Here is a 227,102-nt window from a genome sequence, read left to right on the forward strand (position 1 = left end):
TCGGCCTATTTCGCCCAGGCCGAGGGGGGCGCCCAGGTGCTGCTCTGCTCCGAGATCGGCTCCGAGGGTCGCAACTTCCAATTTGCCAGCCACCTGGTGCTGTTCGATCTGCCGCTCAACCCGGATCTGCTGGAACAACGTATCGGTCGTCTCGATCGTATCGGCCAGCAGAACACGGTCGAGATCCACGTCCCCTATCTGGAAGGCACCTCCCAGCGCGCCCTGCAACTCTGGTATCACGACGGTCTCGATGCATTCGAGCAAACCTGCCCGACCGCCCGCCCCGTATTCGAGGCGGTGCGTGACGAGTTGTTCGAGCTGCTGGCCGCCAATACCGGCGATCAGGAAGCACTGGAAGCGCTTCTGACCAAGACTCGCGAGCTGCATGAGCCGCTCAAGGCCAGGCTGGAACAGGGTCGCGATCGCCTGCTGGAAATCCACTCCAGCGGTGGCGAAGCCGCCCAGCAGCTGGTCGACAAGTTGGCCGCCGAAGATGACGACACCAGCATGATCTCCTTCGCCCTCAAGATGTTCGACGAGATCGGCGTCAATCAGGACGATCGTGGCGAGAATGCCCTGGTGCTGACTCCGGGCGATCACATGCTGGTCTCCAGCTTCCCGGGGCTACCCCAGGATGGCATGACCATCACCTTCGATCGCACCACTGCCCTGTCGCGGGACGACATGTCGTTCCTCTCCTGGGATCACCCCATGATGCGCGGCGGTATCGACCTGATCCTGGGTTCCGAGATCGGCGCCACCTCGGTTGCCCTGCTCAAGAACAAGGCACTGCCGGTGGGTTCCATCCTGCTGGAGCTGATCTTCGTCGCCGAATCTGCGGCTCATCCCCAGCTCTACCGCTTCATGCCGCCCACCCCAATTCGCCTGCTGATGGACAAGAACGGCAACAATCTGGGCGACAAGGTGGCGTTTGATGCCTTCAACCGCCAGCTGACACCGGTCAACCGCCATCTGGGCAGCAAGCTGGTGACCGCCTCCCAGCCGGTGATCCACGGCCTCATCGGCCAGGGGCAGGCCATTGCCGAAGAGCTGAAGGCGGAGATCGTCGACAAGGCCCGTGCCCAAATGGCGCAAACCCTTCAGCAGGATCTCGATCGTCTGGAGGCGCTCAAGGCGGTCAATCCGAACGTGCGCGACAGCGAACTGGATTATCTGCGCAATCTGCAGGCAGAATTGCACCACCTGATCGACCAGACCCAGCTCAAGCTGGATGCCATCCGCTTTATCGTGGTCACTCATAACTGATGAAGCTGTGAAGGCATCATCTGGTTGATAACGACCAGAGCCAACGCAAGTTGGATGCCATGCTCTTTTTATCCTGGTCACCCATCACTGACAGGGCACATACCCTGCTTTGATGTGGTTACCCATAACTGATGGGGGCTTGCCCCCGCTTTGACCAAAGATGCGAGACGCTATGTTTGTATACTCACCGCCCCTGGAACCCTGGCTCGATATCCTGTTCAAGGACAAGGACATCATGGTGGTCAACAAGCCCACTGGCCTGCTGAGCGTACCCGGGCGCGGCCCCGAGAATGAAGACAGCGTGCTCCATCGGGTGAAGCAGCAGCACCCCAAGGCGGCGGCGGCCCATCGTCTCGACATGGCGACCACAGGCGTGCTGGTGATCCCCCTTAACCCCAACTCCCACCGGGAGTTAAGTCGGCAATTTCGCGAGCGGGAGACCGAGAAGCACTATCTCGCCTGGGTATGGGGCGAGCCGGAGCAGGATGCGGGTGAAGTGGATCTGCCGCTCTGCGTCGACTGGCCCAACCGGCCGAAGCAGAAGGTGGATTTCGAGGAGGGACGCCATGCCCTGACCCTTTGGCAGAAGCTGAAGGTGGAAAACGGCAACAGCCTGATCAAGCTGACCCCCATTACCGGTCGCTCCCATCAGCTGCGGGTTCATATGCTGGAGCTGGGGCACCCCATCCTGGGGGATAACCTCTACGCCAATCCGGATGCTCTGGCGGCGGCTCCCCATCTCTATCTCCATGCGGCCAGTCTGACCATCAGCCACCCCCGCAGCGGCGAGCGGATGACCTTCGAGGCACCCGCCCCCTTCGCGGTATAAGGCACAAATAAAAAAAAGCCCCCATCAGATGATGGGGGCTTTTGTATCAGTGTCAGACACGAATATCGATTTTGCTTCCCAGTGAAGCGTTGGCCGATGTAGGTGCAGCCTGAGCTGGCTGTACCGCGGTCTGGATCAACTCCAGTGCGGCTTGCCCGTTTTGGGTTTGCTGCTTTTTGGCCAGGCTGGCCGCCAGCAAGGCATAACCTTCAGATGTAGATGCAGAACTAGATATATCCATTGAGTACCTCCTGCCTTCAATAGTATCGGCCAGCCCACCCGAAACATGAGCACTGAATATAAAACAATCTGAAAAGCGTGCGGCATCAATCAGATAGGGTCATCGTCAACGCTTTACTCCATGACAGACCCGGTTGCTCCTGCCAGCTCCTCAGGCGTCATGGGTCGCAGCACCTTGCAGGGGTTACCGGCCGCCACCACGCCCGCCGGCACATCCTTGGTCACCACGGAGCCCGCGCCGATCACGCTGTTGTCCCCAATGGTGACGCCGGGGCAGATGACGACGCTGCCGCCCACCCAGACGTTGTGGCCGATACGCACCGGCTTGCCGAACTCCACCCCCTTGATGCGCGGCGCCACCGCCACCGGGTGAGCGGCCGTGTAGATCTGCACCCCGGGCGCCAGCAGCACGTTGTCGCCGATGTGCACCTCGCACACGTCGAGGATGGTGCAGCCCACGTTGGCGTAGAAGTTCTCGCCCACGAAGATGTTGGTACCGTAGTCGCAAAAGAAGGGCGGGTTGATGGCGCACTCCTTGCCACGACCGCCCAGCAGTTCATGGAGCAGGGCATCGCGCGCCGGTTTCTCCTGCCAGCTGGTGTTGAAGGTGTGATAGAGCCTGCGGCAGCGCTCGCGCGCCGCTTTGAGCTCGGGGTCGCCCGCATCATAGGGCTCCCCCGCTACCATCTTCTGCCACTCGGGGCCACGCACCGCCGCCTTCATCATCACCTCGCTCATCGCCTACTCCACCAGCCAGATCAGGGATTCATAAGGGCGCAGCATACAGGATTGCGGCCGGGCCGGGCTATCCGGGTAGTTGCCAAGCAGCAGACGCCCCTTGCCGGTGGCCAGTTCCTCCGGCAGGGCGAAGCTGGCAGGCTCGCCGTAGAAGTTGCTCACCACCAGCAGGGTCTGACCGTTGGCGCGGCGGGCATAGGCCCAGATCTGCTTGTGCCCCGCCAGCAGCTCCTGATAATCCCCGTGAGTGAAGATGGGGTGCGCCTTGCGCAGGCGGATCAGATCCCGGTAGTGCCAGAACACCGAGTCGGTGTCGGCCAGCGCCGCCTCGGCATTGATCGCGGGATAGTTGGCGGCGGGCTTGAGCCAGGGAGTGCCGCTGGTGAAGCCGGCATTGGCCGCCGCGCTCCACTGCATGGGCGTGCGGGAGTTGTCACGGGACTTGGCGCCGAGAATGGCCAGGATCTCGGCCTCACTCATCCCTTCGGCCTGCTTGATGGCGAAGATGTTGCGGCTCTCCACGTCCTGATAGTCATCGATGCACTGATAACCGGGGTTGGTCATGCCGATCTCCTCCCCCTGATAGATGTAGGGAGTGCCCTGCAGACCGTGCAAGGTGCTGGCCAGCATCTTGGCCGCTATCACGCGATGTTCGCCCTCGTCGCCGAAGCGGGAGACGATGCGCGGCTGATCGTGGTTGCACCAGAACAGCGCCGACCACCCCTTGCCGTGCATGCCGCTCTGCCAGCGATTTAAGATTCGCTTGAGTCCGAGAAAATCGAACGGCGCCTTGGTCCACTTGTCGCCATTGGGATAATCCACCTTCAGATGGTGGAAGTTGAACACCATGGAGAGCTCGGAGCCATCCAGCGCTCCATAGCGCTGGCAGTGCTCCAGGCTGGTGGAGGACATCTCCCCCACCGTCATGGCGCCCACCGGGGCGAACACGTCACGACTCACGTCCTGCAAAAATTCGTGGATGCGCGGCCCATCGGTGTAGAAGCGGCGGCCATCGCCACTATCGTCGTTGGGGAACGCCTGCTCCTTGGAGATGAGGTTGATGACGTCGAGCCGGAAACCGTCCACCCCCTTCTTCGCCCAGAAGTGGATGATCTTCTTCACCTCGGCGCGCACGGCCGGGTTCTCCCAGTTGAGATCCGCCTGTTCGCGGGCGAAGAGGTGCAGGTAGTACTGGCCGGTGGCCTTATCCAGCTCCCAGGCGCTGCCGCCAAACTTGGATTGCCAGTTGTTCGGCACACCACCCTCCACCGGGTCTTTCCAGATGTAGTAGTCGCGGTAGGGGCTGTTCTTGTCCCCCAGCGCTGACTTGAACCAGGCATGCTCAGTGGAGGTGTGGTTGACGACGATGTCCATCACGATCCGGATGTCGCGCGCGTGGGCGGCGGCCAAGAGTGCCTCGAAATCGGCCATGGTGCCGTAAGCGGGATCAATATTCAGGTAGTCGGCGATGTCGTAGCCGTTGTCCACCTGCGGCGAGACGTACACCGGAGTCAGCCAGAGGGCGTCGACGCCGAGGGTCTTGAGATAGTCGAGGCGGGTCATGATCCCCTTGAGATCACCAGTGCCGCGCGCGCCACTGTCCTGAAAGCTCTTGGGGTAGATCTGGTAAATCACGGCGCTCTGCCACCAGGGTGTTTGGCTCATGGGTCTTGCTCTTGTCTCGAATGAAAAGGGAGAGGGCGACCCGCGGGTCGCCCTGATGCGTTAGGTCAGGCGCTGGCCAGCTCCAGCTTGCCGGCCGCCTGCTGGCGCTTGTAGACCAGCAGGGTCAACACCACAGGCACTATGATGGCCACCAGCATGGCCACGGCGTAGATGGCCCAGTATTGCGGCTGGATGGAGAGGATGCCGGGCAGCCCCCCCACCCCGATGCCGTTGGCCATCACCCCGGCGAAGCCGCAGATAAGGGCTGCCAGGCTCGAACCCACCATGGCGCACAGCATGGGGAACTTGTACTTGAGGTTGATGCCGTACATGGCCGGCTCGGTCACCCCCAGGTAGGCGGAGATGGCGGCGGGCACCGAGATCTCGCGCTCGTTCTCCTTGCGGCTCATGAGGATGATCCCCACGACCGCAGACGCCTGGGCGATGTTGGAGAGGGCAATCAGCGGCCAGATCGGGGTGCCGCCCATGCTCTGCATCAGCTGCAGGTCCACCGCGTTGGTGGTGTGGTGGATGCCGGTGATGACCAGCGGTGCGTAGAGGAAGCCGAACAGGGCCGCACCGATGGGGGCGAAGGAGCCTGTCATGGCGGCCTTGGCGGCGAAGCCGACGCCGTCACCCAACCAGCGACCGAACGGGCCGATGAAGGCGTGCGCCACGATCACCGCCAGCAACAGGGAGACGAAGGGCACGATCACCAGGTAGAGATAGGCCGGGATGATGCGTTTGAGGTTGGTTTCCACCCAGGCGAGGAAGACACCCGCCAGCAGGGCCGGAATGACCTGGGCCTGATAGCCCACCTTCTGGATGACGAACAGACCGAAGTCCCACACCTCGGGGGTCTGCTGGCCGATGCCATAGGCGTTCATCAGCTGGGGCGACACCAGCGTGATACCCAGCACTATCCCCAAAATCTCGGAGCCGCCCATCTTCTTGACCGCCGACCAGCAGACGCCCACCGGCAGGAAGTGGAAGATGGCCTCACCCAGCAGCCAGAGGAAGGCGTGGACCTGGGCCCAGAACTGGCTGATCTCGGTGAGGGTGTGGGTGCCGTCGTCGAACATCTTGATGTCGCCGATAACGTTGCGAAAACCCAGGATCAGACCGCCGGTGATGATGGCCGGCAGCAGGGGCACGAAGATCTCCGCCAGGTGGGAGATGCCGCGCTCGAGCGGGTTCATGTTCTGGCGCGCCGCCTGCTTGGCGGTCTCCTTGCTGCCGCCGCTGACGCCGATCTCTTCGGTCAGCGCCTTGTACCACTGCTCCACCTCGTTGCCGATGACCACCTGGAACTGGCCGCCCTGGGTGAAGCTCCCTTTCACCGCCGGGATGGTCTCGATGGCCTTGCTGTCGGCTTTGGCCGGATCGTTCAGGACGAAGCGCAGCCGGGTCAGGCAGTGGCTGACGGTGGCGATATTCTCCTTGCCGCCGATCTTGTCAATCAGCTGAGCCAGATGTTGTGTGTTGATCTTGGACATGAGCCTTCCCTCTGTGACTCCATTGATAGTGATCTGCCTCGCCCTTCTGAGCCAGTCTGCCGGCTCGAGCGTTATTGGTATCGTTCCCAATCAGCATGACGGCAATTTGGCCAGATCAAAATGGGAACGTTCCCATTTCGTGGTCAACGTCACAAAAAGCGCGTTTTTTGTGCAGTGCTAAGTGATGGGGTTCACAAGGTATGACAGGGAGCTATGGTCGCCAGCGGGCAGCACTCCTGCTCGATCTGACCGAGCAACTGACGGGCCGCCTGCTCCCCCGCCCCCTTGTAACCGAGATCCAGGCTGAGGGCGTTGGGGAAGAGGAAGGTAAGCATGGGGTTGTTGCCAAGACCGGTCACCAACACCTCGCTACGTCCTTGTTCTTGCAAGTATTTTGCCGCACCGATGGCGAGAGTATCGCTGGCACAGACCAGCGCCTGGGTGGTGGGAGTCAGCAGCTCAGCCGCCAGCCGGTAGCCACTTTGCAGGCTGAGGTCACCGAGGGCGCTGCGTGCCGCCAGACCCTGTTCCCGACAAAAGGTCAGATAGGCGTCGAGCCGGCGCTGACCCGTGGTGAGATCCGAGGCATCCACCCCGAGATAGGCGATATCGCGGATATTACGCGCCACCAGCTGGGTCAGCATGGTGTGCACCGCCCCCGCATCGTCGAAACAGACCGAAGAGAAGCCCGGATGCTCGCGCGCCACCAGCACCAGCTTCTCCCTGAGCGGCGCCATGGCGTCATAATCCAGATCGTTGAAGGCAAAGAGGATGATGCCATCCACCCCGCGCCGCTCCAGCACCGCCAGATGCTCCTGCACCTTGGCAGGGGAGAATTTGCTCTCCATCAGCACGGCGTCATAACCGCGCTGATAGAGAGTTTCCAGCATGCCGCGCACCGCCTGGTTTTCGGAACTTGAATCGAGCCGCGAGACGATGATGCCGACCACCTGCTGGCTCTGGCTGCGCATGGCCCGCGCCGACTTGCTCGGCACAAAGCCATGCTCAGCGATGATCTGCTCCACCCGCTCACGGGTCGCCTGCTTGACCTTGGGATCCTGATTGAGCACCCGGGAAACGGTCGACTTGCCAACACCGGCAAGGCGGGCGATATCGAGGATGGTCAGCTTCTTGTCCATGAGTCAGGCTCGGCAGTGGAAATTGCCCACATTGTTGTGATTAAGCCCTTTGAATACAAGCCCATGGCGTTAGAATGCCCTTTTGGCCCCGGCGAACGCCGTGCCACTCGCCATTGCACAGGACGCGCATCATGGATCTGTTGGCAAGTCTGCACTTCTCCCTCTCCATTACCGGCCCCATCTGCGTGGTGCTGCTGCTCGGCATCTGGCTCAAACAGCTGGGCCTGCTGCCCGACAGCTTCGTCGAATCGGCCTCGCGTCTGGTGTTCCAGGTCACCCTGCCGGCGCTCCTGTTCCTCAGCATGGTGCGCACCGACTTTTCGACCATGCCGAGCCCCTGGCTCATCCTCTACGGCCTGCTCGGGACGCTCACCGGTTTTCTGGTGCTGGAGCTGCTGGCAGCCCGCTTCATTCCCGAGCGGCGTCAACGTGGCGTCTTCGTGCAGGGCAGCTTTCGCGGCAACATGGGGATCATGGGGCTGGCCTATGTGCAGAACGCCTACGGGCCGGAAGGGATCGGCGCCGCCGCCCTGCTGGTGGGCTCGGTCACCGTGCTCTACAACATCCTCGCCGTCGTCACCCTGACCCGCAGTCTGGGAGGCAACAAGGGGGTCAAACCCATCCTCAAGGGGATCGCCAAAAATCCACTCATCATCGCCATCCTGTCAGCACTGCCGTTTGGCCTGCTCGGCATAGAGCTACCCCAGCTGGTCACCACCACCGGTAACTACTTTGCCAACATGACGCTGCCGCTGGCACTCCTGTGCACCGGCGCCAGCCTCAACCTCAAGGCCCTGCGCGGCGGCGCCATGCTGACCGGCTGGGCTACCGCCAACCGGCTGCTATGCATTCCCGTGCTGCTGGTCGCGGGGGCCTGGGCGCTTGGCTTCAGCCCACAGGCACTCGGCATCCTGTTTCTCATCAGCTCCACCCCGACTGCCGCCGCCAGTTATGTGATGACCCGCGCCATGGGGGGCGACAGTTCACTGGCCGCGAACATCATCGCTACCACCACGCTGGGCTCCCTTCTCACCACCAGCCTGGGAGCAGCCCTGATGAACTATCTGGGCTTGATGGGGTAACAACGAAGTGACGGGTGACTTGACCTTGCCGCGAGCGGCAGCTTTAGGCTTGCATTACACCCAAAAAGGAGACTCATCATGACTATTGAACTGACAGTGACCGGCATGTCCTGTGGCGGTTGCGCCGCCAGCCTGCAAAAAGCCCTGCTGGCCCAGCCGGCGGTGACCGCCGCTCAGGTGGACTTCGCCAGCAGCAAGGCGATCATCGAGAGCGAATTGAACAAGGCGGAGCTGATCGCCCTGATTGAAGCCAAGGGTTTCTCGGCAAGTTAATTTATCTCCATAGAGGTATAAAACAGGTTAAAAATCTGTACTCACCTGTCTTTTGGTGAGTTTTATCACAGACATCGATTATTAAATGGGCAAACTTGCTGCGATTATTCCAACCAGAAGGATTTGCAGCATGACCCTACCGATCCGCAAGACCCTGCTCGCCGCCGTGCTCGGCCTGACCCTCTCCCCCATGGCCATGGCCCTGCCCAATGTGCATATTCTGGCCACCGGCGGCACTATCGCCGGCGCCGGCCAGTCTGCCACCCAGTCCAACTATGAGGCTGGCAAGGTAGCCATCGAGACCCTGATCGCCGCCGTCCCCGAAATGAAGAACGTGGCCGACGTGCAGGGAGAGCAAGTAGTCAAGATTGGCTCCCAGGATATGAACGACGAGGTGTGGCTGAAGCTTGCCAAGCGGGTCAACGAGCTGCTGGCCAAGGATGATGTGGATGGCATCGTCATCACCCACGGCACCGACACCATGGAAGAGACCGCCTACTTCCTCAACCTCACCGTCAAGAGCGACAAGCCGGTGGTACTGGTCGGCGCCATGCGCCCCTCCACTGCCATGAGCGCTGACGGCCCGATGAACCTCTACAACGCCGTGGTCACCGCCTCCGATCCCGCCTCCAAAGGCCGTGGCGTCATGGTCGCCATGAACGATACCGTGCTGGATGCCCGCGACGTCACCAAGACCAACACCACAGGCGTGCAGACCTTTGCCGCTCCCAACTTCGGTCCGCTTGGCTACATCCACAACGGCAAGATCGACTATCAGCGCAGCCCGGCTCGCCTGCACACCAGCAAGACCCCGTTCGATGTGAGCAAGCTCGACAAGCTGCCTCAGGTCGGTATCGTCTATAGCTATGCCAACGCCACCGAGCTGCCGGCCAAGGCCATGGTGGATGCCAAGTTTGATGGCATCGTCAGCGCCGGGGTAGGCAACGGCAACCTCTACCACAGCCTGTTCGACACCCTGGCTCAGGCGAGCAAGGACGGCATTCGCGTGGTGCGCTCCGCCCGCGTGCCGACCGGCGCCACCACCCTGGATGCTGAGATCGACGACGCCAAGTACGGCTTCGTGGCCGCCGGCACCCTGAACCCGCAGAAGGCGCGCATCCTGCTGATGCTCTCCCTGACCCAGAGCAAGGATCCGGCCCAGATCCAGCGCTGGTTCCAGCAGTTCTGATCGAATCAATTCAGGCAATCACAGCAAGGGCGGGATTTCCGCCCTTTTTTGGCTCCCCTCCCCTGACAGGGACCCCTCGCCTGCCCCAAGCCGGGGGCGTGATAAATTAGCGAACCGGATCACCTGCTTTCACAAGCGCATCGCGGCCAAATTCATTACACTGCCAGCGATCTTTTCTACTTAGGAGTGCTGCCGCAGTATGGAAATATTGATCCTGTTTGGATTGATTTTGCTCAATGGCGTCTTCGCCATGTCGGAAATTGCCATCGTGACCGCACGCAAGGCTCGCCTTGCCAAGATGGCCAGTGAAGGAAGTCGCTCCGCCGCCATCGCCCTCAAACTCGCGGAAAACCCGACCCATTTTCTCTCCGCCGTCCAGATCGGCATCACCACTATCGGCCTGCTCAACGGTATCTACGGCGAATCCCTGCTGGCCCAACCTTTCTCCCTCTGGCTGCAGGAATGGGGGCTATCCCCCAAGAGCAGCGGTACGATCGCCACCGTCATCGTCGTCGTCACCGTGACCTATCTCTCCATCGTGGTGGGGGAACTGGTGCCCAAGCGCCTCGGCCAGCTCAGCGCAGAACGCCTTGCCTGCCTGGTGGCGCTCCCCATGCACTGGCTCGCCACCCTGACCCGTCCCTTCGTCTGGCTGCTGTCGGCCTCCACCAATGCTACCCTGCGCCTGTTGCGGGCCAAGCAGGATGGCGGCGCCAACGTCACCGAAGAGGAGATCCACGCCATGCTGGTGGAGGGCTCCGAAGCCGGGGTGATCGAGGATCATGAGCACACCATGCTGCGCAATGTGTTCCGTCTCGACGAGCGCAGCCTCTCCTCCCTGATGGTGCCGCGCAGCGATATCCGCTATCTGGATCTGTCGCTGCCGCTGGAAACCAACCTGCAGCGCCTGGTGGAGGAGCGTCACAGCTATTTCCCGGTCTGTGACGGCAACCTCTCCGAGCTGGTGGGGATCATCGACGTCAACCAGGTGTTGTATGCCTATATCAAGGGGGAGCCCATCGACCTGGCCACCCTGACCCAGGAGGGAAGCCTGCTGCCCGAGACCCTCAACGGGGTCGAGCTGCTCAACCACTTCCGCACCCACAGCGAACAGATCGCCCTGGTAGTGGATGAGTATGGCGAGTTGCAGGGGCTGGTTACCCAGCAGGATCTGATGGAGGCGCTGGCCGGGGATTTTCAGCAGGAAGACGGCGACGACAACTGGGCATTCCAGCGTGCCGATGGCAGCTGGCTGCTCGATGGCCTGATCCCTTTGCCAGAATTGAAGGACTGTCTGGAGCTGGTTCGCCTGCCCGAGGAAGAAAAACATCACTATCACACCCTCGGAGGGCTTATCATGCTGCTCCTTGGTCGTGTTCCACAGACCGGCGACCTGGTCACCCTGGAACAGTGGCAACTGGAAATTGTTGACATGGATGGTCTGCGCATCGACAAGGTGCTCGCCATGCCCTTGACCGATCAACCCAGCTAACCTGCGGAGTTTGCAAGAATGGAGCGGTTTTACCAACTGGCCCACGCCTTTATGCATCAGGATCTGGTGACCCTGTCTGATCCCCAAATGGCCTTCATGGTCTGTGCCGTCTTATTGACCTTTCTGGTGCTCGAGAATGGCTTTATCCCTACCGCTTTTCTGCCCGGCGACAGCCTGCTGATCCTGACCGGCGTGCTCATCTATCAGGATGTGCTGTCGCTGGCGGTGATCCCGCTGCTGATCATGGCCACCTTCGTCGGCACCTGGCTTGGCTACATGCAGGGGCGCTTTCTCGGCCACACCCAGATGTATCATCGCCTGATGTCTCACGTGGAGGATCGCCACAAGGAGAAGGTCTACTACCTGCTCGACAAGTACGGCATCCTGACCCTGATCACCGCCCGCTACATCGCTTTCGTACGCACCGCCTATCCCTATATCGTTGGCGCCACCGAGCTGCCGCAGGGACGCTTTCTCGTCGTCAATTTCATCAGCTCCATCATGTGGATCTGCCCGCTGGTGGGATTCGGCTACTACCTGAGTCACACCAAGCTGGCGGCCGAATACCAGTCGCAGTTTCTCAGCATCATCCTCTACCTGCCGATCGTGCTGCTGGTCAGCGGCATCATCGCCCTGCTCTGGCGCTGGCTCAGCAAACGCAAGGCCGCAAAATCCCGGGATTGACACCCATCTCAAAAAAGCCCTCGAAAGAGGGCTTTTTTGAGGCTCGCATTTGCGCAAATTGTAGAAATAGTCTGTAGAGCCCCTTGTCAATGCAGGGTAAAAATGCGTGAATCTACCGCCTTTTTTTCCATGTGAACGGAGTCGGTAGTATGCGGTGTCGGGTTCGCGCAGTTGCGCTGGTTTTCGGATTGATAGGGATGCTGGGATTGCCTGCGGTCAGCGCCGCCCCCAACCCCGCCAAATTGGACATTCGTTCGAGCAGTGCCCTGGTCGTTGACGTCAACACGGGCAAAACTCTCTACCAGAAGAATGCCACCAAGGTGCGTCCCATCGCCTCCATCACCAAGCTGATGACGGCGCTGGTGGTACTGGATGCCAGACAGGATCTGGCTCAGACCCTGACCATCGACAAGGAAGATCTGGATCGGGTGAAGCACACTCACTCCCGCATTCGCATGGGTACCAAGGTGACCCGTCGTGACGCACTGCACCTGGCCCTGATGTCCTCCGAAAACCGGATGGCCTCGGCCCTGGCCCGTCACTACCCGGGCGGCCGCAGCGCCTTTATCCGGGCCATGAACAACAAGGCCCGACAGCTGGGCATGCGCCAGACCCATTTCTACGACGCCACCGGTCTCTCCACTCGCAACGTCTCCACCGCCCAGGATCTGGGCAAGCTGGTCACCGCAGCCTATCGCCAGCCACTGATCCGCCAGTTTACCCAGGATGAGCACAGGGAGATGCGCTTCCAGGCCCCCTCCTACAGCCTGATGTTCAACAACACCAACCCGCTGGTGAAAAATCCGGACTGGGACGTACGTCTCTCCAAGACCGGCTTTACCGACGAGGCTGGCCGCTGCCTGGTGATGCGTGCCAAACCGGACAGCCGGGAGCTCGCCATCGTGTTGCTCAACTCGGTAGGCAAGCTCACCCCGGTCGGCGATGCCAACCGCATTCGCAAATGGTTGAGAAGCTAAAGACGAACGACGTGAAAAAGGATGCGATGGCATCCTTTTTTATTGCCCGTAATCCCACAGCCCATGACAGGCCTCCAGCACCCGCCAGAGCACAGAGGAGATAGATGACGGCCCGGGGCGGAGAAATACGTGTCAGAGTGTTGGCAGCGGCCATGCAGGGGATCTGGCAGAGGCGTCAGCAACGAGCCGGTCAGAGGAAAGAAGAAGCGAATGGAAAGAGGGCGGCAACCAGGTGTTGGGTATTTCCAAGGCCGGATCCAGCCCATAAAAAAACAGCCCCGACCTGAGTCGAGGCTGTCTGTATGGTGCGCCCGAGAGGATTCGAACCTCTGACCACCTGGTTCGTAGCCAGGTACTCTATCCAGCTGAGCTACGGGCGCTCATAAACTTTGTACTGCTTGAAAATGGTGCGCCCGAGAGGATTCGAACCTCTGACCACCTGGTTCGTAGCCAGGTACTCTATCCAGCTGAGCTACGGGCGCTCATAAATTTTTGTACTGCTTGAAAATGGTGCGCCCGAGAGGATTCGAACCTCTGACCACCTGGTTCGTAGCCAGGTACTCTATCCAGCTGAGCTACGGGCGCTCATAAATCTTTGTATTGCTTGAAAATGGTGCGCCCGAGAGGATTCGAACCTCTGACCACCTGGTTCGTAGCCAGGTACTCTATCCAGCTGAGCTACGGGCGCCCTGTTTTAAAACGATAAAAAAAGCTTACTCAACAGTAAGCCTTCTTCTAGTGCCGACTTGCTGATGGTCAACACATGACTCCGAGAGTCTAATATGGTGCGCCCGAGAGGATTCGAACCTCTGACCACCTGGTTCGTAGCCAGGTACTCTATCCAGCTGAGCTACGGGCGCAAATGGCGGAGAAGGGGGGATTCGAACCCCCGATGCGGGTATAAGCCGCATACTCCCTTAGCAGGGGAGCGCCTTCAGCCTCTCGGCCACCTCTCCGTTTGCGGGGCTGATAATACTTCACAGGGATTTTTAGTCAAACACTTTTTTGGAGAAAAAAGAGCGTTCGCTCAGCATTTGGTCAAAGCGTGGAATATTCAAGCAATATCGGCACTTATCCCGTTGTTTTACGCCGTACAGCCGATTTCACGGGCCATAAAAAACAAAAGGCGACACATGAGGTGTCGCCTTGTCACTGCCTGGAATCCAGCTTAGAAGTTCGGCTGGCCCGGAACCTTCTCAGCCTGGATACGCTGATAAATCTCTTCGCGGTGCACGGAAACTTCTTTCGGTGCGTTCACGCCGATACGAACCTGGTTGCCTTTAACGCCCAGTACGGTGACAGTCACTTCGTCACCAATCATCAGGGTTTCCCCTACACGACGAGTCAAAATAAGCATTCGCTTGCTCCTGTATCCTGTTTTGTTTTTATATCGATATGCGACATTATCTAACAAAGATACCGATATGGTAAATGGTTGAAACTAAATCAATCAGAGATTGTTAGCCCAGGGGCTGCTCTTGGGGCGCTTGATCCAACCCGAAAGCGGCGTGCAGGGCTCGCACCGCCAGCTCCAGATACTTCTCGTCAATCACCACAGAGATTTTGATTTCAGAGGTGGAAATCAGCTGCATGTTGATCCCCTCCTCGCCCAATACCTTGAACATGGTGCGGGCAACACCGGGGTGGTTCCACATGCCGACACCGACAATGGAAACCTTGGCGATCTCGCCATTTCCCTGCACACAGGAGGCGCCCAGCTCGCTGGCCGTTTCCTCAAGCAGTGCGCGGGCACGGCGGTAATCGTCCCGATTCACCGTAAAGGTGAAGTCGGCGGTGCCGTCACCCAGAGTGTTTTGCACGATCATGTCGACATCAATGTTGGCATCGCTGATCGGATTCAGGATCTGCGCGGCCACGGTCGGTTTGTCAGGCACACCCAGAATGGTCAGGCTGGCCTCGTTGCGGTTAAAAGCGATCCCGGATACCAGGGGAGCTTCCATCCTCTCACCTCCATATGTGATTAAGGTTCCCTCTCCATCGATAAAGCTCGACAGTACCCGCAGCGGGACGCGGTATTTGCCCGCAAACTCCACCGAACGGATCTGCAGCACCTTGGCCCCCAGGCTGGCCATCTCCAGCATCTCCTCGAAGGTGATGGTATCGAGACGACGAGCCTTGGGCTCGATGCGCGGATCCGTGGTGTACACCCCATCAACATCGGTAAAGATCTGGCACTCATCGGCCTCGATGGCCGCCGCCACGGCAACTGCCGTGGTGTCCGAGCCGCCCCGGCCCAGAGTAGTGATGGCGTTGTGCTCATCACGGCCCTGAAAACCGGCGATCACAACTACCTTGCCCGCCGCCAGTTCTGCCTGAACCAGCTCGGTATCGATATGGGTGATGCGCGCCTTGCCATAGGCGGAATCGGTGTGAATGCGTACCTGATCACCGGTCATTGAGACCGCAGGACAACCGCGTTTGTTCAACGCGATCGCCAACAGCGCTATGGTGACCTGCTCACCGGTGGAGACGAGCACGTCCATCTCGCGCCGGTTGGCATCAGGATCCAGCTGCTGGGCCATGCCCAGCAACCGGTTGGTTTCGCCCGACATGGCGGAGACCACCACCACCACATCGTGTCCCTGGGCGCGGGTCTGCTGAACCCGCTCAGCGACCGCCTCGATCCGCTCCAATGTGCCGACCGAGGTGCCGCCGTACTTCTGTACATAGAGTGCCACAGATCACCTCGCCCTATTACAGGCGCTCTTCCAGCCAGGAGTGAACGGATTGCAGCGCTGCCGGTACGGCCTCTGGCTGGGTACCACCCGCCTGAGCCATGTCCGGACGACCACCGCCCTTGCCGCCCACCTGCTGGGCTACCAGATTGACCAGTTCACCGGCCTTGACCTTGCCGGTCAGGTCGTTGGTGACACCGGCGATCAGGTTGACCTTGTCATCGCTGCTGGTTGCCAGCAGTACGACACCGGATTTCATCTGGTTCTTCAGCTCGTCCAGCATGCCGCGCAGGGACTTGGGATCGGCCCCTTCCAGCGCTGCAACCAGCACCTTCTGACCCTTGATCTCGATGACCTGGCTCAGCAAATCGTTACCGGCCTGGGCAGCCAGCTTGGCCTTGAGCTGCTCCAGCTCGCGCTCCATCATCTTGGCCTTGTCCAGCACCTGACGCACCTTGTCCGCCAGGGAGAACTGGTCACCCTTGATGAGGGCCGCAGTCTCTTCGATCTGCTCACCCAGCTGGTGCATGTAGTCGATGGCGGCCTTGCCGGTCACCGCTTCGATACGACGCACACCGGCGGCGATACCGCTCTCGGCGATGATCTTGAAGAAGCCGATGTCACCGGTACGCTTGGCGTGGGTACCACCACACAGCTCGGTGGAGTAGTCGCCCATGCGCACCACGCGCACGTCGTCTTCATACTTCTCGCCGAACAGCGCCATGGCACCGGCCGCCTTGGCGGCTTCCAGACCCATGACCTGGGTGCTGACTTCATGGTTGGCACGGATCTGGGCGTTGACCAGCTCCTCGATCCGGCGAATGGTCGCCATGGTCAGGCCTTCGAAGTGGGAGAAGTCGAAACGCATGCGCTCGGCGCCCACCAGGGAGCCCTTCTGGGTCACGTGATCACCGAGTGCCTGACGCAGGGCAGCGTGCAGCAGGTGAGTCACAGAGTGGTTCAGGGCCACGGCCTGACGACGGTCGCCATCCACCACGGCTTCCACCTCGGCGCCCTTCTCCAGGGTGCCCAGCTCCATGTAGCCCTTGTGGATGATGGCCTTGCCCGCCTTCATGGTGTCAGTCACGGCGAAGATGCCGTCGTCCACCTTGAGGGTACCGGTGTCGCCGATCTGGCCACCGGACTCGGCGTAGAAGGGGGTCTGCTCCAGCACGATGACGGCTTCGTCACCGGCGATCAGCGCATTCACCTCTTCGGTGCCCTTGTAGATGCCGATCACGCGAGTCTGCTCGTTCAGGGTCTTGTAACCGGTGAACGGGGTCTCGAAGTCGAGTTTGAGCATCTCGTTGTAGTTCACACCGAAGCTGGAGGCCTCTTTGGCACGGGCACGCTGCTTCTCCATCTCGGCGTTGAAGCCTTCCTCATCGATGCCGATCTCGCGCTCGCGCACCACGTCGGCAGTCAAGTCGGCCGGGAAGCCGTAGGTGTCGTACAGCTTGAACACCACCTCGCCCGGAATGACCTTGGCGTCACCCAGGTTCGCCAGGGCATCTTCCAGCAGCAGCAGACCGCGGTCCAGGGTGCGGACGAACTGCTCCTCTTCGATGCGCAGCACGCGCTCGACCAGCGGCAGCTGGGCGATCAGCTCTTCGGCCACATCCTTCATCTGCACCGCCAGCTCGGCGGCCAGCTTGTAGAAGAAGACATCAGTGGCGCCCAGCTTGCGACCGTGGCGCACGGCGCGACGGATGATGCGACGCAGCACATAGCCACGACCCTCGTTGGAGGGCATGACACCGTCAGCGACCAGGAAGGCGCAGGAGCGGATGTGGTCGGCGATGACGCGCAGGGACTGGTTGCTGAGATCGGTGGTGCCGACAATCTCGGCCGCCTTCTTGATCAGCGCCTGGAAGATGTCGATCTCGTAGTTGGAGTGCACACCCTGCATGATGGCGGAGATACGCTCCAAGCCCATGCCGGTATCCACGGACGGACGGGGCAGCGGTTCCATGGTGCCGTCGGCCTGACGGTTGAACTGCATGAACACCACGTTCCAGATCTCGATAAAGCGGTCGCCATCCTCTTCCGGAGAACCGGGAGGACCACCCCAGATGTGATCGCCGTGGTCATAGAAGATCTCGGTGCAGGGACCGCACGGGCCGGTATCGCCCATGGCCCAGAAGTTGTCGGAAGCGTATGGCGCTCCCTTGTTGTCGCCGATGCGCACGATGCGATCGGCCGGCACGCCAACTTCCTTTTCCCAGATGTCGAAGGCTTCATCGTCAGTCGCGTAGACGGTCACCAGCAGGCGCTCTTTCGGCAGTTGCAGCACCTCGGTCAGGAAACCCCAGGCGAACTTGATGGCATCCTGCTTGAAGTAGTCGCCAAAACTGAAGTTGCCCAGCATCTCGAAGAAGGTGTGGTGACGAGCGGTATAGCCGACGTTTTCCAGATCGTTGTGCTTACCACCGGCACGCACGCAACGCTGGGAGGTGGTTGCGCGGTTGTAGGCACGCTTGTCTGCGCCAAGGAAGACATCCTTGAACTGGTTCATACCCGCGTTGGTAAACAACAGGGTCGGGTCGTTATGCGGTACCAGCGAGCTGGAGGAGACAACCTGGTGCCCCTGGGAACGGAAATACTCGAGAAACGCGGTGCGTATCTCAGACGTGGACATATACATGGAAAATCCTGCTTGATTCGAATACGGACTTTTAACCGCATTAATGTAAGTTTTCTGCGGGGTAAAGTAAAACGTACCGGCCCGTCACGGGCGAAAAAGCACGCATAAACGGGCGGGTGAAGAAAAGGGAGGCAAATGCACGCTTTTCCGGCCACGGATCGCGCCAAAAGCAGCGGAAAATAACCGCAGGATGCGACAAAACCGGACCCGTTTCATCATCCGTAGCCAAGCCACTGAACAAACAGGAAAAAGCTGCTGAGCCGCGATCAAGGAGCGAGTCCCGGTGAGTCGTCAGACGAAGGGAAGCTGGCGAGAAGGAGCCGGTTAAAGGGAATTGACAGGCTCAGGGGCCACGCGGCCCTATGGTCAGCGCAGGAGACGAACTGGCAGTTATCGTCACCGACATCTTGTTATCTCGCCAGCCTGCACCGCGTCCCTATTCCTCCCGCTCCTGCAAGGCAGAGAGGGCATAACGGGCCTGATCCTGGGTAAAGCCTCGCCCCAGCAGATACTTGAGCCACTTCATGCGTAGCTTGAAATCGGCCAGATCGGCGACTCTGGCGCGCCGCTCCAGCAGATCAAAAGCCAGTTCGAACCAGTCCAGTTCGGGTTGCTCGAAGGCGGCGTCGATCTGGCTGTCGTCCAGCCCCTTGCGTCGCAGGTCGAAGCGGATCTTGATGGGCCCGTGCCCCTTGGCGGCACCGGCTCGCACCGCCATGGCGCCATAGCGCTCGTCATTGACCCAGTTGTAGCCACGGCAGTAGTCGACGACCGCTTCGATCACCTCCTGGCTGAACCCCTGCTGGCGCAGCCGGTTGGCCAGTTCGGATTCGGCACTCTCGCGGCGGGCGAGACTGCGCATGGCGAAGTTGCGGGCGGCCGCCAGCTGCTCTTCGAAGCTGGGCTGTGCGGGTTCGGTAGTGGATTCATCAACCATAAATGACAAGGCCGGGTATCGACCCGGCCTTCCTGTTACTCGTTATTCGAACTCTTGTTCGCTTTCGACGTCGAACTCGTCTTCTTCCGCAACGACCGCCTTGTCATCGGCAGGAACGGCGCCGGAGAGCAGCAGCTCGCGCAGCTTGGCCTCTACCTCTGCAGCCATGGCCTTGTTCTCGGCAAACAGCTTCATCACGTTGGCCTTGCCCTGACCGATCTTCTCGCCGTTGTAGCTGTACCAGGCACCGGCCTTGTCGATCAGCTTGTGCTTGACGCCCAGATCCACCAGCTCGCCCTCTTTGGAGATGCCGGCGCCGTAGAAAATCTGGAATTCAGCCTGCTTAAAGGGCGGGGCCACCTTGTTCTTGACCACCTTGACGCGGGTCTCGTTGCCGACCACTTCATCCCCTTCCTTGATGGCGCCGGTACGACGAATATCCAGACGCACGGAGGCGTAGAACTTCAGTGCGTTACCACCGGTCGTGGTCTCCGGGCTACCAAACATGACGCCGATCTTCATCCGGATCTGGTTGATGAAGATGCACAGGCAGTTGGCGTTCTTGATGTTGGCGGTCAATTTACGCAGCGCCTGGGACATCAGACGGGCTTGCAGGCCGACGTGGGAGTCACCCATCTCGCCCTCGATTTCCGCTTTCGGAGTCAGGGCGGCCACGGAGTCGACGATGATGACGTCGACGGCGTTGGAGCGCACCAGCATGTCGCAGATCTCGAGCGCCTGTTCGCCGGTATCCGGCTGGGAGATCAACAGATCATCGACGTTGACGCCCAGTTTGGCGGCATAGATGGGGTCGAGTGCGTGCTCCGCATCGACGAAGGCACAGGTCTTGCCCTTCTTCTGGGCTTCCGCGATCACCTGCAGGGTGAGGGTGGTTTTACCGGAAGATTCCGGGCCGTAGATCTCGACGATACGACCGCACGGCAGACCACCGATCCCCAGCGCCACGTCCAGGGAGAGAGAACCGGTAGAAATGGCTTCGATGTCCATGGTCTTGCTGTCGCCCAGACGCATGATGGAGCCTTTGCCAAACTGCTTTTCGATCTGACCCAGCGCAGCCGCCAGTGCCTTCTGTTTGTTCTGATCCATGCCAATCTCCGCTGGAAATCGTGAGTAAGAAGTGAAGTTGGGCTAAGTATACTGTCTATTCATACAGTATCAAGCCCAATTTATCTGAGCAGGGCCAACAGACCCGACAAGGCCTGTCTCACCGCCTGCTGGCGCACCTGCCGGCGGTCGCCGTCGAAGCGGGCAAGCAGGGAGTGATGACGTCCCGAGCTATCCGCCCAGGCAAACCAGACGGTACCGACCGGCTTGCCTTCGGTAGCGCCGCCGGGGCCGGCGATGCCGCTGATGGCCACACTGATGGAGGCAGACGAGTGGGCCAGGGCGCCGCGGGCCATCTCCAGCACCACTGCCTCGCTCACGGCGCCATGCCGCTCAAGGCTCTCGTCGCTCACCCCCAGCATCTGCTGCTTGGCCTCGTTGGTGTAGGTGACAAAGCCGCGATCAAACCAGCCGGAGCTGCCCGCGATGTCGGTGATGGCGCTCGCCACCCCGCCGCCGGTGCAGGACTCGGCGGTCGCCGCCAGCCAGTCGCGCTGGCCGAGGGCCTGTCCCAACTCGATGGCCAGGTGCTCAATCTCTGCATCCAGTGTCATGGCGGATCTCCTGCTCATTGAAGAGGCACATTATGCGATCCCGATCCTGTCGCCCGCAACCGGGGGCAATCCAAGCCGACCTCCCCCGTCGCGGCGCTTATGTGTAGAATGGCGCCATCAAGCTCAAGGCTCATCACCGCAGACACAGGCCCGCAGAGGCCCCTTCTGGAATAGCACATGACCGCACAACACCAAGCCACTGGCGCCGCGCCAGGCGCCAATCTCAGCGCCCACACGCCCATGATGCAGCAGTATCTGACCCTCAAGGCCGAGAACCCGGAGATCCTGCTGTTCTACCGGATGGGCGACTTCTACGAACTGTTCTACGACGATGCCCGCAAGGCTTCCCAGTTGCTCGACATCTCCCTGACCAAGCGCGGCCAGTCGGCGGGCAGTCCCATCCCCATGGCGGGCGTGCCTTATCACGCCATCGAGGGGTATCTGGCCAAGCTGGTGCAGCTGGGCGAATCCGCTGCCATCTGCGAACAGGTGGGGGATCCTGCCACCAGCAAGGGGCCGGTGGAGCGCAAGGTTATTCGCATCATCACCCCGGGCACCGTCTCCGACGAGGCGTTGCTCAGCGAGCGTCAGGACAACCTGATCGCCGCCGTCTACCACGATGGCCACCGCTTCGGCTACGGCACCATGGACATAGGCTCGGGCCGTTTCTTCATCAACCAGTTCGAGAAAGAAGAGACCCTGCTGGCGGAGCTGCAGCGCACCAACCCGGCCGAGCTGCTCTACCCCGAATCGTTCGCCTTCCTGCACCACGTCGAGGGTCGCCGCGGTCTGCGCCGCCGCCCGGAGTGGGAATTCGAGCTCGGCACCGCCCGCAAGCTCTTGTGCCAGCAGTTCGGCACCCAGGATCTGGTGGGCTTTGGAGTCGAGCAGAGCGAGACCGCCCTGTGCGCCGCCGGCTGCCTGATGCAGTACGTGAAAGACACCCAGCGCACCGCCCTGCCCCACATTCGCAGCGTGCGCCTCGAACAGCCCGATCACGCAGTCATCATGGATGCCGCCACCCGCCGCAACCTAGAGCTGACCCAGAATCTGGCCGGCGGCCACGACAACACCCTCTCCGCCGTGCTGGACTGTACCGCTACCCCCATGGGCAGCCGGCTGCTCAAGCGCTGGATCCACCAGCCGATCCGCGATCGGGTGATCCTCAAAGGTCGCCAGAGCACCATCAAGGAGCTCATCGAGCAGAACCTATATGACGAGCTGGGCGGTTTGCTGCGCCAGGTCGGCGACGTGGAGCGGGTGCTGGCGCGCCTGGCCCTGCGCTCTGCCCGCCCGCGCGACCTCACCCGTTTGCGCCAGGCCTTCGCCCAACTGCCCGAACTGCAGCGGTTGCTGGCGGAGAGCGAACACGAGGCGGTACAACAACTGCGCGAGCGTGCCAGCACCTTCCCCGAGTTGCATGACTTGCTGGAGCGCGCCGTGATGGAGGTGCCACCGGTGCTCATTCGCGATGGCGGCGTCATCCGCGAAGGATTCAACACCGAGCTGGACGAGCTGCGGGATCTGGCCAACGGCGCCACCGCCAGCCTGGCCCGCATCGAGGAGCGCGAACGGCTGCTGACCGGCATCAATACCCTCAAGGTGGGTTACAACAAGGTGCACGGCTTCTATATCGAGGTGAGCCGTGCCAACAGCCATCTGGTGCCGGCCCACTACATCCGTCGCCAGACGCTGAAAAACAACGAGCGCTACATCATCGACGAGCTGAAAAAGTACGAGGACAAGGTACTCACCGCTCAGGCTCAGGCGCTGGCGCTGGAGAAACGCCTCTACGAGGAGCTGCTCGATGCCCTGCTGCCGCACCTCGGCGATCTGCAGGAATCCGCTGCCGCGCTGGCGGAGCTGGACGTGTTGGCCAACCTGGCCGAGCGGGCCGAGACCCTCGACTACCGTTGCCCTACCCTCATCGAGGAGGATCAGATCCTGATCGAGGCGGGCCGCCATCCGGTGGTGGAGCAAGTGATGACGGATCCCTTTATCGCCAACCCGATCCGGCTGGAGCGGGAACGGCGGATGCTGATCATCACCGGCCCCAACATGGGCGGTAAATCCACCTACATGCGCCAGACTGCGCTCATCGTGCTGCTGGCCCATATCGGTGCCTTCGTGCCGGCCGACAGCGCCCGCATCGGCCCCATCGACCGCATTTTCACCCGCATCGGGGCGTCGGATGACCTGGCATCGGGAAGATCCACCTTTATGGTGGAGATGACCGAAACCGCCAATATCCTCAACAACGCCACCGCCCGCAGCCTGGTGCTGATGGACGAGATCGGCCGCGGCACCAGCACCTACGACGGCCTCTCGCTGGCGTGGGCCTGCGCCGAACAGCTGGCGAGCAAGATTGGCGCCTACACCCTGTTCGCCACCCACTACTTCGAGCTGACCCGCTTGCCGGAGCTGATGAGCGGGCTGGCCAACGTCCATCTGGATGCGGTGGAGCACGGCGACACCATCGCTTTCATGCACGCGGTACAGGAGGGGGCAGCCAGCCGCTCCTACGGCTTGCAGGTGGCGGCATTGGCGGGAGTGCCCAAATCGGTGATCCATCAGGCCCGTCACAAGCTGCACGAGCTGGAGAGCGCCACCCCGGTGGCCGCCGGTGAAGTGCGCCCGACCCCGGTCGCCCTGCCGCCCCAGAGCCATCCGGTGGTGGAGGAGCTGGAAGCGGTGCGCCCGGATGAGCTCACCCCGCGTCAGGCGCTGGATCTGCTCTATCGCCTCAAGCAGATGCTGTAACCGGCAACAAATGCAAACAGGGGAACCGCGAGGTTCCCCTTTTTCATGGCTGGCTGCCAACCCTTGTCAGGGCAAGCCGGGGCCGAACTGCCCCTTGAGCGGATCGTAGTAGTAGGCGCGATAGTCGAAATCCATCTCCTTGAGCAAGGGATTGGGCAGTTCGAAGTACAACCGCTCATCCAGCTTCGCCCGGTCGAGGGAGGGTTTGAAGTGATGCAGCCAGAGCCGCTGCAACGAGCCATCCTGCCAGGCCAGCCGGATCCCCTCCGAGATACGCTGGATCGCCGCCTGATTGGCCTTGTTGGTGTAAAAGAGATGGAGGAAGGGATAGTGCAGCACCAGGCGTTGATCCACGGTGAGCGCCGGCAGATCCCCGTGTTGCTCCTGCTCGATGAACACCTCATTCACCCCGCGGCAAAACAGATCGACCCGACCGCGGGCGACCAGCCGGAACAGCCGCTCATAGCTGTCGACCTCCTGAACCCGCAAGCCGGCATTGCGCAGAATGGCCACATCCTGCCAACCACGCCCCTGACCGTGCACAAACTGCCGCAACTGGGCCAGGGTACTCACGTTCGCCACCGCCTGTGCCTGCTGCGGGCTGACAAAACAGATGCGGTAACCGAGCAGACCCAGCTCCACCGGGAATCGCACATAATCGAGGGAGTCACTGATCGCCGCCGGTTGCGGGGTATCGGCCGCGAACAGGTTGGGATAGAGGTTGGCTTTCATAGCTTGGCGCATCCGCACCCGGTTCATCGGTGGTGCCAGCCGCAGCTCGTAATCACCGTGGCTATCGCGGGTCTTCTCCAGCGCCAGTTGCAGCAGGTCGTGAGTATAGAGAGCCCGCATATCCCGTTCACTCTCCGGGCTGATATGGGTAAAGACATCGCCAGCCCGGGTTGGGCTGGCGAAAAACAGGCTGCAGAAGAGCAGACAACAGAGAGCAAGGCGATGGTTGGTCATATGGCTCGTCCCGGGCGCACTGCTTTGAGTGTAGCGCCGAGTACTGCCCGAGGAGGCACGCCTCTCCTTACCAGAAGATCTTGCCCAGCAGGGGTGCCAGCAGCACGGTGACCATGCCAGCGATCATCATCACCATGCTGGAGACCACCCCTTCCTCATTGCCTATCTGGTAAGCCCTGGCGGTGCCGGCGCCATGGGCCGAGGCACCAAACCCGGCCCCCTTGCCGAGCCGGCTGCGAATGGCCAGCACGGTGAGCACGCTCTCGCCGACCGCCATGCCGATCACCCCGGTCAGCACCACGAACAGGGCGGTGAGATCGCTCTCGCCACCGATGGCGCGGGTCGCCTCCACCGCAAACGGAGTGGTGATGGAGCGCATCGCCAGGCTGCGCTGCAGCATGTCGGAGAGATCCAGCCAGCGGGCCAGCAAGACGGTGCTGCCCACCGCCATGATGACGGAGGCCACCACCCCCACCGAAAGAGAGAGCCAGTGCCGACGAATGAGCCGGCGATTCTCGTAGACGGGCACCGCAAAAGCCACGGTCGCCGGCCCCAGCAACCAGAGCAGCCAGTGGGATTCGGCCATGTAGTCCCGGTAGGGAATGTGGAACAGCAAGACCACCGCCACCAACAGGGTGGGCGCCAGCAACAACGGCATCAGGGGCAGGATGCGCTTTTTGCCATAGAGCCACTTGCTGGCGTAGTAGAAGATCAGGGTCAGGGCGAAACAGACGAAGCCGAGCAGGGTATCAGACATGGCGACGACTCCGGCGGGCCAATTTCAGCTCGAGGCGATAGACCCGGTCCACCACCAGGGCCGTGGTGCCAAGCACCAGCGTGGTACTGACCAGCAGCACCACCATGATGCGCCACCCCTCCTGCAACAGCAGCTCCTGATAGTTGACTACCGCCACCACGGCGGGCACGAAGAACAGCAGCATTTCCGCCAGCAGCCAGCGGGCACCGGCGCTGAACCATTCGGCCTTGACCACCCCGAGCAGGATGCAGGCCAGCAGCAACAGCATACCGGTGAGGTTGGCGGGGAGCGGAATGTGCAGGGTACGCACGGCGGTATCGGCCAGCAGCCAGACAAGGGCCAGCAGGGCGATTTGGAAGGGAGTCTGTAACCAGCGAATGCAGAGGGCTCTCATTATCGTCGTCTTTCTGTGAACTGGGTCACAGTATAAAGAGACGGGAAACCTGCAAAAAATGAATTTAAATTATCAAAATCATGCCAAATTAGCATGTTAGGATAACCCGGTCAGACACACGCCAACCAGAGGGAAATCCATGGATATCCGGGCCTTGCGCTACTTCGTCGAACTGGTGCGGGAACAGAGTTTCACCCGCGCCTCGGAAAAGCTGTTCGTCACCCAGCCCACCATCAGCAAGATGATCCGCAACATGGAGGAGGAGCTGGGCCAGCCCCTGCTCAACCGCGAGGGGCGCCGCTTCACCCTGACCGACAGCGGCCGGGTGCTGTTCAACCGCGCCCAGACCATACTCGCCGAGATGCAGCAGCTGGAAGACGAGCTGGCCGACCTGCAGAGCCTGAAGCACGGACGCCTCACCCTCGGCATTCCCCCCATGGTGGGCCATGTCTATGCGGACCTGATCCGCGCCTATCGGGCCCGTTATCCCGGCGTGGAGCTGAGCCTGGTGGAGTATGGTGGACGCCGCATCGAACAGGCGGTGCTGGAGGGAGAGCTGGATCTGGCCATCACCATGCTGCCGACCAGGGAGGAGGCCGCCCTCAGTACCCTGGATCTGGACTGCTACCCGATCCGGGTGGTGTTGCCGGATCTGCCCCGCTGGCACGGCGACGCTCCGCTTCGACTCGATGCCCTGCAAGATGAGCCCTTTCTGCTCTACACCCGGGCCTTCACCCTGAGCGAGCGGCTGGAGCAGGCCTGCCAGCTGGCCGGCTTCGAGCCCCAGGTAGCGGCCCGCAGCAGCCAGTGGGACTTTCTCATCGCCATGGTGCGCAGCGGCATGGGGGTGGCCTTCCTGCCCGAGCCGGTCTGCCGCAGGCTGACCCCGGACGGGCTGGTGCTGCGCCCGCTGGCGCCGGAACTGAGCTGGCGGCTCGGGGTGATCTGGCCGAAGGAGCGTTACCTCTCCCGCACTGCAGAGGCCTGGCTGGCACTCTGCCGTGAGCGCGATCTGCCTCACTGATCGCCGAAACGATCCGTCATCGGGTTGTAGAAGTAGGGGCGGTAATCGAAGCCAATCCCCTTGAGGAAGGGATTATCCAGCCGGATCAGGTGGCGCTGCGGCAACTTGGCAAAATCGATGGCCGGGCCGAAGCTGCCGCGCCACAGCGCCTGCAGCGAGCCATCCTGCCAGGCCAGTTTCAGCCCCAGCTCGACCCGCTTGATGGCCTCACTGTTTTTCCCGTTGGTATAAAAGACCCGTGGCAGGGGGTAGTAGAGTAACAGGCTGCTATCGACGGCAAGATCGGTCACCCCCTGATGGGTCAGCAACTCGTTGCGAAGCTCGCTCACCCCGCGGCAAAACAGATCGAAACGACCGCGGGACACCATCTTGAACAGCTTCTCGTAGCCCTCCACCTCCAGCACTTGCAGGCCCGAGCGGCGCAGGATCTCGATATCCAGCCACCCCTTGCCCTGACCGAAAGTAAATGGCTGCAGTTCCTTGAGACTGGTCACCCGGGTGACGGCCGCCTGTTGCTGCGGGCTGACAAAGCAGATCCGGTAGCTGACGATACCGAGGTGAATGGGGAAACGGACATAGGCCAACCCCTCTCCCTCGCGGGCACTGCTGTAGCTATCCATCACCATCAGGTTGGGCAGCAGATTGAGATCCATGCTCAGACGTGCTCGCGCCTTGGTCATGGTGGGCGCAGGAACCAGTTCGTAGTCACCAAAGGTGTCGCGGGTCTTGTCGAGGGCGAGGCGCAGCAGCTCCCTGTCATAGGTGGTGCGGGGGTCCTGCTCGCTCTCCGGGCCTATATAGGTGAAAAGGGTGGCAGCCTGTGCCATCACCGGCAGCAGGCAGAGCAGGGAGGCAAACATCAAACGCGGCGACACCATAAACTGGACCTTGGCAAGAGAGACACCCACAAGTGTAGCCACTGGTGTCCCTCTATCGCCGCCCTGCCCCACTCGTCATGGCAACCCGGGCCTCTATTGGCCTGAGCACACGGCTGGCCTCCACCCGGCACGGGTCGCCCCTTCTGGGCGAGGTGCTTCGCTTACTGCTCTTCCCCGATGGGGGCAGCAATCCACTTCATCAGGGTCAGCATGTCCTGGGGCGCCACGCCGACCGAAAGGCCGCGCTTGCCGCCGCTCACCAGGATCTCGTCAAACTGCATGGCCGACTCGTCGAGCACGGTAGGCAGCAGCTTCTTCTGGGCCAGCGGGCTGATGCCACCCACCTTGTAGCCGGTCAGCTTCTCCGCCTCCGCCGGCTTCATCATCTCCACCTTCTTGAGGCCGGTGGCCTTGGCCAGCTGTTTCAGGCTGCACATGCCGGACGAGGGGACGATGGCCACCACCGCCTGCTTGTCGTGGTGGGCGATCAGGGTCTTGAACACCTGGGCCTCCGGCAGGCCGAGCTGGGTCGCGGCATGCTTGCCGAAATCGTCGTGGGCTTCGCACTCGTAGGGGTAGAGCTTGTGGGGGATCTTGAGCTTCTTCAAGAGGTTGATGGCAGGAGTCATGATAAATGCCTTGAGTCAAAACAAGACCAGACAGTCTGCGCCTGCGTGGCGGGGGATGCAAGCCGGGGCAGGCTGCCACACATGGCACTCTCCATCGTTTCACCGGGAGCGGGCCGGCGAATGCGGTCAGTTTTGACTCAAAATCCCGCTTTTGCCATCGCGTCGCGCCTGGGGTAGTTTTTCCCTCCCCAAGAAAACTGCCGGAGGAGTGAATGGCGAGAAGAATCATGGTGCTGAGACACGGCGAGACCCTGTTCAATGCACAGCAGAAGCTGCAAGGGCATTGCAACTCGGCATTGACCGGGCGCGGTGAAGCGCAGGCCAGAGGTGTCGGGCAACGACTGGCACAGCATCTGGCTGGCCGCCCCTACCGGGTCTATGCCAGCGATCTGGGGCGGGCCATGCAGACCGCCGCCATCGTCTGCGGCGAGCTGGACTATCCGGCCGACCAGATAGTGCCTGAGCCCAGGGTGCGGGAGTTCTCCCTCGGGGAGTGGGAGCAGCGCACCATCCCTGACTTGCTGGCCGCCCAGCCCGATCTGCTTGAGCGCCGTGACTGGTACTTGCAGGCCCCCGGCTGCGAGCCGTGTGACGGAGTGCGGTCCCGCCTGGCCGACTGGCTGGCCGGCTTGCCAGAGGATGAGGACGTGGTGGTGGTGAGCCACGGCCTGACCGGCGTAGTGCTGCGCGGCATGCTGCTCGGGCTCGATGAGGAGGCTACCTGGCAGCAGGATCTGCCCCAGGATGCCTTCTTCATCATCGAAGCGGGAAGCATGACCCGAGTTGACTGCACGCCCGTGCTTGAGCCTGCGTAACAGGCTGACTTTATCAGCATCTGAACATGGAAAAGGGCGCCTTGTCGGCGCCCTTTGGCATTATGGGAACTGGCTGAATGCGGCTCGCGTCGCCAGCGTCATCAACCGGTGTTGCGCATCCCTGCGGCGATACCGGCGATGGTGACCATCAGCGCCTTGTCGAGCTCGGGGTGCAGGGTCTCCGGGTGGTTGCGGGAGCGGTTGAGCAGCTCGGCCTGCAGCACGTTGAGCGGGTCGGTATAGGGGTTGCGCAGCTTGATGGACTCCTTGATCCAGGGCTGATCCTCCAGCAGATCCCCGCGCGGGCTCAGTTTCAGCACCACCTCGATGGATTCGGCAAGCTCCTGACGCAGCTGCTGGCCAAGGCCCCACAGCTCCTTGGGCACCAGACGGGTGTCGTAGTACTCGGCGAGCCAGGCGTCCGCTTTCAGGAACACCATCTCCAGCATCTCGAGACGGGTGCGGAAGAAGGGCCACTGGGCGCTCATCTCCGCCAGCACTTCGAGCTTGCCGCCATCGATGGCCTGTTGCAGCCCCTTGTGGGCACCGAGCCAGGCCGGCAGCATCAGGCGGTTCTGGGTCCAGGCGAAGATCCACGGAATGGCGCGCAGACTCTCGACGCCGCCGTTTGGTTTGCGCTTGGCCGGGCGTGAACCGAGCGGCAGCTTGCCGAGCTCCATCTCCGGAGTAGCGGCACGGAAGTAGGGCACGAAGTCCGCATGACCACGCACGATACTGCGGTAGTGTTCGCAGGAGTCGGCGGCCAGCTGCTCCATCACCTCGCGCCAGCACTCCTTCGGCTTGGGCGGCGGCAGCAGGTTCCCTTCCAGCACGGCGCTGGTGTAGAGCTCCAGGCTCTTGATGGCCACCTTGGGCAAACCGAACTTGAAGCGGATCATCTCCCCCTGCTCTGTGGTACGCAGCCCCCCGCGCAGGGATCCCGGCGGCTGGGAGAGGATCGCCTGGTGAGCCGGCGCACCGCCACGACCGACGGTACCGCCGCGGCCATGGAACAGGGTGAGGCGAATGTTGTTAGCCTCGGCCAGCCCCACCAGAGACTCCATGGCGGCGTACTGGGCCCAGCCCGCGGCCATCATGCCCGCATCCTTGGCAGAGTCGGAGTAGCCGATCATCACGTACTGGCGACCCTGGATATAGCCGCGATACCAGTCCACCGACAGCAGGCGCGCCATCACGGCAGTGCCCGCCATCAGGTCATCCTGGGTCTCGAACAACGGGGCGACCGGCATACGGAACTTGCAGCCGGCCTCTTTGAGCAGCAGCTGCACCGCCAGCACGTCGGAGGGGGCGCCCGCCATGGAGATGATGTAGATGCCGAATGCATCCGGGTCGTGGCCGGCGATCACCTGGCAGGTATCCAGGGTCTCGCGGGTCTCGGCACTCGGCTCCCAATCGTGGGGGATGAGCGGGCGGCGGGAGTTCAGCTCGCTCAGCAGGAAGGCCTGCTTGTCATCCTCGCTCCACTCGGCGTAGTCACCCATGCCCAGATAGCGGGTCAGTTCGGAGAAGACCTGGCCGTGGCGCTCGCCATCCTGACGGATGTCCAGCTTGACCAGATGGATGCCGAAGCAGGCGACCTTGCGCAGCACGTCCAGCAGCATGCCGTCGGCGATGTTGCCCATGCCGCAGGCGTGCAGGGAGTGGTAGCAAAGCTCCAGCGGCTCGCGCAGCTGAGCGGTAGTTTTGATGAGGTCGCGGCTCTCGCTCACCTGACCCTGCACCTTGGCAGTCAGGTGCTCCTTGGTTTCGCGTAGCGCCTCGCGCAGCTCGCGCACCAGGGCGCGGTAGGGCTCGGGATGATCCCCTACCCGCTCGCGTACGGCCTCGGTGCAGTCGGACATGGAGAGCTCGGAGGTGAGCTCCTTGATGTCCTTGTAGAACAGGCTCACCGCCATCCAGCGGCCCAGCTCCAGCACTTCGGCGGTCACCTTGGCGGTGACGAAGGGGTTGCCGTCGCGGTCACCGCCCATCCAGGAGGTGAACTTGACCGGCGCGGCATCCAACGGCAGCCGCACACCCAGATGGTGTTGCAGGCGCTCGTCCAGATTGCGCATGAATTCGGGAATGGCCGGCCACAGGCTGTTCTCCACCACGGCAAAGCCCCACTTGGCTTCGTCCACCGGGGTCGGGCGCTGCTCGCGGATCTCGTTGGTGTGCCAGGCCTGATTGATCAGCTGCTCGATGCGATTGAGGATTTTGTCCCGCTCGCGTGGCAGCAGGTCAGAGAGCTCCAGCGCCTCCAGGCAGTCATTGAGCTGCACATGCTTGTGGATCAGGGTGCGGCGGGTTACCTCGGTGGGGTGGGCGGTCAGCACCAGATCGATATCCAGCTCGCGCACCGCCTGGATGATGGCCTCCTGCGACAGATTGGAGGCTTTCAGCTTGTCGAACATCAACTCCAGCGGATCCGGGGTGCAGGTCTGCTCTTCGCAGCGACGGGAGATGGTGTGGAACTGTTCTGCCACGTTGGCCAGATTGAGGAACTGGCTGAAAGCGCGGGCCACCGGCAGCAGCTCGTCGTCGGAGAGGGTGCGCAGGGTATCGAGCAGACGTTCCCGATCGGCCTCATTGCCCTTGCGGGAAGACTTGGCCAGCTGGCGAATGGTTTCGATCTTGTCGAGGAAGGCCTGACCCTGATGATCCTTGATGGACTTGCCCAGCAGTTGACCCAGCATGCCTACGTTGGCGCGTAGTGCGGCGTACTTTTCGTTCATTCCACATCCTTATCTTGTTGGTGCCTGACACCCGTCCCGGGGTGCATGACAGCCTCACTTATTGTTGTGCGATTACAACATATGCTCCGTCATCTTAGGGTGACAATCTACCCAGATTGTCTGCGCAAGGTCAAATAACAGGCCGATTCAGAACATGTATTTCCATCACCTCTCCAGGCGCGGCTTGTTATGTAACTTACTTACAAATGTTCTGCTCTCTGCGCCGTGCCCGTCACAGGCAAAAACGGCGGATCAGGTGCTGCAGCACCGCCGTGGTCGGCTTGACGAAGGAGAGGTCCAGATACTCGTCCGGCTGGTGCGCCTGGGCGATATGACCGGGGCCCAGAACGATGGTTTCACACCCCAGTTGCTGGATAAAGGGGGCCTCGGTGCAGTAGTTCACGGATTCGGCGACCCGGCCGCTCGCCTTCTCGGCTTCGCGCACCAGCTCCGAGTCATCTGCGCAGGCATAGGCGGGGATGGGCTCGTGCAGGTGCTGCAGGTGCAGGCAGCCCGGCTGATGGATCTCGATGGGGGAGAGCGCCTCTTTCAGCATCCCCATCAACTCATCGGGGCCGACCTGCGGGGTGGGTCGCATGTCGATATGCAGCTCGCAGCAGCCGCAGATACGGTTCGGGCTGTCGCCCCCCTGGATGTAGCCGAGATTCAGGGTCGGCTGGGGCACCGCAAAGCGATGGTCGGCGTATTTCTCCTTCAGGCTGTGCTGCAGCTTGAGCACCTGGCCCATGGCCTGATGCATGATCTCCAGCGCATTGACGCCATTGGCGGGATCCGAGCTGTGGCCGCTCTTGCCCGTGATGCGGATCGTCTCCGACATATGCCCCTTGTGGGCCACCACGGGCACCAGACCGGTGGGCTCACCGATCACCGCGTAGTCCGGCTTGAGCTCGGCCGCCGCCGCGATGGCGCGCGCCCCCGCCATGGTGGTCTCCTCATCGGCAGTCGCCAGAATGCGCAGTGGCTTGTCGAGAGTCTTGAGGTCTATCTCTTTCAGCGCTTCCACGATAAAGGCAAAGAAGCCCTTCATATCGATGGTACCAAGGCCATAGAGGCGGTTGCCCTCTTCAGTCACCTTGAAGGGATCCTTGCGCCAGCCTCCCTCATCGAATGGCACAGTGTCCGTGTGGCCCGCCAGCAGCAGCCCTCCTTCCCCCTGACCATAAGTCGCCACCAGGTTGAACTTGCCCGGCAGCTCAGGCAGAGCGGTGACCTCGCAGCGAAAGCCGAGCTGGGTGAACCAGTCCGCCAGCAGCCGGATCACCGCCTCGTTGCTCTGATCCCACTTGGGATCCGTGCTGCTGATGGAGGGAATCGCAATAATGTTCTTGTAGAGAGAAAAAAAATCCAGATTGGCCACCCGCTCCTCCTTGCGTCCCCGAAACGTTTCTGTTAGAAAATACAAATGCAATGTGAATGCATGAATATGCTGCAAGTTTAACAGGATACGCAGCCCACCGACAAAGGCTACTAGTTGTAAGGGAAAGTTAATGTTCTGTCACCTGATCTATAACCGACGACACAACCCCGCCTGAATTGCCCCTCCGCACCAGTTGCACCAAAGGGGCGATTGACCACCCCTTGCCTCGCAGCACCACGCTGTGAAATTCGAACTCTGACTTGGAATACTCAACAATGCTTAACACCGTTATCGTCGGTGCCAGTGGCTACGCGGGAGCCGAACTGGCCGCACTGGTCCAGAACCATCCACAACTCAAGCTGTTCGGGCTCTATGTCTCGGCCGGTAGCCAGGACGCCCACAAGCGTTTCTCCTCTCTGCATCCCCAGTGGGTCGGCAAGCTGGATCAGCCGCTGCTGCCGCTGGACGAGGATGGCATGACCCGGATCCTGACCCAGGCTGACCTGGTGCTGCTGGCCACCGCCCATGAGGTGAGCGCAGAGCTGGCGCCCAGGTTCCTGGCCAAGGGGCTGCCGGTGTTCGATCTCTCCGGCGCCTTCCGGGTCAAGGATCAGGATTTCTACGCCTCCTTCTACGGCTTCACCCACGGCAGCGAACAGTGGCTGGATCAGGCCGTCTACGGTCTGGCGGAGTGGAATGCACAGGCCATCCAGGCCGCCCAGCTTGTCGCCGTACCCGGTTGCTACCCGACCGCCTCCCTGTGCGCCCTCAAGCCGCTGCAGCAGGCCGGCCTCATCGCCAAGGGGTGGCAGCCCATCATCAATGCGGTCTCCGGGGTCTCCGGGGCCGGTCGCAAGGCGGCCATCAACACCAGCTTCTGCGAGGTGAGCCTCAATCCCTACGGCACCTTCAATCACAGGCACCAGCCGGAGATCAGCCACCACCTCGGCAAGGAGGTGCTGTTCCAGCCCCACCTTGGCAACTATGTGCGCGGCATCCTGGCCACCATCTATGTGCAGCTGGCGGACGGCGTGACTCCGGCCCAGGTGGATCAGGCCTACCTCAAGGCCTACGAAGGCAAGCCGCTGGTGCGCCTCACCGGTCAGATGCCCTCCATCCGCGGGGTGGCGGGTACCCCTTACTGCGACATCGCCTGGCAACAACAGGGCAACATGCTGGTGGTGGTCTGTGCCATCGACAACCTGCTCAAGGGTGCCGCCTCCCAGGCGATGCAGTGCATAAATATCAAATTCGGTTTCGACGCAGGCCAGGGCCTGATTTAAAGACTCAAGGAAGGATCGCAACGATGGACAAACAGACTCTGGTCATCAAGCTGGGCGGCGCCCTGATCGAGAACGACGAGGCGCTGACCGCCCTGTTCGCCACCCTCAAGACATTTCTGGACGAGCAGCACAGACCCCTGGTGCTGGTGCACGGCGGCGGCTGCCTGGTGGACGACCTGCTCAAGGGGCTGGGGCTCACCTCCAGCAAGAAGAACGGCCTGCGGGTGACCCCGTTCGATCAGATCCCCTTTATCGCCGGCGCGCTGGCGGGCACCGCCAACAAGATGATGATGGCCAAGGCCATCGCCACCGGCATCCCGGCGGTGGGGCTCTGCCTCGCCGATGGTGGTCTGTGCCAGGTGACCCAGCTCGACCCGGATCTCGGCGCGGTCGGTGACTGCCAGCCGGGCAACCCGGCGCTGGTGGCCGGCATCCTGGGTCAGGGCTTCCTGCCGGTGGTGAGTTCCATCGGCATCACCGCCGACGGCCAGCTGATGAACGTCAACGCGGATCAGGCGGCCACCGCCATTGCCGAGGCACTCGGCGCCGATCTGGTGATGCTCTCCGACGTGAGCGGCATCCTGGATGGCAAGGGCAAGCTGGTGCCCCAGCTGAACAAGGCTACCGCCCTCGATCTGATGGAGAAGGGCGTCATCGCCGACGGCATGGCGGTCAAGGTGAAGGCGGCCCTGCACGCCGCCGAGACCCTGGGCAAGCCGGTCTGTGTCGCCAGCTGGCGCTACCCGGATCAGCTGCTCAAGCTGCTGGCGGGCGGTGCGGTCGGCACCCAGGTTGCGATTTGAGATCAATGAAAAAGGACACTGCCATGAAACACCTTCTGAAAGACAGCGACCTGAACAAATCGCAAATCGAGGCGCTGATCGCGCTGGGCAAATCGGTCAAGGCCGATCCGAAAAAGTACGGCCAGGCACTGGCGGGCAAGAGCGTGGTCACCCTGTTCGAGAAGCCCTCCCTGCGCACCCGGGTCACCTTCGACATCGGCATCGCCAAGCTGGGCGGCCACAGCGTCTATCTGGACCAGCAGAACGGTGCGCTCGGCAAGCGCGAGTCGGTGAAGGATTTTGCCGCCAACCTGTCGCGTTGGTGTGACGCCATAGTCGCCCGGGTGTTCGATCACCAGACCCTGATCGAGCTGGCCGAACACGGCAGCGTGCCCGTGGTAAACAGCCTGTGCAACCTCTACCACCCCTGCCAGGGGCTGGCGGACTTCATGACCATCGCCGAGCACTACGACGATCTGTCCAAGGTGAAGCTGGCGTATCTCGGCGATGGCAACAACGTCAGCCACTCCCTGCTGCTGCTGGGGGCGACGCTCGGCACCGACGTCACCCTGATCTGCCCCAAAGGCCACGGCCCGGATACCCAGATCTTCCTGCAGGCCCAGGCACTGGCGGCCCAGTCAGGCGCGACCATCCACATCAGCGATGACGTGGCGGATATCGAAGGGTTCGACGTGGCCTACACCGATACCTGGGTGTCGATGGGCGACAGCACCCCGATGGAGCAGGTCACCGATCTCTTCATGCCCTACCAGATCAACCAGGCCCTGCTCGATCGCACCGGCATCCAGCACGTGCTGCACTGCCAGCCGGCGCACCGGGAGCTGGAGATCACCTCGCAAGTCATGGATGGCCCGGCCTCCCTCATCATGGATGAGGCGGAAAACCGGATGCATATCCAGAACGCCGTGCTGCTGACCCTGCTGGGCGGCCAGGCGTGCGGCAAATAACGGTCCTCAACCCGAATCACAACCCTTTATCGAATCATCACGGAGAGAAGTAAAATGAGCGGAATCAACAAGATAGTACTGGCTTACTCGGGCGGACTGGATACCTCGGCCATCATTCCCTGGCTCAAGGAGCATTATGACGCCGAGATCATCGCCTTCGTCGCCGACGTGGGTCAGGAGCGCGACGATCTGGAAGGGATCGAGCAGAAGGCCATCGCCTCCGGCGCCACCAAGTGCATCATCAAGGATCTGCGCGAAGAGTTCGTCAAAGAGTACGTCTACCCGACCCTGAAGACCGGCGCCGTCTACGAGGGCACCTACCTGCTGGGCACCTCCATGGCCCGTCCGGTGATCGCCAAGGCCATGGTCGAGGCCGCGCTGGCCGAGGGTGCCGACGCCATCTCCCACGGTTGCACCGGCAAGGGTAACGACCAGGTCCGTTTCGAAGGCGCAGTCGCCGCCCTGGCGCCCCAGCTGAAAGTGATCGCCCCCTGGCGTCTGTGGGACATGCGCTCCCGGGAAGATCTGCTGGCCTATCTGGAAGCCCGTCAGATCCCCTGCAAGGCGACCCTGAAGAAGATCTACAGCCGTGACGCCAACGCCTGGCACATCTCCACCGAGGGTGGCGAGCTGGAGAGCACCTGGAACGAGCCGTCCGAAGCCGTGTGGCAGTGGACCGTCTCTGCCGAGCAGGCCCCGGATCAGCCGGAATACGTCAAGCTGACCGTCGCCAAGGGCGAAGTGGTGGCCGTTGATGACCAGCCGCTCAGCCCGCACCAGATCCTGATGACCCTGAACGAGCGTGCCGGCAAGCACGGTGTGGGCCGCATCGACATCACCGAGAACCGGATGGTGGGCATGAAGTCCCGTGGCTGCTACGAGACCCCGGGTGGTACCGTCATGGTCGCCGCGCTGCGCGCCGTGGAAGAGCTGGTGCTGGACAGACCGACCCGCGCCTGGCGGGAAAAACTCGGTGCCGAGTTCTCCCACCTGGTCTATGACGGTCGCTGGTTCACCCCCCTGTGCAAGGCGATCCTCGCCTCCGCCAACGCCATCGCCGAGGATCTCGACGGGGAAGTGGTACTGAAGATGTACAAGGGCCAGGTCACCGCGACCCAGAAGAAGTCGCCCAACAGCCTCTACTCCGAAGACTTCGCCACCTTCGGCGCCGACGAGGTGTACGACCAGAGCCATGCCGACGGCTTTATCCGTCTCTACACCCTGGCCAGCCGGATCCGCGCCATGAAGGAGCAGCATCTGGCCATCGGTGGCGACCACACCCACGGTTGATCACCCGGTGTGACCCGCTGATACCGGTGAGGGGGCATGGCCCCCTCACCCATAAGTGGCGGGATGTGACCAACGCGGCAGCGCCCTGGCCGCGTCTGTGAGATAACGGGGCGGTTTGAATATGATGCTGAAGTATTTATCTCCCTTCTCCCCTTGCGGGAGAAGGGTCGGGGATGAGGGGGAATTGCCCTCACCCCAGCCCTCTCCCGGGGGAGAGGGAACGGGTTCGCAGTCACTTGATATGACGTGGCCAAAGGCTACCGCATCGATCTCGACCGCACAGTCATACGGACAAACATAAGGCACGATTTCAAGCTCGGGGGCCAGGCGCCGCCGACAACGCATTCAAGGAGAGCAGTATGGCACTTTGGGGTGGACGCTTCAGTCAGGGAGCCGATAGCCGGTTCAAGCAGTTCAACGATTCGCTGCGGTTCGATTACCGCCTGGCGGAGCAGGATATCCAGGGCTCCATGGCCTGGGCCCGCGCCTTGGTCAAGGTGGGCGTGTTGACCGAGGGCGAGCAGGCAAAGCTACAACAGGCGATGGAAGTGCTGCTCGCCTCGGTGCAGCAGGATCCCCAGCAGATCCTGAGCTCGGATGCCGAAGACATCCACTCCTGGGTCGAGGGCAAGCTCATCGCCGCCGTCGGCGATCTTGGCAAGAAGCTGCACACCGGCCGCTCGCGCAACGATCAGGTCGCCACCGACCTCAAACTCTGGTGCAAGGCGCAGGGCGAGCTGCTGGCCGCCTCCATCACTGCCCTGCAACAGGGGCTGGTGGCCTCTGCCCGTGCCAATCAGGCCGCGGTGTTGCCCGGTTACACCCATCTGCAGCGGGCCCAACCGGTCACCTACGCCCACTGGGCGCTGGCCTATGTGGAGATGCTGGAGCGGGATCACTCCCGCCTGCAGGATGCCCTCAAGCGCCTCGATACCAGCCCGCTGGGCTGCGGCGCCCTGGCGGGTACCGCCTATGCCATCGACCGGGAGGCGCTGGCGCTCGACATGGGCTTTAGCGGTGCCACCCGCAACAGCCTGGATTCGGTGTCGGATCGGGATCACGTGGTGGAGCTGATGCACGTGGCGTCGCTCTCCATGACCCACCTGTCGCGCTTTGCCGAAGATCTGATCTTCTACAACACCGGCGAGGCGGGCTTTGTCGAGCTCTCCGATGCGGTCACCTCCGGCTCCTCCCTGATGCCGCAGAAGAAGAACCCGGATGCTTTGGAGCTTATTCGTGGCAAGACGGGTCGGGTGGTAGGTGCCCAGCTGGGCATGCTGATGAGCCTCAAGGCACTGCCGCTGGCCTACAACAAGGACATGCAGGAAGACAAGGAGGGGCTGTTCGATGCCCTCGATACCTGGCACGACTGCCTCGACATGGCGGCCCTGGTGCTGATCGACCTGAAAGTAAACGGCGAGCGCACCATGGCGGCGGCCCAGGGCGGCTACGCCAACGCCACCGAGCTGGCGGACTATCTGGTAGCCAAGGGGATCCCGTTTCGTGAGGCACACCATATCGTCGGCGAAACAGTGGTCTACGCCATCGGCGTGCACAAGCCGCTGGAGGAGCTCTCCATCGGCGAGTTCCAGCGCTTCAGCCCGGTGATCGACTTCGACGTCTACCCCAATCTGGAGCTGGAAGCGACCCTGGCCAAGCGGGTTGCCAAGGGCGGCGTCGCCCGCGAGCAGATCGAATCGGCCCTTACCGCCGCCGAAGCCTGGCTGGCCAAACGCGCCTAAGCGCACAGGAACATCAAGAGAGGGCGTCAGCCCTCTTTTTTATGTCGGCTTATCAGCCTGTTTCGCTTGCCCCGAGGGCGGCAAAGCGGGCATACCTCCCTGACCAGGCTGAATGGATCTCAGCGCCAACCAGAAGGAACCTGCATGTATCTGCCACCCCATTTCTCGGCCACCGACCCCAAGGCCTTGCATCAATTGATCCTGGCCCATCCGCTGGGCGCCCTGATCACCCATGGCGAACAGGGGCTCGATGCCAACCACCTCCCCTTTGAATTTGACGGTGAAGAGGGGGAGCACGGCGTCCTGCGCGCCCATGTGGCCCGCAACAACCCACTCTGGCAGGAGGTGAAAGACGGTGACGAGGTGCTGGTGATCTTCAAGGCCGCCGACGGCTATATCTCCCCCAACTGGTATCCGGACAAGCAGGCGCACCATAAACAGGTGCCGACCTGGAACTACAGCGTGGTGCATGCCCACGGCCGCATCCGGGTGCGCGACGATGCTCGTTTCGTGCGCCGTCTGCTGGCAAACCTGACCCGCCGCCACGAGGCCGGGGAGCCAGCGCCATGGAAGATGGCGGATGCGCCGCGAGACTATCTCGAGGCCATGGTGCAAGCCGTGATTGGCATTGAGATCGAGGTAGTGCGGCTGGTCGGCAAGTTCAAGCTGAGCCAGAACAAGGATGAGTCGGATCGCCAAGGGGCCATCCACGCCTTGCAGGAAAAGGGACTGACGGAGCTGGCCGGCGACATGGCAAGCCCGCCATCGCCTCGCGCATAACCCTTTGAGCAAAAACCAAAACGGCAACCATCAGGTTGCCGTTTTGTTTTATTCAGCCGGGTTCACGCGCTGGCATTCAGCAGCCTGCCGACCCCCTCCCCCTTGCCGTTGGGCAGGGTCTGTTTAAAGGCGGCAAGCAGCTGATCGAGGTTGAGGCTGTTTGCCCCCAGAGAGCCCTTGAGGGTGTCGAGTTCGCTGCGCAGCGCATCGAGACGGGTGCCCTGGGTGCCATTGGCGAGCTGGCTGCGGGCTGCGTCGATGGCATCCGGCAGGGACTGGCCACCGAACTCCTGCCCCAGGCTCTGCACCAGATCGCTCATAAAGTGGTTGATGGCGGGGCGGTTTTGCTCGCTGTTAGCATCCTTGATGCCGAGGCGCTGGAACAGGCTCTGGACCGTGGGGGCCAGGCGCTCCGGCTGTGCAGCCTGCGGCGCCGTTTGCGTCTTGCCACTGCCGCTCAGCAACTGACTGCCGAGCTTGAGGGCAATGGAGGCGATGGGAAGCAGGGTACTGATCATCATGATATCTCTCCGCGGCGATGGCCCTGGGTGGTGTTGCCAAGAGAAGTGCATAAGCGGGGCCAACATGGCGAAAAAAACGCCGACCATGGCTAACGCCTTGAGCCGCCATCTGATTTACCGAGCCGCATCGACTCGCAAAGTGGGAAGCCCCCCTCCCCGCAAGCCACCGACGGCCAGAGGCTGCCGCCTGCGCGCCAAGCGGCAAGTGACTGCGGCAAGGCCGTTTGCCCCCTGTTCTCTGGCCCCTTGCGGCCATAAGAGGCAGCAGGCAGCCCCCTTTTATCGGCGCATTTATTAGGGAATCTTATTGGCATTAAGATGATGTCGATTTTCTTATCATCCCGCTTCCCGCAAGATGGCTCGCAGATCGGGTCCGCCCATCTTGGTATCTTGTGTCCCTTGTTCTCGGTGGCCCTGCCTCTCTTAAGTCAAACACCTGTCCTGGAGTCCTTATGTCGTTGATAACACCCCTGATTGCCCCCGAAGTCACTCCCATCGCTCCCGGATTCAGAGCCCTCAGCATCACGGTGCAGGCGGCGGCCATCAGCGATCCAGACGTGGGCGCTCGTGCGCTGGACAGCGCCTTTGCCGCCATGGCGCGGGGGGATGCCCCATGGGCCGAGGCGCACCTTAGCGCCTGGGCGGACGTGTTCAGAAAATTTGGTGCCAAGCCGCAGCGTACCCCCTGCTCCGCCGAGGCGCTGAGGAAGCGGGTGGCCCGCGATGGCAGCCTGCCGAGCATCGACCCCATCGTCGATCTCTACAACGCCATCAGCATCGAGTACGCCATCCCGGTCGGCGGGGAGAACCTGGTCGCCTATCAGGGCATCCCCCGTCTGGTGGTGGCCAATGGCAGCGAGCTGTTCGACACCGTCAAGGGGGGTGAAACCGCCCACGAATCTCCCGAGCCGGGCGAGGTGGTCTGGCGGGATGACAAGGGCGTCACCTGCCGGCGCTGGAACTGGCGGCAGGGGGTGCGCACCCGCCTCAGCGTGGAGTCCAGCAAGATGTGGTTCATTCTGGAGAGCCTGCCCGAAATGCCGCTGGAAGCCCTCCATGAGGCCGGAGAGAAGCTGGTGGCTGGCATTCGCCAGATGATGCCGGGAGCCCTGATCGAACAGGTCCTGATTAGCGAGCAGGGCTGAGCCCCTTTCCCCCCTGATGACACAGGCAGGGGCAGAAATGCAAAGAGGCTCAGAAGAGCCTCTTTTTTTATGCCTTGCCCACTTAGCCGAGCAGCAGATAGAGCTGGTGCGCCGCCACCCCGGCGCACAGGCCGCCGACGGTGTGGGCCACGATGGCGCGAGAGGTGAGATGACGATAGCCGAGGGCATCCAGCATGGCAGTATGGGTGCTCAAAAAGCCGCTCCAGCACATCCCCATGGCGGTGAACACGGCCACCTCGTTGCCGGTGATCCACCCCTTGGCGATAAAGGGGGGCACCAGCGACATGGCCGCGCCGACCGCACCGAGGGAGGTGGCCGGGAAGGCGACCAGCTCCGGCTGCTGGAAGCCGAACAGCAGATCAAACAGCCAGCCCGCCTTGGCCGCCAGCACAGGCAGCAGCGCCACCCCCTGGAAGGCCTCGCCGGTATAACCCTTTTCCCCCGGGCCGAAGGTCAGCAGCATCACGAAGGTGCTGATGATCAGTACCCCGGGGATCACCGCCATCCCGAGTTCGACGCCGGATTTGCCGCCATCGAGCAGGGAGTTGAGCACCCGCAGCCAGCCAGGCGCCGCCTCTTTGCGAAGGCCCGGCTTGGGACCATGGGTTCCCTCCAGGCTCTCGGGCAGCACCTCGCCAACCAGCGGGCGGATCATCCGCTGCATCAGTCGGGTGGACACCACTGAGCCCACCAGGGCCCCGAGCAGGCCGATCAGCGCCGCCGTGGCGGTGGATTCGCCGCTCGGCAGCTGCAGGGTGGCCATAAAGGTCACCACGATCAGCCCCATGCCGAAGGCGGTGCCGAAGTTGGTCAGCGATACCAGCTGCCAGGGGGTGAAGCCCTTGCGAAAGCGGCTGTCCCTGGCGAGGCTGATCACCGCCGGGTTGTCGGAGAAGAAGGTCATCAGGGCCGCCAGGGCGGTGCGACCCGGTAGGCGAAACACCGGCTTCATCAGGGGCGCCAGCAGCACCTCCAGCAGGCGGATCACTCCGAACTCGCTCAACAGCTGGCTCAGGGCACCGGAGAGCACGGTGATCCCCATGATAAAGAGCACGGTATTGAGCAGCAGCTGGTGCGCCGTGTTGAACAGGGTATTCACCATGGCGGAGAGGCCCATCTCGCTACCCAGATAGCCAAACAGTCCCCCCAGGATCAGCAGAACCAGCACGGGTTCCAGCCAGCCACGAAGGGCGGCCAGCTGCCCCTTGGATTCGATAACTACATGATTTTCCATATCTATCCTGCGTTGTGTCTGTGCGTGTGTTGTTATGGTGGCGTCAGGGCCCACGCCAAATGACAAGCCCCCGTCTTGCGACAAGGGCTCGCTGAACTGGCTCCTCCCGCCGGCCTTGCGCCTGCGGCTTATGCGCGGCCACCGTCACACCCGACGGCGCGACTGGCTCGGCACAACCGGCTGAGCCGGGGAGGAGAAATACGTTGGGGAGTGGGCAAACCAGAGCGGCCAGCCCGCCATCGCACCGGATGGCGTTCAACCCCCGGCCGGCCAGCATTGAGGGGCGGGAGTATAACAACTGGGGTCAGTCAGTAAAAGAATCGGCGGCTGCGTGGGCCTTTTCCCCCAGCCCCACGCTAAACAGGGCTCCAATGGCAGCACTTTTGCCTGTTTCTATATCCTCATCTGGCGGCTCTCAGAGTGGCAGCCTGCGCCATGCCACAAAAAGGTGGCGCCGATCCTCTCGATTCCGTTACGGTAACCCGAGCCCAGATTCGAAAGGAGCACCCCATGCACGGACCCGACCCCGCCAACCCGCACCCCATGGCGAGCTTCCCCCAGGTGTGCTTTATCAAGAACACCATCAAGGGGCCCAATATCGAGGTGGGTGACTACACCTACTACGATGACCCCGAGGATTCGGCAGACTTTGAGCGCAACGTCCTCTACCACTTCCCCTTCATCGGCGACAAGCTCATCATCGGCAAGTTCTGCGCCATCGCCCGCGGAGTGAAGTTCATCATGAACGGCGCCAACCACCAGAGCTCGGGCCCCTCCACCTACCCCTTCTTTATCTTCGGCAACGGCTGGGAGAGTGCCGCCCCCGCCCCGGGCAGCCTCCCCTACAAGGGCGATACCGTCATCGGCAACGACGTCTGGATTGGCTATGAGGCCCTGATCATGCCGGGGGTCAAGGTCGGCAACGGCGCCATCATCGCCGCCCGCGCCGTGGTCACCGGTGACGTGTCCGCCTATGCAGTGGTCGGCGGCAACCCCGCCAAGGTGATCCGCTACCGCTTCGACGACGACACCATCGCCCGTCTCAACGCCATCGCCTGGTGGGACTGGCCGGTGGAACGGATCAGCCAGCACGTGGCGCTGATCAGCAGCGGCGAGATAGCCACGCTGGAAGCCGCAACCCGATAGAGACAAGCCCCATCAGGCATAGGGCCCGAAATGAGAAGAGGGTTGAGCGCACAGGCACTCAACCCTCTTTTTGATTGGTCGCAGACCGCTCAGTGGCTGGCGGAGCGACTACCGCTCCAGAGCAGCTCGCTGCTGCGCAGCTCCATCAGGGTCATCGACAGCCGATAACGGCTCCCCTCTGCCACCAGATCCCCGTAGAGCATGTAGCCGGCGCCGGTCTGGCGGCCGAGCCGCACTAGGGAGGCCGGGTTCATCCTGCCCTGCTGATACTCAAGCTGGCCAATGATGGCGGCCACCTGACCCGGGTCGACAAAGCGAAAACCGCTCTTGCTCTGGATGCGCTTGCTCATGGCCGCTGCCATGGCGCGGGTATCCACCGGCTCACCGGTGCCGTTCTGGGGTGGGGTGAGCAGCAGCACCGGCTGGCCGGTTTGCGCCAGCTCGCGCACCTCAGGGGCCTGCACAAAGGCGTCGGCCATGGCCAGCGACAGTCCGGTCGGCGCCACCGGCTTGGGCAGCGGCGCCCCGGTATCCGGCTTAGTCACCGGCTTGTCCGGCTGGCTCACTGGCTGGTCCGGTTCACTGACAGGAGCCTGAGTGCCACCGTAGGGATTAACCGCACAACCGCCCAGCAGCAGGGCCCCCACCATCAACAAGGAGCGCAGCTTCATCTTTTCTCTCCGCCAGAAGTCCGTAAACGGGCATCAATCACCGCCCGCATGGCGAAGCCTCTGCCCCGCATTCTCTTTATGCTAGAGACAAACTCCGGCGGGGTCGATGCCCCACCCGCAGTCAGACGACAGAGGTTGGCCCAGATAACCCGCACCGGTATCCGAGAGTGAGCATTGAAATATGAGAAGCCAGCAGGCCGCACATCAAATAGACAGGAATAGTGCGAGATCGCCGACAATCCCCCACCATCCACCTTGACCATCCAGTACCACCTAGTCATTGTGATCACTCTTCATCTGGAACTGAGCCAGATGCAACTGACCTCCATCAGCCACACCAGTTTCCAGGCCCGCCCCTTCTACCGGGAATAGGATTATTCCATTCTTGGCGAACTGCCGGATATACCACTGGGGTATGGCGGTAATTTTCTGAAAAAGCAGATGTGAGCAACAAGGTGCAAATTGATGAGCATTATTCAAGAGATCTATGCGTGGTCCAAGGGACTCGCTGCTTGGCAGCAAGATGCTATTGCTAGGCTCTACCAAGACCGCTCACTTAGTACTGCGGATCTGGAAGACCTCTATGCATTGGCCAAGGCAGAAGTGGGGATTCCAGATCCAGATGGCCGGATATCCAAGAAGCTTCAAGACACACAGGTTGCTCCGCCTGCCGATCCAGCCCGAGTAGTTCAGTTAGCCGCGATCAAGGGGCTTGTGAACGTCAATGCATTGGCGAACGGCGGGAGCGTCCCGATCGCTTTAGCTGGTCTAACCGTCATCTACGGGGAAAACGGAGCCGGGAAGTCGGGATACTCCAGAATATTCAAACACGCGTGTCGCGCGAGAGATCGGCGCGAGCCCATCCTACCCAACGCCAAACTAGACCCCAAGGACGTTGGCCCCGCTCAGGCTGTGTTCGAGGTTGTAATCGATGGCACAGCGATTGACCTTCCTTGGCAGTACGGTGTGATAGCGCCTGAACCACTTTCGGATATCTCAATCTTCGATACCCACTGCGCCCGAGCTTACATCGATAACCACGGGGACTTTGCTTACACCCCATATGGGCTGGACATCTTGGAGGGGCTAGTCGGTGCCTGTACCAAGCTCAAGGCGCGGGCTACGCAAGAGAAGGCTGCGAATGCTCCAAGTGACGCAGCGTATGCCGTGCTGATGAGAGAGCAGACTGCGGTCGCCACAGCACTACTTGGTATCCCGATCCAGACAAAACCAGAGCACATTGAGAATTTGGCCACGCTTAACCAAGCCGAGCTGGATCGGCGGGCCCTGCTGACCAAAACCCTCGCAGAGGCTGATCCTAAGCAAAAAGCCCAGGCGACTCATCAGAAGGCAGCGCGCCTTACGGGGTTGAAGGATCGGATTACCGCCGCGATAACACTGATCGACGATGAAAAGGTCACACAGCTTAAAGGGCTTATTGATAAAGCAAAATCGGCCAAAGCTGCCGCAGACCTAGCGGCAACCGAGTTCAAACAAACTCCGGGTCAACTTGCTGGTACTGGAAATGAAGAATGGAAAACGCTGTTTGAAGCAGCCCGAACTTTTGCCAAAGTAAGCCACCCAGACCATGAATTCCCGGTGCTTCCCAAAGACTCTGCATGCCCCCTCTGTCAAAACATGCTTGGACAGGATGGGGCTGCGCGTCTGGTGCAGTTTGACACGTTTATCAAGCAGGCAGCTGAAAAAGCTGCGGCCGAGGCGCGCGAGGTAGCAGCAACGGCCTACAAAGTGATCAAGAAAGCGGCCTTGGACATCATATTCCGTGATGGTTTGGTGGAAGAGTTGACGGAGATTGCTCCTGAGCTCGCTGCAGGATGCTCGACGATGCAGAAGTGCCTGAATACCCGTCATCAATTGGTGTTGCAGGCAGCGGCGACCGAGCTCTCATGGGAAGAGATTTTGGCACTGCCGAATGACCCTCGACCGGGGTTGGTAAGCATAATTGAAGGTCTACAGGAACAGGCCAAGGCTTTGGAAGCCACGGCCGATGAGAAAGTTCGGGCTGATATGATGGCTGAGAAGCGAGAGCTTGATGCACGGGTGCGCCTGGGGGAAGTCAAGACCGCTGTCTTAGAGGCAATCACCAAGCATGAGACCTGCCGTAAGCTTCAGGCGTGTATTGATGGTTTGGATACGCGAGCAATCTCCAGAAAGTCTACCGAGCTTTCGCGGACAACGGCCAGCAAGGAGCTGGCGGACGCTCTCAACGATGAACTCAAACTACTCAAGGTGCATCAACTTCAGGTCGTAATGAAGCCAGAGTCTCCAGGGGGAAAGACCCAATTCAAGCTGGTCCTTCAATTGCCTGGTGGAGGTTCGCCTGCCGCCATCCTCAGTGAGGGGGAGCAGCGAGCGATTGCCATCGCATCCTTCCTGGCAGAGATAAAGCTTGGCAAAGGACGTGGCGGGATTGTGTTTGATGATCCAGTGTCATCACTCGATCACAGGCGCCGTTGGGAGGTGGCGTATCGTTTAGCCCTTGAGTCACTCACCCGGCAGGTGATCGTCTTCACCCACGACATCTACTTCCTCTGCATCTTGGAGCAGAAGATCGAAGAACTTGGGTCAATGCTGAGCAAGAACTACATTCGCAGAACAGCCCAAGGATATGGTGTGCACTCGCAGGATCTGCCGTTTGACGTGGTGGGCACCAAAGATCGTCTGGCAAGGCTCCGGCAAGAACTCGTGGAGGTTCGTAGAGCGCAAAAGGATGGGGATGAAGATGAACATCGTCGTCTGACTGCATTTTGCTACGGCCGGCTACGCCTGGCTTGGGAGAGGTGTGTCGAGGAGGTGTTGCTGAACGGCGCGGTCCAGCGGTTCGGTGAAGGTGTGTCAACACAGCGCCTTAAGTCTGTCGTTGTGACCGATGATGACTACCGGGAAGTTGATGCAGGAATGTCTAAGTGCTCCAAGTTCGAGCACGATGCCGCAACAATTGTTGGAAGGCTCCCAATCCCAGAGCCTGATGAACTTGAGCAAGACATAGCGAGACTGGCGGCATGGCGAGACACGATTAACAGGCGTCTGATCGATACGGCCAAGACCAGAAGCTGAGTGTCTACTAGTGACATAAACCCACTAGGCCAAGTCTGAATGGTGGGCACGGTTTTGGTTCCCCCTCTTATTCGCAGAGGCGAGCACGCTTGTCCAGGCCGCGAGACAGGATGTCGAGCGAGCGGCGCTGGGCCATGGATGGCCCGTCGGCGCGTGCCGTCGGACAAGTGGGTGAGACGAAGGGCCCCGACGAAGTCGGGCGAATAAGCGGGGGAGAAGACCTTTGGTGACTTTGGGTCTTTCCAAAGTCACTCGCCCCGGCCCGAAGGGCGGGCGAAATCCCTTCGAGGCCGGCGGCCTCGCGTCCTGCTCGGTGTAGCCGAGCCGTCTACCATCCCCAAAAAATGCAAAGCGGACGATTACGCCTGACGGCTAATCGACCCTACGATTGCACGGCGCAGTCGTGCCTGCTCTCCACAGGCACGGAGTCTGGCTGGACGCCCGGGAGCCACTGGCAAAGAGGGGGGCCTGGCCGTCCCTATCGGCCCAAAAACGGTTCCCAGTCCTTGAACACCGGCTGCAACCCCGCCTGGCGCACGGCGGCGGCCACGTCCCCCACCGGTCTGTCGTCGTGGATGGCGAACTGCTCCAGCTCCTCTGCATCCCCCTCGGCATAGCCCCCCGGCTGGGTGCGCGACTCGGCCGACATCTGGGTGATGCCAAGGCGCACGGCGCCGTTGCGAAAGGTGGCCGACTCGCGGGTGGAGAGCGACAAATCCAGCGTGGGCGAGAAGAGGCGCCAGGCGCAGACAAGCTGGGCCAGCTGGCGATCCGACATGACCACGGCAGGCTCCAGCCCCCCGGTACAGGGGCGCAGGCGCGGGAACGAAAGCGAATAGCGGCTCTGCCAGTGGTGGCGCTCGAGCCAGGCGAGGTGCTCGGCGACAAAATAGCTGTCGGCACGCCAGTCCGAGGAGAGACCGATCAGCGCCCCCAGCCCTATCTTGTCGATGCCGGCACGGCCCAGTCGGTCCGGCGTGGCGAGTCGCCATGCGATGTCCTGCTTGTTGCCGCGCAGGTGGTGGCGGGCGTAGGTGGGAGCGTGGTAGGTCTCCTGATAGACCATGACCGAATCAAGGCCGAGGGTTTTCAGCTCGGCGTATTCGTCCTGGGAGAGGGGCTGCACCTCCATCGCTACCGTGCTGAAGTGACGGCGGATGATGGGCATCACTTCGCGAAAATAGGCGAGCCCCACCTTGTGCTCGTGCTCGCCGGTCACCAGCAGCACGCTGTCGAAGCCGCGCGCCTTGATGGCGAGGCACTCGCGCTCGATCTCCTCCAGGCTCAGGGTCTTGCGCTTGAGGCGGTTGCTCATGGAGAAGCCGCAGTAGGTGCAGTCGTTGGCGCACAGGTTCGACAGATAGAGCGGTACATAGAAGCCGATGGTGTTGCCAAAACGCTGGCGGGTCAGCCGCTCGGCCTCGGCCGCCATCTGCGGCAAAAAAGCCTCGGCAGCTGGCGAGATCAGCGCCATAAAATCGGCCAGGGTGCGGCGCGGACTGGCAAGCGCCCGCGCCACGTCCGCGGCGGTCTTGGCGCGTACCTGCATCCCCACATCGTCCCACTCCAACGCCTGCCATCTATCGAGAAAACTCACGCCCTCGATGGGGTCGAAGTGCACGCTCATAGGGCCCCCAGAAAATCGGTCAGCGGGCTGGAGGCCTGGGCCTGCACGCCGCGCGCCCCCAGGCCCGCCTTATAGGCGCTACGGCCGGCCTCACAGGCCAAAGCGAAGGCACGGCCCATGGCGACCGGGTCGCCGCTGACGGCAATGGCGGTGTTGACCAGCACGGCGTCGGCGCCCAGCTCAAAGGCGGCGGCGGCGTGGCTCGGCGCACCGATCCCCGCGTCCACCACCACAGGCACATTGGCCTGCTCGACGATGATGGAGAGAAACTCCCGGGTCACCAGTCCCTGGTTCGAGCCGATGGGCGCCCCGAGCGGCATCACGGCGGCGCAGCCTACCTCTTCGAGCCGTTTGCACAGCACAGGGTCGGCACCGCAGTAGGGCAGCACCACAAAACCCTCTTTCACCAGCTGCTCGGCGGCTTTCAGCGTCTCGATGGGATCGGGCAGCAGGTAGCGCGGATCGGGGTGGATCTCGAGTTTGAGCCAGTTCGTCCCCAGCGCCTCGCGGGCGAGGTGGGCGGCAAACACCGCCTCGGCGGCGGTCTTGGCGCCGGAGGTGTTGGGCAGCAGCTTGACCCCGAGTTGCAGCAAGGGGCTCAGGATATCGTCGTGAGCCTTGCCCGGTTCAAGCCGCTTGATGGCCATGGTAACCAGCTGGGAGCCGCTCGCCTCGATGGCGGCGGCCATCAGTTCCGGGCGGGCAAACTTGCCGGTGCCGGTAAAGAGGCGCGATGAGAAGGTGTGATCGGCAATGGTCAGCATGTCAGCCTCCCGCAATGGCGGTAAAGAGGTGAAGTTCGTCCCCGTCATTGAGACGGGTCTCGGCCCAACGGCCACGGGGCAGCACGGCGCCGTTAAGGGCCACCGCCACCCCCTGGGGATGGACGCCCTGGGCGGCCAGCAGGTCGGCCACGCTCTGCCCTGCCGCCAGCGGCTGGGCTTTATCGTTGAGTCGAATGGTCAAGGTCATGGGGTGATCTCCTTGTGCTGCCCGCAAACCGGGCAATCGGGATCGGGGGCCAGGGTGAGGGTCTGCCACTGATGGGTCAGCGCATCGAAGCGGCGCAGGGTGCCGGCGACCGGGCTCGGCAGGCCGAGCAACACTTTCAGTGCCTCCAGCGCCTGCAAGGTGCCCATCACCCCCACCAGCGGGCCGGTGACGCCGCTGGTCTCGCAGCTCTGACTGACTTTCGTATCCTGCGGATAGAGGCAGGCGTAGCAGGCGTGATCGCTGTTTACTCGTGCCATAAGCTGTCCCTGCCAGCCCACAGCGGCGGCGGAGATCCAGGGTTTTCCCTGGGCCACGCAGGCGGCGTTGATGGCCTGGCGGGTGGCGAGGTTGTCACAGCAGTCGACAACCAGATCCACCTCTTCCACAAAACCGGGCAGGCTGGCGGCATCGAGGCGCTGATTGATGGCAATCAGCTCCACCAGCGGGTTGTGGGCGGCCAACCGCTCGCGGGCCAGCTCCGCCTTGGAGTGGTTGACCGCCTCGCTATCGAACAGGATCTGGCGCGGCAGGTTGCTGGAGTCCACCGTGTCGCCATCGGCGAGCCAGAGGGTGCCCACACCGGCCCCAGCGAGATAGAGGGCGAGCGGCGAGCCGAGCCCGCCCAGGCCCACAATCAGCACGGATTTGCCTTTCAGCCGCGCCTGACCGGCTTCCCCGATCTCCCCCAGCATCAGCTGGCGGCCGTATCTGAGATACTCTTGGTCACTGAGAGACGCGGTATCAGAGCGCATGTTCCACCTCCCGCATCACGGTGGCCGAGCGTGGCTCATCCCCCGCCCCCACGGCAGCGAGCAGCCGTTCGGTCGCCCCCTGCCAGTCGTCACTCGCCGTGATGGCCGAGACCAGCGCGATGCTGCCAACCCCGCTCGCCTTGACCGCCGCGACCCGCTCCTCGCTGATGCCGCCGATGGCGACCGTCGGCCAGTCGCACATCAGGGCGCGGTAGCGGTGCAGCCGCTCCAGCCCCTGGGGGCGCGAAGGCATCGCCTTGGTGTTGGTCGGGAAGATATGGCCGAGTGCGATATAGGAGGGGGCCAGCTCGCGGGCGCGCATCAGCTCGAAGTAGCCGTGGGTGGAGATGCCAAGGCGCAGCCCGGCGGCCTGAATGGCGGCGAGATCCGCCGTCTCCATGTCCTCCTGCCCCAGGTGCACGCCCCAGGCCCCCGCCTCGATGGCCTGCTGCCAGTAGTCGTTGATAAAAAGTCGCGCCCCATGACGGCGACCGAGCGCGACCGCATCACGAATGGCCGGTGCCACCTGAGCGGCGGGCAGGTCCTTGATACGCAGCTGGATCGTCTTGACCCCCTGCCCCAGCAGGCGTTTGAGCCACTTGACCGAATCGACCACCGGATAGAGGCCGAGGTTGTGTTCGGTCGGCGCGAAGGGGCCCTGCGGCAGGCGGGCGCAGCTTGTCTCATACAATCCGAAGCGGCGATCGAGGGCTGACCCCGCCAGCACGGCGCGGGGGAAGTGGGCGAGATTGTCTGGCCAGCCGAGATGGGCGATGGGGCCGGGGCCTGCCCCCACCCCCTGCGCCGCCGCCAACCCCTGTTGCAGGTAGGCGCGCGCCAGGGTGATGGCGTCTTCCACCGGATAATCCTGCGCCACCACGGCGGCGATGGCGCTGGCGTAGCAGCAACCGGTGCCGTGGCCGTGGCGGGTATCGAGGCGCGGCGCGGCCAGCCAGAATTCGCGGGTCTCATCCTGGTAGTAGTCGAGGCAGAGATCCCCGCCCCACTCCAGATGCCCCCCCTTGACCAGCACGGCACGGGCGCCGAGTTCGCGCAGTCGCCGGGCGGCGAGGCGCACCAGCTCGGGGCTGCTGACCGGCAGGCCGGTCAGGGCTTCCAGCTCGGGGCCGTTGGGGGTGATCAAGGAGAGGCGCGGCAGCAGGTGCTCGCGCACCGCCACCAGCATGCCGGGCTCCGCCATGGGGGTGCCGGTGCTGGCGATGGCCACCGGATCGTAGACCACGAAGGGAGCCTCGACGGTCGACAACCTGCGGGCCAGCACTTCCACGTGCAGCCGGGTCGGCAGCAGACCTACCTTGATGGCAGCCGGTGGCAGATCCAGCCCCAGGGCATCGATCTGGGCGGTGAAGGTCTGCATCAGCACGGGGTCGACCATCTTCACCGCCACCGAGTTCTGGGCGGTGATGGCGGAGATGACGGAGCAGCCGTGCACGCCGAGGTCGTGCATCGTGTGCAGGTCGGCCTGAATGCCGGCCCCGCCGCCGGAGTCGGACCCGGCGATGGTCCAGACCACGGGACGGGCCTGCGTCACCGCGGACAGGTCGGCGGGGCTGACAGCCCCGCGCTCGCTGCTCACGCCTCCTCCCCTGCGGCCTGCCTCAGGGTCGCCGCCTGGTGGTAGATCTCGCCACCGGTCTCCTTGAAGGTTTCCGCCATCCGCGCCATGCCGCTCTCAACGTCGGCCTGCTTGAAGGTCTCCGTCTCCTTACGGGCCATGCCGCTCTCCACCTCGGCGACGACCCGCTCCTGCTGGCCATCCATGCCGACCATCTTGATCTCTACGGCTTCCAGCTTGGCGGCGTAGTCGCGCACGTCCTGGGTGATCTTCATGGAGCAGAACTTGGGCCCGCACATAGAGCAGAAGTGGGCCACCTTGCCGGACTCCTGAGGCAGGGTCTCGTCGTGGTAGGCGCGGGCGGTGTCGGGATCCAGGGCCAGGTTGAACTGATCCTCCCAGCGGAACTCGAAGCGCGCCTTGGACATGGCGTTGTCGCGGATCTGGGCGCCCGGGTGGCCCTTGGCAAGGTCAGCGGCGTGGGCGGCGATCTTGTAAGTGATCAGCCCCTGCTTCACGTCTTCCTTGTTGGGCAGGCCCAGGTGTTCCTTGGGGGTCACGTAGCAGAGCATGGCGCAGCCGTACCAGCCGATGAGCGCGGCGCCGATACCGGAGGTGAAGTGATCGTAACCCGGGGCGATGTCGGTGGTGAGCGGGCCCAGGGTGTAGAAGGGCGCCTCATGGCAGTGCTCCAGCTGCTCGGTCATGTTGCGCTCGATCATGTGCATGGGCACGTGGCCGGGGCCCTCGATCATCACCTGCACGTCGTATTCCCAGGCAATTTTGGTGAGCTCGCCCAGGGTGCGCAGTTCGGCGAACTGGGCCTCGTCGTTGGCGTCATAGACAGAGCCCGGACGCAGACCGTCACCCAGCGACAGGCTCACATCGTAGGCGGCGCAGATCTCGCAGATCTCGCGGAAGTGCTCGTAGAGGAAGTTCTCCTTGTGGTGCGACAGGCACCACTTGGCCATGATGCTGCCGCCGCGGGAGACGATGCCGGTGAGGCGCTTGGCAGTCATGGGCACGAAGCGCAGCAGGACGCCGGCGTGGATGGTGAAGTAGTCCACCCCCTGCTCGGCCTGCTCCAGCAGGGTGTCGCGGAACAGCGCCCAGGTGAGATCCTCGGCGATGCCGCCCGTCTTCTCCAGCGCCTGGTAGATGGGCACGGTACCGATGGGCACCGGGCTGTTGCGCAGGATCCACTCGCGGGTCTCGTGAATGTAGCGACCGGTGGAGAGATCCATGACGGTGTCGGCGCCCCAACGGGTGGACCACACCAGCTTCTCCACTTCCTCTTCGATGCTGGAGGTGACCGCCGAGTTGCCGATGTTGGCGTTGATCTTCACCAGGAAGTTGCGGCCGATGATCATGGGCTCGGCTTCCGGGTGGTTGATGTTGCAGGGGATGATGGCACGGCCGGCGGCCACTTCATCGCGCACGAACTCGGGCGTGATGTTCTCGGGCAGTCTGGCGCCGAAACCCTGACCCGGATGCTGGGTGCGCAGCAGCTCGGAGCGCACCCGCTCGCGGCCCATGTTCTCGCGCAGGGCGATAAATTCCATCTCGGGGGTGACAATGCCGGCGCGGGCATAGTGCAGCTGGGTCACCCGGCGACCCGGCTTGGCACGCCGAGCGCTCGGCAGGTGCTCGAAGCGCAGGTGATCCAGCCCCTCGTCGGCCAGGCGCTCCTGGGTGAAGACGGAGCTCAGGCCCTCCAGCGCCTCGGTGTCAGCGCGCTCAAGCACCCAGTTTTCACGCAGGCGCGGCAGGCCACGGCGCACGTCGATGGGGGCAGCCTCTTCCCCATAGAGGCCCGAGGTGTCGTAAACCGGTACCGGTTCGTTGGGCTCGAACTGGGGGGCTTCCTTGGTGCCACCGACGAAGGTGTCGGCCAGCTGGATCTCCCGCAGGGGCACCCGGATGTCGGGGCGGGAACCTTCAATAAAGATGCGGCGGGAGTTGGGGTGGGCCATCCCCTTGAGGTTGTCGATAAAGGTCTGGGCGCTGGAGCGCTGCTCGCGGCGGCTGGATTTGGTGGTATCAGAAACATTGGTAGACATAGCAAAACTCACATTAACTGGTTGAAGTTATGGGTGTTTGCTTGTCTGGAGTTCGAGGAGAAGATGAACTTGCGGCGGGGTGTGTTCGGGGGAGTGGGCGATGGGGTTTCTCTTCCCAGTCCAGCCCTGTCGTCCCTCTGCCCTGTGCGGCAGATCCGCAGGCCTGACGGCCCGGCGGGACAACTCCCCCCTGTGCGCCTGTAGCCATCGCGGACGGAACCCTTGATGGGTGGGGCCCTGCTCCTGATGAGCGAGGGTTTGCCCTAGCGCGGTAACCCGCAAGTTACCCTTGTTTCCCTTCGCAGGTCTTAACCTGATCAGGTTCCACGGATCCCGAATTAACGGTCTCAGCTTAGCGTCGTTCGACGGTCAGCACTCCGACAAGATGGCGCCAGTATAAGTGGGGTTTTGCAAAGTACAACCCATTAACACGCCCGACCAGTGCAAAAGAAAGACCGGGCACTGGGCCCGGTCTGGTCGTTACGTTGCGTGTGCTTGTTTAATTGCGAGCCGGAGTCACCGAGAGCGTGACATTCTCGAAGCCCAGTTCGGCAAGCTCCTGGGCATCCAGCGGGATGTCCAGCTTGAGCCCGGTATTGGCACCGTCCACGCTGCGGGCACGGCGTACCTTGCTGTCGCTGCCAAGCGGCACCGGGGTGCCGATCTCGATATTGCCGGCGAACTGGCTCTCGGCGCGGAAGTCACCCGTGATGCTGGCGCGAACCGGGCGCAGTACTCTGGCCAGGCTGTCCTGCATGGTGGCGAGGCCGTTCTGCTGGATGGCCCAGTTCCAGTCCCACCACTTCATCTCGCCAGGGAGGTAGCGCTTGTCCCACTGGTAACGGATGCTGCTCGCCTTGTCCTTGAACGGACCGATGGCGAAGGTGTGACTCAGGGTCGGACGATCCTCGGGATGGGTATGCCAGGCATTGCCACCCCAACGCAGAAAGCCGTTGAAGGTCAGGTCATAGCTCATATCCGCTTTGAACTCATAGGGATAGGAGATGTTCGCCTTGTAGAGCTCGATCTTCACCGGTACCCGGGAGCGGGCGGGCACGACCGGACGTACCGACTGGGACAACGCCGTGGTGACGGCCCCTCCATTCTGGGAGGCCCAGGACTGGTTCGCGGCAATCTCGATGGAGACCTCGGTCTCCCCCACCAGCGGCCACTTGAACTTGTTCTTGGTCGAGACCTTCTCGCTCAGGCCATAGGTGTTGGTCTTGGACCAGTTGCTCATGGTGGTGTAGTTCAGGGTCACGTCATAACCGGACTGTGGCGTGTCGCTGATGTTGGTCGCCCAACCCACCACTGTGTGGACCAGGGTACGCTCTGACTGGGTCACGTCGCCGTGGCTGAAGCTGCCCGGATCCAGGGTATAGGCGAAGTTGCTGACCCGGATGCTGCTCTTCTCGTTGCAGCGATAGCCGTCGCATTTCCCGCCGTCGTTGCCACGCAGCACCCAGTCGTCCCCCTCCTGGATCACGTCCATGTCATCCCCGACAAACTGGCTGTGATCGCCGCCGACCCAGGCATAGCCCAGATAGTGGGCCAGATAACTCACCGGCTTGATGAAATTGGCGCTGTCGTGAACCATACGCCATTGCACATCCACTGCATCGCCGTCAGGAATATTGAAGGCGGGCAATACAGGTATTTCTGCCGTGGCGGGACGAGTGGGATAACACCAGGTTGTCGATGCCTTGCCCGGTTTTATTTCACCGTTATAACCTGGCCCAAGAATAACCCAGTTATTGGCCAACCCACTGATTTGCCACTGCCCCATCATGGCCACAATATTATTCCGGACACTCTGTGCTTCTTCCCGGTTAATTGGACGATAATCAGCACCGCAGACATCTTCCCCAAGAGAGAACAACCGCAGCTGGTCAGGATAGATGGGCTCTGCAGCACCGGCCTGGGCGGCCAGCGTGGCGGAAATGATTAATGACAAGCCTGTTATTTTGAGTGCTTTCATAGCAACCCCTTATTTTTGGAGAACAACACGAATGAGAGGGTTATTTTTATTAACAAGCAGCACGCCAGACCACCATATCAGTCGAGGTTATTTAGACTCAAGCAGGAATATTTAATTTCATGATCTCAACATAACGAAAACGTTTGAATTAGAGCTATCACTTTAATGACCAAATACTTATATGCGGCCCTCTTTAAATGAAATAAAATCTAACAATTTTATATATTCTTAAATATCCTGACTTATTGGATAAGACAGAGAATAGATATTTCCCAGTTTTATTCCGTGATTTCATCTTCCGGATTGACGACCAGGATCTCCTGCAGGCTCCCTGCTTCATCCCGGGTCAGCACCAGCTCGCGTCCGGGTTGCAGGTCACCGGGGCCACCATTGAGCCAGCGGGTATGATGATCAAACGCCACCTCCCCCAGCCCCGCCATCGATAGCGTCCCGGCACCTTGTGCGATCAGGGGCGCCTGCGCCCGTCGCCAGCCATCCGGCTGCCGGGGCGGCACCAGAGCAATCTGCTCGGCCACGCCATCACGGCTCCAGATGGCGAGACGCATACCGGGCCTCAAATCAGATATTTGCCGAATACCCTCCAGCCGGGCGCTGCCCAGTTCGAGTTCGGCTCCCTGAAACTGCAGGCGCAGGCCGTCGTTGTGTTCCAGTTCCACCAGCCAGAGTTCGCGCTCGGCAGCCTGGGTACAAAAGGGCAGAGAGAGGAGAAGAAGGATGGCGGGTTTCATGTGGCGGCCCATGGTCAAGTGCAGGAGGAGCCTTAACTATGGGCCGGGATGGAGAGATTTTCCGCTGGCGTGTCAGTCGTCCTGGCGGCAACGGCTCAGGCGCATGCCGTCGAATTTGCACTCCAGCTCGAGCCAGCGCCCTTCGAACGGGGCCAGGCTGTTGTCCGAGGTGGTATAACCCCAGATCCGCCCCCGCTCGACCGGCCCTTCCAGCTCCATCTCGTCCGCTTCGTCGATCGCTTCCACTTCCCGCACGTAGCGCACACCGTCCAGCACCACCCCTTCCAGATCGACCCAGGTCCCCCCCAGATCGTCTTCGTTGAGCCAATCCTTGAAGCGGGTCTGATCGTCGATCACAAACGGCAGACCATTGACCATCAGCTGCCCCAGCTGCCAGGTGGTGCGGCCGGTCAGCTTGAATTCGGCAGCATGTGCCATGCCAAATGGCAGCATGAGCAACAACAGCAGGGCACAGATAGGTTTCTTCATCGGGGATCCTCGGGGTTACACTGGCACACAGGATGCCGTATCCGGTGTGAAAAGACCGTGAAAAGGTCGCTGACCAGGAGAGCAAAGCATGAAGATTTTGGTTGTGGAAGACAATCCTCAGGTAGCGGAAACCATCATGGATTATCTGGAGCTGGCGGGCCACCGGCTGGATTGCGCCTATCACGGCCAGGCCGCCCTGCAGTTGCTGGCGGAGCAGCGCTTCGACGTCATCATCATGGACGTCATGATGCCGCGCCTGGATGGCCTGAGCGCGGTGGCCCGCCTGCGCGAGCAGGGCATTGCCACCCCGGTGCTGTTTCTCACCGCCCGCGACAGCCTGGAGGACAAGCTGGCCGGCTTCAAGGCGGGGGGCGATGACTATCTGGTCAAGCCGTTCGCCATGGAGGAGCTGGAGGTGCGCCTGCAGGCCCTCAGCCTGCGGGGGCCGCGTGGAGACGTGGGTGCCATCAGCGTGGGCGAGCTGACCGTCGATACCGCCAGCGGCCGCGCCACCCGGGCCGGGGTCGAACTCAAGCTGGGCAAGATCCCGTTCCGGATCCTCACCCTGCTGGCTCGCCGTGCCCCCGCCATCGTCAGCCGCCAGGAGGTGCTGGATACCGTCTGGGGGGATGAGGAGCCGGACTCCGACGCCCTGCGCAGCCACATCTATGCCCTGCGCAACGCCCTCGACAAGCCCTTTCCCACCCCCATGCTGGAGACCCTGCACGGCCAGGGCTACCGGCTGGTGACCCCATGAGCCTGCCGAGCCTGCGCCGTCGCCTGGTGGTGGCCCTTGGTGGGGCCGGCCTGGTGCTGCTGATGCTGATCTCGGGCCTGATGCTGGTGGCCGAGGACAAGATGGAGGAGCTGAGCCTGCGCCACTGGCTGGAGGCAGAGGTGACCCGCTACGGCGATGACTGGCTGCGCCTCGGCATGGCGGCGCCGGCGCCGAGCCCGCGCCAGTTCTCCAGCTACTGGACCGAGGCGGGACGCCTGCCGGTCTGGCTCAGGCCCTACCAGACCCCCGGCTTTTTCGAGCATCAGCTGGGCGAGGAGGACAAGCACTTTCTGGTGGCGCGCCACCCCTCTGGCAAGGGGCTGCTCTATCTGGTGTTCAACGACGACGCCGACGACTATCTGGATCCTTACGAAGACAAACTGCATCTCGCCACCCGGCTGATCGGGCTGGCGCTTCTGCTCGCCTTCATCGGGTTTGGCATCTGGCTGGTGCGCCACATTACTGGGCCGTTGCAGCGGTTGCAGCAGCGGGTTGCCCACCTCACTCCGGATCAGGCGGACTTCGTGCCCGACGCCCCCTGGCAGGAGCTGCGGGACATAGAACAGGCGCTGCTGAGCGGCAAGCAGGAGGTCAGCGCCGTATTTGCCCGCGAGCAGGAGTTCAGCCGCTTCGCCAGCCACGAACTGCGCACCCCTAACATGGTGATCCAGGGTTCCGCCGCCCTGCTCGGCAAGGTGACCGATCTGCCAGCCCCGGCGGCCCGCGCCACCGTCCGCATTCGTGCCGCCGCCGACGAGATGGCCCTGCTCACCGAAACCTTCCTGCTGCTGGGGCGCAAAGAGGAGGTGGAGCGGCCGCCACAGCAGGTGGCACCGCTGATCCGCCGGGAGCTGGCCCGCCTTGCCCCCTTGCTGCAGCGGGAGTCCCTCGATATCCGGCTTGAACTGGACGAGGCAAGCGAAGTAAACGCTCCCCTCTCCCTGCTCGCTATTGCACTTGGCAACCTCTTGAAAAACGCCCTCAGCTACGCCGAAGGCCATATCGAGATCGAGCTGCGCGGGCAGGTGCTCACCATCAGCAACCCGACGGCGGCGGCGCCGGATCAGATCCTCGGCTACGGCTGCGGCCTCACCATCATCCAGCGCATCTGCGAGAAGCTGGGCTGGCAGATAGAGACCCGGTTGGAAGACGGCATCTTCAGCGCCCGGCTGGCGATGAGCCCATGAAACAAGAAGGCGCCCGAGGGCGCCTTCTCTTTATGCTGCTTGATGCAGCTTGTCACCCACAGCCCCTTACTCGGCAGGCTTGTGCTTGCGGCTACCCTTGAGCTCGAGAAACTCGATGATCTTGCCTGCCACATCCTTGCCGGAGGCGGCCTCCACCCCTTGCAAACCGGGGGAAGAGTTCACCTCCAGCACCAGCGGCCCGCGGGCAGAGCGCAGTATGTCTACGCCAGCCACATCCAGCCCCATGATCTTGGCGGCCTGCACCGCGGTAGCCCGCTCCTTCGGGGTGATCTTGATCGCCTCTGCGGTGCCGCCCCGGTGCAGGTTGGAGCGAAACTCCCCGGGCTGGGCCTGACGGCGCATGGCCGCCACCACCTTGCCGTTGACCACCAGGCAGCGGATGTCGGCGCCGTTGGCCTCGCGGATATACTCCTGCACCAGGATGTTGTTGTTGGTCTGGATAAAGGCCTCGATCACGCTCTCAGCGGCCTTCTGGGTCTCGCACAACACCACGCCTATCCCCTGGGTGCCCTCCAGCAGCTTCACCACCAGGGGGGCGCCGCCCACCATGGTGATAAGGTCGGGCACGTCATGGGTGCTGTGGGCATAGCCGGTCACCGGCAGGCCGACCCCGTGGCGCGACAACAGTTGCATGGCCCGCAGCTTGTCGCGGGAGCGGCTGATGGCCACCGAACTGTTGAGGGCCAGGGTGTTCATCATCTCGAACTGGCGCAGCACGGCGGTGCCATAGGCGGTGATGCTGGCCCCGATCCGCGGGATCACGGCGTCATAACTCTCCAGCTCCCCCCCCTCGTAGTGAATGGAGGGGTTGTGGGAGGCTATGTTCATGTAACAACGCAGGGTGTCGAGCACCTCGACCTGGTGACCACGGGCCTGTGCCACCTCGACCAGACGGCGAGTGGAGTAGTTTTTCGGCTCACGGGATAAAATGGCGATCTTCATGACAATTCCGCTAGAAGGCAGTGCCTGGGCAGGATGGGGCGGGAGAGTATAAGGTGCCACAGCGCCAAGACAACGCCAATTGTTTCTCCTGACAACAAGACAAACCGCACACAGAGCTCACCGCTCAGCTCCTCGCCGCGACCATGGAAAACGGCGGCACCAAGCTGGCTTGTCCGCCAGCCCGCGCATGCCGCCGTTTTTTCCTGACGATCAGCCGGATTTCATCCGGCCTTTCACTCTTAGCCGATATTGGGGGCCAGCCAGCGCTGGGCCTCCTCCAGGGTCATCCCCTTGCGCACGGCGTAGTCCTCCACCTGATCGGGCTGGATCTGGGCCACCGCGAAGTACTTGCTGTCGGGGTGGGAGAAGTACCAACCCGACACCGCTGCCCCCGGCCACATGGCGTAGGACTCGGTGAGCTGCATGCCGATGGCCTGTTCCACGTCCAGCAGCTCCCAGATGCTCCCCTTCTCGGTGTGCTCCGGGCAGGCCGGGTAACCGGGCGCCGGGCGGATGCCGCGGTAATTCTCGCGAATGAGCTCCTCATTGGAGAGCGCCTCGTCCGGGGCATAACCCCAGTGCACTTTGCGCACCTGCTCGTGCAGGTACTCGGCAAACGCCTCCGCCAGACGGTCGCACACCGCCTGAATGAGGATGGCGTTGTAGTCGTCGTGATCCGCCTTGTAGGCCTTGGCGATGGCCTCCTCGCCGATGCCGCCGGTCACCGCAAAGGCGCCTATCCAGTCCGGCTTGCCGCTCTCCTTCGGCGCCACATAGTCCGCCAGACAGTAGTTGGGGAAACCCTGCTTCTCGCTCTGCTGGCGCAGGTGGTGCAGCACTTTTTTCACTTCAGTGCGCGACTCGTCGGTGTAGACCTCGATGCTGTCTCCCACGGCGTTGGCGGGGAACAGGCCTATGATGCCGGCGCAGCGCACGCTCTGATCCTGCTCCAGCTGATCCAGCATGGCGTTGGCGTCGGCAAAGAGGCGCGTCGCCTCCTCCCCCACCACTTCATCTTCCAGGATGCGGGGGAACTTGCCCGCCAGCTCCCAGCTCAGGAAGAACGGCGTCCAGTCGATGTAGGGGCGCAGCACCGAGATGGGCACGTTCTCGAACTTCTGCACGCCGGGCTCCCGGGGCGCCGGCGGCTCATACCCCACCCAGTCGAGCTGATGGCGGTTGGCGCGAGCCTCCGCCAGCGTGATGGGGCGCGAGCGCGGCTGCTTGCGGGCGTGCTGCTCGCGGGCAATCTCGTACTCCTTGTCGATGCGGGCCACAAAAGCGGGCTTGAGATCCTCGCTCAGCAAACTCTGGGCCACCCCTACCGCGCGAGAGGCGTTGGAGACATAGACCACGGGTTCGGAGTAGTTCTGCTCTATCTTCACCGCAGTGTGGGCCTTGGAGGTGGTGGCGCCGCCGATGAGCAGCGGCAGCTTGAAGCCCTGGCGCTCCATCTCCTTCGCCACGTGCACCATCTCGTCGAGAGATGGGGTGATGAGGCCCGACAGGCCTATGATGTCGGCATTCACCTCCCGCGCGGTCTTGAGAATGGTCTCGCAGGAGACCATGACCCCGAGATCGATGATCTCGAAGTTGTTGCACTGCAGCACCACGCCGACGATGTTCTTGCCGATGTCGTGCACGTCCCCCTTCACGGTGGCGAGCACGATCTTGCCGTTGCTGGAGCCGCCGGACTTCTCCGCCTCGATATAGGGCTGCAAATAGGCCACCGCCCGCTTCATGACCCGGGCCGACTTCACCACCTGGGGCAGGAACATCTTGCCGGCGCCGAACAGATCGCCCACCACGTTCATGCCGTCCATCAGCGGCCCCTCGATGACGTGCAGCGGCCGCTCGGCCTGGGCGCGCGCCTCCTCGGTGTCCTCCTCGATGAAGTCGGTGATGCCTTTCACCAGGGCATGTTCCAGCCGCTTGCCCACCGGCCAGCTGCGCCACTCCTGCTCCCGCGGATCTTCGGCCTGGGCGCCGGCACCGCGATACTTCTCGGCGATGGCCAGCAGCTCCTCGGTGGCATTGTCATTGAGGTTGAGCACCACCGCCTCGACCTTCTCTTTCAGCTCGGCCGGGATGTCTTCATAGATGGCGAGCTGGCCGGCGTTGACGATCCCCATGTCCATGCCGTTCTTGATGGCGTGGTAGAGGAAGACGGCGTGGATCGCCTCGCGCACCGGCTCGTTGCCCCTAAACGAGAAGGAGACGTTGGAGACGCCGCCGGAGATCATGGCGTGGGGCAGGTTATCCTTGATGTCCTTCACCGCATCGATGAAGTCCACCGCGTAGTTGTTGTGCTCGTCGATGCCGGTCGCCACCGCGAAGATGTTGGGGTCGAAGATGATGTCTTCCGGCGGGAAGCCCACCTGATCCACCAAGATGCGGTAGGCGCGCTGGCAGATTTCAAACTTGCGGGCGCGGGTATCCGCCTGGCCCACCTCGTCGAACGCCATCACGATGACGGCGGCGCCATAGCGGCGCAGCAGTTTCGCCTGCTCGATAAACTTGTCCACCCCCTCCTTCATGGAGATGGAATTGACCACCGGCTTGCCCTGCACGCACTTGAGGCCGGCCTCCAGCACCTCCCACTTGGAGGAGTCGATCATCACGGGCACCCGGGCGATGTCCGGCTCGCCGGCAATGAGGTTCAGGAAGCGCACCATGGCCGCCTCGGCGTCCAGCATCCCCTCGTCCATGTTGATATCGATGATCTGGGCGCCGTTTTCCACCTGCTGCTTGGCGACGTCCAGGGCCTCGTCGTAGAGCCCCTCCTTGATGAGCCGCTTGAACTTGGCCGAGCCGGTGACGTTGGTGCGCTCACCCACGTTCACGAACATGGATTCGGGGGTGATGATGAGGGGCTCGAGGCCCGACAACCGGCAGGCCACCGGCAGATCCGGCAGGGTGCGGGGCTTGATGCCCGCCACGGCGTCCGCCATGGCGCGGATGTGGGCCGGGGTGGTGCCACAGCAGCCGCCCACCAGGTTGAGAAAGCCGCTTTGGGCCCACTCGCGGATATGGCCCGCCATCTCGGCGGCGTCGAGGTCGTACTCGCCGAAGGCGTTCGGCAGACCGGCGTTGGGGTGGGCACTGACACAGGATTCGCTGATGCGGGAGAGCTCCTCCACGTACTGGCGCAGCTCGTCCGGACCCAGCGCGCAGTTGAGGCCGAAGGAGACGGGTTTGACGTGGCGAAGGGAGTGGTAGAAGGCTTCGGTGGTCTGGCCGGAGAGAGTGCGGCCGGAGGCGTCCGTGATGGTGCCGGAGATCATCACCGGCAGGCTGTAACCCAGCTCCTCGAACACCAGGTCCACCGCGAAGGCGGCCGCCTTGGCGTTGAGGGTATCGAAGATGGTCTCGATCAGGATGATGTCGGCGCCGCCCTCGATGAGGGCATGGGTCGATTCGATGTAGGCGGCCACCAGCTGGTCATAGGTGACGTTGCGCTTGCCCGGATCGTTCACGTCCGGCGAGATGGAGGCGGTGCGGTTGGTGGGGCCCAGGACGCCTGCCACGAAGCGCGGCTTGTGGGGCTCTTTCGCGGTCCACTCGTCGGCCACGGCACGGGCCAGCCGGGCCGCCTCCCGGTTGATCTCGGCCGAGAGGTCCTCCATCTCGTAGTCGGCCATGGCGATACGGGTGGCGTTGAAGGTATTGGTTTCGAGGATATCGGCCCCGGCGGCGCAATACTGGTCGTGGATCTCGCGGATCACGGCGGGACGGGTCAGCACCAGCAGGTCGTTGTTGCCCTTGATGTCGGTGTGCCAGTCAGCAAAGCGCTCGCCTCTATAGTCTGCCTCGCCGAGCTTGTACCCCTGGATCATGGTGCCCATGGCCCCGTCGATGATCAGGATCCGCTCCTTGAGGCAGGTTTCCAGTTTCTTTGTTATGTCCGACTTCTGGTTCGGATCCCTACTTTGCCCACTCTTCGCCACGGCGCTTTCCTCTTACATCCATGCAACTGCGTAAGCAGCATCCTAACAGTAAACCTGGAAAATGGAAATCTAGCCGTCTATCAGTCCAAAATGGCCTTCATATACTCACTTGTGGGTAATGAGTAACATATGACCCGGGAGTACCCTATGGGCGTCCCGACAGGGATACGTGCTTGCTGTTTACAAACGAGAAAAAATAACTATGAGCGTCTACTACACACTCTGCTTCCTGGCAGCGTTGGCGATATTTATCGCCTTTGCCAACCAGTATGTCGTGAAGATCCAGACCACCATCGCCATCACCGCCGGCTCCATGCTGATCTCCGCGCTGATGGTGCTGTTCGGTAAACTGGGTTGGTTCAACCTGGAACCCCTTGCCGTCGAGACCATGAAGAGCATCGACTTCCAGAATTTCCTGCTCAAGGGGATCCTGGGCTTCCTGCTGTTCGCTGGAGGCCTTGGCATCAACCTCAAGGCGCTGCGCAGCCAGAAGTGGGAGATCACCATTCTGGCCATAGTCGCGACCCTGCTCTCCACCTTCCTCATCGGCTATGGCTTCTGGTTTATCGCCAAGCTGCTGGGCTGGGATGTGCCACTGGTCTACTGCATGCTGTTCGGGGCCCTGATCTCCCCCACCGACCCGATCGCCGTGCTGGCCATCGTCAAGAAGATGAAGGCGCCGCCCCAGATCTCCATCCAGATCGAGGGGGAGTCCCTGTTCAATGACGGTGTCGGCCTCGTCATCTTCGCCACCGTGTTTGCCGTGGCATTTGGCGGCGTCGAGCCCACCTTCGGCAGCGTGGCGGGTCTGTTCCTGCATGAAGCCTTGGGTGGCATCCTGTTCGGTGCCGTGCTGGGGGTCATCGCCCACGTGATGATCAGCGCCACCGATGACGGCTCTCTGGAGCTGCTGCTGACCCTCTGCATCCCGACTGCCGGCTTCGCCTTTGCCAACATGATCGGTGTCTCCGGCGCTCTGGCCATGGTGGTGACCGGCATCATGATCGGCAACTGGACCCGCCACTCCGGCTTCTCCGAGCAGAGCCGCCATCACCTGGATCACTTCTGGGAGTTGATGGACCAGTTCCTCAACGCCCTGCTGTTCCTGCTGATCGGTCTGGCGCTGGTGCTGCTGGATCTCGCCTGGCGTGACTGGATCCTGCTGGTCATCGCGGTGCCGCTCTGCCTGGCAGCACGCTTCATCAGCGTCTCCCTGCCCTATGTGGCCTTCCGCCGTTTCCGCACCTACAACACCTTCTCGGTGCGGATCCTCACCTGGGGCGGCCTGCGCGGCGGTCTGGCCATGGCGATGGCCCTGGCACTGCCGTCCGGCGTCATGATGCTCCCGGAGCACGGCGTCGACCTGCGCCAGGTCATCCTGGTGATGACCTACTCTGTGGTGATGTTCTCCATCGTGGTGCAGGGCATGACCATCACCCCGATGATCACCGCTGCCAAGCGGGCAAGCGGCGACTACTGATTGCCGCCTGCCACCGGGTTTTGCGACCCACTGGCACGCTGATAAAAAAATCCGGCCTCTCTACGGGGCCGGATTTTTATTTGCGCGCGGATTGCCGATGCCCTCAACAAGCGACGGCCGGTACCGACCGGGGATTAGCGGCGTTTTGGTTCAGCTCCGCCCTGAACTGTCCAAGGGGGATCGGCCGGCCAAACAGGTATCCCTGCTGATAGGTCACCCCTTTGGTCTTGAGATATTGCGCCTGTGCCGGGTGTTCTACCCCCTCGGCCACCAGGGAGAGACCGAGGCGGGAACCCAGGTCGATCACGTTGTCGACAATGTGCTCGGAGAGAGACTCGGTCCCGATCCGGCTGATAAAGGACTTGTCGATCTTGAGGTAGTCCACCTGGAACTGCTGCAGATAACGCAGGCTGGAGTGGCCGGTGCCGAAGTCATCGATGGCCAGCCTGACCCCCAGCTCGTTGAGCCGTCTGAACAGCGACAGGGTCTGGGGATCGGCCACCAGCAGCTCCCGCTCGGTCAGCTCCAGCACCAGCACCACCTGGCCCGGCGCGAAATGAGCGAGGAAGCGGCGACACTCGGCGAGCAACCCAGCCTCGCGGCAGTGGGCCGCACTGATGTTGAAGCTGATGTGAAATCCGTGGGGCACCTGCTGGCGCTCCATGCCCAGCTCCCGGGCCACCTCTTCCATGATCAGGGTTGTCATCGGCACTATGAGGCCACTCGCCTCCGCCTGGGGAATGAAGAGATCGGGGCGGATCAGCCCGGCCGTCGGATGTTGCCAGCGCATCAGTACCTCGGCCCCCATCACCCGCTCGCCATCCGACGCCACCAGGGGTTGCAGGTAGGGCACGAACTCCTTGTTGCGCAGGGCGCGTTCCAGCTCGCTGACGGGTGAGCGGGGCCGTCCCAGCAACCACCAGATCAGCAGGGCAAAAGTCAGGGAGATGCCTGCCAGCAGCAGGGCACCCCACCGCTTCTCCTGCCACAGGGAGAGCCAGAGCGAGGAGATTTCGTGTCCCGCATAGATGGAGAGCGGATAGCGGGCGGAAGGGGTCTCGTGACTGGCCAGGGTGGGCAGGGCTACCTCCTTGTCGCTCAGCACTCCCTCGTCATCCAGCCACTGGCTCCCCACGTGAAGGAGCAGCTTGCAGGGGCGGCCGCTGATCACCAGCATGAAGCGCAGGTAGTCGCCATCTATGGTGCTGACCGCCGCCCCCTGCTCCTTGTTGTCCCGCAGGATCAGCAAGGGGTGATCGGCACGCACCTGGCTACCCGACACCAGGCGCAGGCGACCATCGATGTAATTTTCCTGCCGATCGGGCCAGCGGATGGGGCCAAACAGGGAGTTGCAGTAGGCCTCCTCCTCCCCCGCCAGATTGACGGTGCGCACGAAGGGTACCAGCGCTACCTGTTGGCGCAGGGCAAACAGGGCCCGTTCGCACGACTTGCCGAGGAAGGGCAGGATCGCCTGATTGGCCTCTTCCGCATGGGACAACATGGTTTCCATCAGAGAGACCGCCTGTTTGGCGGACTCCTCGGACTGGCGTTCCAGGGTCTGTATATGGCTGTTGTACAACATCCAGAGACCCAGGGAGAAAGGCAGTCCAAACAGCAGCAGGGTACAACCAAGGCGTAGCCAGGGACGGGAGAAATCCAGGTTGGGCAACGTCATCGACATAAGGGCACCATACAGCGAACATGGCGACCCAACATAACAGGCGATGCTGAACTCAGGCCTAACGCGAACAAAGTTTGACCAGAGTGGAGCCAAAACAGCCAGCCCGCTCACCACTCTGGCCAGAGCCCTTTAACAGGCGTTCACGCTGCGCTTTTCCCGTGCAGGAACAGGCGAGCTGGCGGGGATATCCCCTGATTGCAGCTCTTCGCAAAATTGCGGTAACGGCATGGGGTGGGAGTAGAGGAATCCCTGCAGAAACTGGACTCCCTTGCTCCTGAGATAGGCGGCCTGCTGCTCTGTCTCGACCCCTTCCGCCACCAGGGCGAGACCAAGACGGCTCGCCAGATCGATCACGTTGTCGACTATGTGCTGGGAGAGGGATTCTGTGCCGATCCTGCGGATAAATGACTGATCTATCTTGAGATAATCCACATGGAACTGCTGCAGGTAACGCAGGCTGGAGTGGCCTGTGCCAAAATCGTCGATCGCCAGCCTGACCCCCATCTGATCCAGCTGCTGGAACAGGGAGAGCGTCTGGTTATCCGCCACCAGCAGCTCCCGCTCGGTCAGCTCCAGCACCATCACCACCTTGCCGGGGGCAAAGTGATCGAGAAAAGTGCGGCATTCGCTGAGCAGGGAAAAGTCGTGGCAGTGGGCCGCACTGATGTTGAAACTGATATGAAAACCATCCGGCAGTTGCGTCTGTATCCGCCCCAACTGGTTCGCCACGCTTCTCATCATCTGGCTGGTCATGGGCACGATAAGGCCGGATTCCTCCGCCTGGGGAATGAAGAGATCGGGCCGGATCACCCCCTCGGTGGCATGGTGCCAGCGCATCAGCACCTCCCCTCCCATCATGCTGCCGTCATCACTGGCCACCTGCAGTTGCAGATAGGGGACGAATTCCCTGGCACGCAGGGCCCGTTTCAGCTCGTCATTGGGAGAACCCGGGCGGCCCAGCACCCACCATACCAGCCAGGCAAGCAACAAGGCGCTGGCGGCCAGTGACAACAACGCCAGCTGACGCGCCTCCCAGAGTGACTGCCAGTAGTGGGGAATGCTGTAGCCTGCATAGATGGCAAAGGGGTAGCGGTCGGAGGAGAGCCTGAGGCTGGTACTGCGCTCCAGCCTGGGGGCATGGTCCAGATAGCGGCCAGACTCGTCGATGCTGGCCGAGCCCACCTGCAGAAACAGGACGTCGGGCTTGTCTCCCAGGGAGAGCATGAAACTGAGCAATGAGCTGTCGACGGCGCTGAGAGCGGCATCCCTGCCCTGTTCGGTGCGCACCACCAGCAGGGGGTGGTTCTGCCTTACCTTGTTGCCGCGCATCAGCAGCAACTTGCGATCGAGATAACGGGAGCCATCATCGACTTCGCTGACAGCCCCGAACAACGAGGTACAGCTGATCACTCCATCATTGACCAGGTTGACCGAGCGCAGGAAGGGTTCCACAGCTACTTTCTTGCGCAAGATCAGCAAATTACGTTCACAGGGGGCCGCTACAAACGGCAGCACTTCCCGGTTGACCTGTTCCGCACGATCCAGCACCTCTTCCATCAAGGTAATGGCCTTGTGCGCCGAAGCTCGGGAATCGGCTTTAAGATCATACAGATAGTTGCTGTGAACGATCCAGCCACCGACCAGCAGAGGGAGGGAGAACGCCAGCAGTGTGCTGCCGATGCGCAATCTGGTACGGGAAAGATCCAACCGGAAAAGAAACATAAAAAACCACGCCACAAGCTGTCAGGCCTGCCCAGGCAGACGCTGCACTAGACCAAGAGTCGGGTTACACAGGTAACGATGACTCATCGCTACCGCTCATAACCGAATAACATAACGTAAAGCGTTTATAAAACGAACCGATGAAACTGTGACCAGATCACACTTGTACCAGCCGCTCCCGCAGCAAGAGGCCCCCATAGAAACGAATAATGCCGCGTCGGGACGCGGCATTATGATTTATTTCCGATACGGACTCCGGTGAAGAGCGGTTATACCGCCTGCTGCAGGATCACCGCATCGGCCTTCTTGGTGTAGGAGGCGATCTCGTTGAAGTTCAGGTAGCGATAGGTGTCGGCCGCGGTAGCGTCCAGCGCCTTGGCATACTGCAGGTACTCTTCCACGGTCGGGATCTTGCCGAGGATGGCGGCAACCGCAGCCAGTTCTGCGGAGGCCAGATAGACGTTGGCCCCCTTGCCCAGACGGTTCGGGAAGTTACGGGTGGAGGTGGAAACCACGGAGGCCCCTTCCGCTACTCGCGCCTGGTTGCCCATGCAGAGGGAACAGCCGGGTATTTCGATGCGGGCACCGACCCGGCCGAAGATGCCGTAGTAACCCTCTTCGGTCAGCTGATCCTTGTCCATCTTGGTCGGCGGCGCGATCCACATGCGAGTCGGCAGCTCGCCCTGGTACTTCTCGAGCAGTTTGCCGGCGGCGCGGAAGTGACCGATGTTGGTCATGCAGGAGCCGATGAACACCTCGTCAATCTTGTCGCCGGCCACGCTGCTCAGTAAGCGGGCGTCGTCCGGATCGTTCGGCGCGCACAGGATGGGCTCCTTGATGGTGGCCAGATCGATCTCGATGATCTCGGCGTACTCGGCGTCCTTGTCCGCTTCCATCAGGGTCGGATTGGCCAGCCACTCTTCCATCCCCTTGATACGGCGGGTAATGGTGCGTACATCGCCGTAGCCTTCGGAGAGCATCCACTTGAGCATCACGATGTTGGACTTCAGATACTCGATGATCGGCTCTTTATCCAGCTTGATGGTGCAACCGGCGGCGGAACGCTCGGCGCTGGCGTCGGCCAGCTCGAACGCCTGCTCCACCTTCAGGGTCGGCAGACCTTCGATCTCGAGGATGCGGCCGGAGAAGATGTTCTTCTTGCCCGCTTTCTCGACCGTCAGCAGCCCCTTCTGGATGGCGGCATAAGGAATGGCGTGGACCAGGTCACGCAAGGTGATACCCGGCTGCAGCTCGCCCTTGAAGCGCACCAGCACGGATTCCGGCATATCCAGCGGCATCACGCCGGTGGCGGCGGCGAAGGCCACCAGACCGGAGCCCGCCGGGAAGGAGATCCCGATGGGGAAACGGGTGTGGGAGTCACCACCGGTACCCACGGTATCCGGCAGCAGCATACGGTTCAGCCAGGAGTGGATGACGCCGTCACCCGGACGCAGAGAGACACCGCCGCGGTTCATGATGAAGTCCGGCAGGGTGTGGTGGGTCTGCACGTCGATGGGCTTGGGATAAGCAGCGGTATGGCAGAAGGACTGCATGGTCAGGTCGGCGGAGAAGCCGAGGCAGGCCAGATCCTTCAACTCGTCGCGGGTCATCGGGCCCGTGGTGTCCTGGGAGCCGACGGTAGTCATCTTGGGTTCGCAGTAGGTACCCGGACGAATGCCCTGCACGCCGCACGCCTTGCCCACCATCTTCTGGGCCAAGGTGAAGCCCTTGCCGGTGTCGGCGACAGGTTGCGGACGACGGAACACGGTGGAGAACGGCAGACCCAGCGCTTCGCGGGCCTTGTCGGTCAGGCCGCGACCGATGATGAGCGGAATTCGGCCACCGGCGCGCACTTCGTCGATCAGCACGTCGGTTTTCAGTTCAAACTGGGCCAGCACTTCTTCGGTGCCGTGCTTGCAGATCTTGCCCTGGTACGGGTAGATGTCGATGACATCGCCCATCGCAAGCGCAGAGACGTCTACCTCGATGGGCAGGGCGCCGGCATCTTCCATGGTGTTGAAGAAGATGGGGGCAATCTTGCCGCCAAGGCAAACACCGCCGGCACGCTTGTTCGGCACGAACGGAATGTCGTCGCCCATGAACCAGAGCACGGAGTTGGTGGCGGATTTGCGGGAAGAACCGGTACCGACCACGTCACCCACGTAGGCGAGCGGGAAGCCTTTCTCTTTCAGGGCATCAATGGTCTTGACGGGGCCGACCACGCCGTCTTTGTCCGGGGTAATGCCGGGACGGGCATTTTTCAGCATGGCCAGGGCGTGCAGCGGAATGTCCGGACGGGACCAGGCGTCCGGCGCCGGCGACAGGTCGTCGGTGTTGGTCTCGCCGGTCACCTTGAAGACGGTGACGGTGATCTTGCCGGCCAGCTCGGGACGGGAGAGGAACCACTCGGCATCGGCCCAGGATTGCATCACCTGCTTGGCGTGGGCGTTGCCCGCCTTGGCCTTCTCTTCCACGTCGTGGAAAGAGTCGAACATCAGCAGGGTGTGGGAGAGGCCCTTGGCAGCAAGAGGGGCCAGCGTCGCGTCATCCAGCAGGTCGATCAGCGGCTGGATGTTGTAACCCCCCTGCATGGTACCGAGCAGCTCGACAGCTTGCGCGGCAGTCAGGATGGGGGAATGGGCCTCGCCCTTGGCGACGGCGGTGAGGAAACCGGCCTTCACGTAAGCCGCTTCATCAACGCCTGGGGGAATTCGGGAGGACAACAGCTCTTTCAGAAAGTCTTCTTCGCCGGCGGGCGGATTCTTGAGCAACTCGACCAGGGCGGCGACTTGCTCAGCATCCAGAGGTTTGGCAACTATGCCCTCGGCGGCACGTTCTGCGACGTGTTTACGGTAAGTTTCAAGCACGACTAATTCCTCTTTGGTCTTTTTTTGGGGTTCGCCCACGCTCGCGGCGATCGTCCTTGCGGGACACCCTGTAGGGTGCTCCCCACTATATAAGTTTTAACGACTAATTAAAATCCAAACGCTGTTTACTTATTCACCGCAAACTCATAACCAATTAATCGGTCTCTGTTTTTTTGGAAATTTAAAAATCCGACACAACCAGACTTAACAAATCAGCATCATTTTCGCATTATTCGAACGTACTGCCCAATTGCAGATAGAAGACATCATTGCCCCCCTCCGCCATGCCATAGCCGAGGAAGACGGGGCCGAGGAAGCTCTCCACCCCCACATAGACGGAACCCGCGGTGAAGGAGCTCCCCATGCCGATATCCTTGCCCTTGTTCCAGACCCCGCCCTGCTCCAGGGAGCCCCCCAGGTAGAGCGGCATCCTGAATGCGCCGAAGTCGTTATCGGCCACCCGATAGATGTAGCGCAGCCCGCCAAACAGGCTGTAGCGGCCGCTGAGCTGGTAACGCTGGAAACCGGAGAGGCGAAACAGACCGCCCAGATCCTGGATGTGCAGGGGGACCGCCTCCTCGCTGCCGGAGCCCCCCCCTTCCAGTATCAGGTTGAGGCTGTGGCGATCCCAGGACCAGGGTTTGATCATGGAAAGGTGGTAGTTCCACCCCTCGCTGCGATCATTCAGATCCTCCGGCCCCTCGAAGTTGACGTGAGAGTGGCCCAGCTTGATGTCCCACTTGACCCCTTCATAGGGGAAATAGAGGCTGTCGAGGTTATCGTGCTCGAAACGCACATAAGGGCCCCAAGCCGTCGCATCCACGCTGTAATTCCTGAAGTTTTGCAGATCCACCTTGCCGGTCTGTCCCTCCAGACCCATGGAGAGGCGGCTCCAGGGTTGGCGGTTCCAGCCGATGGCCAGATCCGCGCTGAAGAAGGAGTAGTCGGTATCGAGGTAGTTCAGGTCGATTTCGTCCGGCACCGGATTGAACAGGCGGCGGTCGGTCTGGTCATAGGCCAGGCTGGCCTCGCCATAGAAGGTCTGGGAGGGCTCCAGCGGCGTATAGAAATCGGTCTTGATGTGCTTGGCCGTGCCCAGCGACGCCTCGGTCAGCCACTCGGCCCCCCAGTCGTTGACGTTGGTCAGGGTGTAGGACATGCCCACGTTGTAGTTGGAGGTGTTTTCGAAGTCATCGGTGAAGCCGAACTGGAAGTTAAGGTAACCCGGGCCCCAGTTCTTCTCGCTGGCATCCACCACCAGCACGTTCTCCCCGTCCCGCTCCTCCACCTCGTAGGTGATGCGATCGAACGACTCCAGGGCATAGAGGCGGCGGATCCCCGCTTCCAGGCTCTCGTTGGTCTGGATCTTGTCGGGCCGTACCTTCAGCATGGCGCGTACCGTCTCGTCGGAGAGTCGCGACTTGTTGAGGATCTCCACCTTGTCGATAAAGTAGGCGGGCTGGCCGCTGCGCTCAGCGCGCCGGCTCAGCTTGAGATTGCGGTAGTCATTGTACTCGGCCTTGCTCAGGGAGAGGCGTTCAAGCTGCGCCGACGCCTTGCCGGCCGTCACCTCCCCTATCTTGATCCCCTCCGGCATGCGGCTGAAATCGGCGATCCCCATGTCGCCGAACTCGGGCACGAGCAGTATGTCGTCGGGCCCCAACAGCGCCTTCTGCTTCTCCGTGCCCACCTGGGTCATGTAGGTGGTGAGCTGATCGATCATGGCAAGCCCTGACTTGAGGGATTCCTTGGTGCGCAGCTTGGCGCCGATATCCACCGCGATCACCACGTCGGCCCCCATCGCCTTGGCCACATCCACCGGCATGTTGTTAACGCTTCCCCCGTCCGCCAGGATATGCCCCTCCCACTCCACCGGCTTGAGCGCGCCGGGAATGGACATGGAGGCCTGCATCGCCTTGGCAAGGCTGCCATGATCCAGCACGAAGGGCGTCACCGTCTCCATGTCGGTCGCCATGGCGCGATAAGGGATGGGCAGATCGTCGAAGCTCTTCTGCACCGGCAGGTTGGAGGTGGCGTGGCGCAGCAGGCTGGCCATGGACTGCCCCTGGAAGAAACCGTCCGGCAGCTGGGTGGTATCGCCGTTGACCCCGATATCGGTGCGCAGCTGGTACTGCTCGCTCTGCTGCTTCTTGCGCAGGGAGAGCTCGTTGCGGCCGACCTTGTCCTGATAGCCTTTGTTCCAGTCGATGGCGAGGGTGGTGCGCTCCACCTCCTCGGCACTGAGCCCCATGGCGTACATCCCCGCCACATAGGAGCCCATGCTGGTACCCACTATGATGTCGACCGGGATCCGCTTCTCCTCCAGCACCTTGAGGATGCCGATATGGGCCGAGCCCTTGGCCCCGCCCCCACTCAGAACCAGAGCAACCTTGGGGCGGCTCCCTTCGCTTGCCTGCACCAGCAGGGGACAGAGAGCCAAGAGCAGCAGAAACAAACGGGTCCATCCCGCACGGAAGCAGCGCATCATATTTTCCATATCATTCAAGGGGGATTACTCACCAGGATTGGCTCCTACTATAAGGGCCGCTCCGATGATCGCAAACTGCATCCGCGTGGCAGGTGGTCACCAGCACGCATCCTTGGTGCCATACGGGATTCGCCTCCTGTGAGCGCAAACGTAATCTGCGAATAAAGGTGTCCCTTGACTCAAGGGCATGGCCCCCTGGCCGCTAATATCAACTCATCCCGTGTTCCTCCACCCGAGTCACTCTTATGCTTGCAAGCCTGACACTCAAACAGAAAATCCTGGCCACCATCACTCTGGCCGTCGTGCTCTCCTGCCTGCTGGTGGGTTACTTCAGCCAGCGTTCGGCCCAGCAGCTGATCGAGAAGCGGATGTTCGAGCAGGAGCTACCCAACCTGACCCAGCGGATCAGCAAGGAGATCGAACAGGATCTCAAGGGGATCGCCCAGGCGGCACGGCAGCTGGCCACCGATCGCTTCATCCTCGACTGGGTGGACAGGGGGATGCCCAAAGAGCAGGAACCCATCCTGATCAATCAACTCAAGGACGTGGCCAGCCAGTATGGTCTGGTGACCGCCTCCTTCGCCGATCGCCAGAGCGCGGCCTACTACAACCAGGACGGCTTCCTGCGCAACCTGACACCAACCCAGGATGCCTGGTTCTACGACTACACCAAGAGCCAGAAGGAGATGACTCTCAGCATCTTTCGCGAAAGCAACGGCGAGATGAAGCTGTTCGTCAATTTCCAGCAACTCGATGGCCGCGGCCTGGCCGGATTTGCCAAATCCCTCGATGCCATGGTCGCCATGGTCTCCAGCTTCCGGCTTGAGCAAAGCGGCATTGTCTTCATGGTCGATGGCAGCGGCAAGGTGAAGCTGCACCCCAACGCCAGTCATATCGATCGCGATACCCTGGGCGCGCTTGTCAGCGGTGACAGTGCCAGCCTGCTCGCCAAGCGTCCCTTCGCCGTCATCAACGCCGAGGTGGACGGCCAACCCATGGTGCTGGCCAGCAGCTATATACCCATGCTGGACTGGTATCTGGTCACCCAGGTGCCCCAGGCCGAGATCTATGCCGGGCTGGCCCAGACCCGCAACGAGATCCTGATGATCTCTCTCGTCATCGCGCTGGCCATGGGCGCCATGGGCATGCTGCTGGCGGGCTCGGTGAGCCGCCCGCTCAATGACCTGGCCGGGTTGTTCAAGGAGCTTGGCAGCGGCGATGGCGATCTGACCCGCCGCCTCAAGGTGGAAGGGCGTGACGAGCTGGCCCAGGTGGCCAGCGGTTTCAACAACTTCGTGGCCAAGATCCACGCCTCCATCGAGCAGGTGGCCGACAACTCCCGCCAACTGGCCGCTACCGCCAACGAGGTGGCCGGCAAGGCGCAACTGACCCAGCACAACTGCACCGCCCAGCGCGACCGCACCGTGCAGGTGGCCACCGCCATCCACGAGATGGGGGCAACGGTGAGCGAGATCGCCGGCAATGCGTCGCTGGCGGCAGACGTGGCGAAACAGGCCAACGATCAGGCGGATGCGGGGGCCCAGGTAGTCGCCCAGGCCCGCCACGGCATCGTCGATCTCTCCGGCGAGATCGAGCAGGTAGCCGGCGTCATTGAATCCCTGGCCAGCCAGACCGACTCCATCGGCAGCATCCTCGACACAATCCGCAGCATCTCGGAGCAGACCAACCTGTTGGCCCTCAACGCCGCCATCGAGGCGGCCCGAGCCGGGGAACAGGGCCGCGGCTTCGCCGTGGTAGCCGACGAGGTGCGCAACCTCGCCAGCCGCTCCGCCGCCTCCACTGCGGAAATCCAGGAGATGATCAACCGGCTGCAGGAGCAGAGTGCCCGCGCGGTCAGCGCCATGGCCCGGGGCCGCAACCAGAGTCTGGAAGTGGTGAACCAGGCGGATGAGGCCAACGGGGCGCTCGGCCAGATCACCGCCCACATCACCCAGATCAGCGACATGAACATTCAGGTGGCCACCGCCACCGAGGAGCAGTCCAGCGTGGTCGGCGAAATCAACCGCAACGTGGAGGACATCAACCAGCTCACCATGGAGACCGCCGACATCGCTCATCAGCTGACCGAATCGAGTCGCAGCCTGCAGCAGCTCTCCGGCCAGCTCGATAAACTGGTCAGCAGCTTCCGCCTGTGATGAGCATTGCGGGATTATTCGGGGGCGCCCTGGCGCCCTTTTTCATGGTCGCGCCATACCATGACGCAGCCCCCTCGCCCTCTCTGCTCCAAAGGCCGGAAATGCCTCATAATCAGGGAAAAACAGGAGGCAGTATGAGCAAGCTGGTTATCGTGATGTTGCTGGGGGGACTGCTCAGCGCCTGCAGCAGTGGACCGGTACGGGTACACAGTGCCGATGTGAGCGTCGATGACGCCCGCATCCGCATCAGTGATGGCAGCAGGGACGGTTACGGCACCTTCTGCCCGCCGGGCCAGGCGAAGAAGGGACGCTGCTAAAGGCAGTGACTCTCGACCAGGCCACATGAGCTGCAACGGGAAGTGCAGCAACAGGCATCAATAAAAAGTGCAGCAACAAAAAAAGCCGCTCGATTGAGCGGCTTTCTTGTGCAACCAATTGAAAAAATTACTTTTTCTTCTTGGCCTTGGCGTTCGGCAGGTCAGTGATGGAGCCTTCGAACACTTCGGCAGCCAGACCCACGGACTCGTGCAGAGTCGGGTGAGCGTGGATGGTCAGGGCGATATCTTCGGCGTCGGCACCCATTTCGATGGCCAGACCGATTTCACCCAGCAGTTCACCACCGTTGGTACCCACGATGGCACCACCGATGACGCGGCCGCTCTCCTTGTCGAAGATCAGCTTGGTCATGCCGTCTGAGCAATCGGAGGCGATGGCGCGACCGGAAGCTGCCCACGGGAAGGTGGCGACTTCGAAGTTCAGACCCTGTTGCTTGGCTTCCTTCTCGGTCAGACCAACCCAGGCCATCTCCGGCTCGGTGTAGGCGATGGACGGGATCACTTTCGGGTCGAAGTAGTGCTTCTTGCCGGCGATGACTTCAGCAGCAACGTGACCTTCGTGAACACCCTTGTGGGCCAGCATGGGCTGACCGACGATGTCACCGATGGCGTGGATGTGGGCCACGTTGGTACGCAGCTGCTTGTCCACCTCGATGAAACCGCGCTCGTTGACGGCAACGCCCGCCTTCTCGGCGTCCAGCATCTTGCCGTTCGGCACGCGACCAACGGCTACCAGCACGTTGTCGTAGCGAACCGGCTCGGCCGGAGCGTGCTTGCCTTCGTAGGAGACGTACAGGCCGTCTTCACGGGCTTCAACTGCGGTGACCTTGGTCTCCAGCATGATGTTGAATTTCTTGGCAACGCGCTTGGTGTAGATCTTGACGATGTCTTTGTCGGCAGCCGGAACCAGCTGATCGGCAAATTCCACCACGTCGATCTCGGAGCCCAGGGAGGAGTACACGGTACCCATCTCCAGACCGATGATGCCGCCACCGATAACCAGCAGTTTGCCGGGAACGGTTTTCAGCTCCAGCGCGTCGGTAGAGTCCCATACGCGGGGATCGTCATGGGGGATGAACGGCAGTTTCACCGGACGGGAACCGGCCGCGATGATGGCGTTGTCGAAGGTGATGGTGGTCTTGCCATCAGCGCCTTCCACTTCCAGGGTGTTCGGGCCGGTGAACTTGCCGAAACCGTTCACAACCTGAACCTTACGCATCTTGGCCATACCGGCCAGACCGCCGGTCAGCTGGGTGATGACCTTCTCTTTCCACAGACGCACCTTGTCGATGTCGGTCTGCGGGGCACCGAAGACGATGCCGTGCTCGGCCAGCGCCTTGGCTTCTTCAATGACTTTGGCGACGTGCAGCAGGGCCTTGGAGGGAATGCAACCCACGTTCAGGCAGACGCCACCCAGGGTGGAGTAACGCTCGACGATAATGGTATCCAGGCCCAGATCGGCGGCGCGGAAAGCAGCGGAATAACCGGCAGGGCCAGCACCCAGTACTACGACCTGGGTTTTGATTTCTTTACTCATCATGACCTCTTTGTCGTTCTTATATCCCCAGGACTGCGCACTCTTAAACCTTCTTTTTGTTGCAAAACAAGGCGGCTGCAGCCGTGAAAAAAACGGGGCAAGTTTACAATCCTGTTAACGAAATGAGAAGTAAAAAGGGCAGGCTCTGGGCCCGCCCTCTCACTTACAGGACCAGTCGACGAATGTCGGACAGTACGCCATTCATGGTGGTGATGAAGCGGGCTCCATCGGCACCATCGATAACGCGGTGGTCGTAGCTCAGAGCCAGCGGCAGCATCAGGCGCGGCACGAACTCCTTGCCGTTCCACTTCGGCTTCATCTCGGACTTGGAGACGCCCAGGATGGCCACTTCCGGCGCATTGACGATCGGGGTAAAGCTGGTACCACCGATGCCACCCAGGCTGGAGATGGTGAAGCAGCCGCCCTGCATGTCGGACGCGGTCAGCTTGCCGGCACGAGCCTTCTTGGAGATCTCGGCCAGATCGCGGGACAGCTCGATGATGCCCTTCTTGTTGACGTCGCGCACAACCGGCACAACCAGACCGTTGGGGGTATCCACCGCCACACCGATGTGGATGTACTTCTTCATGATCAGCTTGCTGCCGTCTTCGGACAGGGAGCTGCAGAAGCGCGGATGGGCTTCCAGGGCCTTGGCGGCGGCTTTCAGGATGAACACCAGCGGGGTGATCTTCACGTCCAGCTTCTGCTTCTCGGCCAGCACGTTCTGCTCTTTGCGGAACGCTTCCAGCTCGGTGGTATCGGCTTCGTCGAACTGAGTGACATGAGGGATCATGGCCCAGTTACGGTGCAGGTTCGGACCGGAGATCTTCTGGATGCGGGTCAGTTCGACCTCTTCCACGTCACCGAACTTGCTGAAGTCGACCTTCGGCCACGGCAGTACGCTCATGCCGTTGCCAGAGCCTTGACCTGCAGCCGGTGCGGACTCGGCGCGCTTGACCGCATCCTTCACATAAGCCTGCACGTCTTCTTTGACGATGCGGCCCTTGCGACCGGAGGCCTTCACCTTGGCCAGGTTGACGCCGAACTCGCGAGCCAGACGGCGCACCGCCGGAGAGGCGTGGACGTAGGCATCGTTGGCGACGAAGTCAGAGGCAGCAGCTTGGGCGACCGGCGCAGGGGCAGCAACCGGAGCAGCAGCGACCGGAGCCGGGGCTGCGGCAGGGGCCGGAGCAGCCACGGCAGCCGGAGCGGCGCCAGCCACTTCGAACACCATGATCAGGGAACCGGTGGAGACCTTGTCACCCGCCTTCACCTTGATCTCCTTGACCACACCGGCGAACGGAGCCGGCACTTCCATGGAGGCCTTGTCACCTTCCACGGCGATCAGGGACTGGTCGGCTTCGACCTTGTCACCCACTGCCACCATGATCTCGGTGACTTCCACTTCGTCACCGCCGATGTCCGGTACGTTGACATCCTTGGCGGCGGCAACAGCAGGGGCGGCAGCCTGAGCCGGTGCAGCGGCGGCAACCGGCGCGGCGCCAGCCACTTCGAATACCATCACCAGGGAACCGGTGGAAACCTTGGCGCCAGCGGCAACCTTGATCTCGACCACGCGGCCCGCGAACGGTGCCGGCACTTCCATGGAGGCCTTGTCACCTTCCACGGCGATGATGGACTGGTCGGCTTCAACCATGTCGCCCACGGCAACCATGATCTCGGTGACTTCGACTTCGTCACCACCGATATCCGGTACGTGCACGTCCTGACGGGCGGCAGCGGCAGCAGGGGCAGCAGCAACCGGTGCAGCAACTTCTGCAGGTGCGGCGGCAGCGCCTTCGGCTTCGAAAATCATGATCTGGGAACCGGTGGCGACCTTGTCGCCCACCTTGATCAAGATCTCTTTAACGATGCCGGCGGCCGGAGCCGGGACTTCCATGGAGGCTTTGTCGCCTTCTACCGCGATGATGGACTGGTCGAGCTCGACCTTGTCACCCACGGCTACCATGATCTCGGTAACTTCAACCTCATCGGCGCCGATATCCGGCACCATAATCTGTTTGGACATTGTGCTTTATCCTCTTGCGTGCATCCGCGTTGCTGGCTGGCAGCCTCACGCGCATCTCGCGTTAACCTTTGCAAGACCGTGCCGGACAGCTTGTCCCGGCACGGCACTTGATCCTCTTACGCGTACAGCGGGTTCACCTTGTCGGCGTCGATGCCGTACTTGGTGATGGCCTCGGCCACAACCTGCTTGTCGATCTCGCCGCGCTGGGCCAGCTCGGTCAGGGCAGCAACCACCACGTAGAACTCGTTCACTTCAAAGTGACGACGCAGGTTGGCACGGCTGTCGGAACGGCCGTAACCGTCGGTACCCAGCACACGGTAGTTCTCGGTCGGAACGAAGGCACGGACCTGATCGGCGAAGGACTTCATGTAGTCGGTCGCGGCGATGGTAGCCTCGGTGCCCAGCACCTGAGCAATGTACGGTACGCGGGCTTCGCTGGTCGGGTGCAGCATGTTCCAGCGATCCGCGTCCTGACCGTCACGAGCCAGCTCGTTGAAGGAGGTGACGCTGAACACGTCGGAGCCGACACCGTATTCGGTAGCCAGGATCTGGGCGGCCTTGCGAACGTGACCCAGGATGGAGCCACAGCCCAGCAGCTGAACCTTGGCCTTGTCGCCGGCCACGGATTCCAGCTTGTAGATACCCTTGCGGATGCCTTCCTCGGCGCCTTCCGGCATGGCCGGCATGGCGTAGTTCTCGTTCAGGGTGGTGATGTAGTAGAACACGTTCTCCGGGTTCTCACCGTACATGCGACGCAGGCCGTCCTGTACGATCACCGCTACTTCATAGGCGTAGGACGGGTCGTAGGAGACGCAGTTCGGGATGGTGTTGGCCAGGATGTGGCTGTGACCATCTTCGTGCTGCAGACCTTCGCCGTTCAGGGTAGTACGACCGGAGGTCGCACCCAGCAGGAAGCCACGGGCTTGCTGGTCACCGGCTGCCCACGCCATGTCGCCGATCCGCTGGAAGCCGAACATGGAGTAGTAGATGTAGAACGGGATCATCGGGCAGTCGTTGGTGCTGTAAGAGGTCGCAGCAGCCAGCCAGGAGGACATGGCGCCCAGCTCATTGATACCGTCTTGCAGAACCTGACCCTGCTTGTCTTCCTTGTAGTAGGAGACGATGTCGCGGTCTTGCGGGGTGTACTGCTGACCGTGCGGGCTGTAGATACCGATCTGGCGGAACAGGCCTTCCATACCGAAGGTACGGGCTTCGTCAGCCAGGATCGGGACGATGCGCTTGCCGATGGACTTGTCTTTCAGCATCACGTTCAGGGAACGCACGAACGCCATGGTGGTGGAGATTTCGCGCGCCTGTTCGCCCAGCAGCGGGCCGAAAGCGTCCAGTGCCGGGATTTCCAGCTTGGTGGTGCTCTCGCGCAGACGGGTCGGTACATAGCCCTTCAGTGCAGCACGGCGGGCGTGCAGGTACTTGTGCTCTTCGGTACCTTCTTCGATCTTCAGGTAAGGCAGGTCGGCCAGCTGCTCGTCGGATACCGGCAGGCTGAAGCGGTCACGCAAGTGACGCACGGAGTCCAGCTCCATCTTCTTGACCTGGTGAGCGATGTTCTTGCCTTCAGCCGCTTCGCCCATGCCATAGCCCTTGATGGTCTTGGCCAGGATAACGGTCGGCTTGCCCTTGGTTGCTGCGGCTTTGGAGAAAGCAGCAAACAGTTTGCGAGGATCGTGACCACCGCGGTTCAGGGCGAAGATCTCCTCGTCGGTCATGTCTTTGACCAGGGCGGCAGTTTCCGGATAACGGTTGAAGAAGTGCTCGCGCACGTAGGCGCCGTCGCGGGACTTCATGGTCTGGTAGTCACCGTCCACGGTCTCGTTCATCAGCTGGATCAGTTTGCCGGAGGTATCCTTGCGCAGCAGCTCATCCCACTTGCGGCCCCAGATCACCTTGGTGACATCCCAGCCAGCGCCGGCGAACAGGCCTTCCAGCTCGTTGATGACCTTGCCGTTGCCGACAACCGGGCCATCCAGACGCTGCAGGTTGCAGTTGACCACGAACACCAGGTTGTCGAGCTTTTCACGCACGGCAACGGTCAGGGCGCCCTTGGCTTCCGGCTCATCCATCTCGCCGTCACCCAGGAAGGCGTAAACGGTCTGCTCGGAGCAATCTTTGATGCCACGGTCAGTCAGGTACTTCAGGAAACGCGCCTGATAGATGGCGGCGATGGGACCCAGACCCATGGAGACGGTCGGGAACTGCCAGAAGTCCGGCATCAGTTTCGGGTGCGGGTAGGAGGGGATACCCTTGCCATCCACTTCCTGACGGAAGTTATCCAGCTGCTCTTCGGTCAGACGACCTTCAGCGAACGCACGGGCGTAGATGCCAGGGGAGATGTGACCCTGGAAGTAAACCAGGTCGCCACCATCCTTCTCGTTGCGGGCACGGAAAAAGTGGTTGAAGCAGACTTCGTAGATGGTCGCGGAAGAAGCGAAGGAAGACATGTGACCACCCAGGTCCAGGTCTTTCTTGGAGGCGCGCAGCACGATCATCATGGCGTTCCAGCGGATGATGGCGCGAATACGGCGCTCCATCTCCAGGTCGCCCGGGTAGTCAGGCTCTTCGCTGGACGGAATGGTGTTGATGTAATCGCGGTTTGCCTTGGCAGCCACGTCCACACCGCTTGCGCGGGCTTTCTCGGCCAACTGTTCAAGGATGAACTGAGCGCGTTGGGGACCCTCTTCACGCAGCAGGGATTCCAGAGAGGCAAGCCACTCCAGCGTTTCTATCGGGTCCACATCGTTCTTCAGGATATCAGACATGGCTGGTTCCTATTTTGTTGTGATTGCACGGCATTGCACGGCGAAGGGCGCAAGCATTCGACAATAAAAGAAAGCCTTGTGGGATTAGTTTTCCTGCTGACGGATCCGACGCATGGATCGCTGGATCCGGCTGTCTTCCCTCTGCATATCCAACAAGGTGTCCTCGATAAAGGCCAGGTGCTCATGACAAGCAGCTCTGGCCCGCTCCGGAGCCCCCGAAAGAATAGCCTCGATCAGACTCGCACGATGGCGACGGATCTTGGCTACCACTCCCGGGCGGCGATTCAAAATTTCGTTATTTTGCAGAATGTTCTGCTCCAGCATGGGGCTCATGGCCCGCAACAGGTGCAGCAGCACCACGTTGTGGGAGGCCTCGGCCACCGCCAGATAAAACTGGGTCACGGCAGCGGATTCCGCCACCAGCGACCCCAGCTGCCCAGCCTCCTCGATGGAGATCTGCACCTTGCGGATCCGCTCGAAATCTGACTCTGTGCCCCGCAATGCGGCGTAGTAGGCACAGATGCCTTCCAGCGCATGACGGAACTCCAGCAGATCGTAGCGGGCCTCGGGGTGGGTGCTGAGCAGCTCGAACAGGGGATCGGCGATCCCCTTGCTCAGGGCATTCTGCACATAAGTGCCACCGCCCTGACGGCGATAGAGCAACCCGCGCGCCTCCAGTCGCTGGATGGCTTCGCGCAGGGAGGGGCGCGAAACCTGAAACTGGATGGCCAGCTCGCGCTCGGGAGGCAGTTTCTGTCCCGGCTGCAGGCTGCCTTCCAGAATCATCTGTTCCAGTTCGGCGACGATGGCGTCAGCTAACTTGGGTTGCGTGATCTTGCGATAGGGCATGAGGCTACTTTGTTAAATTGGTATTACCAATTTTATGGATGGGGCGAAAATTAGCAGAGGGGCATTGAAAAGTCCACCCAAAAGATGATCTGAATCAAGAATGAAAGGCACCACTTAAGGGGTAAATTGGTGCAAACATGATTTAGCTCATAGAAAATGGTCTTACCAATATTCTTGAGATAGCTCACAAATAACATTTGGATAACCAGCAACAAAAATGGCCTGCCACATTGGCAAGCCATTGATTTAAAAAGGCAAAGTGAATTTTAATTTTTACAGTAAACGTTGAATTTCTTGCGAAAATCCTGCCATTGGAAGCTGTCCCCCGGATCCGTCTTGCGCCCCGGTGCGATGTCGCAATGACCCACAATTTTTTCCAGAGTGATGGCCGGATACTGGTCACAGATGGCCCGAGCGAGCCCAATCAGCACTGCATATTGCGCCTCCGTGTAGGGAAGCTCATCCGTCCCTTCCAGCTCGATACCGATGGAGAAGTCATTGCATGCCTCCCGCCCCTGCCAACTGGATACTCCCGCATGCCAGGCGCGGGCACCGAACGGCACATACTGTACCAGTTCGCCATCGCGGCGGATCAGGCAGTGGGCCGAGACCCGCAGCTGATGGATGTCAGCAAAATAGGGATGCGCCCCGGGATCCAGCCTGCCCATAAAGAGATCGTCGATAAAGGGGCCGCCAAACTCGCCGGGAGGCAGACTGATGCCGTGCACCACCAGCAGGGAGATATCGTCCGGTACGGGGCGCTCGTTGTGATGGGGGGACGGAACCCGGCGTGCCTCCCGGCACCAGCCGGCGGCGTCGATGGAAAAATGTGTGTTAGGCTGGGTCATCTTTGGCTCGATATGGATGAGGTATGCAGCAAACGGCGCGCTGGTTCTGGTTACTGGCCTGGCTCTCTCTGATGGGTCTGCTGACCCTCTACTTCCACTCCCGCTCCCAGCCGAGCGTCACCGCCAGCGGCGAACTGCTGCTAAGGGCCGACCAGAGCGGACACTATCGTCTGGAGGGTGCCATCAACGGTCAACCGGTGCAACTGCTGCTCGACACCGGCGCCACCCGCATAACCGTGCCGCTGCCGGTCGCCGAACGGCTGGGACTGCCCGCCCATGGCAACAGCCAGGTGAATACAGCTGCCGGGATGATCCGGGTCGGCAACGGCACCATCGAAACGCTGGCGATGGGCCCTTTGACCTTGTACGATCTGGCCATCTTCATCAATCCGGCGGCAGAGGGAGACGAGGTGCTGGTAGGCATGAATGCCCTCGGTCGGCTGGAGCTGGTTCAAAAGGAGCGGCAGTTGCTGCTCAGACCCTTGCAGGAATAAGGCATGTTTCAACAGGATGTCAGCCGCGCCGTGCGCGCCGCACTACTCGAAGATCTGGGCGATGCCCTCACCACGCTGGACCAGCCGGATGCCAGCGCCGATATCACGGCCCAACTGATCCCCGCCGAGCGCCTCTCCAGCGCCCGGGTTATCACTCGCGAGGCCGGCGTCTTCTGCGGCCAGCCCTGGGTGGATGAAGTCTTTGCCCAGCTCGGCGGCGAAGTGAAGGTGGAGTGGCTGGTACAAGATGGCGAGCGCCTCTCCCCCAATCAGGAGCTGTTCCGCCTCCATGGTCCGGCCCGCCTGCTGCTGACTGGCGAGCGCAATGCCCTCAACTTTGTGCAGACCCTCTCCGGCGTCGCCACCCTCACCGCCCGTTATGTGGCCGAGCTGGAAGAGACCGGCTGCCGCCTGCTCGACACTCGCAAGACCATTCCCGGCTTGCGCAGTGCCCAGAAGTACGCCGTCACTTGCGGCGGCGGCAAGAACCACCGCATCGGCCTCTTCGACGCCTACCTCATCAAGGAGAACCATATCCTTGCCTGCGGCGGCATCGCCGGCGCCATCCAGGAGGCTCGCCGCCTCAATCCGGACAAACCGGTGGAGGTCGAGGTCGAGTCCCTGACCGAACTGGAGCAGACGCTGACCGCCGGGGCCGATATCGTGATGCTGGACAACTTCGACCTGGCCATGATGCGCGAAGCGGTCGCCATCAATCAGGGGCGTGCCAAGCTGGAGGTCTCCGGCAACGTTACCCTGGAGACTCTGGCCGAGTTTGCCGCGACCGGAGTGGACTATATCTCGGTGGGCGCGCTGACCAAGCATGTGCGGGCGCTGGATCTCTCCATGCGCTTTATCTGAACGGATTGTGACCGTTCCGGCTACGCCAGCCGAATATCCGGCAGATACCATCACTTCTATAGGTAATGGCTTGATAAGGCAGCTAAAACAGACTCATTGAGATGCCCGTCAACATAACCGGGCCCTCGACTTGCAAAAGGCGCCCTCGGCGCCTTTTCTTTATATGTCGTACCAGCAACAAAAGAAGGGGGAGGCAATTAAGCAGAAACAGGTCAGTTTTCGCTCTTTTTTCACCCAAATAGAGGATTGGATCAAAAACTTTAATGACGGGCCTGCGCACTTGTTGCCAACGCCATCCGCTCAGATAAGATATTGACGTGTGGTTAGTTTTCCACCGCCACTTCCCAGGAACAATGGATAAAAGGATATTTAAAATGAAGAAACAGTCAGGCTTTACCCTTATCGAATTGATGATCGTGGTCGCGATCGTCGCCATTTTGGCTGCAGTCGCACTGCCGGCTTATCAGAACTACACCAATAAAGCTAGATTCACAGAAGTTGTAACTGCGGCTAGTGGTGTAAGAACTCAAATGGATGTTTGCTTTCAAACTAATGGGAATGTATTGACAGCATGTGATACAGAGGCCAAGGTTGGCGTTAGCTTATCTGATGCAGCCAGAGGGGATAACGTCGCATCTGTCACTATTACTGCAAATACTGCTGCGATTGTAGCTACAGGCGCTGGTTCTGGAATTTCTGGAGCAACAATAACTTTGACCCCCACTTCAGTGAGTGGAGCTGCCGTTACTTGGGCTCAAACTTGCAGTAATACAGCACTTTGCTAAGGCATGACCTCTAGCCCCCATAGCGGCCTGGCGATAAGCCTGGCCGCCTCTTCGTTGATCAGCGAAGAGGATTCCCAGCGCTACCTGAATCAGGCCAAGGCCCAGCGCAAACCCTTCGTGGCATTTCTGGTGGAAAACCAGATCCTCGACAGCAAGGCGTTGGCCGATTTCTGCGAGCTGGAGTATGGGGTACCTCTGCTGGATCTTGCCGCCTTCGACCTGGCCGAGATCCCGCAGAAGTACCTCAATCAAAAGCTGATTGAGAAACATCATGTGCTGCCCATCTACACCCAGGGCCACACCCTCTATATCGCCATGTCGGATCCGACCAATGTGTCGGCACTGGAAGATTTCGGCTTCAGCTTCGGGCTTCATACCGAGGCGCTGCTGGTGGAAGAAAACAAGCTCACCACCGCCATCGGCAAGCTGCTGGAGAACGAGACCGACGTCCTCGGTATGGAGGATATCGACGAGTCGGAGATCTCGGATCTTGAGGTCTCCGACGAGGGCAGCCGCCTCGACGAGAGCGTCAACACCACGGATGATGACGCTCCCATCGTCAAGTACATCAACAAGATCCTGATGGATGCCATCAAGCGCGGCGCCTCCGATCTGCACTTCGAGCCCTATGAGCAGAAGTACCGGATCCGCTTTCGCATTGACGGCATCCTGCACGAGATTGCCACACCACCGGTCAATCTGGCCAACCGCTTCTCGGCCCGCCTCAAGGTGATGGCACGGCTCGATATCGCCGAGCGGCGCCTGCCCCAGGATGGCCGCATCAAACTCAAGCTGTCGCGCAACAAGTCGATGGACATGCGGGTCAACACCCTGCCCACCATGTGGGGGGAGAAGATCGTGATTCGTCTGCTGGACTCCTCGGCGGCGCGGCTCAATATCGAACAGCTCGGCTTTGACGATCGGCAGAAAGCGCAATACCTGCGCGCCCTCTCCAAGCCCCAGGGGATGATCCTGGTGACCGGCCCCACCGGCTCGGGCAAGACGGTCTCGCTTTACACCGGCCTCAACATTCTCAACACCACAGAGGTGAATATCTCCACCGCCGAGGATCCGGTGGAGATCAACCTGCCCGGCGTCAACCAGGTGCAGGTCAATCCCAAGGCGGGACTCACCTTCGCCAGCGCCCTGCGCTCCTTCCTGCGTCAGGATCCTGATGTGGTGATGGTCGGGGAAATACGGGACTTGGAAACCGCAGAGATCGCCATCAAGGCGGCGCAAACCGGCCACCTGGTGCTCTCCACCCTGCACACCAACTCGGCGGCCGAGACCCTGACCCGGATGATGAACATGGGGGTGCCGGCCTTCAACATCGCCTCCTCGGTGACCCTGATCATGGCCCAGCGGCTGGCCCGCAAGCTGTGCGATCACTGCAAGGCTCCCGAAGTGGTGCCGGAAGCCGAGTTGCTGGAGCTGGGCTTTACCCCGCAGCAACTGGCTGCGGGGCTAAGGTTGTTCAAACCGGTGGGTTGCAAGGAGTGCTCTGGCGGTTACAAGGGGCGGGTCGGCATCTACGAAATCATGTTGATGTCGGAAAATATCGCAAAATTGATCATGCAGGGAGCCAACTCGCTGCAGATCGCCGCCATCGCCCAGAAAGAGGGGATGCGGACCCTGCGCACCTCCGGGTTGGAAAAGGCCCGCCTGGGTGTCACCAGTCTGGCGGAAGTGAACCGGGTCACCACCAACTGACGAGGGGGAGCCCCCCTCTACGGACAATGCCGGATCGTGCCGTCACGCCTTCTGGAGGCAGGCATCATAAATACGGGATGCCAGAGAGCAAATCGGGCAGGCGCCAAGATGGCCCCCCATCGAATCAGTATCCCGCTGGCAAGTGCCAACCGGGGACCTTGACCAGGTCAATGGCGAAGAGGTGTGAGACACCCAGCGCTCGACCCAATTGCAGGATGCAGTGATGGCAACGCTAACCAACAAAAATAATGCCCCCAAGAAAGTCTTCGCGTTTCGCTGGAGCGGGGTCAACCGCAAGGGCCAGAAAGTCTCTGGTGAACTCCAGGCCGACAGCATCAATACCGTCAAGGCCGAGCTGCGCAAGCAGGGGGTCAATGTCACCAAGGTGGCCAAGAAATCCCAGGGGTTGTTCTCCAAAGGCGGCGCCAAGATCAAACCGATGGATATCGCCATCGTCTCGCGCCAGATCACCACCATGCTCTCCGCCGGTGTACCGCTGGTGCAGAGCTTGCAGATCATCGCCCGCAGCCATGAAAAAGCCTCGATGCGCGAGCTGATGGGGATCGTCGCCGCCGATGTGGAGACCGGCACCCCCATGTCGGAAGCGCTGCGCCGCCATCCCCGCTACTTTGATGCCCTCTACTGCGATCTGGTGGAGGCGGGCGAGCAGTCCGGCGCGCTGGAGACCATCTATGATCGCATCGCCACCTATCGGGAAAAGTCGGAAGCGCTCAAGTCCAAGATCAAGAAGGCGATGTTCTACCCCACCATGGTCATTCTGGTGGCCATCGTCGTCACCTCCATCCTGCTGCTGTTCGTCATTCCCCAGTTCGAGGACATCTTCAAGAGCTTCGGCGCCGAGCTGCCCATCTTCACCCAGTTCGTCATCGGCATCTCCCGCTTCATGCAGAACTGGTGGTATGTCTTCTTCGGCGGGGCGGCGCTCGCCATCTTCCTCTACGTCCGCGCCTGGCGCGCTTCTCAAAAGGTAAGAGACAACACCGACAAGTTTGTGCTGACCATCCCGGTGGTCGGCATGATACTGCACAAGGCGGCCATGGCCCGCTTTGCCCGCACCCTCTCGACCACCTTCTCGGCCGGTATCCCATTGGTGGATGCCCTCATCTCGGCGGCGGGGGCCTCCGGCAACTATGTCTATCGCACTGCCGTCATGGCCATTCGCAACGAGGTGGTAGCGGGCATGCAAATCAACGTGGCGATGCGCACCGTGGATCTCTTCCCCGACATGGTGATCCAGATGGTGATGATCGGCGAGGAGTCCGGCGCCATCGATGATATGCTCTCCAAGGTCGCCACCATCTTCGAACAGGAGGTGGATGATCTGGTGGATGGCCTCACCAGCCTGCTGGAACCCCTCATCATGGTGGTGCTCGGGGTGCTGGTCGGCGGCATGGTGATCGCCATGTACCTGCCCATCTTCAAGCTTGGCGATGTCGTGGGTTGATTCATGAGGGCATGCAGGCCAAGGCCGCTCATGCCCTTCCCTTCATTTGATGACTGACGGTTGGTTATGACACTTCTTATCGAGCTGGCGCACGGCTTGCCCTGGCTCTATCTCTCCCTGGTTTTTCTCTTCTCTCTGATGATCGGCAGCTTCCTCAACGTGGTGATCCACCGCCTCCCCATCATGCTGGAGCGGGAGTGGCAGGCCGAATATCACGGCTACTTCGAGACACAAACGCCAAACAGCGATCCGGCTGAACGCTACAACCTGATGGTGCCGCGTTCCGCCTGCCCCCACTGCGGCCATGCCATCACGGCCGTCGAGAATATCCCGCTCCTGAGCTGGCTCTGGCTCAGGGGCCGTTGCCGGGAGTGTCGGGCCCCCATCTCGGCCCGTTATCCCCTGGTGGAATTGCTGACAGCCCTGCTCTCGGTAGCGGTAGCCACGATCCTGACGCCGGGCTGGGGTGTGCTGGCAGCCCTGCTGCTGACCTGGGTGCTGGTGGCGCTCACCTTTATCGATCTGGACAAGATGCTGCTGCCCGACCAGCTTACCCTGCCGCTGCTGTGGGGAGGGTTGCTGTTCAATCTGGCGGGGGGATTCGTTCCGCTGGCCGACGCAGTGATCGGGGCCATGGCCGGCTATCTGGTACTGTGGAGCCTCTACTGGGCCTTCAAGCTGCTGACCGGCAAGGAGGGGATGGGATATGGCGACTTCAAGCTGCTGGCGGCACTCGGTGCCTGGCTGGGCTGGCAGTCCCTGCCCATCATACTGCTGCTCTCCTCCCTGGTGGGCGCCATCATCGGCATCACGCTGATCGCGCTGCGCAAGCACCATCAGGGCAAGCCCATTCCCTTTGGCCCCTATCTGGCCATCGCGGGCTGGATCGCCCTGCTGTGGGGCGATACCATCACCCGCTGGTATCTCGCAATGGTGCTCTGACCCATGTATGTAGTCGCAATCACCGGTGGAATTGGCAGCGGCAAAACCACGGTGGCCAACCAGTTCGCCGAGCTCGGCATCGATGTGATCGATGCTGACGTCATCGCCCGCGAGGTGGTGGAACCGGGCACCCCGGCCCTGGCAGCCATCGCCGCCCACTTTGGCCCGGATGTCATCGCCTCCGATGGCCGGCTCGATCGCCGCCAGCTGCGCGAGCGGGTCTTCAGCGAACCCGATGCCAAGGCCTGGCTCAATGCCCTGCTTCACCCCCTCATCCGTACCGAGATGCAGCGCCAGTGCGCCGCGGCCCGCACCCCCTATTGCCTGCTGGTGGTTCCCCTGCTGGTGGAGAACAGGCTCGCCGGGCTCGCAGATCGGGTGCTGGTGATCGACGTGGACGAAGCGACCCAGATTGAGCGCACTTGTCGCCGGGATGGCGTGAGCCCGGAGCAGGCCAAGGCCATTCTGGCCGCTCAGGCCAGCCGGGATGAGCGTCTCGCGGTCGCCGACGACATACTCGACAACCGGGCAGAGGACAAAATGGCAATCAGAACGCAAATTTTGGCCCTGCACCAAACATATCTGGCGTTTGCCTCTCAACAAGCCCAGCAACAGTGAGTACACTAGGCCGGTTTATGGCTGGCCAGGATTAGGCATGATTTACGATTTCCCCCTCAATGAAAAAAGCCGGACTTATCTGCGTCTGGAATCCCTGTTTTCCCAGATCCACGACAATCTGGAGAGTGACCAGTCCTGGGCACATATCGCCTTTTTCAAGGGGCTGTTCGATCTGCAGGAGTTGCTTGAGCGCGGCGATCTGCGGGCCGATCTTATCAAGGATCTGGAACGCCTCAGCCAGCGTCTGAGCCACTGGGCCAACCTGCCCGACGTGGATCTGGAGCAGGTCAAGCTGATGCAGCAAGAGTGCAGCCAGCTCTCCCGCAGCCTGCTGAACGCCCCCCGCCCCGGTGCCCGCCTGAAAGAAGATCGCCTGCTCGGCTCCATCCGCCAGCGTTTCTCCATTCCGGGCGGCCTGTGCGCCTTCGACGTGCCGCAGCTGCACCACTGGCTCGCCACCCCGGCCATCAGCCGCCATCAGCAGATGCAGGGCTGGCTCAGCGACATCACCCTGATGATGAATGCCATCTCCCTGCTGCTGCGCCTGTGGCGTGAGTCAGGCTGCTTCAGCGATCAGGTGGCCACCAACGGTTTCTTCCAGGACACCGCCGAGAGCGCCGAGCTGATCCGCATCCGTCTGGCGGACAACCTGCTGTGCTACCCGACCCTGAGCGGTCACAAGAATCGCTTCGCCCTGCGTTTTCTGCCCACCACAGAGCAGCAGATTGGCGATGTAGCGTTCCAACTCGCCTGCTGCTAAGGAGTTCTCATGGTCACCAAGGTCAAGTGCCCTACCTGCAACAGTGAAGTGGAATGGGGCCCGCAGAGCCCGTTTCGCCCCTTCTGCAGCAAGCGCTGCCAGCTGATCGATCTCGGTGAATGGGCCGATGAAGAGAAGCGCATCCCGGGGGAAACAAACCCCGACCTGTTGCCGGATCCGGAAGAGGGCGACCGCTGGCTGTAAGCCGTATCCGCCAAGGTACAAAAAAGGGCCTGAAGGCCCTTTTTCATTTCCGGATCAGAGGATCAACCCTGCAGGCGCGCCACTATGGGGCCATTGGCATCGGGGAAGTGATAGTTGTGCAGCTCGGCCACTGGCACCCAGAGACACTCCTGCCCCTCTTTTCCGAACGGCTCACCGCTAAAGCGCGTCACCTTCCAGATATCCAGCAACACCTGCTTCTCGGGATAGTCGTGGTGCAGCTCCATGAAGGGGGAGCAATCCTGTACCCGGATGCCGATCTCCTCCCACAGCTCCCTGTCCAGGGCGGTAAGCAAGTCTTCACCCGACTCCACCTTGCCACCGGGAAATTCCCAGCGATCCCCCTGATGGCGGTCGGAAGATCGCTTGGCGATGAAGATCTCGCCCCGCTCGTTCTCGATGACGCCTACCGCCACCCAGATCCGTTTTTTCTGTTCCATCTCGGTTACCTCGTCAGATACGGCCACTGCGCGTTCCTCATCAATAACAAGGCGGGCACTGGGCCCGCCTCGTGATGGCATCGCGCGTTATCAGGTCAACTGACCGTGACAGTGCTTGTACTTCTTGCCGGAGCCACAGGGGCAGGGATCGTTGCGACCTACTTTCTGCTCGTCCCGCACGAAGGTGGTGTGACCCTCGTCGGAGGCTGCCTCTTCACCCGCCAGCTGGTTCTCGGCACTGGCATGGGTGTAGGTGCGGGGGGCGGCTTCCGCCTGCTGGCGCTGCTGGGCCTCCATCGCCTCCACGTCGCGCTCCTGCACCTGAACCCGGCTCAGGATGCTGACCACATCGCGCTTGAGAGTTTCCAGCATCTGGGTGAACAGATCGAAGGATTCGCGCTTGTACTCCTGCTTGGGGTTCTTCTGGGCGTAGCCGCGCAGATGGATGCCCTGACGCAGGTGATCCATGGCCGCCAGGTGCTCCTTCCACAGGCCATCCAGGGTCTGCAGCATCACGGCCTTCTCGAAGTTGCGCAGCACCGCGGTGCCGACCAGCTCTTCCTTGTGGGCGTAGAGCTTGCGGGCCTCGTCCAGAATGCGCTCGCGCAGCTTCTCTTCGTAGAGCTTGTCATCCTCTTCCAGCCACTTGACCAGCGGCAGGTCGAGGGAGAAGTCACCCTTGAGGCGAGCTTCCAGACCCGCTACGTCCCACATCTCTTCCAGAGACTGGGGCGGGATGTACTCGTCGATCACGTTGTTGTAGACGTCATCGCGGATCACGTGGATGGTCTCGGAGATGTCATCGGTATCCAGCAGCTCGTTGCGCTGCTCGTAGACCACCTTGCGCTGGTCGTTGGCCACATCGTCAAACTCAAGCAGGCTCTTGCGGATGTCGAAGTTGCGGCCTTCCACCTTGCGCTGGGCGTTCTCGATGGCCTTGGTCACCCAAGGGTGCTCGATGGCTTCGCCCTGCTCCATACCCAGCTTCTTCATCATGCCGGTCACGCGATCGGAGGCGAAGATCCGCATCAGGGTATCTTCCATGGAGAGATAGAAGCGGGAGGAGCCCGGGTCACCCTGACGACCGGAACGGCCGCGCAGCTGGTTGTCGATACGGCGGGACTCGTGGCGCTCGGTACCGATGATGTGCAGACCGCCAGCGGCCAGTACCGCGTCGTGACGCGCCTGCCAGGCTGCCTTGATCTCACGGATCTGTTCGTCGGTCGGGTTCTCCAGCGCAGCGATCTCCGCCTGCCAGTTGCCACCCAGCACTATGTCGGTACCACGACCGGCCATGTTGGTGGCGATGGTCACGGCGCCGGACTGGCCAGCCTGGGCGACGATCTCCGCCTCCATGGCGTGGAACTTGGCGTTAAGCACCTTGTGCGGGATCTTCTCCTTGGTCAGGATGCCGGAGAGCAGCTCTGAGTTCTCGATGGAGACGGTACCCACCAGTACCGGTTGACCCCGTTCGACACAGCCACGGATGTCATCGATGATGGCGGCGTATTTCTCATTGGCGGTCAGGTAGACCAGATCGCCCATGTCTTTGCGCACCATCGGCTTGTTGGTCGGGATTACCACGGTATCCAGGCCATAAATCTGCTGGAATTCAAAGGCTTCGGTATCGGCGGTACCCGTCATGCCCGCCAGCTTGTTGTAGAGGCGGAAGTAGTTCTGGAAGGTGATGGAAGCCAGGGTCTGGTTCTCGTTCTGGATCTTGACCCCCTCCTTCGCCTCGACGGCCTGGTGCAGGCCATCGGACCAGCGACGACCCGGCATGGTACGGCCGGTGTGTTCGTCGACGATGACGATCTCGTCCTTCTGGACGATGTAATCCACATTGCGCTCAAACAGGGTGTGGGCACGCAGACCGGCATTGACGTGGTGCAGCAGGCTGATGTTGGAGGCGGAGAACAGGGAGTCGTTTTCGTCGAGCAGCCCCTCTTTCTTGAGCAGCTCTTCCACGAAGATCTGGCCGTTCTCGGTCAGCAGCGCCTGGCGGTTCTTCTCGTCCACCGTGTAGTGACCATCGCCTGTGTACTCTTCGGTGTCTTCCTTGTCCTGCTTGACCAGCAACGGGATCAGCTTGTTGACGCGGATGTAGAGTTCGGAGCTGTCTTCGGCCGGACCTGAGATGATCAGCGGGGTGCGGGCTTCATCGATGAGCACGGAGTCCACTTCGTCCACCAGGGCGTAGTTGAGCGGACGCTGCACGCGCTGTTCCGGCGAGAAGGCCATGTTGTCGCGCAGGTAGTCGAAACCGAATTCGTTGTTGGTACCATAGGTGATGTCGGCGGCATAAGCGTCACGCTTCTGGGACGCATCCATGCCCGGCACGTTGCAATCCACCGTCATGCCGAGGAAGGTGAACAGCGGGCGGTTCGCCTCGGCGTCACGCTTGGCCAGATAGTCGTTCACCGTCACCACGTGTACGCCGCGACCGGAGAGCGCGTTCAGATAAGCCGGCAGGGTGGCAGTCAGGGTTTTACCTTCACCCGTCTTCATTTCGGCGATGCGGTTGGAGTTGAGCACCATGCCGCCGATCAGCTGTACGTCGAAGTGGCGCATGCCAAATACCCGCTTGGAGGCTTCGCGCACGGTGGCGAACGCTTCCGGCAACAGCTGCTCCAGGGTCTCGCCCTGCTCCAGACGCTGACGGTACTCGGCGGTCTTTGCCTGCAGTTCGGCGTCGGACAGCGCCTCGAACTGCGGCTCCATCGCATTGATCTGTTTTACAATTTTGCGCAAAGCCTTGAGCGTTCTGTCGTTCCGGCTGCCGATAATCTTGGTAAGCAGTGTGCTAATCATGGGTACCAACTATTTCTGGTTATAAAAGCGTTCCGTCACTGGAACCTGAAGAAAAAAACCTAACCCCGGCTGGCACTCAGAAAGCGTGCGGGGTTGACCTGACGACCGTCTTTCAACACTTCGTAATGCAGATGGACGCCGGTCGCGCGACCGGTACGCCCCATCAAGGCAATCTTCTGACCCTGATCGACCAGGGTACCAACTTCGACCAGCAACTTGGAGTTGTGGGCATAGCGGGTCACCAGGCCATTGCCGTGGTTGATCTCCACCATGTTGCCAAACTCCGGATGACGACCGGCCCATCTCACCACACCCGGGCCCGTGGCCAGGATGGGGGTGCCCACCTTGCCACGATAATCCACCCCTTTGTGCATCTTGGCCCGACCGTTGAACGGGTCGACCCGTCCCCCGAAGCCGGACGACACCCAGACCCGCTCCTGCTGGACCGGCGTGCCGGAGATGAAACCGGCATCGGTTATATGGTGATTCATGATGAAAGATTCAAGTACCGACAGCTGCTCTTCACGACTGCTGAGCTGCTGGCTGAGGTGTTTCATGGAGTCCTGCAGCTCATTGAGGCTGACTTCCAGATCTTCATCGTAGGAAGGACCGCCCATGGGGGGCAGTTCCTTGAAATTGAACTCCTCGGGATCGAGGTCTGCCTGCTCGGTCAGACGTTCACCGAGGGCATTGAGGCGCCCCAGCTGCCCCTGCATGGTGCCCACTTGGGCCGCCAGCATGGCAAGTTGTTCACGGGCTTCGTCGCCACTCTGTTTGGCGGATTGCTGCTCGGCCATGGCCAGCGCCAGTTCCAGCGCGTCCATTTTCTGCTGCCAGCTTTGCCAGAGCCAGCCGCCACCAAGGGCCAACAGGGAGAAAATGATACCGCCGACCCAGGCCAGACGCTGTTTGGGTACGTGCAACTTGCGTCGCTGCTTGCCGTGGAGGATCAGGGTAATGCTCATAGAAATCTGTCTGCTCGGTCAGGTACGGTCCAGGGACTGCACGGGAAATAAAACCGGGAGATAATCGGTATTGAAGGATGGAGTAAACAAATGACGGAACGTCGGTGCGGAGAGAGGACCGACGTTCCGTTGCACAGCTATCAGGCCAGAACCAGACCGTTGTCGTAGTAAGCGATAGGCGCTTTGTCGCCCTCGCCTTCGAAGGTCACCAGTTCCCACGCCTCCTGCTCGGCCAGCAAGGCGCGCAGCAGCTTGTTGTTCAGGGCATGGCCGGTCTTGTAGGCACGGAATTCGCCGATGATGCTGCGGTTGCACATGTAGAGGTCACCGATCGCATCCAGCATCTTGTGCTTCACGAACTCGTCCTCGTAGCGCAGACCATCTTCGTTCAGCACCCGGTAGTCATCCAGTACCACGGCGTTTTCCAGGCTTCCGCCCAGCGCCAGGTTCTGGGAACGCAGGTACTCGATATCACGCATGAACCCGAAAGTACGGGCACGGCTGATCTCTTTCACGAAGGAGGCTCCGGAGAAGTCCAGTACGCAACGCTGGTTGCGCCCTTCAAACACCGGGTGCTGGAAATCGATCTCGAGATCCATCTTGAAGCCGTTGCGATAGGGGTGGAATTCCGCCCACTTGTCGCCGTCTTCAACCCGGATGCTCTTCTTGATCCGCACAAACTGCTTGGCCGCATTCTGTTCACGGACCCCGACTTCCTGCAACAGGTAGATAAAGGGGTGTGCACTGCCGTCCATCACCGGGATCTCGGGTGCGTCAACTTCGACGTAGAGGTTGTCGATCCCCATCCCGGCAAGGGCTGCGGAGAGGTGCTCAATAGTAGAGACACGGACACCGGCTTCGTTGACCAGTGCGGTACAGAGTACGGTATCGCGCACCTGATCGGCATTGGCTGGCAGCTCCACCACAGGATTCAGGTCGGTACGCAAGTAAACGATCCCTGTGTTCACAGGAGCCGGACGGAATGTCATGGTGACTTTCCGGCCAGAATGCAGGCCGACGCCAGTCGCCTGTACACTCGTTTTCAAGGTTCTTTGTCTAATCATGGGTGTACCCTAAACAGCTTAAAATCCGGACCAGATGGTCGTTGGCAGGCCATCTTAGCACATTCCTTAAGCAACAAACAAACCAGCCCCATAAGAGGCTTAGTCAGCCTGCTTGCGCAGGAACGCCGGAATATCCAGATAATCCGGTTCGCGACGAGCCTGCGGCTCGGCGTTGACCACCTTGGCCGGAGCCTCTTCCATCACGCGGCCCTGCATCATGTCGCTGACCAGCGGCTGGCGCACCGGGCGCTCTTGCACCTGGCTGCTCTTGACCAGGGTGATGTCCGGCTTGCGCTCGGCACCGATGCCGGTCGCAACCACGGTCACACGCAGCTCGTCGTGCATTTCCGGATCGATTACGGTTCCCACCACCACGGTGGCGTTTTCGGAAGCGAAGGCCTTGACCGCATTACCCACGGTCTCGAACTCTTCGATGGTCATGTCCATGCCGGCAGTGATGTTGACCAGGATGCCACGGGCACCAGCCAGATCCACGTCTTCCAGCAGCGGGCTGGAGATGGCTTTCTCTGCCGCTTCTTCGGCACGATCGTCACCGGAGGCGGAACCGGTACCCATCATGGCAGTGCCCATTTCGCGCATAACGGTACGCACGTCCGCGAAGTCGACGTTGATCAGACCCGGACGGGTGATCAGCTCGGCGATGCCCTGTACCGCGCCCAGCAGCACGTCGTTGGCAGCCTTGAAGGCGTCCAGCAGGGAGATACCGCGGCCCAGCACTTTCAACAACTTGTCGTTGGGGATGGTGATCAGGGAGTCGACATTCTTGGACAGTTCTTCGATACCATGCTGGGCAAAGCCCATCCGCTTCTTCCCTTCGAAGGAGAACGGCTTGGTCACCACGGCCACGGTCAGGATGCCCATCTCGCGGGCCACTTCGGCCACGATCGGCGCAGCACCGGTACCGGTACCGCCGCCCATGCCGGCTGCGATGAAGACCATGTCGGAACCGGTCAGCAGCTCACGCAGCGCTTCCCTGTCTTCCATGGCGGCGTCACGGCCCACTTCCGGGTTGGCGCCAGCGCCAAGACCCTTGGTGATGCCACCGCCGATCTGCAGGGTGGTGTTGGCACTGGAGTTTCGCAGTGCCTGGGCGTCGGTGTTCACCGTGATGAACTCTACGCCCTCGATGTTCTGACGCACCATGTGCTCGACGGCGTTGCCACCGCCGCCACCGACACCGATCACCTTGATGACGGCTTCGTCAGTATGGCTATCCATGAATTCAAACATATCGTCTCTCCGCTTTATTTGCTGACTTCAGCAAAATTCTTAGAACTCGCCACGCAGCCAGTTGCTGACCCGTTTGACCAGACCACCGACACTTGCCTTGGCGGCATATTCTTTGTTGCTACCTGTCGCCTGATGAGTACGGCCGTACTGCAACAACCCGACCGCAGTCGAGTAGACAGGCGCCTGCACGTAATCGCTCAAACCACGTATATTCATGGGCTCACCCACCCGGACCTGGCACTGGAAGATCTGCTCTGCGCACTCCACCACGCCTTCGATCTGGGCCGCACCACCGGTCAGAACCACACCGGCAGCCAGCTGATGCTTGACCCCTTGCGCTTTCAATTCGCTTTGTACCCGCACCAGCTCGTCATTCACCATGGAGAGCAACTCGGTGTAACGGGGTTCGATCACTTCAGCCAGTGTCTGCCGCTGCAGGCTGCGCGCCGGACGGCCGCCGACACTGGGTACTTCAATATTGTCTTCCTTGCTGACCAGTCGGCCGAGGGCGCAGCCGTAGCGCACCTTGATCGCCTCGGCGTCCAGCGGTGGCGTGCCGAAGGCGTAAGCGATGTCGCTGGTGACAGTACTGCCGGCATACGGAATCACCTTGGTGTGACGCAGGGCACCGCCGGTAAACAGCGACATGTCCATGGTGCCACCACCGATGTCCACCACGCAGACACCGAGCTCCTTCTCGTCTTCGGTCAGCACCGCATAGCTGGAGGCCAGGGCGGAGAAGATCAGCTGATCCACCCGCAGACCTACCTTCTCCACGCATTTTTCGATGTTGCGCGCCATGTCGTTGTGGCAGGTCACCAGATGGACCTTGGCCGCCATCCGCACGCCGGAGAGACCGACCGGGTTCTTGATCCCTTCCTGGTAATCGATGGCGAACTCCTGGGGCAGCACGTGCAGCACCCGCAGCTCGTCAGACAGGCGCACCGATTTGGCGGTATGGATCACGTTGTCCACATCCTCCTGGGTCACCTCCTCGTCGGAGATGGGCACCATGCCGGTCTCGTTGCGACAATCGATATGCTTGCCGGACAGACCGAGGTAAACCGAGCTGATCTGGCAGTCGGCCATCATCTCGGCCTCTTCCACGGCACGACGCAGAGACTTGACCACGGAGTCGAGATCGTTGACCCCGCCCTTCTCCATGCCGCGAGATGCGTGACTGCCCATGCCGATGACGTTCAGTTCGCCGTCCGGCAATACTTCCCCGACCAGAACCGCCACCTTGGTAGTGCCGATATCCAGTCCGACAATCAAATTCCTATCTGCGGTGTTGGTCATGCACTTTCTCTTCGCTCTTCTTCCAGCCAACCGCCATTCCGGTGTCGTATCGAAGATCCACGTACGCAACCTGCGAACGGGGTTCGATCACCGGGAAGGCATCGATAAACCGCTGCAACCGGAGCGCGATGTCGTTGCGTCCGAGGAACAGCTTGATATTGCCATCCAGGGTCAGTTCCCAGGCATGGCGGGGAGTCAGATTCACTCCCAGCAACTTGTATCCTTTGGCAGCCAGTTGCGACTCGTACTGCCGGCTCTCTTTCAATACCCGGGCCGCCTGGTCATCCGGTCCTGACAGCTGCATCAGCGCTACCTTGACCCGATCCGGAGCACTGAACACCTTGCCCTGGGTATTGACGAAGCGGTTGCCATTCCAGCGCGCCGCCACATCCTGTTCGGTGAGGTAGACCTTGATCTTGTTCGGCCACTTCTTGCGAACCGACACCGAGGCCACCCACGGCAGGGCATTCAACCGCCCCTGCAATTCGTTCACATCCAGCTCGAAGAAGTTGCGCGACTCGGCACCATCCAGCACGGCCTGCCGCAACTCCTCTGTCTGCAAATACTGATGTTGCCCCTGCAGCAACAACTCGCTCATGGGCAACCGATTGGCGTCAGTCAGCCAACCTTTAACATCCAGCGCCGTCCGGTAGCAGCCCCATATCACCAGCAGGAAAAACGCTACTCCTGCGATGAAGCCACCCTTGGTGCGCCCCTGTGCCCTTGACTCCACCCGATCGATCCCCGTGTAACGCGCTAAACCGGCCTTTTGGCAGACCGGTTCGCCATTATATAGGCCCCGGCTTGGCGGTCAAAATACTCATTGGGCCCTCAAGCACCAGATTTCATGCTCTCTATGCTCAATTTCATCTCACCGAGACGACGTGCCAGGGCACCGACGTTGCCGGCTCCCTGGGTCAGCACCAGATCCCCCTCGCCAACCAGGTCGGCCAGCACCGCCGGCACGTCATCCGGCGTGGCCACAAAGATGGGTTCCAGGTTGCCACGAGAGCGGATGGAGCGACACAGGGCTCGGCCATCGGCGCCGGGGATCGGCTCCTCGCCGGCAGCATAAACCTCCAGCATCACCAGCACATCGACCTTGGAGAGCACATCGGCAAAGTCTTCGTAGAGATCGCGGGTGCGGGTATAGCGGTGTGGCTGGAAAACCATCACCAGTCGCTTCTCGGGCCAGCCGGCACGAGCCGCGTTGATGGTCACCTTCACTTCGCTCGGATGGTGACCGTAATCGTCCACCAGCATCGCCTTGCCACGACCGGTCTCGAACTCGCCATATTGCTGGAAACGGCGGCCCACCCCCTCGAACTTGGCCAGCGCCCGGATGATGGCCTCGTCGCTCACCCCGTCCTCGGTCGCGACAGCTATCGCCGCCGCAGCGTTCAGGGCGTTGTGGATCCCCGGCAGATTGAGGGTGACCTGCAGCTCGCCCGCCTCTTTGCGGCGTACCCGGAAGCAGCTGTGATTGGTGGTCTGGACAAAATCCAGCACCTGGACGTCGGCATCGTCCGACAGACCGTAAGTCAGGGTGGGACGGGCAATCTCCGGCAGCAGGCCGCGGATCACCGGATCATCGATGCAAACCACCGCCAGTCCGTAGAAAGGCAGGTTGTGGAGAAACTCGATGAAGGTGGCCTTCAGCTTGGCGAAGTCGCCGCCGTAGGTGTCCATGTGATCCGCTTCAATGTTGGTCACGATGGACACCATGGGTTGCAGATGCAGGAAGGAGGCATCGCTCTCGTCCGCTTCGGCGATCAGGTAACGGCTGCTGCCCAGGCGTGCATTGGTGCCGGCGCTGTTGAGCAGGCCGCCGATGACGAAGGTCGGATCCCGGTCCGCCTCGGCATAAATGCTCGCCACCAGGCTGGTGGTGGTGGTCTTGCCGTGGGTACCGGCGATGGCGATGCCATGGCGGAAACGCATCAGCTCGGCCAGCATCTCGGCACGGCGCACGACGGGGATGCGCAGCTCGCGAGCCGCCAGCAGCTCGGGGTTGTCCTGCTTGATGGCGGTGGAGACCACCACCACGCTCGCTCCGTCGACATGCTCGGCGCTGTGGCCGACGAAGATGTGGGCACCCAGCGACGCCAGTCGCTCGGTCACTGCATTGCGTGCCAGGTCGGAACCCGTGACCTGATAGCCCTCATTGGCCAGCACCTCGGCAATCCCCCCCATGCCGGCACCACCGATGCCGATGAAGTGGATGCGACGCACGCGGCGCATTTCGGGGATAACGGTACGCAGTTTTGCCAGTTCAACCTTGGTCATAATCGTCTCTTTATTCTGCCGCAAGCCACTTGCATTCACCGGCAACCCGCCCGGCGGCATCGCTATATTCGGGGATCGCACGGCACGACTCGGTCCGTGCAATCTTGTTCATCACGCGTGCTCGCCCTGTTTGGTGGCGAGCCGCTTGCATTCATCCGCAACCCGCTCTGCCGCATCAGTAATGGCGACGCGACGGGCGGCCTGGGCCATGTTAAACAGGGTTTCCCTGCGCCCGGCCAGCCAGGAGAGGCGCGCAGCCAGCGAGGCCGTGGTCAGCTCGGACTGGGGCAGGAATTCAGCCGCACCGCCGTCGACCAGGGTCAGGGCGTTGCGGGTCTGGTGATCGTCCACCGCATGGGGCAGCGGCACGAAAATGGCGGCTACACCGGCGGCGGCCACTTCGGAGACGGTCAGGGCCCCCGCCCGGCAGACCACCAGGTCGGCCCAGGCATAGGCACCCGCCATGTCCTTGATAAATTCACTCACTTCGGCCGCAACGCCCTGCTTGGCGTAGGCTTCGGCCACAGCCTCCCGATTGCCCTTGCCACATTGATGGCGCACCGCAATGGGGATACCGGCAGCCGCCACCGCGGCAGGCACTTGCTCGTTCAGCACCCGGGCCCCCAGGCTGCCACCAACCACCAGCAGGTGCAGCGGTTCGCTGTCACTGCGCAGTTCGGGATCCGGCAGCGCCACCACTTCGGGACGCACCGGATTGCCAACAACGGCAGTGCGATGGCTCGGCGCAAAAGCCCCGGGGAAGGCCATCAGGACGCGTCTGGCGATGCGAGCCAGCAGCTTGTTGGTCATGCCGGCAGCGGCGTTCTGCTCGTGCAGCAGCAGCGGGATGCCGGCGAGCCAGGCGGCAACGCCACCCGGGCCGGAGGCAAAACCGCCCATGCCGAGCACCACGTCAGGGCGCACCGTCTTGAGCACCCGGCGCGCCTGCAGGATGGATTTGATGATGCGATAGGGCGCCACCAGCAGCCGCTTGATGCCGTTGCCACGCACCCCCTGAATATCGATGAAGGAGATGGGGTAGCCATGGGCGGGCACCAGCTCGGCCTCCATCCGGTCGGCGGTACCGAGCCAGTGGATAGTCCAGCCCTGCTCCTTCAATCGATCGGCCACGGCCAGACCGGGGAACACATGGCCCCCGGTACCACCTGCCATCACCAACAGCGTTTTGCTCACTAAACCTCCCGCACGCGCGCCTGGGCAGTCGCCTGGCGCAATTCAAAATCGATTCGGATCAGCATGCTCACCGCCACCGTCATGATGATGAGACTGGAGCCGCCGTAACTGACCAGCGGCAGGGTCAACCCCTTGGTCGGCATCATGCCGCTGGCGGCGCCGACGTTGACGAAGGTCTGGAAGCTGAACCAGATGCCTATGCCGATGGCCAGATAGCCGTCATAGAGGCGGTCGGCCTGCAGGGCGCGATGGCCTAGCTTGAGCGCCTTGACCGCCAGGGCAAAGATGAGGAACAGGGCACCCAGCACGCCGATATAGCCCAACTCTTCACCCAGAATCGCAAACACGAAGTCGGTGTGGGCCTCCGGCAGGTACTCCATCTTCTGGATGGAGTTGCCGAGCCCCTCGCCGAACCAGCTGCCACGGCCAAACGCCATCAGGGACTGGGTCAGCTGGTAGCCGCTGCCGAACGGATCGGCCCAGGGGTCCATGAAAGAGGTCACCCGGCGCATCCGGTAGGGCTCGACGATGATCAGCAGGATCACGCCCCCCAGACCGCCGCCAATCAGGATCATGAACTGCCACAACTTGGCGCCGGCCAGAAACAGCATGCCGAACGAGGTGACGAACATCACTACGGTGGAGCCCAGATCCGGCTGCAACAGCAACAGGATGGCCAGCACCCCGAACACCGCCAGCGGTTTCAAGAAGCCGAGCCAAGCCTCGCGCACTTCGTTCTGGCGACGCACCAGATAGCCCGCCAGATAGACGAACAGCGCCAGCTTGCCGAATTCGGCAGGCTGCAGGTTGAACGGTCCGAGCGGCAGCCAGCGCACCGCCCCGTTGACGTTGCGCCCCACCAGCAGCACCAGCACCAGCAACAGGATGGCCAGCAACAGCATGGGACCGTTGTGCTGTTGCCAGCGCGCCATGGGCACCTGCAACACAAACCAGGAGATACCGAGCGCCATCACCAGGAACATGCCGTGACGCTTGACGAACATGAAGGGATCATCGCCCAGGGCAATCCCCTCCGGGATCGAGGCGGAGGCCACGATCACCACCCCGACCGCCATCAGCGACAGCGCCAGCAGTACCAGCTGCCGGTCGTAGAGACCCGCGGGTCGCGCCGGCAACAACCAGCGCTGGAACAGGCCTGCGACTGCGCGAAGGGCGTTCATAGGGCCATCACCATTTCGGTGAAGCGGTCGCCACGCACTTCGAAGGATTTGAACTGATCCAGGCTGGCGCAGGCTGGCGCCAGCAGCACCCAGTCGCCGGGCCTGGCATCGGCGGCCGCTTTGGCGACGGCGGCGTCAAGGTCCGCCACTCGCTCGGTCTGCTCACCCAGGGCCAGCAGCACCTCGGCATCCTGGCCGAAGCAGTACATGTGATCAATCTGGTTGCCAAGCAGCGCCTGGATGGGGCCGAAATCCTGCCCCTTGCCCTGGCCACCGGCCAGCAGCAGCAGACGCCCTTTTACGGACTCACGCACGCCGGCCACGGCGGCCAGGGTCGCCCCCACGTTGGTGGCCTTGGAGTCGTTGATCCAGCGCACGCCCCCCACCTCGCGCACGAAGCGGGCACGGTGCGGCAAGCCTTCGAAGCGGCGCAGCACGGCGAGCTGGGCATCGCGGGGGATGCCGACCGCATCGCACAGGGCCATGGCGGCCAGCGCGTTGGCCTGGTTGTGGGCACCGACGATCTTCATCTCGTCGACCGCCAGCAGGGGATCGCCATGGAGGGTGAGCCACTGACGGCCATCAAGCAGGCAGCGGCCGTAGCCGTTGCAGTCGAGGCCGAAACTCTGCCACACCTGACCCACATCGGGCAGAGTCTGGGCATCGTCACGGTTGACCAGAATGTGTTGGGAGTGCTGATGGATCTCCATCTTGGCGGCGCGATAGTCGGCCATCCCCTGATAGCGATCCATATGATCTTCGGAGAGGTTGAGCACCACGGAGGCCGCGGCGCGCAGGCTGTAGGTGGTCTCCAGCTGGAAGCTGGAGAGCTCCAGTACGCAGAGATCCATCGGTTGCTTGAGCAGCTCCAGTGCCGGTGTGCCGATATTGCCGCCCACACCGACCTTGAGCCCGGCCTCGGCGATCATCTCGCCCACCAGGGTAGTCACCGTGCTCTTGCCGTTGGAACCGGTGATGGCGATCACCGGCACTTCGGTGTCGCGCACGAACAGCTCGATGTCGCCGATGATCTGCACGCCGCACTCGGCAGCGGCTTTCAGCTCGGGAGTCGCCAGCGCGATGCCCGGACTCGCCACTATCATGTGCGCCTGCTTGAGCAACTCTGCATCGAGCCCCTGGACCAGCTCCACCTCGGGCGGCAGCTGATCCTTGCCCGGCGGGTTGGCGCGGGTGTCCATCACCAGCGGCGTGACGCCACGACCGAGGAAGTAATCGACGCAGGAGAGTCCGGTTTTACCCAATCCGATGATGATGACCATGGCCTTATCTCACCTTCAGGGTGGCAAGACCCAGCAGCACCAGCACGAGGGTGATGATCCAGAAGCGCACGATGACGCGCGGCTCCGGCCAGCCCTTCTTCTCGTAGTGGTGATGGATCGGCGCCATGCGGAAGATCCGCACGCCACGCAGCTTGTAGGAACCGACCTGCAGGATCACAGAGACGGTCTCCATCACGAAGACCCCGCCCATGATCACCAGCAGGAACTCCTGGCGCACCAGCACGGCGATGGTACCGAGCGCGCCACCCAGTGCCAGGGAGCCCACGTCTCCCATGAAGACCTGGGCCGGATAGGTGTTGAACCAGAGAAAGCCCAGACCTGCCCCGACGATGGCGGTACAGACGATCACCAGCTCGGAGGTGTAGGGCACATAGGGGATATGCAGATAGCTGGCGAAGTTGACGTTACCGGTCGCCCAGGCTATCAGGGCAAAGCCCCCCGCCACCATCACGGTCGGCATGATGGCCAGGCCGTCGAGACCATCGGTCAGGTTGACCGCGTTGGAGGTGCCGACGATGACGAAGTAGGTCAGCAGGATAAACATCAGGCCGAGCTGGGGCATCACATCCTTGAGGAAGGGCACCACCAGCTGGGTCTGGCCATCGTGGGTCGCCGTGGTATAGAGGACGACCGCCACGATCAGCGCGACTGCCGACTGCCAGAAGTACTTCCAGCGGGCGATCAGACCGTCGGTATTCTTGCGCACCACCTTGAGGTAGTCATCGGCAAAACCGATGGCACCATAGGCCCCCAGCACGAACAGCACCAGCCAGACATAGGGGTTGTCGAGGCGGCACCAGAGCAGCACAGAGGTGAAGATGGCGGCCAGGATCATCAGACCGCCCATGGTGGGGGTGCCACGCTTGCTGAGGTGGGACTCGGGACCGTCGTTGCGGATCACCTGGCCGAATTTCAGGATCTGCAGGCGGCGGATGAGACGCGGCCCCAGCCAGAGCGCGACCCCCAGACCCGTGATGATCGACAGGATGGCGCGAAACGTCAGGTAGGAGAAGACGTTGAAGAAGGTGAAGTGCGGGGTGAGCAGTTCCGCCAGCCAGACTAGCATGAGGCTGACTCCTGACGGTCTTTGACCATCTCGACGATATCTTCCATACGGGAGCCGCGGGCTCCCTTGACCAGAATTGAAATTTCCTGATTTTTATCAATCATTTGTGCAAGCACTTCGAACAACGACGCCTTATTGTCAAAATGTCGGCCAGCCGCGGCATCTGCGGTATGGCGACTATGTTCCCCTACTGTCAGCACGGCATCCAGACCGCACTCGCGGGCATGACGGCCGACCCGGGCATGTTGCTCGGCAGACTCCTCACCCAGTTCCCGCATGTCACCGAACACCAGCACCTTGAAGCCACCCATGGCGGTCAGGGCATCGATGCCCGCCAGCACGGACTCCACGCTGGCGTTGTAGGTATCGTCCACCAGGGTGAGGCCACCCCAGCGCAGGGCGCAGAAGCGCCCCTTGACCGGCGCCATTTGCTCCAGGCCCGCCTTGACGGAGGCCAGTGACGCACCCAGCGCCAGGCAACCCGCCGCCGCCGCCAGGGCATTGGCCACGTTGTGGCGCCCCGGGATGGCCAGGGTCAGTGCCACTTCACCCTGTGGTGTCACCATCACGAATTCGGCACAGCCCTGCCCGTTGATCAGCAGATCGCGGGCATGGAACGGCTGGCTCTGATCGTCGATGGAGAAGGCACAGGTGATGCCGCGCTCGCGCCACTTGGGCCAGAACTCGTTGTCGGCATTGACGATGGCGCAGCCGCCCTCGCCCAGCCCCTCGAAGATCTCGCTCTTGGCGTGAAACACCCCTTCCAGGGAGCCAAAGCCCTCCAGATGAGCGGCCGCCACGTTGTTGATGATGGCGGCGTCGGGTCTGGCAAGGGACGTGGTCCAGGCGATCTCGCCCGGGTGGTTGGCGCCCAGCTCCATCACCGCAAACTGGTGTTGCGGCTCGAGGCGCAGCAAGGTGAGCGGTACCCCCACCTCGTTGTTGAAGTTGCCGGCGGTGGCCAGCACTTCCCCTTCGTGGCGCAGGATGGCGGTCGCCATCTCCTTCACCGTGGTCTTGCCACAGCTGCCGGTGATGGCCAGCACTTTCGGATTGATGCGCTCGCGCACCAGCTTGCCGAGCAGCCCCAGCCCCTTGAGGCTGTCGGCCACCACCAACTGGGGCACGGCCAGCGGCAGTTCACGCTCCACCAGCAGGGCGGATGCCCCGGCGACAACGGCCTGCTCGCAAAAATCATGGGCATCGAAACGCTCGCCACGCAGGGCGACAAACAGGGCTCCGCTACCCAGAGTGCGGGTATCGGTACTGACTGCGGTGATCTCACTATCTTCACCAATCAGACGGGCATCGAGCGCCTGCGCCAGGTCGGCAAGCCTGAGGGTCATCATGTGAATGACTCCAATAATGTATGCAAGGCGGCGGCGACGGTTTCCCGGTCGCTGTAGTGCCGCTTGTCGGTTCCAATAATCTGATAATCCTCGTGGCCTTTGCCGGCCACCAGGATGATGTCCTGCTTGCTCGCCTGTCCAAGTGCCAGGTTGATGGCCCTGACCCTGTCGTGTTCCACCTGCACCGTCGCGGGATCGCGAAGACCCGCTACCATGTCGGCCATGATCCGGGCCGGATCCTCGGTGCGGGGATTGTCGTCGGTCAGGATCACCCGATCCGCAAACTGTTCCGCCACGGCGGCCATCATGGGACGCTTGCCGCGATCCCGGTCGCCACCACAGCCCACCAGACACCAGAGCTGGCCCTTGCAGTGCACCCGCAGGGCCTGCAACGCCTTCTCCAGGGCATCCGGAGTGTGGGCATAATCGACCACGGCAAGCGGCGCATCGCCACCGCCGAAACACTCCATGCGGCCAGTCACTGGTTGCAGTTGCGGCGCGGTGGCCAGCAGGGCGTCGAAGTCGTAGCCCAGCACCAGCATGACCCCCATGGCCGCCAGCACATTGCTGACGTTGAAGCGGCCGAGCAAGGGGGCGGATAATACACCATCCCCCCAGCTGGAGTTAATCCGCGCACGAAAACCTTGCTGGTGAAAATCGAGTTGCTGCGCCGTTAACTGACGGCCAGGATGGTTCTCAACCGGGCCATGGACGCTGAAGGCGACTGCATCCGGGTATTTCGCCAGCCATTGGGCACCCAGTTCATCGTCCCGGTTGATCACCGCATGACGTTCATCCACCAGTTGCAACAGCAGCTCCTTGGCGGCGCCATAGGCCTCCATGGTGCCGTGGTAGTCGAGGTGATCCCGGCTCAGGTTGGTGAACACGGCGGCGGCAAATGGCAGGGCAGCAACCCTGTATTGCACCAGACCATGGCTGGAGACCTCCATCGCCGCCAGATCCGCCCCCTGCGCCTGCAGGTCAGCAAGATTGGCCTGCACCTGGACGGCGCTGCCTGTGGTGTTTTCCGCCTCAATCAGCTCGCCAAACAGCCCGTTACCTATGGTGCCCATCACCCCGGCCTTGCCCCCCAGCAGGGTGCGCCAGTTGGCGACCAGCAGCGCGGTCGTGCTCTTGCCGTTGGTGCCGGTGATCCCCACCAGTTGCAGCTTGTTCGCCGGCTGGTCGTAAAAATAACCCGCCAGCTCGGAGAGACGGGCAGGCAGATCCACCATGCCGATGCAGGGGATTGACGTCGCAGGAGCAACGAATTCACCGTCCTCCTCATACACAACAGCGGTCGCTCCCTGAGCCACCGCTTGTTCGATAAACCGTCTGCCGTCGACCTGATGCCCGCGAATGGCGATGAAGAGAGAGCCCGGGCCGACCCGCCGACTGTCCAGCTGGATGTCGGTCAGGGGAAGCGCCGGCGCCTCGATTCCGAATGGGCGCAGCAACAGATCAAGTGCGCGGGACTGCATTATTAGCCTCCGTACGGGCAAGTTTGGTGGGAACTGATGGCGGTACTGCATCGGGACGAATATTGAAGAGCTGCAGCACCCCTCCCATGGCCTCGGCAAAGGGCGGCGTCGCCACGGCGCCACCATAGTAGGCCTTGCCTTTGGGTTCGTTGATCACCACCACCATGACGAAGCGGGGATCGCTGGCCGGGGCAAACCCGGCAAACCAGGCCATGTAATCCTTGCCATAACCGCCAGCCACGGCGACCTTGGCGGTACCACTCTTGCCGCCGACCCGGTAACCCGGGATCTTGGCCTTGGGAATGGCGTTGTCGACCACGTATTCCAGCGCCTGCAGCATGGCGGCGGCGTTGTTGTGATCGATGACCTGCTCACCCTTGGGCGGCTTGGTCACCTTGACGATGGAGATGGGCACCCGCTTGCCCTTGTTGGCCAGGGTGGCGTAGGCGGACGCCAGCTGCAGCGGAGTGACCCGCAGGCCATAGCCGAACGACAGGGTCGCCCGTTCGATATCGGACCAGCGACGACGCTGGGGCAGCATGCCGCTGCTCTCCCCCATCAGGCCGCTGCCGGTATCCATGCCGAAGCCGAACATACTGAGGGTGTTGATCATCTCCTGGGCCGGCATCCGCAGGGCGATGCGTGACATGCCGATGTTGGAGGAGTAACGCAGGATGTCGTACAGGTTGGTCGCCTTGTGGATACTCACGTCACGGATTTGCTTGGCCCCGATATAGAGCGGCCCGCCCGGTATGAAATCCTTCCAGCTGGTGACGCCTGCCTGCAAACCGCTGAGCAAGATCAATGGCTTGATGGTGGAGCCCGGCTCGTAGGTATCGGTCACCACTCGGTTGCGCACCCGGAAGCTCTGGTACTGACCGCGGTTGTTGGGGTTGTAGGAGGGGGTGTTGACCATGGCGAGCACTTCGCCGGTTTTGATGTCCAGCATCACCATGGAGCCGGAGGTTGCCTTGTTCTCGTCGGTGGCGCGCTTGAGGGCGCGATAAGCCAGCGCCTGCACCCGCTGATCGATGCTCAGCTGCAGATCGTTGGCGTTCTTGCCCTCCTTGACGATCCCCAGCCGCTCGATTACCCGGCCCTGCCTGTCTTTGCGCACCCGCATCTCGCCCGGGGTGGCGGTCAGCCACTCGTTGTAGCTGCGTTCGATCCCCTCGATGCCGCTGCCGTCGATGTTGGTTACCCCCACCAGATGGGCACTGATCTCGCCGGTCGGATAGAAACGGCGCGATTCGGGACGCAGATAGACGCCTCCCAGCTTGAGCCCCTTGATGTACTCGGAGACCGCTGGCGTCACCTGCCGCTGCAGGTAGACGAAACGCTTGTTGGGGTTGGCGATGCGCCGCTTGAGGGTGTTGATGTCGAGCTTGAGCACGGCGGAGAGCGCCAGCCAGGCCCGCTCGTTGTTGATAGCGCCGGACTCGTGCACCGTTTTGGGATCCGCCCAGACCGCCTCGACCGGCACGGAGACAGCCAGCTGTTCGCCGTTGCGATCGGTGATCATACCGCGCACCGCCTGGGTGGAGGTGGTGCGCAGGGAACGCATATCCCCCTCCTGGCGCAGGCGATCAGGATTGATCACCTGGATCCACGCCAGACGCAGGATCAGACCGACAAACGCAATACCGATGAAGACCACCAGAGTGCGAAAGCGCCATGGATAGATGGAGGGCGCCTTGATATTCGCTTTGGCCGATTTGGCTGTCGCCTTGCGTTTCATGGTTGGGTTATTACCTTCTCGGTGGTCACCAGCGGGCGAGCCATCTGCAACTTGTCCATGGCCAGACTCGCCACCCGGGAATGTTCCGCCAGAGTGCCCTGTTCCAGCAGGAGGTGACGCCACTCGATGTTGAGGCGATCCTCTTCCGCCATCAGATCGTTCTGCTTGGCGGTCAGGCCGCGAGTCATGTTGGTCACCAGGATCACGGCAAAGGCGGTCACCAGCACAGCGACCGACAGAAAAATCTGCAACTTGTGCCGCCAGAGATCGCTTGCGATCTCCTTGGCCAGATGAACGCGCACCTCACTCATGGTTTAATCCGCCAGGCGCTCGGCCACTCGCAGCACCGAGCTGCGTGACCGGGTGTTTTCAGAGACTTCATGATCGGAAGGCTTGAGCGCCTTGCCGACCGACTTCAACTTGCGGCCACCCGCCAGCTGCGCCTCGGTGAGCGGGATGCCGTGCGGCACCTCCGGCCCTTTCTCGTGCTTGCGGATGAAATGCTTGACCAGCCGATCTTCCAGAGAGTGAAAGCTGATCACCGACAGGCGGCCATGAGGTGCCAGCACCTCCAGCGCGCCATTCAGTGCAGTTTCAATCTCGTCCAGCTCGCTGTTGATATAGATGCGAATGGCCTGGAAGCTGCGAGTCGCAGCGTGCTTGCCCTTCTCCTTGCTGGGATTGACCCGGGCAATCATCTCCGCCAGCTGGCGGGTGCGCACATAGGGTTCGGTGACCCGATCGTGCACGATGGCGCGGGCGATCTTCTTGGCAAAGCGCTCCTCGCCGAAGGTTTTCAATACCCAGGCGATGTCATCCACGTCGGCCTTGGCCAACCACTCAGCGGCGCTCTGGCCCGTGGTGGGATCCATCCGCATGTCGAGGGGGCCATCTTTCATGAAGCTGAAGCCGCGCTCGGCGTCATCCAGCTGGGGAGAAGAGACGCCCAGGTCAAGCAGGAAGCCGTCGACCTTGCCCAGCAGGCCACGCTCTGTCAAATAGCCGGTGATGCCGGAGAAGGGGCCATGCACGATCTCGAAGCGGGGATCCTGGATCTTGGCCGCTTCGGCGATGGCCTGGGGATCGCGGTCGATGGCGATCAACCGGCCATTGGGGCCCAGATGCTGGAGGATCAGGCGAGAATGACCACCACGGCCAAAAGTACCATCGACGTAGACACCGTCCGGCTTGATGGCCAGACCTTCGACGGCTTCGTGCAACAGCACTGTGATGTGTTCAGCGGCTTGGGTCATTTATAAAGAGAAATCCTGTAGTCGTGGCGAGCTTGCCCAATCGTCCCCGGGCAGTCCCAAGATGTCGTCATTGACCTGTTGTTGCCAGCGGGCTTCATCCCACAACTCAAACTTGTTGAGCTGGCCCACCAGCATGATCTTCTTGTCCAGCCCGGCGTGGTTGCGCAGTGGCTGGCTGAGCAGCAGACGGCCATTGCCGTCCAGCTCGCATTCGGTGGCATGTCCCAGCAACAGACGCTGCAAGCGGCGCTCCTGGGGGTGCATGCTGGAAAGGGTCCTGAGCTTGCGCTCGACCTCTTCCCATTCGGTCAGGGGATAAAGGAGCAGACAGGGGTGGGCAATATCGATGGTGCAGACCAGCTGGCCGTCGCTTTCATCGCGCAGCCAGTCACGAAATTTGGTCGGAATCGCCAATCGCCCTTTGCTGTCCAGGCTGATGGCGTGAGCGCCACGCAACAAATTGAAGTCCCTGAAAGGTAAATGAGTGGCTGGATGCCCCTCTAAAAACCACTTTGATCCACTTTTCCCCACCCTGAAGTTTAAGGACGTGCAGGGGGCTTTTCAAGCAAGGAGATGGGACAGGGGGAACATATTGACGCGGCGTTTCCGTAGTGCCGATTAAATGAGTTGATTTTTCACAAGTTATTTATTTGGAAACCGGTGAAGATTAATTTTTGCCAAGGAAGTCGCGACCACTCATGGCGCAATAATGAAGCGGAACAATACGACTGCACACAAAATAATGCTTACGCCTACGACCGGATAAATGATGTAACTATCACTGAAACGGCGGGCTCGCAGGCACACCAGCTGGCAGAGCAACAAGTTGTACACAATCAGCAGCAGGGTGAGCAGGATATTCACACCCAGAGTCAGTTCACCGGCATGCCAGATGTACAGCCCCATCAATACAAAATTGGCGAGGATCAGGTAGAGCAGGAACTTCTGGATTATTTTCCCCGCTTTGGGTGACTTTTTGACTCGTGCTATCATGTTTTACATCCTTGACTCCACATGACCTAGCGACTAAACCCATCAAAAACTGTTGAGATATATCATGTTTTTTCCATTATGCCTGCATTTCCCCGGCAACAGAAAATGACATTCCCAAGATTGTATCTGGCCCTGGGACTATTTTTATTCTCTTCAGTTTGTCTCGCTTACGATAAATATCACTGGCAAAGCGACTTTCCTGCCCCGATCCAGGGGGAAGGGGCGACTCTGGTTGCCCAGCAGCACGAATATCTGCTGAAGCAGAAATCCTATTTGCAGCGCCGACTGGCGGACAACCAACCCGTGATCCGCTGGATATCCGAGCAGGTCAAAAACCACCATCTTCCCCCCTTGCTGGCGTTTGTTCCCCTGATTGAGAGCAGCTATCGCCTCGACGTCGTCTCCGCCGCCGGCGCAGCGGGCCCATGGCAGTTGATGCCGGACACGGCGATCCGTTTTTCCGTGCCCATCACCCGCGAGTTCGATGGTCGCTACTCGCTCCCGCTGGCTACCGAGGCAGCCCTCACTTATCTGGGCTGGCTCTATCGTTTCTTCGGTGAAAACTGGCTGCTGGCGCTGGCAGCCTATAACGCCGGCGAGGGGCGTGTCTTGAAAGCGGTCATGAGGGCGGAGAGCCGCAACGTCTGGGAACTGGAGCTGCCGACCGAAACCCGGCTATATGTGGCGCGGTTCGTCGCGCTCGCCAATCTGCTCGACCGGGCCGAACGTTTCCAGTTGCAACTGCCGCCCTGGCAAGCAGGATCCGATGTGCAGGTATTCCAGAGAGTCGCCAATTGCTCTCTCATGGCGTGGGCTTCGGCAAAAGGCATCTCGATGAACCAGGCACTGCGCTGGAACCCGGCCTGGCAACTGCCAGAGGCCAGCGGCATCGGCAACTGTCCTGTGGTATATCGCAAGGAAGAGAAAATCATGGTCGCCGGACAACCAGTCCGGCCGCAGGAGAGAAAGGCGGTCTCCCTCGAGAGTCTGCACGATCCCTTGTTGCTGCGGGCTGCCCGGGGATTGGACATGACCCGCAGCGAGATCAGGCTGCTCCCTTCTCCGGATCCGTTGGGGATGGGTCAGACGCGGCCTCTGTTCTGAGCGCCCTGAAGCAATGGCGCCAGTGGCTGAGCAAGGGAGCCAGATCCACCTGTTCGGGCTCGCTCCAGCGAGCACCATAGAAACGCAGGTAGCGGCCGATACCCCGGCGATGAGTGATATGGCAGGTCAGGGTCATGGCGGGAGCCAGCTTCAGGGTCACCTGTTCGGGCAACTCGAAGCGGGCCGGCGCAAGAAAACCGACGCCTCCCGGCCCCAGATCCTTGATCACCGCCCGACCTATGCTGCGGTCAAACAACAGGCCCGATACCAGCAGACGGGCCGCGATACCGCAGCTCTGTGACTCCAGCGGCGTGGTGCCGTCGTGCAGATACCAGCGCGGCAGCTTGCGTCTGGGATCATCACTGCTGTTTTGAAACAACAGATCAGTTTCTTGAATTTCCATGGTTAAGGGCATCCTTGGCCTGCTGGGCAGCAGCCTGGGTTTGGGAACTGAACAGTTGTTTCAGGCTGTTTTCCGCCTGGGTCGTCATGATCAGCAATTCGATACGGCGATTCTGGCTGCTGTGGGGATTCGCCCGATCTTCCAGCATGGTATCCGACATTGCGCTTACCTGGCCAACCCGATCGGGTGGCATGCCGCCCGCCTGCAGTACCCGTCTCGCCATCATGGCGCGATCCGACGACAACTCCCAGTTGCTGTAGTTGTCGCCCGCAAAGGGGGTGCTGTCGGTGTGGCCCGAAATCATGATCTTGTTCTCGATGCGCTGGAACACGGGCGCCAGCGCCAGCAGCATGTGACGGAAGAAGGGGGTGATACGTGCGCTGCCGCGGCTGTACATCTCCCGCTGCTCGTCGTCCCGGATCAGGATCCGCAATCCCTGTGGCACCAGCTGCAGTTCAAGGTTGTTCTTGGCCTGCACCTCATCCGCCAGCGAGCCGATGAAACCTGCCAGCTGTTTCATCTGTGCTTCCCCTTCGATCTTGCCGACCAGCAGGCTCTCGTAGCCGTTCTTGCCTTCATCCGAGAAGATGCTCCTGTTGCCCGAGATATGTCTTGGCATCGGCTGGCCTTCGGTCTGGTATTTGGGCATGACTTCGTCAAGCACGGAGGGGTTGCCCCCGAGATCGACCGGGTAGGGGCTGTTTCTGATATCGAAGGGGTTCGCCTCGCTGTCCATGATGCTGTAGTCGCGCAGACGACTGGCCACCACTTCCCGCTCCTCCTGGTTGGAGACGGCCAGGATCCAGAGCACCATGAAGAAAGCCATCATGGCCAGGGTGAAATCGGCGAAGGCAACCTTCCAGGCGCCCCCGCTCTTGGGACCGGTGTTGCGACGCTGCTGGCGCTTGACGATGATCTGTTCGTGATTGCGCATTACATCGCCCTGTTGGTCACCCAGTCTTCCAGCTCGAGGAAGCTGGGCTTGACCTCAGGCTCCAGGATCTTGCGGCCGGAATCCACCGCCAGCAGGGGAGTCTTGCCACGCAACTGGGCCAGCAGAATGGACTTGATGCACATCAGCAGGCCGATGCGACGCTTGACCATCTCCTCCATGGCGTTGCTGAGGGGTTCGAGCAGGCAGTAACAGAAGAAGATGCCGAGGAAGGTGCCGACCAGCGCGGCAGCCACATGCACACCTATGTTGCTGAGCGGACCGTCCAGCTGCTGCATGGTGATGATGATCCCCATGACCGCCGCCAGAATGCCAAAGCCCGGGCATGCCTCGCCGGTCTTGTGCAGGGCATGGGCCGGCTTGAGCATATCTTCCTCGATGGCCATGATCTCCTGCTCCAGCAGGGTATCGAGCTCGTGAGGAGTGATCTTGCCCATCCCCAGCAGGCGCAGGTTCTCGACGATGAAGCCGAGCAGCTGGGGATCTTCAGAAACCTGGGGATACATCAAAAACACCGAGCTCTGCTGGGGATTCTCAATGTGTTCATCGAGGGCCTTCATCCCCTTGCTGCGGGTCTCTTCCAGCAACTGGTGCATCAGGGTCAGCAGCTCGCGGTAGACCTCTTTCTCTTCCTTGTTCGGCTTGAAGCACTGTTTGATCTGCCGCCACATCTCATGCATCACCTCCTTGGAGTTGCCCAGAAACATGGAGCCAGCCGCCGCGCCAATAATGATGATGAGTTCCGAAGGCTGCCACAGCGCGATCGGGTTGCCCCCGGCCATCATGAAGCCTCCCAGCACACATATTAAAGTGACACCGATGCCGATCTGTTTTTGCATGAATGCTCCCGCACAATTGAACGAACCCCACCCGCCAGGGGAAAGAGACTACTTATATGGAGTCGACCAGTCTCTGCTTTAGCTGAAGCACGCATTGCTTGTGCAGCTGACAAACTCTGGATTCCGTGAGCCCGAGCACCAGCGCAATCTCTTTCATGTTCAGTTCGTGCTGGTAGTAGAGGGAGAGCAGCAGCTGCTCGCGCTTGTCCAGCGACTTGAGCACCTTGCTGATGGTCATGGCGAGATCCGTGTCATCCGACTCGGCGGCCGGAGCCCGGCCACCGTTTTCGAGCCAGTCCTCGAGGCTCTGCAGAGCCTCCGCCTGACTGGCATAGGCCAGCTGGCGCACCTCGTCGACGGAGCAGTCGAGGGCCTGTGCCAACTCCTGTTCCGTCGGCACGCGCCCCAAGCGGTTGTGCAGCTCCCGCTGCATCTGGTTGTGGCCATGAACCTGCTGGCGCAGCTGGCGAGGGCGCCAGTCAAGTCTGCGCAATTCGTCCAGCATGGCGCCACGGATCCGCTTGAACGCATAGCTCTCAAACTGGGCATCCGGCTCACTGCCGTAGCGACGCCAGGCCTCCAGCAGCCCCATCATGCCGACCTGCTCCATGTCTTCCTGGTCGAAGGCGGCCGTCACCTGACTGCGCAGGTGGCTGGCGGCACGCTTAACCAGCGGCAGATAACGGGTGAGGATGGTCTGTTCGCTCGTGGCCGGCGCACTGGTGCCGAACTCGTGCTGCATATCCCAGGCGGAGTCGATCATGAGGGGTTACTGCACCAGTACCTTGGTGATCAGCACCTCGTCGAGATAGGGCTTGTAGCCATAGCTCTGCAGGGTTGTGACCAGTTTGCCCAGCAGGGAGGTCTGCAAGGCAGTGATATCCTTGAGCTCCTTCTGGACATCGTCATTGGAGCGATGACTGAAGTACTGCACCATGGCGTTGCGGATAAGCGGGTTGAGCATACGCAGCTCCTCCAGCTGGGCGGGATTATGGGTCACCAGCGCCAGCTCCAGCACCAGGTAGTGGGACTGGGAATCCCCCTCCAGGCTTATTACGAACCGATCCAGCGGCTTGAACAGCGGCTTTTCGCTCAACTCGGGTTTGGGCTCTTCCAGCCCCAGCCAGACGGCGATCAGATCGCGCTTGAGATAAGCACCATAAGCCAGGGCGGCCAGCAAGACGATCGCCAGCACGACTATCATCAACCACTTCATCACTCGCCGAATCATATCAATCCACTCTCTCTTTACCTGAAGGCAACGGTTACACCAGGGTATTCAACCAATCGGGACGGCTCTTGCCGCTCTGCTCCAGCTCATCGCGCCACTGCTGGCGTCCGGCCAGGATCTCGTCTCCCTGCCAGCGCTGTTTGGGGTTCTGCTCCCCCCCTTGGCCGACATTGACGTCGACGCCGCCAGAGTGGTGGGGAGCCAGGCTCATGCGCAGCCGCTCCATCGACTGGATCAGGGCATCGCGCACGGCGGGGTTGGTCGCATTGAGCTGCACGTTGAGGCGATCGCCCTCGACCCGCACGGTCAACTCCAGCCGACCCAGCTCGGGAGGATCGAGCCGGATATGCGCCTGCTTGACCTGCTGGTTCACCTGCAGCTCGACCTTGTCATGAAGCAGGCTCATCAGTTGCTGCCCCCACTGGGCCTGATTGTCCGGCAGCTTGACCGGGGCCCACTGGTATTCGGCAGGCTTGCTCGGCGCCAGCTGGCTGGCCGGCAGCACCATGAGTTTCGGATCAAGCGCCACCGGCTCCCGCTCGCCGGTCTGGGGCTGGGGCTGGGCATTGAGCATGGGTTGCAGGGTGCTGATCAGCCTGGCCTGCACACCTTCCCGTACAGCCCCCTTGCCATCCCCTGCGGCGCGCGCCTGCTCGGCCACGGGGGCTGCAGAGGCATCCTGACCGGGCAAGGCACTCTCCTTGAGCTGGGGAGCAGCATTGCTGAACGCAACGCTCCCCTGTTCAGCCAGCAGGGTGCGCTGCTGCAGGCCACGAAACGAGAGCGGTGGCAGGGTCAGGGCAACCTCTTCCGCCATCTGTGCCGACGGCACGGCTCCCTGGGACGGGATCGGAGACGCGGCTCCGCTTGCCGACTGCTGGACACGCTCTTCCAGCAATACGAAGGAGGGCAACATGCGGCTGAATGCCTGCAACTGTTCGCTCGCCCCCTCCAGCTGTTCCCCTTGCACTTCATCGGTCACTGGGGCCTGTACGAAGCCAGTCACCGGCTCCGCCTGCAACTCTTCCTGCGCCAGGGCATCCGCCTGCAGGTAGGAGTCATCCCCCTCCTGCGACGACTGGTTCAGTCTGTGTTTCGCAAATGATTCTCGGGTCGGTGCGAGTTCACCACCCGCCAGCGGGATCATTGCCATTGTTGTACCTCGTCATAGGCTGCCAACCCCTCGCGCTGACCATTGAGCGCCTGCCACGCCCCCTTGAGGCGATCGGTCTCGTGCTGGCAAAGGGTGATGGCACTCTGATAGAGGGCTCTGACCTCAGCTCTCGTGGTGGCCATCGCCGCCCAGCTTTGCGGGTGCTTGTCCGCCATCTGGCTGGCAAAACGGGCCAGCCTGGCATCCGTCTCTTTCAGGACTTCCCATTCCCCTGCCTGCGCCTGCTGCAACAGCAGACGCGCCAGTCCGAGCACTTGCAATGACAACCGCTCCTGTTCCTGAGGGGACAGGGGTCGTGCTGTATCAAGGGACATAAATGGGTACCAAATGGGATTCTTTTGCTGACATGCCCAGAGCTAAGCAAAGAGCACGCCAGAATGATATTGCGCTCCGCATCGCGGCGTAGCGCGAGATCCGGGGAACAGGCGGGAAACTGCACTTCCGCCTTAACGGGGTTGACGGGCCATGACTTCCCATCCGTCCTTCAGCTCGCCCAGAATGCTGCGCACTTCGGCAAAACCGGCCACATTGTTGGACACGCTGATCTCGAACAGCTTCTGTCCGCAATAGTCATAGAGACGATGCAGATTGGCGGCCAGCTCACCCCCCTTCTCCATGTCCAGGGCGCTGTCGAGCCCTCCCAGGATCTGCAGGCACTTGCTGATCGCCTGTCCCTTGCGCTCAAACTGCTTGGCCAGAATATGTCCCTCAGCCCTGGCAATCTCGTCCAGCAGGCCATCCATCAGCATCAGCACCAGCTGGTGCGGATCGGCGCTGGCCGCCTTGGCCTGGGTGGCAGCAAACTGGTAGGCATCATAACCATCTTGAGGTTCAAACATCTCGGACTCGCTCGATTAAGGTTCTGCGACAGAGTGGCGACGTCAGAACGCCCCCATGCTCTGCAGCATCTGGTTCATAGTGGTGAACTGGTTGAGGTAGCGTTTATACGCGGCTTCCATCTTGCGATCCAGCGCAGCCATCCGGTCATTGACCCGTTTTTCATTGGCATCCAGACCGGCGTTGCGCGACTTGAGCACGCCATCACGCTTGACGTAAGGATCGAGATCCGTGCTCATCCGCTTGAGCAGACCATCATCCCCCAGCAGAGCCTTGCCCAGCAGCTCGGGATCCTTCTCCAGCGCCTTGTTGAAGTCGGTCTCGTTGAAGGAGAGTTTGCCGTACCGGTCGGTCTTGATCCCGAGCGAGCCCAGGGTCATGCCGTTGGGCAGATCCCGCACGCTGTTTCCCAGCATGCTCTTGAGGCTGCGGATGCCGCTGTCCGAGGCCAGCGCTCCCGGTGATTTGGGGTCGCTCGAAGTCATCTTGGCCAGCTCGTCCACCAGCTCGTTGTAGCTGTCGACAAACTTCTTGAGTGAACCGGTGACCGCCTCCTTGTCCTGGGCGACTACCACCTGCAACGGCGCCTCCCCCGGCTTTTGCGCCTTGGTCAGCTCCAGGGTCAGGCCGTCGATGACGTTCTCCACCTTGTTGCTGGCGGAGACTATGGTCAGCGGGTTGTCCCCCCCCATCTGCAGCTTGGCATCCTGCGCCTTGGTGATGTCGCGCTTGCCGGCCAGAGCCGTGCCCAGCATGTCGCCCGCATCGCCGGAATAGTTGATGGCGATAGCGTTTTCGGTACCGGTTTCGGTGCTGGTCAATACAAGGTTGACCTTGCCATCGGAGCGCACCAGGGTGGCCTTGACCCCGGGATTGTCCTTGGCGTCATTGATTTCGGACACCAGGTCCTTGACGGTGGAACCGGCGGGCAGGCTGGCCAGATCGATCTCCAGCTTCTTGCCCTTCACCTCCAGCGAGAGGGTGCCGGTGGCGGGCAGCTGGGCGCTCTCACTATCCAGGGAGAGGCCGACCTGATGGGCCTGGGCAAGCTGTTCGACAAAGAGGTTGTACTGGCCTGAGCTGGCGGTGCCATCGCTGGTCACCTTCATGAACCCTTCTTGCGAGACCGTTCCCTTCTGGGCCTGCAGGTTGGAGGCCTTGTTGAGATCCTTGAGCATGGTCTGGAAGCTGGAGAGCTTGGTGTGCAGGGCTGTGAGCGCCTTGCGCTGACCCGTGATGCTGTCCATCTGCTTTTTCAGCAGCTTGTCCATGTTCTGCCGCTCAAGGGCGACCAGTTGCATCGCCGTGCTGGCGGGATCGATCTGCATTCTTCATACCCTTCTTGAAAGCTTGATGGCATGTCTGTGGCAAAAGGCCGGTTTCCCCTTTGCCCCAGACACGGCAAGAAAACGGGCCACCCGCAGGCGGCCCGCCACACCATTAACGCAGCAGGGAAGTTACCATGCCGGTCATCTGGTTGGAGTTGGACAGCACGGACATGCCAGCCTGCATCAGCATCTGGTTCTTGGTCATGCTGGTGGTTTCCTGGGCGAAGTCGGCATCCATGATGCGACCGTTGGCCATGTCGGTGTTCTCTTTCATGTTGGAGAGGTTGTTGATGGTGTGGTCCAGACGGTTGATGTTGGCACCGAAGGTGGAACGGGCTTCACCAATCTTCTCCAGCATGCCTTCCATCGCGGTGATCTGGGCAGAGGCAGTGCCAGCAGTCAGGTCGGCAGCGGCAGCGGTACTGATGGCGGTGTTGACGCTCTGAACCTTGGTGGAAGCGTCCATTTTCAGCACTTCATCCTTGCTGCCACCGATCTGGAAGGAAACGGCTTCTTTCTCGAACTTGCCATCTTTCTTCAGCAGAGCAGTGCCACCGAAGGTGGTGTTGTCACGGATGTTTTCCAGCTCTGCGCCCAGCTCTTTGAACTCGGCGTTCATGGCTTCGATGTCTTTGGTGCTGTTGGTGCCGTTGGCAGCCTGGGTAGCCAGATCTTTCATGCGCTGGGTGATGTTGGTCATCTCGTCCATGGCGCCTTCGGCGGTCTGCATCATGGAGATGGCATCCTGGGCGTTGCGCATACCGACTTTCTGACCGTTGGACTGGGCCTGCAGACGGGTGGCGATTTGCAGACCGGCTGCGTCATCGGCGGCGGAGTTGATACGCAGACCGGTACCCAGACGCTGCATGGCGGTGCCCAGCATCTTGTTGGTGCTGTTCAGCTGGCTCTGGGTGGTCATGGATGCGAAGTTGGTATGAATGGACAAGCCCATGGTGATTTCCTCTATGTGGGGCTGCGCAGCAGCTTGTTTGGTTGACAAAGAGTAAGGACGACCATGGCCCGCCAAAAATTGAGAATCCGGACCAGTTTTTTTTCACCCTGCAGCCGCACACGGCCTCCCAAATAAAAATGCCGGCACCGGGCCGACATTTTCTCTTCTTTGCCAATCCGTCCCTATGACAGCTCGGCGGCCAGCCGGTCCAGCAGCACCGGCAGTTCAAACTCCAGATAGTCGCACAGACCGAACCAGTCATGGCGCTCCTGACACTGCAGCAGCAGCTTGGAGAGGGCCAGCATCTCCCCCTGCACATCGGCAGACATCTGGGGCATGAAGGGGATCAGCAGTTGCAGCATGCGACCGCACTCATAGCAGGCGGCCTCATCCTGACCGGCCCGCAGCATGCTCGCCAGCGCATCCGCCCCTGACTTGAAGCTCTCGATATCCAGCATCAGGCGAACTCCTCGTTATAGGTGGTACCCAGAATGCGGGCCCCTTCCCGGCTGCTGTTCATAAAGCGCACCCCGGGCTGCATCTTGATGTAGAGCTCCATATAGTTCAGATAGATACAGAAGCTCAGCAGGGTTTTTACCGGTGCACCATGACCGTTTGGTACGGTACGACGACCGTAATGGGACTGGGCCCCCAGCTGCCCCTCATCCCAGCCGGTATGGCTCTTGTCTCTCGGATAGGCAAAGTCGGCCCCGAACAGGGTGATCTGCCGGGCCCCCATCTTCACCGCCAGATCGGTGGCGGGGTGGATCACGCTGCCACCGGTAAACAGAGTGGCCCGTGGAGCGACCCTGTTGAGCTCGGCATAGCTATCCAGCTGTTCGTAGGCGCCGTAACGCGGCCCCTTCCAGCCGGAGAGTACGGCCTTGCTCACCATGGGGATGTAGACCAAGGCAATATCGTCAGACCATTCGGGGTGCAGGATCCCCTGATGAATGTTGATATCCACGCTGACCACTATGTCGGGCCGGATCCCGTGCTCCAGCAAGGGACGCAGGGCAGTATCCACGCTGATGAACAGGGGGCGGTTCGCCTGCTCCCTAATTTGCCTGAGCCTGGGCAGATGATCCGCCAGGGTGGGGCCGGTCGCCAGAACATAGACTTCCCGTCCCTTCAGGGTGTTGAACAGGCTGGCCACATCCCGATCCTGGCGCAGCAACTCGAGGTTGTCGTGCAGGCGATTGACGATCCTGTCGCTGGCATATTCGGCGTTGAACAGCTCGCGACGGCTCTGGATCAACACCCGATCCCGGATCTTGGCGCTCTGTTCGTCGGCCAGCTCCAGCTCGGAGGCCAGGAACAGGAAGGGGGACATCACCAGCTCGTTCTCTTCCGGCAGCATCAGCCGTACCCTGGGGTCGGCCAGCCAGTCCCCCTGATCCGTCAGGTGCAGCACCAGCGCAAAGACGGCGGAGTTCATCACCTTGATGTTGAGCCTGCGCAGCCGTTTGCGGCGCAGCAACACCCTGGGCAGATCTCCGAGTCCGGTCCCGTACAGGGTCAGCTCGCCGAGATCCTCGGGAGCACCTGCGGCAATTTTTTCGGCCTCGCGTACCCTGTCATGACGGCTGGTCAGCTGGATGCCATTGATGACGAGGGTGGAGCTCAACCCTTCAATGAGTTCGGCCGGTACGGCATTGATGTCACAGCCTTGCAGATGGGCCAGCAGGCGCGGCCAGCGCCTGGCCAGCACCTCGGCGTGCTGCGGGAAGTAGTCAATCATGGTTTTGCTGCCACTTGATATGAGGTTTCGGACGAGCGTCTCTTCAGCTCAGGAGTGCCACTACGTTCTGGCGGGAAACATTGGCCTGGGCCAGCAGGCCCGACATGGTGCCGGCAAAGCCCCCTTCCCTGAGCTGGCTGGCCAGCAGCGACTGGATCTGCTCCAGCTCCGCCGGGGTGGCCGACTGGGTGCGCGCCTTGACCTGAGCCAGCTGCTTGACCATCTTCTGGCGAAACTGCTTGAGATCGCGCACCGAGTGTTCGATTTCCGCCAGCATCCGTTGCAGTCGTTGCCGCTCCTGGCGCAGCTCACCCTGACTGATCCCCTCTCCCAGCCGGGTCAGCTGACCCGCTGCGGCCTTGAACTGGATTGGCACAGGGTTGCCCGCCGGGATGCGGATCCCCTCGCCACTGATCAGCACGGGTTCATCGAGCTTGCGCCGCTGGTTGTCGGCGATGGAAAGCTCCAGCTTGCCCAGTTCGTTGAGCCGGGCCTGGATATGCTCCTTGCGCAGCGCCTGATCGAGGCGACCGACGGCCTCCTTCTGGCTGGCGCCGGCCGGCAGTTGCACTTCCACCGCACTGCCGCTCTGGGGAAAGGAGAAGACCAGTCGTTCGCTGCCATTGCGGGGGGAGAGCAGATCCAGCTGATCAGCACTGTAATTAATCCGGCTTTCGCTCGCCGATGCCAGCAGGCGCGGCTTGAGTTCTGCGGTCAGCGGCCCCTGGGGCTGGATGAGCTGGGCTTCCATCTGTTTGAGACGGCTGGCGATATCGCTGCCGGCCACACTGCGCTGTGACAGCTGCTGCTCGACCCGCTTGAGCTCGCCCCAGATACGGCTGAGGGCCTGTTCGCCCCCCTGGGCATGGGCGATCCTTTGCTGGGCCACGCTCATCAGGGCCCAGCGATCCAGCTTGGTGACATCGGGGGCCCGAAAAGAAGATTTCTTGCCAGAATGAAGGGGTTGCTCAGCCTCCGTCCGCCCCTGCAATCTGGGGTGCGCGGGGGTCTCTGCTATCCCGCCGGCTCGGGTGGCCTGGATCTTCATCATGGTTTCTCACTTGTTACGGCATGTAGTTGAACAGGCTGAGCCCGTTCACTTTGACAAACGCCTGCTGCTGTACTTGCAATGCCATCAGGACATGAGCCTGCTTGGTCACCGCACTGGCATAGTCAAGGGACTCAATCTGGTTGCTGAGTTCCTTGCTGTAGATGCCCTTCTCTTCATGACCTTCATCGACCTGATCGAGCAAGTTCATGCGGGCGCCTATATTACTCACCATGTCGCTGATGTCATCCTGCAGGGTGGCACTGCGATCCAGCATGGCGCCCGCTTTCTCTCCCGCATCCGGGGCGCCGCTCTCCAGCGCCGCCACCGTCTCATCGAGCTGTTTGAAGAAGTCGCCATCATCGATGAACAGCTTGTCGGCGGTCTGGTTCAACCCTATGGTGACCCCCTTGGCGATAGTCACCTCGCGCACCAGGCCATCACCCTTGTAGCTGTAGCTGCCATCGGCCTCTTTCACTATGGTGGTGTTGTTCACCTGGCTGCCGGCAAACAGGCTGGAGCCACTCTCGTTGCGCGCGTTGGCCAGATCCAGCAGACCATCCTTGATGATGGCCATTTCGCTGGCGGCGGCCCGGCGGTCCTCATCGGACATGGAGCCGGTGGCCGCCATCTGGGTCAGATCCCGCAGGCGCATCAGCATATTGGTCATGCTGTCGAGCTGGATCTCCCCCTGGGAGAGCTGGCTCTTGGCGTTGGCGATGTTCTTCTGGTACTGCTCCATCGCACTCTGTTCCTTGTGCAACCCCAGCAGGCGCACGCTACCGACCGGATCGTCGGACGGCTGCAGAATCCGCTTGTTGCTGGCGATCTGGCGATCGAGGCGGGCATAGTCCCCCAGTCCCCGTTGCAGGTTGTCGAGCATGCCAAGCTGGATCTGGTTGGTACTCACGCGCATGACGATGCTCCTTAGAACAGGTTGAGGATGGAGCCGAACAGCTGGTCGGCGGTGCTGATCACCTTGGCATTGGCCTGGTAGAGCTGGGTGTAGGACATGATCTTCATCCCCTCTTCATCCAGGTTGACGCCGCTGACGCTGCTGAGGTTGCGGGCCAGCTGCTTCTCCATGTTGGCGTCCGCCTCCATGGTGGCCTTGGCCTGACCGCTCTTGACCGCCAGGTCCCCCAGCAGGGAGCTGTAGGCGTCATACTGGGCATCCTTGATGGTCAGCATATCCTGCAGGTTACTGTTGTCCCCCGCCCCGCCGGTCTTGGCGAAGGCCAGATCCGAACCGGTGAAGCCATCGGCCAGACGCAGGGTCCCGGCAGGGTCCAGCGGGTCATAGACGAACATCGCCTTGCCCGGCTTGCCGTTCAAATCCACCCCGGCGGTCTGCACCTTGTTGAAATCATCCGCCAGCTGCTTGGCGATCTGGCCGATCTCGTCCCGCATCGGGCGCAGGGTGTTGGCACGATAATCGAGGATGCCCGCCAGGCTTCCCCCTTGCAGGGAGGGGATCTCGAAGGTTTGTCCGGCAAAATCCAGCTTGAGCTTGTCGCCGGTCAGAGCGAGGCGGCTGGCGCTGCCCCCCACCACCAGCGGCTGGCCTTGCGGCAGGCTGAGGGCATAGGAGCCATCACCCTGGCGGTTGACCCGCACTTCCACCAGACCGGAGAGTTCGCGCACCACCTGATCCCGGCTGTCTTCGAGGGCCGAGGTGTTGACCCCCTTGCTCTGCTGATCGGCGATCTGCTGGTTGAGCTCGGCAACCTGGTTCAGGTAGCTGTTGACCTGCTTGACCGAGCTGCCCAGCTGGTCGTCGATCTGCTTCTCCTGGGTCAGCAGACTCTCGTTGAGCTGGCCGAAGCGGTTGATCAGGGCACCCGCCGAACTGACAATCTGGCTGCGCTGCGCCGGGGTTTCCGGGCTGTCCACCGCGGCACTCAGGGCCGAGAAGAAGCTGTCCAGCCCCTTGGAGATATTCATCGACTCGCTGCCCAGCAACTGCTCGGCGGTGTTGATGTACTGATAATGAGAAAGAGAGGAACCGACGGCAGACATGCCGCGCCAGTGCTGGGTCACCATGTAGGCATCGGTTATCCGGCGAACACCGTTGACCGCCACTCCCATGCCGTTGTCCATGCGGCCGAAACCGGCCAGGGTGCCCATGGTGGCCTCCTGGCGGCTGTAGCCGGCGGTATCGACGTTGGCAATATTCTGGGCGGAAACGTTGAGGGCTATTTGGGCCGCGCTCAAACCGCTAAAACCGATATTGATCAGTGACATCAGTCAACCTTCTTCATTTTTGCCGAATTCAGAGGCTGGCTGAATGCAGCCAGGGTCTGGGAGTCTGAAGCGACCACGGGCTCGACATTCTTTAGCGCGCCCCCCAACTGGCTGACCATATGTTCCTTGAGCCCCAGACCGCCGCGCTTGACCATGCTCATGGCCAGCTGGCTGTCGTACATGTCGCGGTAGAGGCTCTCCCCCTTGATCAGCTTGTCCTCTTCATCCTGCAGGGCATCACTGGCCGAGCGCATGTGCTTGAGCACGGTTTGCAGAAAGCTCACCTCGAATTGGCCTGCGGCCGCCTCGAGGGCGGCCCGCTGGTCCGGATTGCTTTTGATCTGCTGAAGTTCGTTGAGATCCTGATAGAAGCCAGGCTCGCTCGTAATTCTGGTCATATGAATCCTTAAATAACCACCAACTCCCCTTCGAGAGCACCCGCTTCGTCCAGCGCCTGCAGAATTGCCATGATGTCATCCGGCGTGGCGCCAAGGGAGTTGACTGCCTTCACGATCACCTCGAGGGAGGTGCCTTCCGGCCAGACAAACATGTTTTTGCGTTCCCGATCGACCTGCACCCGGGAGTTGGGCGTCGTAGTAGTCTGGCCGTTGGAGAAGGCATTGGGCTGGCTGACCGTCTTGCTCTCGCCTATGGTCACCGTCAGGCTGCCATGGCTGACCGCCGCCTTGCGCACCTTGACCCCCTGCCCCATCACCACGGTACCGGTACGGCTGTTGAACACCACCCGGGGACGTTCTTTGCCCGTATCGACCTGGATATCCTGCAGCAGGGCCATGAAGGAGACCCGCTGGCTCTCGTCCTTGGGGGCCATAACCTGGATGCGCCCCGCACTCACCGCCCGGGCGACCTGCCCTAGCTGCTGGTTGATGGCACGCTCGACGTTACGGGCCGTCTTGAAGTTCGGCTGATGCAGGTTGAGGGTCACCTCCGGCTTCTCGGTGAAGCTGCTCTTTACCTCCCGCTCTATGGTGGCCCCGTTGGGGATGATACCGGCGGTCGGCACATTGATGGTCACCGACGAGCCGGACTGGCCTTCCGCCTTGACCCCGGCCACCACCAGGTTGCCCTGGGCGACCGCATAGACTTCGCCGTCAATGCCCCGCAGCGGCGTCAGCAGCAGGGAGCCCCCGCGCAGGCTCTTGGCATCCCCGATGGACGTGACGGTCACGTCCACCAGCTGCCCCTTGCCCGCCAGCGCTGGCAGGGTGGCCTGTACCGAGACCGCCGCCACGTTCTTGAGCTTGGGATCTATGTCTTCCGGCAGCTGAACCCCGAACTGCTTGAGCATGTTGGTCATCGACTGGCCAGTAAACTTGACCTGCCCCTTGTCACCGGTACCGGACAGGCCGACCACCAGGCCGTAACCCACCAGCTGGTTGGTGCGCATCCCCTGCACATCGGCGATGTCCAGCAACGGCCGCTTGGCCGGCGCCGGTGCAGCCGCCTGGGCCAGCCAGGGCAGGCAGAGACAAATCAGGGGAATAAACCACTTTTTCATGTCAAACCTCAAAATGGCGCGAAGGCCGAGCTGAAGAACCTCGCCAGCCAGCCCATCTGGTTGCTGTCGGCCAGGGCGCCGCGCCCGGCATAGGTGATCCTGGCGTCGGCGATGCGCTGGGAAGAGATGCGGTTGCTCTGGTCGATGTCTTCCACCCGCACCATGCCCCCGAGGCGGATATATTCATCCCCCTGGTTGAGGCGGATCCACTTCTCGCCGCGGATTTCGAGCACCCCGTTGGGGTAGACATCCGCCACCGTCACCGTGATGGCCCCCGCCAGGGTATTCTGCTGGCTGGAGGTGGCGCCGCCGTCGAAATCCCGATCGGCACTGACGCTGGCCCCCCAATCCGGCCGCAAGGTACCACCGATGGAAGGGGCAGGCACATTCATGCTGCTGTTCTTGCTCATGCTGGTGTTGGCCTTCTTGCTGGACTGGGTCCGCTCCTCCAGCATCACGGTCAGGATGTCGCCCACCCGGTAAGCGCGGCGATCCTGGAACAGGGTCATCATGTAGTCGCCACGGTAGAGCCCGCCGTCTTCACCCTGGACGTTGGCGATCATCTTGGATCGGGAAGGAGCCCACTTCTCGTCACCGGGCTCGGGCGCCTTCAGTTCATAGGTGGCACAGCCCCCCAGCAGCAGTACCAGCCAGATATAACGCAGCAACGCCATCATCAGAGCGCCTGGGTCACGAACTTGAGCATCTGATCGGCCGCAGAGACCACCTTGGCGTTCATCTCGTAGGCACGCTGGGTAGTGATCATGTCGACCATCTCCTCCACCACGTTGACGTTGGAGCTCTCCAGGGTGAACTGCTTGATGGCTCCCATTGCCTCCTCGCCCGGCACCCCTTCGATGGCCTCGCCGGAAGCACCGGTGGCACGGTACAGGTTGCCCCCGAGGGCTTCCAGACCCGCCGGGTTGGCGAAGTTGGTCAGGGTGATGCGACCCAGTTCGACGTTCTCCTGCTGGCCCGGCAGGGTGGCGCTGACGGTACCGTCCGTACCGATCGACACCTTGGTGGCGTTGTCCGGGATCTCGATCTGCGGCACCATCGGCAGGCCGTCGGCGTTGACCAGCAGGCCGTCGGCATTGCGGTGCCACTGGCCGTTACGGGTATAGGCAGTCTCGCCGTCCGGGCGCTCAACGCCGAAGAAGCCAGCCCCCACGACCGCCATGTCCAGCTCCTGGTTGGTGTTCTGGAACTGACCGGAGGTGAAGACCTTCTGGGTGCCAACCACCCGCACACCATTGCCCATCTGGATACCGATCGGGGCCTCGTTCTGCTGATCCTGCTGGGCACCCGGTTGGCGCTGAACCTGATAGAACAGATCTTCAAACGCCACGCGATCGCGCTTGAAGCCGACCGTGTTGACGTTGGCCAGGTTGTTGGAAATGCTGGCCATCTTGGTATCTTGCGCGGCCAGACCCGTCTTGCCGACCCACAGTGCTGCGTGCATCTTGTCTCTCCATTCGTTTGCTGGCCGCCAGACCCTTGCCCGGCGACCGGAATAATCCGGCTATCAGCCTTGACCCGAGATGAGGCGTGCCCCCTGGCGGGCCTGATCATCGGCGCTCTTCATCAACTTGACCTGCAACTCGAAGTTGCGAGTCAGCGCCATGCTGCTGACCAGTTCGTCCACGGCATTGACGTTGGCCCCTTCCAGAAATCCGGAGGCCATCACCACCTCGTCACTCATCTCGGCATCCTCGCCCTGACGCTGGCGGAACAAGCCGTCCGGCCCCTTCACCAGTTCACGGGTGTCCGGATTGACCAGCTTGAGCCGGCCGACTTCGAGGCGGGCACCGCCCCCCGGCGGGGTGACGCTGAGGGTACCGTCCTTGCCGAAGTGGATGTCGCGGTAGGCGGGCAACACCAACTCACCGCCATCACCCAGCACGGGGCGACCGTTGAGGGTGAGCAGGCCGTCGGCATCCTGGGTCAGATTGCCGGCCCGGGTGTAGGACTCCTTGCCATCGGCGGACTGTACGGTGAAGAAGCCATCGCCACGGATCGCCACGTCCAGCGGACGACCGGTCTGCATCAGGACACCGGCCTTGAAGTCGGTGCCGGCCAGCTCTTCCCGCGCCATCACGCGACTCTGGTAGCCGTCGCCTGTCAGGGCCAGGGCCGAGACGCGCTCGAAGTCGGCCCGAAAGCCGGCCGTGTTGACGTTGGCCAGGTTGTTGGCCCTGATCTGCTGTGCCATCAGGGTGTGTTGCGCCCCCGACATGGCGGTATAGATAAGCTTTTCCACGGTTCAGCCTTAGAAGGAGTTGAACAGGACCTGGGTCATCTTGTCAGCGGAGCTGATGGTCTTGGCGTTGGCCTGATAGTTGCGCTGGGACGTCATCAGGCTGACCAGTTCACCGGTCAGATCCACGTTGGAACCTTCATAGGCACCGGCGGTCAGGTTGCCCAGGGTGCCCGAGCCGGGAACCCCCAGCACCGGCTGGCCGGAGCTGAAAGACTGCTGCCAGGTAGTGTTGTTGGTCTGCAGCAGGCCGTTGGGGTTGGCGAAGTTGGCCATCACCACCTGCCCCTGCAACAGGCTCTGCCCGTTGGTGAAGGTGGCATACACGCCGCCATCGGCATCCACCCGCACGCCGGTCAGGTCCCCGGCGGTGTAGCCGTTGGACTGGTTGCGGGTCGCGTTGAAGTCGGATGCGTACTGGCTCACCTTGCTGATGTCGACGGTGAGTTCAAGGGGGTTGGCACCCGGCGGGGTCAGGGCCAGCTTGGGCATGGCGGTAGGCGTGGCCAGGGTACCATCCTTGTTGAAGGTCAGCGCGACCGGCGCCTTCAGATCGGTGCCATTGAAGGTGTAATGCACGGTCCAGCTGTTGTCGCCTGTTTTGACGAAATACTGGGTCACGCTGTGTTCGCTGCCGAGGGAGTCGTAGACCTTGCTGGTCTGGGAGTAGCTGTAGCTCTCGCTCTTGGCCGGATCGAACGGGTTGGCAGTCGGGTCGATGACGCTGGCATCAGCCTTCAGGTTGGCGACGAACTCCAGGGTATCGGAGGCCTTGGCAGGCAGGCTGCCGGCCTGAACCTGAATATCCCCGATCACCCCGGCCTGCAGCTCGCCTGCCGCGTTGGTGGAGTAACCCTGCAGGCGGGCACCGTTGGCAGCCACCAGATGGTTGCTGGCATCACGCTGGAACATGCCGGCGCGGGTGTAGGAGCTCTGGCCGTTGGCCTCTTTCAATACGAAAAAACCGCTGCCGGAGATGGCCAGATCCAGCCCGCGTCCGGTGCGCATCAGGTCGCCGTTGCGCTCGAAGTTCTGGGAGACGTTGTTCATCTCCACCCCGCCCGCCTGGCCACCGCCATAAATGGCGGCGAATTCGGCACGGCTGGATTTGAAGCCGGCGGTGCTGGCGTTGGCCACGTTGTTGCTGATGACGCTCAGCTCCTGGTTTACGGCGCGCAGGCCGCTCAATCCGATATTGAAAGACACGGGTTCAATCCTCTGTTAGTTACGCCGACTTGCCAAACTGAACTGCGCTGAAGAGGGGAACTTCACCCACCCCGGCGACCTGCAACATGATCTCGCCCGTTCCCGGTAGCGACACGCGTTCCACTGTGCTGGCAACATAATTCTTGGTAGTGACCGCGGCCCCATCCATGGATGCCTTGACCTCGAAGCTGTACTTTCCGGGCGGCAGCGCGGGCAGTTCATAGTCGATCGCCCCCGGTTTGCTCTCGCCCCAGCTCTGGCTGGCCACCTGCTGGCCATGCTCGTCGAACACCTTGAGCTCGATCTGGTTGGCAGTGCTGGGCAGCTCGATCTGGCCGCGGATCGCCTGCTCTTCGGAGAGCTCCAGCGTACCGCTGGGTACCATCACTTCCTTGTCGATAAGGTCGGTGCTCTGCAGTACCTGCTGGGTGTCCATCATGGCGATGGACTGCTGCTGCAGGATCTTCAACCCTTCGACCCCCTCCACCATGCTGAACTGGGCCAGCTGGGTGACGTACTGGGCGCCGTCGAGGGGATTGGTCGGATCCTGGTTCTGGATCTGGGCCACCATCATCTGGAGAAATTCATTGCGCAGCTGAACGCCCTGGCTGCCTTGGGAACCCTGATTTCCCTCGGTTTGTCCCGCATTGTTTGAGGCTATCTCCGGGGTGGCGCCAGCGCGCTGGCTGCCCCGAGCACTGTCCAGATTGCTGACTTGTGGCAGGCTCATCGGTTAGACCCCCTGACCAAGACGCAGCAGCCCCTGCTGCATGCTGTTGACCCGGTTGATCACCTCGACCGAGGTCTCGAAGCCACGGGAGGCGCTCATCATGTCGGCCATCTCTTCCACCACGTTGACGTTGGAGTAGTAGACATAGCCATCTTCATCGGCGAGCGGGTTGGTGGGCTCCATGCGCTTCTCGACCATGCGGTCGGACTGCACTATGCCGGCGACCTGTACCTGGGCCGCGCCCAGTCCTTCAGCGTCCTGAACGCGCTGGTAGAGGGTGGAGAAGACAGGTTTGATCGCACGAAAGGCGCTCTCTTCGCTGCTCGCGGCGCTGTCGACGTTGGCCAGGTTGGAGGCAACGGTGTCGAGTCGTACCGTCTGAGCCCGCATGGAGCTGCCCGCGATGTCATAGATCTTGTTGAATGACATGATTAACGTCCCTCGATCGCCTTGGCGATCCCGGTGATTTTCATATTGAGAAAGGTCAGGCTGGTCTGGAAATCGGTGGCGTTGTTGGCAAACTTGCTCTGCTCAACGCTCAGTTCGGCCGTGTTGCCATCCATGGATGGCTGATAGGGAATGCGGTATAGCGGGTGACGCATCTCGTCGGCCATGCTGCCCTGAGTGATGGCGGCGCTTTCGTCACCGCGCGCAACTTGCCGTGCGACCCCGTTCAAAATCGTCTTATAATCCACATCCCGCGCCAGATACCCAGGGGTATCCACGTTGGCCAGGTTGCCAGCCAGAATACGGGCGCGATCCGCTCTGACTTCAAGCGCATAGGGGTGCACGCCAAGGGCGCGGTCAAACGAGAGGCTCATGTTTTATCCTTTTCCATCAATCGGACCGATGCGGGTGTTATCAAGAGTCATGCCAATCCTGACAATCCACGCCAAGGGCGGCCTCGCGCCGGTCCGGGGGCAAACCGGCAACCAAGAGGTGGAAGCCAGACTTCCTGCATGGAAATCCGGGCTCGCTCTCTTCCTGCTGCTCGGCAGCGTTCATGCACACGCGGCCCAGACTCTGGCCGACGAGCTGGAGGATGCCCTGATCCGGGACGCCCGTACCACGCTGGAGGAGTACGTCACGCAGCAAGGCTGGCCCACCCCGACCGCTGACTATCAGGTCTGGCTCTCGTCGGCGGTGGCCCACCTCCCCCCCTGCGAGCAGCAGGTGCAGTTGCAGGCGGGTGGTCAGTATCGCCAGCCCTGGGGACGCCGCCCCTATCTCATCACCTGCCTGAGCCCGAGCTGGCAGTTGCGGGGCCGGGTGGAGGTCAATCTGACCCTGCCGGTCTGGGTGGCCGCACAGGATATCCAGCGCGACGTCCCGATCGCTGCGGCGGACGTGCTGGTGCAGGAGCTGGACGTCAGCCGTCTGCAGCGGGGCTTCATCCCCGCCAACCAGTCGCTGCAGGGTTACAAGAGCAGTCGCCACCTCAGGGCCGGCCATCTGCTGGGGGAACTGGATTTGCAGAAACCCTGGGCCATCGAGAAGAATCAAGGGGTACTGATCCGGGCCAGCGATGGCTCCTTCTCCGCCACAACCCGGGGCGAGGCGCTGGAAAACGGGGCCATCGGGGATGCCATCAAGGTCAGAAACAGCCGCTCGGGCAAGGTGATCCAGGCCTGGGTCGTCGGCCGGGGGGAAGTGGAAACCCGTTTTTGACCTTCCGCCACGATTCGATTCAAGTTCAGCGTGACTTGGGTCGCCTATTTCAGGGTAAGACCATCAGGAAGCCAGATTATGAAGATTACTCGCACCGATCCGCTCTATAGCCAGCCCCAAGCGGCCCGCAAGCAGGAAGCACCGGCGACCCAGGCACCGGCCAGCCAGCCCCGGAGCGATGCCAAAATCAGCGCCACCGCGCAATCCGTGACCCAGGCCAGCGCGCTCCTGAGTACCACCTCGGATGTGGACATGGACAAGGTGAACCAGATCCGCCAGGCCATCAGCGAAGGTCGGCTGGAACTGGACATGGACGCCCTGAGCCAGGCCATTGTGGACATGCACCGCCGATGAGCCTGACAGCCAAGGAGCGGGTACGTGAGCTGATCGTCGGCATCCAGCAGGATACCGGACGCTATCAGGAGCTGGAGCAGGTGTTGCAGCGCCAGCACGCCCTGTTGGCCGCCCATGACGTGGACAGCCTTGCCACCCACAACCAGCAGCAGAACCGGCTGATGGCCCAGGTGCAGTTGCAGGCCCAGCAGCGCTGCCAACATCTGCTGGCACTGGGGCTCAAACCGGATGAAAAGGGGATGGCCAAACTGATCGCCAAGCTGCCCGACAACCTGCAGCGCCAGGTCGGCGCGCAGTGGCAGCAGCTGGAGCACTCCCTGAAACGCTGCCTGCACCAGAATGAACTCAACGGCCGCCTGCTGGCCGGACAGATAGAGACGATCCAGACCCTGCTCGGCCAGGAGCCCGGCTACGGTCAACCGGACGATTTTCGCGACTGAGCAACCCTTCCTGATGTGAGTGCTCAGCCTCCCCTGGCGAGATAACGCAGGCTGGCCAGCTCGTCGAGCTGATGCTGATCCCGTTTCTCCTGCTGTTGCTGTCCCTGTGCCGCCCGGCGCGCCAGCAGCAGCTCAAGGCCCTTGACCCGGCCCACCTGCTGTCGCATCACCCCTTCATGATGATCCAGGTCCATCCTGGCCAGAGTCGACTGCTGCACCTGATGGGAGAGCATCTTGCGCAGCTGGCCATCCATCTGCTGACGGTTCTGCCACAGCAGGGGATGAAACGGCTCGGCACCGGGACGCAGGGCGGCGATCACCTCCTGCAGCTTGTGCGCCCGTTGCTCTTCCTGCAACGCAATCTCGCGCAGCCGCCGCCGCTCCTGACCCAGCTTCTCCAGCTCATCCTGTTGCAATCCAAGATACGACTTGAGCATGACGACTTACCCCTGTCCCAACACCTGCTTGAGGCCCGCCATCACCTGCTGGAAGGGCACTTCCTCATGAAGCCCCTGTTGCAGGAAGGCGGCGATGGCCGGATAGCGCTGCACCGCCTCATCCATCTGCGGATCGGCGCCGGGCTGGTAGCCGCCCAGAGGCAGCAGTTCGCGCACCTGCTGATAGCGCCCCCACAGCTGGCGCAGCGTCACCGCCAGTTGCTGCCACTCGCCCGGCACCACCTGGGGCATCACCCGGCTGACCGAGGCGCCGATATCGATGGCCGGATAGTGCCCCTCCTCCGCCAGACGGCGGGTCAGCACTATATGACCATCCAGGATGGCCCGGGCGGCATCCACCACGGGATCCTGCTGATCGTCCCCTTCCGCCAGCACCGTATAGAAGGCGCTGAGGCTGCCATCCGGGTGGGTGCCGTTGCCGGCCCGCTCCACCAGCTGGGTCAGCATGCCGAAAACTGAGGGGGGATAGCCGCGGGTCGCGGGGGGTTCCCCGACCGCCAGCGCGATCTCGCGCTGGGCCTGGGCGTAACGGGTCAGGGAGTCCATCAGCAGCAGCACGTCCTGCCCCTGCTCCCGGAAGTATTCGGCGATCCGGTGACAGAGTTGGGCAGCCCGCAGCCGCATCAGGGGAGACTGATCGGCCGGAGCGGCGATCACCACGGCCCTGGCCAGCCCTTCGGCCCCCAGGCTGTGCTCGATGAACTCGCGCACCTCCCGGCCCCGCTCCCCAATCAACCCCACCACCACGATCTGCGCCGCCGTGTTGCGGGTCATCATGCCGAGCAGCATGCTCTTGCCCACCCCGGAGCCGGCAAACAGGCCGAGGCGCTGGCCCTTGCCCACCGTCAGCAGGCCATTGATGGCACGGATCCCCACATCGAGGGGCTCGCGCACCGGCACCCGCAACAGCGGGTTCGGAGGCATGGCAAACAGGGGAACCGGCTCCCCCGCCTCGGGCAGGGGACGACCGTCGAGTGGCTGGAGCAGACCGTCGAGCACCCGCCCCAGCAGATGGGAACCGATGCGTACCGTCTCCTCCCCCTCGACCGGTTCGACCCGGGCACCGGAATAGAGACCGCTAATAGGCTGAAGAGGCATCAGGAAAGAGACGTCGCGGTTGAAGCCGACTACTTCGGCCAGCAAGGGAGCCCCGCCGGCCGTGCTGACCCGGCAACGCTGCCCCATCACCAGCTGGCAGCCCACTACTTCAAGGGTCAGCCCGGTGACTCGCACCAGGCGACCATAGCGACGAAAGGAGGGCAGCTCATCGAGGTTGTCGAGCGCCGAGGTCAGCGCCCGCTGCAGAGCGTCATGCATCCTGGGTGACGCTCAGCGAGCTGTTGACCTGCTCGATGCAGGCCGTCAGACGGGTGCTGGTACTGACTTCCACCACGGCAGCCCGGGTCTCGATGCGGGCGTCGCCCACCGCCAGGGCCGGATCCACCTGCAGGGGCCACCCTTCGCAACGGGTCACGCCCTGCTCCAGCAGACGTTCGCGATCCCCTTCGTTAAGGTAGATCACCAGCTCTTCGGGATCGGCTGGCAGGGTCGCCAGCGCCTGTTCCACCTGATGCAACACCTGTTGCGGGTTGAGGGTGAACTCGGCCATGATGACCCGCCTCGCCACCTGCTCCACCAGCTGGGCGATCAACGCCTTCTGCTGCTGCATCTTCTCCTGGGTCAGGGCGCTCCACTGCTCCTGCAGTTTGGCAAAGGGGGCCATCGCCTTCTCGAACTCGGCACGCCCCTCCGCCAGCCCCTGGGCAAAGCCCCGGGTCTGTCCCTGTTGCAGTCCCCGACTCTCCCCCTCCTGCAGGCCGCTGGTCAGGCCCTGCTGATAGCCGGTCTGATAACCTTCATCATGACCCTGCTCCAGCCCCTGCTGATAGCCGTATTCGAACTGTTCCTGCTGGTTCTGGGCCTCTTCGCCACTCTGGCCCAGGGCCGGAAAGCGGTACAGACGGGTCGCCCCAGGCTGCAACTTGCGCAGATGGTGACTCATGGTTGCCTCCTGTTAGCTGACCGTGGGCTCTTCGAACAACATGAACTCGATCTCGCCCTGTTCGACCAGTTCGCGCACCAGTTGCATGACCTCGGTGCGGGCCTGTTCGACCTTGCGCAGGGAGACGCTGCCCTGATTCTGGATCTGGTCGTCGAGCGCCTGGGCCATCCGCTTGGGCATGGCCCCCAGCACCACCTTGCGGAAGCTGGCCTCGGTATTCTTGAGCGCCAGGGCCAGCAGCTCGCTTGGCAGCTCCTGCACCAGACGCTGCAGGGTTTCGTCGCTCTGGCGACGCAACGCCATGAAGTCGAACATGTTCTTCTCGATCTCGATGGCCATCTCGCCATCGTGTTCGCGCAGCAGGGAGAGCATCTGCTCCTTGTTCCCCTGATAACGGTTGAGAATATCGGCGACCTGGCGAACCCCGTTGACCTTGGCACCGGCCTGATCGGCTACATAGGCCAGGCAGCGCTCCAGAGTCAGACGCAGCTCGCCCAGCACATGCTCGCTCACCGTGCTGAGGCCGGCGACCCTGACCAGCAGGTCGTCGTGAACCGAGCCCGGCAGGGCATCGAGTACGGCCGAGGCGGTCTGGGGTGGCAGGAAGGCCAGCAGTACCGCCTGCATCTGGGGGTGCTCGTTGCGAAAGAAGCGGGCCAGCACGTCGGCCGGCACCCACTGCAGACGCTGGATATCCTGGCTCATCACGTCGCCATACAGGCTGTCGAGCAGGCTGCGGGAGAGAGACTGGCCGAGGGCCAGATCCAGGGTCTGTTCCAGATACTCCCGCGATGCACTGCCGATGCCGCTCTGCTCGCGGTACTGGTTGAAAAACTGCTGCAGGGTCCAGCGCGCCTCCATCGAGCTGACGCCGGGCAGCCCCGCCATCTTGGAGATGAGGCGCTGCACCTCGTCCCGGGAGAGCTTCTGCATCACCTTGGCGGCCGCCTCCGTGCCCATGCTCAGCAGCAGGATGGCGGCCTTCTCGAGGTCGTCGATGTCAACATCGACCGCATTCTGGTTCAGGTTAACGTTGTTCATTGCCACTCACCCATGTTCTGATCACTTCCGCCACTCTGGCGGTGTCCTTCTCAACCAGCAGCTGGAGGTGCTTGAGCTGGACCTCCAGCTCCGAGCCAGGCTCGGGCAGCGAATCCATGTCGACGGCGACGAAGTGCGGCTGGCCGGCACCTTCCGAGCGGATCAGGCTGTTGGACATGGCCGTCGCCGCCTCATCCTCTTCATCGCCGCTGCGGCGCATGGCGAGACCGACGGTCGGTTCCTGCTCCTCTTCCTGTTCCACCGTCTCATCGACCGGCTGCTGGGTACGCACCAGATGCTTGACCAGAGGACGGATGCCGAAGAAGACCAGTGTCAGGCCCAGCAGACCGCCAACCAGATAGCGCAGGGAATCCTGCCAATAGGGGGTTTCCCACCAGCTGGACTCGGGGATGGTGACCGCCGGGGCGCCGGTGAAGCTGAACACCTGCAGGCTGATCTGATCGCCGCGCGTCTGATCGAAACCGACGGCGCGTTCCACCATCTGGCGGATCTGCTCGAGCTGATCGGCATTCCAGCCCTCCTTGGGGGCAATCTGCTGGTTGAGCAGCACGGAGACGTTGATCTTCTCCAGCCGGCCCTGCTGATAGCGGGTATGTACTATGGTGCGGCTGTTCTCGTACTGCTTGGTGACTTCCTGACGCTCGGTACGCGCATCCCCCTTGGAGGGCGCCTCCTTCTCCTTGCCATCCTCGGCCGCATTGGCGGTCGTCTCCGGCGGACGATTGGAGAGGGCCCCCGGAATGCCGAGTGCCAGGGAGTCGATGGTCTTGTCGGACTTGCTGGACTCACGGGTCAGCACGCCGGACGGATCGAGCTGCTGCTGGGTCTCTTCCACCGCATTGAAATTCACATCCGCGGCGATCTGCACCCGGAAGTTGCCGTTGCCCAGCATGGGGATCAGCATGTCGTTGGCCCGCTGACGGATGTATTGCTCCAGCTTGCGGGTGTACTCCATCTGCTGCACGCTCTGCTTGCCGAACGTGGCCTTGTCGCCCACCTCGGCACTGAGCAGCTGACCGGCCTGGTCGACCACGGTCACGGCGCCGGGCTTCATGCCGGAGATGCTGCCCGCCACCAGGTTGGCGATGGCCTCGACCTGACCGGGCTCGAGGGACTGGCCCGGCTGCAGATCCAGCATCACGGAGGCGCTGGGCTTCTCTTCATCCCGACCGACGAACAGGGTCCGCTTCGGGATCGCCAGATGTACCCGGGCACTGCGGATCGCATCGAGAGAGATAATGGTTCTGGCCAGCTCCCCTTCCAGGGCATGACGATAGCGTGCCCCTTCCATGAATTCACTGGTGCCGAGACCCGTCACCGCATTGAGCCCTTCCAGCCCGGCAGGCATGGCGGCACGCACCCCGCGCGCGGCCAGCGCCATGCGCACAGGAGCCAGCTGGTGTTCAGGCACCAGGATCTGCCCTGAGCTCTTCTCCAGCCGGAACGGTATCTGCTCCTTTTCCAGCATCTCCATGATGTTGGCAGTGTCGTACAGTTCCTGCTTGCCGTAGAGCGGGACGTAATTCTTGCTGGAGGTCCAGAGGATCACCACTATGGTGCCGGCGACGATGGCCGCCAGCAGCGCGATGGTCAAAATGGATTTGTTGTCGCGGGATAGATTGCGCCAATGCCGCAATCCCTCTTGCAACCTGTCTTTCAGCGAGCCGTCCTGTTCCCCCGGCCTGGATGTCACGAGTTCAGTCATCTGTTACCTCAGAGCGGCATGCGCATGATGTCGTCAAACCCGGTCATCAACTTGTTGCGCACCTGCATAAGGGCGGAAAAGCTGAGGCCGGCCTTTTGACTCGCCACCATGGCACCCACCAGATCATCGCTCTGGCCGGTATCGACGGCAGCCATCAAGCGGGACGAGACATTCTGCTGCTCGTTGACACGACCGATGACATCCTGCATGGCGTTGCTGAAGGAGACTTCCGGCGTGCCGTTTGACTCGATGGAAGGCGCCTGGCTGGCGACACGCTGCATCTCCTGCATCTGCTGCAGTAGTGTTACTTGTGATGACATCATTTCAATCTTCACTCTTTATCCCTCTGCTTGAATCTGCCGTTCGATATCAATGCCTTGCTCACGCATTGCCGCCAGCTTGTATCGCAATGCCCTGGTCGTCATCCCGAGCGCATCCGCGGTACGGGTACGATGGCCACGAAAGCGACGCAAGGTTTCCAGTACGAATTGAAATTCCGCATTGCGGCGGGTCTCGCTCAACCCGTCGCATGACCCCACCAGGTCAACAGGCGCACTCTCGTCATCCTGCTGATCGATGGGCAACATCAAATCGATCGCCTGTATATGCAAACCCCGAGCCATGATCAACGAACGCTGGATGACATTGTCGAGCTCGCGCACATTGCCAGGCCATTGATAAGTAACCAGTTGCCGGGCGGCGGCCTCGCTCAGACGGTAGCCCTGAGCGGGGGCATGTTGCTCGATGAAAAAGCGGGCCAGCGGCAGAATATCTTCCGGCCGCTCACGCAGGGCGGGCCAGCTGATGGGCAGCACATCCAGCCGATAGAAGAGGTCTTCGCGGAACTGTCCTTCCGCCACCAGGGTGCGCAGTTCCTTGTTGCTGGCGGCGATGATCCGCACGTCGAGGGAAATGGTCTGGTGGCTACCGAGACGCTCCACCTCTTTCTCCTGCAGGACGCGCAGCAGCTTGGTTTGCAGGGGCAGGGAGAGTTCGGAGATCTCGTCCAGCAGCAGGGTCCCCCCCTGGGCCAGCTCGAACTTGCCGGGCTGGGCACTGGTGGCGCCGGTGAAGGCCCCCTTGTTGTGACCAAACAGGATGGATTCCAGCATGGCTTCGGGGATTGCCGCACAGTTGATGGCGACGAAGGGCTTGCCCGCCCGGCAGGACATGTCGTGGATATAGCGGGCGAGGCACTCCTTGCCTGTGCCCGACTCGCCGCCGATCAGGATGGTGGCACAGGTCTTGGCCGCTCGCCGTGCCAGCTGGAGTACCTGCAGGCTCTTGTTCGAGACGGCGACCAGGTTCGGGATCTTCTGGCGCAGGCGCAGGCCACACTGGATGGTTTCCAGCAGTTGTTGGGCACTGAAGGGTTTGACAATGTAGTCGATCGCGCCGGCACACATGGCTTCGGCGGCCAGATTGGCCTGATTTTCGTTGACCAGAATAATAGGGAAAGTGCGAATAAGCAGGTCATTTCTTCCCAAGCTGGCTCGCTGATTAAAATTTCGCGGATCCGGGCCGATTGTTCTCCCGTAAACACCTCGAATTAGCCTATTTAGGCCGTTTTTTTCGCCATTCCTGGCGTTATTTCCGGTTTTTAGTGAGATCTCTCCCACTGACGTATCATCTGGTCCACCCGAAACAGGTTGGCCAGGGTGAATAACATCGCCAGTTGGTTATCGTTTTTCTGTAGCCCCTTGTATCTGGCTTTCACGAAGCCGAACTGCCGCTTGATGATGCGAAACGGGTGCTCCACTTTGGCCCGGATGCGGGCTTTCATGTATTCGATGTTGATGGCCGTTTTGTTCTTGCGTGGATGCTGTTTCAAGGTTCTTACCTTGCCGGGGCGCTCGGCGATCAGCCAGTCCACATCCACCTCGGCCAGCTCCTCGCGCTGTGGCGCCCCTTGGTAGCCGGCATCGGCTGAGACAAATTGCTCCTCTCCATGCAGCAGATTACCCAGCTGATTGAGGTCATGCTCGTTGGCCGCGGTGGTGACTAGGCTGTGGGTCAGGCCACTCTTGGCATCGACACCAATGTGGGCCTTCATGCCAAAGTGCCACTGATTGCCTTTCTTGGTCTGATGCATCTCCGGATCGCGTTGCTGCTCTTTGTTCTTGGTCGAGCTGGGTGCCTCAATGATGGTGGCATCGACCAAGGTGCCTTGAGTCATCATGACGCCTGCTTCGGCCAGCCAGCGATTGATGGTCTTGAACAATTGGCGGGCCAGTTGATGCTGCTCCAGCAGGTGGCGGAAATTCATGATGGTGGTGCGGTCCGGCAAGGCGCTATCCAGGGATAACCGGGCAAACAGACGCATGGAGGCGATTTCGTACAGAGCATCTTCCATCGCGCCATCGCTCAGGTTGTACCAATGCTGCATGCAGTGAATGCGTAGCATGGTTTCCAGCGGATAAGGTCGCCGGCCATTACCAGCCTTGGGGTAAAACGGCTCGATGACTTCCACCATGTTTTGCCATGGCAGAATCTGCTCCATGCGGGACAAGAAAATCTCTTTTCTGGTCTGACGGCGCTTACTGCTGAATTCACTGTCGGCGAAGGTGAGTTGATGACTCATGATGGCCCTCGGAAATGCGGCTCCGGATGAACATTATGATCTCATATCACAGACTTGTTCGCACCTTCCATAGAATCAACACCGGCAAACGATTTCAATATTCCGGGGCCAGCTTCCGTCATGGCATCCATGTCAAATAAGATGAGACCCGTGCGATTTTTATTAACAAAATCGCCAACCTTATTTACTGAATTAACCCTGACTACCGGATATCCATGCCCTGACAATATGTCTGCAGTGTGACAAGTTGCAGCAAATTCCGGCTGCACTAACAAAATAGGCAGGTTCGAGACATGATGTTCCCGTATTTCATCAAATACGGGCATATTATTATCATTCATTAATGTCAGACACCCTTGCTGATGGATTTAGCAATAAACCAAGCATGAGTCGTCAAAACGCGCACCCACAGTCCAAAAAAGGACCGTGTTATTAAAGTAAAACCATGATAACCAAGATGATTGGCTGTCTGGCAACCCCGCTGTCATAAGCATTACTGCTGTTAGACCGGTAGCTTTGCGTCCTGACTTTTCAGTTCAGTTTGCCCTTGTCCTGTGACAACCCTTTCAGGGATGAGGCGCCTGGAAGAGGCGAATCCATTCAGTGTCGGACACTAATGATATATTAGTGTTCAACACGACGAAAATTGTCAAAAGCTGTCACATAATAACTTCTTTAAATTGCATAGCAAGTAAGCATGCGGAAAAAAAACTTCCCACAGGAATCCCTTCCTGAACATAAATTATCCAAGAGTGCCTATTACTTCGACTCTTAAATCTTCGGGAACCTCATTATATGAGAGTACTTTGAGGCCTTTGGCGAAAGAACGGGCATATCTGGCCATTAATGGCCTCAATTGCGGCATGACTACCAATACGGGGGCATGACCCAGCTGCTGCAACTGCTCCTTCACCAACGGCATGTTTTGCTGCAACTGGCCAAGCAGCTGGGGATCGACCGGGAAGCTGTCCAGCTGGATCTTGCCCTGCTGCTGGGCCTGGTTCATGGCGGCCAGCAGGGTCTGCTCCAGCCGATCGTCGAGGGTGAAGGTTGCCAGCACGTCCCGCGTGCCGATCGACTGGCGGACGATCTGCCGTTTCAGGGCGCAGCGCACATCGGAGGCGAGCAGAACCGGATCCTTGGTCAGCTCGCTGGCGTCGAGCAGGGTGGTCGCTATGGTCCGGATATCGCACAGGCTGACCTGATCCTTGAGCAACTGGCGGAAAACCCGCAGCTGCTGCATCTGGGTCAGCGCCTGATTCAGCTCCTCGGCGAGACGGGGAGACTGGTTGGCCAGGAACTGGCCCAGCTTGCCCACCTCGTCATGACCAAACAGGGTATCGAGCTGCTCGCGCAGCAGCTTGCTGGCGTGGGTCGCGATCACGGTGGCCGAGTCCACCACCGAATAACCCAGGTTGAGGGCCTTGGCCTTCTGTTCCGGCGAGATCCAGACCGCACTCATGCCATAGGCAGGATCCTGGGTCAGCTCACCATCCAGAGAGCCGTAGGTCTCACCGCTGCTGATGGCCATCAGTCGGTGGCAATCCACATTGCCCCCGGCCAGCGACACGCCGGAGAGCTTGATGCGGTATTGATCCGGCTGGAGCTGCAGGTTGTCCCGCACCCGGATCTCCGGCAGCAGGAAGCCATACTGCTCGGAGAGGGTCTTGCGAATGCCTCTCACCCGGGCCAGCAGCTCGGCCCCCTTGTCCTGCTCGGCCAATGGCACCAGGCGATAACCCAGCTCGATGGCCACCGCATCCACGGTCGGCAGATCGCTCCAGTCCAGTACCTGCTGTTCAGGCTGGGTCAGCTGGCGGCTCAGTTCCTGGACGGCGTCCAGATCCGGTTGCTGCACACGGCGCTTGCTGACGCTCCAGCCTGTCCAGGCCAGCACGGCGGCAAAGCTGAGGAAGGCCAGCATCGGCATGCCCGGCACCAGACCCAGGATCAGCATGATAGCGGCGGCGGTATAGATGACGCGGGGGGACGCCAGCACCTGCTGTCCCACCTGCTCCGACATCTCACCCTCATCGCTCACCCGGGTCACTATGATGGCGGCAGCCGTCGACATCAACAGGGACGGGATCTGCGCCACCAGACCATCACCAATGGTCAGCAGGGCGAAGCGCTGGAACGCCTCTCCCACCGGCAGCGCATGCTGGAAGATACCGATGGCCAGACCGCCCACCAGGTTGATGATGAGTACCAGCAGGCCGGCGATGGCATCGCCGCGCACGAACTTGGAAGCACCGTCCATCGCACCATAGAAGTCCGCCTCGCGGGCGATCTCCTCGCGGCGGATCCTGGCCTGATGCTGATCCAGAATGCCGGCATTGAGATCCGCATCGATGGCCATCTGCTTGCCGGGCATGGCATCCAGGGTGAAACGGGCCGACACCTCCGAGATCCGCTCGCCCCCCTTGGTGATCACCACGAAGTTGATGATCATCAGGATAACGAACACCACCAGACCGACCACATAGTTGCCGCCGATCACCACTTCACCGAAGGCCTGGATGACCTTACCGGCGGCATCTCCCCCCTCGTGGCCATGGAGCAGCACGACACGGGTAGAGGCCACGTTGAGGGACAGCCGCATCAGGGTCGCCACCAGCAGCACGGTCGGGAAGACCGAGAAGTCCAGCGGACGGCGGGCCGATACCGAGACCAGCAGCACCAGCACAGCCAACACTATGTTGAACGTGAACAGGGCGTCCAGCAGCCAGCCCGGCAGAGGCAGGATCATCATGGCCAGGATGGCCAACAGCATCAGCGGGATGGCTGTGTAGGATTGGGTCAAGATACGCCAGTTCAAAACTTACCTCTCAGGTTGACGTAATTCGGGCGGCACATGCAGGGGAGCAAGAGGTCTTGGCTTCTTGCCCTTGCCTGCCTGATAGGCCCGCAGCTGCAATACATGGTTCAATACATAGGCCACGGCGGTGAACAGGCCGGCCGGAACCTCCTGGTCTACCCGAGTGGAGTAATAGATGGCCCGGGTCAGGTCCGGCAGGCTCATCACCGTCTTGTCGTGTTGCTTGGCCACTTCCCGGATCCGCGCCGCCATGCTGTCGACCCCCTTGGCAATCACGAAGGGGGCATTGGCCCTGGCGGGATCATATTTGATGGCGACCGCATAGTGGGTCGGGTTGACGATCACCACGTCGGCCTGGGGCACCCGCTGCTCGATGCGCGCGCGCGCCAGCATCCCCTGTACCTGACGGATCTTGGCCTTGATCTCGGGCCGCCCCTCGCTGTTGCGGTGTTCGTCCTTCACCTCCTGCTTGGTCATCCGCAACTGCTTATTGAGGGACCAGCTCTGGTAGGGGACGTCCAGCACCGCAATCAACAGTTGCACGCTGCCGAGCAGGATAAAGGCCTGGGAGAGGATCCGCAGCGCCTGCTCCATCGCCAGCTGGGGCGGCATCCGGTTCATCATCAACAAATGAGGCCACTGGTGTTCCAGCATCATGGCCAGGGTGCCGCCGATGAGCAGCATCTTGAGCAAGGATTTGACCAGCTCCATCAGGCTGTGATGGGAGAACATCCTGCCCAATCCTTTGATTGGGTTTAGCTTTTCGCCACTTGGCAGCAGTTTTTTCCAGGTCAGCACCAGGCCGCCAGGCACTATGCTGAGCAGGATCAGCATCAGGGCAAGAAACCCGAACAGCGGCAGCAACACCCAGAGCATGTTCAGCAAAGCCTGTGCCAGCCACTCAGTCATCATCGCCGGGCTACGCTCCCCCTGCCAGTCGAAGCGAATGGGCTGACGCATCAGCTGTGCGAAAAACTGGCCAAAGGCAGGCACCATCCACTGCATGACCAGACCGCCAAGCAGCAGCAAGCCTGCCGAGCTCAGCTCCTTGGAGCGGGCGATCTGCCCCTCTTCCCGTGCTTTCTGCCGTTTCTGGCCGGAGGCCTCTTCGGTTTTGTCCTGGGCACTGCTCTGGCTCATGAGGGAGTCAACGCCTTCAGTTGTTCCAGTACATAGGTCACCAGATCAAGGTAACGGGCGGGGACGCCGCCAATGGAGAGCGCCATGGTCAGCAGCCCCAGCAACAGGGTCATGGGAAAACCGAGCGAAAATATATTGAGAGAAGGGGCGGTACGGTTCATCACCCCGAAGGTGAGGTTGACCATCAACATGGCGACCACAGCGGGCAGGGTGAGAATGAGCGCCGCCCCGATCGACCAGCCAAGCAGGCCAACGACCCCCTTGATGTCGAGCAAATCCAGGGAAGAGCCGGGCGGCCAGCTGCGCAACCCCTGCACCAGGATATCCAGTGTCACCAGATGACCATTGAGCCCGAGAAACAGCAGGGTACAGAAGATCAGCATCAGCTGGCTGACGATGGGGGCCGTATCCCCGTTACTGGGGTCATTCATCACCGCCATCGCCAACCCCATCTGCATGGAGAGGATCTGCCCCGCCATGGTCAAGATCATGAACAGCATCTGGACACAGAGTCCGAACAGCAGGCCAAACATCAGTTGCTCGATGGTCAGCACGATTGCCCCTGCACTGAAGGGATCGATCACCGGCAGGTCGTGCATCATGGGGGCCACCAGCAGGCTGAGAATAAAGGCGAGCAGCAGACGCACCTGGGGCGGGACGCGGCCATCTCCGAAGAAGGGCATCACCCAGAAGGCGGTCGCGATGCGGATGAAGGGCCACCACCACTGCCCCAACCAAGCCGTCAGCTCGGCCGCACTGAGGGACAGCAGCGAGTTCATCCTATCAGCCCGGGGATCTTGAGGAAGAGTTCATGAAACAAAGTGGTGATCTGCGACAACAGCCAGTTGCCGGTAAACATCAGGGTCATCAGGGTCACGATGAAGCGGGGCAGGAAGCTGAGGGTCTGCTCCTGGATCTGGGTCGCGGCCTGAAAGATGCTGACCACCAGGCCGACGATAAGGCCGGGCACGATCAGCACAGACACCATGGTCACCACCAGATTGACGGCCCCGCCTACCAGGGCAACGCTCTGCTCCGCCGTCATCTCAACCCCCTCCCCCGAAACTGGCAGCCAGGGTGCCCACCGTCATGGACCAGCCATCCACCAGAACGAATACCATCAGCTTGAACGGCAACGAGATGATGAGAGGAGAGAGCATCATCATCCCCATCGCCATCAACACGCTGGCCACCACCAGATCGATCACCAGAAACGGAATAAACAGCATGAACCCGATCTGGAACGCCGTATTGAGTTCGCTGAGCACGAAGGCGGGCAGCAGTATGCTGAAGGGCACCTCGGATTTCGCCATCTTGGTCGGCTCACCGGCGATCCGCATCATCTGCTCCAGGTCCGGCTCGCGGGTCTGGGCCAGCATGAAGCGGCGCAGTGGCTTCTCGGCGCGGGCGACCCCCTCAGACAGGGTGATCTCGTTCTGATCGAAGGGAACGAAGGCATCCTGGTAAATCTCGGTCCAGACCGGCCGCATGATGAGCAGGGTCAGGATCAGGCTGATGCCGATCAGCACCCGGTTCGGTGGACTCTGCTGCAGACCCAGCGCCTGACGCAAAATGGCCAGCACTATGATGATCCGGGTAAAGCTGGTCATCATCAGCAACAGCGTCGGCAACAACCCGAGCAGGGTCATGAAGAAGAGGATCTGCAACTTGATGTTGTAGTCCTCCCCCCCGCTGGCGCTCGGCGAGACCGAGAACAGCGTCATGTCGGCACCCCATCCGGGCAGTGCAAACAGCAGCAGGGTCAGCGGCAGATAGCGCATCAGTCGTCGACGCCACCCAGCAGGTTGGTGTCGATTACGTCGACCAGACGCAGGCCATACTTGCCGTTGACCACCACGACTTCGCCCTTGGCCAGCAGGCGGCCATTGACCCGCACATCCAGCGGTTCGCCCGCCAGCTTGTCCAGCTCAATCACGGCCCCTTCCTCGACTTTCATCAGATCCCCCAGCGGCACTTCGGTGCTGGCCACTTCCAGGGTGACCTTGACCGGGATCTGCCGGAAGAAGGAGAGATCCCGCTGCTTGCTGTTGCTGGTCGGCGCCATGTAATCCGCCGCGCTCGGCATGCTGATATCATCGCCAAACAGCTGATCCAGTCCATCCAGGTCCAACGGGTCATTCATTGTTTGCTCGCTCATGATTCGGTTTACTCCTCTACCACCGATGCAACCTGGTAGACCAGGCTGCCTTTATGTTCTGCAATCCGCCCGCTGAAACAGGGACGAGCACCAATCAGGGCCGGAACGACCTCGGGCAATTCCAGTGACAAGACATCTCCCACCTGGAGACACTCCAGATCGGCCAAAGTCATAGAGAGCTGCCCCATCACCACCCGCAGTTGCACGGGAACATGAGGCAGGACGCGGGACAGCTGCCCCTCCGGCAAGCTGGAAGTCGCCGGCTGCACCGACTCTTCGGCGGGCAACAGCCACATCTGCCATTCGTGCGCCATGTTGCCGGCCTGCATGGAGGCTCTGGTCACCAGCAACGGATGGGAAGGCAGCGCGTCCGGCTGTACTACGTTCAACTGCCACTTCAGATCTCCCAACCCCAGGCACGCGGACCAGATATCGGTCTGGTATTGGCACAGGCGCAGCAGCAGGCGTTGTTCGGTATCTGTCACCCCTCGCGTGGCTGACAGGGGAGTCTCTTCTTTTTGCGGTTGCAGGGTACCGCCAAAAAACAGCACCGCCAGGCGGTAGAGCACCTGATGGGAAATGGAGAAATAGACGATGCGTTTCGAATCCAGCGGCGTCTTCGCCTCGACCCAGATCAATGGCGCTGCGCCGCGGGCCGGCGCCTCGGCCGCAAACTCGCTGTACGCCAGCTCGCAGTCGGCACTGTTGAACAGCTGGGCCATGCAGCTCGCCGCCTGGAGCGAGAAAGTGCTCAAGGGGGCATTGACCTGTTTCAGCCGGGCCTGATTGACCCGCTCTATGCCCAGCAAATCATAACGAGGAAGGGCTCTCCCCTGCTCCGCACTGAGCAGGCGGGAAGGTGTGTGCGCTACGCCGCTTGATGTCATTGAAAATCCACCTTAACCATTTCATCTCGCTTCACAGATCCCGGCTCGTTCATCAAACCAGCCCACGATAGATACTTGTTCGTTCACGCGGATCATTACGACTAAAAAAAGTTGGAACTTTAATCGAAAGTTCAAAAATTCCGCTATGACAGGAGACAAATTTTTAAGCAATAAAAAATCCCGATGCCGCAGGCATCGGGATTGTCGTGACGCATCACGGGAATTGGGTCGGAGTCGGCCTGTAAGCCGTCCTCTACATCAACAGAGCAATAGCGGATTGTTGTTTAAAATCAGCAAGTTATAGATTTATGCTCTCTATCGTCTGCTCGCAAGAATCCACATTGTTGCACACCTTGAACCACAGTTCATCCCTACAAGCGGTCGGTGTTTATGTACTTGGCGCACCGCTTTGCCTTGGGTTTGGTAATCACATGAAGCTCACCGCGCTTGTTCTCATAGGTACAGACGCGCTGTTGCTTCACCACTTCATCGCGGATCAGGTTGTACTGACTGTATGCAGTTGAATGGCTCACCTGCGATACCGTAGTCATGACCAATATGATAATAGTTCTCAATAACATCGCTTCCGCTCCCCCTCCCTGAAATCTTGATGTCATCATAACTGTTCAGAAAGTGCTCAACACCAATTAACGAAACCAAACGAACCCCTTTGTTAAATTTTTTTAAATTTTGAAATATCGTACAGGTTTTCATCAGTTTCATTGGGTATACCTAAAGGAAACTGGTTTTTCATCTCGATTTTCTCTGTTTTCTCATTTACTAAACCATTCAAAACAAACTATAGTTACGAAACCATATAAAGGAAACCAGAGGGCATTATGAGCAACCGGATCTATGGATACCTGCGAGCCAGTACCGACGAACAAGACGCAAGCCGCGCAAAAGAACAGTTGATCGAGTTTGCCCAAAGCCAAGGGCAACAGATTGCCGGATGGTTTGTGGAAAATGAATCAGGGGCCAGTCTCAAACGTCCCGAGTTGTTCCGCCTGCTCGATATCGCACAGCAAGGGGATTGCCTGCTGGTGGAACAGGTAGACCGTATCAGCCGCCTTAACGGTGAGGACTGGGAAAGCCTGAAAGCCATAATCAAGGCTAAAGGAGTGCGGATCGTGGCACTGGATTTGCCCACCAGCCACCAGCTTATGACGACAGGGGACGAGTTCACCAGCCGGATGCTAGACGCCTTGAACAGCATGATGCTTGATATGCTCGCCGCCATTGCTCGCAAAGACTACACCGACCGTCGCCGCCGTCAGGCTCAAGGCATCGCCAAAGCCAAAGCCGAAGGACGCTATAAAGGGCGCCCAATTGATGCGGCACTTCACGAAAAGATTCAATTGGCCTTGTCTGCTGGATGGTCTTATAGCAAGATTGAGGATATGTATAAATGCAGTCGAGCTACGATTGCAAAAATAGCCAAGCATTGCCGAACAAATATAAAGGATTAACTATTGTGTCAAACACTGTAAAAATTATACTTTTTCTTTTGTTTTCATTTGGCCTCTATAACTATATTTTAGAAAAAAAAGTAGAAAATGATAATGTTGCGTCTACTCCTGAGACCGCCCAAAATAACTCACAGAATTTACATGACAGTGACTACAATGCTCTTTGTGTAGGTGTTTATAGCGTGGAGGAAAAAACAGACAAAGATGACATTATATTCCATAGATTTCATACTCCATCGGTCAAGTCAGTGATCGTCTCTAACAATAAAAAATATTACGAATGTAGCTTTCACGAAGAGAGTATCTCATTTAGAGTGTCCAAAGATGGTGGCGTTACATACTCAGAATGGATGAGAAAAGGTAAAGATGGCAATGAATATAGCTTTAGAAAATCTCTATCGCCGCAGCTAGTAAACATGCTTATAGCAACACCATCAGGGAAGGATGAAATTATGAGCTTGGATAAGATTAAAAGTACCAACATGGCTATCAATGCCTCTCAAGTGTCAGAAAAAGAATTCAATAATATTTGCCAACATGCAATTGCGCTAGAATTTGGAAAAGAACCGCATACAATAAAAGTAAAAGAGCCCTACAAGGAGGGTTATAATAAAGTTATTGTTGGCTATATCAGACCAGCAGACAACACCACATGGAATTATGAGTGCCAAATCAATAAGTATGACAATAAGATCATATGGAGAGTATTGCCCGGTTCAGAAATAAATGAGGTGGGTCGCTGGCGCGATGGCTCCAATGGTTTTCAAAATGATGATGCTACGATTACTTATAAAGTTCAACCAGATACAATTGAAATACAACTAAAATATCCTGATGGTTCAACAAGTAAATCAAATTTCCGCAGAAAATAATTAATTTATAATAGGGGGGTAAGGTCGCTGTTAAACAATTGCACTTAAAACGCTCTAATTTCAATTTATCCCCCTACCCAATACCACCCTACAGGGTGGGGGTTGTAAATGCGATTACAGGGCGTTTTAGGCGGCTATTTTACGGGGTTTTATTGGCAGTTTAGGTAAACGAGAGAATCCATATAACCTTTGCCCCTTTTCAAGACGCTTCTTGCCTCGTTTCTTGCAGAGATAAGAGAGGGCGTAAATGGTATCCGCTCTTTTCTGCTGATCGCTACGCAATAGCATCCCAGTGCCATCACCTTCTGTGCGGTGTATTGTTCCACCGCTGACAACTCGCTGCCAACAGCCCTTAATTATAGTCTGTGCGGCCCACTGACTTTGCCACTGCTGACCATCAAAGAAGAACACCATATGATAATGCCCTTTCTTCTTTTTCTCTCGTTCCAATACCCAAAAGTAGCCGAACAAGTGATCTTTATATTTTGTTTTTCTTATATTTTTCAGTAATTTATCTATCAATTTTGAATCATTTAACGACACATCATCCAGCACATGTAGATCAACCCTGACCACTAATAATTTACTGTATTTATTCGATAAGGTCTCAATCTGCCGGATCATTTTATCTACTACTGTAGTATCAAGATTGCCATCTTCTCCCATATCGTTTAGTTTGTATTCAACTGTATTCTCCATACGCCTCCTGTGTCTATATTGTCATTCCTTATATTCAAATTTACTTGAATGTATAAATAGATATAGATAGATAATATTAAAAACCTACACTTGGAATACAGCAAAGCCCACAGACTAAAAGGCCAGCGAGCATATTTTAATGGGGTGAATTGTTTTGCTGATTCAGCTACACAGACTATACCGAACATTTTAAAAATTCAACCTATCGGTAGAGATTTTTCACCTGCCACGAAAAACACAAATTTAAGCACTAATTTGGATTTTAGTGTAGTTCTGTGTGGGTAGGTATTCCCCTACCCGACAAAATGAAAAATAGGTCGATTTAGTGGGGATTTTACTGCGGTTTCGGCTTATCCATTAAGCCCACCAAGCACCATCAGCGATATCACTATAATCTGTTATCATATGATCGTGAGTATAGCGCTTAGTAATACTCCTGGCACCTTCATGACCAACAAAGCGTTGCAAACGTTGGTAATCCACTTGTTTTGCCTGCTTGAATGTAATCAACGAGTGGCGGAAACTATGAAACACCAAGCGACCTTTACCATTGTCTTCAGTCTCCCCCATCTCAAGCAATTGACGAACCTTGTTCGCCGTCTCGGTAATGTCGTTCAGTCTTTCCGCCGGATAGAGCATACCATCCAGTGATTGGAGATATTCGACAAACCCTAATGCCTCAAGCTCTTTCGCTATCGTTACCGGACGGGTCGCGGCTGCGGTTTTACCTTCTTCAATCCATAAGTAGTATCGGCCCGTATCCTCATCTTGCTTTAACGACTCACGAGTGACGTTGGCTATCTCGCTGCGGCGCATCCCCGTAAACAGCACAAGTAGAAACACCCAGCGCATGGGGCTATCGGGCTGTGCTAACCAATATTCATAGATTTTTCGGCCTTGTGCCTTGTTGTAGGCCCCCCAGCTCACATTATCTCCTTCTGGTTTTTTAAGTCCTTTTGTCGGCGCAACTTCAAAAATATCGCGTTCATCAGTCAGGAAAGCACTGAAGAGTCCCTGATAAAATTTAAGTAATTCGATAACTGTTTTCACCTTAATCAGATGCTCTTCAGGGATCTCACCAGCTTTCGCCAAACTGACTTTTTCGGCCATGCTCAGCCGATTATACGGTGATCTATTCCCCAAAGGCATCTGCTGAAAGACCTCAAGACATTCACGTAATGCTTGTTTGGTAACTTTGTGGCTTTCAATATCACCTAACATCGCCAGCGTAAAATCGAGATAACGGTCGTAATCCTTAATCATTTTTCCCGTTAGATTCTTTTTGAATTTGATAAATTTCTTATACGATTCAGACAGTAACAGGGATGTTTCGGTCATGGCAGGAGCTAGCGTGGAACAAACATCTCCTGTAGTGCCTTGTCTGGCAATGCCGGTCAGAACCGAATCTTTCAAGCCAAGATACGCAGGTAAATCACCTTGATAAAGCGCCTGTAACGCTTGCTGCTTCGTTTGTTCCTTTGATTGAACTGTTATGCTGGCTTTTAGTGCCTCATCATCAGAAAGAGAGAGACTACGTTTCAACCTATCTTTAGTTACGTTAATCGCTGACGTTCTTGCCGCTCGTTTTGCTGCTTGGCTTGCGAAGTCAGCTCTAAGCTGATCAGCCGCTTCTGATTCAATCCCTGTCTGTTCAAACAAATGGTCTCGGATTGTCTCAGTCATATCCAAGTCGATGGCTTTAAGTTTTATCAATGCGTTAACAGCTTTCTCACTGTCAGATTTGGCCGCCATCTGCTTTAACTCCAAGAACACAGGAAGCCATTGTGCCAGACGCAAACGGGCCAAGCCAGCATCGCGGGTTTGAAGCGAGCGACGGATCACTTTTGGGCGCTGGCTAAGAGCTGTAGGGAGGCGAAAACAGGCGTAAAAGACGCCATTGCGGCGGGTCAGATAGTGAGGAATGTTCCCCACTTTGTTACTCAGTTTGTTGCACATATGACAAAGACCTAGCGTTTTACCGCTAAGCCTTTGATTTGAAATAGGTCGGAGTCGGCCTGTAAGCCGGGTTCTGTACCGGGTTGCCCCGGTGGCAATCATTCCTCTAGGCCAGCAATCGCTCGCTGGCTCAAGCAACCTACCCGCCCCCAACGCGGGCCGCGCCAATGGGGGCCTATTTGGTCTTGCTTCGGGTGGAGTTTACCGTGCCACGAACTGTTGCCAGTCGCGCGGTGCGCTCTTACCGCACCCTTTCACCCTTACCTGATCCCTTGCGGGCCATCGGCGGTCTGCTCTCTGTTGCACTGGTCGTAGGCTCGCGCCCCCCAGGCGTTACCTGGCACCCTGCCCTGTGAAGCCCGGACTTTCCTCCCCTCCGCCCGTCTGTCCCGAGGGACACAACGACGAAGCAGCGACTGCCCGGCCAACTCCGAGGCGCGGATTATAGCCTCGTGACGGAGTTGGGTAAACCGCCAATTCCCCTTAACCGGAATTAATAGTGTTCAAGACCGTACTTGTAGAGGGCATTCTTCTTCACCCCGTGGATCTCGGCGGTGAGGGCCGCCGCCTTCTTGAGCGGCAGCTCGGCCACCAGCAGCCCCAGGGTGCGGATCGCCTCGGCCGGCAACTCCTCTTCTTCTTTATTGGCTCCGGCCACCACCAGCACGATTTCGCCACGGCAGCGGTTCTCGTCCTCGCCGAGCCAGGTCAGCATCTCGGAAGCAGGTAAGCCGTGGATCGACTCGAAGGTCTTGGTCAGCTCGCGGCACACCACCACCTGGCGCTCACCAAGGATACGGGCGATCGCCTCCACCGTGTCCTGCACCCGGCGCGGGGATTCGTAGAACACCAGGGAGCGGGTGTCTTCGATGACCGCCTTCAGCCGATCATCACGCCCCTTGCTCTTGGCTGGCAGGAAACCCTCGAAGGCGAAGCGGTCGGTGGGCAGGCCGGCGGCGCTCAGGGCCGTGATGGCGGCGCAGGGGCCAGGCAGCGGCACTACCTTGACACCCGCTTCGCGACAGCGGGTGACGAGATGGTAACCGGGATCGCTGATAAGCGGGGTGCCGGCATCGGAGACCAGGGCGACGCTCTTGCCCTCCTTGATACGACCGATCAGCACATCGGCCTTCTGCTGCTCGTTGTGGTCGTGCAGGGCGAAGGTCGGTACCGAGATCTGGTAGTGGCTGAGCAGGATGCCGGTATGGCGGGTATCTTCTGCGGCCACCAGGTCGACACTGCGCAGGGTATCGAGGGCCCGCTGGGTGATATCCGCCAGATTGCCGATCGGGGTGGGGACTATATACAGGGTTGGGATGTCACTCATGGGATCTCCGAGTGCCCCGACAATTGTGTCGTCATATTGGCCCGTTTACACTAGGGGGAATTTCAACACTGGTCGGGGAATGAACTTGAACCGGGTTACAAAGCAGCTAAGTGTATCACGACTCTTCGGCATCATACTCGCGGCAGTCCTGCTTGCCGCCTGTGCGTCGGAGCCCAATCAATCTTCCGGACAGCCGGGCATGCCGTCCGCCTTCTCGGAAATCACCAAGAACGCCCAGTGGTATCTGGAGCAGGTGGACCCGGCCAAGCCGGCTGAAGCCTTCACCTGGCAGATACTGGCGGCGCGCAGCTATCTGGCGCTCGGCCAGAGCAAGCCGGCTGCAGCCCTGTTCCAGCAGTTGCAGAAACAGGCGCAGAATCCGGAGCAGAAGGCGCAGCTGCAACTGCTGCAGGCTCATCTGTTGCTGGCCCAGGGGCACGCCAATCAGGCGCTGATCCTGCTTGAAGGCAAGCCGGATGTCACGCTGGATGCCGATACCCAGAAGAACTGGTATCGCCAGCGGGTCGTGCTGCAACTGGACATCAACAACAAGTTTGGTGCCGCCAAGTCCTTGATCGCCATGGAGCCCTACCTGGCCCAGAGCGAGCTGGCCACCAACCACCAGCAAATCTGGTCGTTGCTGAAAAGCATGACCCCCTCCACCCTGCAGGCGCTGGAAGAGGCCCCGGCCCCCGACGTGACCACAGGCTGGCTGCGACTGGCGTCCCTGGTCAACGAGTTTGGCGCCCAGCCGAACCTGCTGGCCCGCCAGCTGGATGGGTGGAAGCGTGACTTCCCGAATCACCCCGCCCAGAGCGACATGCCCGCCGGCCTTGGCGATCTGGCCTCTACCAGCGGCACCACCGTGCAGCAGATTGCAGTGCTGCTCCCCCTCTCCGGCAATCTGGAGCCGCAAGGGGCTGCCATTCGCAACGGCATGCTGATGTCCTACAAGGAGAACCAGGGTCAGTTCACCCTGAACTTCTACGACACCCAGCTCAAATCGACCGCAGAGCTCTACAAGCAGGCGATCCAGGAAGGGGCGGACATGATCATAGGTCCGCTGCTCAAAGACAGGGTCGGGGAACTGCTCAAGGCCAACCCGACCGTGCCCGTGCTGGCGCTCAACGAGCTGGATCAGCCGATCGTCAATGACAGCACCTACTACTTCTCCCTCTCGGCCGCTGCCGATGCCGCCCAGGCCGCCCAGTATCTCTATGATCAGGGCTACCGCAAGCCGTTGCTGATCGCCGCCCAGGGGCGGATCGGCTACAGCAGCATCAAGGCGTTCGAGCAGACCTGGGCCACCCTGAGCCAGGACAAGCCCGTGGTCGCCACCTTTGGCGCCCGCAACGAGGTGCAGGGCATGGTGAAAAACGCCCTGAGCGGCCGTTCCACCGCCCGCGCCGGCGAAGTGGTGCAGCTCTCCGATGCGGCCCCGCGCAGCATCGATGCCGTCTATGTTGTGGCCAACAGCCTGGAAACCCGGATGATCAAGCCCTACGTGGACATCTCGGTCAATCCGATGGGCAGCCTGCCCATCTATACCGGTTCCCGTGGCTATGACAGCGCCGCCACCGAGGTCGCCTCCGAGCTCAACGGCCTGCATATCGGCGAGATGCCGCTGCTGCTGGGCGGTTTCGAGAAGGAACGCGAGCAGATCGCCCTGCTCTGGCCACAGACCCTGGGAGACCTGCTGCGCCTGTTTGCCATGGGCTATGATGCCATCAGCCTGGCTGAAAACCTGCCGCAGATGCGCAAGCTCGGCACCATGCAGCAAGCAGGCATGAGCGGACAGCTGAGCGTGGATGCCAAGGGCAACATCATCAGAACGCTGAACTGGGGCACTTACCGGAATGGCAAGCTGGTCGATGACAACGCAGCCCCGCAACTGGAGGCCCCTTCCAATGAAGAGAGCATTGGCGTGGATGAACCAGCAGTGGCAGAACCTGTTCCCGTCAGCGACGAGCAAGGGACAGTACTTTGAACAGCAGGCCGAGCGCTGGCTGACCGCGCGCGGCCTGCAACTTGCCGCGCGCAACTACCGCTGCCGTGGCGGCGAGATCGATCTCATCATGCACCAGGGCCAGACCCTGGTGTTTGTTGAGGTAAGATACCGCGCCACCACCAGCCATGGTGGGGCCGCCAGCTCGGTCACCCGCACCAAGCAACAGAAGATCAAGCTGGCCGCGCGCCACTATTTGAAGCAACATGCCATCAACGAGGCCAACCAGGCCTGCCGATTCGATGTGATTGCGTTTGAGGGCGACCAGCCCGACTGGTTCCAGAACGCATTTTAAGAGGACCCTATGACTGACCGCATCAAAGAGAACTACACCGAAAGCATCCAGACCAAGATTGCCGCCGCCGAGGCGCTGCCGGATGCCATCCATACGGCAGCTCAGATGATCACCATCTGTCTGCTCAATGGCCACAAGGTGCTGGCATGCGGTAATGGTCCCTCTGCCGCCCTGGCCCAGCTGTTTATCTCAGAGCTGGTCAACTGCTACGAAACCCAGCGCCCTTCCCTGCCTGGCATGGCGCTCACCCCCGACATGGCCACCATCAGCGCCATCGCGACCGACCACGGCTTCGAAGAGGTGTATGCCAAGCAGATCCGCGCCCTAGGCCAACCGGGCGACATCCTGGTCGCCATTACCACCTCGGGCCACAGCCGCAGCCTGATCAAGGCTGCCGAAGCCGCCCTGTCACGGGACATGACCATAGTGGTGCTGAGCGGGGGCGATGGCGGCGAGATGGCCGGCCTGCTGGGGCCGAATGACGTGGAGATCCGGGTGCCATCAGCCCGCCGTCCTCGCATTCTGGAGGTGAACCTGTTGACCCTGCACTGCCTGTGTGATCTCATCGACCAGACTCTTTTCCCGCAACAGGAAGATTGAAACCATGAACAAGAAGTTAATCATGCTGGGTCTGCTGACCGGCTCCCTGCTGCTGCAAGGTTGCGCTGCCGTTGTCGTCGGTGGTGCCGCGGGTACCGCCAAGGTGTCCGGCGACCGGCGCACCCTGGGTGCCCAGTGGGATGATCAGACCATAGAGCTGAAAGCGGCCAACCTGCTGGCTGACAACAAACCTCTGAGCGCAGCCAGCAAGATCAGCGTCTATAGCAACAATGCCCGGGTGCTGCTGGTTGGTCAGACTCCTTCCGAAGCCTACAAGCTGGAAGCCGGCAAGATCGTCGGGCGCATTGACGGCGTTCGCCATGTCTACAACGAACTGCGTCTGGGTGAGCCCGCCAGCTTCACTACCCGCAGCAACGACTCCTGGATCACCTCCAAGGTGAAAGCCGACATGTTTGCCGCCAAAAACTTCGACAGCGCCAAGGTCAAGGTCGTGACAGAGAATGGCGAAGTGTTCCTCATCGGTCTGGTGACCCGCGAGGAGGGAGAGCAGGCGGTCAATATCGCTCGCCATGTCAGCGGCGTGAAGCGCGTCATCAAGGCATTCGAATACGCCCAGAACTGATACCGCGCTCATAAAAAAACGCAGCCAGTTGGCTGCGTTTTTTATTTGATGACTTTCAGCGTCGGCTTGCCGCTCGGGCGTGGCGGCTCAGGGTCCGGCTCTACCGGCTCCTCGGCCTGCTCCAGCCAGAGATCATAGCCAGGCTCCGGCGGGAACAGAGTCCCCACACCGTTTTCCCGGGCATGAATGGCCAGTACGGCCGCCATCGGGATGTAGACCTGCTGGGCTACGCCACCGAAGCGGGCACTGAAGCTGATGGCATCATTATCCATGTGGAACTGCATCACGGCACGAGGCGCGATATTCAACACAATCTGGCCATCCTGGGCAAACTGCATCGGCACCATCACATGGGGAATATTGACGTTGACCACCAGATGGGGGGTCAGATCGTTGTCCAGTAACCAGTCATAGAAAGCCCGCAACAGGTACGGGCGGCTCGGCGTCATTGTCGGTTCCATGCTCATACGCCGGCACGGATCTCGCGCTCGGCTTCGGTCAGGGAGGCCTGGAAGGACTCGCGCTCAAACAGGCGGACCATGTAAGCTTTCAGCTCCTTGGCGCCACGACCGGTCAAATCGATCCCCAGGCTCGGCAGACGCCACAGCAGCGGGGCCATGTAGCAATCCACCAGACCGAACTCTTCGCTCATGAAATAGGGCATTTCACCGAAGATCGGCGCGATGGCCAGCAGGTTGTCCCGCAGCTCGTTGCGCGCAGCGTCGGCATCGGTACCGGCCATTATCTTGTCGGCCAGAGAGTACCAGTCCAGCTCGATGCGATGCATCATCAGACGGCTGTTACCGCGGGCAACCGGGTAGACGGGCATCAAGGGCGGATGCGGGAAACGCTCGTCCAGATACTCCATGATGATGCGCGAGGTATAGAGCGCCAGCTCACGGTCTACCAGAGTCGGTACTGAGTTGTACGGGTTCAGCTCGGCCAGCTCATCCGGCAGATTGTTTGGGTCAACCTGGCAAATATCCACGCTAACACCCTTCTCCGCCAGGACAATACGCACCTGATGGCTGAACATATCGTTGGCACCGGAAAACAGCGTCATAACCGAACGCTTATTGGCAGCTACAGCCATTGAACCCTCCCCTCATTTAAAAGCAGAAACGGCAATGAAGCATCTTGGACTTCATTGCCGTGCATTATATTACCCGTATCTGGTCGCTTAGTGAACGTCGCGCCAGAATTCCTTCTTCAACAGCACAGTGAAGATGAAGAAGATCACGATGAATCCAAGCACCCAGAAGCCCATGCGTTCACGCTCCTGTTGTACCGGTTCAGCCGAGTAGACCAAGAAGTTTACCAGATCCAGCACCGTCTGATCATACTCTTCGTTATCCATTTCACCATTGCCGTCAGATTTGATGCTGACAACCTGCTGGGTTTCGACGCCATCGACAGTATGTGTCGTAAACTCGGCGCGCGGTGTGCCTTGTAGCGGCTCCAGCACATGGGGCATGCCCACGGACGGGAAAACTGCGTTGTTCACCCCGAACGGACGGGTCGGATCGACGTAGAAGGAGCGCAGATAGGTGTAAATCCAGTCTGCCCCGCGAACACGGGCCACCAGCGTCAGATCGGGTGGCGGGGCACCAAACCACTTGGCAGCATCCTTCTCGGACATGGCGCTCTTCATCAGATCACCGACCTTGGCATCGGTAAAGATGAGGTTGGCTTTCATCAGATCCTCGGGGATCCCGAGATCCGCCGCAACCCGGTTGTAACGCTGGTACTGAGTGGAGTGGCACCCGGCACAGTAGTTCATGAAGGTGGCGGCACCACGCTGCAACGAGGCCTTGTCATCCAGTTCGTAATGGGCCTTGTCCAGCGGGAAATTGCCCCCTGCCGCGACCGCCAGGCAGGGTAACAGGGCCAGCACTGCAAATATTATTTTTTTCATTTGAATGTCACCCTTTCCGGCAGCGGCTTGGTTTGTTCGTTTTTGCTGTAGAAGAACAACAGGACGAAGAACCCGAAGTAACCCAGGGTACAGATCTGGGCAACCAGTGTCAGAGTCGGAGTCGACGGCAGCACACCCAGTACACCCAGGATAATGAAGCAGACCACGAACTGGGCAATGTTCAGCTTGTGCAGCTTGCTGCGGTAACGCACCGAGCGCACCTTGCAGCGATCCAGCCAAGGCAACAGGAACAGCACCACGATGGAAAGACCCATCATGATGACCCCGAACAGCTTGTCAGGAACCGCACGCAGAATGGCGTAGAAGGGGGTGAAATACCACACCGGAGCGATATGTGCCGGGGTCTTCAGACCATTCGCCACTTCAAAGTTCGGCTTCTCGAGGAAGTAACCCCACATATCCGGCTTGAAGAAGATGATGGCGCAGAAGAAGAACAGGAATCCCGCGACACCGATCATGTCCTTGACGGTGAAGTAGGGGTGGAACGCCACCGCATCCAGCGGCCAACCGTTGGCATCCTTGTGCTTCTTGATGTCGATGCCATCCGGGTTGTTGGAACCCACTTCGTGCAGCGCCAGGATGTGCATCGCCACCAGCATCACCAGTACCAGCGGCAAGGCGATGACGTGCAGCGCAAAGAAGCGGTTCAGGGTGGCACCTGAGATGACGTAGTCACCACGGATCCACAGGGTCAGGTCGTCGCCGATGACCGGAATGGCACCAAACAGCGAGATGATGACCTGAGCACCCCAGAAGGACATCTGGCCCCACGGCAGCAGATAGCCCATGAAGGCCTCGGCCATCAGCACCAGGAAGATCAGCATGCCGAAGATCCACAGCAGCTCGCGCGGCTTCTGGTAAGAGCCGTAGATCATGCCACGGAACATGTGCAAATAGACCACTACGAAGAAGGCGGAAGCCCCGGTGGAGTGCATGTAACGCAGCAACCAGCCATATTCCACATCCCGCATGATGTACTCGACAGAGGCAAAAGCACCTTCCGCCGAGGGGTTGTAGTTCATGGTCAGCCAAATGCCGGTGATGATCTGGTTGACCAGCACCAACATGGCGAGGGAGCCGAAGAAGTACCAGAAGTTCAGGTTCTTCGGTGCCGGGTACTTGGCCATGTGATCGTTGTACATGGCAGTGAGCGGGAATCGATAGTCGATCCAGCCCATCAGTTTACTCAACATGATCAGGCCTCCTTGCCATCGGCACCGACCAAGATGGTGGTGTCATTAATGAATTGATAGGGCGGCACGACCAGATTGAGCGGTGCGGGTACCCCCTGGAACACACGACCGGCCATATCGAACTTGGAGCCGTGGCACGGGCAAAAGAACCCGGAGGTGACGCCCTGAACCTGCTCGCCAAAGCTGTCAGGCAAGTAGGTCGGTGAACAACCTAGGTGGGTACAGATCCCGACGGCCACGAAGATCTCGGGTTTGATGGATCTGTAACCGTTGTGGGCATAATCGGGCTGCTGAGGTTCATCAGAAGCGGGATCGCGCAACTTGTCATCATGAGCGGCCAGGGCATCCAGCGTCTGCTTGGTACGGTTGACCACCCAGACCGGCTTGCCACGCCACTCGACACGGATGAGCTGGCCCGGTTCCAACTTGCTGATATCGACTTCGACCGGAGCACCGGCGGCTTTGGCCTTGGCACTCGGGTTCCATGATTTTATAAACGGCACTGCGGTAAAAGCAGCTCCTACCCCACCAACGGCAACCGTTGACCAGGTAAGAAATCTGCGGCGACCGGTATCAACTGGCGCATTGCTCATCCAAAAACTCTCCCATGTGGACTCCGCGCATTCTTATAGTGTCCCTGTTCCCCATTTCTCCGTGACAACAGCGGCGGAAGCTGGAGTTACAATTGCCACAGAAAACAGGGGAAATTTTAAAGAAAAGATAACAACTTGACAAGAAAGAGCGGTGAGCAATAAAAACAATAAAGAAACAATTTTTTGTCTTTTGTGACCTGTGGTTAGCATTGATATCGGTAATATTACCAATAAAAAAAGCCTGGCGGTTGCCAGGCTTTTTTGACACTCGAAAGAGTGAGTACCAGAAGCGGATTAACGCTTGGAGTACTGCGGACGCTTACGAGCTTTGTGCAGACCAACTTTCTTACGCTCAACCTTACGGGCATCACGAGTAACAAAGCCAGCTTTACGCAGTTCGGAACGCAGGGTTTCGTCGTACTGCATCAGAGCACGAGTGATACCGTGGCGGATCGCACCAGCTTGACCGGAGATGCCACCACCGTTAACGGTGATGTACAGATCCAGTTTCTCGGTCATCTCAACCAGTTCCAGCGGCTGACGAACTACCATGCGGGCAGTCGGACGGCCGAAGTACTGCTCCAGGGAGCGCTGGTTGATTACGATCTTACCGCTGCCCGCTTTGATGAATACGCGAGCAGTGGAGCTTTTGCGACGGCCGGTACCGTAGTATTGATTTTCTGCCATGTTGCCAGTTCCCGATTAGATATCCAGTACTTGAGGTTGCTGAGCAGCATGAGCATGCTCGGCGCCTGCGTAAACTTTCAGTTTACGGAACATGGCACGGCCCAGAGGACCTTTCGGCAGCATGCCTTTAACAGCAGCTTCGATTACCATTTCCGGTTTACGCTGAATCAGCTTGTCGAAGCTGATGGACTTGATACCACCCGGGAAACCGGAGTGAGCGTGGTACATTTTATCGGTAGTTTTGTTACCGGTTACACGTACCTTCTCGGCGTTTACAACGATGATGTAGTCACCGGTGTCAACGTGCGGAGTGTACTCAGCTTTGTGCTTACCACGCAGACGAGCAGCGATCTCGGTTGCGATACGACCCAGAGTTTTACCTTCTGCGTCCACAATGTACCAGTCACGTTTTACGGTTTCTGGCTTGGCAACGAAAGTTTTCATTAAGTTAAACCCAATTACCTGTTACAGACCCAATTGCTTATGGGGGCTCTCCCACAAACAACAAACGATGGCCTACCTGTACCCCTTCGAATACAAGTAAAGCTTAAAGTGTTGCTGTCTTATCGACAGCTGTAACGTGGGCCGGGCGATTATAAGTGAAGTTGCCTTAAATATCACCTGCTAATTTCACTGCCATGAAGCTAGCAAATGTCGCCCGGCCCTACCTGCCGCAGATGCCCATCCGACTGGCAGGCGCGGTATTGTGACTAAGGAAGGTGCACTCTTGCAAGGTATTCGTGCGATTGCATTTCCTGAAGCCGTGAAAGACAGCGTTGGAATTCGAAATTCAGCAGCCCTTCACCATAGAGATCCGCCATGGGAACAGCTGCCGAAATGATGAGCTTGACGTGCCGTTCATAGAATTCATCTACCATGGCGATGAAGCGGCGAGCCGCGTCATCCGTACCTGCTCCCATTGGCTGAACGTTGGCCAGCAAGACAGTGTGAAACAACCGGGCCAGTTCGATATAGTCGTTTTGGGAGCGGGGAGTACAGCAAAGTTGCTCGAACTCCATGTAAAGCACCCCTTCCCCCATCCCCAGCGACACCAGCTGGCGATGATTGATCTCAAGATCCCCCACCTGGGCCTCGTGGCCACCTGTTAACTGCTGGAAATAACGCTCAAGGTTCGATTTTGCTTGTAGATCCAGCGGACAGTGATAAATCTCGGCCTGCTCCAGGGTTCGCAAGCGATAGTCGATGCCGCCATCCACATTAAGTATCTCGCAATGACGCTCGATCAGCGCGATGGCGGGCAGAAAACGGGCTCGTTGCAGTCCATTGCGATACAACTCTTGCGGGGGAATATTGGAGGTGGCAACTAACACGACACCGTGGCTAAACAGTTCCTGAAACAGGGTGCCCAGCAACATGGCATCCGTAATGTCGGAGACGAAAAACTCGTCGAAACAGATGATATCCGTCTCGCTGGCAAGCTTGCTGGCAATGTGCTTGAGTGGATCGGTCTGGCCGTTCAATGCATTAAGTTCATCGTGGATGCGGTGCATGAAACGGTGAAAATGGCAGCGCAGTTTACGCTCACCCGGCAGGCTCTCGAAAAAAGTATCCATCAGCCAAGTCTTGCCTCTGCCGACACCGCCCCACATATAGATACCCTGGATGGGCTCGGGCGGTTTCGGCTTTTGCAACCAGCCAAACAGTCCGCCGGATCTGGTCGGAGTCGGGCGCCGCTGCAAATCCTGATACAGTCGCTCCAGTCTGCTGATCGCCATACGCTGGGCGGGGTCGGCCTGAAAACCCGGACGCAGCAGATCCTGCTGATATTTTTGCTGCGGTGTCATCCTTGATGTGCCTCTCCAAGTCCCTGAATAGAGGACAAAATGGTATCACGGCCTCGGGACGCACGGTATAGTGCCAACCAGGCATGGCGGTTTGTTCAACCGAATCAACACACTGTTTTAGCTGTAACAAGGAGCATCTATGAGTCTGTTAACTGGGATCCTGCTGGCTGTCGCGGCCCTAATCATCGGTATCATCATCGGCCGTTTCTCGGTACGTAGCCGTGATGCCGGCCGTCTGGAACAGGAACTGAAGAAGGCCCACAAAGAGCTCGAAAGTTATCAGGGCCAAATCAATACCCACTTCGCCGACAGTGCGGCGCTGATGGAGCAACTGGCCGAGCAATATCAGACCCTCTACCGCCACATGGCGGAGCAGAGCAAGTTCTTGGCCAAGGCTCAAGAACCCCTGTTCCGTGAGCCGCCGGTAGAAGAAGCGCAAACCAGCACCGAGACTGAACCCGGCATTCCTCCCCGTGACTATGCAGGGGCCTCTTCCGGTCTGCTCAAGCAAACAAGCTAGTTCCTCGCGGAACTAATCCGCCAGCCCTGTGGTCTGACCTTGACGATTGCAATGCAACTTTTTCTGGGAGCTGTTTTTCATATGCGTAAACCTCTTTCCATGCTCAGTGTGCTAGCCCTCAGTGTCGGTATCGCCATGTCTGCGGCCCCTGCACAGGCTGCAATGCCTTCCCTGTTCGAATCTAACCAGGAGATGCCGAGCCTGGCACCGGTTCTTGAGCAGGTTACCCCTGCCGTGGTCAATATCTCCGTCTCCGGCAAGAAAGTGACCCGTCAGCGTCTGCCGGAACAGTTCCGTTTCTTCTTTGGCCCCAACATGCCTGACGAGCAAGTGAGCGAGCAGCCGTTCCAAGCGCTGGGCTCCGGCGTCATCATCGATGCCAAGAAAGGCTATGTCATCACCAATGCTCACGTGGTACACGAAGCGGACGAGATCAAGGTCAACTTGAAGGATGGCCGCGAGTACGCCGCCAAGAAGATTGGTGAAGACAAGCAGTCCGATATCGCTCTGCTGCAAATCAAGGCCGACGATCTGGTGCAGATCAAGTTCGCCGACTCCGATGAGCTGCGAGTCGGCGACTATGCGCTGGCCATCGGCAACCCGTTTGGGCTGGGCCAGACCGTGACCTCGGGTATTGTCAGCGCCCTGGGCCGTAGCGGCCTCAACATCGAAAATCTGGAGAACTTCATCCAGACCGATGCAGCCATCAACTCTGGCAACTCGGGTGGCGCCCTGCTCAACCTGCGTGGCGAGCTTATCGGCATCAACACCGCCATCCTGGGCCCCAACGGTGGCAACATCGGCATCGGCTTTGCCATTCCGTCCAACATGGTGCGCAACCTCTCCGAGCAGATCATCAAATATGGTGAAGTGCGTCGTGGCCAGCTGGGGATCACCGGCACTGAGCTCACTTCGGAGATTGCCAAGACTTTCGGCTACAACAAGAAAGATGGTGCCTTCGTCAACCAGGTCATGCCTGACTCTGCCGCAGCCAAGGCTGGCATCAAGGCTGGCGACATCATCGTCAGCATCGATGGCAAAGCCATCCGTTCGTTTGGTGAGCTGCGCGCCAAGATCGCGACCATGGGAGCCGACAAGCAGGTTGCCCTCGGCCTTATCCGAGATGGCAAGGAGCAGACCGTCAAGGTGACCCTGAAAAAGGCGGATGATAGCGAGATCCTGGCCAGCGCCCTGCATCCGGCACTGGAAGGGGCCAAGCTGAGCACCACTACAGAACCTGTTTCCGGCGTCGCCGTGGCCGATATCGACCCACGCTCGCCTGCGGCGGCCTCGGGCTTGCAGAAAGGTGACATCATCATCGGCGTCAACCGCCTGCGGATCAACACACTGGGCGAGCTGACCAAGGCACTCAAGAACAAACCTGACGTGCTGGCACTCAATATCCAGCGGGGTGACTCTTCACTCTATCTGGTGATCCGCTAACCCCTCCCCCACCCGCGGCATTCGCCGCGGGTGATTTTTATCCACCGATGATGTTATTCTCTGCCCGCAGCCTGTACGGATGAGAATGACATGAAAATCCCCCCTTTAGTCAGTTACTTGGGCAAGTCCATCGGCTTCGGTTTGACCGTCGCGGCGCTGCTGCTTGTATTGTTTCCCAATTTTCGTGGGGGTGCCCAGCTACCCGGTCTCATCACCAATGCCCGCGAGTTGAGCTTCTCCTACGCCGCCCATCGCGCCGGCCCTGCCGTCGTGAATATCTACACCCGCAGCTTTGCCGCCAATCAGGGGAATCAGGGGGAACTGCGCCCACAGGGGCTGGGCTCCGGCGTCATCATGACTTCCCGCGGTTACGTGCTGACCAATTATCACGTCATTGCCGATGCCGACCAGATCATCGTCGCACTGCAGGATGGCCGGGTGTTCAGCGCCGAGTTGGTCGGTACCGATCAGCTGACCGATCTCGCTGTACTCTATATCGAAGCGGACAATCTGCCGGTGATCCCTCAGGATCCGGAACGGCAGCCTGAGGTGGGGGATGTGGTGCTTGCCATCGGCAACCCCTACAACGTTGGCCAAACCATCACTCAAGGCATCATCAGCGCGACCGGGCGCGCCGGGCTCTCCAGCATGGGACCCGACAGCAATGGCCGCCAGGATCTGCTGCAGACCGATGCCGCCATCAATGAGGGCAACTCGGGCGGGGCTCTGGTCAATGGTCGTGGCGATCTGGTGGGGATCAACACCGCTACTTATCACCTCAACGGCAATCAGGAGACTTACGGCATCAGCTTCGCCATCCCCTACCGGCTGGCCAAGCGGATCATGGATGAGCTGATCGCCAACGGTCGGGTCATCCGTGGCTACCTCGGCGTCTCCAGCGTCGAGATCAACCCCATCGTCGCTCGCATGATGAACCTGGGTGATCTGCGCGGTCTGGTGGTGGAGAGCCTGGATCCCAACGGCCCGGCCAGCAAGGGAGGTCTGAAGCGGGGAGATGTACTGCTCAAGATCAACGACGAGGCCATCAGCGGCGTTCGGGCTGCCATGGACAAGATTGTCGAGAGTCGCCCGGGCACCAAGCTCACCATCTCGGTATTTCGTGAGGGCAAACCGCTCGAAGTCGTGGTCACCATAGAAGAGGATCTGCGCTACCAGAAGTGGGCAACCCGCTAGGGTGCTGTACACGCAGGACGTCGACGGCAGGAGATAGCGGAGTGGGAAGGAGAGCGAATACCTGAGAAGCCGCAGGTATTCTCCTTATGCGTGGCGTCTCATACGCCAGAAGGCTGAGCGACTACTCTTCGTTGAAACCGGACGTAAACAACGCGACAACGGCAGCCAGGGCTTCCACCTCGTCGGGGCCCTCCACCTGAACTTCCACCTGGCGGCCCTGGGCAGAGTCCAGCATCAGAAGGCCAATCACACTGTCTGCATCAGCCTCCACACCGTCCTCATTGCGCAGCAGCACATGGGCATCAAAACCCTGTACCAGCTCGAACAGCATCATGGCTGGCCGAGCGTGAATACCCAGCTTGTTCTTCACTTCAACCGAGGCGGAAACTGTCATCAGGTCGTCCTATTGGGGTATCACGCTTGGGAACTGCTCTTGTCGAGGGTGCGGTGGCGAATTTGCACGTTCTTGCCGAGCTGCCGGAAGGAGTTGGCCAGGCGTTCGGCGATAAATACCGATCTGTGCTGGCCCCCGGTACAGCCGATGCCGACCGTGAGATAGCTGCGGTTATTGCGCTCCAGATGGGGGAGCCAGGTCACCAGCATGTGTTCGATCTGCTGGGTGAACAGCATCACGTCCGCCTGGGCCGAGAGGTAGCTGGCCACCGGCTCATCCTTGCCGGTAAAAGGCTTGAGCTCGGGGATCCAGTGCGGATTGGGCAGGAAGCGAGCGTCGAACACGAAATCGGCATCCTTGGGTATGCCATATTTGAAACCGAACGACTCGAACACCAGCACCAACTCGTTCTCTTTCTTGCCGAGCACCCGAGTCTTGATGAGCTCGCTCAAGTCGTGAATGCTGAGGCTGGTGGTATCGATGCGCAGATCGGCAGTTGAGGAGATCGGCGCCAGCAGATGGGTCTCTTCCCGGATCGCCTCGTCCAACGACAGTTTGTTGCGCGACAAGGGGTGCAGACGGCGGCTCTCGCCATATCGTTTGAGCAGCGTGGTGTTGTCGGCATCGAAGAAGAAGCTGGCAAACTCGACCCTGCCCTCGTTGCGCACCTGAGCCAGCAGATTCTCCAGTTTTTCCGAATCATTCGGCAAGTTGCGCACGTCTATGCTGACTGCCAGCTTGTCGTACTGGCTCTCGACCGAAACGATCAGCTGGGGCAACAGGTTGACCGGCAGGTTGTCCACACAGTAATAACCCAGATCTTCCAATACCCTCAGGGCTACGGTTTTACCGGAGCCCGAGCGTCCACTTACCACGATTAACTGCATCTTGTTCCCTCACGCCAAAACGGGTGTGTGATCCTGGCCTATATATCAGGCTGAGGTCATGATCTGATAGAGCTCTTCATCGCTGGTTGCCTGGCGTAACTGGCGGCATACCGCCTTGTCACCCAGCTTGGAGGCCATCAGGGAAAGGGTCTTGAGATGCTGTTTGCACTCGCTTTCCGGTACCAGCAGGGCAAACAGCAGGTCAACCGGTTGATTGTCGATGGAGTCGAAAGGGATGGGATCGGCAAACGTCATCAGAATAGCGGTGGGCGGAAATTCATCGTCGATACGACCATGAGGGATCGCGATACCGGCACCGATCCCGGTACTGCCCATTTTTTCGCGGGCCAGCAAGCATTCAAACAGCGCCTGGCGTGAGGTACCCAAGCGCTCGGCGGCCAGCTCGCTGATGATTTCGAGGGCCCGTTTCTTGCTTGTACAAGGGACTGCACTCTTGGTGCAGTCCCGACTCAGTATGTGTTCAAGTTGCATGGTTATTTTTTATTTAACTTGTCTTTATGCTTGATGATCTGCCTGTCCAGCTTGTCGAGCAGGGTATCTATCGCGGCATACATATCGGCATGCTCGGAGTTGGCGAAGACCTCGCCGCCACTGACATGCAGTTTGGCTTCGGCGATCTGGTTCAGTTTTTCCACGCTCAGTACCACATGCACGTTGTTGATGTGGTCGAAGTGACGCTCGAGTTTGGCAAATTTGTTATTCACATAATCACGCAGAGCTTCGGTAATCTCGACATGGTGTCCGGTCAGGTTAATTTGCATAACGTCATCCTTTTGTTTTGCCTAAACCAGGCGTTTGCGCTGATTGGAAGGTGGGATAAACAGGGATTCGCGGTACTTAGCGATCGTGCGTCTAGCCACCATAATACCCTGTTCGGCCAGCAAATCCGCGATCTTGCTATCACTTAGCGGCTTGGCGGGGTTCTCCGCCGTCACCAGCTTCTTGATGAGCGCACGGATTGCGGTCGATGAGCACTCTCCTCCTCCTTCTGTATTCACATGGCTGGAGAAAAAAAACTTCAGTTCGAAAATACCACGGGGGGTATGCATGTATTTCTGGGTTGTTACACGGGAGATGGTCGACTCGTGCATCTCCACCGCTTCGGCGATATCGTTGAGCACCATCGGCTTCATCGCCTCTTCACCATATTCGAAAAAGCCCTGTTGCTGCTCGACGATGCAGCTGGCCACTTTCAACAGAGTGTCGTTGCGGCTCTCAAGGCTCTTGATGAACCACTTGGCTTCCTGCAAGTGGGAGCGGATAAACTGGGTATCCGTGCTGCTACGGGCGTTACGTGCCATAGCGGCATAGGTCTCGTTGACCCGGATGCGCGGGGATGAATCGGGATTGAGTTCCACCACCCAGCGATTCTGCCGTTTGACTACGGAGACGTCCGGGATCACGTACTGGGAGTCGCTCTGGATGATGCCGTTGCCCGGCCGTGGCTCCAACAGCTGGATCAGATCCAGCACCTCCTTGAGGTCGCTCTCCTTGAGCCGGGTCTTGCGGGCCAGGGTGCGGTAATCGCGATTGCCAAGCAGATCCATGTGCTCCTGGATCACCTCCTTGGCCTCACTGATCCAGGGAGTCTCGGGGTCGTACTGTTCCAGCTGGATCAGCAGGCACTCCTGCACCGAACGGGCGGCAATTCCCACCGGATCGAAGTGTTGCACCCGCTTGAGCACGACCTCGATTTCATCGAGTTCGACCTCCACTTCGTCGCTGCTCACCGCAGCTTGGATATCTTCCAGCGACACTGTCAGATAACCGGATTCGTCGATGGCATCTATGATGGCAAGCGCGATGGCGGCATCCACATCGCTGAACGGGGTGAGGCGCATCTGCCACAACAGGTAGTCCTGCAGGTTCTCGGTGGTCTCCCCCTGGTAGACGGTGTCATCCCCATCATGGATGGGTCCGGCACTCTGGGCCGTCCCCGCGGAATAGACCTCGTCCCAGGTCGTATCCACCGGCAACTCGTCCGGCATCTGATCCTGGGCCATGGCATCGCTGGAATCCAGCTGGCTGGCATCAACCTGATCTTGCGGGGATGTCTCCTGCACCTCACTCTCTTCCTGCTCCAGCAGGGGATTGTTTTCGAGCGCTTGCTGAATTTCCTGCTGAAGTTCCAGAGAGGAGAGCTGGAGCAGACGAATCGCTTGTTGTAATTGCGGCGTCATGGTCAGGGATTGACCGAGACGCAACTGTAATGTCGGCTTCATCTACGTCGGGATATCCTTATGTTCAGCGAGGCACGCGGCAAAGGAAATGAAGGCATGCCCCCTTACTATAGACTGAATTGATCGCCCAAATAGACGCGCTTGACCTGCTCATCGGCGAGGATATCAGCCGGCGCACCTTCAGCAATCATCTGGCCGTGGCTGACGATATAGGCCTTCTCACATACGTCCAGAGTCTCTCTGACGTTGTGGTCGGTGATCAAGACGCCCAGCCCCCTATCTTTCAGGTGCTGGATGATCTTCTTGATGTCTATCACAGAAATGGGATCCACACCGGCAAACGGCTCATCCAGCAGGATAAAGCGCGGCTCCGCCGCCAGGGCGCGGGCAATTTCGACCCGGCGCCGCTCGCCACCAGACAAACTCTGACCCAGGTTGTCGCGGATGTGGGTGATGTTGAACTCTTCCAGCAGCTGTTCGACCTTGTCTTCCCGCTCCTCGCGACTCAACCCCTTGCGAGTCTGCATGACTCCCATCAAGTTGTCGAACACCGAGAGACGGCGGAAAATCGAGGCTTCCTGCGGCAGATAGCCGATGCCGTTGCGGGCACGCACGTGCATGGGCTGCAGGCTGATATCCTGATCATCGATGGTGATGAGACCGGCATCACGCTGCACCAGGCCGACAATCATGTAAAACGAGGTCGTCTTGCCGGCGCCGTTGGGTCCGAGCAAGCCGACGATCTGGCCTGTGCCTACCTCCAGACTCACATCACTGACCACCATGCGGCGCTTGTAGCTCTTCTGCAGGCCCACTGCTTTCAATACTGCCATGGCTTATTTTCCCTGGGTCTGCTGATCGGCCGGCTTGTCGAAATTCTCTACCTGATCCGGCAGGAAGACGGTTTTGACCCGCTGGTTCGGTGTCTTGCTCTCGGCGATCATCTTCTGTTTAACGATGTCGTAGCGGATCAGGTCACCATTGACCTGACTATCTTCCTGCTTGAGCTGGCCATTGCCGGTGATGGTCACCAGGCGCTTCTTCAACTCGTAGCGAATGCTGTTGCCGTGGGCGTTGACTGGCTTGCCATTGTCCAGGATCTGGAAGAAGGTAGCGGGTTTGCCATAAGCGGTCATCACCTCGGCCCCTTTCTCGCCGGAGCGGGTCACAACAACTTTGTCGGCCTTAATCTTGATAGTGCCCTGAGTGATGATCACATCCTGCTCGAAGGTGACGCGATTATCCTGCATCTCTGCGACCTGCTTGATGGCATCGACATAGACCTTCTCGGCAAAGTCGGACTCTTTGGCGGTCACAACACCGCAGAACAACAAGGCTGCGAGGGCCAGATTAACGTTTTTCATTGAAATAGATGGCATGACCTTGATCCAGTAACTCAAAATATTTGCGGTCCAGATGGCCTTTCAGGCCAACCCCTTCGGTCTGGAAATCCTGACCCAAAATCTTCACTTCCCGATTGCTGCGCACATCCTGGGTCACCAGGTCCAGCTCCAGATAGGGAGTATCGAGCGTGGAGATGAAGGAGGTGGGCAGCAGACCGTCCAGATGCACCTTGTCCCGCATGATCACGTTGTCATCGGTGTTGAGCACACCAGTGTCGGCCGTGACTTTCCATTCAGCCTCCCCCTTGTCATCGAACATGTAGACGACGGGCTTGTCGAATGTCGCCTGCTCGATGATCTGGTAGTACTCGGCATAGGCCGACTCCAACCGTTCGGTACGCTTGCCGTTCACATCGAAACGGGTGGTCACCAACTCTTTGGCAACAAAATCCGGCTGATAATGCTCGGTTTTTACCGTGCTCTCCGGCACCAGCTCCACCTTGCTCAACTGCCAGGCGACCAAGGCAACCAGAAACAACAGGGCAAACAACAGGGTCTGTCTGTTCATACCGATGCCTCAGGCTGGTAATCTCCGTACCCCTGGGCCTGCAGGATCAGGTCGCATACCTCGCGCACCGCACCTGTGCCGCCAGCCAGGCGGGTCACCATGTCGGCCCGGCGCAAGACCAGAGGATGGGCATCGGCCACCGCAATACCAAGGCCACAAGCCTCCATCACCGGCAGGTCGATGGTGTCATCACCCATGTAGGCGGCCTGCGACGCATCCAGGCCCAGCTTGGCCAGCAATGCCTCGAAATGGGGCAATTTCTTGTCCGCCCCCTGCACCACGTGATTCACTCCGAGACTCTTCATCCGATCACTGACGATGCGGGAGTTGCGCCCCGTGATGATGGCGATCTCGATGCCCGCATTGAGCAGCGCCCGCATGCCTGCACCATCGCGGGTACAGAAGGTCTTCAGCTCCTCGCCGTTGTTACCCATATAGATGAGGCCATTGGAGAGTACCCCATCCACATCGCACACCAGCAGGCGGATTTGCGCCGCCTTGTCATACTGGCTGCGCGTCACCGGACCATAAAGGGTCGGTACGTTTTGCATCAAATTACTCCGGCTTTCAGCAGGTCGTGCATGTTGAAGGCACCCAGCGGGCGCTTGTCGCCATCCACCACCAGTAATCCGTTGATCTTTCTGGTTTCCATCAGTTTGACGGCTTCCGCCGCCATCATTTCCGGCCCTACGGTAACACAGTTGGCGGTCATCACGCGGCTGATCGGGGTGTGATGGATGTCCACCTGCTGATCGAGAATGCGGCGCAGGTCGCCATCGGTAAAGAGCCCCGCCAGCAAGCCATGCTGATCGACGACTGCCGTCATGCCAAGCCCTTTGCGGCTCACCTCCAGCAGCGCCTCGCTGATGGTGGCATCAATAGAAACCAGGGGCAACAGGTCACCACTGTGCATCAGATCGCCGACCCGCAGCAACAGGCGCTTGCCAAGCGACCCGCCCGGATGGGAGAGAGCAAAGTCATCGGCGGTGAAGCCACGCGCCTCCAGCAGGGCCACCGCCAGCGCGTCCCCCATCACCAGGGTTGCCGTGGTGCTCGATGTGGGCGCGAGTCCCAGCGGGCAGGCCTCTTTTTCCACCTTGATGCACAGATGCACATTGGCCTCCTTGGCCATGGTGGAAGCGGGGTTGCCGGTCATGCAGATGAGCGGTATGCCGCGGCGCTTGAGCACCGGCAGCAGGGCCAGGATCTCGTCGCTCTCGCCCGAGTTGGAGATGGCGATAATGAGATCGCCTGCGGAAATCATCCCCAGATCCCCATGGCTGGCTTCCCCCGGATGGAGGAAGAAGGCGGGAGTGCCGGTGCTGGCCAGGGTCGCGGCAATCTTGCTGCCGATATGGCCAGACTTGCCCATCCCTGTGACCACTATCTTGCCACCACAACGCAGCACCATCTCGCACGCCTTGTCGAAGGCGTCATTCAGATACTGGTAGAGTCCATCAATCGCTTGCTTTTCCGTGTCCAGCACCGCGCGGGCACTGCGACGAAAATCGAACAGGTCAGACACTTTCTCAGGCTTTACAGACATAAAGACACAGCTCCGGGCCGAAATTAGCTGCGGGATTATAAAAAAGTCTGTCCGGATAAGCGAATCGGATGGTGGATCCCCGGCAGGATGACGCACTTTGTTACACAAATTTGGCGTACAAACGGGCTGCCAGCCTGTTCAATAGTTGTTCCTTGATGTTGCTTAGACCTAGACTAGCCCATAAAATTCGCTCCTCATTTGCACCGGATGGACAATTGTTTGAACAATGACCTGATCACCATCTCCGACCTGACCTTCAGTCACGGAGATAGGCTGTTGTATGACGGGATCAACCTGACCATTCCCCGTGGCCAGGTCACCGCCGTCATGGGCCCGAGCGGCATCGGCAAGACCACCTTGCTGCGGCTGATCGGTGGCCAGCTCAAGCCCGAGTCCGGTCACATTCTGTTTGACGGGGAAGATATCCCCAGCCTCTCCCGTTCGCGCCTCTACGAGGTGCGCAAGCGGATGAGCATGTTGTTCCAGAGCGGCGCCCTGTTCACCGGCATGACGGTCTACGACAACGTAGCCTTCCCGCTGCGGGAGCACTCAGGCCTGCCGGAAGAGCTGATCCACACCATCGTCATGATGAAGCTGCAGGCCGTGGGGCTGCGCGGGGCGGCGAAGCTGATGCCATCCGAGCTCTCCGGCGGCATGGCTCGGCGCGCGGCGCTGGCACGGGCCATCGCGCTCGACCCCGACCTCATCATGTATGACGAACCCTTCGTCGGTCAGGATCCCATCACCATGGCGGTGCTGGTGAAGCTGATCAAGGAGTTGAACAATGCCCTCGGCATCACCTCCGTCATCGTCACCCACGATGTGAAGGAGGTGCTCGGCATCGCCGATTACGCCTACATCATTGCCAACCGCCAGGTAGTGGCCCACGGCACGCCGGCGCAACTGCGCGAAGAGCACAACCCCGAAGTCGAGCAGTTCCTGAAAGGATTGCCCGACGGTCCTGTTCCGTTTCATTTTCCGGCAGACGACCTGCTACAGGATCTCTGATGTTGACAAGCCAAATAAGCAAGCTGGGACGACGCGGTGTACGTTTCATTACCGCCATCGGCCGGGCGACCATCATGCTGTTCCATGCGCTGGCGGGCAAACCCGCGCCGCGCAAGCACTTCCCGCTGCTGATCCAGCAACTCTATGTGGTCGGGGTGCAGTCGGTGGCCATCATTCTGGTGTCGGGTCTGTTCATCGGCATGGTGCTCTCCTTACAGGGTTACAACGTGCTGAAAGACTTTGGCGCCGAGCAGAGCCTGGGCCCTCTGGTCTCCCTCTCCCTGCTGCGGGAACTGGGTCCTGTGGTGACTGCCCTGCTGTTTGCCGGCCGCGCGGGCTCCGCCCTGACCGCGGAAATCGGCCTGATGAAGGCCACCGAGCAGCTCTCCAGCCTTGAGATGATGGCGGTGGATCCTCTGCGCCGGGTGGTGGCACCCCGCTTCTGGGCCGGGGTCATCAGCATGCCGCTGCTGGCCTTTATGTTCAGCCTGATCGGCATCTTCGGTGGCAAGCTGGTCGGCGTGGACTGGCTGGGAGTGGATGAAGGGGGCTTCTGGTCCGCCATGCAGGCCTCCGTCGACTGGCAGGATGACATCATGCAGGGTGCCATCAAGAGCCTGATCTTCGCCCTTGTGGTCACCTGGATTGCCCTTTTCAACGGTTATGATGCCAAGCCGACCTCGGCCGGGATCAGCCAGGCCACGACCCGCACCGTGGTTCACTCATCCCTGGCCGTGCTCGGTCTGGATTTTATACTCACCGCAGTCATGTTTGGATAAGGTAAAGATGAAGTTCAGCAAAGTAGAATTCCTGGTCGGCCTCTTCATGCTGGCTGGCATCGGTGCCATTCTGGCACTGGCTCTGCAAGTGGCCGGTTTGAGCTTCAAACCGGAGGGAGAAACCTATACCCTGCACGCGCATTTCGATAATATCGGCGGCCTGAAAGTACGCTCGCCGGTCAAGGTCGGTGGCGTGGTGGTCGGTCGGGTGAGCGACATTACGCTCGACCCGCAAACCCAGGTTCCCGAAATCACCCTGCAGATGCAAAAGAGTGCAGGCGAGTTTTCCGAAACCAGCTCTCTCTCCATCCTCACCTCCGGCCTGCTCGGCGAGCAGTACATAGGTCTGACCCCGGGCTTCACCGATGAGGACATGGGCACCGGCATGCTCAAGGATGGTGACATGATTGAAGACACCAAATCCGCCATCGTGCTGGAAGATCTGATTGGCAAGTTCCTCTACAGCCAATCCTCCGACAGCAAATCAGACAGCAAGTAAGGAGTAACCATGTTCAAGAAGATCGCCCTGCTGCTGGGCCTGATGACCAGCATGCTCTTTTCCCTGTCCGCCCAGGCCGCGGTGGACTCCACCGATCCCAATGCGCTGGTCGACATGGCCGCCAAGCAGACCTTCGCTCGTCTGAAGGCCGATCAGGCACAGATCAAAAACAATCCTGACCACCTGCGCGTCATCATCCGCGAGGAGCTGTTGCCCTACGTAGACAACCGCTTCGCCGCCTACAAGGTGCTTGGTAACCAGATCAAGCAGACCACCCCGGCCCAGCGCGATGCCTTCGTCGAGGTCTTCACCGAGTACATGGTGAGCTCCTACGCCGATGCCTTGGCCCACTTCGACAGGCAGACCGTCAAAGTCGAGCCGGGCAAGGCCCCCAACGGCAACATCACTGCCGTCAACGTCAGCGTGAAAGAGGCCGGCAAGCCGGATATCTTCCTCGAGTTCAAGCTGCGCAAGAACAACAAGACCGGCGAATGGAAAGCCTTCGACATGGTCGCCGAGGGGATCAGCCTGCTCTCCGCCAAACAGAGCGAACTCGGTGGCCTCATTCGCCAGGACGGCATCGACGCAGTGATCGCCCAGCTGCGCGAGCACAACGCCAAGCCGCTGGTGATCAAGTCATGATCTTCAGGGGCGAGCTGCAGGCGCCACAGGTCAATGACCTGTGGCAACGCCGCGCCGATTGGTGGCAGGATGACAAGCTGGAGCTGAGCCAGGTCACCACCCTGGACTCCGCCGGCCTGGCCCTGCTGGTCAAATGGGCCAAAGCCGCCTTGGCACGAGGCGCCACACCGCAACTGGTGGGCGCCTCCACTGATTTCTATACCCTGGCCAACCTCTACGGGGTGGCCAGTCTGTTTCAATCAACCCCGCTCACAACTGAGGACGCATAATGCAAGTCTCTGAAATTGAAGCGATACTCCTTGAGGCTCTGCCATTGTCCGAAGTCCATGTCAAAGGGGATGGCAGCCACTACCAGGTGATTGCCGTCGGCGACATGTTTGACGGTATGAGCCGAGTCAAGAAACAGCAGGCCATCTATGCCCCGCTCATGGACAAGATCGCCAGCAACGCCATTCACGCCCTCTCCATCAAGGCCTTTACCGAAGCCGAGTGGAAGCGCGAACGTAAATTCCTATTGCCCTCCTGATTTGGTAACGAAGTAACCATGGACAAATTCAAGATCACCGGCCCCTGCACCCTCTCCGGTGAAGTGACCATTTCCGGCGCCAAAAACGCCGCCCTGCCGATCCTGTTCGCCACCCTGCTGTGCGACGAAGAGGTTCAGCTCTCCAACGTGCCGCGCCTCAAAGACGTGGGCACCACCATCAAGCTGCTGGAGATGCTGGGCGCGACCACCAAGGTGAACGGCAACGTCACCGTGCTGGCCGGTGCCGTGAACAACCACGTGGCCCCGTACGAGCTGGTCAAAACCATGCGCGCCTCCATCCTGGCCCTGGGCCCGCTGGCTGCCCGCTACGGCGCGGCTGACGTCTCCCTGCCCGGTGGCTGCGCCATCGGTGCCCGCCCGGTCAACCTGCATGTGCACGGCCTGGAACTGATGGGGGCCAAGATCGCCATCGAGGATGGCTACATCAAGGCCCGCGTCGACGGCCGTCTGAAAGGTGCCCACATCCTGATGGACATGGTCTCCGTCACCGGTACCGAGAATCTGATGATGGCCGCCACCCTGGCTGACGGTCGCACCGTGATCGAAAACGCCGCGCGCGAGCCGGAAGTGGTCGATCTGGCCAACTTCCTCAATACCCTGGGCGCCAAGATCCAGGGGGCGGGCACAGACACCCTGGTCATTGACGGCGTCGAGCGTCTGCACGGTGGCAGCTACAGCGTGCAGCCTGACCGCATCGAGACCGGAACCTTCCTGGTGGGCGCAGCCGTGACCGGCGGCAAGATCACCTGCCGCAAGACAGACCCGACCCTGCTGGAAGCAGTACTGGTCAAGCTGGAAGAGGCCGGCGCCCTGATTGAGAAGGGTGAAGACTGGATCACCCTGGACATGACAGGTCGCACCCTCAAGCCGGTCACCATCAAGACTGCCCCCTACCCGGCGTTCCCGACCGACATGCAGGCCCAGTTCACCGTGCTGAACGCGGTAGCTCAGGGTACCGGCATGGTCACCGAGACCATCTTCGAGAACCGCTTCATGCACGTGCCCGAGCTGGTGCGGATGGGTGCCGACATCGAACTGCAGGGCAACGTCGCCATCTGCCGCGACGCCCAGCAACTCAAAGGTGCCCAGGTGATGGCCACCGATCTGCGCGCCTCCGCCAGCCTGGTACTGGCCGGCTTCGTGGCCGAAGGGGCCACCATTGTCGATCGCATCTACCACATTGACCGTGGCTACGAAGACATCGAGCAGAAGCTGCAAGGCCTGGGCGGTTGCATCGAGCGCATCAAGGGCTGACTGCCGCCCCTGATCACCGGCTGACAAAAAGGCCCCCTCGCGTTGGCGTGGGGGCCTTTTTCATGCCGGCAGATTGGGCCAAACGGGCGGAGGATTAATGCCCCGCCAGCTTCATGTTCTCGACCAGCACTGAGCCGGTCTTGAGGCTGGAGCGCTCATCCTCGTCGCAACCCACCGCCACTATATGGCTGAACATCTCAGCCAGATTGCCGGCGATGGTGATCTCCTCGACCGGGTAGGCGATTTCGCCATTTTCAACCCAGAAACCGGCGGCGCCGCGGGAGTAGTCACCATTGACGATGTTGACCCCCTGCCCCATCAGCTCGGTCACCAGCAGGCCGGTACCCATCTCCTTGAGCATGCCCTGGAAATCCTGACCGGTATTGGACACCTGCCAGTTGTGGATGCCGCCGGCGTGGCCGGTGGTGGTGAGCCCCAGCTTGCGGGCGGAGTAGGAGGTGAGCAACCAGCTCATCAGCTCGCCGTTACGCACTATATCCATGTCGCGGGTCAGCACCCCTTCCCCGTCAAAAGGGGTACTGGCCAGGCCGCCCAACAGGTGGGGGAACTCCTGGATGGTGAGCCAATCGGGCAGGATCTGCTTGCCCAGTTTATCGAGCAGGAAGCTCGACTTGCGGTAAAGATTGCCACCGCTGATAGCCATCACCAGATGACCCCAGAGACCGGCCGCCGTATCGGGATGAAACAGCACGGGAGCATGGCGGGTGGCGATCTTGCGGGCGCCGAGACGAGAGACGGTGCGCTCCACCGCCTCGTCAGCGATGCGCTGCGGGCTCCACAGTCCCTCGAGGGTACGGCTGGAGGAGTAGCCGTAATCCCGCTGCATGTCGCCATCCTGCTCGCCGATCAGCACGCAGCTCAGGGAGTTGCGCGACGCAGCATAGCCTTTGACGAAGCCGTGGCTGTTGCCATAGACCTTGATACCAAGGTGGCTGGAGAAGCCGGCGCCATCGGAGTGCTTGATGCGCGCATCGCGCCCCAGTGCCAGCCGCTCGCACTCGATGGCCAGTTCGATGCCATGCTGGGGATCGAGGGCCACCGGGTGGCACAGCTGCAGATCCGGGGCATCCCAGGCCAGCAGTTCGGCAGGCGCCAGGCCGGCACAGTTGTCGGGAGAGGTGTGACGGGCAATTTCCATCGCCGCCTCAACGGCGGCGCGGATGGCCGGCTTGCTCAGGTCCGTGGTCGAGGAGGAGCCCTTGCAACCGTCGCGATAGACGGCGATGCCAAGCGCCCCATCCTTGTTGAATTCGATGCTTTCCAGTTCACAGCCCCGGGTGTTCACCGACAGCCCGGTCTGCTTGCTGATGGAGACTTCGGCCAGCGAGGCGCCCAGTCCTTTGGCTATCTCCAGGGCCTCGGCAACCACGGCCTCGAGATGGGCTTGATCCTGGCAGATTTGGTCTTGCTGATCCATAACTCACATCTGTATGAAGGAAGGAAAGGGGCTAAGCATATCAGACCCCTGCGCCCAGCGGGAGAAGCTGGTAACATATCCGTCAAACGTGAAAGACAGGAATCAAGAGACCGATGAGTCACTATCAAGACGACAACGAGTGGGAAGACTGGGGCCCCAGCAAGAGTCAGCTCAAGCGCGACGCCGAGGCCTTGCAGAAGATGGGTGAGGAGATCGTCTCCCTCAGCCACAGCGAACTGGAAAAGATCCCGCTGGATGAGGAGCTGGCCGAGGCCGTCGAGCTGGGCCGCAAACTCAAGCCGAAGAAGGATGAATCATTCCGCCGCCATCTGCAGTTCATCGGCCGCCTGATGCGCAGCCGGGATGTGGAGCCCATAGCCGAAGCGCTCTCCATCATCAAGAACCGTCACTCCACCGTGAATGCTCGCCTGCACCGTCTGGAGCAGTGGCGGGAACGGCTGATCAGCGAAGGGGACAGCGCCCTCAACGAACTGATGGCCCAGTTCCACGAGCTGGACCGCCAGAAACTGCGCCAGCTGATCCGCAACGCCAACAAGGAGCGGGAGCTGAACAAACCGCCGGTGGCCTTCCGCGAGATTTACCAGTATCTGCGCGGTGAAATCGAAGATCTGCTGTGATCCCCGCAACACGCCTCCCCTGCGGAGGCGTGTTTGTCATTGCCCCCTTAACATCCCCTTCTTCTCTGCGTTTAATATATCCACCACAGATTCTACTGGGCAGGCTACCTATACACACTAAACGCCCATAAAAAGGGGCACTCAAGCGATGCTACTTTTATTTTGTTAACAATATCGCATCATTTTGTTTGACATATTGAACGGCATTGGCAGACTGGAAAGAAGATCCCGGCTGTTGCTGTCCGCTCCGATCGACGATGCTGACCCCATGCAACACGGGATTGCGAGATCATGCCTTCGGCATGCCTTTGCCAAACATGGAGTTGCAAGGGCTTGCCCAAGGCACAGGACGAGACTTCACCGCCAAGGATAGCCAAGGTGCCCTATGCCCAATCCCACAACCTTTACCAATCGCAAACCTGTCGTACTGATGACCATGGGCGCCCAGCCCCGTAACGGTCACGCCTATCAGGTCATGACCCACAAATACATTGCCCCGCTGGTGGAGATCAGCGGTTGCGTCCCGCTGCTGGTACCCACCTGTTGCGGCACCGCCGATCTGGAGCAGTATCTGGATCTGGCCGACGGGGTCTACCTGAGCGGGGCTGGCTCCAACATAGATCCGGCGCTCTACGGTCAGGAGAACCTCACCCCGGAGAAGCAGCAGGATCGGGAGCGCGACCTGTTCGATCTGCCGTTGATCAAGGCTGCGCTCCGGCGGGGACTACCAATCCTCGGGATCTGTCGCGGCATGCAGGAGATCAACGTGGCACTGGGGGGAAATATTCATCAGAAGGTGTACTGCGAACCTGGCTACGACGATCACCGGGAAGATGCCGACGATCCGGTCGATGAGCAGTATGGCGAAAGTCACCCCATCAATCTGGTGCCAGGCAGCTGGTTTTCCCAGCTGATGGGGGAGGAAAGCATCCCGGTCAACTCGCTCCATGGACAGGGGATCGACCGGCTGGGTGAAGGTCTAGAGCCGCTGGCTCACGCAGAAGACGGGTTGATAGAGGCGATCCACGCCCCGACCATTTCCCCCTTCCTGTTGGCGGTGCAGTGGCATCCGGAGTGGAAGGCCAGCGAAAACCCCCACTCCATCAAGATATTCCAGGCCTTTGGCGATGCCTGCCGCCAACGCAGCGCCCGCCTCGCAGCCTAAGGAAAGTTACTCGTCGAAACCACGCGCCTTGAGCTTGGGCAGCGCGCCCCGCTGAAGGCGCATTTCGCGGCAGCTATCCAGCCCCTTAAGCCCGCGCTGGATATAGTCCGGGGAGTGGCCAAATACCATGCCGTTGCTGCGATAGAGCTTGTTGTCGTCGAGCTCGAACCGCTCGCCGCCTATCAGCAACTGCTCCCGGCCATTGACGACGTCCCCCCGTTTGAGCGGCAGCGCCATGTCGCTCAACACCTCGCCGGTGGCGCACCCTTCACGCCAGTGAACCTCGTTGGAAAAGGGCGTGATGGCGATCTCGCGCCAGGAACCGTCCCTGAACTCGACCCTGTATCTGTCCACCAGCAAATCACAACCCGCCAATGGCCATGCCGCCATCAAGCAGATGATTTTCTTTGATAATTGCACAAGATTGCACTCCATTGACTTGTTCGGCACAGCATAAATAAATTGCCCCACCGCTGCACCATTTACCCTCACAACTCCAACTATGCTGGATGTAAATAGTCACAAGGGGCTGTTATGTCTGGCGATAATCTCATCATGCTGCCGACCCTGATCTGGATCCTGGAACACCCGTTCTGGATCCTGCTCACTCTGTCACTCCTGCTGATCCACTTCTGGCGCAACCCGGGGCAACGGCGAGAGAAACTCTCCGAACTCGGGTTCGTGATCATAAGCCTGGTCATCATACTGCTGATCCAGCTGGAGGGAGGCTGGTTTCGCCTGCCACTGCCCCGCCACTGGCTGATCGAGATCTCCACCTTGCTGGCGGGTCTGGTGCTGGTCAAACTCTGGGGGATCCTGCTGTTCGAGCTGCTGCTCCCCCTCTGCCAGGTGAAGATCCCGCGCATCATCGCCGACATCGTTATCACCATCGGCTACATCGGCTGGGGGCTGTTCAGGCTCTATGCCTCCGGCATGGCGCTGGGAGAGATAGTCACCACCTCGGCGGTGATCACCGCCGTCATCGCCTTTGCCATGCAGGACACATTGGGCAACCTGCTGGCTGGCGTCTCAATTCAGCTCGACAACTCCATCGCCATCGGTGACTGGTTGCAGGTGGACACCATCCAGGGCCGGGTGGTAGAGATCAACTGGCGCGCCACCACCATAGAGACCCGCAACTGGGAAACCGTGGTGATCCCCAACAGCCATCTGCTCAAGCAGCGCTTTACCGTACTAGGGCGCCGTCGCGGCCAGCCCCTGCAACTGCGGCGCTGGGTCTGGTTCGATCTGACGCTGGATACCCTGCCGACCCAGATCATTGCACTGATCGAGAAGGCATTACGGGAAACCAAGCTGCCCTGCGTCGCCAAGTCACCGCCCCCCGACTGCCTGCTGATGAACGTGGAAGGCGGAATAGCCCGCTATGCGGTGCGCTACTGGCTGACCGATCTGGCGCGTGACGACCCGACCGACTCCATGGTACGCAGCCTGATCGATGCCGCCCTGCGTCGCAACGATCGCCGCCTCACACCCCCCATCTTCAACGTCTTCATGAGCAAGGAGAAACAGCATCAGGATGCACGCCACAAGCGGCACACCGCCGAACGCACCGCCACCCTGCGCAAGCTGCCGCTGTTTGCCATGCTGCAGGAGGAGGAGCTGGCCCAGCTGGCGGATCAGGTGAAGTTCGCCCCCTTCGTGAGCGGCGACATCATGCTGGAGCAGGGGGAGGTCTCGGGCTGGCTGTTTGTGCTGGTGCGAGGCGAGGCCGAGATGCTGGTCCATCTGGAAGGGCGGGAGCTGCGGCTCGGCGCCCTGCAGGCCGGGGACTTCTTCGGCGAGCTGAGCATGCTCACCGGCGAGCCCAGCTCGTTTACCGTACGCGCCCTGGGGGCCGTCGAAACCTACCGCATCAATCAGGCCATGTTCCAGGCACTGGTGCTGCAGCGCGAATCCCTGGTCGAGCCGCTCTACCAAGTGTTGAGTGAGCGCCAGCAAGAGCAGCAGGCCTTGCTGGCACGGGAGGCAGAGTCAATGAAACAGCTGACCCCGCCGCGCGACCTGCTGGACAAGCTGATGACCCTGTTCAGGGGCCGCTAGCCGCAAACCAGCCCTCTTTTGGAACCGAACCCCGCATATGGCGGGGCTCGTGATCCGCATCAGAGCAGCAGCTCGCCTAGCTCATCCAGGGTCGCCAGCTCCACATCCGGCAATAGCTTCAACTGCCGCCAGGGCTGCTGCCGCTCGTTGAGCCAGGCGGCGCGAAAACCGTGCAGGCGCGCGCCCAGCACATCGGTCTCAGGGTGATCCCCGACGTGCAGTATCTGCTCGGGAGCAAGGCCGAGGTTCTCCTGTACCTGCCTGAACATGTCCGGCGCCGGCTTCATCCTCGCGCCCTCCCCGGCCTTGCAGACCAGACTGAAGTAATCGGCCAGCCCGGCCTGCGCCAGGTCCAGATTGCCATTGGTGATGACCGCCAACGGATAACGCTCCGCCAGACGGGCCAGCAGGGCATGGGTCTCGTCGCTCACCTCTATCTTCGAGCGCTCCGCCAGGAAGCCGGCGAACACCGTCTCCGCCTCCTGCGCCGCCTGCGAGGGTGCCATGCCCCCCTGCACCAGGGCCTCGCGGATGCCGTGCTGGCGCGCCAGGCTGACGTCGTGGCGCAGCTCGGGAGATACGAGCAGCACCTCGCGCTTGAGTGCCTGCCAGCGCGCTTGGTCGAGCATGGCGGTGGCCAGGTATTCACTGCGCAAGTGAGCCAGCATCCACTGTTCGGCCCGCTCGATGGCGGGACCGTTGTCATAGAGGGTATCGTCGAGATCGAACGAGATGGCAGCAACCGGCTGCCAGCGGCGATAAAAATGCATGCACACTCCTCAATCAGGGCCGGTGTGGACTCAAGCCCTGCCGGCTGGCCAGGCGGCAAGAGGCGCCCGGCAACACGTCATTCATCATCCCCTGACCCGGACTCACGTTTGGCCCTGGGATGGGCACTGTCATAGACCTTGACCAGATGCTGGAAGTCGAGGTGGGTGTAGATCTGGGTGGTGGAGAGATCGGCGTGCCCCAGCAGCTCCTGCACCGCCCGCAGATCGCCGGATGACTCCAGCATGTGGGTGGCGAAGCTGTGACGCAGCTTGTGGGGATGGACATGGGCATTGAGCGCCTGCTTGTTACCCCAGCCATCGAGCCGCTCCTGCACCGAGCGGGCCGACAGTCGCTGCTTGCGCCTGGAGACAAACAGCGCCTCGGCCTCGTCGCCAGCCAGCAGGGGGCGCATCTTGAGCCATTTGTGCAGCCACTCCACCGCCATCCGCCCCATGGGCAGCACCCGCTCCCGCGATCCCTTGCCGGTCACCCTGAGCTGGCGCTCGTCAAGCTTCACATCCGCCAGATTGAGCCCCACCAGCTCGGCAAGGCGCAGGCCGGAGGAGTACATCAGCTCCATGATGGCGCGATCCCGCACCGCCAGTGGATCCTGCTCGTCGGTGATGTTGAGCAGCTGATACATCTCGTCCACGTCCAGGTTCTTGGGCAGCGGCCTTCCCTGCTTGGGGGTCACTATGCCGCGAGCCGGGTTGGCGACGAGTCGTCCCTGCCGCACCTGCCAGTCGCAGAAGCTGCGCAGGGCGGAGACCTTGGTGGCAAGTGAGCGGGGCGCAAGACCGGCCTTGTGCATCCGGGTCACCAGGCTGCGCACCTGGCTAGCCTCAAGCCGACACCAGTCATCAAGCCCCAGTTTCACCAACTCGGCCGTCATGGCCTCCAGATGGGCCTGATAGTTACTTCGGGTGTGAGGGCTGAGCTGGCGCTCGACCCTCAGGTATTCGATAAAGGCCGCCAGCTCCTCTGCCAGCGCGGGAGGCAGTGGCTCGCTGGCGGAAACAGGCCCCTTAGCCATGCGCCAGCTCAGGCAGCCGCAGCTGCAACAGGCGACCCAGCTGGCCCAGCAGCAGGGTATCGTTATGGGGTGTGAAGTGGCTGGGATCAGAGCTGGCGAAGGCCAGCACGCCGAGATCGCCGATCCGCATCAGGGCCACCGAGTTGACCAGCACGTCATGGCCAAACAGCGTCTGTTTCTCGCTCTGACTCAGACGGCCGAAGTAGTAATCCTGCCCCGGCAGGCGCTGACCCAGCAGTTGCTCCAGCTGTTTGCCCTCGGCCAGAAAACGCGCCTCCGGGCCGCTCAGGAGGAACTTCTTGGGATTGAGCCAGAGGCGCAACCCGGTCAGGCGCAGGCGCTGCACGAATGTCTTGCCCATCACGGCGCTCATCTCAAACAGGGTCTGACAACCATAGAGGTCGCCATACAGATCGGCATAAATCCGGAAGATCCGCTCATTTTCGCTGGCGATCCCCATCAGTTCGGTGATCTCCTGCTCCAATTGCTCGATCCGCTCGCGCTGCCGGTCAAGCTGGCGCTCCACCAGCGAGACCGAGCCCTTGCGCTCGTGGGGAATGCGGATCCGGTCCAGCACTGTGGCGTGACGTTGGAAAAACTCGGGGTAACGGGCCAGGTACTCCAGCACACAGGCTTCGTCCACCAGTGGCTCCTGCCGTTTGAGTTCACTCATAAATTGTTCGATCCATTGCAAAACAGGGCCTCTGGCCCCGATATCATGGGCAAAGGAGGACATAGCCCCCACATCCCAACCGCATCTGCCAGAAACTGGCAGCTGCCTACACCTCTATCTGACCGTCAAACACATGCTCGGCCGGCCCCGTCATATAGACAGGCTGACCCGGCCCCTTCCAGGCGATGGTCAGCTTGCCTCCCGGCAGGGTGACGGTGACCCTCTCCTTGAGCTTACCCTGACTCATGCCGATCACCGCCGCCGCACAGGCGCCGGTGCCGCAGGCGAGGGTCTCCCCCACGCCACGCTCGAATACCCGAAGCTTGATCTCGGTGGCATTGACCATCTCCATGAAGCCGACGTTGACCCGCTCCGGGAAACGCTCGTGCCGCTCCATGATGGCTCCCAAAGTCGTCACCGGCGCATCGGCCACCGAGGGCACCTCGATGACGCAGTGGGGGTTGCCCATGGAGACGGCGCCGCACATCACTGTGTGTTCCTGTGCCCGCAGCAGATAGGTCTTCTCCGCCTTCTGGGCGCGAAACGGGATCTTGCCCGGCTCGAACTGGGGTACCCCCATGTTGACCGTGACCTGGTTCTCCCCCTCCAGTTGCAGCACGATACGGCCACGGGCCGTACTCACCGCGATGCGATCCCGGTTGATCAATCCCTTGAGACGCACGAAACGGGCAAAACAGCGGGCACCGTTGCCACACTGCTCCACCTCGCTGCCATCGGCATTGAAGATGCGATAGTGAAAGTCGAGTTCAGGGTCATAGGGCGGCTCCACCAGCAGCAGCTGGTCAAATCCGATCCCGAAGTGGCGATCCGCCAGCTTCTTGATGACGTCATTGCTGAAAAACACCTTCTGGGTGACGCCGTCCACCACCATGAAGTCGTTACCCAAGCCATGCATCTTGGAAAAATCTATCAACATCGTGCATTCCTGTGCCGTTAGGGCGTAAATGCTCACCGAACCCAAGCTCGACAAACACAGTGAAGTCGTTATCCAAAGCCCCGGCATCCCGAAGAGCGCGAGCTGAGTCACGCTCTTCTGTTCAGGGCACGGCGTCAGGGCACCAGGTGCTCACCACGCCAGAGATCGGCCAACTGTTCACGCTCCCTGATGAGGAACGATTGGGCGCCATCCACCAACACTTCGGCCGCACGGGGACGGGTGTTGTAGTTGGATGACATGGTAAAGCCATAAGCACCGGCGGAACGCACCGCCAGCAGGGAGCCCTCGGCGATCGCCAGGGTGCGCTCCTTACCGAGAAAGTCGCCGGTCTCGCACACCGGGCCCACCACGTCGTACAGCGCGGAGGCATGGCCGGCGCGGCTATCCACCTCGATGATGTTCATCCAGGCGCCGTAGAGGGACGGGCGCAGCATGTCATTCATACCTGCATCGATCAGAGCGAAATTGCGGGTCTCACCCGGCTTGAGGTACTCGACCCGGGTCAGCAGCACGCCGGCATTGGCGACGATGGCACGGCCCGGTTCGAACAACAGGGTCAGGTCGCGGCCGGCCAGCTTCTGCTTGAGCGCCTCGGCATACTCGGTGGGATGAGGTGGCTGCTCGGCGCCATAGTTGACCCCAAGGCCGCCCCCCACGTCCAGGTGATGGATGCGGATACCGTCTGCCGCCAGCTCGTCGATCAGCCGCAGCAGCTTGTCCGCGGCCTCCATAAAGGGATTGAGCTCGGTGAGCTGGGAGCCGATATGACAATCCACCCCGACGATCTCGATGTTGGCCATGGCCGCCGCCTTGCGATAGATGGCGGGGGCCTGTTCGATGGGAATGCCGAACTTGTTCTGCTTGAGGCCGGTGGAGATATAGGGATGAGTGCCGGCATCGATATCCGGATTGACCCGCACCGACACCCGGGCCTTCTTGCCCATGCTGCCTGCCACCCGGTTCAGACGCTCCAGCTCGGCTTCCGATTCCAGATTGAAACAGAGGATCTCTTTATCCAGCGCGAGGCGCATCTCGGCTTCGCTCTTGGCCACCCCGGAGAAGACCACCTTGGCCGGATCGCCCCCCGCCGCCAGTACCCGCGACAGCTCGCCGCCAGAGACGATGTCAAACCCTGAACCCAGGCGGGCCAGCAGATTGAGCAGCGCCAGGTTGGAGTTGGCCTTGACCGCATAGCAGATCAGGTGGGGAATATCGCCGGCCGCCTTGTCGAAGGCGTGCCAGTGACGCTCGAGGGTCGCGCGGGAGTATACGTAAAGCGGGGTACCGTACTGCTCGGCAAGGTGTTGCAGCGAGGTTTGTTCGGCCTGAAGCTGGCCGTCGGCGTCGTAGTTAAAGTGATCCAAGGGGCGGTTCCTTCCTGAATTTAGTGCGGTGCGGCCTCGGTGGCAGCCTCTGAGGTCGCAGGCGGTGCCGTTTGCGGTGTACTCTGGCTCTGGGGCTGCTCGGAGGGCGGCATGTAGAGAGGCCCTTTCAGACCGCAGGCGGCCAACCCGAGAGAGAGAAGAGTGGCAAGCAGACACTTGGTGAACTGGGTAATCATAATGGTTCGCTGCGAAAAAATTTTTGGCCCTCTATAATCGCACTCACATTGTTAAAAGCAACAGGATAAACCGATGAAGGATCACGAGTATCACGCCCTGACCGACGCCTTTTTCCAGTATGTGGAAGACACACTCGACGAGGGGTATCCGGATATCGACTGCGAACGCAACGGGGGCGTCTTGACCCTGTCGTTCGAGAACAAGACCAAGGTCATCATCAACAAGCAGGAGCCGCTGCACCAGATCTGGGTGGCCACCCGCGAGAACGGCTTCCACTTCGAGCTGCAAGGTGAAACCTGGATCGACAACCGCTTCGGTCACGAGCTCAAGGCCCTGCTGAGCCAGGCCTGCAGCGCCCAGGCGGGCGAACCCGTCCAGTTCCCATGATGGCGCAACCTGCCATGATCGATCTCCACCCCGAGGGGGCTCGTCATGCGGTGATCTGGCTGCACGGCCTGGGGGATTCCGGCGCCGGGCTCGCCCCGCTGGTGGATGCCCTGGATCTGCCCGTCGATCTGCCGGTACGTCACCTGCTGCCCGATGCGCCCGAACGCCCCATCACCATCAATATGGGGTACAAGATGCGCGGCTGGTATGACATCAGGAGCTTCGAGGATCCGGCCGAGCGGGCCGTGGAGTCCCATGTGCGCGAATCCGCCGCCCAGATCGCCAGCCTGCTGGACCAGCTGGTGGCCGAGGGGTTTGCTCCCGAGCGGATCGTGCTGGCCGGCTTCTCCCAGGGCGGGGTGATCGCCTCCTTCACCGCCTTGCGTTATCCGGCGACGCTGGCGGGCTTGCTCTGCATGTCCACCTATCTGGCAGTGCCCGATGCACTGGCCGGCGAGATGAGCGAGGCCGCTCGTACCTTGCCGATTTGCTACATGCACGGCATCTACGACGATGTGGTGAGCCTGTCGCTGGGTTGGGATGCCAAGAACCGGCTGGAGGCGGCGGGGCTCTCCCCCGAGTGGCACGAGTACCCCATGCGCCACGAGATCAGCCGACCGCAGCTCGATGACACCCGGCACTGGCTGCTGGCCCGTCTCGGCGCCTGATGGCGAGACACGCCCAATAAAAACGGCCTGCATCAGCAGGCCGTTTTTATTGGTGTCGTGCGATGGGACACTCGCCCATATCAACCCACATCCCGGGTTGGCGGGGTCTGTTCCCGTCCCGTTCCCTGGCTGCGATAGGGGATCACCGCCAGCTCGCCACCCTGCTGCACTATCTCGTAATACTGGGGCAGGTTGAAGTTGATGAACTGGCCATCGTCGCTGAAGCGCTCGTGGCTGGAGGTATAGAAACGGTTGACCCCGGTCACCAGCTCATCCTTGTTGCCGGCAAAGTGCTGGTACACCTCCACCCTGTTCGCCTCATCCAGGATGTAGATATTGGTACCCGCATCCCGGGTATCGAAGAAGAACTGCACCAACCCCTCGCTGGCATAGGCATCGACGATGCTTGGCAGATGCTGGCTGTGGGTCTTGTCGAGCCGTAGCGGCAGGTGATCCAGCTTGTTGTGGGAGATGTGGCGGTAGAAGTCGATGGCGTTTTCCAGCTTCTTGACCGACACGCCGCGCCGCTCGAAGAAGATGCCGTACTTCTCCTTACCCAGCGCCATGGTCTTGACCAGTTGCTGCTTGTCGCGGGCGAGTCGTAGCTCGATGCACTCCGCCACCAGACTCTGGAAGCGGGAGCGAACCAGGGAGCGGAAGTGCTGGCTGTAGCAGAACACCTCGATCATCTCGGGGGCGGCGGCATCCTGGTGCATCTTGCCGAGAATGGTGGTGAGAGCGTCCACCACGGCCTCGTCGCCCTGGAAATGCAGGGTACGGATCTCGCTCCAGGAGTTGCGATAGACCAGATCCACCGAGCCCACCAGACACTCCTGATTGCGGCCAAAGGAGAAGACATCCACCGTATTGGCGTCGAACTCGATCACCTGTCCCACCCAGTGACTGGAGGGATCCACTTCCAGGTTCAGGAAAATGGATAACTGGCGGATCTCGCAGGGGCGACTGAGGGCCAGGTTGGTGGCGAGCGGATACTTCTCGGGGAAGCAGCCGGAGAGATCGCGACAGAACTGGTGCAGGTTGTCGATGTGCAGATCCGAACCCTGATTGAACAGGTGCACCCGGGATTGCGGCGTCAGCAGATCGTTGAAATAGGCCCAGGCCACCAGCTTGCTGATGTAGCTGTTGAACTCAAGCGGCGCCCGCCCGATGATATCCACCGGCTCCAGCGAATGCTTGTAGAGGTACCAACCGGCACGATTGAGGCGGCCGTGGGGCACCTGCACGAAGCTGAGATCCGGCTCGCTCAAGTCCGGCGCTATCTTGAGGTTCACCCGCTGCACCTTGCCCGGCAGACTCTCGAACGCGGCATAGAGCTTGCGCGACAAGATGCCGATGTCTTCCGGGTTGATCGACTCGCTGATGTTGTTGCGCCGGGCGAACTGGATCAGGTTGCGATAGCTCAGCATCAGGGCTTCCAGCAACTCGGCGTGGGCTATCTTGACCTCTTCGACCTTCCACTCATGGCGATGGTCCAGCTGATACAGCTTCTCGTGACTCCATCCCCAGTAGGCCACCAGCTGACTCATCTGTTCACGACGCCAGTCCGGCGAATGCTCCTCTTTGGGATGGCTGAGGCCATCGCACACCTTGAGGTAGAAGCAGCGGCGCACCAGATCGAGCCGGGCCATGTCGCCGATGGACTTGAGGTAGTTGGTCACCTTGTCCAGCATCAGGCAGTAGTTGTCGAGCCGGTAGTGCATCCCCTCGTTGTGCTGGAACCAGTCGCGACCGATCACCGACAACAGACGGGTATTGGGATACTCGTGGGAGTAGGCCTCCATCAGCACCGACTTGAGCACCGCCTTGTAGGGGGAATCGATCCCCTTGTAGAGCTGCCACAGGGCCGAGCCGAAGTACTCCTCGGCCGGAATCCGGTTGAAACTGCCCAAATCGAGCCAGTCATCCTGATTGAGCTGACCGCTTTCAAACAGACCGTTGACGTACTCGTCGTAGTGATCGTCGTATTCGGCAGGCACCAGATACCAGAGCAACCGCTTGCCCGCGATCATCATGGCACTGCGATAGAACTCGTCGAGCAGCAGCAGGTGCTGGGCACTGCCGCAGCTCTCCCCCTGCACCTGGGCATCGTTGCGCTGGCGGAACTTGTCTTCGGGGATCAGGAAGAAGTTGAGATCGACCCCCCGCTGCTCCGCCCATTTCGACAGGTGCTGACACTTGAGCTCCAGCAGAGCGAGTCGCTCACTCGACAGACCGGCCACATGGCAGACCCAGATATCGAGGTCCGAGTGACAACACTGGCCGATGGACGAGGTGCTGCCCATGGAGTAGAGCCCCTGGATCGACTTGTCATGGGTGGCGAGGCCATTCTGGCAGTTGGCGTTCTGGCAGAGATCCTGGATGAAGGCCTGCTGGGCCTCGTTGGCAGTAAAACTCCAGATACCATGGGGCACATCACCCGCCACATAACCGGGCAGCAGGGGGTGATTGAAGTGCAGCATGACGGGTAACAGCTGGAAGACCTGCTGTCCGTAGCGACTCATGAGACCTAACGCCCGTTGCGTCTTGAGACGATTTAGTCCGTCATAACGCGCCACCAGCGTATCGAGTTTTGCCAGCAATGACCTGCCTATATCGAGATGGGAAATGACGCACCAAAATGGGGAGACGTCAAAAAAGTGTGATCATGTTAACAATGCAAACAGCAGTGGTAAACAAGCCCGCATGTAATCCCGGGATTATTTATTAGATGTCGCTAAACAGTATCAGGAGAAAACAATAAATTAATTAATATTCAAATGTTTAGAATGCACAACCAACTTAATGAAAATCATTTTCAGCGGTCCTTTTTGAGCTTGCCCCCGCTTTTGGCGGCTCCGCCATGAAAGCCCGGGCAAAGGGTGGTAATATCGATTTCCTTCATAAAGATAAAACAACTGATTGATATGGCAGCCCGAACCCTGAAAATTGCCACTCGCAAGAGCCCATTGGCCCTGTGGCAGGCCAACTTCGTCAAAGACCGGCTGGAAGCCCTCTATCCCGAGCTAAGGGTCGAGCTGGTTCCCATGAGCACCCAGGGCGACAAGATCCTGGATACCCCGCTCGCCAAAGTCGGCGGCAAAGGGTTGTTCGTCAAGGAGCTGGAGACTGCCATGCTGGAAGGACGTGCCGACATCGCCGTCCACTCCATGAAAGACGTGCCGGTGGAGTTCCCGGAGGGGCTCGGCCTGCACACCATCTGCGAACGGGAAGATCCCCGCGATGCGTTTGTCTCCAACCGTTTTCAGGCCATCGACGAGCTGCCGCAGGGTGCTGTGGTCGGTACCTCCAGCCTGCGCCGCCAGTGCCAGTTGCGCGCCGCCCGCCCGGATCTGGTGATCCGCGACCTGCGCGGCAACGTCAACACCCGCCTCGCCAAGCTGGATGCCGGCGAATACGACGCCATCATCCTGGCCGCCGCCGGCTTGAAACGGCTTGAGATGGATCACCGTATCACCGCCTTCATCGAACCGGAGCAGAGCCTGCCGGCCAATGGCCAGGGCGCGGTCGGCATCGAGTGCCGCCTCGACGATCATGAACTGCACGCCCTGCTGGCACCGCTCGAGCACAGTGAGACCCGCGCCCGGGTGCTGACCGAGCGCGCCATGAACCGCGCCCTGCAAGGGGGCTGTCAGGTGCCTATCGGTGCCTATGCGCTGGTGGAAGGAGAGCAGATTTGGCTGCGGGGCCTGGTGGGTAGCCCGGATGGTACCCGGGTGATCCGCGACGAGATCCATGGCGCCGTGAGCGACGGGGAAGCCCTGGGTGAACAGTTGGCCCAGCGCCTGCTGGCTGCCGGTGCCGACGTCATCCTGGCCGAGGTCTACCGTACATGATCCCGCTGGTGGTGCGCCCGGCCGCCCAGGCCACCGAGCTGGAGCAGTTGCTGCGCCAGCACGGTCACGCACCGCTTTGCTGCCCGCTGCTGGAAACCGTGGCGGGTAGCGACCTCCCTCGCCTGCCCGAACTGCTGGCACAGGCAGACATCGTTATCGCCGTCAGCATTCATGCCGTTCATTTTGCTCACGATTTTTTGTTGCAAACTGGTCTGACCTGGCCACATATTGAGTACTTTGCGGTCGGCCAGGCCAGTGTGGATGCGTTCGCCGAGGCGGGCATCAGTGCAAGTTGCCCGCACGATCCCCGCAGCGAGGGGCTGCTGGCCCTCCCTGCCCTGCAGCAGGTAAGCGGCAAGCGGGTGCTGATCCTGCGTGGCAATGGCGGGCGGGATCTCATTGCCAGCACGCTGGCCTCACGCGGTGCTCTGGTGCACTATTGTGCAACCTATGAACGGCATTACCCCGACTTTGACGGGGAAACATTGACGCGCCACTGGCAGGCAGCCGGGCTGGACAGCCTGCTCATCACCAGTGGCGAATTGTTGCAACGGCTGCTGGCGCTGGTTCCCGCACGTCAGCACCCCTGGCTTTTTGACCGCCATCTGGTGGTCCCCAGCCCCCGCGTGGCCGAGATGGCCAGTGCTGCGGGCTTCATCCATATCACGATTGCCCAAGGTGCATCCAACCAGGCCCTGATGGCCGCACTGGAACTGAGGAAGATGGAATGACAGAACAACAAGAATCCCAGGTGACCCCACAGCCGGCCGCTGCGGCCAATGGCAGCAAGAACCGCTCCGGTGCCGTGCTGGGTAGTATTGCCATCCTGCTGGCGCTTGGCCTGACCGGCGGCCTCTATCTGCACGGCCACAAGAATGCGGTCGCCCAGCAGGCCGAGCTGGCCCAGCTCAAGCAGCAGCTGGCCAGTGCCATCAGCAAGATTGACCAGAGCAGCAACAAGGATGCCGAACAGCTGACCGCCCTTGAACAGACCCAGCAGCGCTTGCAGGGCGAAATGCAGGGGCTGCAGAACCGGGTGCTGGATCTCAACGACAAGCGTCCCAACGACTGGATGCTGGCCGAATCGGAATACCTGGTGCGCATGGCCGGCCGCAAGCTGTGGCTGGAGCATGACCTCGTCTCCGCCATCACCCTGCTGGGCAACGCCGACGAGCGCATCGCCGCCCTCAACGATCCCAGCCTGATGCCGATCCGCAAGGCGCTGGCCGAAGACATCGCCAAGCTCAAGGGGATGCCGCGCATCGACCGCGAGGGGCTGACCCTCAAGCTGGCCGCTCTCTCCGATCAGATCGAGCTGCTGCCCCTCTCCACCGTCAGCATGCCGGAGGCGAAAGCCGAACCGGATCAGGCGGTCAGCACCAATCCGGATGAGTGGGAAAGCAACCTGAAGAAGAACTGGGTCAAGTTCACCGAGAATTTCATCACTATCCGCCGTCGCGATGGTGCCGTGGAGGCCCTGCTCTCCCCGCAACAGGAGATCTTCCTGCGGGAAAACCTCAAGACCAAGCTGCTGCAGGCCCAGCTCGCCGTTTACCGCGAGCAGCAGGCACTCTATGAAGACAGCCTGGACAAGGCCCAGCGCTGGCTAAACCAGTATTTCGACACCGAACACAGCGCCACCCATTACATGCTGGGCGAGATCGACAAGCTCAAGGGTGAACAGATCCAGTTCGACTATCCGGATCAGTTCAAGACCCAGGCCATGCTGGAACAGGTGCTGACCGAGCGTCTGCAACGCATTCTGGCCAGCAACTGAGGAGGGCACCATGATCCGTATAATCATTCTGGTTGCCGTGATGGTCGCAGGGCTGATGTTTGGTCCGGAAGCCTCGGGTAACAAGGGCTATGTGCTGATTGCCCTTGGCAACTACACCATCGAATCCTCCGTCACCAGCGCGGTGATCCTGGCGATCCTCTTCTACGGCGCCCTGCTGCTGCTGGAGTGGATCCTGGGCCGGGTATTCGGTCTGCGCCGCAAGACGCTGGGCTGGTATGGCTCCCGTCGTCGTCGCAAGGCCAACCAACAGACGGTGGCCGCCACTCTGGCGATGGCCGAAGGCCAATACAGCCAGGCCGAGAAGTTGCTCATCAAGGGCGCCAGCAACAGCGACACCCCGCTGCTCAACTACCTGAGCGCCGCCAAGGCGGCCCAGGCCAGGGGTGACGATGCCCGCCGCGACCAGTATCTGCAAAAGGCTCAGGAGGAGAACCCCAAGGCCGAGCTGGCACTGACCCTGACCCAGACCCAACTACAGATCGAACAGGGCCAGTACGACACCGCGTTGGCGACCCTGGAGTCCGTCTATGCCCTCAATCCGCGCCACCCCATGGTGCTGGATCAACTGCGCCAGGTACACCAGGCGCGCCAGGACTGGAGCGCTCTATGCGACCTGATCCCAGTGTTGCACAAGGTCGGCAAACTGACGCCCAAGCAGGAAGAAGATCTGCTGCAACAGGCCTGGAGTGGCCGCCTGCAGCAAGCCGCCGAGTCCCTCGATACCCTGAAGGCGACCTGGCAGGAGCTGCCCCGTAAACTGCGCCTGGAGCCCGAGCTGCTGGTGCGCTACGGCGACATGCTGTGCCAGCTGGGTGCCGATGGCGAGGCAGCCACCCTGTGGCAGGAGGCACTGCGCAAACAGGCCATGCCGCAGCTGCTGGCTCGACTGCCCAGGCTCAAGCTCGACAACTACCAGCCGCTGCTGGCGCAACTGCAGAAAATGCAGGGCCAGCCCGAGGTCGACACCGCGCTGGCCCAGCTCTACCTGCTGTCCGGCCAACTGGACGAGGCCCAGAAGCTGCTGGAACAGGAGGTGGCCCGGGCTCCGAGCGCTGCCGCTTACCATGCCCTGGGTCAGCTGATGGACAAGCGTCGCCTCACCAACAAGGCCAACGAGTACTACCGTCAAGCCCTGGCACTGGCCGGGATCTGATCGGCCAAGAGCAACGCAAGAGGCCGCATAATGCGGCCTCTTTCTTTTATCTGCGACTCTGTTCAGAACTCAGTTCGTCAACCGCTCCAGCTCGCCGATCAGCCAGATGGCCTCGGCCCTGTGGCTGCCGCACACATCCGCCATCGGGCGAAATCCACCGCACACGGCAGGGCGCTCCGGCGACTCGAAGATCTTGCAACCCAGATGCTCGTCGAGCTGCACGCAAGGCACCCCGGCCGGCTTGCCGTCAGGCATGCCCGGAATCGCGCTGCTGATGCTGGGGGCGATGCAACAGGCAGCGCAACCGGCACGACACTCCATATCACCACCTCCCGTGGCCGTTAACCCGGCACCATGCCAACTGGTCCGTGCCGCCACCATAGCCCAAGCCGATCGACAAGAGTAGCGGCCAGACATGAAAAAGCCCGATCGTTCGACGATCGGGCTTGCAGCAAACCAGTCGGCTCAATGCATCAGCATCACAGAATGATGTCGCGCACCACGCTGTCTTTGCGCTCAAGGTAATGGATCGACTTGATGCGACGGATGGTACGGGACTTGCCGCGGATCAGCAGGGTCTCGGTGGTCGCCATGATGCCGTCGCTGGTGATGCCTTCCAGCAGATCACCCTTGGTGATGCCGGTAGCGGAGAAGATGACGTTGTCATTCTTCGCCATGTCTTCCAGCTTGAGCACCTTGTTCACGTCGATGCCCAGGGCTTCGCAGCGGGCAATCTCCTGCTCGCCCAGCTCGCGCACGTCCGGGCTGTCGCCCTTGACCCGGTGACGGGGCACCAGGCGAGCCTGCATATCACCATCCAGGGCACGGATCACCGCCGCGGAGATCACCCCTTCCGGCGCGCCACCGATGCCGTACAGCATGTCGACTTCGCTATCCGGCAGGCAGGTGAGGATGGAGGCGGCCACGTCGCCGTCGGGGATGGCGAACACCCGCACGCCCAGCCCCTGCATCTCCTTGATGGCCTTGTCGTGACGCGGCTTGGCCAGGGTAATGACGGTCAGGCGGGAGAGCGGCTTGCCCAGCGCCTTGGCCACGGCCTTGAGGTTCAGCTCGAGAGCCTGATCCAGATCGATCACGCCCTTGGCCTTGGGCCCGACGATCAGCTTTTCCATGTACATGTCGGGGGCCTTGAGGAAGGAGCCCTTGTCACCGACCGCCAGCACCGCCAGCGCATTGGCCTGCCCCATGGCGGTCATGCGGGTGCCCTCGATGGGGTCGACCGCGATGTCCACCGCGTCACCGTGACCCGTGCCCACCTTCTCGCCGATGTAGAGCATGGGTGCTTCATCGATCTCGCCTTCGCCGATCACAATCTCACCATCGATCTCGATCTGGTTGAGAATGTGGCGCATGGCCGCAACGGCCGCCCCGTCAGCGATATTTTTGTCACCACGTCCGAGCCACTTGTAGCCAGCCAGTGCTGCCGCTTCCGTCACTCGGGAAAACTCGATTGCCAGTTCACGTCTCATCGCATATCCAACCTATGGAGCTCGAAAAACGGGCGGCATTCTACCACAAGGGCAAACCTTTGCGCATAAAAGTGGCGCCTATGCCACGAAAAGGGGGTGATTCATCCAGGTGACATCAAACTGACACCGCCTCTTCATCTCTTCGTCACCTCGCTGTCACGCCGCCTCTCTAGCATGGCCCCGTCTTTCAAACAAAAGCTTGCAACACAAGGGATTAAGATGAAAAAGCTGACTGTAGTGGCCATGGCGCTGACCGCCACGTTCCAGGCTCAAGCCGTTGAAGTGTATAAAAACGACACCACCATGGTGGATCTGTATGGCCGCATCTATGCCGGCCACTTCTTCGGGGACAAGAAGGAAGGTGTCGACGCCACCAACCCGAACGGCACCAAGGATTACAGTGCCAAGCAGGGCGCCAACCAGTTCGTGCGCTTCGGCGCCAAGGCCGAGACCCAGATCAACACGGGTCTGAAGGCGCTGGCCCAGTACGAAGTACAGATGTATATCAACGACAGCGAGAAGACCATCAGCGAAAACTCGGACAACCTGCGCACCCGTCTGGCCTTTGCCGGGGTGGGGGCTGACTGGGGCAGCGTCACCTTCGGTCGCCAGAAGGGGGCACCTGGCTTCCTGGCCGACTGGACTGATGTTTCCCTCTCCGATGGCTATGGCAACGATGCGCTGGGCGCCAAGACCGATACCTTCGCCACCAACCGCGCCGGCTCGGTGCTGAAATACTCCGGTCTGTTCAACGGCTTCCAGATCGATACCAGCTACAAGTTCGATGGCGGTGACACCGAAGAGACCACCAGCAAGGATAGCGATGCCGCCTATGGCGCTGCCCTGGCCTACACCTTCCCGTTCAATCTGTCGCTGGGTACCGCCTACAACGTCGGCCTGCGTGACAAGAGCGGCGAAGAGGATGCCAAGCTGTGGCTGATCTCCGCCAAATTCGACAACAAGGCCGCCTATGCCGCCCTGAGCTATGCCGATGGCAGCGACTTCCTGGCCACCGGCACCGACCACACCGGCTGGGAAGCCGCACTGGGCTACAACTTCGAAAACGGCTTCGGTCTAATGGCCCTGTGGAACAAGCAGGAGCAGGACAAGGCCGGCACCAAGAAGGACAACGTGGACTACTACACCCTGGGCGCCCAGTACAAGTTCAACAAGAACCTGCGGGTGATCGGCGAGTACCGCATCAACAACCTGGACAGCGTGGCCAACAAGGCGACCGCCAACCAGGATGACTTCCAGCTGGCGGCCCGCTACGACTTCTGATCGAGCCTCCCGGCATCAAGCGCGATGGCCTGCCATCGCGCTTTTTATTGCGCGGCATTTATCTAAGCACCCTCTCGTCCCTCTATCCGGCTCCTTGCCAAAAACTCTTCCTTTTCAGCAATACCGCCAGTGACCGCAAGAGCATCATGAGGTCCCTTTTTCGCATCCTTTCTGCCAAAAAAAGACTCACTAAAATCCGTCCAAACCCTGAACGGACGGCTTAAAGCAGTAAATTGTCAGGATCAAGGCAAGAAGCATTGTGAAGCGTCAATTCGCGACATATAACTTAGCGAGTTATCCCTGAATTTCGTCCGGTAGAGCAGATCATGATGATGCGTTCCCTCCTCCCCCTGTTGCTTGGCGCAGCGATGCTGCCGGCCACTATGGACAGTGCCCATGCCAACCCTTTTTCCGCCAGCGGTCACGGTAACGGCGGCTTTCTCGAACGACGGGACATTCCCAACCTCAGTTCGGCCGCCTTCGTGGTGGCCAACCACAGAACCGGCGAGGTGATCTCCGAGCGCAATGGCAACCGGGTCATGCCCATCGCCTCCCTCACCAAGCTGATGACCGCGCTGGTGGTGCTGGATGCGAACCAACGGCTCAACGAGACGTTGACGGTCACCAATGCCGACATAGACCGCATCAAGGGCACGGGCTCACGACTGGCCATCGGCACTCGCCTCAGCCGGGCCGAAATGCTGCACATCGCCCTGATGTCGTCAGAGAACCGCGCCGCCTCGGCCCTCGCCCGCCACTATCCGGGAGGGCAGCGCGCCTTTATCGAGGCGATGAATGCCAAGGCCCGCATGCTGGGGATGTGGAACACCCGCTACGCCGACAGCACAGGCCTCAATCCGCGCAATGTCTCTACCGCCCAGGATCTCGCCAAGCTGGCCGTCGCCGCCTCCGCCTATCCACTGATCCGCCAGTATTCCACCGACGATCAGAGCTATGTGCGTACCAACAAGCGCCAGCTGCACTACCTCAATTCCAACCGACTGATCCGCGAGGGGCAGTGGGAATTCACCCTCTCCAAGACCGGTTATATCCGCGAGGCGGGCCGCTGCCTGGTGCTGGGGACCAGGGTCAATCATGAACCCGTGATCATGGTGTTGCTCAATGCCGAAACCACCAATGACAGGGTTGCCGATGCCAAGCGGATCAGAACCTGGCTGGAGACCTCGGGCCGCACCACGCTGGCCTCCAACAGCAATGCCATGTTGAGCAACCAATAAGATCCCCATGACGACATCAGGAAGCGAGGCAAATGCCTCGCTTTTTCATGCCTGACGCTCGCCCCAAGACGGGATCCGGGTCTCGTCACGGGGGACACCAGCCCCCTTCAGGTTACAAAACGTAACGACTCAACAACGAGACTCACACTAGTAAAATCAACTGGTTGAAAATATGGAGCGGCTCTTTTAGCGTACCGGCACAACCCTGTGACGCCGAGCAAACATGCGAATATCCAGTATCGAGTGCGGGCGGGTGCTGGCCATCCTGGCCGTGATGACCATCCATGTCTCTCCCTTCGCCCATCCGTTCAACCCCGACCTGTGGGGGAGCGCTCCCTATCCCTGGCTCAGCGCACTCATCAACCAGTTGTGCCGCTTCGCCGTGCCCCTGTTCTTCCTCTGCGCCGGTTATTTCCTGCAACCCAAGCTGACTGGCACCGCACCGCTGAGCGTGGCCTGGCGCTACTGCCGCCCCCTGCTGCTGCTCTGGCTGGCCTGGAGCCTTCTCTATCTGCTGCTGCCGTTCAATCCTGTGGAGGCCGTCAATCAGGGCTATCTGGCGTCCCTGCGCGGGCAGTGGCAATTCCAGCTCGGCGATCCCCTCAACGACTGGCTGGTCGGCGGCATGATCCACCTCTGGTTCCTGCCCGCTCTGGTGTTGGCCGTGGGCATTCTGGCGCTGTGCCAGTGGCTGGGCAAACCGACGCTGGCACTCTATTTAGGCGCCCTGCTCTATCTGCTGGCGCTGCTGGGCGGTTCCTATGCCAAGCCCTTGCTGGGGGCCGAGTGGCCCATCCTGACCCGCAACGGCCCTTTCTTCTCCCTGCTGTTCGTCGCTCTGGGGGCCCGGCTGCGCGCGCGAGCCTGGCAACCCACGACCCGGATGAGCCGCCGACTGTTGGCCATGGGGCTGGGGCTCTATGCGCTGGAGGCTATCGCCCTCAATCAGCTGGCGCAGGTACCGCTCACTCGCCACGATTTTCTGCTCGGTTCCGTGCCCTGGGCTCTCGGTCTGTTTGGCCTGCTGCTGGCCAACCCGGATTGGGGACGTGGCAGCTGGCTGGAACGCCAGGCCCCCAAGGTGCTCGGGCTCTATTGCCTGCACATGATCCTGGTGGTGTGGCTGTTCGTATTCGGCCCGCAGGAGGCGTCCCTCCTGTGGGAGATCACCAAGGTGCCGCTGCTGCTCGGTGCTTCTCTGCTGGCCTATGGACTGTTCTCCAGCAACGTATTCACCGCCCGCTTGCTGCATATCCGTTGACCCTCGGCATCCGGCCTCCTGCGCAGGGGGCTGGATGCACCTTTCCTTTTTATCCACTCATCTCGCCCTTCGTCGGACGCCCCCGCTATCTCCCCAAATTCACTTGCCACACAAATGAAAATCAATATCATTGCGATCCCATTTATGTGGGTCAAAATTAATTACAACTAAATCAACAAGTTCAGGCCGTTCGGTCGACATTTAGAGAATCAACATTGAACATGCAGCACCCTCATTTTCGCAGAACCCTGGTTTCGCTGGCTCTGTTTGGCTCGGCGTTTCAGGCTCAGGCCGCCGATGAAACCCTGACAGTGGTAGGCAAACGCACCCAGCATCAAGAGGTAGCCACCGCCACCCGCACCAATACCCCGGCCAAGCTGGTCCCCCAGACCATCGACAGCGTCTCGGCCAGCGAGCTGACCGCCTTTGGCCAGCCCACCCTGAGCGAGGCCCTGAGCGGCATTCCCGGGGTCAACGCCAGCGGCGACACCCGCTTCGACAGCGTCAATATCCGTGGCTTCAGTGCCAGCAACGACTTCTATCTCGACGGTTTTCGCGATGACATGCAGTACACCCGGGATCTCGGCAACATAGAGCGGGTAGAGGTCCTCAAGGGGCCGGCGGCCGTGCTCTACGGCCGTGGCAGCACGGGGGGCATCATCAACCGGGTCAGCAAGACGCCGCAGAAGGGACAGGCATCCAGCGTCACCGCCAGGGTGGGCAGCTTTGACAGCCAGCGTCTGGCCGCTGACCTCAACGGAGAAGCGAGCGAGCGGGTGCAGCTGCGCCTCAACCTGGCCCAGGAAGATACCGACAGCTTCCGCGATGGTGTGGAGGGCAAACGCACCCTGCTGGCCCCCTCTGCCAACTGGGAGATCAGCGACAACCTGAACTGGCTGGTGCAATACGAGCGCAACGAGCATGATCGCACCCCGGATCGCGGCATCCCCGGCGTCAACGGCCGCCCGGCCGATGTGCCGCGGGAGTTCGTCTACAGCGACACCAGCCGCGACTTCATCGACGACGTGGCGCAATCCACCCGCTCCCGCCTCACCTGGGATATCAACGAACAGTGGCAACTGCGCCAGCAACTCGGCTACAGCACCCTCGACAGCCAGTTTGACAACACCTATGTCACCAGCGTGAAAGGGGACAAGGTGACCCGCGCCCGCTGGCAGCAGGATCTGCAGGCCAGGAGCCTCATCAGCAACACCGAAGCGGAAGGCCAGCTGCAGACTGGTCCCGTCGGCCATCGTCTGCTGGTCGGCCTGGAACAGAGCTGGCAGGAGCGCACCCCCAAGCTCTACCAGAATGCGACCCCCATCCCGGTGGGCAGCCTTTACCATCCATCGGCCCTGCCCCGCCATGACGGCGCCATGAAGCTAACCAGCGATGCCAGCCACAAGGTGCGCGGAGTCGGCCTCTATCTGCAGGATCAACTCACCCTGGGCGACTGGCATCTGGTCGGTGGCCTGCGCCGTGACGACTTTACCGTCACCAGCCGCCGCAACGACCTCAACAAGGAAGAGACCCGCTCGGTCACCAGCCTGAGCCCGCGTTTGGGACTGGTATGGAATCCTCTCGAGGAGCACGCCTTCTACGCCTCCTACAGCAAGACGTTCACCCCCGTGGGTGGCGAGCTGATTGGGCTGACGCCGGGAGACCAGAACAACAACCTGGATCCCCAGAACACCCGCCTCTATGAGAGTGGCGTGAAGAGCGACTGGCTGGATGGCCGCCTGGCAACCACCCTCTCCCTCTACCGGCTGGAGATGTACAACAAGCGCAGCAAGGATCCGCAAGATCCCACCAAAGTGATCCTCACCGGTCTGCAACGCACCGAAGGTGTCGAACTGAGCGCCCATGCCCGCCTGACGGACGAGCTCTATCTGCGGGGCGGCGTCGCCATCCAGGATGCCGAGCAGGTCAAGGCAGACGCGGATCTGCAAGGCAAGCGTCCGAGCAACGTCTCACGCCAGAATGGCCAACTGTTTGTCGGCTATCAAAGCGGCAAGCTGGGCTGGTTCGGCGAAACCGGGGTGACGGCCGTGGGTGATCGCTTCGCCGACAACGCCAATACCACCACCCTGCCCGGCTATGCCCGCTTCGATGCCCGTGTTGGCTATCGCTGGCAGCAGTGGGAGGCCCAGCTGAGTGCCGAAAACCTGACCGACCACGACTACTTCGTCAGCGCCACCAGTGCCAGCCAGATCATGCCGGGCACGCCGCGCCAGCTGCACCTGACCGGCAGCTATCGTTTCTGATCCCATCACTCAGACCCACTGGCCGGCGTATGCTGGCCAGTTTTTTATGACGCGCCACACCATGAAACGACACCGACTTCCCCTTCATAACAACAAATGGGTGCGCCGCCTGCATGCCTGGGCCGGCTTTTTCACCCTCACCCTGATGCTGATCTACGGCCTCACCGGCCTCTGGTTGCAACACAGGGCCGTCCTGCCCATTCCGGGCCCCCATACCGAGAAGTCGAGCGAAGAGATAGCACTGGACGCGCCGCTGACCAGCCCGGAGGCGTTGCAAGCCCTGCTGCGCCAGCGTTATCCGGATGGCTTTGACGAAGGGCGCGCCATGATCACGCCGGTCCAGACCCTGCCCACCCCGACCGGCTTGCTCATCCTGCCCGCCCGCTGGGAGATGCGCGCGGTCACCCTCACCCAAAGCGTCGCCGCCAGCTATGTGGAAGGTACCCTGTTGGTGCGCACCGAATGGCAGCAGGCCAACTTTGCCGCCAGCCTCAACCGGCTGCATCGGGGCATGGGCACCGGCCTCGGCTGGCAGCTATTTGGCGATCTGGCCGCACTGGCCCTGCTGCTGCTCGCCCTCACCAGTCTGTTTATGTGGACCAAGCTCCATGGCAAGCCCGGGAGCCTCGTCCTGATGACGCTGGCCGGCACACTCGGTACCCTGCTGTTTGCTCTGCTGGGTTGATGATCGTGAAAAAAGATATAGTGACCGGATATAGAGAGTAAATGTCGCTATTTATCGGTTATTCGAGGAGCGATGCAGGAAATACGAAAGGTGGGGATAACGGGATAACGGGATAACGGGATAACGGGATAACTCACCATGGTGCTGGCGGCACGGAACAAACGCGGAGCACAAAAAAACAAAAGGCCATCATTGCTGATGGCCTTTTGTCATGAATTTGATGGTGCCCGGGGTCGGACTCGAACCGACACGGTTATTCACCGGCGGATTTTGAATCCGCTGCGTCTACCGATTTCGCCACCCGGGCAACTGCGGGGAATTATACGAATGGCGCGATACCATGCAAGGTGTTTTTCTATTGCCCGCACCTATTTGTTCATTTATTCAACGCCTTGCCGATACAGGATCAGTTACATAGAATGCCGCCATCATCTTAATGGAATAAAAACGATGGCCAAGCGCAAACAAGTCCAACAAACGCCCCCCTCTTCCACTACACCAGGCTACCCGTCTGCCGGGTTGCTGCGCCGTCTCGGCGCCCTGATCTATGACGCTCTGGTGGTGACCTCCCTGCTCATCATTGCCGGCTTTATCGGCATGGCGGTGGCCAAATTATTGCTGGTGACCGGCATGGCCAGCGTGCCGGCGGGAGAAGATTCCCTCTGGTTGCTGACCCGCCACCGCTACAGCCTGATCTACACCCTCTGGCTCGCCTTCGTCATCTGCGGCTTCTACACCTGGTTCTGGACCCGCGCCGGCCAGACCATCGGCATGCGCGCCTGGCGTCTGCGCATCCAGAATGAAGATGGCAGCAACATTCGCATCACCCAGGCGCTGATCCGCCTCGCCACAGCCGCCTTCGGTCTTGGCAACCTGATGTGCCTGTTCAACCGCAAGGAGCCGCGTGCCTTCCAGGATATCTGGGCCGAATGCAGGGTCGTGGTGCTGGACAAACAGGCCAACCTGGAGCTGCTGAACAAGTAATTCACACCGGCAGCAACGAAAGAGGGCACCCGATGGGTGCCCTCTTTGCATTTCAAACAGCGAGTTACTGCTTGCGACTGAGGATGTAGAAGGAGATGCCACCAAACAGCAAACTGGGGGCCACGGCCGCCAGAATAGGGGGCACCGAATAGACCAGGCTGACGGGGCCAAACACCCGATCGCTCACGTAGACGGCGAAGCCGGTCATGATCCCCATCAGCATCCGTGCCCCCATGCTCACCGAGCGCAGCGGGCCGAAAATGAAAGAGGAGGCCAGCAGGATCATCGCCACCACGGAGAGAGGTGACAGCAGCTTGCGCCACAGCTCCAGCTTGTAGCGACCGGCATCCTGCTTGTTGGCATCCAGATAGCCGATATAGTCCTGCAAACCGGAGACCGAGAGGTTCTCCGGATCGACACTCACCACCCCCAGCTGCTTGGGCGTGAGTTCGGAGCGCCACTCCATCTTCTCATGCTGCTCGCTCTGGATCCGGGTCGGGTCATCGAAACGGGTCACCTGCGTCTGCTTGAGCAGCCAGTGGTGTTGCTCGAACACCCCTTCCTGCGCCTGGATGACGTCGATGAGCTTGCGATCCGGAGTGAAGCGATAGAGGGTGATGCCGGTCAGGGCGCCATCGTTGCGCACCCCGTTGATATTGACGAAGTTGTTGCCATCGCGAGCCCAGACGCCATAGGCCGAAACCGTCAGGCGCCCTTCCGACAGGGCTCCTGCCTTGATGTCATCCGCCATCCGCTTGGCGATGGGCGCCACGTATTCGCCCATCAGGCCCACCACTATCATCAGCGGGATGGCCGTCTTGAGCGCCGCCATGACGATGCTGATCTTGGAGCGACCCGCCGCCTGCATCACCACCAGCTCTGAGCTGGTAGCGAGCTGGCCCAGACCAATCAGACCGCCCAGCAGGGCCGCCAGCGGGAAGAAGAGCACGGCCTCTTTCGGCATGGAGAGCAGCACAAAATAGAGCGCATTGACCATGTCGTAGTTGCCGTCCCCAACCGACTTGAGCTGCTCTACATACTTGATGAGCGCAGCCAGACCGACCAGGGTCACTTCGCACAGCAGGATCGACATGAAAATGATCCGGCCGATATATCTGTCGAGAATGCCAAACATCAGCAGAGACTCCCCTGTTGTAGCATCATGCTGATTTTTCCCTCAAATACAGGCGCATAGAGCGGGTGCGACATCAAAGTGATCCGGTCGCCATGTCTGTCGAGAATACCAAACATCAGCAGAGACTCCCCTGTTGCAGCATCATGCTGATTTTTCCCTCAAATACAGGCGCATAGAGCGGGTGCGACATCAAAGTGATCCGGTCGCCATGTCTGTCGAGAATGCCAAACATCAGCAGAAGTTCCTATGTTGCAGCATCATGCTGATTTTCTTTTGAAATACTGCCCCTTCACCCGGTTCCACCAGCTGGTGCCCTGCAGGTTGAGAGGCAGGCCGATGAACAGCAGGTAGGCGAGCGGCACCAGGAACATCCCGGGCCAGTAGGGCAGACGGCCGCTGTCGATGGCCGAACGGGCGGCACTGAGCAGCAGGAAATAGGAGAGATAGAGCAGGATGGCCGGCAACAGCTTGGCATAGCGTCCCTGACGCGGGTTGACCCTGGCCAGCGGCACCACCAGCAGGGTCAGCACCGGAATGGAGAGGGGCAGCGAGATGCGCCACTGCAGCTCCGCCATCAGGCTGTTGTCCTGGGTCCCCAACAGCTCCACGGTCGCCTTGGCGGCCGCCTTGCGATTGGAGTGTTCCATCTCCTGCTGACGGACGACCAGCCCATACTCGCGAAAATCGGAGATCTGGAACTGCTTGCCGGAGAAGTGCCCCTCGTAACGGGAACCATCCTTCAGAGTCAGCCATTGCAGCCCGTCATCATCAACGCTCACCACACCTTCGTCCGCAACGACCACTGAAGGAGGCTTGTTCCCCTCAGCCCGTTGCAACACGAAGACTTTCTGCAACTTGGAGCCGTTTTCGTTCAAATCCTGGATGTAGGCAACCAGCCGCCCCTTGTCGAGCTCCATGAAACGACCGGCCTGCAGGAAGGAAACCCCGGGATCGGCCTTGAATTCATCGATCACCTGGTACTCGCGCTCCTTGGCCAAGGGGGCTACCCAACCGGTATTGAAGGCGGCCACGGCGGCGGTCAGCAGCGCCAGCAACATGGCGCTGCGCATCACGAAACGGTGGCTGAAACCCACCGCATGCATCACTGTCATCTCGCTTTCTGCGTACAGACGACCGTGGGCAAACAAGATGGCTAAAAACAGGCTGATTGGCAGCATCAACAAGGCCATGTTCGGCAGGTTGAGCAGCAGCAGGGTGGAGACCAGGCGCGTCGGCACCTCACCATCGGCGGCATCGCCAATGATCTTGATGAATTGTTGGCTGACAAAGATAAGCAGCAATACGAATAACACTGCCAGCTGGGTTTTCAGGGTTTCCCTGAACAAATATCGGAAAACGATCACAGTCATTCCCAAGTAAACTTGTGTTTTTAGTCGAATGCCTGAAAAATAGGGCCGTATACTGGATTTTTACCAGTTTGAACTGCGGAGCCAGTGGCTGTTCGCTCCGCCTCTGATACCCCAACAAGCACCGCATTATTCAATAAAAGGTGCCTTTTGTCTTTAGGATGTAGGAGATTCCATGGAGTTCAGTGTAAAGAGTGGCAGTCCTGAGAAGCAACGCAGTGCCTGCGTCGTCGTCGGCGTCTTCGAACCCCGTCGTCTCTCTCCGGTTGCCGAACAACTGGACAAGATCAGCGATGGCTACATCAGCTCGCTGCTGCGCCGTGGTGACCTGGAAGGGAAACCGGGTCAAATGCTGCTGCTGCATCAAGTTCCGGGCGTGCTCAGCGAACGTGTGCTGCTGGTGGGCTGTGGTAAAGAACGCGAGCTCGACGAGCGCCAGTACAAGCAGATCATCAACAAGACCATCACCACCCTGAACGAAACCGGCTCCATGGAAGCGGTCTGCTTCCTGACCGAGCTGCACGTCAAGGGTCGGGATACCTATTGGAAGGTGCGCCAGGCGGTGGAAACCACCAAGGCGGGCCTCTACAGCTTCGATCAGTTCAAGACCAACAAGGCCGAACCCCGTCGCCCGCTACGCAAGCTGGTGTTCAACGTGCCGACCCGTCGCGAGCTGACCATAGGCGAAAAAGCCATCGCCCACGGTCTGGCCGTGGCGAAAGGGGTGCGGGTCTGCCGCGACGTGGCCAACATGCCGCCCAACGTCTGCAACCCGGCCTATCTGGCCTCCCAGGCCCGTCGTCTGGCCGATGCCTTCGACAACATCACCACCAAGGTGGTGGGCGAGCAAGAGATGGCCGAGCTCGGCATGAACTCCTACCTGGCGGTGGCCCGCGGCTCCGAAAACGAAGCCATGATGGCTATCATCGAATACAAGGGCCATCCGGATGCCAAGCCCATCGTGCTGGTAGGCAAGGGGTTGACGTTTGACTCCGGCGGCATCTCCATCAAGCCGGCGGACGGCATGGACGAGATGAAGTACGACATGGGCGGCGCCGCCTCCGTGCTCGGTACCATGCACGCCCTGGCCCAGCTGCAGTTGCCCATCAACGTCATCGGCGTGCTGGCGGGCTGCGAGAACATGCCGGGTGGCAACGCCTATCGTCCGGGTGACATCCTCACCTCCATGTCCGGCCAGACCATCGAAGTGCTCAACACAGATGCGGAAGGCCGTCTGGTACTGTGCGATGCCCTCACCTATGTCGACCGTTTCGAGCCGGATACCGTGATCGACGTGGCGACCCTGACCGGTGCCTGCGTCATTGCCCTGGGTCACCACACCTCGGGTCTACTGGCCAACCACAACCCGCTGGCTCACGAGCTGCTCAACGCCTCCGAACAGGCCGGTGACCGAGCCTGGCGCCTGCCCCTGTTCGACGAGTATCAGGAGCAGATCGACAGCCCGTTTGCCGACATGGCCAACATCGGCGGTCGTCCGGCTGGCACCATCACAGCAGCCGCCTTCCTGTCGCGCTTCACCAAGAAGTACAACTGGGCCCACCTGGATATCGCCGGGACCGCCTGGAAGAGTGGCAAGGAGAAGGGTTCCACCGGTCGTCCGGTGCCCCTGCTGACCCAGTTCCTGCTGAACCGGGCCGGCGTGGATATCGAAGAGAAAGAGTAGGTCTCCTGCCCCATCTGATGCGTGCATCAATGGGGTTGGCGTTACCCCGAACCACAAGGAAGAGGCCCGCCTCTTCCTTGTTTCATTCTTGTGTCAGTGAGCCGCCGACAGGACAATGCCCTGTCAGCCTCGGCGACGGTCAATTTTCCGTCACCGCAAAACGGGATCCACCTGATGAGTCAAGTGACTTTTTACCTGATGAGCGAACAGGATGACGAGCGGGGCAGTGCCGTCGAGCGATTCGTCTGCCAACTGGCGGCCGACTCCTGGGGCGCGGGCCACCTCTACCTGTTCTGCGATGACGAGGCCCAGGCCCTGCGCCTGGACGAACTGCTGTGGCAGCTGCCGCCGGATCGCTTCGTGCCGCACCAGCTGCAGGGCGAGAGCGGCCAGGCACCGGTGGAGATAGGCCACCAGCCGCCGAAGCGGCGCTACGCCCGCCTCGTCAATCTGGCCAGAGAGACACCTTTGTTTGCAGGACACTTCGCTCAAGTGGTAGATTTTGTCCCCACTGACGAAACGCAAAAGCAGCAAGCCCGCGAGCGCTACAAGCACTATCGCCAGGCGGGCCACACCCTCGAGATGAGGGATCAGCCCGTCCTTGCCGCACCGGATCCGGCGCAGCCCTGACTGCGCCGCCTGTGATCCACGACGAATCAACACCAGAATCCATCCATCCAGAATACGGCGAGACCATGGAAAAGACTTTTAATCACAACGCCATCGAACAGGCGCTCTACCAGCACTGGGAATCTCAGGGCTACTTCAAGCCCCACGGCGATACCAGCAAAGACTCCTTCTGCATCATGATCCCGCCGCCGAACGTCACCGGCAGCCTGCACATGGGTCACGCCTTCCAGCAGACCCTGATGGACACCCTGATCCGCTACAACCGCATGCAGGGCAAGAACACCCTGTGGCAGGCGGGTACCGACCACGCCGGTATCGCCACCCAGATGGTGGTTGAGCGCAAGATCGCCGCAGAAGAGGGCAAAACCCGTCACGATTACGGCCGTGATGCCTTCATCGACAAGATCTGGCAGTGGAAGGAAGAGTCCGGTGGCACCATCACCCGCCAGATGCGCCGTCTGGGCGACTCCGTGGACTGGGAGCGCGAGCGCTTCACCATGGATGAGGGGCTCTCCGCCGCCGTGCAGGAAGTGTTCGTCCGTCTCTACGAAGATGGCCTGATGTACCGCGGCAAGCGCCTGGTGAACTGGGATCCCAAGCTCAACACCGCCATCTCCGATCTGGAAGTGGAAAACCGCGAGATCAAGGGCCACATGTGGCACTTGCGTTATCCGCTGGCCAACGGCGCCAAGACCGCCGAGGGCAAGGATTACCTGATCGTCGCCACTACTCGTCCGGAGACCATGCTGGGTGACACAGCGGTCGCCGTGAACCCGGAAGACCCGCGCTACAAGGCGCTGATCGGCCAGCACATCCTGCTGCCGCTGGTGAACCGCCTGATCCCCATCGTCGCCGATGAGCACGCCGACATGGAGAAGGGCACCGGCTGCGTGAAGATCACCCCGGCCCACGACTTCAACGATAACGAGGTCGGCAAGCGCCACAGCCTGCCGATGATCAACATCTTCACTCTGGACGCCCACGTGCGTGCCGAGGCCGAAGTGGTCGACACCAACGGCAACCCCTGCACTGCCTACGACGCCGCCCTGCCGGCCGAGTTCGCCGGTCTGGAGCGCTTCGCAGCCCGCAAGGCGATCCTGGCCAAGCTGGACGAGCTGGGCCTGCTGGACGAGATCAAGGATCACGTGCTGCAGCAGCCTTATGGCGATCGCGGTGGCGTGCCCATCGAACCGATGCTGACCGACCAGTGGTACGTACGCGTGGCGCCCATGGCCAAGACCGCCATCGAAGCCGTCGAAGATGGCCGCATCCAGTTCGTGCCCAAGCAGTACGAGAACATGTACTTCTCCTGGATGCGCGACATTCAGGACTGGTGCGTCTCCCGCCAGCTGTGGTGGGGTCACCGCATCCCGGCCTGGTATGACGATGCCGGCAACGTCTACGTTGGCCGCAGCGAAGACGAAGTGCGCGCCAAGCACAGCATCCCGGCCGTAACCGTGCTGCGTCAGGACGAAGACGTGCTCGACACCTGGTTCAGCTCCGCTCTGTGGACCTTCTCCACTCTGGGCTGGCCGAACAATACCGAGGCACTCAAGACCTTCCACCCGACCGACGTGCTGATGAGCGGCTTCGACATCATCTTCTTCTGGATTGCCCGGATGATCATGATGACCATGCACTTCATCAAGGACGAAAACGGCCAGCCGCAAGTCCCGTTCAAGACCGTCTACATCACCGGCCTTATCCGTGACGAAGAGGGCCAGAAGATGTCCAAGTCCAAGGGCAACGTGCTGGACCCGCTCGACATGATCGACGGTATCTCGCTGGAAGATCTGCTGGAGAAGCGCACCGGCAACATGATGCAGCCGCAGATGGCCGAGAAGATCGCCAAGCGCACCGCCAAGCAGTTCCCGGAAGGGATCGATGCCCACGGTACCGACGCCCTGCGCTTCACCCTGGCGGCGCTGGCCTCTACCGGTCGTGACATCAACTGGGACATGAAGCGCCTGGATGGCTACAACAACTTCTGCAACAAGCTGTGGAACGCCTCCCGCTATGTGCTGATGAACACCGAAGATCAGGATTGCGGCTTCTCTTCGCAAGGTAATGGTGGCGAGATGCAGTTCAGCCTGGCGGATCGCTGGATCCAGTCCCAGCTGCAAGTGGCCATCCGTGACTTCCGTACCGCCCTCGATACCTACCGCTTCGACATCGCAGCCGGTGTGTTGTACGAATTTATCTGGAACCAGTTCTGTGACTGGTATCTGGAGCTGACCAAGCCGGTGCTGACCAAGGGTTCCGAGGCCGAGCAGCGCGCTGCCCGCCACACCCTCGTGACTGTGCTGGAGACCCTGCTGCGTCTGGCGCACCCGATCATCCCGTTCATCACCGAGACCATCTGGAAATCGGTCGCCCCGCTGGCCGGCGTACACGCCGACACCATCATGATTCAGGCCTTCCCGGAGTTCGACGCCGCCAAGGTGGACGAAGCCGCGATGGCGGATCAGGAGTGGGTGAAGGAGTTCATCGTCAGCATCCGCAACATCCGCGCCGAGATGAACGTGGCACCGAGCGTGCCCCTCAACGTGCTGCTCAAGTGCGATACCAAGGACGCCCAGCGCGCCGCAGAAAACGAGGCCTTCCTCAAGTCGCTGGCCCGTCTGGAATCCATCCGTGTGCTGGCGGACGGTGAAGCCGCGCCCCTGTCGGTGAAGAAGCTGATCGGTGCCACCGAGCTGATGATCCCGATGGCCGGTCTCATCGACAAGGATGCCGAACTGGCCCGTCTGGCCAAAGAAGTCGCCAAGCTGGTCGGCGAGTGCGGCCGCATCGAAGGCAAGCTCGGCAACGAGGCCTTCGTCGCCAAGGCGCCGGAAGCGGTCATCGCCAAGGAGCGCGAGAAGCTGGAAGATTACCGTCTCCAGCTGACCAAGCTGGAAGCCCAGCAGGCCGAAATCGCCGCCCTGTAAGTCGACCCGTCCGGTCTCGAAAAGCCCCCTGCCAAGGGGGCTTTTTTATTTGTGCTGCGTTGGCACACCCTTTGCTGAGTGTTGCTCACTATCCACAACAGTTTGGGAAGGATGAGCGATGAAACGGTGGATCCAACATTTCTATCAACTGAACCGCCTTAACTGGCTGATGGTCTGGTTACTGCTCTGCTGCAGCATCATATTGCTGTTTCCGGCCGCTCTGATGAACGGCGCCGTCAGTCAGTGGGCCACGGAACACGCGGCCTGGCTGGGGGTCGGCATGCTGATCGCCATCTCCTACTTCTGCAGCCAGGGATTCCTCATCGCCTGGGAGTGGGGTTGCGAGGAGTGGCAATCACGCCGCCAGCAGGATCAGCTGGCCCAGATGATCGGCTTTCTCGACTTCAACGAGAAGGCGGTGCTGCGGGAGTTCGTGCTGCAGCGTAAAAGCGTCATAAACCTGCCGATCACCGAACCTGCCGTCAAAAATCTGATGGATGCCGGCGTGCTCACCTACGCCTATGGCAGACCGCTGCGGGAGAAGGATGACGAAAACCAGATCCGTGCCCTGATGATCGCCCTGCCAGCCCGGCCGCTGCTCACCTACAAGGTGCTGGGGCTATCGCGCGGCAAGATGAGCGAGGAGCAGGTGGAGCAGATCATGAACGCCCGTCCCAAGTTCGCCCAGAAGAGCTTCCAGCGCTAAACGCCGCTTCCCGAAAAGAACAGAGCCGGACACTGTCCGGCTCTGTTCTATCCGTCTTTTATCAGCCCTGTGGCTTACCCCTTGAGACTGGAGCAGAAGCTCACGTCATCCTGCAGCGGCTCGTTGCTCACGCTGTGGTAGAGCTCGAAGCAGGGGCCGTCGCCAAACTCCAGCCCGGCCGCGACTATGTCGCCGATGTGCTCCTGCCAGCGCGGCCCGTACTGGCTGCGATCCGTGATGAGGTAACGGGACTGGGCATAGCGTCCGGCGGGGATGAGCTGGGTCTCCACCTCCCCTTCACCACGCACCTCGGCCGGTACCGTGATGCCGATGTCGGTGCGGCACTGGGCCGGCGGCGTCACCTCCGGGTTGTCGTGGTAGATGAAGATCCACTCCCCGCCCTCCAGGCCACGCACGGCCGCCCACTGGTGCAGCCGACCGCAGACGGCGTCATATCCTTCGCCATAGGGACCGGTTACCCGGATATAGGCCAGGGTACGGGCATCCATCTCGACAGTTTTCATGGTGTTGCTCCTTGCTGATGTATGGCCTTCAGCATACGGGAGCAGGTCATCCCATGCGTGTCCCTCCTTGCTCTCCAGGTGTCCATTCTTGCGCTTGTCGCGGCGAAACTCCCCCGGGGTGCAGCCATAGTGGCGACGAAACGCCTTGGCAAACGCCTGGGAGCTGGCAAGCCCCGCCCCGAGGGCAATGGCGGTGACGCTGGCGTCGGTGTAACAGAGCTGCCAGGCCGCCCGCTGCATGCGCAGGCGCCGGCACATCTCCCCTGGCGTCTCGCCAGCCACGGCGGTAAACACCCGGTGGAAGTGATAGAAGGAGAGGCAGGCGCGGCTCGCCAACGCCTCGATGGAAAGGTCGGGATCCTGCTCCAGCGCCCGGATCACCGGCCGCAATCTGGCCCGATAGTCGACAACCACTCAGCCCGCCTCCCTGATCCGCGCCATGTAGAGGGCATCCACATACTCGCCCTGGCGAAAGGCGTAACCACGGGCCAGCCCCTCTTCCACAAAACCGAACTTGCGATAGAGCGTTTGCGCCGCCTGATTGTCGGTATAGACGGTGAGCTCGATGCGGCGCAGGTTGAGCCAGTTGTCGGCCATCTCCAGCGCCGCCGCCAGCAGAGCCGAGCCTACCCCCTTGCCGGCCCAATCATCCCTTACCCCCATGCCGATAGAGGCAACATGCTTGCGCCTGGGGTTGGGCTCGATATGGAGTGAAATATTCCCTACCAGCAGGCCATCGACCTCCGCTACCAGCGCCACCACGCTGCCGCTCTCCAGCCGCTTCTGCCAGACCCCCAGGGTCGGATAGGGCAGTTGCAGGGTGCCCGCCTGGGCATTGGGCATGGCGTAGAGATCCCGCAGGGCGGGGGCGTCGGCCGGTTCGGCATGGCGGATGGTGATATGCATCTGAGGCTCCTTCTCGAAAGCTTCATCATGCAGCATCACAAGGTGCCGGTCACCCCCTGCCACACCCATTTGCAATGCCTATCAAAAGGTGAGGAAAGGCCCATTGGCGCCTTTGTCTTGTGATCCGTAGGCTGGACCCCATATCAACGAGGAGAAGCATCATGACCGACAAGACCCTGCACAGCGCCAACGGCGCCCCCGTCGTCGACAACAACAACAGCCTCACCGCCGGCCCGCGCGGCCCCGTCCTGCTGCAGGATGTCTGGTTGCTGGAGAAACTGGCCCATTTCGATCGCGAGCGCATCCCGGAGCGGGTGGTGCATGCCAAGGGCTCGGGCGCCTACGGCACCTTCACCGTGACCCACGACATCAGCCAGTTCAGCAAGGCCGACCTGTTCAACGCCATCGGCAAGCAGACCCCGGTATTCCTGCGCTTCTCCACCGTGGCGGGCGAGAAGGGTGCCGCCGATGCCGAGCGCGACGTGCGCGGCTTTGCCCTCAAGTTCTACACCGAGCAGGGCAACTGGGATCTGGTGGGTAACAACACTCCGGTCTTCTTTATCCGCGATCCGCTGAAGTTTCCCGACTTCATCCACACCCAGAAGCGCGACCCACGCACCAACCTGCGCAGCGCCACCGCCGCCTGGGACTTCTGGTCCCGTCACCCGGAATCCCTGCACCAGGTCACCATCCTGTTCAGCGACCGCGGCATCCCCAAGAGCCTGCGCGAGATGAACGGCTACGGCAGCCACACCTTCAGCTTCATCAACGACGCGAACGAGCGCTTCTGGGTCAAGTTCCACTTCAAGACCGAGCAGGGTCACAGCTTCTACACCGATGAAGAGGCCGCCACCGTGGTCGGCCAGGATCGGGAGACCAGCCAGGCCGACCTTTACAACGCCATCGAGCGCGGCGACTTCCCGCGCTGGAAGGTCTATGTGCAGGTGATGCCGGAGGCCGAGGCCCACACCAGCAAGGTGCACCCGTTCGACCTCACCAAGGTGTGGCCCCACAGCGACTACCCGCTGATCCCGGTCGGCGTGCTGGAGCTCAACCAGAACCCGGACAACTACTTCGCCCACGTGGAGCAGGCCGCCTTCACCCCGGCCAACGTGGTGCCCGGCATCGGCTTCTCGCCGGATCGCATGCTGCAGGGGCGGCTGTTCTCCTACGGCGATACCCAGCGCTATCGCCTCGGGGTCAACCATGGCCTGCTGCCGGTCAACGCCCCGCGCTGCCCGTTCCACACCGCGCACCGTGATGGCGCTATGCGCAGCGATGGCAACGGCGGCGCCAGCCCCAACTACCAGCCGAACCGTTTCGGCACCCAGACCCCGAGCGGCCAGCACGAGCCGGCCCTGAGCCTGGAAGGTGCGGCGCTGCACTACGATTTTCGCGACTACGACGCTGACTACTACAGCCAGCCGGGGGCGCTGTTCCGCCTGATGGATGAAGGGCAGCGCGCGCGGCTCGCCGCCAACCTGGCTCGCTCCCTGGTCAATGTGGAGGACGACGCCATCGTCGCGGCCCAGCTCAAGCACTTCGAGCAGGCCGACCCCGAATATGCCAAGCGGGTAGAGCTGGCCCTGGCTGCCCTGCAGCGCTAAGCGGTCTGCCAATAAAAACGGGGGCCCGAGGGCCCCCGTTTGTACAGTCGCCAGTTGTCATGCACAAAAAACGGAGCCGAGGCTCCGTTTTTCAATGCTGCATCAATCCCGGACGGAACGTGCTTCCCGTTCTTCCCGCTCTCTGGCCAACAGGCGTTTGTACCACCAGCTACTGCGACGACGTTGTGCATTGGAAGAGCGACGAGCCATTTCTTAGGTTCCAGCCATGAGATGAAAGGAGGTGCATTATGCGATATGGATCACGTCTGTGTCTTTAGCTGGATCAAGAAAAGCTCACTGGCCGACGGTAATTGTCTGACGGTTTTTGTCCCTCGCCGGCTCGGCACTAGCCTCCACCGGGGAGCGCCAGATCAGGGGGCCATTGCTCTCCAGCTCGTTTTGCGGCCCGCACTCCAGCCAGGTATCTCCCTGCCGGATGCGCGCCCCCTGGGAATATTTCTGATCCTGGTACCAGCAGATACGCTCCGACAAGGCGTTCAGTGGCAACACCAGCTCGGTAGCGGCCGAATCACCCACGACCGTCGTCTTCAACGAGGCCTGCGCAGGGGTCTGCCAGAGAAGCGCCAGCAGGCAGGGCAAGAGGTATCTCATAGGGGTCATCCTGTTTTCTGTGGAAGCTCTTTTCAGGAAGCGACCACTCCCCGGGTTTACTTGACCGATAAATAGACGACTGGCTGGTATTCCGGAACCAATATGGTAGCCTGCCAGCGCCCGCCGGCAGCATCTCGCGGCCAGCAGCACATTCCCGGTGAATTTGTCGTTTCAAGACAAAATATAACCTTATTTATCAAATCGTTATTGGATATTATCCCGATGCGTATCATGCCGTTGCTCAAGGCGGCCTGCCTGAGCCTGATGTTGTCTGCCTGCGTTGCCCCCCTGTTGATGATGAGCCCCACCAGCCAGCTGATGTGGGCCCTGCTCAAGCCACTGGTCGGCTTCGACCCCAATGAAGTCAATTTGTTCGAACAACCGCTGCTCAAGGATCGGATGACCGCCATCCTCGGCCCCAACTACGACACCACCATGCAGCTGCTCAAGACCGCCAACGAGCTGCAGCAGGAGGGCCCCCTGTTCTACGTGATCTCCCGCTACGCCCCGGTACCGGACATCGCCAAGCAGGCCGGCATGGTGTGGAACTCGCAAACCAACCAGATGTCCGTGCTGCTGCAAAAAGGGGATGGCTCTACCCAGACCTTCGGTGAGAATCTGGCGGCCACGGCTCCCGTCTGGCCGAACGCAATGCAAGACTGGCAGAACAATCCCATCACCCAGGCAGCCGCCACCCTGAGTGGTGCGGGCAGCAATGCCATCCTCGGCACCGTCGTGAATGGGACCCAAGGCAGCGTCACCGACGCCCTGAGCCAGCAGGCTGGCAAGACCATCGCCGATACCGCCAAGCAGAGCGTCAACAGCGTGGCGACCTCCACCAGCCAGGCGGCCACCAAGGCGGTCACGACTCAGGCCAAACAAGCCACCAGCAGCGCGGCAGCCACCGTCAGCCAAGAGGCCGCCAAAGCGATGACGACTCAGGCCAAGCAAGCTACCAGTAGCGCGGCAACCACCGTCAACCAAGAGGCCACCAAGGCGGTGACGACCCAGGCCAAGCAAGCCACCAGCAACGCGGCAGCCACCGTCAGCCAGGAGGCCACCAAGGCGGTGACGACTCAGGCCAAGCAAGCCACCAGCAGTGCGGCAGCCACCGTCAGCCAGGAGGCCACCAAGGCGGTGACGACTCAGGCCAAGCAAGCCACCAGCAGCGCGACCGCCCCCCTGAGCGACGAGGCGCAAACCGAAGCCCGGACCCAAGCCGAAGCCGAACTGGAAGCTCTGTTCAAATGACAACAGGCCACCGCAAGGTGGCCTGTTTTTTTCCGCTCTATTGGATTGGCCCGGTGACGCAGGATATCCACCACCAGCTTGTGACGTTATGGCAAAGGGCACATAGACTGTTAGATAGTCTCAGGCACACTCGATGGAAGGAGTGCACCATGCGCCACCTGCTCGCGGCTCTCGCCTTGCTCTCTCTGCTGATTGCCCTCCCGGCGCCGGCGCTTATCTACTATTCCGAGCAGAACATGCCGCTCAATGGCCAAGACAAGGACGGAAAATCCATCGGTATGGCCGTCGAGCTGCTGCGCCTGATGTGGCGTGAGATGGGTGAGCCGGAGCAGCCCATCCACTTTCTGCCCTGGGCTCGTGGCTGGTACCTGCTGACCCAGCAACCGGATGCCGTGTTGTTCAGTACGGCGCGCACCCGGGAGCGGGATCCCCACTTTCTCTGGGTCTGCCCCATCAGCAATTCACGGGTCTCCCTGATGGGCCGCAAACAGAATGCCCCCAAAGTCGCCAGCCGGGAGGATCTCGCCCCGCTGCGGATCGGCGTCATGCAAGCCGATGTGGGGGAGCAGTTGTTGCTGAACCGGGGGCTGGCCCCGGGCAACATGATGGCAGTCGAGCGGATGGATCAGGTGGTGCGCCAGCTCATCATGGCACGCACCGATCTGGTGGCGGGCAACGAGGTGATGTTGCGCCATCAGGTCAGGGAGCTGGGCTTTCCCAACGAAGACTTCGTCACCGTCGCCATACTGGAAGAGCAGGACAACTGCTTTGCCTTCAATCCGCTGGCCGACAAACGACAGGTCGCCCGCCTGCAGCAGGCACTGGACAAGGTGCGCCAGAGCCACGAGTTCCAGCAGTTGCTGGCCCGTTATCAGCAGGCCAGCACCCTGCCCAAATCCCAGTCCCCTCTGCTGCGCATAAAATAAACACTACCATTACTCCCCCTCTCCCGCCCCGGCGGGAGTCTGTGGCGCCGTGATCAGGTGATTCAGGAAGAAATGGAACAGCTCGGCACGCGAACCGAGGCGCAACTTGCCATAAAGGTGCTTGCGGTGATTCTTCACCGTGCCACTGCCAATCCCGAGCTCGGCGGCAATCGCGTCGGTATCCAGCCCCTGCAGCAATAACCCGGCCACCTGCCGCTCCCGGCGAGTGAGCAGATCCCCTCCCACGCTCGCCATCCCCTGCTCCACCGCCCTCTTGATAAGGGCGCTGTCCGGCAGGGCGGTTTCCTCCGCCAGCCGCGGTTGTGCCTGCTGCCAGTGCTGGCGGCAAAGTGAGTGCACCAGGGGGAACAGCTCCTCCAGCCTGGCCAGCTCTGCCGCCCCAAGGCTCTGGCGCTTGCCGAGGCGCCCCAGAAACAGCACCAGGGTCAGCTCCTCGCGCACCGGCAGGATAAGCCCCACCTCCTCCTGCCAGCCGGTAGCCTGGTAGAAGTGCTGACGATAGTCGGGATCCAGCCTGCCCTGTGACACCTGGGCCAGGGTCCAGACCCCTGCCCCCAGGCCCGCCTTCAACGCCTGCATAAAGGGATCCTGACTGAAGTGGCTGGTGAGGTAGCGATCAAACAGCAGCGCCCGCTGATGGTTCAGGTTGTCATAGAGGTACACGGGGCGCTGGCCGACTCCCAACAAGAGCGCGCAATCGAAGGCCACCTGCTGGCGAATGAGGCGCACCAGGGCCGCCGGAAAGGCACTGCCGTTCAGGGCCTCGACCACCTCGGTCAGGTGGGGAATAAGCGATGGGTTGGTGCTGGATGAGTGGCTGCCGGTCATGGTGTTGTCGCTCCCGCTGCGGGGAAGAGGGCACCCCGTCACACCCTGTGATGCTAGCACGCCAGTGGCAAAACTGTCCCCTGGGGGACATAGCGGTGAGGCCCCCCCAACGGTGAGGATAAGGGCTTTTCCCCTGTTGTTGGAGCACCCATGATCAACCCCCATCTGCTTGACGAGCTGACCCGGCGCGGGCTTATCGCCCAGAATTCCGACCCGGAGACGCTGGCCTCCCACCTGGCCAAGCCGCGCACCGTCTATTGCGGGTTCGATCCCACCGCCGGTAGCCTGCATATCGGCCACCTGGTGCCGCTGTTGATGCTGCGTCGCTTCCAGCTGGCGGGTCACACCCCGGTGGCCCTGGTCGGCGGCGCCACCGGCCTTATCGGCGATCCCAGTTTCAAGGCAACCGAACGAACCCTCAACAGTGCCGACACCGTGCAGGGCTGGGTGGCCAGCCTGTCGGCCCAGATCAAGGCTTTGCTACCGGCAAGCGACGGACTGGCTGCCCCCGTGCTGGTCAACAATGCCGACTGGATGGGGCAGATGTCGGCCCTCGACTTCCTGCGCGACATCGGCAAGCACTTCTCGGTCAACGCCATGCTGGCGCGGGAATCGGTGCGCCAGCGGCTGGCCCGCCCGGATCAGGGCATCTCCTTCACCGAGTTCTCCTACGCCCTGCTGCAGTCCCAGGACTTTGCCGTGCTGCACCAGCGCCTCGGCTGCACCCTGCAGATTGGCGGCAACGATCAGTGGGGCAACATCACCAGCGGCATGGACCTCACCCGCCGCCTCCATCAGGCCCAGGTCTATGGCATGACCCTGCCCCTCATCACCAAGGCCGATGGTACCAAGTTCGGCAAGACCGAGGGCGGGGCAGTCTGGCTCGATCCGGCGCTCACCTCTCCCTACGCCTTCTACCAGTTCTGGCTTGGCACCGCGGACGAGGATGTCTACCGCTTCCTGCGCTACTACAGCTTCCTGCCCCTGGCGGCCATCGATGAGCTGGAGGCGGAGGATGCCACACGGCAGGGACGCAAGCAGGCGCAGCAGGTGCTGGCGGACGAGCTGACCGAACTGGTCCACGGCAAGGCTGCGCTGGCGGCGGCGCGGCGCATCAGCGAGCTGCTGTTTTGTGGCGACGTGGCCCGCCTCGGGGAGAGCGACCTGGCCCAGCTGGCGCAGGATGGCATGCCGAGCAGCCGTATCGAGGGGGAGACAGACCTGGTAAGCCTGCTGGTGGCCTGCGGCCTGGTCAGCTCGAAGCGCATCGCCCGCGAGCTGCTGGCTGCGGGGGCCATCAGCCTCAACGGCACGCTCAGGCAGGATGAGCAGCTGGGCCGGGGCGATCGCCTGTTTGACCGCTACCTGCTGCTGCGCCGGGGCAAGAAGCAGTACCATCTGGTGGAGTGGCTGGATTGAGCCCACTGACTGATACGACAAGGGGGCCGACATGGCCCCCTTGCTGATTTCTCATTGCGGCTTGTTGGCCCCAGGCAGCGGCCGCCAGGTG

Annotated in this window: 217 protein-coding genes, 7 tRNA genes, 1 other RNA gene and 2 riboswitches (2 of these 227 only partly in view); of the genes, 77 read left to right on the forward strand and 148 right to left on the reverse strand. The window is 60.7% G+C overall.

Annotation, left to right across the window (positions count from 1 at the left end):
• Positions 1-1,266, forward strand: the end of a protein-coding gene (gene rapA, locus MRK42_RS18860) for an RNA polymerase-associated protein RapA (protein ID WP_354688513.1). Its footprint begins 1,602 nt before the window's first position; only the last 1,266 of its 2,868 coding nucleotides appear in the window; its start codon lies off the left edge, out of view; the stop codon is at positions 1,264-1,266.
• 172 nt (positions 1,267-1,438) lie between these two features.
• A complete protein-coding gene (rluA, locus tag MRK42_RS18865; protein ID WP_061476523.1) occupies positions 1,439-2,095 on the forward strand; it encodes a bifunctional tRNA pseudouridine(32) synthase/23S rRNA pseudouridine(746) synthase RluA in 657 nt (218 codons plus the stop codon).
• A gap of 52 nt (positions 2,096-2,147) precedes the next feature.
• Here the strand turns inward: rluA and MRK42_RS18870 are convergent, their stop codons facing one another.
• The 5 genes from MRK42_RS18870 to treR form a co-directional block, all read right to left on the reverse strand.
• Positions 2,148-2,336, reverse strand: a complete 189-nt coding sequence (locus MRK42_RS18870; RefSeq protein ID WP_026458732.1) for a hypothetical protein — start codon at positions 2,334-2,336, stop codon at positions 2,148-2,150.
• Positions 2,337-2,449: 113 nt separating this feature from the next.
• The gene (locus MRK42_RS18875; protein WP_354688514.1) at positions 2,450-3,073 is read right to left on the reverse strand and encodes a sugar O-acetyltransferase; all 624 of its coding nucleotides are present in this window, start codon (positions 3,071-3,073) and stop codon (positions 2,450-2,452) included.
• A gap of 3 nt (positions 3,074-3,076) precedes the next feature.
• Positions 3,077-4,738, reverse strand: a complete 1,662-nt coding sequence (gene treC, locus MRK42_RS18880) for an alpha,alpha-phosphotrehalase (RefSeq protein WP_354688515.1) — start codon at positions 4,736-4,738, stop codon at positions 3,077-3,079.
• Positions 4,739-4,803: 65 nt separating this feature from the next.
• Positions 4,804-6,234 (reverse strand): PTS trehalose transporter subunit IIBC, encoded by a 1,431-nt coding sequence (gene treB / locus MRK42_RS18885; RefSeq protein ID WP_354688516.1) that lies wholly within the window; start codon positions 6,232-6,234, stop codon positions 4,804-4,806.
• Between the two features lie 191 nt (positions 6,235-6,425).
• Entirely contained in the window at positions 6,426-7,373 is a 948-nt protein-coding gene (gene treR / locus MRK42_RS18890) for a trehalose operon repressor TreR (RefSeq protein WP_354688517.1), read from the reverse strand.
• Between the two features lie 131 nt (positions 7,374-7,504).
• Here treR and MRK42_RS18895 point away from each other — a divergent pair, with 131 nt between their 5' ends.
• From MRK42_RS18895 to pbpG (MRK42_RS18920), 6 genes are all read left to right on the forward strand, one after another.
• Positions 7,505-8,455 (forward strand): AEC family transporter, encoded by a 951-nt coding sequence (locus MRK42_RS18895; protein ID WP_042025158.1) that lies wholly within the window; start codon positions 7,505-7,507, stop codon positions 8,453-8,455.
• A 78-nt stretch (positions 8,456-8,533) separates the two neighbouring features.
• Complete coding sequence (locus tag MRK42_RS18900; RefSeq protein ID WP_201980340.1) at positions 8,534-8,728, forward strand: heavy metal-associated domain-containing protein; 195 nt, start codon at positions 8,534-8,536, stop codon at positions 8,726-8,728.
• A gap of 130 nt (positions 8,729-8,858) precedes the next feature.
• A complete protein-coding gene (gene ansB / locus MRK42_RS18905; RefSeq protein ID WP_042025156.1) occupies positions 8,859-9,917 on the forward strand; it encodes an L-asparaginase 2 in 1,059 nt (352 codons plus the stop codon).
• A gap of 199 nt (positions 9,918-10,116) precedes the next feature.
• On the forward strand, positions 10,117-11,409 hold the full coding sequence (locus MRK42_RS18910) for a hemolysin family protein (protein WP_224210483.1): 1,293 nt from the start codon (positions 10,117-10,119) through the stop codon (positions 11,407-11,409).
• 18 nt (positions 11,410-11,427) lie between these two features.
• Positions 11,428-12,093: a DedA family protein gene (locus MRK42_RS18915; RefSeq protein ID WP_042025154.1), complete on the forward strand. Its 666-nt coding sequence runs from the start codon at positions 11,428-11,430 to the stop codon at positions 12,091-12,093.
• Between the two features lie 149 nt (positions 12,094-12,242).
• Positions 12,243-13,070, forward strand: coding sequence for a D-alanyl-D-alanine endopeptidase (gene pbpG / locus MRK42_RS18920; RefSeq protein WP_342013458.1), 828 nt, complete (start codon positions 12,243-12,245; stop codon positions 13,068-13,070).
• Between the two features lie 303 nt (positions 13,071-13,373).
• On the opposite strand, the gene MRK42_RS18925 is transcribed toward pbpG (MRK42_RS18920), so the two are convergent.
• From MRK42_RS18925 to pncC, 12 genes are all read right to left on the reverse strand, one after another.
• Positions 13,374-13,450 (reverse strand) — tRNA-Arg (locus tag MRK42_RS18925).
• A 25-nt stretch (positions 13,451-13,475) separates the two neighbouring features.
• A tRNA-Arg gene (locus MRK42_RS18930) sits at positions 13,476-13,552 on the reverse strand.
• Between the two features lie 26 nt (positions 13,553-13,578).
• Positions 13,579-13,655, reverse strand: a tRNA-Arg gene (locus tag MRK42_RS18935).
• A gap of 26 nt (positions 13,656-13,681) precedes the next feature.
• Positions 13,682-13,758 (reverse strand) — tRNA-Arg (locus MRK42_RS18940).
• A 95-nt stretch (positions 13,759-13,853) separates the two neighbouring features.
• Positions 13,854-13,930: transfer RNA gene (locus tag MRK42_RS18945), tRNA-Arg, on the reverse strand.
• A gap of 3 nt (positions 13,931-13,933) precedes the next feature.
• A tRNA-Ser gene (locus MRK42_RS18950) sits at positions 13,934-14,026 on the reverse strand.
• 212 nt (positions 14,027-14,238) lie between these two features.
• Complete coding sequence (gene csrA / locus MRK42_RS18955) at positions 14,239-14,427, reverse strand: carbon storage regulator CsrA (RefSeq protein WP_026456466.1); 189 nt, start codon at positions 14,425-14,427, stop codon at positions 14,239-14,241.
• A gap of 103 nt (positions 14,428-14,530) precedes the next feature.
• Positions 14,531-15,769 carry an aspartate kinase gene (locus tag MRK42_RS18960; protein WP_026456467.1) on the reverse strand — a complete coding sequence of 413 codons (1,239 nt, stop codon included), beginning with the start codon at positions 15,767-15,769 and terminating at the stop codon, positions 14,531-14,533.
• A 16-nt stretch (positions 15,770-15,785) separates the two neighbouring features.
• Positions 15,786-18,410, reverse strand: coding sequence for an alanine--tRNA ligase (alaS, locus tag MRK42_RS18965; protein ID WP_354688518.1), 2,625 nt, complete (start codon positions 18,408-18,410; stop codon positions 15,786-15,788).
• Positions 18,411-18,846: 436 nt separating this feature from the next.
• A complete protein-coding gene (locus MRK42_RS18970; RefSeq protein ID WP_026456469.1) occupies positions 18,847-19,347 on the reverse strand; it encodes a regulatory protein RecX in 501 nt (166 codons plus the stop codon).
• A 42-nt stretch (positions 19,348-19,389) separates the two neighbouring features.
• A complete protein-coding gene (recA, locus tag MRK42_RS18975; RefSeq protein ID WP_354688519.1) occupies positions 19,390-20,454 on the reverse strand; it encodes a recombinase RecA in 1,065 nt (354 codons plus the stop codon).
• Between the two features lie 80 nt (positions 20,455-20,534).
• On the reverse strand, positions 20,535-21,026 hold the full coding sequence (gene pncC / locus MRK42_RS18980; RefSeq protein WP_354688520.1) for a nicotinamide-nucleotide amidase: 492 nt from the start codon (positions 21,024-21,026) through the stop codon (positions 20,535-20,537).
• A gap of 177 nt (positions 21,027-21,203) precedes the next feature.
• On the opposite strand from pncC, the gene mutS reads away from it, so the two are divergent.
• Positions 21,204-23,786 carry a DNA mismatch repair protein MutS gene (gene mutS / locus MRK42_RS18985; protein ID WP_354688521.1) on the forward strand — a complete coding sequence of 861 codons (2,583 nt, stop codon included), beginning with the start codon at positions 21,204-21,206 and terminating at the stop codon, positions 23,784-23,786.
• A gap of 66 nt (positions 23,787-23,852) precedes the next feature.
• Here mutS and MRK42_RS18990 read toward each other — a convergent pair whose 3' ends face one another.
• The 3 genes from MRK42_RS18990 to MRK42_RS19000 all read right to left on the reverse strand — a co-directional run bounded on the left by MRK42_RS18990 (position 23,853) and on the right by MRK42_RS19000 (position 25,903).
• A complete protein-coding gene (locus MRK42_RS18990) occupies positions 23,853-24,752 on the reverse strand; it encodes a hypothetical protein (RefSeq protein WP_354688522.1) in 900 nt (299 codons plus the stop codon).
• A 67-nt stretch (positions 24,753-24,819) separates the two neighbouring features.
• Positions 24,820-25,509, reverse strand: coding sequence for an LrgB family protein (locus MRK42_RS18995; RefSeq protein WP_042025144.1), 690 nt, complete (start codon positions 25,507-25,509; stop codon positions 24,820-24,822).
• Positions 25,502-25,903, reverse strand: a complete 402-nt coding sequence (locus MRK42_RS19000; RefSeq protein WP_354688523.1) for a CidA/LrgA family protein — start codon at positions 25,901-25,903, stop codon at positions 25,502-25,504. The genes MRK42_RS18995 and MRK42_RS19000 overlap by 8 nt, the downstream gene beginning before the upstream one ends.
• A 139-nt stretch (positions 25,904-26,042) precedes the next feature.
• Between MRK42_RS19000 and MRK42_RS19005 the strand changes: the two genes are divergently transcribed.
• Positions 26,043-26,927, forward strand: a complete 885-nt coding sequence (locus MRK42_RS19005; RefSeq protein WP_354688524.1) for a LysR substrate-binding domain-containing protein — start codon at positions 26,043-26,045, stop codon at positions 26,925-26,927.
• Here the strand turns inward: MRK42_RS19005 and MRK42_RS19010 are convergent.
• Entirely contained in the window at positions 26,921-27,805 is an 885-nt protein-coding gene (locus tag MRK42_RS19010) for a hypothetical protein (protein WP_354689063.1), read from the reverse strand. The two genes, MRK42_RS19005 and MRK42_RS19010, sit on opposite strands and share 7 nt — an antisense overlap.
• Before the next feature lie 161 nt (positions 27,806-27,966).
• Complete coding sequence (gene ybaK, locus MRK42_RS19015; RefSeq protein ID WP_026457579.1) at positions 27,967-28,434, reverse strand: Cys-tRNA(Pro) deacylase; 468 nt, start codon at positions 28,432-28,434, stop codon at positions 27,967-27,969.
• Positions 28,435-28,646: 212 nt separating this feature from the next.
• On the opposite strand from ybaK, the gene MRK42_RS19020 reads away from it, so the two are divergent.
• Positions 28,647-29,249 (forward strand): histidine phosphatase family protein, encoded by a 603-nt coding sequence (locus tag MRK42_RS19020; RefSeq protein ID WP_354688525.1) that lies wholly within the window; start codon positions 28,647-28,649, stop codon positions 29,247-29,249.
• Between the two features lie 101 nt (positions 29,250-29,350).
• On the opposite strand, the gene ppc is transcribed toward MRK42_RS19020, so the two are convergent.
• Together ppc and argE are read right to left on the reverse strand one after the other, a co-directional pair.
• The gene (gene ppc / locus MRK42_RS19025; protein WP_201980393.1) at positions 29,351-31,984 is read right to left on the reverse strand and encodes a phosphoenolpyruvate carboxylase; all 2,634 of its coding nucleotides are present in this window, start codon (positions 31,982-31,984) and stop codon (positions 29,351-29,353) included.
• Positions 31,985-32,216: 232 nt separating this feature from the next.
• The gene (argE, locus tag MRK42_RS19030; protein ID WP_338611332.1) at positions 32,217-33,362 is read right to left on the reverse strand and encodes an acetylornithine deacetylase; all 1,146 of its coding nucleotides are present in this window, start codon (positions 33,360-33,362) and stop codon (positions 32,217-32,219) included.
• Positions 33,363-33,637: 275 nt separating this feature from the next.
• Here argE and argC point away from each other — a divergent pair, with 275 nt between their 5' ends.
• The 6 genes from argC (at position 33,638) to MRK42_RS19060 (ending at position 40,207) form a co-directional block, all read left to right on the forward strand.
• Positions 33,638-34,645, forward strand: a complete 1,008-nt coding sequence (argC, locus tag MRK42_RS19035) for an N-acetyl-gamma-glutamyl-phosphate reductase (RefSeq protein WP_354688526.1) — start codon at positions 33,638-33,640, stop codon at positions 34,643-34,645.
• Positions 34,646-34,668: 23 nt separating this feature from the next.
• Complete coding sequence (argB, locus tag MRK42_RS19040; protein WP_201941534.1) at positions 34,669-35,448, forward strand: acetylglutamate kinase; 780 nt, start codon at positions 34,669-34,671, stop codon at positions 35,446-35,448.
• 23 nt (positions 35,449-35,471) lie between these two features.
• Positions 35,472-36,395: an ornithine carbamoyltransferase gene (locus tag MRK42_RS19045; RefSeq protein ID WP_354688527.1), complete on the forward strand. Its 924-nt coding sequence runs from the start codon at positions 35,472-35,474 to the stop codon at positions 36,393-36,395.
• A gap of 54 nt (positions 36,396-36,449) precedes the next feature.
• On the forward strand, positions 36,450-37,685 hold the full coding sequence (locus MRK42_RS19050; RefSeq protein WP_216993594.1) for an argininosuccinate synthase: 1,236 nt from the start codon (positions 36,450-36,452) through the stop codon (positions 37,683-37,685).
• Between the two features lie 359 nt (positions 37,686-38,044).
• Entirely contained in the window at positions 38,045-39,427 is a 1,383-nt protein-coding gene (gene argH, locus MRK42_RS19055) for an argininosuccinate lyase (RefSeq protein ID WP_354688528.1), read from the forward strand.
• Between the two features lie 144 nt (positions 39,428-39,571).
• Entirely contained in the window at positions 39,572-40,207 is a 636-nt protein-coding gene (locus MRK42_RS19060; RefSeq protein ID WP_354688529.1) for an FMN-binding negative transcriptional regulator, read from the forward strand.
• A 62-nt stretch (positions 40,208-40,269) separates the two neighbouring features.
• Here MRK42_RS19060 and MRK42_RS19065 read toward each other — a convergent pair whose 3' ends face one another.
• Entirely contained in the window at positions 40,270-40,725 is a 456-nt protein-coding gene (locus MRK42_RS19065) for a hypothetical protein (protein WP_354689064.1), read from the reverse strand.
• Between the two features lie 455 nt (positions 40,726-41,180).
• Here MRK42_RS19065 and MRK42_RS19070 point away from each other — a divergent pair, with 455 nt between their 5' ends.
• Positions 41,181-41,873: a B3/4 domain-containing protein gene (locus MRK42_RS19070; RefSeq protein WP_354688530.1), complete on the forward strand. Its 693-nt coding sequence runs from the start codon at positions 41,181-41,183 to the stop codon at positions 41,871-41,873.
• An 82-nt stretch (positions 41,874-41,955) separates the two neighbouring features.
• On the opposite strand, the gene MRK42_RS19075 is transcribed toward MRK42_RS19070, so the two are convergent.
• Complete coding sequence (locus MRK42_RS19075; protein ID WP_354688531.1) at positions 41,956-43,128, reverse strand: nucleoside recognition domain-containing protein; 1,173 nt, start codon at positions 43,126-43,128, stop codon at positions 41,956-41,958.
• A gap of 510 nt (positions 43,129-43,638) precedes the next feature.
• On the opposite strand from MRK42_RS19075, the gene MRK42_RS19080 reads away from it, so the two are divergent.
• The gene (locus MRK42_RS19080) at positions 43,639-44,274 is read left to right on the forward strand and encodes a Vat family streptogramin A O-acetyltransferase (protein ID WP_354688532.1); all 636 of its coding nucleotides are present in this window, start codon (positions 43,639-43,641) and stop codon (positions 44,272-44,274) included.
• 89 nt (positions 44,275-44,363) lie between these two features.
• On the opposite strand, the gene MRK42_RS19085 is transcribed toward MRK42_RS19080, so the two are convergent.
• Positions 44,364-44,945: a penicillin-binding protein activator LpoB gene (locus MRK42_RS19085; protein ID WP_354688533.1), complete on the reverse strand. Its 582-nt coding sequence runs from the start codon at positions 44,943-44,945 to the stop codon at positions 44,364-44,366.
• A gap of 465 nt (positions 44,946-45,410) precedes the next feature.
• Here MRK42_RS19085 and MRK42_RS19090 point away from each other — a divergent pair, with 465 nt between their 5' ends.
• On the forward strand, positions 45,411-48,023 hold the full coding sequence (locus MRK42_RS19090) for an AAA family ATPase (protein ID WP_268855590.1): 2,613 nt from the start codon (positions 45,411-45,413) through the stop codon (positions 48,021-48,023).
• Between the two features lie 478 nt (positions 48,024-48,501).
• Here the strand turns inward: MRK42_RS19090 and thiH are convergent, their stop codons facing one another.
• From thiH to MRK42_RS19135, 9 genes are all read right to left on the reverse strand, one after another.
• Complete coding sequence (gene thiH / locus MRK42_RS19095; RefSeq protein WP_354688534.1) at positions 48,502-49,650, reverse strand: 2-iminoacetate synthase ThiH; 1,149 nt, start codon at positions 49,648-49,650, stop codon at positions 48,502-48,504.
• Positions 49,647-50,414 carry a thiazole synthase gene (locus MRK42_RS19100; RefSeq protein ID WP_216973736.1) on the reverse strand — a complete coding sequence of 256 codons (768 nt, stop codon included), beginning with the start codon at positions 50,412-50,414 and terminating at the stop codon, positions 49,647-49,649. Before MRK42_RS19100 ends, thiH begins: the two co-directional genes overlap by 4 nt.
• Position 50,415: 1 nt before the next feature.
• The gene (thiS, locus tag MRK42_RS19105; RefSeq protein WP_139409386.1) at positions 50,416-50,622 is read right to left on the reverse strand and encodes a sulfur carrier protein ThiS; all 207 of its coding nucleotides are present in this window, start codon (positions 50,620-50,622) and stop codon (positions 50,416-50,418) included.
• A complete protein-coding gene (locus MRK42_RS19110) occupies positions 50,619-51,395 on the reverse strand; it encodes a HesA/MoeB/ThiF family protein (RefSeq protein ID WP_354688535.1) in 777 nt (258 codons plus the stop codon). Before MRK42_RS19110 ends, thiS begins: the two co-directional genes overlap by 4 nt.
• Positions 51,385-52,992 carry a thiamine phosphate synthase gene (thiE, locus tag MRK42_RS19115; protein ID WP_354688536.1) on the reverse strand — a complete coding sequence of 536 codons (1,608 nt, stop codon included), beginning with the start codon at positions 52,990-52,992 and terminating at the stop codon, positions 51,385-51,387. Before thiE ends, MRK42_RS19110 begins: the two co-directional genes overlap by 11 nt.
• Positions 52,989-55,031 (reverse strand): phosphomethylpyrimidine synthase ThiC, encoded by a 2,043-nt coding sequence (gene thiC, locus MRK42_RS19120; protein WP_354688537.1) that lies wholly within the window; start codon positions 55,029-55,031, stop codon positions 52,989-52,991. The genes thiE and thiC overlap by 4 nt, the downstream gene beginning before the upstream one ends.
• Before the next feature lie 276 nt (positions 55,032-55,307).
• Positions 55,308-55,421: riboswitch (TPP riboswitch) on the reverse strand.
• A 109-nt stretch (positions 55,422-55,530) separates the two neighbouring features.
• Positions 55,531-57,009, reverse strand: coding sequence for an aerolysin family beta-barrel pore-forming toxin (locus tag MRK42_RS19125; RefSeq protein ID WP_354688538.1), 1,479 nt, complete (start codon positions 57,007-57,009; stop codon positions 55,531-55,533).
• Positions 57,010-57,287: 278 nt separating this feature from the next.
• Complete coding sequence (locus tag MRK42_RS19130) at positions 57,288-57,758, reverse strand: hypothetical protein (RefSeq protein WP_268855584.1); 471 nt, start codon at positions 57,756-57,758, stop codon at positions 57,288-57,290.
• 72 nt (positions 57,759-57,830) lie between these two features.
• Positions 57,831-58,247, reverse strand: a complete 417-nt coding sequence (locus MRK42_RS19135; protein ID WP_042025109.1) for a hypothetical protein — start codon at positions 58,245-58,247, stop codon at positions 57,831-57,833.
• Positions 58,248-58,335: 88 nt separating this feature from the next.
• On the opposite strand from MRK42_RS19135, the gene MRK42_RS19140 reads away from it, so the two are divergent.
• Both MRK42_RS19140 and MRK42_RS19145 read left to right on the forward strand, forming a co-directional pair.
• Entirely contained in the window at positions 58,336-59,004 is a 669-nt protein-coding gene (locus tag MRK42_RS19140) for a response regulator transcription factor (protein ID WP_354688539.1), read from the forward strand.
• The gene (locus tag MRK42_RS19145) at positions 59,001-60,212 is read left to right on the forward strand and encodes a HAMP domain-containing sensor histidine kinase (RefSeq protein ID WP_354688540.1); all 1,212 of its coding nucleotides are present in this window, start codon (positions 59,001-59,003) and stop codon (positions 60,210-60,212) included. Before MRK42_RS19140 ends, MRK42_RS19145 begins: the two co-directional genes overlap by 4 nt.
• A gap of 66 nt (positions 60,213-60,278) precedes the next feature.
• On the opposite strand, the gene rimK is transcribed toward MRK42_RS19145, so the two are convergent.
• Together rimK and metH are read right to left on the reverse strand one after the other, a co-directional pair.
• Positions 60,279-61,175: a 30S ribosomal protein S6--L-glutamate ligase gene (gene rimK / locus MRK42_RS19150; protein WP_354688541.1), complete on the reverse strand. Its 897-nt coding sequence runs from the start codon at positions 61,173-61,175 to the stop codon at positions 60,279-60,281.
• Between the two features lie 239 nt (positions 61,176-61,414).
• Positions 61,415-65,122, reverse strand: a complete 3,708-nt coding sequence (metH, locus tag MRK42_RS19155; RefSeq protein ID WP_354688542.1) for a methionine synthase — start codon at positions 65,120-65,122, stop codon at positions 61,415-61,417.
• Positions 65,123-65,324: 202 nt separating this feature from the next.
• On the opposite strand from metH, the gene MRK42_RS19160 reads away from it, so the two are divergent.
• Positions 65,325-66,602: a sodium:proton antiporter gene (locus tag MRK42_RS19160; RefSeq protein ID WP_026456942.1), complete on the forward strand. Its 1,278-nt coding sequence runs from the start codon at positions 65,325-65,327 to the stop codon at positions 66,600-66,602.
• A 103-nt stretch (positions 66,603-66,705) separates the two neighbouring features.
• On the opposite strand, the gene MRK42_RS19165 is transcribed toward MRK42_RS19160, so the two are convergent.
• The 4 genes from MRK42_RS19165 to MRK42_RS19180 all read right to left on the reverse strand — a co-directional run bounded on the left by MRK42_RS19165 (position 66,706) and on the right by MRK42_RS19180 (position 75,357).
• On the reverse strand, positions 66,706-68,283 hold the full coding sequence (locus MRK42_RS19165) for an EAL domain-containing protein (RefSeq protein ID WP_216993578.1): 1,578 nt from the start codon (positions 68,281-68,283) through the stop codon (positions 66,706-66,708).
• A 129-nt stretch (positions 68,284-68,412) separates the two neighbouring features.
• Positions 68,413-70,005 (reverse strand): EAL domain-containing protein, encoded by a 1,593-nt coding sequence (locus MRK42_RS19170; protein ID WP_354688543.1) that lies wholly within the window; start codon positions 70,003-70,005, stop codon positions 68,413-68,415.
• Between the two features lie 269 nt (positions 70,006-70,274).
• Positions 70,275-72,872, reverse strand: a complete 2,598-nt coding sequence (gene acnB / locus MRK42_RS19175) for a bifunctional aconitate hydratase 2/2-methylisocitrate dehydratase (RefSeq protein WP_216993576.1) — start codon at positions 72,870-72,872, stop codon at positions 70,275-70,277.
• Between the two features lie 229 nt (positions 72,873-73,101).
• Positions 73,102-75,357 (reverse strand): patatin-like phospholipase family protein, encoded by a 2,256-nt coding sequence (locus MRK42_RS19180; RefSeq protein WP_354689065.1) that lies wholly within the window; start codon positions 75,355-75,357, stop codon positions 73,102-73,104.
• Between the two features lie 248 nt (positions 75,358-75,605).
• Here MRK42_RS19180 and MRK42_RS19185 point away from each other — a divergent pair, with 248 nt between their 5' ends.
• The gene (locus MRK42_RS19185) at positions 75,606-77,516 is read left to right on the forward strand and encodes a methyl-accepting chemotaxis protein (protein ID WP_225633914.1); all 1,911 of its coding nucleotides are present in this window, start codon (positions 75,606-75,608) and stop codon (positions 77,514-77,516) included.
• Between the two features lie 134 nt (positions 77,517-77,650).
• A complete protein-coding gene (locus MRK42_RS19190; RefSeq protein ID WP_354688544.1) occupies positions 77,651-77,833 on the forward strand; it encodes a hypothetical protein in 183 nt (60 codons plus the stop codon).
• Between the two features lie 127 nt (positions 77,834-77,960).
• Here MRK42_RS19190 and lpdA read toward each other — a convergent pair whose 3' ends face one another.
• The 5 genes from lpdA to ampD all read right to left on the reverse strand — a co-directional run bounded on the left by lpdA (position 77,961) and on the right by ampD (position 85,891).
• Positions 77,961-79,388, reverse strand: a complete 1,428-nt coding sequence (gene lpdA, locus MRK42_RS19195; protein WP_042025101.1) for a dihydrolipoyl dehydrogenase — start codon at positions 79,386-79,388, stop codon at positions 77,961-77,963.
• Positions 79,389-79,551: 163 nt separating this feature from the next.
• Positions 79,552-81,417, reverse strand: a complete 1,866-nt coding sequence (gene aceF, locus MRK42_RS19200) for a pyruvate dehydrogenase complex dihydrolipoyllysine-residue acetyltransferase (protein ID WP_354688545.1) — start codon at positions 81,415-81,417, stop codon at positions 79,552-79,554.
• Between the two features lie 116 nt (positions 81,418-81,533).
• Positions 81,534-84,194 carry a pyruvate dehydrogenase (acetyl-transferring), homodimeric type gene (gene aceE / locus MRK42_RS19205; protein WP_042070798.1) on the reverse strand — a complete coding sequence of 887 codons (2,661 nt, stop codon included), beginning with the start codon at positions 84,192-84,194 and terminating at the stop codon, positions 81,534-81,536.
• A gap of 84 nt (positions 84,195-84,278) precedes the next feature.
• Positions 84,279-85,043 carry a pyruvate dehydrogenase complex transcriptional repressor PdhR gene (gene pdhR / locus MRK42_RS19210; RefSeq protein ID WP_026456603.1) on the reverse strand — a complete coding sequence of 255 codons (765 nt, stop codon included), beginning with the start codon at positions 85,041-85,043 and terminating at the stop codon, positions 84,279-84,281.
• A gap of 266 nt (positions 85,044-85,309) precedes the next feature.
• Entirely contained in the window at positions 85,310-85,891 is a 582-nt protein-coding gene (gene ampD, locus MRK42_RS19215) for a 1,6-anhydro-N-acetylmuramyl-L-alanine amidase AmpD (RefSeq protein ID WP_354688546.1), read from the reverse strand.
• Positions 85,892-85,914: 23 nt separating this feature from the next.
• On the opposite strand from ampD, the gene MRK42_RS19220 reads away from it, so the two are divergent.
• From MRK42_RS19220 to yacG, 9 genes are all read left to right on the forward strand, one after another.
• Positions 85,915-86,385 (forward strand): retropepsin-like aspartic protease, encoded by a 471-nt coding sequence (locus tag MRK42_RS19220; RefSeq protein WP_354688547.1) that lies wholly within the window; start codon positions 85,915-85,917, stop codon positions 86,383-86,385.
• A 3-nt stretch (positions 86,386-86,388) separates the two neighbouring features.
• Entirely contained in the window at positions 86,389-87,246 is an 858-nt protein-coding gene (gene nadC, locus MRK42_RS19225) for a carboxylating nicotinate-nucleotide diphosphorylase (protein WP_354688548.1), read from the forward strand.
• Positions 87,247-87,620: 374 nt separating this feature from the next.
• On the forward strand, positions 87,621-88,031 hold the full coding sequence (locus MRK42_RS19230) for a prepilin-type N-terminal cleavage/methylation domain-containing protein (RefSeq protein WP_354688549.1): 411 nt from the start codon (positions 87,621-87,623) through the stop codon (positions 88,029-88,031).
• 3 nt (positions 88,032-88,034) lie between these two features.
• On the forward strand, positions 88,035-89,741 hold the full coding sequence (gene tapB, locus MRK42_RS19235; RefSeq protein WP_354688550.1) for a PilB family type IVa pilus assembly ATPase TapB: 1,707 nt from the start codon (positions 88,035-88,037) through the stop codon (positions 89,739-89,741).
• A gap of 223 nt (positions 89,742-89,964) precedes the next feature.
• A complete protein-coding gene (locus MRK42_RS19240) occupies positions 89,965-91,206 on the forward strand; it encodes a type II secretion system F family protein (RefSeq protein ID WP_026456598.1) in 1,242 nt (413 codons plus the stop codon).
• A 66-nt stretch (positions 91,207-91,272) separates the two neighbouring features.
• Positions 91,273-92,148 (forward strand): A24 family peptidase, encoded by an 876-nt coding sequence (locus tag MRK42_RS19245; protein WP_342013424.1) that lies wholly within the window; start codon positions 91,273-91,275, stop codon positions 92,146-92,148.
• Positions 92,149-92,151: 3 nt separating this feature from the next.
• A complete protein-coding gene (coaE, locus tag MRK42_RS19250; RefSeq protein WP_354688551.1) occupies positions 92,152-92,766 on the forward strand; it encodes a dephospho-CoA kinase in 615 nt (204 codons plus the stop codon).
• A gap of 37 nt (positions 92,767-92,803) precedes the next feature.
• Positions 92,804-93,526, forward strand: coding sequence for a cell division protein ZapD (zapD, locus tag MRK42_RS19255; RefSeq protein WP_354688552.1), 723 nt, complete (start codon positions 92,804-92,806; stop codon positions 93,524-93,526).
• 9 nt (positions 93,527-93,535) lie between these two features.
• Positions 93,536-93,730 carry a DNA gyrase inhibitor YacG gene (gene yacG / locus MRK42_RS19260; RefSeq protein WP_026457308.1) on the forward strand — a complete coding sequence of 65 codons (195 nt, stop codon included), beginning with the start codon at positions 93,536-93,538 and terminating at the stop codon, positions 93,728-93,730.
• Between the two features lie 62 nt (positions 93,731-93,792).
• On the opposite strand, the gene mutT is transcribed toward yacG, so the two are convergent.
• The 19 genes from mutT to MRK42_RS19355 form a co-directional block, all read right to left on the reverse strand.
• A complete protein-coding gene (gene mutT, locus MRK42_RS19265; protein WP_026457309.1) occupies positions 93,793-94,188 on the reverse strand; it encodes an 8-oxo-dGTP diphosphatase MutT in 396 nt (131 codons plus the stop codon).
• 90 nt (positions 94,189-94,278) lie between these two features.
• Positions 94,279-96,999 (reverse strand): preprotein translocase subunit SecA, encoded by a 2,721-nt coding sequence (secA, locus tag MRK42_RS19270; RefSeq protein WP_124238853.1) that lies wholly within the window; start codon positions 96,997-96,999, stop codon positions 94,279-94,281.
• Between the two features lie 59 nt (positions 97,000-97,058).
• On the reverse strand, positions 97,059-97,964 hold the full coding sequence (locus MRK42_RS19275; RefSeq protein ID WP_042025086.1) for a M23 family metallopeptidase: 906 nt from the start codon (positions 97,962-97,964) through the stop codon (positions 97,059-97,061).
• 140 nt (positions 97,965-98,104) lie between these two features.
• Complete coding sequence (gene lpxC / locus MRK42_RS19280) at positions 98,105-99,028, reverse strand: UDP-3-O-acyl-N-acetylglucosamine deacetylase (RefSeq protein ID WP_026456701.1); 924 nt, start codon at positions 99,026-99,028, stop codon at positions 98,105-98,107.
• 99 nt (positions 99,029-99,127) lie between these two features.
• Positions 99,128-100,279 carry a cell division protein FtsZ gene (gene ftsZ, locus MRK42_RS19285; protein ID WP_026456700.1) on the reverse strand — a complete coding sequence of 384 codons (1,152 nt, stop codon included), beginning with the start codon at positions 100,277-100,279 and terminating at the stop codon, positions 99,128-99,130.
• A gap of 39 nt (positions 100,280-100,318) precedes the next feature.
• The gene (gene ftsA / locus MRK42_RS19290; protein ID WP_026456699.1) at positions 100,319-101,578 is read right to left on the reverse strand and encodes a cell division protein FtsA; all 1,260 of its coding nucleotides are present in this window, start codon (positions 101,576-101,578) and stop codon (positions 100,319-100,321) included.
• The gene (locus MRK42_RS19295) at positions 101,559-102,311 is read right to left on the reverse strand and encodes a cell division protein FtsQ/DivIB (RefSeq protein WP_026456698.1); all 753 of its coding nucleotides are present in this window, start codon (positions 102,309-102,311) and stop codon (positions 101,559-101,561) included. Before MRK42_RS19295 ends, ftsA begins: the two co-directional genes overlap by 20 nt.
• A gap of 98 nt (positions 102,312-102,409) precedes the next feature.
• Positions 102,410-103,864 (reverse strand): UDP-N-acetylmuramate--L-alanine ligase, encoded by a 1,455-nt coding sequence (gene murC, locus MRK42_RS19300; RefSeq protein ID WP_223379357.1) that lies wholly within the window; start codon positions 103,862-103,864, stop codon positions 102,410-102,412.
• Between the two features lie 111 nt (positions 103,865-103,975).
• On the reverse strand, positions 103,976-105,058 hold the full coding sequence (gene murG / locus MRK42_RS19305; RefSeq protein ID WP_354688553.1) for an undecaprenyldiphospho-muramoylpentapeptide beta-N-acetylglucosaminyltransferase: 1,083 nt from the start codon (positions 105,056-105,058) through the stop codon (positions 103,976-103,978).
• Positions 105,058-106,239, reverse strand: coding sequence for a cell division protein FtsW (ftsW, locus tag MRK42_RS19310; RefSeq protein WP_042025080.1), 1,182 nt, complete (start codon positions 106,237-106,239; stop codon positions 105,058-105,060). The genes murG and ftsW overlap by 1 nt, the downstream gene beginning before the upstream one ends.
• The gene (murD, locus tag MRK42_RS19315; RefSeq protein ID WP_216993564.1) at positions 106,236-107,519 is read right to left on the reverse strand and encodes a UDP-N-acetylmuramoyl-L-alanine--D-glutamate ligase; all 1,284 of its coding nucleotides are present in this window, start codon (positions 107,517-107,519) and stop codon (positions 106,236-106,238) included. The genes ftsW and murD overlap by 4 nt, the downstream gene beginning before the upstream one ends.
• Before the next feature lie 4 nt (positions 107,520-107,523).
• The gene (gene mraY, locus MRK42_RS19320) at positions 107,524-108,606 is read right to left on the reverse strand and encodes a phospho-N-acetylmuramoyl-pentapeptide-transferase (protein ID WP_026456764.1); all 1,083 of its coding nucleotides are present in this window, start codon (positions 108,604-108,606) and stop codon (positions 107,524-107,526) included.
• A complete protein-coding gene (gene murF, locus MRK42_RS19325) occupies positions 108,600-109,955 on the reverse strand; it encodes a UDP-N-acetylmuramoyl-tripeptide--D-alanyl-D-alanine ligase (RefSeq protein WP_354688554.1) in 1,356 nt (451 codons plus the stop codon). Before murF ends, mraY begins: the two co-directional genes overlap by 7 nt.
• A complete protein-coding gene (gene murE, locus MRK42_RS19330; RefSeq protein WP_354688555.1) occupies positions 109,952-111,436 on the reverse strand; it encodes a UDP-N-acetylmuramoyl-L-alanyl-D-glutamate--2,6-diaminopimelate ligase in 1,485 nt (494 codons plus the stop codon). Before murE ends, murF begins: the two co-directional genes overlap by 4 nt.
• On the reverse strand, positions 111,417-113,174 hold the full coding sequence (locus MRK42_RS19335; protein ID WP_042025075.1) for a penicillin-binding transpeptidase domain-containing protein: 1,758 nt from the start codon (positions 113,172-113,174) through the stop codon (positions 111,417-111,419). Before MRK42_RS19335 ends, murE begins: the two co-directional genes overlap by 20 nt.
• Positions 113,171-113,485 carry a cell division protein FtsL gene (gene ftsL, locus MRK42_RS19340; RefSeq protein ID WP_026458062.1) on the reverse strand — a complete coding sequence of 105 codons (315 nt, stop codon included), beginning with the start codon at positions 113,483-113,485 and terminating at the stop codon, positions 113,171-113,173. Before ftsL ends, MRK42_RS19335 begins: the two co-directional genes overlap by 4 nt.
• A gap of 3 nt (positions 113,486-113,488) precedes the next feature.
• Positions 113,489-114,427 (reverse strand): 16S rRNA (cytosine(1402)-N(4))-methyltransferase RsmH, encoded by a 939-nt coding sequence (rsmH, locus tag MRK42_RS19345; RefSeq protein WP_026458063.1) that lies wholly within the window; start codon positions 114,425-114,427, stop codon positions 113,489-113,491.
• Entirely contained in the window at positions 114,428-114,886 is a 459-nt protein-coding gene (mraZ, locus tag MRK42_RS19350) for a division/cell wall cluster transcriptional repressor MraZ (RefSeq protein ID WP_124238848.1), read from the reverse strand. It abuts the gene before it with no gap.
• 237 nt (positions 114,887-115,123) lie between these two features.
• Entirely contained in the window at positions 115,124-115,420 is a 297-nt protein-coding gene (locus MRK42_RS19355) for a hypothetical protein (RefSeq protein ID WP_026458065.1), read from the reverse strand.
• Between the two features lie 105 nt (positions 115,421-115,525).
• Here MRK42_RS19355 and MRK42_RS19360 point away from each other — a divergent pair, with 105 nt between their 5' ends.
• Entirely contained in the window at positions 115,526-116,524 is a 999-nt protein-coding gene (locus MRK42_RS19360) for a lytic transglycosylase domain-containing protein (protein WP_354688556.1), read from the forward strand.
• On the opposite strand, the gene MRK42_RS19365 is transcribed toward MRK42_RS19360, so the two are convergent.
• The 24 genes from MRK42_RS19365 to lfgB all read right to left on the reverse strand — a co-directional run bounded on the left by MRK42_RS19365 (position 116,466) and on the right by lfgB (position 135,806).
• Positions 116,466-116,927, reverse strand: coding sequence for a PilZ domain-containing protein (locus MRK42_RS19365; protein WP_026456516.1), 462 nt, complete (start codon positions 116,925-116,927; stop codon positions 116,466-116,468). The two genes, MRK42_RS19360 and MRK42_RS19365, sit on opposite strands and share 59 nt — an antisense overlap.
• Positions 116,908-117,861 carry a lateral flagellar motor protein LafU gene (gene lafU / locus MRK42_RS19370; protein ID WP_026456515.1) on the reverse strand — a complete coding sequence of 318 codons (954 nt, stop codon included), beginning with the start codon at positions 117,859-117,861 and terminating at the stop codon, positions 116,908-116,910. Before lafU ends, MRK42_RS19365 begins: the two co-directional genes overlap by 20 nt.
• Positions 117,861-118,718 carry a lateral flagellar motor stator protein LafT gene (gene lafT / locus MRK42_RS19375; protein WP_026456514.1) on the reverse strand — a complete coding sequence of 286 codons (858 nt, stop codon included), beginning with the start codon at positions 118,716-118,718 and terminating at the stop codon, positions 117,861-117,863. The genes lafU and lafT overlap by 1 nt, the downstream gene beginning before the upstream one ends.
• Before the next feature lie 52 nt (positions 118,719-118,770).
• Complete coding sequence (gene lafS / locus MRK42_RS19380; protein WP_026456513.1) at positions 118,771-119,481, reverse strand: lateral flagellar system RNA polymerase sigma factor LafS; 711 nt, start codon at positions 119,479-119,481, stop codon at positions 118,771-118,773.
• A gap of 6 nt (positions 119,482-119,487) precedes the next feature.
• Entirely contained in the window at positions 119,488-119,934 is a 447-nt protein-coding gene (gene lafF / locus MRK42_RS19385; RefSeq protein ID WP_269469380.1) for a lateral flagellar basal body-associated protein LafF, read from the reverse strand.
• A gap of 49 nt (positions 119,935-119,983) precedes the next feature.
• The gene (locus MRK42_RS19390) at positions 119,984-121,102 is read right to left on the reverse strand and encodes a flagellar hook-length control protein FliK (protein ID WP_354688557.1); all 1,119 of its coding nucleotides are present in this window, start codon (positions 121,100-121,102) and stop codon (positions 119,984-119,986) included.
• Positions 121,093-121,389: a LafX gene (locus tag MRK42_RS19395; RefSeq protein WP_124238846.1), complete on the reverse strand. Its 297-nt coding sequence runs from the start codon at positions 121,387-121,389 to the stop codon at positions 121,093-121,095. The genes MRK42_RS19390 and MRK42_RS19395 overlap by 10 nt, the downstream gene beginning before the upstream one ends.
• Before the next feature lie 180 nt (positions 121,390-121,569).
• Positions 121,570-121,962: a lateral flagellar export chaperone LafC gene (gene lafC / locus MRK42_RS19400; protein ID WP_042025072.1), complete on the reverse strand. Its 393-nt coding sequence runs from the start codon at positions 121,960-121,962 to the stop codon at positions 121,570-121,572.
• Between the two features lie 42 nt (positions 121,963-122,004).
• Complete coding sequence (gene lafB / locus MRK42_RS19405; RefSeq protein WP_026456510.1) at positions 122,005-123,288, reverse strand: lateral flagellar capping protein LafB; 1,284 nt, start codon at positions 123,286-123,288, stop codon at positions 122,005-122,007.
• A gap of 112 nt (positions 123,289-123,400) precedes the next feature.
• Complete coding sequence (gene lafA, locus MRK42_RS19410) at positions 123,401-124,240, reverse strand: lateral flagellin LafA (protein ID WP_026456509.1); 840 nt, start codon at positions 124,238-124,240, stop codon at positions 123,401-123,403.
• A gap of 182 nt (positions 124,241-124,422) precedes the next feature.
• On the reverse strand, positions 124,423-124,698 hold the full coding sequence (locus MRK42_RS19415; RefSeq protein WP_268855560.1) for a hypothetical protein: 276 nt from the start codon (positions 124,696-124,698) through the stop codon (positions 124,423-124,425).
• A complete protein-coding gene (locus MRK42_RS19420; RefSeq protein WP_354688558.1) occupies positions 124,698-125,981 on the reverse strand; it encodes a 6-hydroxymethylpterin diphosphokinase MptE-like protein in 1,284 nt (427 codons plus the stop codon). The genes MRK42_RS19415 and MRK42_RS19420 overlap by 1 nt, the downstream gene beginning before the upstream one ends.
• A gap of 43 nt (positions 125,982-126,024) precedes the next feature.
• On the reverse strand, positions 126,025-127,032 hold the full coding sequence (locus tag MRK42_RS19425; protein WP_224212338.1) for a hypothetical protein: 1,008 nt from the start codon (positions 127,030-127,032) through the stop codon (positions 126,025-126,027).
• A 13-nt stretch (positions 127,033-127,045) separates the two neighbouring features.
• Positions 127,046-127,945 (reverse strand): lateral flagellar hook-associated protein LfgL, encoded by a 900-nt coding sequence (gene lfgL, locus MRK42_RS19430; protein ID WP_026456963.1) that lies wholly within the window; start codon positions 127,943-127,945, stop codon positions 127,046-127,048.
• A gap of 11 nt (positions 127,946-127,956) precedes the next feature.
• Entirely contained in the window at positions 127,957-129,273 is a 1,317-nt protein-coding gene (gene flgK, locus MRK42_RS19435; protein ID WP_026456964.1) for a flagellar hook-associated protein FlgK, read from the reverse strand.
• Positions 129,273-129,671: a rod-binding protein gene (locus MRK42_RS19440; RefSeq protein ID WP_026456965.1), complete on the reverse strand. Its 399-nt coding sequence runs from the start codon at positions 129,669-129,671 to the stop codon at positions 129,273-129,275. The genes flgK and MRK42_RS19440 overlap by 1 nt, the downstream gene beginning before the upstream one ends.
• A gap of 8 nt (positions 129,672-129,679) precedes the next feature.
• Complete coding sequence (gene fgIL / locus MRK42_RS19445) at positions 129,680-130,792, reverse strand: lateral flagellar basal body P-ring FlgIL (protein ID WP_026456966.1); 1,113 nt, start codon at positions 130,790-130,792, stop codon at positions 129,680-129,682.
• An 8-nt stretch (positions 130,793-130,800) separates the two neighbouring features.
• Entirely contained in the window at positions 130,801-131,472 is a 672-nt protein-coding gene (gene flgH, locus MRK42_RS19450) for a flagellar basal body L-ring protein FlgH (RefSeq protein WP_082037444.1), read from the reverse strand.
• Entirely contained in the window at positions 131,469-132,254 is a 786-nt protein-coding gene (lfgG, locus tag MRK42_RS19455) for a lateral flagellar basal-body rod protein LfgG (protein WP_026456968.1), read from the reverse strand. The genes flgH and lfgG overlap by 4 nt, the downstream gene beginning before the upstream one ends.
• A gap of 63 nt (positions 132,255-132,317) precedes the next feature.
• The gene (gene lfgF, locus MRK42_RS19460) at positions 132,318-133,052 is read right to left on the reverse strand and encodes a lateral flagellar basal-body rod protein LfgF (RefSeq protein ID WP_042025064.1); all 735 of its coding nucleotides are present in this window, start codon (positions 133,050-133,052) and stop codon (positions 132,318-132,320) included.
• A 9-nt stretch (positions 133,053-133,061) separates the two neighbouring features.
• The gene (gene flgEL / locus MRK42_RS19465; protein ID WP_026457768.1) at positions 133,062-134,255 is read right to left on the reverse strand and encodes a lateral flagellar hook protein FlgEL; all 1,194 of its coding nucleotides are present in this window, start codon (positions 134,253-134,255) and stop codon (positions 133,062-133,064) included.
• A gap of 19 nt (positions 134,256-134,274) precedes the next feature.
• Positions 134,275-134,985 carry a flagellar hook capping FlgD N-terminal domain-containing protein gene (locus tag MRK42_RS19470; protein ID WP_042070859.1) on the reverse strand — a complete coding sequence of 237 codons (711 nt, stop codon included), beginning with the start codon at positions 134,983-134,985 and terminating at the stop codon, positions 134,275-134,277.
• 3 nt (positions 134,986-134,988) lie between these two features.
• On the reverse strand, positions 134,989-135,414 hold the full coding sequence (gene flgCL / locus MRK42_RS19475) for a lateral flagellar basal body rod protein FlgCL (RefSeq protein WP_026457766.1): 426 nt from the start codon (positions 135,412-135,414) through the stop codon (positions 134,989-134,991).
• A 2-nt stretch (positions 135,415-135,416) separates the two neighbouring features.
• Positions 135,417-135,806, reverse strand: a complete 390-nt coding sequence (gene lfgB, locus MRK42_RS19480; RefSeq protein ID WP_026457765.1) for a lateral flagellar basal body rod protein LfgB — start codon at positions 135,804-135,806, stop codon at positions 135,417-135,419.
• A gap of 49 nt (positions 135,807-135,855) precedes the next feature.
• Between lfgB and flgA the strand changes: the two genes are divergently transcribed.
• The 3 genes from flgA to lfgN all read left to right on the forward strand — a co-directional run bounded on the left by flgA (position 135,856) and on the right by lfgN (position 137,447).
• The gene (gene flgA / locus MRK42_RS19485) at positions 135,856-136,653 is read left to right on the forward strand and encodes a flagellar basal body P-ring formation chaperone FlgA (RefSeq protein WP_354688559.1); all 798 of its coding nucleotides are present in this window, start codon (positions 135,856-135,858) and stop codon (positions 136,651-136,653) included.
• A 78-nt stretch (positions 136,654-136,731) separates the two neighbouring features.
• Entirely contained in the window at positions 136,732-137,007 is a 276-nt protein-coding gene (flgM, locus tag MRK42_RS19490; protein ID WP_026458467.1) for a flagellar biosynthesis anti-sigma factor FlgM, read from the forward strand.
• Complete coding sequence (lfgN, locus tag MRK42_RS19495) at positions 137,004-137,447, forward strand: lateral flagellar protein LfgN (protein ID WP_026458466.1); 444 nt, start codon at positions 137,004-137,006, stop codon at positions 137,445-137,447. The genes flgM and lfgN overlap by 4 nt, the downstream gene beginning before the upstream one ends.
• A 23-nt stretch (positions 137,448-137,470) precedes the next feature.
• Here lfgN and lfiJ read toward each other — a convergent pair whose 3' ends face one another.
• From lfiJ to MRK42_RS19580, 17 genes are all read right to left on the reverse strand, one after another.
• Positions 137,471-137,884 (reverse strand): lateral flagellar protein LfiJ, encoded by a 414-nt coding sequence (gene lfiJ, locus MRK42_RS19500; protein ID WP_026458465.1) that lies wholly within the window; start codon positions 137,882-137,884, stop codon positions 137,471-137,473.
• A gap of 6 nt (positions 137,885-137,890) precedes the next feature.
• Positions 137,891-139,222, reverse strand: coding sequence for a lateral flagellar FliI-like assembly ATPase LfiI (gene lfiI / locus MRK42_RS19505; RefSeq protein WP_042025061.1), 1,332 nt, complete (start codon positions 139,220-139,222; stop codon positions 137,891-137,893).
• Positions 139,215-139,907 carry a lateral flagellar assembly protein FliH gene (gene lfiH / locus MRK42_RS19510; RefSeq protein WP_026458388.1) on the reverse strand — a complete coding sequence of 231 codons (693 nt, stop codon included), beginning with the start codon at positions 139,905-139,907 and terminating at the stop codon, positions 139,215-139,217. The genes lfiI and lfiH overlap by 8 nt, the downstream gene beginning before the upstream one ends.
• 12 nt (positions 139,908-139,919) lie before the next feature.
• Positions 139,920-140,948 (reverse strand): lateral flagellar motor switch protein FliGL, encoded by a 1,029-nt coding sequence (fliGL, locus tag MRK42_RS19515; RefSeq protein ID WP_042070863.1) that lies wholly within the window; start codon positions 140,946-140,948, stop codon positions 139,920-139,922.
• Complete coding sequence (fliFL, locus tag MRK42_RS19520) at positions 140,935-142,674, reverse strand: lateral flagellar M-ring protein FliFL (protein ID WP_354688560.1); 1,740 nt, start codon at positions 142,672-142,674, stop codon at positions 140,935-140,937. The genes fliGL and fliFL overlap by 14 nt, the downstream gene beginning before the upstream one ends.
• 8 nt (positions 142,675-142,682) lie before the next feature.
• On the reverse strand, positions 142,683-143,009 hold the full coding sequence (lfiE, locus tag MRK42_RS19525; RefSeq protein ID WP_026457266.1) for a lateral flagellar hook-basal body complex protein LfiE: 327 nt from the start codon (positions 143,007-143,009) through the stop codon (positions 142,683-142,685).
• A 3-nt stretch (positions 143,010-143,012) separates the two neighbouring features.
• On the reverse strand, positions 143,013-144,161 hold the full coding sequence (locus tag MRK42_RS19530; RefSeq protein WP_354688561.1) for a sigma-54 dependent transcriptional regulator: 1,149 nt from the start codon (positions 144,159-144,161) through the stop codon (positions 143,013-143,015).
• A 113-nt stretch (positions 144,162-144,274) separates the two neighbouring features.
• The gene (locus MRK42_RS19535; RefSeq protein ID WP_279458731.1) at positions 144,275-145,255 is read right to left on the reverse strand and encodes an IS5-like element IS5 family transposase; all 981 of its coding nucleotides are present in this window, start codon (positions 145,253-145,255) and stop codon (positions 144,275-144,277) included.
• Positions 145,256-145,296: 41 nt separating this feature from the next.
• Positions 145,297-145,596, reverse strand: a complete 300-nt coding sequence (locus MRK42_RS19540; protein ID WP_354688562.1) for a hypothetical protein — start codon at positions 145,594-145,596, stop codon at positions 145,297-145,299.
• Between the two features lie 127 nt (positions 145,597-145,723).
• A riboswitch (cyclic di-GMP riboswitch) is annotated at positions 145,724-145,811 on the reverse strand.
• 186 nt (positions 145,812-145,997) lie between these two features.
• On the reverse strand, positions 145,998-148,073 hold the full coding sequence (gene lfhA / locus MRK42_RS19545; RefSeq protein WP_216993553.1) for a lateral flagellar biosynthesis protein LfhA: 2,076 nt from the start codon (positions 148,071-148,073) through the stop codon (positions 145,998-146,000).
• Positions 148,074-148,076: 3 nt separating this feature from the next.
• Positions 148,077-149,213, reverse strand: a complete 1,137-nt coding sequence (flhB, locus tag MRK42_RS19550) for a flagellar biosynthesis protein FlhB (RefSeq protein ID WP_042025054.1) — start codon at positions 149,211-149,213, stop codon at positions 148,077-148,079.
• Positions 149,210-149,992 (reverse strand): lateral flagellar biosynthetic protein LfiR, encoded by a 783-nt coding sequence (gene lfiR / locus MRK42_RS19555; protein WP_026456146.1) that lies wholly within the window; start codon positions 149,990-149,992, stop codon positions 149,210-149,212. Before lfiR ends, flhB begins: the two co-directional genes overlap by 4 nt.
• Positions 149,989-150,258 carry a flagellar biosynthesis protein FliQ gene (fliQ, locus tag MRK42_RS19560; protein WP_042025053.1) on the reverse strand — a complete coding sequence of 90 codons (270 nt, stop codon included), beginning with the start codon at positions 150,256-150,258 and terminating at the stop codon, positions 149,989-149,991. The genes lfiR and fliQ overlap by 4 nt, the downstream gene beginning before the upstream one ends.
• Before the next feature lies 1 nt (position 150,259).
• Entirely contained in the window at positions 150,260-150,994 is a 735-nt protein-coding gene (fliP, locus tag MRK42_RS19565) for a flagellar type III secretion system pore protein FliP (protein WP_042025052.1), read from the reverse strand.
• On the reverse strand, positions 150,994-151,371 hold the full coding sequence (gene lfiN, locus MRK42_RS19570; RefSeq protein ID WP_026456147.1) for a lateral flagellar motor switch protein LfiN: 378 nt from the start codon (positions 151,369-151,371) through the stop codon (positions 150,994-150,996). Before lfiN ends, fliP begins: the two co-directional genes overlap by 1 nt.
• An 8-nt stretch (positions 151,372-151,379) precedes the next feature.
• Positions 151,380-152,258 (reverse strand): lateral flagellar motor switch protein LfiM, encoded by an 879-nt coding sequence (gene lfiM, locus MRK42_RS19575; RefSeq protein ID WP_026456148.1) that lies wholly within the window; start codon positions 152,256-152,258, stop codon positions 151,380-151,382.
• Between the two features lie 486 nt (positions 152,259-152,744).
• Positions 152,745-152,981 carry a hypothetical protein gene (locus MRK42_RS19580; RefSeq protein WP_354688563.1) on the reverse strand — a complete coding sequence of 79 codons (237 nt, stop codon included), beginning with the start codon at positions 152,979-152,981 and terminating at the stop codon, positions 152,745-152,747.
• 116 nt (positions 152,982-153,097) lie between these two features.
• Here MRK42_RS19580 and MRK42_RS19585 point away from each other — a divergent pair, with 116 nt between their 5' ends.
• Together MRK42_RS19585 and MRK42_RS19590 are read left to right on the forward strand one after the other, a co-directional pair.
• Positions 153,098-153,727, forward strand: a complete 630-nt coding sequence (locus MRK42_RS19585; protein ID WP_216983942.1) for a recombinase family protein — start codon at positions 153,098-153,100, stop codon at positions 153,725-153,727.
• A gap of 5 nt (positions 153,728-153,732) precedes the next feature.
• Positions 153,733-154,599, forward strand: coding sequence for a hypothetical protein (locus MRK42_RS19590; protein WP_323888043.1), 867 nt, complete (start codon positions 153,733-153,735; stop codon positions 154,597-154,599).
• Positions 154,600-154,725: 126 nt separating this feature from the next.
• Here MRK42_RS19590 and MRK42_RS19595 read toward each other — a convergent pair whose 3' ends face one another.
• The 4 genes from MRK42_RS19595 to rsmI all read right to left on the reverse strand — a co-directional run bounded on the left by MRK42_RS19595 (position 154,726) and on the right by rsmI (position 158,581).
• On the reverse strand, positions 154,726-155,298 hold the full coding sequence (locus tag MRK42_RS19595) for an inovirus-type Gp2 protein (protein ID WP_323888044.1): 573 nt from the start codon (positions 155,296-155,298) through the stop codon (positions 154,726-154,728).
• A 357-nt stretch (positions 155,299-155,655) separates the two neighbouring features.
• Positions 155,656-157,254 (reverse strand): tyrosine-type recombinase/integrase, encoded by a 1,599-nt coding sequence (locus MRK42_RS19600; RefSeq protein WP_323888046.1) that lies wholly within the window; start codon positions 157,252-157,254, stop codon positions 155,656-155,658.
• Between the two features lie 46 nt (positions 157,255-157,300).
• An RNA gene (rnpB, locus tag MRK42_RS19605) (RNase P RNA component class A) lies at positions 157,301-157,686 on the reverse strand.
• A 61-nt stretch (positions 157,687-157,747) separates the two neighbouring features.
• Positions 157,748-158,581 carry a 16S rRNA (cytidine(1402)-2'-O)-methyltransferase gene (gene rsmI, locus MRK42_RS19610; protein ID WP_354688564.1) on the reverse strand — a complete coding sequence of 278 codons (834 nt, stop codon included), beginning with the start codon at positions 158,579-158,581 and terminating at the stop codon, positions 157,748-157,750.
• 199 nt (positions 158,582-158,780) lie between these two features.
• Here rsmI and MRK42_RS19615 point away from each other — a divergent pair, with 199 nt between their 5' ends.
• The 4 genes from MRK42_RS19615 to dolP are packed head-to-tail and all read left to right on the forward strand — an operon-like array spanning position 158,781 to position 162,064.
• Entirely contained in the window at positions 158,781-160,568 is a 1,788-nt protein-coding gene (locus MRK42_RS19615; RefSeq protein WP_354688565.1) for a penicillin-binding protein activator, read from the forward strand.
• The gene (locus MRK42_RS19620; RefSeq protein ID WP_124240007.1) at positions 160,489-160,881 is read left to right on the forward strand and encodes a YraN family protein; all 393 of its coding nucleotides are present in this window, start codon (positions 160,489-160,491) and stop codon (positions 160,879-160,881) included. The genes MRK42_RS19615 and MRK42_RS19620 overlap by 80 nt, the downstream gene beginning before the upstream one ends.
• 9 nt (positions 160,882-160,890) lie before the next feature.
• The gene (locus MRK42_RS19625; RefSeq protein WP_026456151.1) at positions 160,891-161,481 is read left to right on the forward strand and encodes an SIS domain-containing protein; all 591 of its coding nucleotides are present in this window, start codon (positions 160,891-160,893) and stop codon (positions 161,479-161,481) included.
• 4 nt (positions 161,482-161,485) lie between these two features.
• Positions 161,486-162,064 (forward strand): division/outer membrane stress-associated lipid-binding lipoprotein, encoded by a 579-nt coding sequence (gene dolP, locus MRK42_RS19630; protein WP_354688566.1) that lies wholly within the window; start codon positions 161,486-161,488, stop codon positions 162,062-162,064.
• Between the two features lie 41 nt (positions 162,065-162,105).
• Here dolP and MRK42_RS19635 read toward each other — a convergent pair whose 3' ends face one another.
• The 8 genes from MRK42_RS19635 to zapE form a co-directional block, all read right to left on the reverse strand.
• Complete coding sequence (locus MRK42_RS19635; RefSeq protein WP_042025050.1) at positions 162,106-162,531, reverse strand: ClpXP protease specificity-enhancing factor; 426 nt, start codon at positions 162,529-162,531, stop codon at positions 162,106-162,108.
• On the reverse strand, positions 162,528-163,157 hold the full coding sequence (gene sspA / locus MRK42_RS19640) for a stringent starvation protein SspA (protein WP_026456153.1): 630 nt from the start codon (positions 163,155-163,157) through the stop codon (positions 162,528-162,530). Before sspA ends, MRK42_RS19635 begins: the two co-directional genes overlap by 4 nt.
• Before the next feature lie 87 nt (positions 163,158-163,244).
• On the reverse strand, positions 163,245-163,979 hold the full coding sequence (locus tag MRK42_RS19645) for a cytochrome c1 (protein ID WP_042070873.1): 735 nt from the start codon (positions 163,977-163,979) through the stop codon (positions 163,245-163,247).
• Positions 163,976-165,193, reverse strand: coding sequence for a cytochrome bc complex cytochrome b subunit (locus MRK42_RS19650; RefSeq protein WP_026456155.1), 1,218 nt, complete (start codon positions 165,191-165,193; stop codon positions 163,976-163,978). The genes MRK42_RS19645 and MRK42_RS19650 overlap by 4 nt, the downstream gene beginning before the upstream one ends.
• Before the next feature lie 2 nt (positions 165,194-165,195).
• On the reverse strand, positions 165,196-165,786 hold the full coding sequence (gene petA, locus MRK42_RS19655; RefSeq protein ID WP_042025048.1) for a ubiquinol-cytochrome c reductase iron-sulfur subunit: 591 nt from the start codon (positions 165,784-165,786) through the stop codon (positions 165,196-165,198).
• 294 nt (positions 165,787-166,080) lie between these two features.
• Positions 166,081-166,473 (reverse strand): 30S ribosomal protein S9, encoded by a 393-nt coding sequence (gene rpsI, locus MRK42_RS19660; protein ID WP_005336286.1) that lies wholly within the window; start codon positions 166,471-166,473, stop codon positions 166,081-166,083.
• Positions 166,474-166,488: 15 nt separating this feature from the next.
• Entirely contained in the window at positions 166,489-166,917 is a 429-nt protein-coding gene (gene rplM, locus MRK42_RS19665) for a 50S ribosomal protein L13 (protein ID WP_026456103.1), read from the reverse strand.
• 266 nt (positions 166,918-167,183) lie between these two features.
• A complete protein-coding gene (zapE, locus tag MRK42_RS19670; protein WP_354688567.1) occupies positions 167,184-168,278 on the reverse strand; it encodes a cell division protein ZapE in 1,095 nt (364 codons plus the stop codon).
• A gap of 139 nt (positions 168,279-168,417) precedes the next feature.
• On the opposite strand from zapE, the gene MRK42_RS19675 reads away from it, so the two are divergent.
• From MRK42_RS19675 to degS, 3 genes are all read left to right on the forward strand, one after another.
• Positions 168,418-168,798, forward strand: coding sequence for a YhcB family protein (locus MRK42_RS19675; RefSeq protein WP_026456104.1), 381 nt, complete (start codon positions 168,418-168,420; stop codon positions 168,796-168,798).
• 81 nt (positions 168,799-168,879) lie between these two features.
• Positions 168,880-170,241 (forward strand): Do family serine endopeptidase, encoded by a 1,362-nt coding sequence (locus MRK42_RS19680; protein ID WP_026456105.1) that lies wholly within the window; start codon positions 168,880-168,882, stop codon positions 170,239-170,241.
• 90 nt (positions 170,242-170,331) lie between these two features.
• Entirely contained in the window at positions 170,332-171,435 is a 1,104-nt protein-coding gene (gene degS, locus MRK42_RS19685) for an outer membrane-stress sensor serine endopeptidase DegS (RefSeq protein ID WP_354688568.1), read from the forward strand.
• 121 nt (positions 171,436-171,556) lie between these two features.
• Here the strand turns inward: degS and npr are convergent, their stop codons facing one another.
• From npr to MRK42_RS19735, 10 genes are all read right to left on the reverse strand, one after another.
• Positions 171,557-171,829 (reverse strand): PTS phosphocarrier protein NPr, encoded by a 273-nt coding sequence (gene npr / locus MRK42_RS19690; protein ID WP_026456107.1) that lies wholly within the window; start codon positions 171,827-171,829, stop codon positions 171,557-171,559.
• Between the two features lie 20 nt (positions 171,830-171,849).
• Positions 171,850-172,716, reverse strand: coding sequence for an RNase adapter RapZ (gene rapZ, locus MRK42_RS19695; RefSeq protein WP_042070881.1), 867 nt, complete (start codon positions 172,714-172,716; stop codon positions 171,850-171,852).
• 45 nt (positions 172,717-172,761) lie between these two features.
• Positions 172,762-173,208: a PTS IIA-like nitrogen regulatory protein PtsN gene (ptsN, locus tag MRK42_RS19700; protein WP_005336322.1), complete on the reverse strand. Its 447-nt coding sequence runs from the start codon at positions 173,206-173,208 to the stop codon at positions 172,762-172,764.
• 2 nt (positions 173,209-173,210) lie between these two features.
• The gene (gene hpf, locus MRK42_RS19705) at positions 173,211-173,498 is read right to left on the reverse strand and encodes a ribosome hibernation promoting factor (protein WP_005336323.1); all 288 of its coding nucleotides are present in this window, start codon (positions 173,496-173,498) and stop codon (positions 173,211-173,213) included.
• A 21-nt stretch (positions 173,499-173,519) separates the two neighbouring features.
• The gene (locus tag MRK42_RS19710; RefSeq protein WP_042070883.1) at positions 173,520-174,959 is read right to left on the reverse strand and encodes an RNA polymerase factor sigma-54; all 1,440 of its coding nucleotides are present in this window, start codon (positions 174,957-174,959) and stop codon (positions 173,520-173,522) included.
• A 65-nt stretch (positions 174,960-175,024) separates the two neighbouring features.
• A complete protein-coding gene (gene lptB, locus MRK42_RS19715) occupies positions 175,025-175,750 on the reverse strand; it encodes an LPS export ABC transporter ATP-binding protein (RefSeq protein WP_026456111.1) in 726 nt (241 codons plus the stop codon).
• A gap of 3 nt (positions 175,751-175,753) precedes the next feature.
• Complete coding sequence (lptA, locus tag MRK42_RS19720) at positions 175,754-176,281, reverse strand: lipopolysaccharide transport periplasmic protein LptA (RefSeq protein WP_026456112.1); 528 nt, start codon at positions 176,279-176,281, stop codon at positions 175,754-175,756.
• Positions 176,268-176,828 carry an LPS export ABC transporter periplasmic protein LptC gene (gene lptC / locus MRK42_RS19725; protein ID WP_026456113.1) on the reverse strand — a complete coding sequence of 187 codons (561 nt, stop codon included), beginning with the start codon at positions 176,826-176,828 and terminating at the stop codon, positions 176,268-176,270. The genes lptA and lptC overlap by 14 nt, the downstream gene beginning before the upstream one ends.
• Positions 176,825-177,379 (reverse strand): 3-deoxy-manno-octulosonate-8-phosphatase KdsC, encoded by a 555-nt coding sequence (gene kdsC, locus MRK42_RS19730; protein ID WP_124239993.1) that lies wholly within the window; start codon positions 177,377-177,379, stop codon positions 176,825-176,827. The genes lptC and kdsC overlap by 4 nt, the downstream gene beginning before the upstream one ends.
• Positions 177,379-178,374 carry a KpsF/GutQ family sugar-phosphate isomerase gene (locus MRK42_RS19735; RefSeq protein WP_216993544.1) on the reverse strand — a complete coding sequence of 332 codons (996 nt, stop codon included), beginning with the start codon at positions 178,372-178,374 and terminating at the stop codon, positions 177,379-177,381. Before MRK42_RS19735 ends, kdsC begins: the two co-directional genes overlap by 1 nt.
• A gap of 207 nt (positions 178,375-178,581) precedes the next feature.
• Here MRK42_RS19735 and mlaF point away from each other — a divergent pair, with 207 nt between their 5' ends.
• From mlaF to murA, 7 genes are read left to right on the forward strand one after another with little or no spacing between them, the layout of a single operon-like run.
• Positions 178,582-179,382: a phospholipid ABC transporter ATP-binding protein MlaF gene (gene mlaF, locus MRK42_RS19740; RefSeq protein ID WP_354688569.1), complete on the forward strand. Its 801-nt coding sequence runs from the start codon at positions 178,582-178,584 to the stop codon at positions 179,380-179,382.
• Entirely contained in the window at positions 179,382-180,161 is a 780-nt protein-coding gene (gene mlaE / locus MRK42_RS19745; protein WP_216993543.1) for a lipid asymmetry maintenance ABC transporter permease subunit MlaE, read from the forward strand. The genes mlaF and mlaE overlap by 1 nt, the downstream gene beginning before the upstream one ends.
• Before the next feature lie 7 nt (positions 180,162-180,168).
• On the forward strand, positions 180,169-180,660 hold the full coding sequence (gene mlaD, locus MRK42_RS19750) for an outer membrane lipid asymmetry maintenance protein MlaD (protein ID WP_026456359.1): 492 nt from the start codon (positions 180,169-180,171) through the stop codon (positions 180,658-180,660).
• A 9-nt stretch (positions 180,661-180,669) separates the two neighbouring features.
• Positions 180,670-181,302, forward strand: coding sequence for a phospholipid-binding protein MlaC (gene mlaC / locus MRK42_RS19755; RefSeq protein ID WP_354688570.1), 633 nt, complete (start codon positions 180,670-180,672; stop codon positions 181,300-181,302).
• Positions 181,299-181,571, forward strand: a complete 273-nt coding sequence (locus MRK42_RS19760; protein ID WP_026456361.1) for an STAS domain-containing protein — start codon at positions 181,299-181,301, stop codon at positions 181,569-181,571. Before mlaC ends, MRK42_RS19760 begins: the two co-directional genes overlap by 4 nt.
• Positions 181,571-181,828, forward strand: coding sequence for a BolA family iron metabolism protein IbaG (gene ibaG / locus MRK42_RS19765; RefSeq protein ID WP_026456362.1), 258 nt, complete (start codon positions 181,571-181,573; stop codon positions 181,826-181,828). Before MRK42_RS19760 ends, ibaG begins: the two co-directional genes overlap by 1 nt.
• 18 nt (positions 181,829-181,846) lie before the next feature.
• Positions 181,847-183,103 carry a UDP-N-acetylglucosamine 1-carboxyvinyltransferase gene (gene murA, locus MRK42_RS19770; protein WP_042025037.1) on the forward strand — a complete coding sequence of 419 codons (1,257 nt, stop codon included), beginning with the start codon at positions 181,847-181,849 and terminating at the stop codon, positions 183,101-183,103.
• Positions 183,104-183,197: 94 nt separating this feature from the next.
• Here murA and pmbA read toward each other — a convergent pair whose 3' ends face one another.
• Positions 183,198-184,541 carry a metalloprotease PmbA gene (gene pmbA, locus MRK42_RS19775; protein ID WP_354688571.1) on the reverse strand — a complete coding sequence of 448 codons (1,344 nt, stop codon included), beginning with the start codon at positions 184,539-184,541 and terminating at the stop codon, positions 183,198-183,200.
• A gap of 113 nt (positions 184,542-184,654) precedes the next feature.
• Here pmbA and yjgA point away from each other — a divergent pair, with 113 nt between their 5' ends.
• Together yjgA and MRK42_RS19785 are read left to right on the forward strand one after the other, a co-directional pair.
• The gene (gene yjgA, locus MRK42_RS19780; protein WP_026456364.1) at positions 184,655-185,179 is read left to right on the forward strand and encodes a ribosome biogenesis factor YjgA; all 525 of its coding nucleotides are present in this window, start codon (positions 184,655-184,657) and stop codon (positions 185,177-185,179) included.
• Between the two features lie 385 nt (positions 185,180-185,564).
• Positions 185,565-186,344: a gamma-glutamyl-gamma-aminobutyrate hydrolase family protein gene (locus tag MRK42_RS19785; RefSeq protein WP_042070893.1), complete on the forward strand. Its 780-nt coding sequence runs from the start codon at positions 185,565-185,567 to the stop codon at positions 186,342-186,344.
• 6 nt (positions 186,345-186,350) lie between these two features.
• Here MRK42_RS19785 and MRK42_RS19790 read toward each other — a convergent pair whose 3' ends face one another.
• Complete coding sequence (locus tag MRK42_RS19790) at positions 186,351-186,779, reverse strand: hypothetical protein (RefSeq protein WP_124239987.1); 429 nt, start codon at positions 186,777-186,779, stop codon at positions 186,351-186,353.
• Positions 186,780-186,878: 99 nt separating this feature from the next.
• On the opposite strand from MRK42_RS19790, the gene MRK42_RS19795 reads away from it, so the two are divergent.
• Positions 186,879-188,405 (forward strand): mechanosensitive ion channel family protein, encoded by a 1,527-nt coding sequence (locus MRK42_RS19795; RefSeq protein ID WP_354688572.1) that lies wholly within the window; start codon positions 186,879-186,881, stop codon positions 188,403-188,405.
• Positions 188,406-188,464: 59 nt separating this feature from the next.
• Here the strand turns inward: MRK42_RS19795 and MRK42_RS19800 are convergent, their stop codons facing one another.
• From MRK42_RS19800 to MRK42_RS19825, 6 genes are all read right to left on the reverse strand, one after another.
• Positions 188,465-189,175 (reverse strand): HAD-IA family hydrolase, encoded by a 711-nt coding sequence (locus MRK42_RS19800; protein WP_354688573.1) that lies wholly within the window; start codon positions 189,173-189,175, stop codon positions 188,465-188,467.
• 77 nt (positions 189,176-189,252) lie between these two features.
• On the reverse strand, positions 189,253-190,209 hold the full coding sequence (xerC, locus tag MRK42_RS19805; RefSeq protein ID WP_354688574.1) for a tyrosine recombinase XerC: 957 nt from the start codon (positions 190,207-190,209) through the stop codon (positions 189,253-189,255).
• Complete coding sequence (locus MRK42_RS19810; RefSeq protein WP_042070902.1) at positions 190,202-190,882, reverse strand: DUF484 family protein; 681 nt, start codon at positions 190,880-190,882, stop codon at positions 190,202-190,204. Before MRK42_RS19810 ends, xerC begins: the two co-directional genes overlap by 8 nt.
• Positions 190,883-190,988: 106 nt before the next feature.
• On the reverse strand, positions 190,989-191,819 hold the full coding sequence (gene dapF / locus MRK42_RS19815) for a diaminopimelate epimerase (protein ID WP_216993535.1): 831 nt from the start codon (positions 191,817-191,819) through the stop codon (positions 190,989-190,991).
• Between the two features lie 134 nt (positions 191,820-191,953).
• Positions 191,954-193,204, reverse strand: a complete 1,251-nt coding sequence (gene lysA / locus MRK42_RS19820) for a diaminopimelate decarboxylase (protein WP_201941419.1) — start codon at positions 193,202-193,204, stop codon at positions 191,954-191,956.
• Positions 193,205-193,224: 20 nt separating this feature from the next.
• Entirely contained in the window at positions 193,225-193,401 is a 177-nt protein-coding gene (locus MRK42_RS19825) for a lipoprotein (RefSeq protein WP_354688575.1), read from the reverse strand.
• Between the two features lie 73 nt (positions 193,402-193,474).
• On the opposite strand from MRK42_RS19825, the gene cyaY reads away from it, so the two are divergent.
• Positions 193,475-193,789 (forward strand): iron donor protein CyaY, encoded by a 315-nt coding sequence (gene cyaY, locus MRK42_RS19830; RefSeq protein ID WP_026457068.1) that lies wholly within the window; start codon positions 193,475-193,477, stop codon positions 193,787-193,789.
• 14 nt (positions 193,790-193,803) lie between these two features.
• On the forward strand, positions 193,804-194,457 hold the full coding sequence (locus MRK42_RS19835; RefSeq protein WP_354688576.1) for a carboxylesterase: 654 nt from the start codon (positions 193,804-193,806) through the stop codon (positions 194,455-194,457).
• Between the two features lie 80 nt (positions 194,458-194,537).
• Here MRK42_RS19835 and MRK42_RS19840 read toward each other — a convergent pair whose 3' ends face one another.
• A complete protein-coding gene (locus MRK42_RS19840) occupies positions 194,538-197,057 on the reverse strand; it encodes a class I adenylate cyclase (protein WP_354688577.1) in 2,520 nt (839 codons plus the stop codon).
• Positions 197,058-197,381: 324 nt separating this feature from the next.
• Here MRK42_RS19840 and hemC point away from each other — a divergent pair, with 324 nt between their 5' ends.
• The 4 genes from hemC to MRK42_RS19860 are packed head-to-tail and all read left to right on the forward strand — an operon-like array spanning position 197,382 to position 201,262.
• Entirely contained in the window at positions 197,382-198,311 is a 930-nt protein-coding gene (gene hemC / locus MRK42_RS19845) for a hydroxymethylbilane synthase (protein ID WP_216993531.1), read from the forward strand.
• Positions 198,308-199,042 carry a uroporphyrinogen-III synthase gene (locus MRK42_RS19850; RefSeq protein WP_216993530.1) on the forward strand — a complete coding sequence of 245 codons (735 nt, stop codon included), beginning with the start codon at positions 198,308-198,310 and terminating at the stop codon, positions 199,040-199,042. Before hemC ends, MRK42_RS19850 begins: the two co-directional genes overlap by 4 nt.
• A complete protein-coding gene (locus tag MRK42_RS19855; protein ID WP_354688578.1) occupies positions 199,039-200,088 on the forward strand; it encodes a uroporphyrinogen-III C-methyltransferase in 1,050 nt (349 codons plus the stop codon). The genes MRK42_RS19850 and MRK42_RS19855 overlap by 4 nt, the downstream gene beginning before the upstream one ends.
• A 10-nt stretch (positions 200,089-200,098) precedes the next feature.
• Positions 200,099-201,262 carry a heme biosynthesis HemY N-terminal domain-containing protein gene (locus tag MRK42_RS19860; protein WP_216993528.1) on the forward strand — a complete coding sequence of 388 codons (1,164 nt, stop codon included), beginning with the start codon at positions 200,099-200,101 and terminating at the stop codon, positions 201,260-201,262.
• A gap of 69 nt (positions 201,263-201,331) precedes the next feature.
• Here MRK42_RS19860 and MRK42_RS19865 read toward each other — a convergent pair whose 3' ends face one another.
• Together MRK42_RS19865 and glpX are read right to left on the reverse strand one after the other, a co-directional pair.
• Positions 201,332-201,583: a YkgJ family cysteine cluster protein gene (locus MRK42_RS19865; protein ID WP_201941407.1), complete on the reverse strand. Its 252-nt coding sequence runs from the start codon at positions 201,581-201,583 to the stop codon at positions 201,332-201,334.
• Positions 201,584-201,741: 158 nt separating this feature from the next.
• Entirely contained in the window at positions 201,742-202,752 is a 1,011-nt protein-coding gene (gene glpX, locus MRK42_RS19870; protein WP_026457183.1) for a class II fructose-bisphosphatase, read from the reverse strand.
• A gap of 219 nt (positions 202,753-202,971) precedes the next feature.
• Between glpX and MRK42_RS19875 the strand changes: the two genes are divergently transcribed.
• The 5 genes from MRK42_RS19875 to MRK42_RS19895 all read left to right on the forward strand — a co-directional run bounded on the left by MRK42_RS19875 (position 202,972) and on the right by MRK42_RS19895 (position 209,481).
• Entirely contained in the window at positions 202,972-204,033 is a 1,062-nt protein-coding gene (locus MRK42_RS19875) for a porin (protein ID WP_354688579.1), read from the forward strand.
• A gap of 326 nt (positions 204,034-204,359) precedes the next feature.
• The gene (pbpG, locus tag MRK42_RS19880; RefSeq protein WP_354688580.1) at positions 204,360-205,271 is read left to right on the forward strand and encodes a D-alanyl-D-alanine endopeptidase; all 912 of its coding nucleotides are present in this window, start codon (positions 204,360-204,362) and stop codon (positions 205,269-205,271) included.
• A 223-nt stretch (positions 205,272-205,494) separates the two neighbouring features.
• Entirely contained in the window at positions 205,495-206,532 is a 1,038-nt protein-coding gene (locus MRK42_RS19885) for an acyltransferase family protein (protein ID WP_354688581.1), read from the forward strand.
• Between the two features lie 221 nt (positions 206,533-206,753).
• On the forward strand, positions 206,754-208,796 hold the full coding sequence (locus MRK42_RS19890) for a TonB-dependent siderophore receptor (protein ID WP_354688582.1): 2,043 nt from the start codon (positions 206,754-206,756) through the stop codon (positions 208,794-208,796).
• Between the two features lie 61 nt (positions 208,797-208,857).
• Positions 208,858-209,481, forward strand: a complete 624-nt coding sequence (locus MRK42_RS19895) for a PepSY-associated TM helix domain-containing protein (RefSeq protein ID WP_354688583.1) — start codon at positions 208,858-208,860, stop codon at positions 209,479-209,481.
• A 221-nt stretch (positions 209,482-209,702) separates the two neighbouring features.
• Here MRK42_RS19895 and MRK42_RS19900 read toward each other — a convergent pair.
• Positions 209,703-209,788 (reverse strand) — tRNA-Leu (locus MRK42_RS19900).
• A 143-nt stretch (positions 209,789-209,931) separates the two neighbouring features.
• Between MRK42_RS19900 and MRK42_RS19905 the strand changes: the two genes are divergently transcribed.
• Positions 209,932-210,465: an RDD family protein gene (locus MRK42_RS19905; RefSeq protein ID WP_354688584.1), complete on the forward strand. Its 534-nt coding sequence runs from the start codon at positions 209,932-209,934 to the stop codon at positions 210,463-210,465.
• Positions 210,466-210,529: 64 nt separating this feature from the next.
• On the opposite strand, the gene lptG is transcribed toward MRK42_RS19905, so the two are convergent.
• Together lptG and lptF are read right to left on the reverse strand one after the other, a co-directional pair.
• Positions 210,530-211,600, reverse strand: a complete 1,071-nt coding sequence (gene lptG / locus MRK42_RS19910; protein WP_042025012.1) for an LPS export ABC transporter permease LptG — start codon at positions 211,598-211,600, stop codon at positions 210,530-210,532.
• 257 nt (positions 211,601-211,857) lie between these two features.
• Entirely contained in the window at positions 211,858-212,970 is a 1,113-nt protein-coding gene (lptF, locus tag MRK42_RS19915) for an LPS export ABC transporter permease LptF (protein ID WP_026455992.1), read from the reverse strand.
• A 172-nt stretch (positions 212,971-213,142) separates the two neighbouring features.
• Here lptF and pepA point away from each other — a divergent pair, with 172 nt between their 5' ends.
• The 4 genes from pepA to MRK42_RS19935 all read left to right on the forward strand — a co-directional run bounded on the left by pepA (position 213,143) and on the right by MRK42_RS19935 (position 218,917).
• The gene (gene pepA, locus MRK42_RS19920) at positions 213,143-214,651 is read left to right on the forward strand and encodes a leucyl aminopeptidase (RefSeq protein ID WP_026455991.1); all 1,509 of its coding nucleotides are present in this window, start codon (positions 213,143-213,145) and stop codon (positions 214,649-214,651) included.
• Between the two features lie 174 nt (positions 214,652-214,825).
• Entirely contained in the window at positions 214,826-215,281 is a 456-nt protein-coding gene (locus MRK42_RS19925; protein ID WP_026455990.1) for a DNA polymerase III subunit chi, read from the forward strand.
• Positions 215,282-215,346: 65 nt separating this feature from the next.
• On the forward strand, positions 215,347-218,211 hold the full coding sequence (locus tag MRK42_RS19930; RefSeq protein WP_354688585.1) for a valine--tRNA ligase: 2,865 nt from the start codon (positions 215,347-215,349) through the stop codon (positions 218,209-218,211).
• A 118-nt stretch (positions 218,212-218,329) separates the two neighbouring features.
• The gene (locus tag MRK42_RS19935; RefSeq protein WP_342014031.1) at positions 218,330-218,917 is read left to right on the forward strand and encodes a superinfection exclusion B family protein; all 588 of its coding nucleotides are present in this window, start codon (positions 218,330-218,332) and stop codon (positions 218,915-218,917) included.
• 74 nt (positions 218,918-218,991) lie between these two features.
• On the opposite strand, the gene MRK42_RS19940 is transcribed toward MRK42_RS19935, so the two are convergent.
• Positions 218,992-219,855 carry an AraC family transcriptional regulator gene (locus MRK42_RS19940; protein WP_201941395.1) on the reverse strand — a complete coding sequence of 288 codons (864 nt, stop codon included), beginning with the start codon at positions 219,853-219,855 and terminating at the stop codon, positions 218,992-218,994.
• Entirely contained in the window at positions 219,856-220,347 is a 492-nt protein-coding gene (locus MRK42_RS19945; RefSeq protein ID WP_042071016.1) for a GNAT family N-acetyltransferase, read from the reverse strand. It lies immediately after the preceding gene.
• Between the two features lie 161 nt (positions 220,348-220,508).
• Between MRK42_RS19945 and MRK42_RS19950 the strand changes: the two genes are divergently transcribed.
• Complete coding sequence (locus MRK42_RS19950) at positions 220,509-221,954, forward strand: catalase (protein WP_354688586.1); 1,446 nt, start codon at positions 220,509-220,511, stop codon at positions 221,952-221,954.
• Between the two features lie 294 nt (positions 221,955-222,248).
• Here MRK42_RS19950 and MRK42_RS19955 read toward each other — a convergent pair whose 3' ends face one another.
• Complete coding sequence (locus MRK42_RS19955) at positions 222,249-222,566, reverse strand: DUF1496 domain-containing protein (protein WP_042070939.1); 318 nt, start codon at positions 222,564-222,566, stop codon at positions 222,249-222,251.
• Positions 222,567-222,788: 222 nt separating this feature from the next.
• On the opposite strand from MRK42_RS19955, the gene MRK42_RS19960 reads away from it, so the two are divergent.
• Together MRK42_RS19960 and MRK42_RS19965 are read left to right on the forward strand one after the other, a co-directional pair.
• Complete coding sequence (locus MRK42_RS19960; protein ID WP_354688587.1) at positions 222,789-223,817, forward strand: hypothetical protein; 1,029 nt, start codon at positions 222,789-222,791, stop codon at positions 223,815-223,817.
• A gap of 149 nt (positions 223,818-223,966) precedes the next feature.
• On the forward strand, positions 223,967-224,743 hold the full coding sequence (locus tag MRK42_RS19965) for a transporter substrate-binding domain-containing protein (RefSeq protein WP_042070943.1): 777 nt from the start codon (positions 223,967-223,969) through the stop codon (positions 224,741-224,743).
• A 9-nt stretch (positions 224,744-224,752) separates the two neighbouring features.
• On the opposite strand, the gene MRK42_RS19970 is transcribed toward MRK42_RS19965, so the two are convergent.
• Positions 224,753-225,592, reverse strand: coding sequence for a helix-turn-helix transcriptional regulator (locus tag MRK42_RS19970; RefSeq protein ID WP_201941386.1), 840 nt, complete (start codon positions 225,590-225,592; stop codon positions 224,753-224,755).
• A 150-nt stretch (positions 225,593-225,742) separates the two neighbouring features.
• On the opposite strand from MRK42_RS19970, the gene tyrS reads away from it, so the two are divergent.
• Positions 225,743-227,011 (forward strand): tyrosine--tRNA ligase, encoded by a 1,269-nt coding sequence (gene tyrS / locus MRK42_RS19975; protein ID WP_354688588.1) that lies wholly within the window; start codon positions 225,743-225,745, stop codon positions 227,009-227,011.
• A 51-nt stretch (positions 227,012-227,062) separates the two neighbouring features.
• Here the strand turns inward: tyrS and MRK42_RS19980 are convergent, their stop codons facing one another.
• Positions 227,063-227,102, reverse strand: partial view of a hypothetical protein gene (locus MRK42_RS19980; RefSeq protein ID WP_354688589.1) — the 3' portion only. Its footprint extends 674 nt past the window's final position; the window shows 40 of its 714 coding nt (coding positions 675-714); its start codon lies beyond the right edge, outside the window — the gene reads right to left on this strand; the stop codon is at positions 227,063-227,065.

The sequence above is a fragment of the Aeromonas sp. 19NY04SH05-1 genome, assembly GCF_040581895.1.
GTDB classification, from domain to species: domain Bacteria; phylum Pseudomonadota; class Gammaproteobacteria; order Enterobacterales; family Aeromonadaceae; genus Aeromonas; species Aeromonas enteropelogenes.

Bases quoted from the DNA above. Each gene is read 5' to 3' on its own strand.
- rluA (WP_061476523.1), top strand. From the start codon at position 1,439: ATGTTTGTATACTCACCGCCCCTGGAACCCTGGCTCGATATCCTGTTC.
- MRK42_RS18870 (WP_026458732.1), bottom strand. From the start codon at position 2,336: ATGGATATATCTAGTTCTGCATCTACATCTGAAGGTTATGCCTTGCTG.
- MRK42_RS18875 (WP_354688514.1), bottom strand. From the start codon at position 3,073: ATGAGCGAGGTGATGATGAAGGCGGCGGTGCGTGGCCCCGAGTGGCAG.
- treC (WP_354688515.1), bottom strand. From the start codon at position 4,738: ATGAGCCAAACACCCTGGTGGCAGAGCGCCGTGATTTACCAGATCTAC.
- treB (WP_354688516.1), bottom strand. From the start codon at position 6,234: ATGTCCAAGATCAACACACAACATCTGGCTCAGCTGATTGACAAGATC.
- treR (WP_354688517.1), bottom strand. From the start codon at position 7,373: ATGGACAAGAAGCTGACCATCCTCGATATCGCCCGCCTTGCCGGTGTT.
- MRK42_RS18895 (WP_042025158.1), top strand. From the start codon at position 7,505: ATGGATCTGTTGGCAAGTCTGCACTTCTCCCTCTCCATTACCGGCCCC.
- MRK42_RS18900 (WP_201980340.1), top strand. From the start codon at position 8,534: ATGACTATTGAACTGACAGTGACCGGCATGTCCTGTGGCGGTTGCGCC.
- ansB (WP_042025156.1), top strand. From the start codon at position 8,859: ATGACCCTACCGATCCGCAAGACCCTGCTCGCCGCCGTGCTCGGCCTG.
- MRK42_RS18910 (WP_224210483.1), top strand. From the start codon at position 10,117: ATGGAAATATTGATCCTGTTTGGATTGATTTTGCTCAATGGCGTCTTC.
- MRK42_RS18915 (WP_042025154.1), top strand. From the start codon at position 11,428: ATGGAGCGGTTTTACCAACTGGCCCACGCCTTTATGCATCAGGATCTG.
- pbpG (WP_342013458.1), top strand. From the start codon at position 12,243: ATGCGGTGTCGGGTTCGCGCAGTTGCGCTGGTTTTCGGATTGATAGGG.
- csrA (WP_026456466.1), bottom strand. From the start codon at position 14,427: ATGCTTATTTTGACTCGTCGTGTAGGGGAAACCCTGATGATTGGTGAC.
- alaS (WP_354688518.1), bottom strand. From the start codon at position 18,410: ATGTATATGTCCACGTCTGAGATACGCACCGCGTTTCTCGAGTATTTC.
- MRK42_RS18970 (WP_026456469.1), bottom strand. From the start codon at position 19,347: ATGGTTGATGAATCCACTACCGAACCCGCACAGCCCAGCTTCGAAGAG.
- recA (WP_354688519.1), bottom strand. From the start codon at position 20,454: ATGGATCAGAACAAACAGAAGGCACTGGCGGCTGCGCTGGGTCAGATC.
- pncC (WP_354688520.1), bottom strand. From the start codon at position 21,026: ATGACACTGGATGCAGAGATTGAGCACCTGGCCATCGAGTTGGGACAG.
- mutS (WP_354688521.1), top strand. From the start codon at position 21,204: ATGACCGCACAACACCAAGCCACTGGCGCCGCGCCAGGCGCCAATCTC.
- MRK42_RS18990 (WP_354688522.1), bottom strand. From the start codon at position 24,752: ATGACCAACCATCGCCTTGCTCTCTGTTGTCTGCTCTTCTGCAGCCTG.
- MRK42_RS18995 (WP_042025144.1), bottom strand. From the start codon at position 25,509: ATGTCTGATACCCTGCTCGGCTTCGTCTGTTTCGCCCTGACCCTGATC.
- MRK42_RS19000 (WP_354688523.1), bottom strand. From the start codon at position 25,903: ATGAGAGCCCTCTGCATTCGCTGGTTACAGACTCCCTTCCAAATCGCC.
- MRK42_RS19005 (WP_354688524.1), top strand. From the start codon at position 26,043: ATGGATATCCGGGCCTTGCGCTACTTCGTCGAACTGGTGCGGGAACAG.
- MRK42_RS19010 (WP_354689063.1), bottom strand. From the start codon at position 27,805: ATGGTGTCGCCGCGTTTGATGTTTGCCTCCCTGCTCTGCCTGCTGCCG.
- ybaK (WP_026457579.1), bottom strand. From the start codon at position 28,434: ATGACTCCTGCCATCAACCTCTTGAAGAAGCTCAAGATCCCCCACAAG.
- MRK42_RS19020 (WP_354688525.1), top strand. From the start codon at position 28,647: ATGGCGAGAAGAATCATGGTGCTGAGACACGGCGAGACCCTGTTCAAT.
- ppc (WP_201980393.1), bottom strand. From the start codon at position 31,984: ATGAACGAAAAGTACGCCGCACTACGCGCCAACGTAGGCATGCTGGGT.
- argC (WP_354688526.1), top strand. From the start codon at position 33,638: ATGCTTAACACCGTTATCGTCGGTGCCAGTGGCTACGCGGGAGCCGAA.
- argB (WP_201941534.1), top strand. From the start codon at position 34,669: ATGGACAAACAGACTCTGGTCATCAAGCTGGGCGGCGCCCTGATCGAG.
- MRK42_RS19045 (WP_354688527.1), top strand. From the start codon at position 35,472: ATGAAACACCTTCTGAAAGACAGCGACCTGAACAAATCGCAAATCGAG.
- MRK42_RS19050 (WP_216993594.1), top strand. From the start codon at position 36,450: ATGAGCGGAATCAACAAGATAGTACTGGCTTACTCGGGCGGACTGGAT.
- argH (WP_354688528.1), top strand. From the start codon at position 38,045: ATGGCACTTTGGGGTGGACGCTTCAGTCAGGGAGCCGATAGCCGGTTC.
- MRK42_RS19060 (WP_354688529.1), top strand. From the start codon at position 39,572: ATGTATCTGCCACCCCATTTCTCGGCCACCGACCCCAAGGCCTTGCAT.
- MRK42_RS19065 (WP_354689064.1), bottom strand. From the start codon at position 40,725: ATGATCAGTACCCTGCTTCCCATCGCCTCCATTGCCCTCAAGCTCGGC.
- MRK42_RS19070 (WP_354688530.1), top strand. From the start codon at position 41,181: ATGTCGTTGATAACACCCCTGATTGCCCCCGAAGTCACTCCCATCGCT.
- MRK42_RS19075 (WP_354688531.1), bottom strand. From the start codon at position 43,128: ATGGAAAATCATGTAGTTATCGAATCCAAGGGGCAGCTGGCCGCCCTT.
- MRK42_RS19080 (WP_354688532.1), top strand. From the start codon at position 43,639: ATGCACGGACCCGACCCCGCCAACCCGCACCCCATGGCGAGCTTCCCC.
- MRK42_RS19085 (WP_354688533.1), bottom strand. From the start codon at position 44,945: ATGAAGCTGCGCTCCTTGTTGATGGTGGGGGCCCTGCTGCTGGGCGGT.
- MRK42_RS19090 (WP_268855590.1), top strand. From the start codon at position 45,411: ATGAGCATTATTCAAGAGATCTATGCGTGGTCCAAGGGACTCGCTGCT.
- thiH (WP_354688534.1), bottom strand. From the start codon at position 49,650: ATGAGCGTGCACTTCGACCCCATCGAGGGCGTGAGTTTTCTCGATAGA.
- MRK42_RS19100 (WP_216973736.1), bottom strand. From the start codon at position 50,414: ATGCTGACCATTGCCGATCACACCTTCTCATCGCGCCTCTTTACCGGC.
- thiS (WP_139409386.1), bottom strand. From the start codon at position 50,622: ATGACCTTGACCATTCGACTCAACGATAAAGCCCAGCCGCTGGCGGCA.
- MRK42_RS19110 (WP_354688535.1), bottom strand. From the start codon at position 51,395: ATGCGCTCTGATACCGCGTCTCTCAGTGACCAAGAGTATCTCAGATAC.
- thiC (WP_354688537.1), bottom strand. From the start codon at position 55,031: ATGTCTACCAATGTTTCTGATACCACCAAATCCAGCCGCCGCGAGCAG.
- MRK42_RS19125 (WP_354688538.1), bottom strand. From the start codon at position 57,009: ATGAAAGCACTCAAAATAACAGGCTTGTCATTAATCATTTCCGCCACG.
- MRK42_RS19130 (WP_268855584.1), bottom strand. From the start codon at position 57,758: ATGAAACCCGCCATCCTTCTTCTCCTCTCTCTGCCCTTTTGTACCCAG.
- MRK42_RS19135 (WP_042025109.1), bottom strand. From the start codon at position 58,247: ATGAAGAAACCTATCTGTGCCCTGCTGTTGTTGCTCATGCTGCCATTT.
- MRK42_RS19140 (WP_354688539.1), top strand. From the start codon at position 58,336: ATGAAGATTTTGGTTGTGGAAGACAATCCTCAGGTAGCGGAAACCATC.
- MRK42_RS19145 (WP_354688540.1), top strand. From the start codon at position 59,001: ATGAGCCTGCCGAGCCTGCGCCGTCGCCTGGTGGTGGCCCTTGGTGGG.
- rimK (WP_354688541.1), bottom strand. From the start codon at position 61,175: ATGAAGATCGCCATTTTATCCCGTGAGCCGAAAAACTACTCCACTCGC.
- MRK42_RS19160 (WP_026456942.1), top strand. From the start codon at position 65,325: ATGAGCGTCTACTACACACTCTGCTTCCTGGCAGCGTTGGCGATATTT.
- MRK42_RS19165 (WP_216993578.1), bottom strand. From the start codon at position 68,283: ATGTCGATGACGTTGCCCAACCTGGATTTCTCCCGTCCCTGGCTACGC.
- MRK42_RS19170 (WP_354688543.1), bottom strand. From the start codon at position 70,005: ATGTTTCTTTTCCGGTTGGATCTTTCCCGTACCAGATTGCGCATCGGC.
- MRK42_RS19180 (WP_354689065.1), bottom strand. From the start codon at position 75,357: ATGCGCTGCTTCCGTGCGGGATGGACCCGTTTGTTTCTGCTGCTCTTG.
- MRK42_RS19185 (WP_225633914.1), top strand. From the start codon at position 75,606: ATGCTTGCAAGCCTGACACTCAAACAGAAAATCCTGGCCACCATCACT.
- MRK42_RS19190 (WP_354688544.1), top strand. From the start codon at position 77,651: ATGAGCAAGCTGGTTATCGTGATGTTGCTGGGGGGACTGCTCAGCGCC.
- lpdA (WP_042025101.1), bottom strand. From the start codon at position 79,388: ATGAGTAAAGAAATCAAAACCCAGGTCGTAGTACTGGGTGCTGGCCCT.
- aceF (WP_354688545.1), bottom strand. From the start codon at position 81,417: ATGTCCAAACAGATTATGGTGCCGGATATCGGCGCCGATGAGGTTGAA.
- aceE (WP_042070798.1), bottom strand. From the start codon at position 84,194: ATGTCTGATATCCTGAAGAACGATGTGGACCCGATAGAAACGCTGGAG.
- pdhR (WP_026456603.1), bottom strand. From the start codon at position 85,043: ATGCCCTATCGCAAGATCACGCAACCCAAGTTAGCTGACGCCATCGTC.
- ampD (WP_354688546.1), bottom strand. From the start codon at position 85,891: ATGACCCAGCCTAACACACATTTTTCCATCGACGCCGCCGGCTGGTGC.
- MRK42_RS19220 (WP_354688547.1), top strand. From the start codon at position 85,915: ATGCAGCAAACGGCGCGCTGGTTCTGGTTACTGGCCTGGCTCTCTCTG.
- nadC (WP_354688548.1), top strand. From the start codon at position 86,389: ATGTTTCAACAGGATGTCAGCCGCGCCGTGCGCGCCGCACTACTCGAA.
- MRK42_RS19230 (WP_354688549.1), top strand. From the start codon at position 87,621: ATGAAGAAACAGTCAGGCTTTACCCTTATCGAATTGATGATCGTGGTC.
- tapB (WP_354688550.1), top strand. From the start codon at position 88,035: ATGACCTCTAGCCCCCATAGCGGCCTGGCGATAAGCCTGGCCGCCTCT.
- MRK42_RS19240 (WP_026456598.1), top strand. From the start codon at position 89,965: ATGGCAACGCTAACCAACAAAAATAATGCCCCCAAGAAAGTCTTCGCG.
- MRK42_RS19245 (WP_342013424.1), top strand. From the start codon at position 91,273: ATGACACTTCTTATCGAGCTGGCGCACGGCTTGCCCTGGCTCTATCTC.
- coaE (WP_354688551.1), top strand. From the start codon at position 92,152: ATGTATGTAGTCGCAATCACCGGTGGAATTGGCAGCGGCAAAACCACG.
- zapD (WP_354688552.1), top strand. From the start codon at position 92,804: ATGATTTACGATTTCCCCCTCAATGAAAAAAGCCGGACTTATCTGCGT.
- yacG (WP_026457308.1), top strand. From the start codon at position 93,536: ATGGTCACCAAGGTCAAGTGCCCTACCTGCAACAGTGAAGTGGAATGG.
- mutT (WP_026457309.1), bottom strand. From the start codon at position 94,188: ATGGAACAGAAAAAACGGATCTGGGTGGCGGTAGGCGTCATCGAGAAC.
- secA (WP_124238853.1), bottom strand. From the start codon at position 96,999: ATGATTAGCACACTGCTTACCAAGATTATCGGCAGCCGGAACGACAGA.
- MRK42_RS19275 (WP_042025086.1), bottom strand. From the start codon at position 97,964: ATGAGCATTACCCTGATCCTCCACGGCAAGCAGCGACGCAAGTTGCAC.
- lpxC (WP_026456701.1), bottom strand. From the start codon at position 99,028: ATGATTAGACAAAGAACCTTGAAAACGAGTGTACAGGCGACTGGCGTC.
- ftsZ (WP_026456700.1), bottom strand. From the start codon at position 100,279: ATGTTTGAATTCATGGATAGCCATACTGACGAAGCCGTCATCAAGGTG.
- ftsA (WP_026456699.1), bottom strand. From the start codon at position 101,578: ATGACCAACACCGCAGATAGGAATTTGATTGTCGGACTGGATATCGGC.
- murC (WP_223379357.1), bottom strand. From the start codon at position 103,864: ATGACCAAGGTTGAACTGGCAAAACTGCGTACCGTTATCCCCGAAATG.
- ftsW (WP_042025080.1), bottom strand. From the start codon at position 106,239: ATGAACGCCCTTCGCGCAGTCGCAGGCCTGTTCCAGCGCTGGTTGTTG.
- murD (WP_216993564.1), bottom strand. From the start codon at position 107,519: ATGGTCATCATCATCGGATTGGGTAAAACCGGACTCTCCTGCGTCGAT.
- mraY (WP_026456764.1), bottom strand. From the start codon at position 108,606: ATGCTAGTCTGGCTGGCGGAACTGCTCACCCCGCACTTCACCTTCTTC.
- murF (WP_354688554.1), bottom strand. From the start codon at position 109,955: ATGATGACCCTCAGGCTTGCCGACCTGGCGCAGGCGCTCGATGCCCGT.
- murE (WP_354688555.1), bottom strand. From the start codon at position 111,436: ATGCAGTCCCGCGCACTTGATCTGTTGCTGCGCCCATTCGGAATCGAG.
- MRK42_RS19335 (WP_042025075.1), bottom strand. From the start codon at position 113,174: ATGAAACGCAAGGCGACAGCCAAATCGGCCAAAGCGAATATCAAGGCG.
- ftsL (WP_026458062.1), bottom strand. From the start codon at position 113,485: ATGAGTGAGGTGCGCGTTCATCTGGCCAAGGAGATCGCAAGCGATCTC.
- rsmH (WP_026458063.1), bottom strand. From the start codon at position 114,427: ATGACCCAAGCCGCTGAACACATCACAGTGCTGTTGCACGAAGCCGTC.
- MRK42_RS19355 (WP_026458065.1), bottom strand. From the start codon at position 115,420: ATGATAGCACGAGTCAAAAAGTCACCCAAAGCGGGGAAAATAATCCAG.
- MRK42_RS19360 (WP_354688556.1), top strand. From the start codon at position 115,526: ATGACATTCCCAAGATTGTATCTGGCCCTGGGACTATTTTTATTCTCT.
- MRK42_RS19365 (WP_026456516.1), bottom strand. From the start codon at position 116,927: ATGGAAATTCAAGAAACTGATCTGTTGTTTCAAAACAGCAGTGATGAT.
- lafU (WP_026456515.1), bottom strand. From the start codon at position 117,861: ATGCGCAATCACGAACAGATCATCGTCAAGCGCCAGCAGCGTCGCAAC.
- lafT (WP_026456514.1), bottom strand. From the start codon at position 118,718: ATGCAAAAACAGATCGGCATCGGTGTCACTTTAATATGTGTGCTGGGA.
- lafS (WP_026456513.1), bottom strand. From the start codon at position 119,481: ATGATCGACTCCGCCTGGGATATGCAGCACGAGTTCGGCACCAGTGCG.
- lafF (WP_269469380.1), bottom strand. From the start codon at position 119,934: ATGAAGTGGTTGATGATAGTCGTGCTGGCGATCGTCTTGCTGGCCGCC.
- MRK42_RS19390 (WP_354688557.1), bottom strand. From the start codon at position 121,102: ATGGCAATGATCCCGCTGGCGGGTGGTGAACTCGCACCGACCCGAGAA.
- lafC (WP_042025072.1), bottom strand. From the start codon at position 121,962: ATGTTTGAACCTCAAGATGGTTATGATGCCTACCAGTTTGCTGCCACC.
- lafB (WP_026456510.1), bottom strand. From the start codon at position 123,288: ATGCAGATCGATCCCGCCAGCACGGCGATGCAACTGGTCGCCCTTGAG.
- lafA (WP_026456509.1), bottom strand. From the start codon at position 124,240: ATGGGCTTGTCCATTCATACCAACTTCGCATCCATGACCACCCAGAGC.
- MRK42_RS19415 (WP_268855560.1), bottom strand. From the start codon at position 124,698: ATGCTGGATATCGAGAGCTTCAAGTCAGGGGCGGATGCGCTGGCGAGC.
- MRK42_RS19420 (WP_354688558.1), bottom strand. From the start codon at position 125,981: ATGATTGACTACTTCCCGCAGCACGCCGAGGTGCTGGCCAGGCGCTGG.
- MRK42_RS19425 (WP_224212338.1), bottom strand. From the start codon at position 127,032: ATGATGAAGATCCAGGCCACCCGAGCCGGCGGGATAGCAGAGACCCCC.
- lfgL (WP_026456963.1), bottom strand. From the start codon at position 127,945: ATGCGCGTGAGTACCAACCAGATCCAGCTTGGCATGCTCGACAACCTG.
- flgK (WP_026456964.1), bottom strand. From the start codon at position 129,273: ATGTCACTGATCAATATCGGTTTTAGCGGTTTGAGCGCGGCCCAAATA.
- MRK42_RS19440 (WP_026456965.1), bottom strand. From the start codon at position 129,671: ATGACCAGAATTACGAGCGAGCCTGGCTTCTATCAGGATCTCAACGAA.
- fgIL (WP_026456966.1), bottom strand. From the start codon at position 130,792: ATGAAAAAGTGGTTTATTCCCCTGATTTGTCTCTGCCTGCCCTGGCTG.
- lfgG (WP_026456968.1), bottom strand. From the start codon at position 132,254: ATGCACGCAGCACTGTGGGTCGGCAAGACGGGTCTGGCCGCGCAAGAT.
- MRK42_RS19470 (WP_042070859.1), bottom strand. From the start codon at position 134,985: ATGAGCCTGCCACAAGTCAGCAATCTGGACAGTGCTCGGGGCAGCCAG.
- flgCL (WP_026457766.1), bottom strand. From the start codon at position 135,414: ATGTCATTCAACAAGATCTATGACATCGCGGGCAGCTCCATGCGGGCT.
- lfgB (WP_026457765.1), bottom strand. From the start codon at position 135,806: ATGAGCCTCTCGTTTGACCGCGCCCTTGGCGTGCACCCCTATGCGCTT.
- flgA (WP_354688559.1), top strand. From the start codon at position 135,856: ATGCCAATCCTGACAATCCACGCCAAGGGCGGCCTCGCGCCGGTCCGG.
- flgM (WP_026458467.1), top strand. From the start codon at position 136,732: ATGAAGATTACTCGCACCGATCCGCTCTATAGCCAGCCCCAAGCGGCC.
- lfgN (WP_026458466.1), top strand. From the start codon at position 137,004: ATGAGCCTGACAGCCAAGGAGCGGGTACGTGAGCTGATCGTCGGCATC.
- lfiJ (WP_026458465.1), bottom strand. From the start codon at position 137,884: ATGCTCAAGTCGTATCTTGGATTGCAACAGGATGAGCTGGAGAAGCTG.
- lfiI (WP_042025061.1), bottom strand. From the start codon at position 139,222: ATGCATGACGCTCTGCAGCGGGCGCTGACCTCGGCGCTCGACAACCTC.
- lfiH (WP_026458388.1), bottom strand. From the start codon at position 139,907: ATGAGTCACCATCTGCGCAAGTTGCAGCCTGGGGCGACCCGTCTGTAC.
- fliGL (WP_042070863.1), bottom strand. From the start codon at position 140,948: ATGAACAACGTTAACCTGAACCAGAATGCGGTCGATGTTGACATCGAC.
- fliFL (WP_354688560.1), bottom strand. From the start codon at position 142,674: ATGACTGAACTCGTGACATCCAGGCCGGGGGAACAGGACGGCTCGCTG.
- MRK42_RS19535 (WP_279458731.1), bottom strand. From the start codon at position 145,255: ATGAGTCATCAACTCACCTTCGCCGACAGTGAATTCAGCAGTAAGCGC.
- MRK42_RS19540 (WP_354688562.1), bottom strand. From the start codon at position 145,596: ATGAATGATAATAATATGCCCGTATTTGATGAAATACGGGAACATCAT.
- flhB (WP_042025054.1), bottom strand. From the start codon at position 149,213: ATGAGCCAGAGCAGTGCCCAGGACAAAACCGAAGAGGCCTCCGGCCAG.
- lfiR (WP_026456146.1), bottom strand. From the start codon at position 149,992: ATGAACTCGCTGCTGTCCCTCAGTGCGGCCGAGCTGACGGCTTGGTTG.
- fliQ (WP_042025053.1), bottom strand. From the start codon at position 150,258: ATGACGGCGGAGCAGAGCGTTGCCCTGGTAGGCGGGGCCGTCAATCTG.
- fliP (WP_042025052.1), bottom strand. From the start codon at position 150,994: ATGCGCTATCTGCCGCTGACCCTGCTGCTGTTTGCACTGCCCGGATGG.
- lfiN (WP_026456147.1), bottom strand. From the start codon at position 151,371: ATGAGCGAGCAAACAATGAATGACCCGTTGGACCTGGATGGACTGGAT.
- lfiM (WP_026456148.1), bottom strand. From the start codon at position 152,258: ATGACATCAAGCGGCGTAGCGCACACACCTTCCCGCCTGCTCAGTGCG.
- MRK42_RS19580 (WP_354688563.1), bottom strand. From the start codon at position 152,981: ATGAAACTGATGAAAACCTGTACGATATTTCAAAATTTAAAAAAATTT.
- MRK42_RS19585 (WP_216983942.1), top strand. From the start codon at position 153,098: ATGAGCAACCGGATCTATGGATACCTGCGAGCCAGTACCGACGAACAA.
- MRK42_RS19595 (WP_323888044.1), bottom strand. From the start codon at position 155,298: ATGGAGAATACAGTTGAATACAAACTAAACGATATGGGAGAAGATGGC.
- MRK42_RS19600 (WP_323888046.1), bottom strand. From the start codon at position 157,254: ATGTGCAACAAACTGAGTAACAAAGTGGGGAACATTCCTCACTATCTG.
- rsmI (WP_354688564.1), bottom strand. From the start codon at position 158,581: ATGAGTGACATCCCAACCCTGTATATAGTCCCCACCCCGATCGGCAAT.
- MRK42_RS19615 (WP_354688565.1), top strand. From the start codon at position 158,781: ATGCCGTCCGCCTTCTCGGAAATCACCAAGAACGCCCAGTGGTATCTG.
- MRK42_RS19620 (WP_124240007.1), top strand. From the start codon at position 160,489: ATGAAGAGAGCATTGGCGTGGATGAACCAGCAGTGGCAGAACCTGTTC.
- MRK42_RS19625 (WP_026456151.1), top strand. From the start codon at position 160,891: ATGACTGACCGCATCAAAGAGAACTACACCGAAAGCATCCAGACCAAG.
- dolP (WP_354688566.1), top strand. From the start codon at position 161,486: ATGAACAAGAAGTTAATCATGCTGGGTCTGCTGACCGGCTCCCTGCTG.
- MRK42_RS19635 (WP_042025050.1), bottom strand. From the start codon at position 162,531: ATGAGCATGGAACCGACAATGACGCCGAGCCGCCCGTACCTGTTGCGG.
- sspA (WP_026456153.1), bottom strand. From the start codon at position 163,157: ATGGCTGTAGCTGCCAATAAGCGTTCGGTTATGACGCTGTTTTCCGGT.
- MRK42_RS19645 (WP_042070873.1), bottom strand. From the start codon at position 163,979: ATGAAAAAAATAATATTTGCAGTGCTGGCCCTGTTACCCTGCCTGGCG.
- MRK42_RS19650 (WP_026456155.1), bottom strand. From the start codon at position 165,193: ATGTTGAGTAAACTGATGGGCTGGATCGACTATCGATTCCCGCTCACT.
- petA (WP_042025048.1), bottom strand. From the start codon at position 165,786: ATGAGCAATGCGCCAGTTGATACCGGTCGCCGCAGATTTCTTACCTGG.
- rpsI (WP_005336286.1), bottom strand. From the start codon at position 166,473: ATGGCAGAAAATCAATACTACGGTACCGGCCGTCGCAAAAGCTCCACT.
- rplM (WP_026456103.1), bottom strand. From the start codon at position 166,917: ATGAAAACTTTCGTTGCCAAGCCAGAAACCGTAAAACGTGACTGGTAC.
- zapE (WP_354688567.1), bottom strand. From the start codon at position 168,278: ATGACACCGCAGCAAAAATATCAGCAGGATCTGCTGCGTCCGGGTTTT.
- MRK42_RS19675 (WP_026456104.1), top strand. From the start codon at position 168,418: ATGAGTCTGTTAACTGGGATCCTGCTGGCTGTCGCGGCCCTAATCATC.
- MRK42_RS19680 (WP_026456105.1), top strand. From the start codon at position 168,880: ATGCGTAAACCTCTTTCCATGCTCAGTGTGCTAGCCCTCAGTGTCGGT.
- degS (WP_354688568.1), top strand. From the start codon at position 170,332: ATGAAAATCCCCCCTTTAGTCAGTTACTTGGGCAAGTCCATCGGCTTC.
- npr (WP_026456107.1), bottom strand. From the start codon at position 171,829: ATGACAGTTTCCGCCTCGGTTGAAGTGAAGAACAAGCTGGGTATTCAC.
- rapZ (WP_042070881.1), bottom strand. From the start codon at position 172,716: ATGCAGTTAATCGTGGTAAGTGGACGCTCGGGCTCCGGTAAAACCGTA.
- ptsN (WP_005336322.1), bottom strand. From the start codon at position 173,208: ATGCAACTTGAACACATACTGAGTCGGGACTGCACCAAGAGTGCAGTC.
- hpf (WP_005336323.1), bottom strand. From the start codon at position 173,498: ATGCAAATTAACCTGACCGGACACCATGTCGAGATTACCGAAGCTCTG.
- MRK42_RS19710 (WP_042070883.1), bottom strand. From the start codon at position 174,959: ATGAAGCCGACATTACAGTTGCGTCTCGGTCAATCCCTGACCATGACG.
- lptB (WP_026456111.1), bottom strand. From the start codon at position 175,750: ATGGCAGTATTGAAAGCAGTGGGCCTGCAGAAGAGCTACAAGCGCCGC.
- lptA (WP_026456112.1), bottom strand. From the start codon at position 176,281: ATGAAAAACGTTAATCTGGCCCTCGCAGCCTTGTTGTTCTGCGGTGTT.
- lptC (WP_026456113.1), bottom strand. From the start codon at position 176,828: ATGAACAGACAGACCCTGTTGTTTGCCCTGTTGTTTCTGGTTGCCTTG.
- kdsC (WP_124239993.1), bottom strand. From the start codon at position 177,379: ATGCAAAACGTACCGACCCTTTATGGTCCGGTGACGCGCAGCCAGTAT.
- MRK42_RS19735 (WP_216993544.1), bottom strand. From the start codon at position 178,374: ATGTCTGTAAAGCCTGAGAAAGTGTCTGACCTGTTCGATTTTCGTCGC.
- mlaF (WP_354688569.1), top strand. From the start codon at position 178,582: ATGGACAATTGTTTGAACAATGACCTGATCACCATCTCCGACCTGACC.
- mlaE (WP_216993543.1), top strand. From the start codon at position 179,382: ATGTTGACAAGCCAAATAAGCAAGCTGGGACGACGCGGTGTACGTTTC.
- mlaD (WP_026456359.1), top strand. From the start codon at position 180,169: ATGAAGTTCAGCAAAGTAGAATTCCTGGTCGGCCTCTTCATGCTGGCT.
- mlaC (WP_354688570.1), top strand. From the start codon at position 180,670: ATGTTCAAGAAGATCGCCCTGCTGCTGGGCCTGATGACCAGCATGCTC.
- MRK42_RS19760 (WP_026456361.1), top strand. From the start codon at position 181,299: ATGATCTTCAGGGGCGAGCTGCAGGCGCCACAGGTCAATGACCTGTGG.
- ibaG (WP_026456362.1), top strand. From the start codon at position 181,571: ATGCAAGTCTCTGAAATTGAAGCGATACTCCTTGAGGCTCTGCCATTG.
- murA (WP_042025037.1), top strand. From the start codon at position 181,847: ATGGACAAATTCAAGATCACCGGCCCCTGCACCCTCTCCGGTGAAGTG.
- pmbA (WP_354688571.1), bottom strand. From the start codon at position 184,541: ATGGATCAGCAAGACCAAATCTGCCAGGATCAAGCCCATCTCGAGGCC.
- yjgA (WP_026456364.1), top strand. From the start codon at position 184,655: ATGAGTCACTATCAAGACGACAACGAGTGGGAAGACTGGGGCCCCAGC.
- MRK42_RS19785 (WP_042070893.1), top strand. From the start codon at position 185,565: ATGCCCAATCCCACAACCTTTACCAATCGCAAACCTGTCGTACTGATG.
- MRK42_RS19790 (WP_124239987.1), bottom strand. From the start codon at position 186,779: ATGGAGTGCAATCTTGTGCAATTATCAAAGAAAATCATCTGCTTGATG.
- MRK42_RS19795 (WP_354688572.1), top strand. From the start codon at position 186,879: ATGTCTGGCGATAATCTCATCATGCTGCCGACCCTGATCTGGATCCTG.
- MRK42_RS19800 (WP_354688573.1), bottom strand. From the start codon at position 189,175: ATGCATTTTTATCGCCGCTGGCAGCCGGTTGCTGCCATCTCGTTCGAT.
- xerC (WP_354688574.1), bottom strand. From the start codon at position 190,209: ATGGCTAAGGGGCCTGTTTCCGCCAGCGAGCCACTGCCTCCCGCGCTG.
- MRK42_RS19810 (WP_042070902.1), bottom strand. From the start codon at position 190,882: ATGAGTGAACTCAAACGGCAGGAGCCACTGGTGGACGAAGCCTGTGTG.
- dapF (WP_216993535.1), bottom strand. From the start codon at position 191,819: ATGTTGATAGATTTTTCCAAGATGCATGGCTTGGGTAACGACTTCATG.
- MRK42_RS19825 (WP_354688575.1), bottom strand. From the start codon at position 193,401: ATGATTACCCAGTTCACCAAGTGTCTGCTTGCCACTCTTCTCTCTCTC.
- cyaY (WP_026457068.1), top strand. From the start codon at position 193,475: ATGAAGGATCACGAGTATCACGCCCTGACCGACGCCTTTTTCCAGTAT.
- MRK42_RS19835 (WP_354688576.1), top strand. From the start codon at position 193,804: ATGATCGATCTCCACCCCGAGGGGGCTCGTCATGCGGTGATCTGGCTG.
- hemC (WP_216993531.1), top strand. From the start codon at position 197,382: ATGGCAGCCCGAACCCTGAAAATTGCCACTCGCAAGAGCCCATTGGCC.
- MRK42_RS19850 (WP_216993530.1), top strand. From the start codon at position 198,308: ATGATCCCGCTGGTGGTGCGCCCGGCCGCCCAGGCCACCGAGCTGGAG.
- MRK42_RS19855 (WP_354688578.1), top strand. From the start codon at position 199,039: ATGACAGAACAACAAGAATCCCAGGTGACCCCACAGCCGGCCGCTGCG.
- MRK42_RS19860 (WP_216993528.1), top strand. From the start codon at position 200,099: ATGATCCGTATAATCATTCTGGTTGCCGTGATGGTCGCAGGGCTGATG.
- MRK42_RS19865 (WP_201941407.1), bottom strand. From the start codon at position 201,583: ATGGAGTGTCGTGCCGGTTGCGCTGCCTGTTGCATCGCCCCCAGCATC.
- glpX (WP_026457183.1), bottom strand. From the start codon at position 202,752: ATGAGACGTGAACTGGCAATCGAGTTTTCCCGAGTGACGGAAGCGGCA.
- MRK42_RS19875 (WP_354688579.1), top strand. From the start codon at position 202,972: ATGAAAAAGCTGACTGTAGTGGCCATGGCGCTGACCGCCACGTTCCAG.
- pbpG (WP_354688580.1), top strand. From the start codon at position 204,360: ATGATGATGCGTTCCCTCCTCCCCCTGTTGCTTGGCGCAGCGATGCTG.
- MRK42_RS19885 (WP_354688581.1), top strand. From the start codon at position 205,495: ATGCGAATATCCAGTATCGAGTGCGGGCGGGTGCTGGCCATCCTGGCC.
- MRK42_RS19890 (WP_354688582.1), top strand. From the start codon at position 206,754: ATGCAGCACCCTCATTTTCGCAGAACCCTGGTTTCGCTGGCTCTGTTT.
- MRK42_RS19895 (WP_354688583.1), top strand. From the start codon at position 208,858: ATGAAACGACACCGACTTCCCCTTCATAACAACAAATGGGTGCGCCGC.
- MRK42_RS19905 (WP_354688584.1), top strand. From the start codon at position 209,932: ATGGCCAAGCGCAAACAAGTCCAACAAACGCCCCCCTCTTCCACTACA.
- lptG (WP_042025012.1), bottom strand. From the start codon at position 211,600: ATGTTTGGCATTCTCGACAGATATATCGGCCGGATCATTTTCATGTCG.
- lptF (WP_026455992.1), bottom strand. From the start codon at position 212,970: ATGACTGTGATCGTTTTCCGATATTTGTTCAGGGAAACCCTGAAAACC.
- pepA (WP_026455991.1), top strand. From the start codon at position 213,143: ATGGAGTTCAGTGTAAAGAGTGGCAGTCCTGAGAAGCAACGCAGTGCC.
- MRK42_RS19925 (WP_026455990.1), top strand. From the start codon at position 214,826: ATGAGTCAAGTGACTTTTTACCTGATGAGCGAACAGGATGACGAGCGG.
- MRK42_RS19930 (WP_354688585.1), top strand. From the start codon at position 215,347: ATGGAAAAGACTTTTAATCACAACGCCATCGAACAGGCGCTCTACCAG.
- MRK42_RS19935 (WP_342014031.1), top strand. From the start codon at position 218,330: ATGAAACGGTGGATCCAACATTTCTATCAACTGAACCGCCTTAACTGG.
- MRK42_RS19945 (WP_042071016.1), bottom strand. From the start codon at position 220,347: ATGCATATCACCATCCGCCATGCCGAACCGGCCGACGCCCCCGCCCTG.
- MRK42_RS19950 (WP_354688586.1), top strand. From the start codon at position 220,509: ATGACCGACAAGACCCTGCACAGCGCCAACGGCGCCCCCGTCGTCGAC.
- MRK42_RS19955 (WP_042070939.1), bottom strand. From the start codon at position 222,566: ATGAGATACCTCTTGCCCTGCCTGCTGGCGCTTCTCTGGCAGACCCCT.
- MRK42_RS19960 (WP_354688587.1), top strand. From the start codon at position 222,789: ATGCGTATCATGCCGTTGCTCAAGGCGGCCTGCCTGAGCCTGATGTTG.
- MRK42_RS19965 (WP_042070943.1), top strand. From the start codon at position 223,967: ATGCGCCACCTGCTCGCGGCTCTCGCCTTGCTCTCTCTGCTGATTGCC.
- MRK42_RS19970 (WP_201941386.1), bottom strand. From the start codon at position 225,592: ATGACCGGCAGCCACTCATCCAGCACCAACCCATCGCTTATTCCCCAC.
- tyrS (WP_354688588.1), top strand. From the start codon at position 225,743: ATGATCAACCCCCATCTGCTTGACGAGCTGACCCGGCGCGGGCTTATC.